181 protein-coding genes, 4 tRNA genes, 2 pseudogenes, 1 CRISPR repeat array, 1 riboswitch and 2 other annotated features (1 of these 191 cut by a window edge) are annotated in these 230,686 nt (G+C 40.7%); of the genes and pseudogenes, 93 read left to right on the top strand and 94 right to left on the bottom strand.

From position 1 onward, the window contains the following. The 4 genes from apt to recR all read left to right on the top strand — a co-directional run. A protein-coding gene (gene apt / locus C9J45_RS01680) for an adenine phosphoribosyltransferase (RefSeq protein WP_005370463.1) crosses the window boundary here: on the top strand, window positions 1-134 show its 3' end. Its footprint begins 412 nt before the window's first position; the window shows 134 of its 546 coding nt (coding positions 413-546); its start codon lies beyond the left edge, outside the window; its stop codon occupies window positions 132-134. 276 nt (window positions 135-410) lie between these two features. After that, window positions 411-2,633, top strand: a complete 2,223-nt coding sequence (gene dnaX / locus C9J45_RS01675; RefSeq protein WP_107205552.1) for a DNA polymerase III subunit gamma/tau — start codon at window positions 411-413, stop codon at window positions 2,631-2,633. A gap of 37 nt (window positions 2,634-2,670) precedes the next feature. Further along, window positions 2,671-3,000, top strand: coding sequence for a YbaB/EbfC family nucleoid-associated protein (locus C9J45_RS01670; protein WP_107205553.1), 330 nt, complete (start codon window positions 2,671-2,673; stop codon window positions 2,998-3,000). A 3-nt stretch (window positions 3,001-3,003) separates the two neighbouring features. Further along, window positions 3,004-3,603, top strand: coding sequence for a recombination mediator RecR (gene recR, locus C9J45_RS01665; RefSeq protein ID WP_107205554.1), 600 nt, complete (start codon window positions 3,004-3,006; stop codon window positions 3,601-3,603). Between the two features lie 72 nt (window positions 3,604-3,675). Here recR and C9J45_RS01660 read toward each other — a convergent pair whose 3' ends face one another. Together C9J45_RS01660 and C9J45_RS01655 are read right to left on the bottom strand one after the other, a co-directional pair. After that, entirely contained in the window at window positions 3,676-4,221 is a 546-nt protein-coding gene (locus C9J45_RS01660; RefSeq protein WP_107205555.1) for a regulatory protein ToxS, read from the bottom strand. Then, complete coding sequence (locus C9J45_RS01655) at window positions 4,212-5,081, bottom strand: transcriptional regulator (RefSeq protein WP_107292078.1); 870 nt, start codon at window positions 5,079-5,081, stop codon at window positions 4,212-4,214. The genes C9J45_RS01660 and C9J45_RS01655 overlap by 10 nt, the downstream gene beginning before the upstream one ends. Window positions 5,082-5,274: 193 nt before the next feature. On the opposite strand from C9J45_RS01655, the gene htpG reads away from it, so the two are divergent. The 4 genes from htpG to C9J45_RS01635 all read left to right on the top strand — a co-directional run bounded on the left by htpG (window position 5,275) and on the right by C9J45_RS01635 (window position 10,616). Then, on the top strand, window positions 5,275-7,176 hold the full coding sequence (htpG, locus tag C9J45_RS01650) for a molecular chaperone HtpG (RefSeq protein ID WP_107205557.1): 1,902 nt from the start codon (window positions 5,275-5,277) through the stop codon (window positions 7,174-7,176). A gap of 141 nt (window positions 7,177-7,317) precedes the next feature. Then, window positions 7,318-7,962, top strand: a complete 645-nt coding sequence (gene adk / locus C9J45_RS01645) for an adenylate kinase (protein WP_105060657.1) — start codon at window positions 7,318-7,320, stop codon at window positions 7,960-7,962. Window positions 7,963-8,186: 224 nt separating this feature from the next. Continuing rightward, window positions 8,187-9,164 (top strand): ferrochelatase, encoded by a 978-nt coding sequence (hemH, locus tag C9J45_RS01640; RefSeq protein WP_107205558.1) that lies wholly within the window; start codon window positions 8,187-8,189, stop codon window positions 9,162-9,164. A gap of 147 nt (window positions 9,165-9,311) precedes the next feature. Beyond that, a complete protein-coding gene (locus tag C9J45_RS01635) occupies window positions 9,312-10,616 on the top strand; it encodes an inosine/guanosine kinase (RefSeq protein WP_107205559.1) in 1,305 nt (434 codons plus the stop codon). Window positions 10,617-10,694: 78 nt separating this feature from the next. Here the strand turns inward: C9J45_RS01635 and asnB are convergent, their stop codons facing one another. The 5 genes from asnB to nagB form a co-directional block, all read right to left on the bottom strand. Continuing rightward, the gene (gene asnB / locus C9J45_RS01630) at window positions 10,695-12,365 is read right to left on the bottom strand and encodes an asparagine synthase B (RefSeq protein WP_107205560.1); all 1,671 of its coding nucleotides are present in this window, start codon (window positions 12,363-12,365) and stop codon (window positions 10,695-10,697) included. 320 nt (window positions 12,366-12,685) lie between these two features. Then, window positions 12,686-14,278: a cation:proton antiporter family protein gene (locus tag C9J45_RS01625; RefSeq protein ID WP_107245596.1), complete on the bottom strand. Its 1,593-nt coding sequence runs from the start codon at window positions 14,276-14,278 to the stop codon at window positions 12,686-12,688. 115 nt (window positions 14,279-14,393) lie between these two features. After that, the gene (locus tag C9J45_RS01620) at window positions 14,394-15,608 is read right to left on the bottom strand and encodes an ROK family protein (RefSeq protein ID WP_107205562.1); all 1,215 of its coding nucleotides are present in this window, start codon (window positions 15,606-15,608) and stop codon (window positions 14,394-14,396) included. A gap of 2 nt (window positions 15,609-15,610) precedes the next feature. After that, entirely contained in the window at window positions 15,611-16,747 is a 1,137-nt protein-coding gene (gene nagA / locus C9J45_RS01615) for an N-acetylglucosamine-6-phosphate deacetylase (protein WP_107205563.1), read from the bottom strand. Window positions 16,748-16,765: 18 nt separating this feature from the next. Continuing rightward, window positions 16,766-17,566: a glucosamine-6-phosphate deaminase gene (gene nagB / locus C9J45_RS01610; RefSeq protein ID WP_107205564.1), complete on the bottom strand. Its 801-nt coding sequence runs from the start codon at window positions 17,564-17,566 to the stop codon at window positions 16,766-16,768. 257 nt (window positions 17,567-17,823) lie between these two features. Here nagB and nagE point away from each other — a divergent pair, with 257 nt between their 5' ends. From nagE to glnS, 3 genes are all read left to right on the top strand, one after another. Beyond that, window positions 17,824-19,314 (top strand): N-acetylglucosamine-specific PTS transporter subunit IIBC, encoded by a 1,491-nt coding sequence (gene nagE / locus C9J45_RS01605; RefSeq protein WP_107245595.1) that lies wholly within the window; start codon window positions 17,824-17,826, stop codon window positions 19,312-19,314. Window positions 19,315-19,485: 171 nt separating this feature from the next. Further along, window positions 19,486-22,149 carry a beta-N-acetylhexosaminidase gene (locus C9J45_RS01600; protein WP_107259382.1) on the top strand — a complete coding sequence of 888 codons (2,664 nt, stop codon included), beginning with the start codon at window positions 19,486-19,488 and terminating at the stop codon, window positions 22,147-22,149. A gap of 284 nt (window positions 22,150-22,433) precedes the next feature. Then, on the top strand, window positions 22,434-24,098 hold the full coding sequence (gene glnS, locus C9J45_RS01595; RefSeq protein ID WP_107205567.1) for a glutamine--tRNA ligase: 1,665 nt from the start codon (window positions 22,434-22,436) through the stop codon (window positions 24,096-24,098). 93 nt (window positions 24,099-24,191) lie between these two features. Here glnS and C9J45_RS01590 read toward each other — a convergent pair whose 3' ends face one another. Together C9J45_RS01590 and fur are read right to left on the bottom strand one after the other, a co-directional pair. Next, entirely contained in the window at window positions 24,192-25,232 is a 1,041-nt protein-coding gene (locus C9J45_RS01590; RefSeq protein WP_107245591.1) for a linear amide C-N hydrolase, read from the bottom strand. A gap of 143 nt (window positions 25,233-25,375) precedes the next feature. Next, on the bottom strand, window positions 25,376-25,822 hold the full coding sequence (gene fur / locus C9J45_RS01585; RefSeq protein WP_107205569.1) for a ferric iron uptake transcriptional regulator: 447 nt from the start codon (window positions 25,820-25,822) through the stop codon (window positions 25,376-25,378). A 192-nt stretch (window positions 25,823-26,014) separates the two neighbouring features. Between fur and C9J45_RS01580 the strand changes: the two genes are divergently transcribed. After that, on the top strand, window positions 26,015-26,500 hold the full coding sequence (locus C9J45_RS01580; RefSeq protein ID WP_107245705.1) for a DUF4442 domain-containing protein: 486 nt from the start codon (window positions 26,015-26,017) through the stop codon (window positions 26,498-26,500). A 73-nt stretch (window positions 26,501-26,573) separates the two neighbouring features. Here C9J45_RS01580 and fldA read toward each other — a convergent pair whose 3' ends face one another. The 3 genes and pseudogenes from fldA to C9J45_RS01565 all read right to left on the bottom strand — a co-directional run bounded on the left by fldA (window position 26,574) and on the right by C9J45_RS01565 (window position 28,442). Beyond that, the gene (gene fldA, locus C9J45_RS01575) at window positions 26,574-27,101 is read right to left on the bottom strand and encodes a flavodoxin FldA (protein WP_107205571.1); all 528 of its coding nucleotides are present in this window, start codon (window positions 27,099-27,101) and stop codon (window positions 26,574-26,576) included. A gap of 193 nt (window positions 27,102-27,294) precedes the next feature. Further along, window positions 27,295-27,511 (bottom strand): annotated as a pseudogene (locus C9J45_RS21600) (DUF2788 domain-containing protein). Between the two features lie 166 nt (window positions 27,512-27,677). Next, window positions 27,678-28,442, bottom strand: coding sequence for an alpha/beta fold hydrolase (locus C9J45_RS01565; protein ID WP_107259385.1), 765 nt, complete (start codon window positions 28,440-28,442; stop codon window positions 27,678-27,680). 104 nt (window positions 28,443-28,546) lie between these two features. Between C9J45_RS01565 and seqA the strand changes: the two genes are divergently transcribed. Both seqA and pgm read left to right on the top strand, forming a co-directional pair. Continuing rightward, window positions 28,547-29,092: a replication initiation negative regulator SeqA gene (gene seqA, locus C9J45_RS01560; protein ID WP_107245703.1), complete on the top strand. Its 546-nt coding sequence runs from the start codon at window positions 28,547-28,549 to the stop codon at window positions 29,090-29,092. 37 nt (window positions 29,093-29,129) lie between these two features. Further along, on the top strand, window positions 29,130-30,776 hold the full coding sequence (pgm, locus tag C9J45_RS01555; RefSeq protein ID WP_107259387.1) for a phosphoglucomutase (alpha-D-glucose-1,6-bisphosphate-dependent): 1,647 nt from the start codon (window positions 29,130-29,132) through the stop codon (window positions 30,774-30,776). Between the two features lie 55 nt (window positions 30,777-30,831). Here pgm and C9J45_RS01550 read toward each other — a convergent pair whose 3' ends face one another. Beyond that, window positions 30,832-31,620: a DUF1853 family protein gene (locus tag C9J45_RS01550; RefSeq protein ID WP_107205574.1), complete on the bottom strand. Its 789-nt coding sequence runs from the start codon at window positions 31,618-31,620 to the stop codon at window positions 30,832-30,834. A 127-nt stretch (window positions 31,621-31,747) separates the two neighbouring features. Between C9J45_RS01550 and C9J45_RS01545 the strand changes: the two genes are divergently transcribed. Both C9J45_RS01545 and C9J45_RS01540 read left to right on the top strand, forming a co-directional pair. After that, the gene (locus tag C9J45_RS01545; RefSeq protein ID WP_107205575.1) at window positions 31,748-31,945 is read left to right on the top strand and encodes a DUF2517 family protein; all 198 of its coding nucleotides are present in this window, start codon (window positions 31,748-31,750) and stop codon (window positions 31,943-31,945) included. 155 nt (window positions 31,946-32,100) lie between these two features. After that, the gene (locus tag C9J45_RS01540; RefSeq protein WP_107292077.1) at window positions 32,101-32,859 is read left to right on the top strand and encodes a Nif3-like dinuclear metal center hexameric protein; all 759 of its coding nucleotides are present in this window, start codon (window positions 32,101-32,103) and stop codon (window positions 32,857-32,859) included. Between the two features lie 84 nt (window positions 32,860-32,943). Here the strand turns inward: C9J45_RS01540 and C9J45_RS01535 are convergent, their stop codons facing one another. Further along, entirely contained in the window at window positions 32,944-34,233 is a 1,290-nt protein-coding gene (locus C9J45_RS01535) for a citrate synthase (protein WP_107205577.1), read from the bottom strand. A gap of 390 nt (window positions 34,234-34,623) precedes the next feature. On the opposite strand from C9J45_RS01535, the gene sdhC reads away from it, so the two are divergent. From sdhC to sucD, 8 genes are all read left to right on the top strand, one after another. Further along, the gene (gene sdhC / locus C9J45_RS01530) at window positions 34,624-35,025 is read left to right on the top strand and encodes a succinate dehydrogenase cytochrome b556 subunit (protein WP_107205578.1); all 402 of its coding nucleotides are present in this window, start codon (window positions 34,624-34,626) and stop codon (window positions 35,023-35,025) included. After that, a complete protein-coding gene (gene sdhD / locus C9J45_RS01525) occupies window positions 35,019-35,366 on the top strand; it encodes a succinate dehydrogenase, hydrophobic membrane anchor protein (protein ID WP_045148138.1) in 348 nt (115 codons plus the stop codon). The genes sdhC and sdhD overlap by 7 nt, the downstream gene beginning before the upstream one ends. Further along, complete coding sequence (gene sdhA / locus C9J45_RS01520) at window positions 35,367-37,133, top strand: succinate dehydrogenase flavoprotein subunit (RefSeq protein ID WP_107205579.1); 1,767 nt, start codon at window positions 35,367-35,369, stop codon at window positions 37,131-37,133. It begins immediately after the preceding gene. 15 nt (window positions 37,134-37,148) lie between these two features. Then, window positions 37,149-37,862: a succinate dehydrogenase iron-sulfur subunit gene (locus C9J45_RS01515; protein ID WP_005370542.1), complete on the top strand. Its 714-nt coding sequence runs from the start codon at window positions 37,149-37,151 to the stop codon at window positions 37,860-37,862. Between the two features lie 118 nt (window positions 37,863-37,980). Next, the gene (gene sucA / locus C9J45_RS01510; RefSeq protein ID WP_107205580.1) at window positions 37,981-40,812 is read left to right on the top strand and encodes a 2-oxoglutarate dehydrogenase E1 component; all 2,832 of its coding nucleotides are present in this window, start codon (window positions 37,981-37,983) and stop codon (window positions 40,810-40,812) included. A 27-nt stretch (window positions 40,813-40,839) separates the two neighbouring features. Next, on the top strand, window positions 40,840-42,045 hold the full coding sequence (gene odhB, locus C9J45_RS01505) for a 2-oxoglutarate dehydrogenase complex dihydrolipoyllysine-residue succinyltransferase (RefSeq protein ID WP_107205581.1): 1,206 nt from the start codon (window positions 40,840-40,842) through the stop codon (window positions 42,043-42,045). Between the two features lie 147 nt (window positions 42,046-42,192). Beyond that, window positions 42,193-43,359 carry an ADP-forming succinate--CoA ligase subunit beta gene (sucC, locus tag C9J45_RS01500; RefSeq protein ID WP_005370549.1) on the top strand — a complete coding sequence of 389 codons (1,167 nt, stop codon included), beginning with the start codon at window positions 42,193-42,195 and terminating at the stop codon, window positions 43,357-43,359. Beyond that, window positions 43,359-44,231 (top strand): succinate--CoA ligase subunit alpha, encoded by an 873-nt coding sequence (sucD, locus tag C9J45_RS01495; RefSeq protein ID WP_005370551.1) that lies wholly within the window; start codon window positions 43,359-43,361, stop codon window positions 44,229-44,231. The genes sucC and sucD overlap by 1 nt, the downstream gene beginning before the upstream one ends. Before the next feature lie 71 nt (window positions 44,232-44,302). On the opposite strand, the gene C9J45_RS01490 is transcribed toward sucD, so the two are convergent. The 3 genes from C9J45_RS01490 to znuC all read right to left on the bottom strand — a co-directional run bounded on the left by C9J45_RS01490 (window position 44,303) and on the right by znuC (window position 48,047). After that, window positions 44,303-46,360, bottom strand: coding sequence for a PhoX family phosphatase (locus C9J45_RS01490; RefSeq protein WP_107292076.1), 2,058 nt, complete (start codon window positions 46,358-46,360; stop codon window positions 44,303-44,305). Window positions 46,361-46,500: 140 nt separating this feature from the next. Next, window positions 46,501-47,286, bottom strand: coding sequence for a zinc ABC transporter permease subunit ZnuB (gene znuB / locus C9J45_RS01485; protein ID WP_105060634.1), 786 nt, complete (start codon window positions 47,284-47,286; stop codon window positions 46,501-46,503). Then, complete coding sequence (gene znuC, locus C9J45_RS01480) at window positions 47,283-48,047, bottom strand: zinc ABC transporter ATP-binding protein ZnuC (protein ID WP_107292075.1); 765 nt, start codon at window positions 48,045-48,047, stop codon at window positions 47,283-47,285. The genes znuB and znuC overlap by 4 nt, the downstream gene beginning before the upstream one ends. Window positions 48,048-48,215: 168 nt before the next feature. On the opposite strand from znuC, the gene znuA reads away from it, so the two are divergent. From znuA to C9J45_RS01455, 5 genes are all read left to right on the top strand, one after another. Continuing rightward, a complete protein-coding gene (znuA, locus tag C9J45_RS01475) occupies window positions 48,216-49,247 on the top strand; it encodes a zinc ABC transporter substrate-binding protein ZnuA (protein WP_107292074.1) in 1,032 nt (343 codons plus the stop codon). A 3-nt stretch (window positions 49,248-49,250) separates the two neighbouring features. Continuing rightward, complete coding sequence (mepM, locus tag C9J45_RS01470; protein ID WP_107205585.1) at window positions 49,251-50,612, top strand: murein DD-endopeptidase MepM; 1,362 nt, start codon at window positions 49,251-49,253, stop codon at window positions 50,610-50,612. A 290-nt stretch (window positions 50,613-50,902) separates the two neighbouring features. Next, on the top strand, window positions 50,903-51,130 hold the full coding sequence (locus tag C9J45_RS01465; protein ID WP_105060630.1) for a FeoA family protein: 228 nt from the start codon (window positions 50,903-50,905) through the stop codon (window positions 51,128-51,130). After that, window positions 51,130-53,415 carry a Fe(2+) transporter permease subunit FeoB gene (gene feoB, locus C9J45_RS01460; protein ID WP_107290567.1) on the top strand — a complete coding sequence of 762 codons (2,286 nt, stop codon included), beginning with the start codon at window positions 51,130-51,132 and terminating at the stop codon, window positions 53,413-53,415. The genes C9J45_RS01465 and feoB overlap by 1 nt, the downstream gene beginning before the upstream one ends. Further along, window positions 53,412-53,654: a FeoC-like transcriptional regulator gene (locus tag C9J45_RS01455; RefSeq protein ID WP_107245581.1), complete on the top strand. Its 243-nt coding sequence runs from the start codon at window positions 53,412-53,414 to the stop codon at window positions 53,652-53,654. Before feoB ends, C9J45_RS01455 begins: the two co-directional genes overlap by 4 nt. Window positions 53,655-53,702: 48 nt before the next feature. On the opposite strand, the gene C9J45_RS01450 is transcribed toward C9J45_RS01455, so the two are convergent. Next, on the bottom strand, window positions 53,703-54,137 hold the full coding sequence (locus C9J45_RS01450; protein ID WP_107205588.1) for an HIT domain-containing protein: 435 nt from the start codon (window positions 54,135-54,137) through the stop codon (window positions 53,703-53,705). Between the two features lie 141 nt (window positions 54,138-54,278). On the opposite strand from C9J45_RS01450, the gene C9J45_RS01445 reads away from it, so the two are divergent. Continuing rightward, window positions 54,279-54,884 (top strand): DUF924 family protein, encoded by a 606-nt coding sequence (locus C9J45_RS01445; RefSeq protein ID WP_107205589.1) that lies wholly within the window; start codon window positions 54,279-54,281, stop codon window positions 54,882-54,884. A 135-nt stretch (window positions 54,885-55,019) separates the two neighbouring features. Here the strand turns inward: C9J45_RS01445 and argS are convergent, their stop codons facing one another. Further along, a complete protein-coding gene (gene argS, locus C9J45_RS01440) occupies window positions 55,020-56,750 on the bottom strand; it encodes an arginine--tRNA ligase (protein WP_105060625.1) in 1,731 nt (576 codons plus the stop codon). Window positions 56,751-57,167: 417 nt separating this feature from the next. Between argS and C9J45_RS01435 the strand changes: the two genes are divergently transcribed. After that, a complete protein-coding gene (locus C9J45_RS01435; RefSeq protein WP_107245579.1) occupies window positions 57,168-57,752 on the top strand; it encodes a VOC family protein in 585 nt (194 codons plus the stop codon). Window positions 57,753-57,833: 81 nt separating this feature from the next. On the opposite strand, the gene purU is transcribed toward C9J45_RS01435, so the two are convergent. Further along, complete coding sequence (purU, locus tag C9J45_RS01430) at window positions 57,834-58,667, bottom strand: formyltetrahydrofolate deformylase (protein ID WP_105060623.1); 834 nt, start codon at window positions 58,665-58,667, stop codon at window positions 57,834-57,836. 227 nt (window positions 58,668-58,894) lie between these two features. Between purU and C9J45_RS01425 the strand changes: the two genes are divergently transcribed. The 7 genes from C9J45_RS01425 (at window position 58,895) to rnd (ending at window position 66,635) form a co-directional block, all read left to right on the top strand. After that, window positions 58,895-60,850, top strand: a complete 1,956-nt coding sequence (locus tag C9J45_RS01425; protein ID WP_006646899.1) for an ATP-dependent DNA helicase — start codon at window positions 58,895-58,897, stop codon at window positions 60,848-60,850. Continuing rightward, complete coding sequence (tsaB, locus tag C9J45_RS01420; protein WP_107292073.1) at window positions 60,851-61,552, top strand: tRNA (adenosine(37)-N6)-threonylcarbamoyltransferase complex dimerization subunit type 1 TsaB; 702 nt, start codon at window positions 60,851-60,853, stop codon at window positions 61,550-61,552. A 75-nt stretch (window positions 61,553-61,627) separates the two neighbouring features. Next, the gene (locus C9J45_RS01415; RefSeq protein WP_107205593.1) at window positions 61,628-61,921 is read left to right on the top strand and encodes a hypothetical protein; all 294 of its coding nucleotides are present in this window, start codon (window positions 61,628-61,630) and stop codon (window positions 61,919-61,921) included. A 117-nt stretch (window positions 61,922-62,038) separates the two neighbouring features. Further along, the gene (locus tag C9J45_RS01410; protein WP_107292072.1) at window positions 62,039-62,605 is read left to right on the top strand and encodes a Slp family lipoprotein; all 567 of its coding nucleotides are present in this window, start codon (window positions 62,039-62,041) and stop codon (window positions 62,603-62,605) included. Window positions 62,606-62,608: 3 nt separating this feature from the next. Further along, window positions 62,609-63,487, top strand: coding sequence for an alpha/beta fold hydrolase (locus tag C9J45_RS01405; RefSeq protein WP_107287064.1), 879 nt, complete (start codon window positions 62,609-62,611; stop codon window positions 63,485-63,487). Between the two features lie 174 nt (window positions 63,488-63,661). Beyond that, window positions 63,662-65,344, top strand: coding sequence for a long-chain-fatty-acid--CoA ligase FadD (fadD, locus tag C9J45_RS01400; RefSeq protein ID WP_105060617.1), 1,683 nt, complete (start codon window positions 63,662-63,664; stop codon window positions 65,342-65,344). A gap of 163 nt (window positions 65,345-65,507) precedes the next feature. Continuing rightward, a complete protein-coding gene (rnd, locus tag C9J45_RS01395; RefSeq protein WP_107259405.1) occupies window positions 65,508-66,635 on the top strand; it encodes a ribonuclease D in 1,128 nt (375 codons plus the stop codon). 52 nt (window positions 66,636-66,687) lie between these two features. On the opposite strand, the gene minE is transcribed toward rnd, so the two are convergent. From minE to minC, 3 genes are read right to left on the bottom strand one after another with little or no spacing between them, the layout of a single operon-like run. Beyond that, the gene (minE, locus tag C9J45_RS01390; protein WP_005370595.1) at window positions 66,688-66,951 is read right to left on the bottom strand and encodes a cell division topological specificity factor MinE; all 264 of its coding nucleotides are present in this window, start codon (window positions 66,949-66,951) and stop codon (window positions 66,688-66,690) included. A gap of 6 nt (window positions 66,952-66,957) precedes the next feature. Beyond that, window positions 66,958-67,770, bottom strand: a complete 813-nt coding sequence (gene minD, locus C9J45_RS01385) for a septum site-determining protein MinD (RefSeq protein ID WP_107205597.1) — start codon at window positions 67,768-67,770, stop codon at window positions 66,958-66,960. Between the two features lie 24 nt (window positions 67,771-67,794). Continuing rightward, window positions 67,795-68,499 carry a septum site-determining protein MinC gene (gene minC / locus C9J45_RS01380; RefSeq protein WP_107205598.1) on the bottom strand — a complete coding sequence of 235 codons (705 nt, stop codon included), beginning with the start codon at window positions 68,497-68,499 and terminating at the stop codon, window positions 67,795-67,797. A gap of 221 nt (window positions 68,500-68,720) precedes the next feature. Between minC and C9J45_RS01375 the strand changes: the two genes are divergently transcribed. Beyond that, on the top strand, window positions 68,721-68,999 hold the full coding sequence (locus tag C9J45_RS01375; protein WP_005370601.1) for a YcgL domain-containing protein: 279 nt from the start codon (window positions 68,721-68,723) through the stop codon (window positions 68,997-68,999). Window positions 69,000-69,006: 7 nt separating this feature from the next. Next, window positions 69,007-69,975: a lytic transglycosylase domain-containing protein gene (locus tag C9J45_RS01370; protein WP_045082690.1), complete on the top strand. Its 969-nt coding sequence runs from the start codon at window positions 69,007-69,009 to the stop codon at window positions 69,973-69,975. 235 nt (window positions 69,976-70,210) lie between these two features. Here the strand turns inward: C9J45_RS01370 and C9J45_RS01365 are convergent, their stop codons facing one another. After that, complete coding sequence (locus tag C9J45_RS01365; protein WP_045183993.1) at window positions 70,211-70,606, bottom strand: H-NS family nucleoid-associated regulatory protein; 396 nt, start codon at window positions 70,604-70,606, stop codon at window positions 70,211-70,213. Between the two features lie 361 nt (window positions 70,607-70,967). Further along, a riboswitch (Lysine riboswitch) is annotated at window positions 70,968-71,148 on the top strand. Window positions 71,149-71,234: 86 nt separating this feature from the next. On the opposite strand from C9J45_RS01365, the gene C9J45_RS01360 reads away from it, so the two are divergent. Both C9J45_RS01360 and C9J45_RS01355 read left to right on the top strand, forming a co-directional pair. Continuing rightward, on the top strand, window positions 71,235-72,833 hold the full coding sequence (locus C9J45_RS01360; RefSeq protein WP_107259407.1) for a Na+/H+ antiporter NhaC family protein: 1,599 nt from the start codon (window positions 71,235-71,237) through the stop codon (window positions 72,831-72,833). A gap of 162 nt (window positions 72,834-72,995) precedes the next feature. After that, window positions 72,996-73,574, top strand: a complete 579-nt coding sequence (locus C9J45_RS01355; protein WP_005370610.1) for a thymidine kinase — start codon at window positions 72,996-72,998, stop codon at window positions 73,572-73,574. Window positions 73,575-73,687: 113 nt separating this feature from the next. On the opposite strand, the gene hisIE is transcribed toward C9J45_RS01355, so the two are convergent. The 10 genes from hisIE to C9J45_RS01305 all read right to left on the bottom strand — a co-directional run bounded on the left by hisIE (window position 73,688) and on the right by C9J45_RS01305 (window position 83,098). Continuing rightward, complete coding sequence (gene hisIE / locus C9J45_RS01350; RefSeq protein WP_107205601.1) at window positions 73,688-74,311, bottom strand: bifunctional phosphoribosyl-AMP cyclohydrolase/phosphoribosyl-ATP diphosphatase HisIE; 624 nt, start codon at window positions 74,309-74,311, stop codon at window positions 73,688-73,690. Further along, window positions 74,308-75,081 carry an imidazole glycerol phosphate synthase subunit HisF gene (hisF, locus tag C9J45_RS01345; RefSeq protein WP_005370612.1) on the bottom strand — a complete coding sequence of 258 codons (774 nt, stop codon included), beginning with the start codon at window positions 75,079-75,081 and terminating at the stop codon, window positions 74,308-74,310. The genes hisIE and hisF overlap by 4 nt, the downstream gene beginning before the upstream one ends. Window positions 75,082-75,091: 10 nt before the next feature. Further along, window positions 75,092-75,826 (bottom strand): 1-(5-phosphoribosyl)-5-[(5-phosphoribosylamino)methylideneamino]imidazole-4-carboxamide isomerase, encoded by a 735-nt coding sequence (gene hisA / locus C9J45_RS01340; RefSeq protein ID WP_005370613.1) that lies wholly within the window; start codon window positions 75,824-75,826, stop codon window positions 75,092-75,094. Window positions 75,827-75,846: 20 nt separating this feature from the next. Next, on the bottom strand, window positions 75,847-76,494 hold the full coding sequence (hisH, locus tag C9J45_RS01335; protein ID WP_107292071.1) for an imidazole glycerol phosphate synthase subunit HisH: 648 nt from the start codon (window positions 76,492-76,494) through the stop codon (window positions 75,847-75,849). Beyond that, a complete protein-coding gene (gene hisB, locus C9J45_RS01330) occupies window positions 76,494-77,564 on the bottom strand; it encodes a bifunctional histidinol-phosphatase/imidazoleglycerol-phosphate dehydratase HisB (protein ID WP_369917432.1) in 1,071 nt (356 codons plus the stop codon). Before hisB ends, hisH begins: the two co-directional genes overlap by 1 nt. An 11-nt stretch (window positions 77,565-77,575) precedes the next feature. Then, a complete protein-coding gene (hisC, locus tag C9J45_RS01325) occupies window positions 77,576-78,622 on the bottom strand; it encodes a histidinol-phosphate transaminase (protein ID WP_107287085.1) in 1,047 nt (348 codons plus the stop codon). 9 nt (window positions 78,623-78,631) lie between these two features. After that, on the bottom strand, window positions 78,632-79,933 hold the full coding sequence (gene hisD, locus C9J45_RS01320) for a histidinol dehydrogenase (protein ID WP_107205603.1): 1,302 nt from the start codon (window positions 79,931-79,933) through the stop codon (window positions 78,632-78,634). Window positions 79,934-79,936: 3 nt separating this feature from the next. After that, window positions 79,937-80,833, bottom strand: coding sequence for an ATP phosphoribosyltransferase (hisG, locus tag C9J45_RS01315; protein WP_107205604.1), 897 nt, complete (start codon window positions 80,831-80,833; stop codon window positions 79,937-79,939). A 41-nt stretch (window positions 80,834-80,874) separates the two neighbouring features. Then, window positions 80,875-81,010: a sequence feature (His leader region), on the bottom strand. 334 nt (window positions 81,011-81,344) lie between these two features. Continuing rightward, the gene (locus C9J45_RS01310; RefSeq protein WP_107292070.1) at window positions 81,345-81,869 is read right to left on the bottom strand and encodes a YchJ family metal-binding protein; all 525 of its coding nucleotides are present in this window, start codon (window positions 81,867-81,869) and stop codon (window positions 81,345-81,347) included. A 2-nt stretch (window positions 81,870-81,871) separates the two neighbouring features. After that, window positions 81,872-83,098: an EAL and HDOD domain-containing protein gene (locus C9J45_RS01305; protein WP_107205606.1), complete on the bottom strand. Its 1,227-nt coding sequence runs from the start codon at window positions 83,096-83,098 to the stop codon at window positions 81,872-81,874. Window positions 83,099-83,420: 322 nt separating this feature from the next. Here C9J45_RS01305 and C9J45_RS01300 point away from each other — a divergent pair, with 322 nt between their 5' ends. Further along, window positions 83,421-84,323: a sulfite exporter TauE/SafE family protein gene (locus tag C9J45_RS01300; protein ID WP_107292069.1), complete on the top strand. Its 903-nt coding sequence runs from the start codon at window positions 83,421-83,423 to the stop codon at window positions 84,321-84,323. Between the two features lie 28 nt (window positions 84,324-84,351). Here C9J45_RS01300 and lpxH read toward each other — a convergent pair whose 3' ends face one another. Both lpxH and C9J45_RS01290 read right to left on the bottom strand, forming a co-directional pair. Further along, the gene (gene lpxH / locus C9J45_RS01295) at window positions 84,352-85,092 is read right to left on the bottom strand and encodes a UDP-2,3-diacylglucosamine diphosphatase (protein ID WP_107259415.1); all 741 of its coding nucleotides are present in this window, start codon (window positions 85,090-85,092) and stop codon (window positions 84,352-84,354) included. Between the two features lie 45 nt (window positions 85,093-85,137). Further along, entirely contained in the window at window positions 85,138-85,632 is a 495-nt protein-coding gene (locus tag C9J45_RS01290) for a peptidylprolyl isomerase (protein WP_005370640.1), read from the bottom strand. Window positions 85,633-85,834: 202 nt separating this feature from the next. Here C9J45_RS01290 and cysS point away from each other — a divergent pair, with 202 nt between their 5' ends. Further along, the gene (gene cysS / locus C9J45_RS01285; RefSeq protein WP_107245560.1) at window positions 85,835-87,217 is read left to right on the top strand and encodes a cysteine--tRNA ligase; all 1,383 of its coding nucleotides are present in this window, start codon (window positions 85,835-85,837) and stop codon (window positions 87,215-87,217) included. A gap of 68 nt (window positions 87,218-87,285) precedes the next feature. Here the strand turns inward: cysS and C9J45_RS01280 are convergent, their stop codons facing one another. The 4 genes from C9J45_RS01280 to C9J45_RS01265 form a co-directional block, all read right to left on the bottom strand. Continuing rightward, window positions 87,286-88,173 (bottom strand): mechanosensitive ion channel family protein, encoded by an 888-nt coding sequence (locus C9J45_RS01280; protein WP_107259417.1) that lies wholly within the window; start codon window positions 88,171-88,173, stop codon window positions 87,286-87,288. Beyond that, window positions 88,174-90,531 (bottom strand): AAA family ATPase, encoded by a 2,358-nt coding sequence (locus C9J45_RS01275; RefSeq protein WP_107292068.1) that lies wholly within the window; start codon window positions 90,529-90,531, stop codon window positions 88,174-88,176. Between the two features lie 145 nt (window positions 90,532-90,676). After that, window positions 90,677-91,495, bottom strand: coding sequence for an ion transporter (locus C9J45_RS01270; RefSeq protein WP_005370644.1), 819 nt, complete (start codon window positions 91,493-91,495; stop codon window positions 90,677-90,679). Between the two features lie 207 nt (window positions 91,496-91,702). Beyond that, the gene (locus C9J45_RS01265) at window positions 91,703-92,341 is read right to left on the bottom strand and encodes a YchE family NAAT transporter (RefSeq protein ID WP_045127240.1); all 639 of its coding nucleotides are present in this window, start codon (window positions 92,339-92,341) and stop codon (window positions 91,703-91,705) included. A 695-nt stretch (window positions 92,342-93,036) separates the two neighbouring features. Here C9J45_RS01265 and adhE point away from each other — a divergent pair. After that, on the top strand, window positions 93,037-95,718 hold the full coding sequence (adhE, locus tag C9J45_RS01260; protein WP_107205612.1) for a bifunctional acetaldehyde-CoA/alcohol dehydrogenase: 2,682 nt from the start codon (window positions 93,037-93,039) through the stop codon (window positions 95,716-95,718). Window positions 95,719-95,781: 63 nt separating this feature from the next. Here the strand turns inward: adhE and C9J45_RS01255 are convergent, their stop codons facing one another. The 8 genes from C9J45_RS01255 to C9J45_RS01220 form a co-directional block, all read right to left on the bottom strand. Further along, the gene (locus C9J45_RS01255; RefSeq protein WP_107290564.1) at window positions 95,782-96,459 is read right to left on the bottom strand and encodes an SDR family NAD(P)-dependent oxidoreductase; all 678 of its coding nucleotides are present in this window, start codon (window positions 96,457-96,459) and stop codon (window positions 95,782-95,784) included. 180 nt (window positions 96,460-96,639) lie between these two features. Next, window positions 96,640-97,146, bottom strand: coding sequence for a VC2046/SO_2500 family protein (locus tag C9J45_RS01250; RefSeq protein WP_107292067.1), 507 nt, complete (start codon window positions 97,144-97,146; stop codon window positions 96,640-96,642). 142 nt (window positions 97,147-97,288) lie between these two features. Further along, the gene (locus C9J45_RS01245; protein ID WP_105060595.1) at window positions 97,289-98,263 is read right to left on the bottom strand and encodes an alpha-L-glutamate ligase-like protein; all 975 of its coding nucleotides are present in this window, start codon (window positions 98,261-98,263) and stop codon (window positions 97,289-97,291) included. 3 nt (window positions 98,264-98,266) lie between these two features. Next, a complete protein-coding gene (locus tag C9J45_RS01240) occupies window positions 98,267-99,775 on the bottom strand; it encodes an inactive transglutaminase family protein (protein WP_107292066.1) in 1,509 nt (502 codons plus the stop codon). Window positions 99,776-99,789: 14 nt separating this feature from the next. After that, the gene (locus tag C9J45_RS01235) at window positions 99,790-100,599 is read right to left on the bottom strand and encodes an ATP-dependent zinc protease (RefSeq protein ID WP_107292065.1); all 810 of its coding nucleotides are present in this window, start codon (window positions 100,597-100,599) and stop codon (window positions 99,790-99,792) included. Between the two features lie 86 nt (window positions 100,600-100,685). Next, entirely contained in the window at window positions 100,686-101,660 is a 975-nt protein-coding gene (gene cmoB / locus C9J45_RS01230) for a tRNA 5-methoxyuridine(34)/uridine 5-oxyacetic acid(34) synthase CmoB (RefSeq protein ID WP_107205617.1), read from the bottom strand. Window positions 101,661-101,675: 15 nt separating this feature from the next. Beyond that, window positions 101,676-102,404: a carboxy-S-adenosyl-L-methionine synthase CmoA gene (gene cmoA / locus C9J45_RS01225; protein ID WP_107259421.1), complete on the bottom strand. Its 729-nt coding sequence runs from the start codon at window positions 102,402-102,404 to the stop codon at window positions 101,676-101,678. 172 nt (window positions 102,405-102,576) lie between these two features. Further along, window positions 102,577-103,488, bottom strand: coding sequence for a DUF72 domain-containing protein (locus tag C9J45_RS01220; protein WP_107292064.1), 912 nt, complete (start codon window positions 103,486-103,488; stop codon window positions 102,577-102,579). Between the two features lie 320 nt (window positions 103,489-103,808). On the opposite strand from C9J45_RS01220, the gene aspS reads away from it, so the two are divergent. The 18 genes from aspS (at window position 103,809) to nadA (ending at window position 121,371) form a co-directional block, all read left to right on the top strand. Continuing rightward, window positions 103,809-105,599: an aspartate--tRNA ligase gene (aspS, locus tag C9J45_RS01210; RefSeq protein ID WP_107245548.1), complete on the top strand. Its 1,791-nt coding sequence runs from the start codon at window positions 103,809-103,811 to the stop codon at window positions 105,597-105,599. 204 nt (window positions 105,600-105,803) lie between these two features. Next, a complete protein-coding gene (locus C9J45_RS01205) occupies window positions 105,804-106,550 on the top strand; it encodes a YebC/PmpR family DNA-binding transcriptional regulator (RefSeq protein WP_107245547.1) in 747 nt (248 codons plus the stop codon). Between the two features lie 22 nt (window positions 106,551-106,572). Next, complete coding sequence (gene ruvC / locus C9J45_RS01200) at window positions 106,573-107,094, top strand: crossover junction endodeoxyribonuclease RuvC (RefSeq protein ID WP_005370662.1); 522 nt, start codon at window positions 106,573-106,575, stop codon at window positions 107,092-107,094. 120 nt (window positions 107,095-107,214) lie between these two features. Beyond that, window positions 107,215-108,669 (top strand): methyl-accepting chemotaxis protein, encoded by a 1,455-nt coding sequence (locus C9J45_RS01195; protein ID WP_107292063.1) that lies wholly within the window; start codon window positions 107,215-107,217, stop codon window positions 108,667-108,669. Between the two features lie 77 nt (window positions 108,670-108,746). Continuing rightward, window positions 108,747-109,370, top strand: a complete 624-nt coding sequence (gene ruvA / locus C9J45_RS01190; protein ID WP_107205622.1) for a Holliday junction branch migration protein RuvA — start codon at window positions 108,747-108,749, stop codon at window positions 109,368-109,370. Window positions 109,371-109,399: 29 nt separating this feature from the next. Beyond that, window positions 109,400-110,419, top strand: a complete 1,020-nt coding sequence (ruvB, locus tag C9J45_RS01185; protein ID WP_105060588.1) for a Holliday junction branch migration DNA helicase RuvB — start codon at window positions 109,400-109,402, stop codon at window positions 110,417-110,419. A gap of 942 nt (window positions 110,420-111,361) precedes the next feature. Beyond that, complete coding sequence (cydA, locus tag C9J45_RS01180; protein ID WP_107205624.1) at window positions 111,362-112,948, top strand: cytochrome ubiquinol oxidase subunit I; 1,587 nt, start codon at window positions 111,362-111,364, stop codon at window positions 112,946-112,948. A 17-nt stretch (window positions 112,949-112,965) separates the two neighbouring features. After that, complete coding sequence (cydB, locus tag C9J45_RS01175) at window positions 112,966-114,102, top strand: cytochrome d ubiquinol oxidase subunit II (protein WP_107205625.1); 1,137 nt, start codon at window positions 112,966-112,968, stop codon at window positions 114,100-114,102. A 14-nt stretch (window positions 114,103-114,116) separates the two neighbouring features. Then, on the top strand, window positions 114,117-114,224 hold the full coding sequence (gene cydX, locus C9J45_RS01170; protein ID WP_005370675.1) for a cytochrome bd-I oxidase subunit CydX: 108 nt from the start codon (window positions 114,117-114,119) through the stop codon (window positions 114,222-114,224). 1 nt (window position 114,225) lies between these two features. After that, complete coding sequence (gene ybgE, locus C9J45_RS01165) at window positions 114,226-114,519, top strand: cyd operon protein YbgE (protein WP_107292062.1); 294 nt, start codon at window positions 114,226-114,228, stop codon at window positions 114,517-114,519. A gap of 278 nt (window positions 114,520-114,797) precedes the next feature. Further along, on the top strand, window positions 114,798-115,202 hold the full coding sequence (ybgC, locus tag C9J45_RS01160; RefSeq protein WP_107259429.1) for a tol-pal system-associated acyl-CoA thioesterase: 405 nt from the start codon (window positions 114,798-114,800) through the stop codon (window positions 115,200-115,202). After that, the gene (gene tolQ / locus C9J45_RS01155; RefSeq protein ID WP_105060583.1) at window positions 115,203-115,892 is read left to right on the top strand and encodes a protein TolQ; all 690 of its coding nucleotides are present in this window, start codon (window positions 115,203-115,205) and stop codon (window positions 115,890-115,892) included. Between the two features lie 3 nt (window positions 115,893-115,895). Beyond that, window positions 115,896-116,339: a protein TolR gene (gene tolR / locus C9J45_RS01150; protein ID WP_105060582.1), complete on the top strand. Its 444-nt coding sequence runs from the start codon at window positions 115,896-115,898 to the stop codon at window positions 116,337-116,339. A gap of 9 nt (window positions 116,340-116,348) precedes the next feature. After that, window positions 116,349-117,437, top strand: coding sequence for a cell envelope integrity protein TolA (tolA, locus tag C9J45_RS01145; protein ID WP_107259431.1), 1,089 nt, complete (start codon window positions 116,349-116,351; stop codon window positions 117,435-117,437). A gap of 35 nt (window positions 117,438-117,472) precedes the next feature. Next, on the top strand, window positions 117,473-118,801 hold the full coding sequence (gene tolB / locus C9J45_RS01140) for a Tol-Pal system beta propeller repeat protein TolB (RefSeq protein WP_107205629.1): 1,329 nt from the start codon (window positions 117,473-117,475) through the stop codon (window positions 118,799-118,801). A gap of 58 nt (window positions 118,802-118,859) precedes the next feature. Further along, window positions 118,860-119,402 (top strand): peptidoglycan-associated lipoprotein Pal, encoded by a 543-nt coding sequence (gene pal / locus C9J45_RS01135; RefSeq protein ID WP_107205630.1) that lies wholly within the window; start codon window positions 118,860-118,862, stop codon window positions 119,400-119,402. Window positions 119,403-119,423: 21 nt separating this feature from the next. After that, the gene (gene ybgF / locus C9J45_RS01130; RefSeq protein ID WP_107205631.1) at window positions 119,424-120,146 is read left to right on the top strand and encodes a tol-pal system protein YbgF; all 723 of its coding nucleotides are present in this window, start codon (window positions 119,424-119,426) and stop codon (window positions 120,144-120,146) included. A gap of 163 nt (window positions 120,147-120,309) precedes the next feature. Further along, entirely contained in the window at window positions 120,310-121,371 is a 1,062-nt protein-coding gene (gene nadA / locus C9J45_RS01125; protein WP_107205632.1) for a quinolinate synthase NadA, read from the top strand. Window positions 121,372-121,470: 99 nt separating this feature from the next. Here nadA and C9J45_RS01120 read toward each other — a convergent pair whose 3' ends face one another. Then, the gene (locus C9J45_RS01120) at window positions 121,471-122,043 is read right to left on the bottom strand and encodes a UPF0149 family protein (RefSeq protein ID WP_105060577.1); all 573 of its coding nucleotides are present in this window, start codon (window positions 122,041-122,043) and stop codon (window positions 121,471-121,473) included. A gap of 261 nt (window positions 122,044-122,304) precedes the next feature. Between C9J45_RS01120 and C9J45_RS01115 the strand changes: the two genes are divergently transcribed. From C9J45_RS01115 to C9J45_RS01100, 4 genes are all read left to right on the top strand, one after another. Continuing rightward, a tRNA-Ser gene (locus C9J45_RS01115) sits at window positions 122,305-122,392 on the top strand. A 30-nt stretch (window positions 122,393-122,422) separates the two neighbouring features. Next, a tRNA-Ser gene (locus C9J45_RS01110) sits at window positions 122,423-122,513 on the top strand. Window positions 122,514-122,957: 444 nt separating this feature from the next. Further along, the gene (locus C9J45_RS01105; protein ID WP_233217599.1) at window positions 122,958-124,058 is read left to right on the top strand and encodes a trypsin-like serine protease; all 1,101 of its coding nucleotides are present in this window, start codon (window positions 122,958-122,960) and stop codon (window positions 124,056-124,058) included. A 174-nt stretch (window positions 124,059-124,232) separates the two neighbouring features. After that, a complete protein-coding gene (locus C9J45_RS01100; protein WP_107205635.1) occupies window positions 124,233-125,297 on the top strand; it encodes a MalM family protein in 1,065 nt (354 codons plus the stop codon). On the opposite strand, the gene C9J45_RS01095 is transcribed toward C9J45_RS01100, so the two are convergent. From C9J45_RS01095 to C9J45_RS01085, 3 genes are read right to left on the bottom strand one after another with little or no spacing between them, the layout of a single operon-like run. Next, complete coding sequence (locus C9J45_RS01095) at window positions 125,289-125,894, bottom strand: CDP-alcohol phosphatidyltransferase family protein (RefSeq protein ID WP_107205636.1); 606 nt, start codon at window positions 125,892-125,894, stop codon at window positions 125,289-125,291. The genes C9J45_RS01100 and C9J45_RS01095 overlap by 9 nt on opposite strands. Beyond that, window positions 125,884-126,534, bottom strand: a complete 651-nt coding sequence (locus C9J45_RS01090; protein WP_107205637.1) for an ATP-binding cassette domain-containing protein — start codon at window positions 126,532-126,534, stop codon at window positions 125,884-125,886. Before C9J45_RS01090 ends, C9J45_RS01095 begins: the two co-directional genes overlap by 11 nt. An 18-nt stretch (window positions 126,535-126,552) precedes the next feature. After that, the gene (locus C9J45_RS01085; RefSeq protein ID WP_107292061.1) at window positions 126,553-128,202 is read right to left on the bottom strand and encodes an ABC transporter permease; all 1,650 of its coding nucleotides are present in this window, start codon (window positions 128,200-128,202) and stop codon (window positions 126,553-126,555) included. Between the two features lie 493 nt (window positions 128,203-128,695). On the opposite strand from C9J45_RS01085, the pseudogene C9J45_RS01075 reads away from it, so the two are divergent. Together C9J45_RS01075 and C9J45_RS01070 are read left to right on the top strand one after the other, a co-directional pair. Beyond that, window positions 128,696-128,961 (top strand): annotated as a pseudogene (locus tag C9J45_RS01075) (oxalate/formate antiport family MFS transporter); the annotation flags it as partial. A gap of 331 nt (window positions 128,962-129,292) precedes the next feature. Continuing rightward, window positions 129,293-129,736, top strand: coding sequence for an L-alanine exporter AlaE (locus tag C9J45_RS01070; protein WP_107205639.1), 444 nt, complete (start codon window positions 129,293-129,295; stop codon window positions 129,734-129,736). A gap of 111 nt (window positions 129,737-129,847) precedes the next feature. Here C9J45_RS01070 and C9J45_RS01065 read toward each other — a convergent pair whose 3' ends face one another. The 8 genes from C9J45_RS01065 to mscM all read right to left on the bottom strand — a co-directional run bounded on the left by C9J45_RS01065 (window position 129,848) and on the right by mscM (window position 160,801). Beyond that, window positions 129,848-130,774: a PstS family phosphate ABC transporter substrate-binding protein gene (locus C9J45_RS01065; RefSeq protein WP_107205640.1), complete on the bottom strand. Its 927-nt coding sequence runs from the start codon at window positions 130,772-130,774 to the stop codon at window positions 129,848-129,850. Window positions 130,775-130,784: 10 nt separating this feature from the next. Then, on the bottom strand, window positions 130,785-131,393 hold the full coding sequence (locus C9J45_RS01060; RefSeq protein WP_107205641.1) for an OmpA family protein: 609 nt from the start codon (window positions 131,391-131,393) through the stop codon (window positions 130,785-130,787). Between the two features lie 2 nt (window positions 131,394-131,395). Further along, complete coding sequence (locus C9J45_RS01055) at window positions 131,396-132,706, bottom strand: TolC family outer membrane protein (protein ID WP_107292060.1); 1,311 nt, start codon at window positions 132,704-132,706, stop codon at window positions 131,396-131,398. A 67-nt stretch (window positions 132,707-132,773) separates the two neighbouring features. Further along, the gene (locus C9J45_RS01050) at window positions 132,774-134,093 is read right to left on the bottom strand and encodes an HlyD family type I secretion periplasmic adaptor subunit (protein WP_107292059.1); all 1,320 of its coding nucleotides are present in this window, start codon (window positions 134,091-134,093) and stop codon (window positions 132,774-132,776) included. Continuing rightward, window positions 134,083-136,263, bottom strand: coding sequence for a type I secretion system permease/ATPase (locus C9J45_RS01045; RefSeq protein WP_107292058.1), 2,181 nt, complete (start codon window positions 136,261-136,263; stop codon window positions 134,083-134,085). Before C9J45_RS01045 ends, C9J45_RS01050 begins: the two co-directional genes overlap by 11 nt. A gap of 7 nt (window positions 136,264-136,270) precedes the next feature. Continuing rightward, on the bottom strand, window positions 136,271-145,462 hold the full coding sequence (locus C9J45_RS01040; protein WP_233217598.1) for an Ig-like domain-containing protein: 9,192 nt from the start codon (window positions 145,460-145,462) through the stop codon (window positions 136,271-136,273). A 362-nt stretch (window positions 145,463-145,824) separates the two neighbouring features. Then, window positions 145,825-157,182 carry an Ig-like domain-containing protein gene (locus tag C9J45_RS01035; protein ID WP_107292056.1) on the bottom strand — a complete coding sequence of 3,786 codons (11,358 nt, stop codon included), beginning with the start codon at window positions 157,180-157,182 and terminating at the stop codon, window positions 145,825-145,827. 328 nt (window positions 157,183-157,510) lie between these two features. Next, window positions 157,511-160,801 carry a miniconductance mechanosensitive channel MscM gene (gene mscM, locus C9J45_RS01030; protein ID WP_107292055.1) on the bottom strand — a complete coding sequence of 1,097 codons (3,291 nt, stop codon included), beginning with the start codon at window positions 160,799-160,801 and terminating at the stop codon, window positions 157,511-157,513. A gap of 223 nt (window positions 160,802-161,024) precedes the next feature. On the opposite strand from mscM, the gene C9J45_RS01025 reads away from it, so the two are divergent. Then, window positions 161,025-161,112: transfer RNA gene (locus C9J45_RS01025), tRNA-Ser, on the top strand. 29 nt (window positions 161,113-161,141) lie between these two features. Next, window positions 161,142-161,232: transfer RNA gene (locus C9J45_RS01020), tRNA-Ser, on the top strand. A 165-nt stretch (window positions 161,233-161,397) separates the two neighbouring features. Continuing rightward, window positions 161,398-163,532: direct repeats of the CRISPR family, unit length 28 nt; unit sequence TTTCTAAGCTGCCTATACGGCAGTGAAG. Window positions 163,533-163,670: 138 nt separating this feature from the next. Here C9J45_RS01020 and cas6f read toward each other — a convergent pair. The 7 genes from cas6f to C9J45_RS00985 all read right to left on the bottom strand — a co-directional run bounded on the left by cas6f (window position 163,671) and on the right by C9J45_RS00985 (window position 173,220). After that, window positions 163,671-164,225 carry a type I-F CRISPR-associated endoribonuclease Cas6/Csy4 gene (cas6f, locus tag C9J45_RS01015; protein WP_107292054.1) on the bottom strand — a complete coding sequence of 185 codons (555 nt, stop codon included), beginning with the start codon at window positions 164,223-164,225 and terminating at the stop codon, window positions 163,671-163,673. A 1-nt stretch (window position 164,226) separates the two neighbouring features. After that, window positions 164,227-165,210, bottom strand: a complete 984-nt coding sequence (csy3, locus tag C9J45_RS01010; protein WP_107292053.1) for a type I-F CRISPR-associated protein Csy3 — start codon at window positions 165,208-165,210, stop codon at window positions 164,227-164,229. 13 nt (window positions 165,211-165,223) lie between these two features. Further along, window positions 165,224-166,165 carry a type I-F CRISPR-associated protein Csy2 gene (csy2, locus tag C9J45_RS01005; RefSeq protein WP_107292052.1) on the bottom strand — a complete coding sequence of 314 codons (942 nt, stop codon included), beginning with the start codon at window positions 166,163-166,165 and terminating at the stop codon, window positions 165,224-165,226. Beyond that, window positions 166,165-167,466: a type I-F CRISPR-associated protein Csy1 gene (gene csy1, locus C9J45_RS01000; protein WP_107292051.1), complete on the bottom strand. Its 1,302-nt coding sequence runs from the start codon at window positions 167,464-167,466 to the stop codon at window positions 166,165-166,167. Before csy1 ends, csy2 begins: the two co-directional genes overlap by 1 nt. A gap of 15 nt (window positions 167,467-167,481) precedes the next feature. Beyond that, the gene (cas3f, locus tag C9J45_RS00995; protein WP_107292050.1) at window positions 167,482-170,826 is read right to left on the bottom strand and encodes a type I-F CRISPR-associated helicase Cas3f; all 3,345 of its coding nucleotides are present in this window, start codon (window positions 170,824-170,826) and stop codon (window positions 167,482-167,484) included. Further along, window positions 170,823-171,797, bottom strand: a complete 975-nt coding sequence (cas1f, locus tag C9J45_RS00990) for a type I-F CRISPR-associated endonuclease Cas1f (RefSeq protein WP_107292049.1) — start codon at window positions 171,795-171,797, stop codon at window positions 170,823-170,825. The genes cas3f and cas1f overlap by 4 nt, the downstream gene beginning before the upstream one ends. A 676-nt stretch (window positions 171,798-172,473) precedes the next feature. After that, on the bottom strand, window positions 172,474-173,220 hold the full coding sequence (locus C9J45_RS00985) for a GntR family transcriptional regulator (RefSeq protein ID WP_107205648.1): 747 nt from the start codon (window positions 173,218-173,220) through the stop codon (window positions 172,474-172,476). 143 nt (window positions 173,221-173,363) lie between these two features. Between C9J45_RS00985 and C9J45_RS00980 the strand changes: the two genes are divergently transcribed. From C9J45_RS00980 to C9J45_RS00970, 3 genes are read left to right on the top strand one after another with little or no spacing between them, the layout of a single operon-like run. Next, a complete protein-coding gene (locus tag C9J45_RS00980; RefSeq protein WP_107292048.1) occupies window positions 173,364-174,455 on the top strand; it encodes an ADP-ribosylglycohydrolase family protein in 1,092 nt (363 codons plus the stop codon). Beyond that, the gene (locus tag C9J45_RS00975) at window positions 174,445-175,842 is read left to right on the top strand and encodes a cytosine permease (RefSeq protein ID WP_107205650.1); all 1,398 of its coding nucleotides are present in this window, start codon (window positions 174,445-174,447) and stop codon (window positions 175,840-175,842) included. Before C9J45_RS00980 ends, C9J45_RS00975 begins: the two co-directional genes overlap by 11 nt. 10 nt (window positions 175,843-175,852) lie before the next feature. Beyond that, complete coding sequence (locus C9J45_RS00970; RefSeq protein ID WP_107205651.1) at window positions 175,853-176,800, top strand: PfkB family carbohydrate kinase; 948 nt, start codon at window positions 175,853-175,855, stop codon at window positions 176,798-176,800. Window positions 176,801-177,163: 363 nt separating this feature from the next. Here the strand turns inward: C9J45_RS00970 and C9J45_RS00965 are convergent, their stop codons facing one another. From C9J45_RS00965 to C9J45_RS00955, 3 genes are all read right to left on the bottom strand, one after another. Then, complete coding sequence (locus tag C9J45_RS00965; protein WP_158259262.1) at window positions 177,164-177,973, bottom strand: S9 family peptidase; 810 nt, start codon at window positions 177,971-177,973, stop codon at window positions 177,164-177,166. A 216-nt stretch (window positions 177,974-178,189) separates the two neighbouring features. Then, a complete protein-coding gene (locus tag C9J45_RS00960; RefSeq protein WP_199187004.1) occupies window positions 178,190-179,416 on the bottom strand; it encodes an NRAMP family divalent metal transporter in 1,227 nt (408 codons plus the stop codon). A 330-nt stretch (window positions 179,417-179,746) separates the two neighbouring features. Continuing rightward, entirely contained in the window at window positions 179,747-180,358 is a 612-nt protein-coding gene (locus C9J45_RS00955; protein ID WP_107292047.1) for a LysE family translocator, read from the bottom strand. A gap of 98 nt (window positions 180,359-180,456) precedes the next feature. On the opposite strand from C9J45_RS00955, the gene C9J45_RS00950 reads away from it, so the two are divergent. Next, window positions 180,457-181,323 carry a LysR family transcriptional regulator gene (locus C9J45_RS00950; protein ID WP_107292046.1) on the top strand — a complete coding sequence of 289 codons (867 nt, stop codon included), beginning with the start codon at window positions 180,457-180,459 and terminating at the stop codon, window positions 181,321-181,323. Window positions 181,324-181,371: 48 nt separating this feature from the next. On the opposite strand, the gene C9J45_RS00945 is transcribed toward C9J45_RS00950, so the two are convergent. After that, complete coding sequence (locus C9J45_RS00945; protein WP_107292045.1) at window positions 181,372-182,166, bottom strand: M48 family metallopeptidase; 795 nt, start codon at window positions 182,164-182,166, stop codon at window positions 181,372-181,374. A gap of 515 nt (window positions 182,167-182,681) precedes the next feature. On the opposite strand from C9J45_RS00945, the gene yiaY reads away from it, so the two are divergent. Beyond that, complete coding sequence (gene yiaY / locus C9J45_RS00940) at window positions 182,682-183,830, top strand: L-threonine dehydrogenase (protein WP_107292044.1); 1,149 nt, start codon at window positions 182,682-182,684, stop codon at window positions 183,828-183,830. An 81-nt stretch (window positions 183,831-183,911) separates the two neighbouring features. On the opposite strand, the gene cls is transcribed toward yiaY, so the two are convergent. Further along, a complete protein-coding gene (gene cls, locus C9J45_RS00935; RefSeq protein WP_107292043.1) occupies window positions 183,912-185,363 on the bottom strand; it encodes a cardiolipin synthase in 1,452 nt (483 codons plus the stop codon). A 288-nt stretch (window positions 185,364-185,651) separates the two neighbouring features. On the opposite strand from cls, the gene C9J45_RS00930 reads away from it, so the two are divergent. The 4 genes from C9J45_RS00930 to sbmA all read left to right on the top strand — a co-directional run bounded on the left by C9J45_RS00930 (window position 185,652) and on the right by sbmA (window position 189,076). Next, entirely contained in the window at window positions 185,652-186,347 is a 696-nt protein-coding gene (locus C9J45_RS00930; RefSeq protein ID WP_107292042.1) for a TIGR01621 family pseudouridine synthase, read from the top strand. Window positions 186,348-186,497: 150 nt separating this feature from the next. Then, window positions 186,498-186,767 carry a hypothetical protein gene (locus tag C9J45_RS00925; RefSeq protein WP_107292041.1) on the top strand — a complete coding sequence of 90 codons (270 nt, stop codon included), beginning with the start codon at window positions 186,498-186,500 and terminating at the stop codon, window positions 186,765-186,767. An 83-nt stretch (window positions 186,768-186,850) separates the two neighbouring features. Further along, window positions 186,851-187,789, top strand: coding sequence for a class I SAM-dependent methyltransferase (locus C9J45_RS00920; RefSeq protein WP_107292040.1), 939 nt, complete (start codon window positions 186,851-186,853; stop codon window positions 187,787-187,789). Between the two features lie 276 nt (window positions 187,790-188,065). Further along, window positions 188,066-189,076, top strand: coding sequence for a peptide antibiotic transporter SbmA (sbmA, locus tag C9J45_RS00915; protein ID WP_107292039.1), 1,011 nt, complete (start codon window positions 188,066-188,068; stop codon window positions 189,074-189,076). Window positions 189,077-189,151: 75 nt separating this feature from the next. Here the strand turns inward: sbmA and gspS2 are convergent, their stop codons facing one another. From gspS2 to aroF, 12 genes are all read right to left on the bottom strand, one after another. Continuing rightward, window positions 189,152-189,553: a type II secretion system pilot lipoprotein GspS-beta gene (gene gspS2 / locus C9J45_RS00910; RefSeq protein WP_107292038.1), complete on the bottom strand. Its 402-nt coding sequence runs from the start codon at window positions 189,551-189,553 to the stop codon at window positions 189,152-189,154. A gap of 19 nt (window positions 189,554-189,572) precedes the next feature. Then, window positions 189,573-189,872 (bottom strand): YciI family protein, encoded by a 300-nt coding sequence (locus C9J45_RS00905; RefSeq protein ID WP_006646989.1) that lies wholly within the window; start codon window positions 189,870-189,872, stop codon window positions 189,573-189,575. 163 nt (window positions 189,873-190,035) lie between these two features. Next, window positions 190,036-190,434, bottom strand: a complete 399-nt coding sequence (yciA, locus tag C9J45_RS00900; RefSeq protein ID WP_107292037.1) for an acyl-CoA thioester hydrolase YciA — start codon at window positions 190,432-190,434, stop codon at window positions 190,036-190,038. An 11-nt stretch (window positions 190,435-190,445) separates the two neighbouring features. Beyond that, on the bottom strand, window positions 190,446-190,985 hold the full coding sequence (locus tag C9J45_RS00895; RefSeq protein WP_107259469.1) for a septation protein A: 540 nt from the start codon (window positions 190,983-190,985) through the stop codon (window positions 190,446-190,448). A gap of 127 nt (window positions 190,986-191,112) precedes the next feature. Further along, window positions 191,113-192,321 carry a dicarboxylate/amino acid:cation symporter gene (locus tag C9J45_RS00890; RefSeq protein WP_107292036.1) on the bottom strand — a complete coding sequence of 403 codons (1,209 nt, stop codon included), beginning with the start codon at window positions 192,319-192,321 and terminating at the stop codon, window positions 191,113-191,115. A gap of 391 nt (window positions 192,322-192,712) precedes the next feature. Beyond that, window positions 192,713-193,516: a tryptophan synthase subunit alpha gene (trpA, locus tag C9J45_RS00885; RefSeq protein WP_107292035.1), complete on the bottom strand. Its 804-nt coding sequence runs from the start codon at window positions 193,514-193,516 to the stop codon at window positions 192,713-192,715. Further along, window positions 193,516-194,706 (bottom strand): tryptophan synthase subunit beta, encoded by a 1,191-nt coding sequence (gene trpB, locus C9J45_RS00880; protein WP_107292034.1) that lies wholly within the window; start codon window positions 194,704-194,706, stop codon window positions 193,516-193,518. Before trpB ends, trpA begins: the two co-directional genes overlap by 1 nt. 2 nt (window positions 194,707-194,708) lie before the next feature. Then, complete coding sequence (trpCF, locus tag C9J45_RS00875) at window positions 194,709-196,109, bottom strand: bifunctional indole-3-glycerol-phosphate synthase TrpC/phosphoribosylanthranilate isomerase TrpF (RefSeq protein WP_107292033.1); 1,401 nt, start codon at window positions 196,107-196,109, stop codon at window positions 194,709-194,711. Between the two features lie 2 nt (window positions 196,110-196,111). After that, window positions 196,112-197,122 carry an anthranilate phosphoribosyltransferase gene (gene trpD / locus C9J45_RS00870; protein WP_107205669.1) on the bottom strand — a complete coding sequence of 337 codons (1,011 nt, stop codon included), beginning with the start codon at window positions 197,120-197,122 and terminating at the stop codon, window positions 196,112-196,114. A gap of 11 nt (window positions 197,123-197,133) precedes the next feature. After that, window positions 197,134-197,754, bottom strand: coding sequence for an aminodeoxychorismate/anthranilate synthase component II (locus C9J45_RS00865; protein ID WP_107245498.1), 621 nt, complete (start codon window positions 197,752-197,754; stop codon window positions 197,134-197,136). 11 nt (window positions 197,755-197,765) lie between these two features. Beyond that, entirely contained in the window at window positions 197,766-199,346 is a 1,581-nt protein-coding gene (locus C9J45_RS00860) for an anthranilate synthase component 1 (protein WP_369917455.1), read from the bottom strand. An 11-nt stretch (window positions 199,347-199,357) separates the two neighbouring features. Next, window positions 199,358-200,371 (bottom strand): 3-deoxy-7-phosphoheptulonate synthase, encoded by a 1,014-nt coding sequence (aroF, locus tag C9J45_RS00855; protein ID WP_107205672.1) that lies wholly within the window; start codon window positions 200,369-200,371, stop codon window positions 199,358-199,360. Between the two features lie 79 nt (window positions 200,372-200,450). After that, window positions 200,451-200,545, bottom strand: a sequence feature (Trp leader region). Between the two features lie 175 nt (window positions 200,546-200,720). Between aroF and C9J45_RS00850 the strand changes: the two genes are divergently transcribed. The 4 genes from C9J45_RS00850 (at window position 200,721) to C9J45_RS00835 (ending at window position 204,742) form a co-directional block, all read left to right on the top strand. After that, a complete protein-coding gene (locus C9J45_RS00850; protein WP_107205673.1) occupies window positions 200,721-201,611 on the top strand; it encodes a PHP domain-containing protein in 891 nt (296 codons plus the stop codon). Continuing rightward, window positions 201,611-202,231, top strand: coding sequence for an L-threonylcarbamoyladenylate synthase (locus C9J45_RS00845; protein ID WP_005370802.1), 621 nt, complete (start codon window positions 201,611-201,613; stop codon window positions 202,229-202,231). Before C9J45_RS00850 ends, C9J45_RS00845 begins: the two co-directional genes overlap by 1 nt. A 340-nt stretch (window positions 202,232-202,571) precedes the next feature. Then, window positions 202,572-203,684: a 23S rRNA pseudouridine(2605) synthase RluB gene (gene rluB / locus C9J45_RS00840; protein ID WP_107290434.1), complete on the top strand. Its 1,113-nt coding sequence runs from the start codon at window positions 202,572-202,574 to the stop codon at window positions 203,682-203,684. A gap of 173 nt (window positions 203,685-203,857) precedes the next feature. Further along, window positions 203,858-204,742: a DMT family transporter gene (locus C9J45_RS00835; RefSeq protein WP_107290433.1), complete on the top strand. Its 885-nt coding sequence runs from the start codon at window positions 203,858-203,860 to the stop codon at window positions 204,740-204,742. A 69-nt stretch (window positions 204,743-204,811) separates the two neighbouring features. Here C9J45_RS00835 and C9J45_RS00830 read toward each other — a convergent pair whose 3' ends face one another. Then, window positions 204,812-205,585 (bottom strand): YciK family oxidoreductase, encoded by a 774-nt coding sequence (locus C9J45_RS00830; RefSeq protein WP_107290432.1) that lies wholly within the window; start codon window positions 205,583-205,585, stop codon window positions 204,812-204,814. A gap of 268 nt (window positions 205,586-205,853) precedes the next feature. Here C9J45_RS00830 and sohB point away from each other — a divergent pair, with 268 nt between their 5' ends. Then, window positions 205,854-206,915, top strand: coding sequence for a protease SohB (gene sohB, locus C9J45_RS00825; RefSeq protein WP_107205677.1), 1,062 nt, complete (start codon window positions 205,854-205,856; stop codon window positions 206,913-206,915). Between the two features lie 59 nt (window positions 206,916-206,974). On the opposite strand, the gene C9J45_RS00820 is transcribed toward sohB, so the two are convergent. Then, window positions 206,975-207,223 (bottom strand): YciN family protein, encoded by a 249-nt coding sequence (locus C9J45_RS00820; protein WP_107292032.1) that lies wholly within the window; start codon window positions 207,221-207,223, stop codon window positions 206,975-206,977. Between the two features lie 623 nt (window positions 207,224-207,846). On the opposite strand from C9J45_RS00820, the gene topA reads away from it, so the two are divergent. Then, window positions 207,847-210,501: a type I DNA topoisomerase gene (gene topA / locus C9J45_RS00815; RefSeq protein ID WP_107292031.1), complete on the top strand. Its 2,655-nt coding sequence runs from the start codon at window positions 207,847-207,849 to the stop codon at window positions 210,499-210,501. 102 nt (window positions 210,502-210,603) lie between these two features. Here topA and C9J45_RS00810 read toward each other — a convergent pair whose 3' ends face one another. Together C9J45_RS00810 and C9J45_RS00805 are read right to left on the bottom strand one after the other, a co-directional pair. Next, a complete protein-coding gene (locus C9J45_RS00810) occupies window positions 210,604-211,383 on the bottom strand; it encodes a tRNA isopentenyl-2-thiomethyl-A-37 hydroxylase MiaE (protein ID WP_107292030.1) in 780 nt (259 codons plus the stop codon). A 90-nt stretch (window positions 211,384-211,473) separates the two neighbouring features. Further along, window positions 211,474-212,235 (bottom strand): DNA repair protein, encoded by a 762-nt coding sequence (locus tag C9J45_RS00805; RefSeq protein ID WP_107205681.1) that lies wholly within the window; start codon window positions 212,233-212,235, stop codon window positions 211,474-211,476. A gap of 392 nt (window positions 212,236-212,627) precedes the next feature. Here C9J45_RS00805 and cysB point away from each other — a divergent pair, with 392 nt between their 5' ends. Further along, window positions 212,628-213,602, top strand: coding sequence for an HTH-type transcriptional regulator CysB (gene cysB / locus C9J45_RS00800; protein ID WP_006647019.1), 975 nt, complete (start codon window positions 212,628-212,630; stop codon window positions 213,600-213,602). 117 nt (window positions 213,603-213,719) lie between these two features. Beyond that, window positions 213,720-214,910 (top strand): methyltransferase, encoded by a 1,191-nt coding sequence (locus tag C9J45_RS00795; protein WP_107245489.1) that lies wholly within the window; start codon window positions 213,720-213,722, stop codon window positions 214,908-214,910. 52 nt (window positions 214,911-214,962) lie between these two features. On the opposite strand, the gene C9J45_RS00790 is transcribed toward C9J45_RS00795, so the two are convergent. Together C9J45_RS00790 and tyrP are read right to left on the bottom strand one after the other, a co-directional pair. Beyond that, complete coding sequence (locus C9J45_RS00790; protein WP_107205683.1) at window positions 214,963-216,930, bottom strand: bifunctional diguanylate cyclase/phosphodiesterase; 1,968 nt, start codon at window positions 216,928-216,930, stop codon at window positions 214,963-214,965. A 259-nt stretch (window positions 216,931-217,189) separates the two neighbouring features. Further along, on the bottom strand, window positions 217,190-218,404 hold the full coding sequence (gene tyrP / locus C9J45_RS00785) for a tyrosine transporter TyrP (RefSeq protein ID WP_107292029.1): 1,215 nt from the start codon (window positions 218,402-218,404) through the stop codon (window positions 217,190-217,192). 424 nt (window positions 218,405-218,828) lie between these two features. On the opposite strand from tyrP, the gene C9J45_RS00780 reads away from it, so the two are divergent. From C9J45_RS00780 to adiA, 4 genes are all read left to right on the top strand, one after another. Next, the gene (locus C9J45_RS00780) at window positions 218,829-220,049 is read left to right on the top strand and encodes a CinA family nicotinamide mononucleotide deamidase-related protein (protein ID WP_107290428.1); all 1,221 of its coding nucleotides are present in this window, start codon (window positions 218,829-218,831) and stop codon (window positions 220,047-220,049) included. Between the two features lie 235 nt (window positions 220,050-220,284). Next, window positions 220,285-221,124 carry an META domain-containing protein gene (locus C9J45_RS00775; protein ID WP_107205686.1) on the top strand — a complete coding sequence of 280 codons (840 nt, stop codon included), beginning with the start codon at window positions 220,285-220,287 and terminating at the stop codon, window positions 221,122-221,124. Window positions 221,125-221,416: 292 nt separating this feature from the next. Further along, window positions 221,417-222,733, top strand: coding sequence for a putrescine-ornithine antiporter (gene potE / locus C9J45_RS00770; RefSeq protein ID WP_107205687.1), 1,317 nt, complete (start codon window positions 221,417-221,419; stop codon window positions 222,731-222,733). A gap of 66 nt (window positions 222,734-222,799) precedes the next feature. After that, window positions 222,800-225,094: an arginine decarboxylase gene (gene adiA / locus C9J45_RS00765; RefSeq protein WP_107205688.1), complete on the top strand. Its 2,295-nt coding sequence runs from the start codon at window positions 222,800-222,802 to the stop codon at window positions 225,092-225,094. A gap of 35 nt (window positions 225,095-225,129) precedes the next feature. On the opposite strand, the gene yfaE is transcribed toward adiA, so the two are convergent. The 4 genes from yfaE to ubiG form a co-directional block, all read right to left on the bottom strand. After that, on the bottom strand, window positions 225,130-225,426 hold the full coding sequence (gene yfaE, locus C9J45_RS00760) for a class I ribonucleotide reductase maintenance protein YfaE (RefSeq protein WP_107205689.1): 297 nt from the start codon (window positions 225,424-225,426) through the stop codon (window positions 225,130-225,132). Beyond that, on the bottom strand, window positions 225,423-226,556 hold the full coding sequence (nrdB, locus tag C9J45_RS00755; RefSeq protein ID WP_107245483.1) for a class Ia ribonucleoside-diphosphate reductase subunit beta: 1,134 nt from the start codon (window positions 226,554-226,556) through the stop codon (window positions 225,423-225,425). Before nrdB ends, yfaE begins: the two co-directional genes overlap by 4 nt. Window positions 226,557-226,601: 45 nt before the next feature. Continuing rightward, window positions 226,602-228,869, bottom strand: coding sequence for a class 1a ribonucleoside-diphosphate reductase subunit alpha (gene nrdA, locus C9J45_RS00750; protein ID WP_107205691.1), 2,268 nt, complete (start codon window positions 228,867-228,869; stop codon window positions 226,602-226,604). Window positions 228,870-229,421: 552 nt separating this feature from the next. Beyond that, window positions 229,422-230,132, bottom strand: coding sequence for a bifunctional 2-polyprenyl-6-hydroxyphenol methylase/3-demethylubiquinol 3-O-methyltransferase UbiG (ubiG, locus tag C9J45_RS00745; RefSeq protein WP_107205692.1), 711 nt, complete (start codon window positions 230,130-230,132; stop codon window positions 229,422-229,424). A gap of 171 nt (window positions 230,133-230,303) precedes the next feature. On the opposite strand from ubiG, the gene C9J45_RS21520 reads away from it, so the two are divergent. Continuing rightward, entirely contained in the window at window positions 230,304-230,450 is a 147-nt protein-coding gene (locus C9J45_RS21520; RefSeq protein ID WP_158259261.1) for a hypothetical protein, read from the top strand. The last annotated feature ends 236 nt before the right edge of the window (window positions 230,451-230,686 follow it).

The following is a 230,686-nucleotide window of genomic DNA, read 5'->3' as shown; positions in this document are numbered from 1 at the left end:
ATTTAGTGCGTCGTTTAGGTGGTATTGTAGATGATGCTGCATTTGTTATTAACTTGCCAGATATCGGCGGTGAAGCACGCCTGCAAGGCTTAGGCTTAAATGTATATGCTATTTGTGACTTCCCCGGCCACTAAGTATAAATAGAATATTGAACAGTAAGTAAGCCAGATGTTTACTTACTGTTTATTTGCTTAATGATTGCTCTCTCAATTATCTCTTCTCTCGCTCCAAAATACGCAATATGCTAGCATTAGCGCAGGTTTCACCATCAATACACCATGTCTTAGTATTTCTCTTATTTTCTACGAACTATTTGTTTTATGGGTATCTAAAATAAGGTTTAGAGAATAATAGAAATAGAAGCGAGTGTATTCATAAGACGCTGTCTAGATAGAGTAAGGTAGTTATTAATGAGTTATCAGGTTCTGGCCCGTAAATGGCGTCCATCTCAGTTTTCTGATGTGGTTGGTCAGTCACATGTGTTGACAGCCTTAGGCAATGCGTTAACGCAAAATCGCCTTCATCATGCTTACTTGTTCAGTGGCACTCGTGGTGTGGGTAAAACAACCATCGCGCGCATTTTCGCCAAAGGACTAAACTGTGAAGAAGGGATCACTGCAACCCCCTGTGGTAAATGTACAACGTGTCGTGAAATTGACGAAGGACGTTTTGTTGATCTATTAGAGATAGATGCCGCGTCTCGTACCAAAGTAGAAGATACTCGTGAATTGCTCGATAATGTTCAGTATAAGCCTGCTCGTGGACGCTTTAAAGTGTACTTGATTGATGAAGTACATATGTTATCTCGCCACAGTTTTAATGCTTTACTCAAAACGTTAGAAGAGCCACCGGAGTACGTTAAATTTATTTTAGCGACAACGGATCCTCAAAAGTTGCCGGTTACGATTTTATCTCGTTGTTTGCAGTTTCATTTAAAGCACCTTGATCATCAACAAATTCAAACGCAATTAGAAACAGTACTCACAGAAGAAAAAGTAGAGTATGAAGCTAAAGCATTGAGTTTATTAGCGCGCGCTGCAGAAGGCAGTATGCGTGATGCGTTAAGTTTAACGGATCAAGCGATTGCTTTGGGAAACGGCCAAGTTGGCATTGATAATGTCGCGACAATGCTTGGCACATTAGACACAGATCAAGCGTTATTTTTACTTGAAGCTGTTGCGCAAGCAAATGCAAATATTGCGATGAACAGTTTACAAGAACTGGCGAATATTGGCGTTGAATGGGACAGCTTACTGCGTGAATTAGCCTGTCAATTGCACCGTGTAGCCATGTATCAAGCTTTACCTGCGAGTTTAGATGAAGCCTTGCCTGACGCTGAGCGTATCAGTTTGTTAAGCCAATTGATGACGCCACAAGATGTGCAGCTATGCTATCAAATTGCGGTGCAAGGTCGACAAGATTTAGGCTATGCCCCTGATGGTCGAACTGGACTTGAAATGGTGCTATTGCGTATGTTGGCATTTAGACCTGTTGTTTCATCAGGGATCCAGCCACAAGCGATCAATGTTCCTAGCACTCAGCCAGTCGCGGCAGTACCAGCGGCGAATCCAAACCCTACTGGGCAACAAGGTGTTTCACGCGTACAAGCGTTAAAAGCGCAGATGCAAGCCACGCATACGGAGCCTGTATCTCCAGTCGCACCGCATCAAATACAACAATCTAATGTTGCTATTAATCCAGAGATGAATATGGCGCCAATGCCACCTCATTCTGTGATGCCAGAACCTCAAGTGGGACCAGCTCAGTCAAGCGCTCAATCACAACCTGCTGCGCCACAACGTTCTCAGGAGCCAGTATCACAGGCATCGCAACCGATGAGTGCGCCTGAAATGCCAGCGGCACCTGCTGAAACATCACGTTCAGGCTCGCCAGCTAGTGGGTTATTGGCGGCACGTAATAGGTTACGCAGCCAGAAACAGCGTGGTCATGATGATGCACAGGTTTCATCGGTAAAAAAGACGCCAACGACGTCAGCTAAAAAAGTCGCTACTTCCGTATTAGATCGTGTTGCGAATAAGCAAAAAGCGATACCTACGAGTGTTTCACGTGCGATGCCGACGTCGAATCTCCCAGCACAACAGCTACAAGAGAAAGAAGATCAAGAATACCGATGGAAACCGACAGCAAAACCGGATGCTGAAGAGGCTAAAAAAGTCGATGTTGCTCCACGTGTTTTAAAGAAAGCACTAGAGCACGAAAAAACACCTGAAATGACAAAAATACTTGTCAATGAAGCGGCAAATCAGGATAGTTGGGCAAACTTAGTGACGCAGTTGGATGTGGGTAAATTAATCCAACAGCTAGCCTTGAACTCTTCTTTTGAGCAGCAAGGTGATCAAATCACATTGCATTTACGCGCAGCGCAACAGCATTTAAATGGTGAGCGTGCGAAAGAACAATTATGTAGTGCATTAAGTTCCGTATTAGGACACTCAGTCATGTTGAATATCGTACTGGGTGAAGAAGGAAAAACACCGTTAGAATTACGTGAAGAGCTGTATCAACAAAAGCTGTTACAAGCAAAACAGAGCTTAGATAACGATCAAAATGTGATGTTTATTTGTCAGCGTTTTGCCGCTCAACTGGATGAAGACAGTGTTCGACCAATTTAAAGGTTTTTAACCAGACCAAGATAGAGAGAGAAAAGATATGTTTGGTAAAGGTGGCATGGGTAACATGATGAAGCAGGCGCAACAGATGCAAGAGCGTATGCAGAAGATGCAAGAAGAAGTAGCAAACATGGAAGTAACTGGTGAATCAGGTGCTGGCCTTGTTAAAGTTACTATCACTGGTAGCCACAGTGTTCGTCGTGTTGAAATTGATGAAAGTCTAATGGAAGACGACAAAGACATGCTAGAAGATCTTATCGCAGCAGCATTTAACGATGCTTCTCGTCGTATCGAAGAAGCACAAAAAGAAAAAATGGCTTCAGTTACTGGCGGTATGAACCTACCTGCTGGCTTTAAACTGCCATTCTAATTAATGCGTACCAGTCACTTACTGGAGCATTTAATGGAAGCTTTACGCTGTCTACCGGGGGTTGGTCCTAAGTCAGCACAGCGTATGGCTTTTAGTTTGCTACAGCGTAATCGCCAAGGTGGTTTACAACTTGCAGATGCACTGAGTCAGGCTATGACTGAAATTGGACATTGCCGTGATTGTCGAACATTTACTGAAGATGATGTTTGTGCCATTTGTGAAAATCCTCGCCGCCAAGAAAACGGATTAATTTGTGTTGTTGAAAGTCCTGCGGATATTGTCGCAGTAGAAGCAACAGGACAATTTTCTGGCCGTTATTTTGTATTGATGGGGCACTTGTCACCACTTGATGGTATTGGACCTTCTGATATTGGTCTTGATCGTCTTGAAAATCGATTACAGCATGAAAATATCAGTGAAGTAATTCTTGCAACTAACCCTACGGTTGAAGGGGAGGCCACAGCGCATTACATTGCTGAGTTATGTCATGAATATGATGTACCGGCGAGCCGTATTGCTCATGGTGTTCCTGTCGGTGGTGAGTTAGAGCTTGTTGATGGTACAACGCTATCGCACTCATTAGCAGGGCGTCAGCGTTTATAGTCTGGCGAGAATAAATAAAAACCGCGCTCATATAGCGCGGTTTTTTTATGTGTTATTTAAAGCCTGTATTTTTTACAGCGAGTAAAGAATATTAGAGCCGTAGGTCAAACTGGTTAATAACAGTGAATTTTTGTTTATCACATCAATCCGACGGCTTTCTTGCGCATTCATTCTGAAAATATCTTTTACAACATTAAGTTGCTTATCATCAAAATCAATATTTGTACCAGATGTTACGTCTTTAAACTCTGTGGGCTCAGTAAGCAGATAGCCACCACTGACATCCCATTGACCGGATTCAGAAATATGAATCGTTACGGGCGTTGCTTTCTCACTATACAGCTCTAACGTCGTAATACGTGAATAGGTATGGTTAGGCAAATACACCATATTACTGCTTTGTTTTACTTTACGTAGTGTGCCTAAATTATCGAGTTGTGTTGGCTCAATGCGACTAAATGTCGTACTTTGCCATTCTCGCGACATTAGTAGCTGCTCTTGTTTGTAATCTGTTGAAAAATAAACCCAACTACAAACAGTGATAGAAATAGCAAGGATCCCAAAAGGCCAATACTTACGAATAATATGCGAGAAGGTAATAGGAGAATTTACTGGCATAATTTCACATTATCCTCATGGCTAGTCAGTAAACGTAAGGTGATGTTTTCCATTGGTACACTGCTGCTATGTAAGTAATTCAAATACAGTTGATTATTTTGTCCACCAGTGACGATGACTTCGGTTGGTTTACCTTCATCCTGATGATTTTTCAAATAATCACTGACGCAACTACTGATCATATTGTTCCAATCTTTCATCACTGGATTACTAATTGGCGTATAAATTTTTACGCCCTCAACTTGAAGAAGTGGACGAAAAGCAGCCGATTTTGGGGGCATACTTAAATTAACAACAACCGGTAATATTAAAGCGATCGCCAGTGCTATCCAACCAAGCCATGTTATCTTCGGTTTGGTTTCTATCGAGGGTGGTATCGATGATTCAGCCTCTGTTATTTGTTCAACGATCTTGCTATCTGTAACATCAACACTTGGTGTATCAAGAGGGGAAATATGTTCTGGATGCGGTAAAGTTTCTTGGGCTGCAACATTAGAATCCATGTCTTCTTCATCGACATAGGGATCGACAGTGGCAATGATTTGGTAACCACGTTTGGGCACAGTTTTTACAAATGCAGGCGACTTGGTTGAGTCTTTTAGTGCTTTACGCAACGTTGAAATAGCTTGTGTTAAACTTGAGTCATCGACTTCAAAGCCTTGTTCGCGCCAAACATAATCGTGAATACGCTGGCGAGTAATAATGAGGCTTGGATCTTCGATTAGAAGACTCAAGGCGCGGCTTTCATTACTGCCTAAACGAATTAACTCATTATTTTCTAGTTTATCAATTAAACTGTTATCGTTTGGATCAAAAATGAATCGTTGTCCGATTAAAAACTTTTTTGCGTGTGTGGGCATTTTTTAACCTTAGCAATGATCTTCTAATTATTCATTGTTCTATAAGTTTGCTGAATGGTTTCTTAATCTAAAAATATAAAACGGAATCTGAAAAAATATAAAAAATAAAAATCGTGTTATTTTAGGTTGAAATTATACCGTTTGACCATATTTATCTTAAAAATAACACCTAACAATTTCCAATGGAGTAGAGATGAGCGAGCAAGTAGTTGATAAAAATAAGGAAACTCGTGGTTTTCAGTCGGAAGTAAAACAATTACTTCACCTAATGATCCATTCACTTTACTCGAATAAAGAGATTTTCTTACGTGAATTGATCTCAAATGCGTCTGATGCGGCAGATAAGCTACGTTTTAAAGCCTTATCACAGTCTGATTTGTATGGTGACGATTCTAACCTATGCGTTAAGTTATCAATCAATGAGCAAGCGGGTACATTAACTATTAGTGATAATGGTATTGGTATGACTCGTGAGCAGGCGATTGAGCATTTAGGCACAATTGCTAAATCAGGTACGAAAGAGTTCTTCTCTCAGCTAAAAGAAGATGAAAGTAAAGATTCGCAATTAATTGGTCAGTTTGGTGTGGGTTTTTACTCAGCATTCATTGTGGCAGATTCGGTAACGGTTAATACACGTGCAGCTGATGTTGCGGCTGATGAAGCGGTAAGTTGGCAGTCTGCTGGTGAAGGTGATTACAGTATTGAAACTATCACTAAAGCGAATCGTGGTACTGATATTATCTTGCATCTACGTGAAGATGATAAAGAGTTTTTAAATGAGTATCGCTTACGTGAAATCGTGGGTAAGTATTCAGACCATATTGGTATTCCTGTTCTTATTCAAACCGAAGAAAAAGACGAAGAAGGTAAAGTAACAGGAACAAAGTGGGATCAGATCAATAAGGCCCAAGCATTGTGGACACGTAATAAGTCCGATATCAGTGAGGAAGAATATAAAGAATTCTACAATCACGTTGCGCATGATTACGCAGAGCCTTTGGTATGGTCACATAACCGCGTTGAAGGTAAGCAAGATTACACTAGTCTGCTTTACATCCCGTCGACGGCACCTTGGGATCTGAATAATCGTGATGGTCAGCATGGCTTAAAACTGTATGTACAACGTGTATTTATTATGGATGATGCACAGCAGTTTATGCCGACATACCTTCGCTTCGTGCGCGGCTTAATTGATTCAAACGATCTGCCACTGAACGTATCGCGCGAAATTCTACAAGATAACAAGGTAACTCAAGCGCTACGTAAAGCGTGTACCAAGCGTGTGTTGCAAATGCTTGAGCGTATGGCGAAAAATGATGCTGAGAAGTATCAGACGTTCTGGAAAGCGTTTGGTCAGGTATTAAAAGAAGGGTTAGCTGAAGATTTTGCGAATCGTGACAAAATTGCCAACTTGCTACGCTTTAGCTCAACAGAAAATGACTCACAAGAGCAAACAGTATCGCTTGCCGATTACGTGAGCCGCATGAAAGAAAACCAAGATAAGATTTATTATCTAACCGCAGATAATTTTAATGCAGCGAAACATAGCCCACACCTAGAGCAATTCCGTGCTAAAGGGTTGGAAGTGATTTTGATGTACGATCGTATTGATGAGTACCTAATGGGCCACTTGCCAGAATTTGAAGGCAAGCAGTTCCAAGCGATTACTAAATCTGATCTTGACCTTTCAAGCTTTGACGATGAAGCAGTGAAAGAGAAGCAAAAAGAGACGGAAAAAGAGTTTGCTTCAGTGACTGAGCGAACAAAAGGTTACTTAGGCACACGTGTAAAAGATGTACGTGCAACGTTCAAACTTCATGACACACCAGCAGTTGTTGTGACAGATGAAAACGAAATGGGTACCCAAATGGCGAAACTGCTAGCAGCAGCGGGTCATGATGCGCCAGAGGTTCAATACATTTTTGAATTAAACCCTGAGCATGCATTGGTTAAGAAAATGGCAGATGAAGCAGATGAAGAAGTGTTTGGTCGTTGGGTTGAATTCTTGCTCGGTGAAGCGATGTTAGCTGAACGCGGTACAATGGAAGATCCTTCTCAGTTCCTTGCTGCAATTAACAAGTTGCTGATTAAATAACCAAATAACTTGCTTGTATCAAATACTATTCTGATAAAGCATGTAAACCAAGCCCAGTCATTGTACTGGGCTTGCGAGTCTCGCTTATTCAGTGTATTTTCACTTTTTTGCAAAAATTCCACTCTATTAAAGGGGATCACAATGCGCATCATTCTTCTGGGCGCTCCAGGTGCAGGTAAAGGTACTCAAGCTCAATTCATCATGGAAAAGTTTGGTATTCCTCAAATTTCAACTGGTGACATGCTACGTGCAGCTATCAAAGCGGGTACTGAACTAGGCAAGCAAGCGAAATCAGTGATCGATGCAGGTCAATTGGTATCTGACGATATCATCCTTGGTCTTGTAAAAGAGCGTATTGCGGCAGATGATTGCGCAAAAGGCTTCCTACTAGATGGTTTCCCACGCACAATTCCTCAAGCTGATGGTCTAAAAGAAAACGGTGTTAACGTTGATTACGTTATCGAGTTTGATGTGGCTGACGATGTGATCGTTGAGCGTATGGCGGGTCGTCGTGCTCACCTTCCTTCTGGTCGTACTTACCACGCTGTTTACAACCCACCAAAGGTTGAAGGTAAAGATGACGTAACAGGTGAAGATCTTGTTATCCGTGAAGACGACAAAGAAGAAACAGTTCGTGCACGTCTAAATGTTTACCACACACAAACTGCACCTCTTATCGAGTACTATGGTAAAGAAGCGGCAGCGGGTAACACGAAATACCTTAAGTTTGATGGTACACTTCCTGTTGCTGAAGTGAGCGCTGAGCTAGAAAAAGCATTAGCTTAATATTGATATAGGCTGTTTTAGATAGCTTGTAACAATGAAAAAAACGGGCTTACCTATTGGTATAGTCCGTTTTTTTATGGTTTAAATAGGGGTTAATAAAGGCGGGATACGTCTTTTTCTGATCAAAGTGATCTAAAAGCGATCAGCCTTCGTTTAGCTTCGGTTGCATGATTAATATTTTTTGATCAGAAAGCTTGGTTTAGGACAGATAAGAGCGAAAACCGATGAATAAAGACAATAAAAAATACGGTGTATTGTTAGTTAACTTAGGTACGCCTGATGCACCGACGGCGGCTGGGGTGAAACAATTTCTATCTCAATTTTTACACGATCACCGTGTCGTCGATATGACTCGCTGGTTATGGTGCCCCATTTTACACGGCGTAATTTTGCCGATTCGCTCACCGAAAGTTGCTAAATTATATCAATCTGTTTGGATGGAAGATGGCTCACCATTGATGGTGTATTCAAAACGCCAACAAAAAGCATTAACAGAGATACTTCAAGTCCCAGTTGAACTGGGTATGACTTATGGTAACCCGAGTACTCAGGCTGGTTTGGAGCGTCTAAAGCAGCAAGGTTGTGATAAGGTTTTAGTTTTACCGTTATATCCTCAGTATTCAGGTACTACCACAGCTGCTGTATTTGATCGTATTGCGAAAGACTTAAAGTCCATATCGTATATCCCAGAGTTGCGCTTTATTAATCATTATTACGATCACCCTGATTATATTTCAGCGTTAGCCGAGACGGCTAAAACGGTGTGGGCAGAAAAAGGCGAGCCTGATTACTTATTATGTTCATACCACGGTATTCCTAAACGTTATGCTGATAATGGCGATCCGTATCCCGATCATTGTAATGGTACAACGGAGCTATTAGCGAAGATGCTTGAGATGCCGCGTGAAAAAATGAGCATGAGCTATCAGTCTATTTTTGGACGTGAAGAATGGTTAAAACCGTATACGGAAGGCACGATAAAATCATTGGCTGAGAAAGGCGTAAAACGCCTTGATGTTATGTGTCCTGCGTTCTCTGTTGATTGTTTAGAAACCCTTGAAGAAATTGCAGAGCAGTGCAAAGAAGTGTTCATTGAAGCGGGTGGGGTAGAATTTAATTTGATCCCTTGCCTTAATGATAGCCAGGCACATATTACAATGATGGAAAACTTGGTGAAACAACATGTTCAAGGTTGGGAATAGTCAGTTTTTATTCTGTAACTTACATTGACGATAACGTTTACGCTCTCATTTGCGTTGATATATCTCAAAACCAATGAGAGCTTTTGCTTTTATGTTCTATATTCTGTGATAGAATTCGCAAAATTTACAACTTGATAGCGCATAGACATGAAATTTCCAGGCCAACGAAAATCTAAGCATTACTTTCCGGTACATGCTCGCGATCCACTTTTAAGTCAAACGAAACAAGAGAAGCGTCTAGCACGTACTCATGTTGTAGGTATTGACCAAACATTGGTAGATATTGAAGCTTATGTGGATGATGAATTCCTGGAACGCTATGAGTTAAGTAAAGGCCATTCGTTGGTTATTACTGATGAAAAAGCAGAAGCGCTATATCAAGAGCTAAAAGAGAACAACCTTGTTACTCACGAGTTTGCTGGTGGCACGATTGGTAATACGCTACACAACTATTCTGTGTTAGCGGATGATAAATCTGTTCTTTTAGGCGTGATGAGTAAAGACATTGAGATCGGTAGCTACGCGTACCGTTACCTTTGTAATACATCAAGTCGTATGGATATGAACTACCTTCAACCTGTTGACGGTCCTATTGGTCGTTGTTTTGCTCTTATTTCAAAAGACGGTGAACGTACCTTCGCTATCAACGAAGGTAAGATGAACCAACTTGAACCTGATAGCATTCCTGAACATGTGTTTGAAAATGCGTCTGCACTTGTGTTAACGGCGTATTTAGTGCGTTGTAAGCCTGGCGATCCTATGCCAGCGGCAACAATGCGCGCCATTGAATATGCGAAAAAATACGATGTACCCGTGGTATTAACATTAGGTACAAAGTTCGTTATTCAAGACGATCCACAATGGTGGCGCGACTTCCTTCGTGATCATGTAACAGTTGTTGCAATGAATGAAGATGAAGGTGAAGCGTTAACTGGTGAGTCTGATCCGCTTGTAGCAGCTGATAAAGCATTAGAATGGGTTGATCTTGTTCTTTGTACTGCAGGCCCTGTAGGTTTATATACCGCAGGTTACACTGATGATAACGCTAAGCGTGAAACAAGTTTACCGTTACTTCCAGGTGATATTGCTGAGTTTAACCGCTATGAATTTAGCCGACCAATGCTTAAAACGGCGTGTGAGAATCCAATTAAGGCGTATTCACATATTGCTCCTTATATGGGCGGTCCTGAGCGTATTAAGAATACTAACGGTGCTGGTGATGGTGCACTTTCAGCATTACTGCATGATATGTCTGCAAACCGCTACCATAAAGAAAACGTGCCGAACTCGAGTAAGCACCAACATTCTTTCCTAACTTATTCATCGTTCTCACAGGTTTGTTTATATTCAAACCGTGTAAGCTACGAAGTCTTGGCTCAGTATTCTCCACGTTTATCTCGTGGTCTGCCAGAGCGTGAAGATAGTTTGGAAGAAGCATACTGGGAACGTTAAGTTTCATATAGATATAAAAAAACCGCCAACACATTTTCGTGCTTGGCGGTTTTTTATTAGCTGCAGTTTAGAGCAAACTTATTTTTTATAAGCTTCGTTATGTACAGCTGCTACTGCACGACCTGATGGGTCTGCTGCGTTCTTAAAGCTCTCATCCCATTCAATCGCTTTTGCACTTGAACAAGCAATCGATGGACCACCCGGTACACATTTTGCCGCACTTTCTAGCGGGAACAACTCTTCAAAGATCTCACGGTATGCGTAACCTTCTTTGGTTGTTGGTGTGTTGTAAGGGAAGCGGTAAGCCGCTGTTTCAAGCTGTTGATCCGTTACTTTTTCTTCAGCCACTTCTTTTAGCGTATCAATCCAGCTGTAACCTACACCATCAGAGAACTGCTCTTTTTGACGCCATGCGATAGATTCTGGTAAGTAGTGCTCAAAACACTCACGTAAGATGTGTTTTTCCATCTTACCGTTACCACACATTTTATCTTCAGGGTTCAGACGCATTGCCACATCGATAAATTCTTTATCTAGGAATGGTACTCGGCCTTCAACACCCCATGCCGCTAACGATTTGTTTGCTCGTGCACAGTCAAACATGTTCAGAGCAAGCAATTTACGTACAGTTTCTTCATGGAACTCTTTCGCGTTCGGTGCTTTATGGAAGTATAAGTAGCCACCAAAGATTTCATCTGCACCTTCACCAGAAAGTACCATCTTGATACCCATTGCCTTGATTTTACGACCCATTAGGAACATTGGGGTAGAAGCACGAATGGTTGTCACATCGTAAGTTTCAATGTGATAAATCACATCACGGATAGCATCTAGACCTTCTTGAATCGTGTAAGTCATTTCATGGTGAACGGTACCAATTTTATCTGCAACTTCACGCGCTGCTTTTAAATCAGGTGCACCTTCAAGACCCACGGCAAAAGAGTGAAGTTGAGGCCACCATGCTTCAGATTGGTCATTATCCTCAATACGCATTGCAGCAAAGCGTTTTGCCACAGCTGATGTAATTGATGAATCTAAACCACCTGATAGTAGTACACCGTAAGGTACATCTGTCATTAACTGACGCTTAATAGCGGCTTCTAATGCTTCAGTTAATTCTTCTTTGCTGGTTGAGTTACCTTGTACGGCTGCGTATTCATTCCAATCACGGGTGTAATACCGTTGTGGCTCGGCATCAGCACTACCGTAGTAACAACCAGGAGGGAATTCACTCACTGTTTTACACACAGGTACCAGCGCTTTCATTTCTGATGCAACATAGTAGTTACCGTTTTCGTCAAAGCCTTGGTACAACGGAATAATACCAATGTGATCACGACCTACAAGGTAAGTATCTTTTTCTTCATCGTACAGTACAAAGGCGAAAATACCGTTAAGCTCTTCAAGTAACTCTTCGCCCATATCTTGGTATAGCGCAAGAATAACTTCACAATCTGAATCTGTTTGGAAATCGTATTTACCTTCATAGCGAGCACGGATTTCTTTGTGGTTGTAGATTTCACCGTTAACCGCAAGAATTAATTTTTTATCTGGGCTATATAGCGGTTGTGCACCACTGTTTAAGCCAACAATCGCTAGACGCTCATGCGCAAGAATGGCATGTTCTGATGCATAAATACCTGACCAGTCTGGGCCGCGGTGACGAAGCTTTTTCGACATTTCTAATGCGATAGGACGCAATGCTGCTGCGTCGCTTTTAATGTCTAGGATCCCAAATACAGAACACATAGTAATACCACTCCAACGTTATCTTTTTATATCCATAAATCTTAGAAACACAGATGTAACCGAAAGGTTTATATAATGAAAATAAAACTTTTTATTTATGTGCGTTTCTCTTTGATTGTTAAAATTGCGTATTCTGAAGTAAATTGCAATAAAAAATCTTCAATCGATTAAAATAAAACGCCTTAGGTGAATATCATTCAGTAAAAGCGCCTTTAACTGAATTAAATCTAATTTGTTTGGCTTTTTGTTTAAAAAAAATAAACAGTAGTTGTTACCACTGTTTATTTTTTGCTGCGAAATAAGGGGGCGTACTTATAGGATTATGATTTGATTGCTGTTATGTCTGGCTTTAAGTGATCACATACATTACGAGCAAAACCACTGCCAGCCTCATTGAAGATGTTGAAGACGGCATCAATACCTTGTTCATACAGTAACTCTTCATCATCATTGTACTGAGCAATTGCTGCTATTTTACCTTGGAAATGACGAGCTTTAATTTGCTCCAAGGCATAAACATTCGCCTGACTATGAGGCATTGCTAATAAAATAAGTGTTATACGTTCTTTGCTGATCACCCGCGCCCAAAAATCAGGATCAGTCGCATCGCCTTGAATAACATTACGTCCTTCTTTGCGTTGCTTCTCTGCGGATTCCTCTCGGGTTTCAACGCCTATGATTTGCTTGCCGTAACGTGCTTGTAACTCATCATATGCCCCCGTGCCTATTCGACCCATACCAAGAATTAACACTTTTGATTGTCCAAGATCGATCAGTTTGTCATCGGCGTTGAGTTTTTCTGGTTCAAATTCTTTTAGCCATTTTGATGCTTCTGTATAAAGTTTATGGCTCACGCTGTTGAGAGGGGCTGCGAGCAAAAATGAAAAAGAAACGGCAATAGCGATAGCCACTAAAAAAGTACCCGGTAATAGTCCTAGCTTATAAGCCACACCACCGACAATTAAACCAAACTCGCTGTAATTAAATAGTGTTAACGTCGCGAGCATTGAGGTACGGACACGGTAACGACACAAATGGAATATGCCGTAATACAACATGCCTTTAAGCGGTAATAAGAGTAGTAAAACAAATGCCATCAGTAACCCATTAAGCGTCGGGGTTTCTGACAGGCCAATATTTAAGAAAAAGCAAACAAGTAACAGCTCTTTAAAGTTAAAGAGTGATTTTGCCATTTCAGAAGACTTACTGTGTCCTGCCATTAGCATCCCGATCAATAGCGCACCCAAATCAGGCTTCATACCAACCAGTTTAAATAACCCTGCACCGAGCACTAGCGCAAGAGTAATGGCATAGAGTACCAGTACTTCACCGTGACCTGCTTTGTCTAAGATCTTGTATAGGATAGGGCGAATTAACGGTAGGGCGAAAAGTCCAAGCGCATACACTTCTGGCATTTTTCCACTTGAGATAGTCAAGAATATAACGGCGAAGATATCTTGCATGACCAGAATACCGATAGAGACGGTACCGTACTTTGCATTTAACTCGCCTTTTTCTTGTAACAGCTTAATGGCAAATACTGTACTGGAAAAAGACAGCGCAAACCCGATAAGAATTAATTGGCTTAACGCCATGTCGCTGAACATGGTTAAACCAAGCTGTTTTAATACCAATAAACAGAGGGTAAATAAGGTTGTTGATAAGAGATTATGTAAGGTAGCACCACCCCAAACTTCTTTTTTAAGTAAGGACTTCACATCCAGCTTTAAACCAATGGTAAAAAGAAGCAGTGTTACCCCTAAGTTAGCTAAGGTTTCTAAAGTAGGTGTAGAAGTAAAGCCAAAACTGTTAAGACTAAAGCCTGCAACAAGAAAACCCACAAGAGGGGGGAGTTTGCAACGTAGAGCAATAAAACCAATGATAAAAGCGGTAAGTATGTAGATAAATTCCATATCTTGTACAACATCCTTGCAAGATAACAATCTGGAGAAATAGTGTGAAGCTGATGAGATTAGGGGCGTATTAAATCAATACGCCCCTTTGCTCTGAATTTATATGGTGCTGTGATTAGTCTTCTAATAGAAGCTGTAATAATACACCGTTTAACATGGCGCGTTTGATCATTGAAAATGCACCTATGGTCGGCTGGTTATAAAGCTCAGATGCAACAACCGGTAAGTCATGATGAAATCTTGAGAGTGATTGTGTTTCAACACAACGTCGAATCGCTGGAAAAACAATCTCTTGGGCATGAGTAATGTTACCCGCAAGAATGATTTTTTGAGGGTTGAACAAATTGATGGTCATCGCAAGAGCTTTGCCCAATTGATTTCCAACTTTTATCAACGCTTGGGTTGCTAACTCATCACCATCATTTGCCGCATTACAAATCGCAAGCATTGTTATATCTTCAAGCGCTTGTAATGAACTTGGATAGCCTTGGTCGAGCAAATGTTGAACATTTTTAACTATTGCGGGATCGGCTGCGACTGTTTCTAAACAACCAAAATTACCGCATTGGCATTTATCGCCTAAAGGATCGATTTGAATATGGCCGATCTCGCCCACGTTACGGTTAAAGCCCAAGAATACTTGACCATTAACAATAATACCGGCACCTGTACCGTTGTGAACACTGACTAGAATTGAGTCTTTACAATCGCGGCTTGCACCGAAGTAATGTTCAGCTAGCGCTAGGCCTCGAATATCATTACCGACAAAACAAATAACACCGAATTGTTTTTTAATAATGTCAGCTAATGGAAAGTCATCAATTTCAATATGTGGCATATATTCCACAATACCATGCTCAGGGTTCACTAAGCCGGGGAGCGTAATACCAAATGCAACCAATTCTTTCATTACATTTTGGTTATTACTGATGAAATTTTGGATATGCTCAAGTAAACCATCAATTAAGGCTTGTTGGCTGGTATAAGAAAATGGGTGAGCGGTACCTGTTATATGGTTACCACTTAAATCATAAAGGGTTATTTCAATGTAATTTCGACCAATACGCACCGCAATAGAATGAAATGCTGCTGATTCAGTTGTCAGCGATATTGCCCGTCTACCGCCGGTTGATGCTTGTTGCGCGACCTCTTTGATTAGGCCGCGCTCAAGTAGTTGGCGGGTTATTTTAGTAACACTGGCAGGAGCAAGCTGACTAACATCAGCCACCTGAATACGTGAAATAGGGCCCTGCAAGTCAATCAAGCGATAAACAGCTGCACTGTTTAGCTGTTTTACGAGATCAACATTACCAATTTGTCCGCCTGTCATAATTAGCTCTGTTTGTATTCACCATTAACAATTGTCGCCTGAACATGATAATCGCGATCAAACACAGTAAGATTTGCTACCATGCCTTTTCTTATAGCCCCAAGTTTCTTGTCTACACCAATAGCGCGAGCAGGATAAAGTGTGGCCATACGAATCGCTTCGTCCAAGGCGATACCTACATGTTCAACACTATTTTGAATTGCTTCAATCATTGTCAGTGCTGAACCACCAAGTGTGCCTTCTTCAGTTACACACATGCCGTTTCGGTAATATACCTTTGTCCCAGTAAAAAGAAAGCTATCGATGTTTGCACCTGCTGGAGCTGTGGCATCGGTCACTAAAACTAAACGCGTATTCTTCATTTTATGAGCCATGCGGATATTGGCATAGTCAACATGGAAACCGTCAGCAATAACGCCTGTATAGATTTCACTGCTATCGTAAATAGCGCCAACTAGACCTGGCGAACGACCTTCTACTGGACTCATCGCATTGAATAAATGCGTAGTAAAACTAATACCGAGATCGAAGCCTTGTCTTGCTTCTTCGTATGTCGCATTACTGTGTCCTGCCGATACGACAATACCTGAATCAATCAGTTTCTGAATATGCTCAGGTGAATTCAGTTCAGGTGCGAGAGTGACTTTAGTAATAACATCAGCATTATCACACAAGAACGCAATCATATCGTCACTCGCTGGACGAATGAAATCCGGGCGGTGAACCCCTTTCTTTACAACATTAATATAAGGGCCTTCTAGGTGTAGGCCTAATGCTTGATTGTGGTATTTTGCTTGATAGTCACGAATAGCTGAAACTGCACGTTTCATGTCTTCGTCGGGGGAGGTGATAAGCGTAGGGAGAAAGCTAGTACAACCTGATTTTAGGTTGGCTTGGTGCATAATATCAATGGCTTCGGCGGTGGTTTCATTGTTGAACATCACCCCTCCACAACCATTTAATTGTAAGTCAATAAAGCCAGGAGAGAGGTTTGCACCATGAAGATCGATAGTGTCGATGCCATCGAGTAAATGATTAATCGGGCAGATTGCATGAATGTTCACGCCGTCAATAATGACGGCGTGGTTATTCAGCACTTCGCTACCGGTAAAAATATTACAGTTGGTAAGCGCGTACATGAATATTCCTTAATAGGATTAAAGGTGGTTAATATTTTCCGCTTCTAGTTCTTGGAAGTACTTAACGGTCTTCACTTTTAGCTCTTGAGTTGATGGCTCATCACAAACAATCATTGATTTAGGATGTAGCTGCAGTGCAGATACTGTCCATAGGTGATTGACACTGCCTTCAACCGCAGCTTGTAGTGCCTGTGCTTTGTTGTGGCCAGTGATAAGGATCATGACTTCTTCAGAATCTAGTAATGTACCAACACCGATAGTTAGCGAGTACTTAGGTACTTGGTTGATATCGCCATCGAAGAAGCGAGAGTTAGCAATACGCGTTTCGTGCGTTAGTGTTTTGATTCGTGTACGAGATGCTAATGATGATGCTGGCTCATTGAAAGCAATGTGGCCGTCGTTGCCTACACCGCCCATGAATAGGTTGATTTTACCGTAAGATTTGATCTTATCTTCGTAACGTTGGCATTCAGCAACGTGATCTTCTGCGTTACCATCAAGAAGGTTAATGTTCTCTTCTTGGATGTCAACGTGGTTGAAGAAGTTGTTGTACATGAAGTTACGGTATGATTCTGGGTGATCTGCAGGCATGCCTACGTACTCATCCATGTTGAAAGTAACAACATGTTTAAAGCTTACTTCACCAGCTTGGTATAGCTCGATAAGACGTTTGTAAGTTGCAAGTGGTGTACCACCAGTTGGTAGACCCAATACAAATGGACGCTCAGCTGATGGTTCGAATTTATTGATACGATCTGCGATGTAGCGAGCTGACCATAAACCAACATCTTTAGCGTTATTTAGCGGGATTAGTCTCACGTTGATACCTCGTTGAAGAAAGTTAAAACAGGAAAAATCTTAGCGACATAGCGCCTTTGTTTCGAATGATAAAATAAGTTTTATGATCGAGCTAGCAAAATCACTCAGTTCTAACCTCCGTCGGTGATTGAGATCACAAATGATGAGCTTTTAATTTGCGGGGCGAAATTAATTTCTTAAACTGCGGATAACTTAATACGGATAGCTTATAAACAGTTATTTAATTACATCTAAGAAAACCATAGGGGGAACTAAGGGTGAATATTCTTGGATATTTTCAAAAAGTAGGTAAGGCATTAATGGTGCCAGTTGCAGTACTTCCTGCAGCGGCAATCTTAATGGGTATCGGTTACTGGATTGATCCGAACGGCTGGGGTGCAAACTCTGCATTAGCTGCTTTCTTGATCAAGGCTGGTGCGGCAATTATTGATAACATGTCTGTACTGTTTGCAGTGGGTGTTGCATACGGCATGTCTAAAGATAAAGATGGTGCAGCAGCACTTTCTGGTTTTGTAGGTTTCCTTGTGGTAACAACGCTTCTTGCACCGGGTGCAGTCGCGCAAATCCAAGGTATTGACCCAAGCGCAGTTCCAGCTGCATTTGGTAAAATCAATAACCAATTCGTAGGTATCTTAGTCGGTATCGTATCAGCTGAGTTGTACAACCGTTTCTCAAACGTAGAACTACACAAAGCACTAGCGTTCTTTAGTGGTAAGCGTTTAGTACCAATTCTAACATCTATTGCTGGTATCGTTATTGCAGGTATCTTGATGGTTGTTTGGCCATCAATTTACGGCGGTCTAGTACATTTTGGTGAAAGCATCCAAGGTATGGGTTCTGTAGGTGCGGGTCTATATGCATTCTTCAACCGTCTATTGATTCCTGTAGGTCTTCACCACGCACTAAACTCAGTATTCTGGTTTGACGTAGCAGGTATTAACGATATTCCTAACTTCCTAGGCGGCGCGAAATCAATCGCTGAAGGTACAGCAACTCCAGGTGTCACTGGTATGTACCAAGCTGGTTTCTTCCCAATCATGATGTTTGGTCTACCAGGTGCGGCACTTGCGATGTACCACACTGCGAAAGCGAAGAATAAAGAGCGCGTAGCATCTCTACTACTAGCTGCTGGTTTTGCATCATTCTTCACAGGTGTTACTGAGCCGCTAGAATTTGCATTCATGTTCCTAGCACCAGTACTGTACGTAATTCACGCAGCACTAGCGGGTCTATCTGTATACATCGCAGCATCTATGCAGTGGATTGCAGGTTTCGGTTTCTCTGCAGGTCTAGTTGATATGTTCTTGTCATCACGCAACCCACTAGCTGTTCAGTGGTATATGCTGATTGTTCAAGGTATTGCATTCTTCTTCATCTACTACTTTGTATTCCGCTTCGCGATTGTTAAGTTCAACCTTAAAACGCCTGGCCGTGAAGACGACGAAGAAGAGACTTCATCAGTTGCAGGTTCTGCAGAAACTAGCGAGCTAGCGAAGCAGTACTTAAAAGCACTGGGTGGTCACGGTAACCTAGAGAACATTGATGCTTGTATTACACGTCTACGCCTAACGCTAAAAGACAGCAGTCTTGCTAACGAGAAAACGTTAAAAGCACTAGGTGCGATGGGTGTAGTTAAACTAGGTTCAAATAACCTTCAGGTTATCCTTGGCCCTCTAGCTGAAATTGTTGCTGGCGAAATGAAGAAAATCCCAGCGTCAGAAGATCTATCTTCTGTAAAACTTCCATAATTACCTGAATTCTTCAGTAATTAAGTAATACCGCAAGACCTTTAATAAAACCGGCCTTATTATTTTCAAACATGGAATGATAGGGCCGGCATTTTGAGTACCCAACGTTTGGGCTCGTATTGATTTTCTCTTCACTTTTTTAGAAGAGATATCGGGAGAAAGGAATATATCATGACTATTAAACTTACGGCGTTAGCATCTTTTATTGCATTAGCGGTGACGGGTTGTGCAAGTAAAGGAAACAATGATCAAACTGTAGTAAATAACCTAGCGTCAAACCTAGATCTTAACTACGAAGTCGCTATTCAGCACGGTGCAGAAGAAGGCTTGCCATGTAAAACACTGGGTGCGGAATGGGCATCATGTGATTTGATTAATTTAACGCTGGAAAATAAAGGTCCAGCGGTGACGAATAAAGATTGGAAAATTTACTTCAGCAGTATTCGTCAAATCCTAGAAGTGCAGAATGATCAATTCAAAGTTACTCATGTAACAGGTGATCTACACACACTAGAGCCAACAGATAAGTTCGATGGTTTTGCTGAAGGTGAAAAGGTTGTTATCCCTTACATCGGTGAATATTGGACTTTATTTGAAAATGATTACATGCCTCGTGCATATGTAACAGCAGGTAATGCAGAACCAAAAACAATTGTTAGCACAGATACAGCTAACCCTGCAGATTACTTAACGCCATTAAAAGGCGATCAATTTAAGCGTGTTAAAGCGGATAATAACGTATTAGCGACACCAGAAACACGTTTTGAGAAAAACAGCGATGTAAACTTAGTGGCTTCTGAAGAAGTAGCTGGCACTATTTTACCTACACCGCTAAGTACTAAATTAACTGGCGATACTGTTTCTCTAGCTAACGGTATTAAGATCGACAACCTAACGCTACCTGCTGACATGATGGCTGCAGTAGAGGCTCGTTTAGCACAGCTTGGTGTGAACGCGCAGGGTGAATACCCAGTAAAAGTAACAATTTTACCGGGTTCGTTTAAGAAGGATCAGCAAATTGTTGGTGCTTATAAGCTAGACGTAACTAAGAAGGGCGCCACCGTTACTGGTTTTGATAACCAAGGTGCGTTCTACGGTATGCAGTCTCTGATCTCACTGATGTCTACCGGTGCAGATAACAGCATTCCAACATTAAATGTATTGGACGCACCACGTTTTGATTATCGTGGTGTAATGGTTGATGTGGGTCGTAACTTCCACTCTAAAGAAGCGATCCTACGTACGCTAGATCAAATGGCAGCGTACAAGATGAACAAATTCCACTTCCACCTATCTGATGATGAAGGTTGGCGTATCGAAATTCCGGGTCTTCCAGAATTGACAGAAATCGGTGGTAAGCGTTGTCATGATTTATCAGAAACAAGCTGTCTTCTTCCTCAACTAGGCTCAGGCCCAACATCTGAGAACGATGGTTCAGGTTTCTACAGCAAGCAAGATTACTTAGATATTCTAAAATATGCGAAAGCACGTGGTATCGAAGTGATCCCTGAAATTGATATGCCAGCTCACGCGCGTGCAGCGGTGGTAGCAATGGAAGCGCGTTACAAGCGTCTAGCTGCTGAAGGCAAGATGGATGAAGCGAATGAATATCGCTTGATGGATCCACAAGATACGTCAAACGTAACGACAGTACAGTTCTACGATAAGCGTAGTTTTATTAACCCATGTATGGATTCGTCAGCAAAGTTTGTTGATAAAGTCATTACTGAAATTCAAGCAATGCATAAAGACGCGGGCATGCCGCTAAATACATGGCATTTCGGTGGTGATGAAGCGAAGAACATCAAGTTAAATGCAGGCTTCCAAGATATTAACGCTGCAGAGCAAACAGCTTGGACGGGTTCAATTGATCAATCTAAGCAAGATAAGCCATACCAAAAATCACCAATGTGTCAGAAATTGATCGCAGAAGGTGTGGTAAGTGATTACGATCGTCTACCAAGCTACTTTGCTGAGCGTGTAAGTGCTGTGGTTAATAGCAAGGGTATTGAGAATTTCCAAGCATGGCAAGATGGCTTGAAGTACTCGAAAGATGCGAAAGCATTTGACACAGATAACGTACGTGTGAACTTCTGGGATGTTCTATACTGGGGCGGTGGTGCATCTGCATACGAGTGGGCTAACAAAGGCTATGATGTTGTAGTATCAAACCCAGATTACGTATACATGGATATGCCATATGAAGTAGATCCATCAGAGCGCGGTTACTACTGGGCAACACGTGCAACAGATACACGTAAGATGTTTGGTTTTGCACCTGCAAACTTACCTCAGAACGCAGAAACATCACTCGATCGTGATGGCAATGGCTTTGCAAGTAAAGGTACGGTTGAATCGAAAGGCTTCCACGGTCTGTCTGCTCAGCTTTGGAGTGAAACTGTAGGTAACGATGATCAATACGAGTACATGGTATTCCCTCGCGTACTAGCAGCAGCTGAGCGTGCATGGCACAAAGGTGAGTGGGAAAATGAGTACCAAGCAGGTGTTGAATACTCACAAGACTCAAACCTTGTGGACAAGAAAGCCCTTCACAACGAGTGGGAGCGTTTTGCTAACGTTCTTGGTCAACGTGAACTAGCTAAACTTGATGCGGCAGGTATTCAGTACCGTGTACCAGTACCTGGTGCAAAAATTGAAAATGGTAAACTTGCAATGAACGTAAGTATGCCTGGCTTAGCACTACAATACTCAACGGACGAAGGCAAAACGTGGAACACTTACAATGCGAAAGCACAACCAAGTGTATCGGGTAAAGTTGAAATCCGTGCAGTAAGCGCAGACGGTAAACGTTTCAGCCGTGTAACATCATTATAAGTTACGATGTAAACACGCTTTAACTGTTAAAATATCAGCCGGTGAAGGGAAACCTTCATCGGCTTTTTTTATTAAGTTAGGTAAAAATCATGGCTATCAAATTAATGGTCATGTTTTTAATGCGCCTAATTAGGGCATTAATGTATAGTGGTAGGATACAAACTCCGTTATTACGGGGCTTTTTTATCCATATCGACAAACAATGCATACTATTTGTTGAGTCATGAGCCATATTTATGGATCATATACAGTTCTCAATCCTGTAAGCACACGAGGTGTAATTGATGAGTGAATCTGAAGCTCGTCCAACTAACTTTATCCGCCAAATTATTGATGCGGATTTAGCAAGTGGCAAACATACAAGCGTACATACCCGATTCCCGCCGGAGCCGAATGGTTACCTGCATATCGGCCATGCTAAATCTATTTGTTTGAACTTCGGTATTGCTCAGGACTATCAGGGTCAATGTAATCTTCGTTTTGATGATACTAACCCTGAGAAAGAAGACATCGAATACGTTGAGTCTATTAAGAACGATGTTAACTGGTTGGGCTTTGAGTGGAGCGGTGATATTTGTTATTCATCAAACTACTTCGATAAGCTATACGGGTTCGCAATTGAATTAATTAATAAAGGCTTAGCGTACGTTGATGAGCTAAGTCCAGAGCAGATGCGTGAGTACCGTGGCACATTAACTGAGCCAGGTAAGCATAGCCCATACCGCGATCGTAGCGTTGAAGAAAACTTAGCTCTATTCGACAAAATGAAGAACGGTGAGGTTGAAGAAGGCAAAATGTGTCTTCGTGCGAAGATCGACATGGCATCACCATTTATGGTTATGCGCGATCCAGTGATCTACCGTGTACGTTTTGCGACTCACCATCAAACGGGTGATAAGTGGTGCATTTACCCAATGTACGACTTCACACACTGTATTTCTGATGCGCTAGAGGGCATTACGCACTCTATTTGTACCCTTGAGTTCATGGACAACCGTCGTCTATACGATTGGGTTCTTGAAAACATCACTATCGATTGTACACCGCATCAGTATGAGTTTAGCCGTCTAAACCTTGAATACACTGTGATGTCGAAGCGTAAGCTGAACCAACTTGTGACTGATAAATTGGTTAATGGTTGGGATGATCCACGTATGCCAACTATTTCTGGCCTGCGTCGTCGTGGTTTCACACCGGCATCTATGCGTGAGTTCTGTAAGCGTATCGGTGTGACTAAGCAAGACAACACTATCGAGATCAGCTCACTAGAATCTTGTATTCGTGACGATCTAAACGAAAACGCACCACGTGCAATGGCGGTTCTTGATCCTGTTAAAGTTGTGATTGAAAACTTTGATGGTGAGACAGAAATGCTTACTGTCGCTAATCATCCGAATCAACCTGAAATGGGTTCGCGTGAAGTGCCATTTAGCCGCGAGCTATACATTGAGCGTGAAGATTTCCGCGAAGAAGCGAATAAGAAATACAAGCGTTTAGTATTAGGTAAAGAAGTTCGCTTACGTGGCGCCTATGTGATTCAAGCGGATCGCATCGAAAAGGATGCGGAAGGTAATATCACCACAATTTTCTGTTCTTACGATAAAGATACATTAGGTAAGAACCCAGCAGATGGTCGTAAAGTAAAAGGTGTTATTCACTGGGTATCAGCAGAAGCGGGTATTCCAGCAGAAATTCGTTTATACGATCGCCTATTTACAGTACCAAACCCTGGTGCGGCAGATGATTTTGTATCAGTGATCAACCCTGACTCTCTAACAGTAGTTAACGGTTTCGTTGAACCATCATTGGTTGCTGCTGAAGCTGAAAAAGCTTACCAATTTGAGCGTATGGGTTACTTCTGTGCAGATAACAAAGACTCAAGCCCTGAGCATTTAGTCTTCAACCGCACAGTCGGCCTTCGTGATACTTGGGCGAAAATTGGCGACTAATTCAGTCTCTGATTTCAGCTAATAAAAACCGCATCGCTCTTGTGATGCGGTTTTTTATTAATAGCTATCTAAATCGATGATATAACATGGCTATTAATGTCCAGAGTTAATGACTTGCTCTGTAATATTCCCCGCAAGCTCAGCATTGCTTAATTTGAAGAAAATCATTTTGCCTGATTTTTGAATATCTTGGGTGTTGTATTTAAATTGACTAAATATATCTCCCCATTGATAGCGAACGAAAGTCTCACCTGATTGTAAATGCCTATTTACCGAATACTCTGTTGCGTAACCTGTCATTTTACCGTTAATAGGGCGGTTTGGCGCATCATGAGGAATACGAAACATCGTTGACTCGAGCTTTAAAATGCCATTGATGATGCTCGTTGGTTCTTTTAAGTGCTCTGAAAAATAGGTGGCATGAACGAAACGATCTTCAGGATTAGTGTTACCGCCAGTGCCTAAATTTGTTTGGCTCCATTGTTGATCTTGTTCGCCCCATCCACGTGCAGAACGTTTAATATTCGCAAGGTGTTGGGCATAACCAGGCTGATTTGTCATGACGGTATATTGTTTTCCATGCCAAATTTGAGGTTTGCCCTCACGCCATTCAATAATAGCGCTGTCGCCCGTTGGATCTTGGAAAGATAAATGCAGAGCAATGCGAACAGGAATTCCTTCAATAAATTCTTCGTTAGGGGCAAGTGCGGTGGCTGCTTTTACAACATCATTCACTGTTTTATGTTGCGACAACATATGGCGAAGGTAGGTAATTGCGCCATCGGTTTGTTTATTATTCCCTTTGCCGAGATCCATTCCACCATCATAAAGAATATTACCACTGAGCCCTTGTGAGTTAATACCATCCATTAGAATGCCGTAAGCAGTGATCCCCGTGACAGCAAATTTGGATGTAACAAGGTTCTTATTACTCAGGTGCGTTGTGTATTCTGAACCTTGAGGAAAGTTTGCTAAGTAAGGGTTTGTGGATTCAGACCAATCCATAGTACGAGAAACAAAGACACCATGATCTTCTGTTTGCCAAAGGATACGAGTACAAGCATTTGCGTTAGATATTAGGCTTGAAAGAGATAGGGTGGTGATTAATGCGAGTACTAATGGTTTTACTTTCATCTATAACATCCATATAAAATAGTTGGCATAGATATATAGTAAAAAACACCATTTTGTAATGTGGTTATTTGTAACAATGTTTGAAAGGTGAACTAAGTATCAAATAAAAAAGCCAGTGGAAATACACTGGCTCTTTTAAAGTATTACTTTGGGTCGTGAAGAGTTTCATCTTCGGCGCAATTGCCTTTCATGCAATGACCATATAGATATAGGCTATGATTTGTTAAGCGAACATTGAAGCTTTCTGCAATTTGTTTTTGACGATCTTCGATGATGTCATCTGAAAACTCGATAACTTTACCACAATCTAAACAAACTAGATGATCATGGTGGTGTTGAGTTGATAGTTCGAAAACAGATTTACCACCTTCAAAATGATGTCGTGTGACAATGCCTGCATCATCAAACTGGTTGAGTACGCGATAGACTGTAGCTAGGCCAATTTCTTCGCCAATATCGATAAGTTTTTTGTACAAGTCTTCAGCACTGATGTGTTGGCAATCAGGTTCTTGCAGTACTTCCAAAATTTTAAGGCGTGGAAGAGTAACTTTTAAGCCTGCTTGTTTTAGCGCATGATTATTATCTGACATCAAAATTTCCTATTGGCTATCCGCAAAGGTGTTGCAGTAGTCTTTTTCATTTCTAACTATTATAAGTGACGCAACGATAACAATAAACCTTAAAAGCAGAGGAAACTAGGAGATATGTATAATTTCTAGTGTTTGAATGTATGTAAAATTTATGTAAATATAAACTCATCGTACCAGATGGGGGCTTTCATATTGTTTAACGTTTATAAGCCAAGTGTTGTGAAATGTGCGCTGAATCTATGGCCACCCTTTTGGGGGGCGGGTATTAAGATTATGACGATCAGTGATGATTTTCGATATGTTCGTATAAAATTGAAGCTGCGCTGGTGGAATAAGAATGCAAACCGTACACAGTATGGTGGAAGTATTTTTTCACTTACAGATCCTGTTTATTCTTTGATGTTAATGGGCATACTTGGACGTGAGTATTATGTCTGGGATAAACAAGCAAATATCAACTTTATTCAACCGGGCGATAGTGATTTAACCGCTGATTTTGTGATTTCTGAACAGTGTATTGAAGAGATAAAGCAAGTAACAAAATCTGGTGATAAGTATTTTCCCTCTTTTACGGTCAATGTATTAAATAGTCGAGGGGAGTTAGTTTCTCAAGTTGAGCGAACCTTATATGTAAGGAAAAAACCAGAATATCGAACGGAATCGAATGCGATATCTTGAGTGAAAATATCGCTAAAAAGATGTATAAAAAAACGCGCTTGATAAGCGCGTTTTTTTGATGATCTCAATGCGATTAATCAGCAAGTTCTGCTAAGCACATTTCATCATAAATTTGCTCAACCCATTGCTTAACACGCTGTGCTGTAAGCTCTGGTTGGCGATCTTCATCAATACATAAACCTACGAAGTGGTTGTCATCAACAAGTGCTTTTGAAGCTTCAAACTCAAAGCCTTCTGTTGAGAAGTTACCCACAACAGTTGCACCGCGACCTTCAACGATGTCACGCACAGTACCCATCGCATCACAGAAATATTCTGCGTAATCTTCTTGGTCACCACAACCGAAGATAGCCACAAGTTTAGTTGAAAAATCAACTTGCTCAAGCTCTGGGAAAAAGTCATCCCAATCACACTGTGGTTCACCGTAGTACCAAGTAGGAATACCAAGTAGCAATAGATCAAAGTTGTCGATATCTTCTTTGCTGCTTTTTGCGATATCTTTTACTTCAACTAGCTTGTCACCAAGTTGCTTTTGAATCATTTTAGCGACAGCTTCGGTATTACCTGTGTCGCTACCAAAGAAGAGTCCAACGCTTGCCATAGTAGAGATTACCCGTATATAAATAGTTAACTGCTGCATCGCAGTTTACAGAAATCAGTAGAAACGGTGCAATGATAATTACTGTTTACTGACGTTTTGTATATTTTTTCGTCTAAACGGTAGCATTACCCGCAAGAACTAAGTGTTTAGGTGTTGATATAATCATCATAAGTTACACAATTAACGCTAATAATTAAATCCCAGTATCTTCCCATCTTAGCTGAATAATGCCTTTGGTTATAAATCCAGCACAGCCAGAAATTAGACTAGCCGAGCAACTTTTTGTCTAAAAGGATGGACATTACCTTGTTTTAAGACATCTTTTATTGCCATACCGAGAAAGAAAAAATAGTGGTAAAAACAAGATCCAGCCCAATAGATTTAATTAAGTCTATGTATCCATAAAGCATAACAAATCCTTTTGATATATACCCAAGTAACCTCAAAATACTTGGTATTTAAAGTCATTCAGGTATATCCATTTGATGAGACTATAGCATAGTTAAAAAAGTATTTAACATTGTGGTTATGCAATATCTCGTTGTTAATGAGCATGCTAACAACGAGATAAGCATGTTATTTATCAAGGAAGTTTGTGATGATACGGGTCACCGTTTCAGGTTTTTCGGCATGGAGCCAATGTCCAGTATTTGCCACCATATGTGCTTTGGCGTGAGAGAATTGGCGCATAATTTCATCCCGATATTCTGGCATGATATAGTCAGATTCTTGGCCTTTAATAAATAATGTCTTGCCTTTGAATGGCTCTACAGCAGGCTGCCAGCCCATAATGGTGCTGTAGTTGGCAATAATCCCATCAACATTAAATCGCCATTGGTAATGTTCACCCTGTTTGGCGAGAGATTTAAGTAAAAATTGTCTAACACTGGCGTCTTCAACATATTGAGCAAGAAACTGTTCGGCCTCACTACGCTTGGTAATGGTATGTTTATTCACTTCTTGTAAACCATTAAACACATTTTGATGCCGATGTGTTTGATAGCTAACCGGAGCCATATCCAATACAACCAAATGTTCTAAGTGATTTGGTGCTAATGCAGCCAATGCCATGGCTACTTTTCCACCCATTGAATGACCAATTACCGAAAATTGATCAATATCTAAGTGGTTGATCACATTCAGCACATCTTGTGCCATATCCTGATAGGTAAAATGATCACTGTGTGGGGACAATCCATGGTTACGAAGATCAACGCTAATTACTTTATAGTTATTTTTCAAATATCTGGCTAAAAGCCCTAGATTAGCAGCACTGCCGAATAAGCCATGGATCAAAATGATCGTTTTTCCATCGCCTTCAACTTGATAATGAAGATTCACTGACTATTTTCTCTAATTAGTTGTGGTATTTACCGTAGAGTATAACCTCGGATCAAGCTATAATCGTAGCCAGATTTTTTAACGGAACGATAATGAATAATACGATGAAGACTATTGAAGTAGACGAAGAACTATATCGTTATATTGCTAGCCAAACTCAACATATTGGTGAAAGTGCTTCTGATATTTTGCGTCGCTTGCTTATGGTACCTGAAGAGCAACTACTACAGCAGCCTGCTGTGGTAATGCCTGTTCGTCCGAAAGGGATCGTTGTTAGTAAAGATGCTGGCAATGTACCAACGATGGATCGTGTTAAAGAAATGCGAACAGTATTGATCTCTGATGAATTTGCCGCACAAGAAAAAGCAATTGGTCGTTTTATGATGATCTTGTCTTCTTTGTATAGCATTGATGCAGAAGGCTTTGCTGAAGCTGCTGCAATTAAAGGTCGTACCCGCGTTTACTTTGCTCATGATGAAGAAACGTTACTAGCAAGTGGTAAAACGACGAAACCTAAGTCGATTCCATCAACACCATTCTGGGTGATTACAAATACAAATACTGAGCGTAAGCGTCAAATGATTGACCAGCTGATGACTAAGATGGGATTTGGTTCAGACATTATTGATAAGGTATGTGGCGAAATCTAATTGTCAGATATTGAGGTCAAATAACAAGGATAAAACTATGGCTATTCATCCTCGTGCTGGGCAACGAGCTCAGCAAGAAGATATGCATAACATTCCAGCACTTATCGCTAATTATTTTCTTATAGAGCCAAGTGCTCAAGATGTATCGCAGCAAGTAGAGTTTGGTACTTCAGGTCATCGAGGAACAGCAGATAAAGGCACATTTAATCAGCATCATATTTGGGCCATTGCACAAGCCATTGCTGAAGTGCGTGCTGAAAATGGAGTGATGGGGCCACTTTTTTTAGGAAAAGATACCCATGCATTATCAGAGCCTGCTTTTACTTCAACGTTAGAAGTACTTGTTGCTAATAATGTTCAAGTTGTTATTCAACAAGGTAAGGGATATACCCCGACACCTGGCATTTCTCACTCTATCCTTTGTTACAACAAAGCACATGATGATAAAGCTGATGGTATTGTTATCACGCCATCGCATAATCCACCTCAAGATGGCGGTATTAAATATAATCCTGTCCATGGTGGACCCGCTGAAAGTGAATTAACAACAGCGATTGAACGCCGTGCTAATGAAATCATTGCAAACGGTTTGGTAGATGTTAAGCGTGTATCTATTGTCGACGCTTTAGCTTCACAACTTGTTGTTGAGCAAGATTTAGTTGCACCGTATGTCGCAGATCTTGTAAATGTTATAAATATGGACGCGATTCAAAAATCAGAGCTGAAGTTGGGTGTAGATCCTCTTGGTGGTTCTGGTATTGAATACTGGCGTCAAATTGCCGCATATTATGCGCTAGATCTAACACTTGTTAATGAATCTATTGACCCATCATTTCGTTTTATGTCATTAGATAAAGATGGCGTAGTGCGTATGGACTGTTCATCACCATATGCAATGGCTGGGTTACTGGCGTACAAAGATAATTACGATCTAGCGTTTGGTAACGATCCTGATTACGACCGTCATGGCATCGTAACACCTGCAGGTTTAATGAATCCTAACCATTATCTTGCCGTATGTATTGATTACTTATTCCGTCATCGTAACGATTGGGCTAAGCAAGTTGCAGTGGGTAAAACACTAGTATCTAGTGCGTTGATTGATCGTGTTGTTGCAGCATTAGGCCGTGAACTTGTTGAAGTTCCAGTCGGTTTTAAATGGTTTGTTGATGGCTTATTTAGCGGTAAGTTAGGTTTTGGCGGTGAAGAAAGTGCGGGTGCATCTTTCTTACGTAAAGACGGCACGCCTTGGTCAACAGATAAAGACGGTATTTTACTGTGTTTGTTAGCTGCAGAGATCACTGCTGTAACCGGTAAAACACCGCAAGAATATTACGAAGAGTTAGCAGATAAGTTTGGACGTTCAGAATATTCTCGTTTGCAAGCTGTCGCGAATAAAGAGCAGAAAGCGGTATTAAGTAAGCTTTCTCCCGAAATGGTTTCAGCTGAAACACTAGCTGGTGAACCAATCACCGCACGTCTAACTCATGCGCCAGGTAATGGTGCTGCGATTGGTGGTTTAAAAGTGACGACTGAAAATGGTTGGTTTGCTGCTCGTCCATCGGGTACAGAAGATATTTACAAAATCTATTGTGAAAGCTTTAAGGGCAAAGAACATCTAGCGCTTATTGAGCAAGAAGCACAGGAAATTGTCAGTAAAGTCTTTGCCGACGCAGGTTTATAACCTGTTATATGGATAAAGAAAACGCCCACAATGGGCGTTTTTTTATATATGAAGCTTATGTTCTCAATTCACTATTATGCTTTGGCCAGTGATTCGGAACGATAAACCATACTCTATCTTTTTTATCAACAGCCTGTGTTGGTACGGTAATTTGATTTAGGTCGAGATATTTATCAAGTTCAGCGAAAGCAGGTGGCGCGATCCACTGCTTTTTCGTCAATACTTTCAAAACTAGATGTGCAGCATCAGACTGATAACACCATAATCCTGTGTTAGCCTTTGGGTTGATAATAATAGTTGAGCCTTGCTGTGGTTCAGGCCAAGCGTGAAATAATCGCCCCTGCATGATGAGTCGACGTTTGGTTGGCTGTTCATCAAAGGTAGTTTTAAATGCATCATGCTCACTCAGTCTGAGTTGATGTTCAATCATTCGATTGGTTTTCTTATCGAGATTGTCTTTAGCATTTGGTCCTGGCCAGCTATTGTTATAGGCGAGATAAAATTTGATGGCGACTTCCCAATGTTCAATTTCATCAGTCCGTAAGTTTTTAACCAGAAAATCAATAGAGCCAACAGTCTGTTTATGCCAATGAAGTTGGACTTCTTCTTCCATCAATTCGTAATGAGGGTGAGAAATAATTAATTGCTGCCATAGCCATTGATAGTAAAACCCTAAGCGGCGATTTCCAGTATAGGGCGCTATGCAGGGAAGTTGTGCGTCGCGATTAAATACCTCAAACCAAGTGTCGTCACAGACATAGTCGTATGATGAGATTAAATTTGGCATATTGAGTGCAGCGAGATAATCCTTCGTTAATTGTTTATCTATTTCTTTTTGTAACATTCTTACATAACTCGCTTGTATATAGGCTTATGACACAATATTGACGAAAAGTTACACGAAAATCTGTAGTAATATTTCATAAACTCGATTAAAGTGGTGACAGATTTAGTCATAAAGAGATTCTGTTATGTACACTCAGTATTCAAAGTTCAATATTACTTTTCGTCGCGTTTTTGTTGTACTAGCAGGATTGCTTTCATTACCTGTTTTACTTTTATTACCTGTCAATAAACGTACGCGTATGGGTAGTTTCTTACATCGCTACTGGGTGCAAACTAGCGCTCAGCCTGTATGGCTTAAAAAAATTGAGCAAGGCTTAAAATAATTTCCATGTAATATGAAAAGCTGCCATTGGCAGCTTTTTTTATACCATTTATTTACTGTTAATACAGAGAAAACTCTTAATATAAAGATAGCTTTAGTAAACTAATATCGTAGTATTAAAAAAGATTTTAGTTATAAGATTAAGGACAACATTAGATGAATAATTTTGCTTTAGAAACCGTACTTAATGAGTTTCTTTCTCCTCACTTGATCAAAGATTATTGTCCTAATGGGTTACAAGTTGAAGGCAAACCCGACGTTAAAAAAATTATTACTGGCGTAACGGCTTGTCAGGCTCTGATTGATAGAGCTATTGAAGAGAAAGCCGATGCAATTGTTGTCCACCATGGCTTTTTTTGGAAAGGTGAGCCTGCTGAAATTCGTGGTATGAAATATCGACGTATTAAAGCGTTGATTGAAAATGGGATTAATTTATATGCTTATCATTTGCCATTAGATGTACATACGCAAGTTGGCAATAATGTACAGTTAGCCCAACGTTTAGATTTAGACATCACTGGTGGTTTAGAGTTAGGCAATCCTCGTTCAGTTGCGATTTATGGTGAGTTAGATCAAGCGATATGTGGTGAGGATTTCGCGGCAAGAATTGCGATGGCACTTCAACGCGAACCATTACATATCGCACCGAGTACATCTCATTTAATAAAAAAAGTGGGGTGGTGTACTGGTGGCGGGCAAGATTATATTGAATTAGCCGTTCAGCAAGGCTGTGACGCCTTTATTTCGGGTGAAGTATCTGAAAGAACCACGCATATTGCACGCGAATTAGGTATTCATTATTTTGCTGCGGGTCATCACGCCACAGAGCGTTATGGTGTAAAAGCATTAGGTGAATGGTTAGCACAAGAATATAACTTTGATGTGGCGTTTATCGACATCGATAACCCAGTATAGGCTAGCTAGTCTTTTGATAGATGAAATAAAAAAGGTTGAGTATTTAAACTCAACCTTTTTATTTATCGTCACTTTCAAGAAAATTTATTCGCGCTCATGAAGAGGCTTAAATTCTCTAAATGATTCACCAGTATAAAGCTGACGAGGTCGACCAATACGATTTGTTGGATCACTGTGCATTTCGTTCCAGTGAGCAATCCAACCAATGGTACGAGACATCGCAAAGATCACCGTAAACATTGATACTGGAATACCAATCGCTTTTAAAATAATACCAGAGTAGAAATCTACGTTAGGGTATAATTTCTTACTGACAAAGTACTCATCAGAAAGCGCAATACGCTCAAGTTCCATTGCAACATCTAGTAATGGATCTTCAATCTTCAGCTCTTCAAGCACTTCATGACAAGCTTCACGCATCACGGTTGCACGAGGGTCGTAGTTTTTGTAAACACGGTGACCAAAGCCCATTAGGCGGAATGGGTCATCTTTATCTTTTGCACGCTCAATGAACTCAGGAATGTTTTCTACAGTTCCGATTTCTTCAAGCATCTTAAGACAAGCTTCATTAGCACCACCATGCGCAGGCCCCCAAAGAGATGCAATACCTGCCGCAATACAAGCAAATGGGTTAGCACCAGAAGAGCCCGCAAGACGAACCGTTGACGTTGAAGCATTCTGCTCGTGATCTGCGTGTAGGGTAAAGATCTTATCCATAGCACGCGCAACGACAGGGCTTACTTCATATTCTTCACAAGGTGTTGCAAACATCATGTGAAGGAAATTTTCCGCGTAATCAAGATCATTACGAGGATAAATAAATGGTTGTCCGATGGTGTACTTATGACACATTGCCGCTAATGTCGGCATCTTAGATAACAATCTAAATGCTGCAATCTCACGGTGTGTATCGTTGTTAATATCAAGAGAGTCATGATAAAACGCAGATAAAGCACCAACAACACCACACATTATAGCCATTGGGTGTGCATCACGACGGAAGCCATGGAAAAAGCTCGCGATTTGTTCATGCACCATGGTATGGCGTGTAACTGTTGTTCTAAACTGCTCGTATTCAGCTCGGGTAGGGACCTCACCGTATAACAAGACAAAACAAACTTCTAAATAGTCTGCGTTATTGGCTAATTGATCAATCGGGAAACCTCTGTGAAGCAAGATTCCTTCTTCGCCATCAATGTATGTAATTTGAGATTCACACGAGGCTGTTGCTAGAAAACCTGGGTCAAATGTAAAAAAGCCGTTTGCACCAAGTTTACGCACATCAATTACATCTTGGCCCTCAGAGCCCCCGATAATCGGCAGTTCGATAGGTGCTTTCCCTTCAACATGAAGAGTAGCTTTCTTATCTGCCATAACAATCTCCTTTGCTATTTTTATAATCCTAATCCGATGCGGATGTGCATTTGTTGTACCGTCAGGCGCAACTTTTGTCAATTATTGTGCTTCTTTGTGTGCGCTTGTTAATAACTTTAAATCAAAAAGTATTAATTTATGAGAATCGTGTTTGACATCATGTAACTGGAATTGTTTTTGAATGTTACGGGGCGTATAGTGAGGCAAGGTCTCTGGTTATACTACCCGCCAGGATTTTACAAACATGTGTCATTTATTTTTAAGAGTTAGGTAATGACGTTTACAACGTCTGCTCAACATAATAATAACCTAATATTGAATTTTTGTTGCACTTGTTTGTTGGCTTGTACGTATATCTCAGAGAATTTAATAAAAAAATAAATTGCTTCAATGGAGCTGAGTGGGCAAACCGTGAAAGTAAAAAAGCCAAGACCTGTCAATCTCGACCTACAAACGATTCGCTTTCCGCTTACTGCGATAGCGTCAATCCTACACCGCGTTTCAGGTGTGATTACATTCGTATCCCTTGCCATCTTGCTGTGGCTGCTAAACCTATCTTTATCTTCTCCTGAAGGTTTTACATCCGCTGTTAGTGTTACTGATAGCTTTTTTGTGAAATTTATCCTGTGGGGAGTATTGACCGCATTGTTTTATCACATTGTTTTAGGTGTCCGTCATTTGTTGATGGATTTAGGTTATTTCGAAGAAATGGACACAGGCATTGCAAGTACCAAAGTTAGTTTTGCAATTGTCGCTGTACTAGCAGTATTTGCAGGAGGCTTAGTATGGTAAATAACGTATCTTCCGTCGGCCGTAATGGTATACACGATTTTATTCTGATCCGCGCTACAGCGATCATTTTGACCCTTTACACCGTATATATGGTTGGTTTCTTTGCGTTTGGCCCTGAGCTAACGTTTGAAACTTGGAGTGCATTCTTCAATCAAATCAGTACCAAAGTTTTTACTATGTTGGCTTTGGTTTCCATTCTTGTACATGCTTGGATTGGTTTGTGGCAAGTGTTAACAGACTACATTAAACCTGCCGTTTTAAGAGTGGGATTGCAGTTTGTTGTTGTAGCAATTCTTTTTGTTTACCTATTTGCGGGTTTCTTTATTGTGTGGGGTGTGTAAGTGAGCATTGCAGTTCGTGAGTTTGATGCCGTTGTTATCGGTGCTGGTGGTGCGGGTATGCGTGCCGCATTACAAATTTCAGAGCAAGGACTAAAATGTGCCTTGCTATCAAAAGTGTTCCCTACGCGCTCTCATACTGTATCTGCGCAGGGCGGTATTACTGTTGCGCTGGGTAATTCACACCCAGATAATTGGCAATGGCATATGTATGACACAGTAAAAGGCTCTGATTACATTGGTGATCAGAATGCTATTGAATACATGTGTCAAAATGGCCCTAAGTCAGTTATTGAATTAGAAAAAATGGGGCTACCGTTTTCGCGTTTTGACAACGGTACTATCTATCAACGCCCATTTGGTGGTCAGTCTAAAGAGTTTGGTGGTGAGCAAGCTGCGCGTACAGCCGCTGCTGCTGACCGTACTGGTCACGCGTTACTTCATACGCTTTATCAGCAAAATATTAAGCATCAAACGACGATTTTTTCTGAGTGGTATGCGTTAGATTTAGTAAAAAACCAAGATGGTGCAATTTTAGGTTGTACTGCTTTGTGTATGGAAACTGGCGAGATTTGTTACTTCAAATCTAAAGCTACTATCCTTGCAACAGGTGGCGCTGGTCGTATTTACGCTTCGACAACAAATGCGCACATTAACACTGGTGACGGTGTTGGTATGGCGCTTCGTGCTGGCGTGCCAATGCAAGATATGGAAATGTGGCAATTCCATCCAACGGGTATTGCTGGCGCGGGTGTACTGGTAACGGAAGGTTGTCGTGGTGAAGGTGGTTATCTTTTAAATAAAGATGGTGAACGCTTCATGGAGCGTTATGCACCTAATGCTAAAGATTTGGCTGGTCGTGATGTGGTTGCACGTTCAATGATGGTTGAGATCCGTGAAGGTCGTGGTTGCGATGGCCCATGGGGACCTCACATTAAATTGAAACTTGATCATTTAGGTAAAGATGTTCTTGAATCGCGTCTACCGGGTATTTGTGAATTATCGCGTACCTTTGCCCATATTGATCCTGTTAAAGAGCCGATTCCAGTTATTCCTACTTGTCATTACATGATGGGTGGGGTACCGACTCAGGTATCAGGCCAAGCCCTTAAACAAACAGCATCTGGTGTTGATCAAGAAGTACAAGGTCTTTTCGCTTGTGGTGAGATCGCATCTGTATCTGTGCATGGTGCTAACCGTTTAGGTGGTAACTCATTACTTGATCTGGTCGTCTTCGGTCGTGCAACGGGTTTACATCTAGGTGAAACGTTGGCTGCACAAACAGAAGCTCGTCCTGCTACAGATTCTGATATAGAAGCCTCTTTAGCTCGTGTTAACCGTTGGAACACTACGCAAAAAGGTGAAGATCCTGTTCAAATTCGTAAAGATCTTCAAAGTTGTATGCAAAACAACTTCTCGGTTTTCCGTGAAGGTGATGCGATGGCAACGGGTCTTACAGAGCTAAAAGAAATTCGTGAACGTTTAAAGCATGCGCGTTTAGATGACACTTCTTCTGAGTTTAATACACAACGTATTGAATGCTTAGAGCTTGAAAACTTAATGGAAACAGCAATGGCAACGGCAGTCGCGGCTAACTACCGTACTGAAAGTCGTGGTGCTCATGCTCGTTTCGACTTCCCTGAACGTGATGATGCTAATTGGTTATGCCACTCTATTTACAACCCTGAGACAGAAGCTATGTCTAAGCGTGATGTAAACATGTCGCCAGTTCATCGTGAAGCTTTCCCGCCGAAAGCACGTACTTACTAAGGGAGGATAGATAAGATGAAACTCAACTTCTCAATATATCGCTATAACCCTGATGTGGATAATGCACCACACATGAAAGGGTATACCTTAGAAGTGCCAGAAGGCTCAGATATGATGGTGCTTGATGCACTTATTCTGTTAAAAGAGCAAGATTCTACGCTGTCTTTCCGTCGTTCATGTCGTGAGGGTGTGTGTGGTTCTGATGGCATTAATATGAACGGTAAAAATGGTTTAGCGTGTATTACACCATTATCAGCTTTAATGGATAAGAGCACGATTGTTATCCGCCCTTTACCGGGATTACCAGTTGTTCGTGATCTGATTATCGACATGGAACAGTTCTACACCAATTATGCAAAAGTAAAACCTTTCTTAATTGATGATGGAGCAGTTCCACCGGCTCGTGAAAACCTCCAAGCGCCTGAAGATCGCGCGCAGTTAGATGGTTTGTACGAATGTATTATGTGTGCATGTTGCTCGACATCATGCCCATCATTTTGGTGGAATCCTGATAAATTTATTGGACCTGCAGGCTTATTGGCAGCATATCGATGGTTAATTGATAGCCGTGATACAGCAACAGATGAACGATTATCAAATCTTGATGATGCATTTAGTGTTTTTCGTTGCCATGGCATAATGAACTGTGTAAATGTTTGTCCTAAAGGACTAAATCCAACAAAAGCGATTGGTCACATTAAATCAATGCTGCTTAAACGAGCAGTATAAAAAAAATAATATCGATATGCCGGTGACGTTAATTCAATGAATGAGTAATTGATCCGGCCTTAATGCTCTGATTAAACAATCGGTGTAAACGGCGATAACTAGTGGTTAAGGGAAAATAATGCAGAACGGCGTTATGAAGGCATGGCTTGAGTCTTCACATTTAGCTGGCGCCAATGCGACTTACGTAGAAGATCTCTACGAGTTGTATCTTAGCGACCCAGAATTAGTTGACGAGCAATGGCGTGATATTTTTGTTGAATTACCGGTAGTCAATGAGACTGCTGTAGAACAACCTCACTCACGTGTTCGTGATTATTTCCGACGTTTAGCGAAAGAAACCAACTTTTTAAGTGCTACCGTCAGTGATCCAGATGTAGATGCGAAACAAGTAAAGGTATTGCAACTTATTAATGCGTACCGCTTCCGTGGGCATCAAAATGCAAAACTTGATCCATTAGGATTATGGCAGCGTGATTTAGTTCCAGATCTTGATCCAGCATTCCATAATCTTACTGATGAAGATTTTAATGAAACATTTAACGTAGGCTCGTTTGCTGTTGGTCAAGAGACCATGAAGCTTTCTGAAATTTATGCTGCGTTAAAGAAAACATACTGTGGCTCTATTGGTGCAGAATACATGCACATTACAGATACTGAGGAAAAGCGTTGGATCCAACAACGTCTTGAATCGGTAATGGGGCACGGTTCCTTCTCACAAGAAGAGCAACTTTCATTTCTTGATGAATTGACCGCAGCTGAAGGTCTTGAGCGTTATTTAGGCGCGAAATTCCCTGGTGCTAAGCGATTCTCATTAGAAGGCGGTGATGCGCTTATTCCAATGATGAAAGAGCTGATCCGTCACGCTGGTTCTCAAGGTGTACGCGAAGTTGTTATTGGCATGGCCCACCGTGGTCGCCTAAACATGTTAGTTAATGTATTAGGTAAAAAGCCACAAGACTTATTTGATGAGTTTGCAGGAAAGCACGGCGAAAGCTGGGGTACGGGTGATGTAAAATATCACCAAGGCTTTTCTGCAGATTTTGCCACACCAGGTGGCGATGTTCACCTTGCTCTTGCCTTTAACCCATCTCACCTTGAAATTGTAAACCCAGTTGTTGTGGGTTCTGTCCGCGCTCGTCAAGATCGCTTAGGTGATGATACGGGTTCTAAAGTATTACCTATTACACTCCATGGTGATTCAGCGATTGCTGGACAGGGTGTTGTTGCTGAGACGTTCAATATGTCTCAAGCACGTGGTTATGGTGTTGGCGGTACTATTCGTATTGTCGTCAATAACCAAGTTGGTTTTACGACCTCTAATCCAAATGATACCCGCTCGACAGAATACTGTACTGATATCGCTAAGATGGTGCAGTCACCTATTTTCCACGTTAATGCTGATGATCCTGAAGCGGTTGCTTTTGTAACTCGACTTGCGTTTGATTTCCGTAATGAATTTAAGCGTGATGTTGTTATTGATTTGGTTTGTTACCGTCGTCATGGTCACAATGAAGCGGATGAGCCGAATGCAACTCAGCCTCTTATGTACCAAAAGATCAAAAAGCATCCTACGCCTCGTAAGATTTATGCCGATTATCTAACCGACACTGGCGTGTTTGGTTTAGATACGGCAACAAGCTTAGTCAATGAATATCGCGATGCGTTAGATCGTGGCGAGTGTGTGGTAAAAGAATGGCGTCCAATGCATCTTCATACGGTTGATTGGTCACCGTACTTAGGCCATGACTGGACAGTTGATTGGAATAACAAAGTGCCTGTTGAGCGTTTAAAAGAGTTAGGTGCTCGCCTTTGCCAATATCCAGATAGTCATGTTTTACAGAGCCGTGTTCAAAAGCTATATAACGATCGCGTCGCTATGATTGCGGGTGAAAAAGCGTTTGATTGGGGTATGGCTGAAACATTGGCTTATGCCACATTAGTTGACGAAGGTAATCGTATTCGTATTACAGGCCAAGATTCTGGTCGTGGTACCTTCTTCCATCGTCATGCTGTACTGCATAACCAAGAAGATGCTAGTACTTATGTGCCGTTAGCTAATCTTCACAATGGACAAGGTCCGTTTGAAGTGATCGACTCAGTGTTATCTGAAGAAGCGGTATTAGCCTTTGAATATGGTTACGCAACGGCTGAGCCTAGTGGTTTGACGGTATGGGAAGCGCAATTTGGTGATTTTGCTAATGGTGCTCAAGTTGTGATTGACCAATTCATCAGTTCTGGTGAGCAAAAATGGGGGCGTATGTGTGGTTTAACCATGCTGCTACCACATGGTTATGAAGGTCAAGGCCCAGAGCACTCATCGGCACGTTTAGAGCGTTACTTACAATTGTGTGCAGAGCAAAATATGCAAGTTGTTGTTCCATCAACACCTGCACAGGTTTACCACATGATCCGTCGTCAAGTGGTTCGTCCAATGCGTCGACCATTAATTGTAATGTCGCCAAAATCATTGCTGCGCCATCCGTTATGTACATCTACGTTAGACGATTTAGCTAACGGTACTTTCTTACCTGCGATTGCTGAAGTTGATGATTTAGCACCAAATAAAGTGAAACGTGTGGTTTTCTGTTCAGGTAAAGTTTATTACGATTTACTGGAGCAACGCCGCAAGAATGAACAAGAGGATGTGGCGATTGTTCGTATCGAGCAACTGTACCCATTCCCGAAAGAAGACGTTGAAGCTGCAATTGCTGAATATAAGCACGTAACTGATTTTGTTTGGTGTCAAGAAGAGCCGCAAAACCAAGGCGCGTGGTATTCAAGTCAACATAACTTCTATTCTGCGTTACCAGCAGGTGCGCGTTTAAGTTATGCCGGACGTCCAGCATCAGCCTCACCGGCGGTAGGTTACATGTCGGTGCATTTGAAACAACAAAAAGCACTTATAGAAGACGCTTTAACAATTGCTCCTCAAGAGCAAAATAATAATTAGAACTGGAACAAAAAGGACAAAACCGATATGACAATCGAAATTCTGGTTCCCGACCTCCCGGAATCTGTGGCTGACGCAACCGTTGCCACTTGGCACAAACAACCTGGCGATGCCGTATCTCGTGATGAGGTATTGGTTGATATTGAAACAGATAAAGTAGTACTTGAAGTTCCAGCTCCTGAAGATGGCGTGTTAGAAGCTATTTTTGAAGGTGAAGGTACGACTGTTCTTACTAAACAGTTGATTGGTAAAATCAAAGTTGGCGCAGTTGCTGGTGAACCAACAAAAGATGTACCAACAGAAGCTGAAGCGTCACCGAATAAGCGTAACACCGCCTCTTTAACAGAAGAAACAAGTGAAGCATTAAGCCCAGCCGTTCGTCGTTTGTTAAGTGAGCATGGTATTGATGCAGGTGCTGTTAAAGGCTCTGGTGTTGGTGGTCGCATTACTCGAGAAGATGTAGAAGCATACTTAAAGAATCAATCAGCATCAGCTGTGACAAAAGCACCTGTTGTTGATACGCCACTAGCGCACCGCAGCGAAAAACGTGTGCCTATGACACGTTTACGTAAGCGTGTAGCTGAGCGCCTGCTTGAAGCTAAAAATAGTACGGCGATGTTAACAACGTTTAACGAAGTGAACATGAAACCAATCATGGATCTTCGTAAGCAATACAAAGATATCTTCGAAGAGCGTCATGGTATTCGTCTTGGCTTTATGTCTTTCTATGTAAAAGCTGTGGTTGAAGCACTAAAGCGTTACCCAGAAGTAAATGCATCTATTGATGGTGATGATATTGTTTATCACAACTTCTTTGATGTAAGCATTGCAGTATCAACACCTCGTGGTCTGGTAACACCTGTTCTACGTGATTGCGATAAGCTAAGCCTTGCTGAAATTGAGAAGGGTATTCGTGAACTTGCAATTAAAGGTCGTGACGGCAAGTTAACCGTTGAAGATTTAACAGGTGGTAACTTTACGATCACTAATGGTGGTGTGTTTGGCTCATTGATGTCGACGCCGATCATTAATCCACCACAAGCTGCGATTTTAGGTATGCATAAAATCCAAGATCGCCCTATGGCGGTGAATGGACAAGTTGAAATCTTGCCTATGATGTACCTTGCGTTATCTTACGATCACCGTTTAGTTGATGGTCGTGAATCAGTGGGTTACTTAGTAACGATTAAAGAGTTACTTGAAGATCCAACACGTCTACTACTAGACGTATAATTTGGTAAATAGGCTGGATAAATGCTCATTATTCAGCCTATTAATGACAGTTAGTCAAATTGCCAAATCTAATCACGAAGAGGTTCCCAAGAGTACCTCGTATGGATATAACAAGTCCCAAAGGGATAATAAAACGGATAGAACATCATGAATTTGCACGAATATCAGGCAAAACAGCTATTCGCTGAATATGGTTTACCTGTACCAGAAGGTTACGCTTGCGATACGCCACAACAGGCGGCAGAAGCGGCAGGTAAAATTGGTGGTAGTAAGTGGGTAGTTAAATGTCAGGTTCACGCTGGTGGTCGCGGTAAAGCGGGCGGTGTGGAATTACATGAAACCAAAGATGGTATTAAACAGTTTGCTCAAAACTGGCTAGGTAAAAATCTAGTAACTTACCAAACAGATGCTAATGGTCAGCCAGTAACCAAAATATTAGTTGAAGAAGCATCTAATATTGCCAATGAGCTGTACTTAGGTGCAGTGGTTGATCGTGGCTCTCGCCGTATCGTTTTCATGGCATCAACTGAAGGTGGTGTGGAAATTGAAAAAGTAGCAGAAGAGACACCTGAACTTATTCATAAAGCAGCAATTGATCCATTGGTTGGGCCTCAGCCATACCAAGGACGTGAGCTTGCATTCAAACTGGGTCTTAAAGGTGATCAGATTAAACAATTTACTAAGATCTTTATGGGCTTAGCAAATATGTTCGCTGAATATGATCTTGCACTGCTTGAAATTAACCCACTAGTTATCACGGGTGATAATAACCTATTGTGCCTAGACGGTAAGATTAATATCGATTCTAACGCAATGTATCGCCAGCCTAAACTCCGTGAAATGCATGATCCATCGCAAGAAGATGAGCGTGAAGCACATGCTGCACAGTGGGAATTAAATTACGTTGCACTCGACGGAAACATTGGCTGTATGGTTAATGGTGCAGGCCTTGCAATGGGTACGATGGATATCGTTAACCTGCACGGTGGACAGCCGGCTAACTTCCTTGATGTAGGTGGCGGTGCAACCAAAGAGCGTGTTACTGAAGCATTTAAAATTATCCTCTCTGATAGCAACGTAAAAGCCGTATTGGTTAATATCTTCGGTGGTATTGTACGTTGTGATTTGATTGCTGATGGCATTATCGGCGCTATTGCAGAAGTTGGCGTTAAAGTACCAGTTGTTGTTCGCCTTGAAGGTAACAACGCAGAAGTAGGTGCGGCGAAACTTGCAGATAGTGGTCTTAATATTATTGCTGCGACTTCGTTAACAGAAGCGGCGGAAAAAGTTGTTGCTGCAGCGGAGGGTAAATAATGTCAGTTTTAATTAATAAAGATACCAAAGTAATTTGTCAGGGCTTTACTGGCGGACAAGGTACATTCCACTCAGAGCAAGCGATTGAGTACGGAACACAAATGGTGGGTGGTGTTTCTCCTGGTAAAGGCGGAACAACGCACTTAGGTCTACCTGTATTTAATACGGTACGTGAAGCAGTTGAAGTGACTGGTGCAACAGCGACAGTTATCTATGTACCCGCGCCGTTTTGTAAAGATGCAATCTTAGAAGCAATTGATGCTGGTATCGAGCTTATCGTAACGATTACAGAAGGCATTCCAACACTGGATATGCTAGATGTTAAAGTTCGCCTTGATGAAGCTGGCGTTCGTATGATTGGTCCTAACTGTCCGGGTGTTATTACACCAGATGAGTGTAAGATTGGTATCATGCCGGGTCATATCCATAAGGCTGGTAAAGTAGGTATCGTATCGCGTTCAGGTACATTGACTTACGAAGCGGTTAAGCAAACAACAGATGAAGGCTTTGGTCAATCTACATGTGTAGGTATCGGTGGTGATCCAATTCCAGGTTCAAACTTCATTGATATCCTTGAAATGTTTGAAAAAGATCCAGCGACAGAAGCGATTGTAATGATTGGTGAAATCGGTGGTACTGCTGAAGAAGAAGCAGCAGCTTACATTAAAGAGAACGTGACAAAACCTGTTGTTTCTTACATTGCGGGTGTTACCGCACCTCCTGGTAAGCGTATGGGTCACGCAGGTGCTATTATTTCTGGCGGTAAAGGTACGGCTGAAGATAAATTTGCTGCACTTGAAGAAGCTGGTGTTAAGACAGTAAAAAGTTTAGCAGATATCGGTAAAGCGTTACGTGAAGTAACTAACTGGTAATCTCTACCTACCCATTGAAAATGAAAGCCCTGCATTTGCAGGGCTTTTTTATTGATTAGTCATGCAGAGCGTTAAACACCAATCTCACCACCATCTTCACGGCGAATAACGACCGTTGATGAACGTGGTCGAACTTCTGTACCGCTAGGTGCTGCTTCGGCGGCATTATCACTATATGGCCAATTGCCCGGATGTTGAATATTAACAAATAGAGATTTGTAGTCAGGGCTAATGGTGAAACCTGTGACCTCACAACCATTTGGACCAACAAAGAAGCGTTTTAGCTCCGCCTGATTTGAGCTAGCAATAACTGTTTGACTATCATCTTCATTCAGTAGCTGAGATGGCACTACCGCAAGCATCTGATCATTGGTGTACTCTTCAACTTCATCAGCACCATTATCGGTTTGAATCCACATAATACCTCGTTGATCAAACGCTAATCCATCAGGGCTAGCAAACTGATTTAGATCTGTTAAACCTGAGCGGTTTGTCTCTTCATCACCATTACTTGGTGAGCCGAAAACGAAAATATCCCAGTTAAACTCTGTTGGATTTTCACCTTCATCCCAGCGAATGATATGACCAAATTTATTATTTAGGCGAGGGTTGGCAGGGTTAGTGCTGTCTTTACGTTTAGTGTTATTGGTTAGGGTGAGGTAAACAGAACCTGTAAATGGATCCACTGCTGCCCATTCAGGACGATCCATTGGTGTTGCTCCAACTAAATCAGCGGCACCTGCAGTATTAATGATGATCTCAGCCAATGAGTTAAAGTGTGAAGCCAGTGTATCACCTGAAGTTGTGAGGCTATCAAGGGTTAACGGCAGCCAAGTTCCGGTGCTGTCTTCATTAAATCGAGCAACATATAGTGTGCCTTCATCCATATACTTATCACCGGTTAATAAGCGGTTTGAAGGTGAAGCATCAGCGGGATCCCATAATGCTGCTGACTCAAATTTATACAGGTACTCAAAGCGTGAATCATGACCTGAATAAAACACAACAGGTTTGCCTTCTTCTAGCTTGCCAAAGGTACAACCTTCGTGGCGGAAACGTCCTAACGCGGTACGTTTTTTAGCTCGAGAGTTTTTTGTATATGGATCAATTTCAACAATGTAGCCATGACCATTGGCTTCATTTCGGTAATCGTCAAGTGATGAAGTACCTGTTGGTGCTAAATTAAAGCGAGCAAATTCATCAAGACGTTCTTCATTATGGCCAGCTAACGTTTCCCACTTATAGCGACCTTGTAAATACTTACCTGTGCCCGAAATACCAATACGATCTTGCTCTTTAGTGCGTGTACCAGTATTAGTAAAATAGCCCGGCCAGTTTTCTTCACAGGTGAGGTAAGTTCCCCACGGAGTATAGCCGTTACCACAGTTGTTGAGTGTTCCCCGTGCTTGACTACCGTCAGGTGAGAAGCGAGTGACGGTTAACTCAGAATGTGCGAGAGGGCCGGATAAATCCATTACAGTTGCACCGGTGTAGCGACGGTTAAGTGGGTCGCTGTCGATTAACTTCCATTGGTTATTTTCAAGTTGGATACGAACAACAGAAATACCATGAGCGTTTATCTCTTTGCGGATTTCGTCTATATCAGTACGTACTTCTTTTGCTCTTTCGGCATCTTTGTCCCAGTTTGAGTGCAGTGCTTGCTGATCAATGTACTCGTGGTTAATACAAAGTAATCCATCAGTAGATTGTTCGTTTAATGGGAAAAAGTGCATACCGTCATGGTGCATACCTAATGCATTTAACTGATCAGTACTGTTATTTGTACCATCATTTTTCCATGCATTTGCAGTCGCATTTAATGGTGTACCCCAAGGGACTAATACTTGTGCGGTGTAACCAGAAGGAATAGAAACGGCATCAGTTAACGAACCAGGGATAGAATCGAAATTTAAAACAGCTTGAGAACGATCTGCTACCTTAGACGTTGCTTCAGTTGAACCTGAAGAGTTACAACCAGCAAGACCTAATGCACCAAGAGCTGACATTGCACTCATACCTAAGCCACCCTTGAGGATGCTTCGGCGTTGCAAGTTAGCTTGAAGTACATCTTCAAATGCTTTGTTATTACTGGTGTTATAGCGGGTAGGATCGAACGTTTCCTTACTCATTGCTTTGCTTTCCTGTGTTTATTATTTATTTAATAAGTTGAACAGGAAAGATAGTAAGAATGGGTAGTGACAGAATTTGTCTATTATTGTGACATTTATATTTAATAATATTGTCAGCTACCCAAGTAATGAAGATAAGGTTAACGCGCAGTGCGTTTTAGTTGGCTAAGCATAAACATTGCAGCGGCAGATACAACAACAGAAGGGCCTGCTGGCGTGTCGTAATGCCATGACATTGCAAGACCAAGAACCACAGCTATCGCGCCAATAATTGACGCAAATACTGCCATTGATTCTGGACTGTGTGAAAAACGTCGAGCGGTCGCGGCAGGAATGATAAGTAATGATGTAATGATCAATGCCCCAACAAATTTCATCGCAACAGCGATTACCATACCCACCATTAACATCAGTAATAGGCGCATTAAATCGACATTCACGCCTTCTACTTGAGCCATTTCTTCACTAATAGTCATCGAAAGTAGTGGTCGCCATAGATAAATCAATAAAGCTAAAACGACAGCACCACCGCAATATATCCATAATAGATCGTTAGTGGTTACAGCCAATAAATCACCAAATAGATATGACATTAAATCGATACGAACATTGTCGAGGAAGCTCACTGCAACCAGACCTAGCGATAAAGCGCTATGGGCTAAGATACCCAGTAAAGTATCTGTGGCTACATAACGTTGTTTTTGTAGCGTAACAAGTACAACGGCAAGCACTAAACAACAGATAACTAACGCCAGATTTAAGTTGATATTAAAAAGAAAACCTAGCGCAATACCGAGTAGAGAGGCATGAGATAATGTATCGCCGAAATAAGCCATTTTTCGCCAAACAACAAATGAGCCCAGTGGACCGGCGAGTATTGCAATACCAATACCAGCGATCAAGGCCGGCAGAAGAAACTCAATCATGCTTTTGATTCCTCATGGTTATTACAGCATTTATGAGTTTTATTTGAATCGTCATGCTGGTGGTTATGTTTATGTTCATAGACAGCAAGCTGCTCTGTCGATGTTTGGCCGAATAATGCAATGTATTTAGGGTGGCTCGTCACAGTTAGTGGACTACCAGAGCAACAGATGTGATGTTGCAAACAAATCACATTATCAGTTTTCGCCATGACAAGGTGTAAGTCGTGAGAAACCATCAAGATGGCACAGTTAAGTAAATCACGTAATTGTTGGATCAGGCGATAAAGTTCTAATTGGCCGTTTACATCAACCCCCTGTACTGGCTCATCAAGTACTAGTAAATCGGGTTTTTGCAATAAGGCGCGCGCAAGTAAGACACGTTGCATCTCACCGCCAGATAGCCCATGCATATCACTGTTAAGTAGGTGGCTACCATTAACCATGTTTAAAGCTTCGATACGTTGTTCTTGATTATAACGTCCAGCAAGACGCATAAAACGATCGACAGAAAGAGGCAGGGTATTATTTAGGCGTAGCTTTTGAGGTACATAACCAATACGAATTCCTTTTTTACGAACCACTTTTCCTTTTGTGGCTTTGCTCAGTCCTGTTATGACTTTTACTAAGGTTGATTTACCTGCACCATTAGGACCGATTAAGGTGGTAATTTCACCGCGTTCAAGCTTAAGCGTAATATTATCCAAAACATCACGTTCACCAAATGAGACAGTGACTGATTGTAGTTCGATTAGGGTTGACATAAAGGAAGTTGTCTTAATAGGCTTTAGAAATAAAAGGTAATGTTATAATATAACATTACTGATGTGTTATATTGTAACATTATCATGTTCGTTAGGGAATATATTGCTCATCATATAAATAATTAGCAGTATAAAAGTGCAACACTTATTTTTTAGGATAATAAAATAATGCAGCGTATATCATCATTGTTTTGTGCAGCAGCTCTGGCTTTATCAGGTTCAGCAATGGCAGATGACTTTAAAGTTGTTACAACCATTAAACCATTAAACCTGATTGTTAGTGAGTTAGTTCAAGGTGCAGCAACGTCAGATGCAATCTTACCACCAGGAGCTTCTCCACATGATTATGCATTACGTCCATCAGATGTAAAAAAATTGAATGATGCAGATCTGGTAATTTGGGTTGGGCCTCAACTAGAAACTTTTTTAACAAAACTTATGGCTACAAACCCAAATAGCTTCGCTTTGACAAAACAAGCTGGTATCGATTTTCTAAATTATGGTGCTAAACCGAGTGATGACCATGCCGGTCACGACGATCACGATGACCATGGCGATCATGCCGGCCACGACGCTCACGATGGCCATGGCGATCATGCCGGCCACGATGATCACAATGACCATGGCGATCATGAAGGTCACGATGCTCATGATGACCATGGTGATCATGCAGGTCATCACCACTCTGGGCTTAATCCGCATTTCTGGATGGGACCAAAACAGACAATTGAAGCCGCAAATGTGATCACGGAAGCATTGATTAAACATGATCCATTGCATAAAACTGTTTATCTCGATAATCTTTCAACGTTTACCACTGAAGTTAATCAAGCTGTAAGTGAACTTAATGCGGAATTAAAACCTGTTTCAAATAATGGCTATTTTGTTTTTCATGATGGCTATGGGTATTTCGAACATCAGTTTGGTCTGAATAACTTAGGGCACTTTACTGTTGAGCCTGATCGTAAGCCTGGTGCTAAAACTCTAATCGCAATTCGTGAATCATTAAAAGATAAGCAAGCTTATTGTGTATTCAGTGAGCCGCAGTTTTCACCAGCAGTTGTTGATAGTGTAACTAAAGGCACAGGGGTAAACATAGGAACCCTTGATCCAATGGCGACAAATGTCGAAGTGGGCAAGGGAGGATACGTCCGTTTTATTAAGGAACTCGGACAGAGCTTTACCAAGTGTTTAAAATAGAAAATGAAATTATATCAAGCGGCAGCAACTTCTATTAAAGAGCTGCCGCGTCAGCACAAAATTGCGTTAGTTTCCACCTCTGTGCTTATGATGGCTGCCATAATGTGGCAGCCATCAAAACCACAAGTAACTTTTCCATCATCAAGCGTAAATAAGCGTATTGATGTCACATTGCCATCTAAATTAGATTTATTATCTGAACAAGATAGTGAGCCATTAGGTGTGTCTCTTGATCAAAATGATCCTGAATTCCAAGCACCAAAAGATGAAATAGAGCAACAACTTGATGATGCTAAAGTTGAAGTTGAGCATAAACATCGAGTGGCATCGGGTGAAACGTTAGGGATTATCTTTTCACAGTATGGTTTGCCTATTTCAGATATGTACCGCTTAATTGATGCAAATAAGTCAGTACAGAATTTGCGTGTTGGACAAACACTTGAGTGGGAAGTCAATGATGATGGGAAATTAACAGAACTTAAAATTATCCGCAGTAAAAAAGAGACGGATGCCTTTACACTATCGAAAAAAGGTTATGTATATAAAAAGATAGTTAAAAAAGGTGAGATGAAACCCGTTACTATCATCGGACGTGTAAATGGCAGTTTTTATAATTCAGCTCGAGCAGCAGGCCTAACACCGACTCAGATCCAAACATTAGTAAAAGCCTTACAATGGAAATTTAACCTTGGACGCGAAGCGCATAAAGGGGATCGTTTTGCTGTAGGTATTGATCGAGAATTTATTGATGGTAAGGCGGTGGGTAAAGGTGAGGTTAATGCTTTTTACTACAAATCAGCGAATGGTAAGGATTCAACCTTTATTATTAGAGGTGATGATGATCAGTTCTATGATAGTAGTGGACACAGTTTAAACCGAGCATTTAGACGTATTCCCACATCGAAACGTTATCGTATCAGCTCATCTTTTAATCCAAATCGTCTCCACCCTGTCACTGGACGCCGATCACCACATAATGGTACCGATTTTGCGGTTCCGATTGGTACATCTGTTTTGGCTGCTGGTGATGGCGTCGTTGTAAAATCACGTTACCACCCATTAGCAGGTAACTATATTGTCGTTAAGCATGGCCGAGAATATATGACACGTTATTTACACCTAAGTAAACGTGAGGTGAAGGTGGGCGATAAAGTGAAAATGGGACAACGTATTGCTAAAAGTGGTAATACTGGGCGCTCAACAGGCCCACACTTACATTTTGAGTTGATAAAAAATGGTCGTCCTGTTGACGCAATGAAAGTATCTTTGCCACAAGCCGATCCACTCTATGGTAAAGAACGCAAAAATTTAATGAAACAAGTTAGCTTTTATAAGGATAAGTTTAACGATGTAATATCGAGCTAAGTTGTTTAATCGTAAAAAAGCGCACATATTGTGCGCTTTTTTTATGGTTTTTATCACTGAATTTAACTAATCAAAGACGTTTTTTAAATTAACCCTACACTTATCACTTATATCTATAGGGAATTAAGTATTTGTATTTCTGTTCCTTTTTGGTGATTCCATGTCGTTTTTAAGCAATGTAAGGGCAAAAAAACAAATGTTTTTTTGATTTATGACAAGACATGAAATGTATCAATATGTAAAATTCAAACCAGAAATGCTAATAATTCTTATTAAGGTAACGATTTACTATGAAGTTGTCAGAGATGTCATGCGGAAACTGTGGGACCGTCATTAATATGTCTGCGTTACCCTCAGCGACGCGAAAAAAGTTGATGGTTATGGGGTTACTACCTCGTACAGAAATTACCGTTGTTCGTGTGGCGCCGTTAGGTGATCCGCTTCAAGTTCGTGTACGTGGTGTTGATATCGCTTTACGTAAGCAAATTGCAGAAAACATCGAGGTTGAGGCACTGTAATGCAATATAATATTCTTACTGTTGGTAACCCGAACAGTGGTAAAACAACGTTGTTTAATGGCTTAACTGGCGCTAAGCAGCAAGTCGGTAACTGGGCTGGTGTAACGGTTGAGAAAAAAACAGGTCGCTACCAACACAATGGTGATGATTTTTCGCTGACAGATCTACCTGGTATTTATAACCTTGATAGTGCAAACGATGCGAATAGCCTTGATGAAGCAATCGCGTCACGTGCAATTTTAACAACGCCTGCTGACGTGATAATCAACGTTGTTGATGCATCGAGCTTAGAGCGTAGTTTATACATGACGCTACAGCTGCGTGAGCTAGGCCGCCCGATGGTGGTTGTGCTCAACAAGATGGATGTATTGAAGCGCCAGCGTCAGGTATTGGATATTAAAGCGTTAGAAAAAGCATTAGGGTGTCCTGTATTAGCGTTATCTGCTAATAATATGGAGCGTATTGCTGAATTTAAAACCAAGTTACACAAGATGTTAACACAAGGTGTTGTCGTTAACGAGTTTGAGCTTGATTATGGTCAAGATTTCGAGCGAGCAGTGAGTCAATTAGCACCGTTATTCAAACATAACGATAAGCTAAATGCTCGTGCACAAGGTATCCGTGTATTAGAAAACGATACTTTAGTGATCAACACGCTATCTGATGAAGATAAAACAACAGCATGTGGTTTACGTGCAGATTTATTAAGTACGGTTGATCCTGATATTCAAGTCGCTGATGTGCGTTACACCTTCTTGCATCAGCTGTGTCAAAAAGTCCGTCGTCAAGAAGGCCGTTTAAGTAACAGCCTAACAGATAAAATAGATCGTGTATTACTGAACCGCTTTTTTGGTATCCCATTTTTCTTCTTAGTAATGTACGTGATGTTTATGTTTGCGATAAACATTGGTAGTGCATTTATCGATTTCTTTGATATTAGCTTTGGCGCACTATTAGTCGATGGTGGTCATCATCTTTTAGATGATCACTTGCCAGTATGGTTAGTAACAATTATTGCGAACGGCATCGGTGGTGGTATTCAAACGGTTGCAACCTTTATTCCAGTGATTGCGTGTTTGTACTTGTTCCTTGCGGTATTAGAAAGCTCGGGCTATATGGCACGCGCCGCATTTGTTCTTGATAAAGTGATGCAAAAAGTAGGTTTACCGGGTAAAGCATTTGTTCCTCTAGTGCTTGGCTTTGGTTGTAATGTACCTGCGATCATGGCAACTCGTACTCTTGAACAAGAACGTGAGCGTAAACTCGCAGCCGCAATGGCACCCTTTATGTCATGTGGCGCGCGTTTACCGGTATATGCACTGTTTGCAGCAGCTTTTTTCCCTGAAAATGGTCAGAACGTGGTATTTGCACTGTACCTATTAGGTATTGTGGCAGCTGTGATGACGGGGCTTATTTTACGTTCAACGCTTTACCCTGGCTCTAGTGATAGCTTTATCATGGAAATGCCAAACTACGAATTACCAACTATTCGCAATGTGGTGATAAAAACATGGCAAAAGCTAAAGCGCTTTGTATTTGGTGCGGGTAAAACCATCGTTGTCGTTGTGGCAGTATTAAGCTTCTTTAACTCATTAGGTACTGATGGTTCATTCGGTAACGAAGATACGTCTAAATCTGTGTTATCTAAAGCATCACAGGTGGTGACGCCGGTGCTTGAGCCTATTGGTGTGAAAGCCGATAACTGGCCTGCAACCGTCGGTATCATTACGGGTATTTTCGCAAAAGAAGCCGTTGTGGGTACGCTAAACAGCTTATACGCACCAGCAACAGATGATAGCAATGAAGAATACAACCTTGTTGCTAGCTTAAAAGAAGCAGTTGAATCAGTTGGTGATAACCTAGCAGCATTAAGCTTTAGTGATCCACTGGGTATCGAAGTGGGTGATTTAGAAAACAAACAAGCCGTTGCTGAAGAGCAGGGTGTTAACGAATCTGTATACGGTAACATTCAAGCGCACTTCGTAAGTGGTGCAGCTGCAATGGCGTACTTGATTTTCATTCTGTTGTACACACCATGTGCGGCTGCAATGGGTGCTTACGTACGTGAGTTTGGTCAGAAGTTTGCTCTGTTTATTGCAGGTTGGACGATGTTAATGGCTTACTCGTTTGCCACTTGGTTCTACCAAATTGCTCACTTTGTTGATCATCCTGTAACGAGTGCATTCTGGATTAGCTTCTTCGTATTGATTAATGGCGGTATCTTCTTGTTATTGAAACGAGAAGGGAAAAAACAAACTAACCTTGAAGGCTTGTTAGTAGAATGATCCTACAGCAGCTAAAACAATATATTGAACAGCATGGACGTGTCAGTCGCAAGCAACTCTCTGATCACTTCGGAATGTCGGAAGACGGGGTTGAAGCAATGCTTGATGTATGGATACGTAAAGGTTCGATTGGAAAAGAATTGGTTGGCTGTGAAAGTTCAGACTGCTGCCAACCTGCGAAAGAGATTTGGTATCGTTGTTTATCCGTTAACGAATTATCGATAACGGTAATGCGATAGAAGGTAGTAAAAGCAAAAGGCAGCTTAATTAAGCTGCCTTTTTTAATGCTAATGAGAGATAGCTGTAAAGCCTTTAACCTGACTTAACTCTTCGCGAAGCTCATCAGCCAGTGCTGCTTGTAGCGCTTCACTGCGTTGAGTACCATCTGTATTTCCCCAAATTGGTCCAGGCCATGCTATGTCATGACTAAAGCGTGCAATGTGGTGTAAATGAAGTTGTGGTACAAGGTTACCTAATGCACCAACGTTAATCTTTTCTGCTTGATAGTCGTTTTCTAATAATGTGGCTACGGCACTTGATTCACGCATTAGTTGGTATTGGTCTTGTTCAGGTAGGTGGTGGATCTCACGTAACTCGTCAATACGAGGGACTAAGATAATCCATGGTCCCAGCGCTTCTTTAGATAATAAAACACGAGAAAGCGGAAAATCACCGAGTACAGTGGTATCAGATTGTAGGCGAGGATGAAGAGTGAAACGCATGTAATTATTCCTTCACAGTACATTATGGCTCACAAGCCAGAGCATTATTTATCATAGTATGCCTAATTTAAAACGATTGGTATTATCCTTAACGTATTCTCTAACATTTGGTTAAGAGTTCTAATTATTGTGAGGCAACTTATGGCAAGCGAATATCAGTTTATACTCGATTATTGGTTTGGCGAGTTAGAGGGTGAAGTAACCAAAGAAAATAAACATGCGCTTTGGTTTCTAGGTGGTGAAGAAATTGATGCTTACATTAAAACCCATTTTCAATCTTGGGTGAGTAAGGCTGGCAAAGGGGAGTTAAATCACTGGTGTGAAACGGCCCAAGGTCGCTTGGCCCTGATAATTTTACTCGATCAATTTAGCCGCAACATCTACCGTGGATTAAGTGCGGCATTTCGTTATGACTCATTAGCCTTAGCATTGTGTAAACGTGGTTTAGCATTGAATCAAGATGTAGATTTATCGCCAATTGAACGCGTATTTTTCTATTTACCTTTAGAACATGCAGAAGATTTGGAAGATCAAGAAGAGAGTGTGTTTCGCTTTCAACACTTAAGAGAATCAACTTCCTTGAATAATCGTGAACTATTTGATGGCTTTTATAATTATGCGAGAAGCCATTATGATGTGATTAAGCAATTTGGACGTTTTCCATATCGTAATGCGGTGCTGGGGCGACTTTCTACGCAAGGTGAATTGATGTGGTTGAACCAAGGTGGTCAGCGATTTGGTCAATAAAGGGATCTAACTATTGAATCTTTGGTTATGTTTTTATTTACAGAGCCTAATTTATAAACATATTTCAGAGTGCGATAAACAGAAAATAAAAAGCCTTCCAAATGGAAGGCTTTTTAATATTAAGGGGGATGTAGATTACATACGCTCTAGTGTTTCGATACCAAGTAGGTCTAGACCTTGCTTGATAGTTTTTGATGTTAGCAATGCAAGCTTCAAGCGGCTTTGCTTAACATCTTCTTCAGCATTAAGAATTGGACATGCTTCGTAGAAGCTAGAGAACATACCTGCAAGTTCGAATAGGTAAGTACACATTAAGTGTGGTTGACCTTCACGTGCTACAGATTGTACCGCTTCTTCAAATTGAAGAAGTTTAGATAGCAGTACTTGCTCTTTTTCGTCAGTGATAACGATTGGGTGAGTAAGATCTGCAAGCTCAACATTCGCGCGCTTAAAGATAGATGCTACACGTGTGTATGCGTACTGCATGTATGGTGCAGTGTTACCTTCGAATGCTAGCATGTTGTCCCAGTCGAAGATGTAATCTGTCGTACGATGCTTAGAAAGATCAGAGTACTTAACCGCAGCCATTGCAACAGTTTGTGCAATGTTTGCTTTTTCTTCAGCACTTAGTTCTGGGTTCTTTTCTTCAATTAGCTTGTTAGCACGCTCAACAGCCTCATCCAGAAGATCAGCAAGACGAACAGTACCGCCAGCACGAGTCTTAAATGGACGACCATCTTTACCTAGCATCATACCAAATGCGTGGTGCTCAAGAGATACACTCTCTGGCACATAACCCGCTTTACGTACGATTTCCCAAGCCATCATTAGGTGTTGGTGCTGACGTGAGTCGATGAAGTAAAGTACGCGATCAGCATGAAGTTGCTCGTAACGGTATTTAGCACAAGCGATATCAGTGGTTGTGTATAGGTAACCGCCATCACGCTTCTGGATGATCACACCCATAGGCTCGCCGTCTTTGTTTTTGTATTCGTCTAGGTAAACAACAATTGCGCCATCACTTTCTACAGCTAGACCTTTTTCTTTAAGATCTGCAACAACGCCAGGTAGCATGTCGTTGTACATAGATTCGCCCATTACGTTGTCATCAGTCAGTGACACGCTTAGACGATCGTAGTTGCGTTGATTTTGCTTAAGTGTAATAGCAACAAGTTGCTTCCATTTCTCAAGGCAGTACTCATCACCGCTTTGTAGACGAACAACAAAGTTACGTGCTGTTTTACCGAATTCTTCGTCTTCATCATAAAGTACTTTAGATTCACGGTAGAAACCTTCAAGATCGCTGATGTCCATAGAAACATCAGTACCTTCTTGCTCTTTACGCTGCATGTTAGCGATAAGCATACCGAATTGTGTACCCCAGTCACCAAGGTGGTTAGCTCGGATAACATTGTGGCCTAAAAATTCAAGAGTACGTACAACTGCATCACCGATGATAGTTGAACGTAAGTGACCTACGTGCATTTCTTTTGCAACGTTTGGTGCAGAGTAGTCAACAACAATGTTTTGTGCTGTTTCAGTATTAACGGCTAGACGCTCATCTTTTAGTGCTTCTTCACCACGCTCAGCTAACCATGCTTTGTTTAAGAAAATGTTAATAAAGCCTGGGCCGGCAATTTCAACTTTCTCAGCAATACCATCTAGTTCTAAGCAGTCGATAACTTTTTGTGCGAATTCGCGTGGATTAGTACCTAGCTTCTTTGCTACGCCCATAACACCGTTCGCTTGGTAATCACCAAACTGCGCTTTAGCTGATTGGCGAACTGCGGCAGGGCTGCCTGCAGGTGCGCCAGCGGCTTCTAAAGCCTGAGATACTTTATCATTAATAAGTGCTTGAATGTTCACACGCTGATCCTTAAATCATTTGTAACGCCAATTACTAATAAGAGGCAAAAATGTCTACGTATTACAAGATCACCGTCAAAAATAATCACGAAATAAAACAAAATGATAACATAAATAAATCAAGTGTTTAACGTGAGTATTTTTGACGGGGTCGCGAATATCTAAATATGCACCGAAGTCTTGAATACGCAGTAGGTATTGTCCTAATAATACCCACAGATGGAGGTACTTTGGCAACCGGAAAAACCTATTGTTTACGTTTTTTTTTAACTTTTTTTGTTATGAGTAAATAATGTGTAACACGCTATTGTATTGAAAAGAGAGTGCGTTAAATTCATGTTTCATTAAATCACGAAAAATGGATAATTATTCACTTCGTCTCATTATAGTAATAGCTGTCAATAATAGGATAAATTTATGCACAAGCTTGAACAATATAATCTTCATCCAACGCAGATGCTTGCGCAGTTACCGGAGTTTATGAAAGCGATTAATGCATTGATTGATGATTTAGGGATTTCACTGGCTGATTACCAAGCCGATCACATTGCATTACGTGTCAATGATCAAGATGTGGCGCAACAGTTACATCAAGCCTGGCTGAGTTATGGCCAAGAATGGTCTAACAATATGATCAATGGTCGTCCCATTGTGATCATTGGGTTTGAACAGTCATTAGCCGTAGATGGATGGACAATCGAAGCGTTAGAGTTGCCTTATCCGAGTGATAAAGTTTATCTGAAGCAAGGGTGGGAACATATTGAGTTTGTGGTGCCATCTAGTGCACAAACGATTGAAGAATTAAAAGCAGATTTACTAGAACAATTACCACAATTAGATTGGGATGGGTTAGATGCGAAGGGGATCAAAGTAAAAGCCAGTTTACCATCCGGTGAAGATGAGCGTTTAGCTAATCCTACTTTTGCGTTTAAACGTGATGGGGTATGTATTAAATTACACGGACACTCGTTAAAAGCAGTATTAGAAAGTGAACAAGCCTAGTTGCTGTAAATACGAATAATAAAAAGCGTAGTAATCCCCAAAGATTACTACGCTCGCTTGGTCAATATTGTCTTTTTCTGATTATAAAATAACCGTCCGGTTACCATAGACAAAAATACGATCGTCTACCGCAAGGCCTAATGCTTTACTGAGCACAGATTTTTCTACATCACGACCAGACTTTGCCATTTCAACTGCACTGAAACTATGATCAACAGGGATGACGTTTTGGGTTATGATTGGCCCTTCATCAAGATCGTTAGTTACAAAGTGTGCGGTTGCACCAATGATTTTTACACCACGTTCAAATGCTTGTTGGTAAGGCTTAGCGCCAATAAATGCAGGTAAGAAACTGTGATGAATATTAATGATTTTATTAGGGAATTGTGCAACAAAATTAGGCGTTAAAATACGCATATATTTCGCCAGTACCACGTAATTTGGTTGATACTGTTGTACCGCTTCTAATAGTTTTTGTTCGTGCTCTTCACGGCTTAATCCTTCATGGCAAACATGATGGAATGGAATATCAAACTTTTCCGTTAGCCCTTGTAGGGTGTCGTAATTACCAACAACCGCAGCAATATCGATATCTAATGAACCATCGAAGGCTTTAACAAGAATATCACCTAGGCAGTGCGCTTCTTTTGTCACCATGATGACGATTTTTTTGCGATCAGAACTGATTAAACGGCGTTTGCTGCCTTTGGGTAAAGCATGATCAATATCTGCGAGGAAGGTTGTATCATTAAAATAGCCTTCAAGCTCAGTACGCATGAAAAATTGATTATGGGTGTTATCAACATATTCCTTATTGTTGATAATATTTAGTTGGTGCTTATGACAAATGTTGGTAATTTTGGCGATTAGTCCCATTTCATCTGGGCATTCCGTGAGGAGTGTTTTCTTTTCCATGTCGTTTCCTGACTGCGATTCACGCATATAATACATTGCGTGTTACAAAGATCTTAATTAACTATTACCTAGATTTAACCTTATGGTCAAAGTATTTATTTGTTAGGTGATGTTATTAATAAGAAAGTGATGTCGTTAATTTTTGTAATCGATGGATAGAAGACTAGTCGAGTAGTTGGATAATTGGCATAATGAATACTGTATATATAACCAATAGTGCGAAGTAAATGATAACGAAGTTTTTTGCCTCTGGTGGCGCATTAGATAAAGCCATCCCTGGTTTTCAGGCTCGCCAACCTCAAATTGATATGGCGAATGCTGTGGCTGATGCGATCAAGAGTGAATCTCAGCTGGTGGTTGAAGCGGGAACGGGGACAGGTAAAACCTTTGCTTATGTGATCCCCGCTTTGCTTAGTGGTAAGAAAACTATTATCAGTACAGGCTCTAAAAACCTTCAAGAGCAATTATTTCACCGTGATTTGCCATTAATGGCTGATGCGATTGGCTTTACGGGGCGTGTCGCGTTATTAAAAGGGCGAGCAAATTATCTGTGTGTAGATCGTTTAAATCGCCAAGTGATAGAAAGCCATGATGTGGAATCTGATCCTACGTTATTAACACAGTTGGTTAAAATTCGACAATGGTCTTCATCATCGAAAAGCGGCGATTTTGGTGAATGTGAAGATGTTGCAGAAGATAGCCCAGTCATTCCATTGATTACTTCGACCAATGATAACTGTTTAGGCCGTGAATGCCCCTCGTATGATGATTGTTTTGTCGTTAAAGCACGTCGCAAAGCAATGGAAGCCGATGTAGTTGTTGTTAATCACCATTTATTCTTAGCCGATTTAGCCATTAAAGAAACAGGCTTTGGTGAATTAATTCCTGAAGCTGAAGTATTTATCTTTGATGAAGCCCACCAAATGCCTGATATTGCCAGTCAGTACTTTGGCCAGAGCCTAACCAGTCGCCAATTAATTGAACTCGCGAAAGATATTGATATTGGTTATCGCACAGAAGCGCGTGATATGCGCCAACTGCAAAAAACGGCAGATAGGTTACAGCAAGCTGCGTTTGAAATGCGGATAATTTTAGGTGATCCCGGGTTTAGGGGAAATTGGCGAGAAGCATCACAAACCCCTGCTGTTCAACGGGAATTGACTCGACTGTCAGATGCATTAGATCTTACCTACGATGTACTTAAGCTGGCGTTAGGTCGAAGCCAGTTACTAGATACTGCCTTTGAACGTGCAGCAACGCTAAAAGCCAAACTAAAACGAGTATCAGATACTGCAATTACAGGCTATTCCTATTGGTATGAATGTACACCTCGCCAGTTTAGTTTAAATATCACGCCGCTCTCTGTTGCGGATAAATTTAAAGAGCAAATGGCTGAGCAAAAAGGGGCATGGATCTTCACTTCAGCAACCTTAGCCGTTGATGAGAATTTCACCCACTTTAGTCATCGCTTAGGGTTAGAGCCAAAGCAACAATTCTCGCTTGAAAGTCCGTTTGATTACAACGAGCAGGCGTTATTATGTGTACCTCGCCATTTACCTGAGCCTAATAGTTATGGTCTCGCTAATAAATTGGTTGAGATGTTAGCGCCTGTGATTGAAGCGAATAATGGTCGTTGTTTTTTCTTGTGTACTTCTCATCAAATGGTACGCGATCTTGCAGAAGGGTTTCGTGAGAAGCTGAGTTTACCCGTGTTAGCGCAAGGTGAAACAACGAAACAAAAGCTACTTAATGAGTATTTGGCTCATGGTAATGCATTATTAGTGGCAACGGGGGCGTTCTGGGAAGGGATTGATGTTAGAGGGCAAGCCCTTAGCTGTGTTATCATTGATAAATTACCGTTTACAGCACCAGATGATCCATTATTAAAAGCACGTATTGAAGATTGTCGTATGCGTGGTGGTGATCCTTTTGCCGATGTCCAAGTACCTGATGCGGTGATCACCTTAAAGCAGGGTGTTGGGCGTTTGATCCGTGATACTAAAGACAAAGGCGCATTGATCATTTGTGATAACCGATTAGTAACAAGGCATTATGGCGCTGTATTTTTACGAAGTTTACCACCGATCCCTCGTACACGTAGTGTTGAAGGGGTTAGTGACTTTTTGTCTACTATTAATAACAATAACGTTATTGAAGATGACAACCAACATTCAGAGGCTTGAATGAGAACCAAAATTTTGGCAGTTGATACTGCAACTGAAAATTGTTCTGTTGCCCTATTAATGGGTGATGAAGTTATCTCTCGTTGTGAATATGCGCCACGTGAGCACACAACAAAAATTTTGCCTATGGTAGATACTGTTCTGGCTGAAGCTGGTATCAAGCTAAACCAACTCGATGCATTGGCTTACGGCCAAGGCCCTGGTAGCTTTACTGGTGTTCGTATCGGCATTGGTATTGCGCAAGGTTTAGCGTTTGGTGCCGATTTACCTATGGTGGGCGTGTCAACATTAGCTGCAATGGCGCAAGGTACTTACCGTGTCCATCAAGCTGACAATGTATTATCTGCTATTGATGCTCGTATGGGCGAAATCTATTGGGGTCAGTATCAGCGTAAAATAGATGGTGACTGGCAAATTATCGGTGCAGAGCAGGTGATTGTACCTGATGCTTTAGTTGAATCTGTTCAGACCGAAACGGGTATTTGGTTAACAGCGGGTACAGCGTGGGAAGTGTATGCTGATACTCTAGCTAAGTTACCTTTTGAAATGCAGCAGGGCTCGGTGTTATATCCTGATTCACAAGACATGGTTCACCTAGCGAAGTTTGCTTTTGCTCGTGGTGAAAGTGTTAGCGCAGAAGTGGCTAGTCCTGTGTATTTACGTGATACTGTGACATGGAAAAAACTGCCAGGTCGCGAATAATTAAATAAAGAGTAGTGGCGGGTGCTGCTACTTTTTCTTTATCCTAATTTTTTAAATGGATGATGAGAGGAGATTATGGTTACTATCAATCATGGTGTTATATCATTACCATCAAAACCATTTAGTTCAACCTCACAGACCTCTAGTACGAAAGCGAGCACTTCAAGTGATACGGTTTCATCAACGTCTGTTTTATCATCGTTATCGACAACACAACACGCAGAGTGGGCGAGTCAAGAATATCGTCAATTACAGTATGATCGCCCTGATGGTAAACATCAGAAAGCATTATCTATGTATATGGATGTCATGCTGCATGATAGAAAAGAACAACTTTCCGATCTGATCGGTATCAATATGGTTGTTTAAACCAACGAATACTTTCCTTATTATTCTCATCGTTATCACGTTAATTTAACGTGTCCGTAGACTATGCCTAAATAATTACTTTTGCTGTAATATTGAACAGTTATGTTGAGGTTTTATATGTTTCGCACGCTATTTCTTGGGCTGATATTAATCTTTATGGTAGGCTGCGCCAGTGTTCCAGCCAGCTTGCAGACCAAAACGAAAAATCCTATCACGGATTTACGCGTTATCACCGAGCATCCTACTGTAATGCAACATCAGGAAGTAAGGTTAGGTGGCATTATTGCTTCAATTAAAAATGAAGCAAAGCAAACACGCGTTGAAATAGTCGCATTGCCGTTAACCTCTGACGGTAGACCAATATTGAACAGTAAACCCCAAGGTAGATTTATTGCGAATGTACCTGGCTTTCTTGATCCTATCGAGTATGCCAAAGGACGTTTACTGACAGTTGTCGGGCAATATACTGAAATGCAAAAAGGTAAAGTTGGAGAGTACGATTATACTTTTCCTGTGGTAAATGCTTCAGGTGAGCAAATTTGGCAAGTACAGCAGCAAATTCAAATGGAAACACCAATGCGATTTAATCGTTGTATTGGCATTAACTGTGGATTTTGGGGCGATGATTACTTTATGCCACCGTTTGGCATTCAAGGGCGCGTGGTTGATAGAGTGATAATGTAAGTCATGGAAGTAACAACATTTAAGCTGGCTGAATTAGAATTAGCGGGACTGACCAATTTCTCATTATCGTCGCCGTTAGAGAATAACAAACCCGTGTTGTTATTTATTCATGGTTGGCAAGATAATGCTGCGACGTTTTCATCACTTTGGTCACGACTAGAGGACGATTTTAATCTTGTTGCCATTGATTTGCCTGGACATGGTTTATCACAATCTCGAAGTGGGGATAACTATTATCACTTTTTCGATTATATTGATGATTTACACCAAGTCATTACACAGCTCCCCACCACTCGCGTGTGTCTTGTTGGCCACTCATTAGGGGCGATTATTGCCAGTTGTTATAGCGCAGCTTATCCTCAATCAATAGATAAGTTGGTATTAATTGAAGGCTTATCGCCATTAGTGGAAGAGGCCGAACAAACGGTTGAGCGGTTAAAGTGTGGGATTAAAAGTCGACAGCAATACCGTAAAAGTAGTGAACGTCGTAAAGCAAGAGCAATGAGCTCTTTTACTGAAGCTTTACAATTACGTGCCAACGTTAATGATTTACCCATGGCATGTTTAGAGCCTGTTGTGAAGCGGGCAACGGTTAAGCGTAATGGGCTGTGGTACTGGCGACATGACCATCGCCTGCGTTGTGAATCACTCTACCGGATGACACAACAACAAGCACAAGCAATTATGTCGTCAATAGAAGCACCCATTTATTCGATTGTCGGAAGTCATGGATTTCCTCAACTGCGTGATGATCCGCAGGATAAATACAAGCTTCAACAGTTTTCACAGGTAGTGATTGACGGGGGGCATCATTGCCATTTAGAACAGCCAGATACAGTATCGAATTGTATTAGGGCTTTTATTTCCCTCGAGAGAGATTAATCTTCGCTTTTCAATGAGTAGCTTCAAAGTTTCTACTCAGTTAATTTGGCAAGATGTTAATTATAAGTTAAGTATACTGTACTTGAATGTAAACGCATGTTTGATTTATACGTACAGTATTTACCTGTATTCCTGTATAGGTATTAAAGCAGTCTAATAATAAGGAGAATGCGAGTGGATAAGGTTTGGCTTAGCCGCTATCCGAATGATGTACCGGCAGAAATTAATCCGGATGCATATTCATCATTAGTTGATATGTTTGAACAATCAGTACGTAAATATGCTGATCAAACTGCTTTCATTAACATGGGACAAGTTATGACCTTCCGTAAATTGGAAGAGCGTAGCCGTGCCTTTGCAGCTTACCTTCAAAATGAATTGAAGCTACAAAAAGGTGACCGTGTTGCTGTAATGATGCCAAACTTACTGCAATATCCTATCGCGCTATTCGGTATTTTACGTGCAGGTTGTGTTGTGGTTAACGTCAACCCGTTATACACCCCACGTGAGTTAGAGCACCAATTAAATGACTCTGGTGCAAAAGCCATTGTTATCGTGTCTAACTTTGCTCATACCCTTGAAGCTGTTGTTAAAAATACAGGTGTTAAAAATGTAATTTTAACCAGCCTTGGCGACCAATTGTCTCGTCCAAAAGGTACTTTGGTTAACTTTGTTGTTAAGTACATTAAGAAAATGGTGCCTAAGTACCATTTGCCGCATGCGACTTCAATGCGTATCGCACTGCGTAAAGGCCGTCGTATGCAGTATGTTAAGCCATTTATTACTGGCGATGACATGGCATTTCTTCAATATACAGGTGGTACAACAGGCGTCGCTAAGGGGGCAATATTAACGCATCATAATATGGTGTCTAATGTCATGCAGGCGAAAGGTGCATATGGTCCTGTGCTAACAGAGGGGCGTGAGCTCATTGTTACCGCTTTACCGCTTTATCATGTATTTGCATTGACAGTAAACTGCTTATTATTAATGGAAATGGGCGGTCAGAACTTACTGATCACGAATCCACGTGATATTCCCACTTTTGTCAAAGAGCTTCAACGTTATCAATTTACAGCAATTACAGGTGTGAACACCTTATTTAATGCGCTGATCAACAATGAAGATTTCCAAGAGCTCGATTTTAGTAATCTACGTCTTTCTGTTGGCGGCGGTATGGCGGTGCAACGTGCTGTTGCTGAAAAGTGGCAGAAAATCACCGGTAATTACTTATTAGAAGGGTACGGTTTAACCGAGTGTTCACCACTGGTTGCAGCATACCCTTATGATTTGACGCAATATAACGGTTCAATTGGCCTGCCTGTCCCTTCAACTGAAGTGCGTATGGTTGATGATGAAGGTAATATTGTGGGTATCGACGAAGTCGGTGAATTACAAGTTCGTGGTCCTCAAGTCATGAAAGGTTACTGGCAGCGTCCTGAAGCCACTAAAGAAGTATTAACAGAAGATGGTTGGCTATCGACGGGTGATATCGTTAAATTTGATGATGAAGGCTTTTTGCATATTGTCGATCGTAAGAAAGATATGATCTTAGTGTCAGGTTTTAACGTTTATCCTAATGAAATCGAAGATGTTGTAGCGCTACATGACAAAGTGCTTGAAGTCGCAGCGATCGGCCAGGCTCATGAAGTGTCTGGAGAAGTGGTTAAGATATGTGTGGTGAAACGCGATCAGAGCCTCACAAAAGATGAATTGATAGCGCATTGTCGTCAACATTTAACAGGTTATAAGATACCTAAAATTGTTGAATTTATGGATGACTTGCCAAAAACCAATGTAGGTAAGATTCTACGTCGCGTATTGCGTGAAGAGTCTGATAAAAAAGCACAACAATAAGTGTTTGCGATAATAAATATGTAAAAAAGCCCATCAGTTTTTGCTGAAAAGTGTTATTACATACTATTGCGCGATATTATAGATGCCGACATTACGTCGGCATTTTTCTTAATATAATTTACAAAAAGGTTAATGATTTAGCCCCGCACCGAAAAGGTATCATGTGAACTTCGAGATAATTACAACAACCGAGCAATTACAACAGCGTTGTGACTCAGCCAGAACGCACACTGCCGTTATGCTTGATACGGAATTTGTCCGTACTCGTACGCTATACCCGCGTTTAGGTTTGATTCAATTATTCGATGGTGAGCAGTTATCGTTAATTGATCCATTAGAAGTGGAAGACATGGAGCCATTGTGGGCATTGTTACGTGATCAATCGGTGATGAAAGTGCTTCACGCCTGTGGTGAAGATCTAGAAGTATTTCAGCATCATGCCGGTTGTTTACCAACACCAATGTTTGATACTCAGTTAATGGCAGCTTTCCTTGGACAAGGTATTTCAACGGGCTTTGGTGCATTAGTGAAAGAATACGTTGGTGTTGAGCTTGATAAAGGCGAAGCGCGTACCAATTGGCTTGCACGTCCATTAACGGCAAAACAACTCGATTATGCCGCTGCCGATGTTTATTACTTAAAACCGTTGTTTGAAAGTTTATTAGCTAAGGTTGAAGAACGGGGCTATATGGAAGCATTACAGCAAGAATGCCTATCTGTAATACACCGCCGTATTAAGCCCGTTGATCCAGAAAAAGCGTATCTTGATATTAAAAACGCATGGCAGTTAAACCCACAGCAACTTGCTGTTTTGCAAAAAGTTGCAGCTTGGCGAGTACGTGAAGCGCAGAAACGGGATATCGCATTAAACTTCATTGTCAAAGAATTACATTTATGGAAATTAGCGCGTTTTAATATTAAATCACGAGCTGAGCTTGAGAAAGCAGATTTTGAGCCAATGGAGATCCAACGTCACGGTAACCGTTTATTGAAAATGGTGCATGATTGCGATCGTATTGCAGCGCAAGATTATCCCGCGAAAATAGAGCGTTTGGTTGATTTCCCACATTATAAGCAGATGGTAAAATCCATCAAAGACGTAGTAACAGATGTTGAAAAAGAGACCGGTTTAGCGCCTGAGTTCTTAGCTTCTAAAAAGCAGATCCACCAAGTATTATCTTGGGCATGGAAGTATCAGCGTCAAGATGAAAAACGTCCTGAAATGTTGAAAAACTGGCGTCGTGATTTATTTGAGCAACGTGTATTAAAGTTATTAGACGAAAAAGCCTAATTGATTACTACGTCCTAAAAGAAAAAACCCGCCATCTGCGGGTTTTTCTGTATTAACGTTCTTCGTCAGGTAACGTCACGTTAAGTTCGAGTACGGATAAATCTTCCTCTTTATGATCAAGGTTCACAGACACTTGATTTGGGTCGATTTGAACGTACTTACTGATCACATCTAAAATATCTTGTTTTAGCTGGGGTAGGTAGGCTGGAGCCGGTTGTCCAGCACTACGACGTTCAGCGACAATAATCTGTAACCTTTCCTTTGCTACATTCGCTGTTTTCGTCTTTTTCGGGCGGAAAAACTCGAGCAGTGCCATATAAAGTTAGCCTCCAAATAAGCGTTTTAGGAAGCCTTTCTTCTCTTCCTCTAAGAATTTAAATGGGCGTTCCTCACCCAATAAGCGTGCTACTGTATCTTCATAAGCAATGCCAGCATCAGATTCTTTATCGAAAATAACGGGCTCACCCTTGTTAGATGCGTTTAGCACAGCTTGGCTTTCAGGAATAACACCTAAAAGAGGGATGTGTAAAATTTCTTCAACATCTTGAACGCTTAGCATTTCACCTTGCGTTACACGTGTCGGGTTATAGCGTGTTAGTAGTAAGTGTTGTTTAACTGCGTCTTTACCATCTTCTGCTCGGCGAGACTTAGAATCTAGAATACCTAAAATACGATCAGAGTCGCGAACAGAAGAGACTTCAGGATTCGTTGTTACAATCGCTTCATCAGCAAAGTAAAGTGCCATTAAAGCACCAGTTTCAATACCTGCTGGAGAATCACAGATAATGAAATCAAAATTCATTTTATCCAAGTCATTTAAAACACGCTCAACGCCTTCACGAGAGAGTGCGTCTTTATCACGAGTCTGAGATGCAGGTAAAACAAAAAGGTTATCAACACGCTTATCTTTAATTAATGCTTGGTTCAGATTTGCTTCGCCGTTGATAACGTTTACAAAGTCATAAACGACACGTCGCTCACAACCCATAATGAGATCAAGGTTACGTAGACCAATATCAAAATCGATAACCGCCGTTTTTTTACCGCATAATGCTAGACCAGATGCAATGGCTGCGCTTGAGGTTGTTTTACCAACGCCGCCTTTACCTGAAGTAACAACGATAATTCGTGCCATTTACTAAATTCCTTATTAAAACTTTTATAAAGCAAGGTGCTCGATGCTAAGCGTATTATCAGTAATTGAAATTACAACACCCTTGCCCCAGAACTCATCCTGAATGTTATCACTTAGCCAGTAGTTTCCTGCAACTGAAATTAGTTCAGATTGCAAGTTCTGACAGAAAATTGTCGCTTCTAGGTCTCCGTTGGCTCCAGCTAATGCTCGACCACGTAACGTACCGTAAATATGAATGCAACCATCAGCAATAATTTCAGCGCCCGCACTCACATGGTTGAGAATGACAAGGTCACGATTTTTAGCATAAATCTGTTGACCAGAACGAACAGGAGTGCGAATGATAAGTGCAGACTCTCGGCCTTGAACTGGCTGAGAAGATGGCTCAGCTTCAGTAGATTCTACTGTTGTTTTTTCTTTCACCGTGCGTGCGGCATTCATAATAGCAAATCCAGCAGATTTTGCTTGATTTTGTAACGCTTGTTCTTTACAACCGCTGATACCTACAGGGATCATGCCCGCGTCGACAATTGCTCGTTTTAATTGCTCAAAATTAATATCTTTGCCTGCATTAGAGATATCGATAACAACGGGAGCTGATGCAAAGAAATTAGGTGCGAGTTCAATTTTTTCTTTTAGGTGATCGGTCGCTTTTTTGATATCACCATCAATTAAATGAAGCGCAGAGAGCGTAAATGAGCTCCCTTTAAGTTCAGTCGTCTTGGTCATGGTATTTATTATGGTTAATGTTTAAATTAACCATTCTTGTTGATTATCACAAAGGTACTAGCATGGTATATTCCCGAGCAGTTAGGGGCAAGTTATCCTTGCTTTGACATGGGAAATTCAGACAAAAGTCTCATCCTGTAGGGGGAAAAATAAACCAACGGGGAATGATACGTTAAAATAGCTGTCTGAAAGAATAAGCTTTAACAAATAGGTGAATTGAAATGTTGTGTGCAATCTATAAAAGCTTAAAAAAAGATAACACATATTTATATGTAAATAAGAAAGATGATTTCTCCGATGTGCCTGAAGTATTAATGAATACATTTGGTAAACCGCAATTTGTTATGGTGATAAAGTTAGAAGGGAGAAAGTTAGCCTTGGCCGATGTTGAAAAAGTAAAAGAAGCATTAAAGACCGTTGGTTTCTATCTTCAAGTTCCACCGCCAGTAACAAATTTATTGGATCAATATAAAGCCGAGAAAGCCGGCAGAGCTAATTAAGGTTATTATGCATAAGCGTTTTATATCGGCCGTTGTGGCCTTAGGACTAGGGATTTCCTCAACAGCTTTTGCTGCTGATGAAGGGTTTAACGCATATATTAATAAATTAAAAGCAGAAGCGCGTAGTAATGGTATTTCTGAGCCTATTCTCGATTCAGCTTTTAAAGGCATTACATTTACTCATCGTGCAGTAAAGGCAGATAAAAACCAACCTGAGAAAAAGTTAACATTAGATCAATATATTCCACGCGCTGTACCTGACTGGAAAGTAAAACAAGCACGTCGTTTATATCAAGAGAATAAAACAACATTAGATCGGATAGGTAAAGAATACGGCGTACAGCCACGTTTTATTGTTGCGTTGTGGGGGGTTGAAAGTAACTTTGGTAAATTACAAGGTAATTACCATGTTGTTGAAGCATTAACCACGTTGGCTTATGAAGGTCGTCGTGAAGCTTTATTTCGTAAACAAGTGATGGCGGCATTACAAATCCTTCAAGAGGGACATATTACGATTGATGAGATGAAAGGATCATGGGCAGGGGCGATGGGTCAATGCCAATTCATGCCGACATCTTATTTAACCTTTGCTGTTGATGGTAATAATGATGGTAAAGCTGATATTTGGAATACTAAAGCGGATGTTTTTGCATCTGCAGCGAATTACCTAAAAAAATCAGGTTGGAATGATAAATATACTTGGGGACGTCAAGTTAAGATCCCATCATCATTATCGGCCGATTTAAAAGGTACGGGTGTAGAAAAAACCAAAACACTAGCACAATGGCAAACACTCGGTGTTCGTACTATGAGTGGTGGGAATTTACCCAAAGAAGACATTGATGCATGGTTAATTCAACCTGATGACGAACATGGGCGTGCTTACCTTGTTTATGGTAATTACCAAACATTAATGAAATGGAATCGTTCTCATTATTTTGCTTTAGCTGTCAGCCATCTTGCTGATCGTATCTAATAGCTATAACCAATAATAAAAGGTTATCTGTATTGAAAGTCAGGCACTACTGCCTGGCTTTTTATTTTGATATGTGTTTTCTATATTTAAAAGCGAATAAATATTTGCCTAGACATATCTTTAAGCAATTCGAAAACAGCGTTGTTTAGATTGATGTCTATAATTCTTGGTTCATGACAGTATAAAAAAAAGCCCAACTAAGTTGAGCTTTCTAAATATATGGTAGGAAATGAAATTAGATTTCAAATTCTTCTAAAGATTTACCATTTTCAAGTGCTTGCTTAAGCGCGCTTGGTGTACGGCCTTGGCCTGTCCACGTTTTTTCTTCACCGTTTTCATCGATGAATTTATATTTAGCTGGACGTGCAGCACGTTTTGCTTTTGGTGCTTTTGAAAGGCTTGCTAACAATTCTTCAGGGTCGATACCATCAGCTAATAGCATTTCACGGTATTGAGCTAGTTTTTCATTACGCTCATTTTCTTTTGCTTGTTCTTCTTCTTCAGCTTCAGCACGTTCTTGAACAACGGTAGTTAATTTCTCTAAAGCTTCTTCTAGTTGCTCTAAAGTATATTCACGAGAAAGTGCACGAAGACTACGAAGGTTTAAAAGTGCTTTCATTGCATCAGACATTTTTATATTTCCTGTTATTTTTAACTAACTGTAAATAATAATAGCAGTGTCGAATCATTTATTACAATAGTAATGCTTTTATTCATTATGTCAAAACACTTTAAACATTCTTTATTGTTAATTGTTAATAATAGCGATATTCGTATTTTTATAAAAATACGAATATCGGATTTATGCTTAATAGATGTTTAAATGGTTACAAAATGAAACATATCTGCTCGTAGGTTCATACTATTTAATGAGTGAAGCTATACTTAGATAAGATTATATTTATAAAGCAATGTTATTTGTTCTGTTGTTAAATGTTTCATGTGATGTTGTTGCAAATAATGAAACATTACGTAGAATAATCGCAACCTTGATGTAAGGTAGAGGCGCGTTATCTAATAGTAATTAACAAGAGGGTGAAACCAATGACGGTTAATGAAAGGAGCTAATGCCGAAGTAAGAGTGACGTCAAATCCTTTTTCTGGGGTTGTATTGAATAAGTGCAACACTGCCATAGTATATAATCATATTCACTATGGAGCGCTACTGTGAATAGAGAAGAGCCAAGACGTTCTTCAAATATGGTTAACCGCCATGTTATCCAGTAGATCTCCAACCTAATTCGGTTGTCTTTGAGATCATGAATTTAGTAGATTACTCCCATTCATTAGTATCCATTATTCCTCCTATTGTTGCGTTAGGGTTAGCGATACTTTCTCGGCGTGTGTTAGTTTCTCTTGGTGCGGGTATCGTATTAGGAGCACTTTACTTAAATGACTTTTCATTTAACCATTCAGCTTCTTATTTAGGAGGCACTATACAAAACTTATTCATATCTGATGGTGGTATTAATACCTGGAATATGAGTATTGTTTTATTCCTCATTATATTAGGCATGACGACAGCATTGTTAACATTGTCTGGTGGTACTCGTGCATTTGCTGCATGGGCACAAACAAAAATTAAAACGAAAAGGGGCGCGAAACTGCTTGCTGCCTTTTTAGGCGTGTTTATTTTTGTTGATGATTACTTTAATAGTTTAGCGGTGGGTTCTATCGCTCGTCCTGTAACGGATCGCTATTATGTATCTCGTTCTAAATTGGCTTATATATTGGATTCAACAGCCGCTCCAATGTGCGTTCTAATGCCGGCATCGAGTTGGGGTGCGTATATAATTACGTTAATTGGCGGTATTTTAGTTACGCATGGAGTAACAGAATATACACCTTTAAGTGCCTTTTTAACGCTAGCGCCAATGAACTTCTATGCTATTTTTGCTTTAGCTATGGTTTTTGTTGTGTCTTGGTTCCAATGGGATATTGGACCAATGAAAAAACATGAGATGGCAGCAATGCATGGCCGTGGTTTTGATGAAGGCGGTGATGTTGATGAACAAGCAAAAGATTTAACTGACGAATTAGAAATTGTTGAAAGTACGAAAGGTAAAGTTGGCGATTTAATTTGGCCGATTGTTATTTTAATATTTGCCACGTTCTTTTTTATGATTTTTACAGGCTATCAAGCATTAGCAGCAGATGGTAAATCTTTTGCTCTGCTAGGTGCGTTTGAAAATACTGATGTCGGTAAGTCACTTTGTCTTGGTGGTTTATTTGGCTTAGTTGCTGCGATTATTCCAGTCATTCGCCAGCGTATTGCATTTAATGAAGTTATTCGCACATTATGGATTGGTGCTAAATCCATGTTTGGTGCGATTTTAATTTTATTATTCGCGTGGAGTATTGGTAGCGTTATTGGTGATATGAAAACGGGTCAATATTTATCAACCCTTGTACAAGGGAATATTAACCCTATGTTATTACCGATGATCTTATTTTTATTATCAGGCGTGATGGCATTTTCTACAGGTACGTCGTGGGGCACGTTTGGCATTATGTTACCTATAGCTGGTGATTTAGCTGGGGCAACCGATATTACCTTGATGTTACCAATGCTAGCGGGAGTATTAGCAGGCTCTGTATTTGGTGATCACTGTTCACCGATTTCAGATACTACAATATTGTCTTCAACGGGGGCACGTTGCCATCATATTGATCATGTCGCAACGCAACTTCCTTACGCAGTTTCTGTCGCCTTTGTTTCTACTATTGGCTTCCTTGTGCTAGGTATGACTGACTCATTACCCGTAGCCTTCATCGCGGCTATAATTACTTTTATTATGGTTTGTGTGTTGTTTGCTTGGTTATCACGACGTACTTATGTCCCAACAGTAAAAAGCTGATTTTATCTCTGTTCTTTTAAGCCCATACACTTTTCATGAAAAAGAGTATGGGCTTTTTTGTAACTAATGTGTACTTGTTAAGTCTATCACTTTTCATTGTGAGTGAATTTCTGTAGCATCGGCGCAGTTTTTTTAAACCAATCGTATTACTAGGGAATCCTCATGGCCCAAATGTATTTCTATTACTCTGCAATGAATGCAGGGAAATCGACCACATTATTGCAATCCTCGTTTAATTATCGCGAAAGAGGAATGACCCCCGTTATTTTTACTGCTGCGATTGATGATCGCTTTGGTGTGGGTAAAGTCAGCTCTCGTATTGGTTTAGAAGAAGAGGCTGAGTTATTTAATGCAGAAGATGATTTATTCGAACGATTAAAAGCGTTATCAGATAAAGGTAAAATTGATTGCGTATTAATTGATGAATGCCAGTTCTTATCTAAAGCGCAGGTGTATCAATTAACGGAAGTGGTCGATAAACTCGATATTCCGGTTTTATGTTACGGCTTACGTACAGACTTCTTAGGTGAACTTTTTGAAGGGAGTCGTTACTTATTATCGTGGGCGGATAAGTTAGTTGAATTAAAAACAATTTGTCACTGTGGTCGCAAAGCAAACATGGTGATCCGTCAAGATGAAACCGGTCGTGCTATTGCTGATGGTGAACAAGTTGAAATTGGTGGCAACGCACGTTACGTATCGGTATGTCGATTACATTATAAAGAGGCATTAGGTCGTTAATTATTTAATGATAATAGGGATAGTCCTTTTTATCTTATCCAGTAATACGTAATTATTGCGAAACAAAAAGCCAGCTTATTTGGCTGGCTTTTTCATCGTAACTGACGATTGAATTATTTCTTATTATGACGCTCTTGCAGTTTATTCGTCACATCTGACAGTGATAAACCTTGATCTTGAAGTAGTACAAGCAGGTGATAGATCAAATCCGCTGATTCACATACTAATTCCGCTTTGTCACCCGACGTTGCCGCAAGCGCGACTTCAACACCTTCTTCGCCCACTTTTTGCGATATACGCTTGGTGCCACGGGCGTAGAGGCTAGCTGTGTAGGAAGACTCAGGATCTGCACCTTTACGACTCGCCAAGAGCTGCTCAAGTTGATGAAGGAAAACCAGTGACGGTGGCTGAGCATCACTTTCATCAGAATCAAAACAGGTGGTCGTGTTTAAGTGGCACGTTGGACCAATTGGATCGACGTGTACTAATAAGGTGTCTTGGTCACAATCAAGCTGAATACTTTTAAGTTGCAGTACATTGCCTGATGTTTCACCTTTCGTCCACAGGCGCTCTTTGGTGCGAGACCAGAAAGTGACTTGTTTAGTATCAAGTGTCTTTTGAAGCGCATCTTCGTTCATGTAGCCAAGCATTAGCACTTGACCACTGGCATTATCTTGAACAATAGCAGGGATCAGTCCGGCTACTTTTTCCCAATTGATTTTGGTTAATAAACTCATAGTCGGATCTCCACATTTTGCGTTTTCAGAAATTGCTTTAACTCACCAATGTTGATGATTTGTTTATGGAAAACAGAGGCAGCTAAGGCGCCGTCTACATTCGCAAGCTTAAAGGCATCGCTAAAGTGCTGCATTTCACCCGCACCACCAGAAGCAATTAAAGGCACGTCACATACACTGCGTACCATGTTGAGTTGCTCTAAGTCGTAACCATTACGTACGCCATCTTGGTTCATCATGTTCAGTACGATTTCACCCGCGCCACGACGTTGAACTTCTTCAACCCAATCACGTGTTTGCCATTGGGTTGCTTTGGTACGCTTTTCATCACCAGTAAATTGGTATACCTGATATTGACCTGTTTCAGCGTCAAAATAGGAATCAATACCGACAACGATACATTGCACACCGAACTTATCCGCCAATGTGGTGATTAATGTTGGATCTGCCAGCGCTGGTGAATTGATAGAGACTTTATCTGCACCAAATTGAAGAATACGGCTCGCATCGTCAGCAGATTTAATCCCACCTGCGACACAGAATGGAATATCAATCACTTCTGCAACGCGAGATACCCAGCTTTTATCAACAACACGACCGTCACTTGATGCGGTAATATCGTAGAAAACCAATTCATCTGCGCCTTCTTCAGCGTAACGTTTTGCCAGTGGTACAATGTCGCCAATGATTTCGTGGTTACGAAATTGGACACCTTTTACAACCTGACCATCACGTACGTCTAAACAAGGAATAATACGTTTAGCTAACATTGTGGTCTCCTTAATTGTTCCAGCATGTAAAGGCTTGCTCGGCAGTAAACTTACCATCAAGTAGGGCGCGACCGACAATAACGCCAGCCACACCTGAGCCTTTTAATGCTGCAATATCATCAAGCGAGCCAATGCCACCAGATGATTGAAATTGTACTTGCGGGTACTGGCGACAAAGATCGACATACAGTTCGACATTTGAACCAGCCAATGTGCCATCGCGAGAAATGTCAGTACACAGCACGTGCTTTAAACCCACTTTTAAGAAATCTTCTAATAGCGCCTCAATAGTAACGCCTGAATCTTCTTGCCAACCAGAGACAGCGACAATGCGGTTACCGTTGTCATCAATGTTGATATCCAGAGCCAATACGATGTGTTCAGCACCGTATTTTTCCATCCAACCTTTTACCATTTCTGGTTGTTTAACGGCGGTAGAACCAATTACCACACGTTTAGCACCAGCGTTTAACAGATCTGCGACGTCTTGCTCGGTGCGTACGCCACCACCAATTTGTACATTGGCTGGTGTGCTTTTGAGTAGTTTTTCAATTAAAGATAACTGACGCGCTTGCGTATCTTTTGCGCCCGTTAAATCAACCAAATGTAGCCAGTTAGCGCCAGCTTGGTGGTAAAGATTAAATTGCTCTGCGGGATCGACTTTGTATTCTGTCACTTGACCATAGTCGCCTTGGAATAGACGAACGACTTGGCCTTCAATCAGATCTAATGCTGGAATAATCATAACAAGTCCTTTTGTTATCGTTATAGTTCGAGGAAGTTTTGAATGAGTTTCGCGCCAGCTTTACTTGAACGCTCTGGGTGAAATTGCACCCCGTAGTAATTGCCATTTTGCACAGCTGCGGTAAAGCTTTGACCATATTGCGCGCTGGCGATGGTTTTGCCACCTTGCTGCGCGGTATGATCAAATACAGGCATGGCGTAACTATGGACGAAATAAAAATAGCTTCCCGCAGGAATACCTTTAAATAATGGGTGATTATCTTCCGGTGTAATGGTGTTCCAGCCCATATGTGGCAGCGGTAACCCCTCTGCTTGGATTTTCTCTACAGAAGCATTACACAAATCTAAGCAGGGAATAATTTCACTGCCATTTTGCCCGTGCTCTTGCGACGCTTTACCCAGTAATTGCATACCTAAACAGATACCTAATAATGGCTTAGTCACTTGCTTGACTAAGCCAACTAAATCACGCTGTTGTAGGTTCTGCATTGCTTCACTGGCGGTACCGACACCCGGAAGAAAAAGTTTATCGGCAGCAAGTACAACTTCTGGATCTTTGCTGACTTCTACTTGATAGCCAAGACGTTCAATAGCAAAGCGAACAGAAGAGACATTGGCACAGCCAGTATCAATAATGACGACGCGCTGCTGAGTATTGGTTGTTGTCATTACAACACTCCTTTACTGCTTGGTAGCTCGTTACCTTCTACTTTAATCGCTTGGCGTAATGTGCGCCCGAAAGCTTTAAATAGGCTTTCAACAATGTGGTGGTCGTTATTACCTGATGATGACAAGTGCAGAGTACAAGCGAGCGTATCAGTTAAAGATCGGAAGAAGTGCGGCACCATTTCCGTTGATAAATCACCTACTTGATCACGACTAAATTGTGCTTCAAATTTTAAATACGGACGACCAGAGAGATCTAACGCGCATTGTGCTAAACACTCATCCATCGGTAGGCTAAAGCCAAAGCGGCCAATTCCACGTTTATCACCTAAGGCTTTTTTCAACGCTTCGCCTAACGCAAGTGCAGCATCTTCAACACTGTGGTGATCATCGATGTGTAAATCACCATCAACGGTTAAGGTCATTTGAAAACCGCCGTGCGTGGCGATTTGATCTAACATGTGATCAAAAAAGCCAAGGCCAGTTGAAATCGTATTACCGCCCGTTTGATCTAAATTCACTTTAACGCGAATGTCAGTTTCTTTGGTGGTTCGTACTACTTCAGCAATGCGAGGTTGGGTGGTTAAATCCGTTAATATCTGCATCCAATTCATGGTTTCAGGGTTGTACTGTATACCACGAATTGCCATATTTTCAGCAAGCTGTAGATCGGTAATCCGATCACCAATGACTGCAGAGGTTTCAAAGTCGACGCGACCTTGTTGAAGGTACTCTTTGACCAGTCCAAGTTTAGGCTTACGGCAGCTACAACCTTCGTTATCAAAGTGAGGACAGATCAGCACATCGCTAAATACTACACCTTGTGATTCGAAGATTTCCATCATCATGTTATGTGGCGCATCAAAATCTGCCTGTGGGTAGCTATCTGTACCTAAACCATCTTGGTTTGTCACCATCACTAGTTTGTAGCCTGCGTTTTGCAAAGCAAGTAGGGCAGGAATCACATTCGGTTCAAATTTAAGTTTGTCTAAACGGTCTACTTGAAAGTCTACTGGCGGCTCAACAATTAAGGTGCCGTCACGGTCAATAAATAAAATCTTTTCCTTGCTCACAATCAATGTCCTTATTGTTGTTCTAATTGGCTACGAATAAAGGCGAGAGTTTTCTCACACTCATCGCGGTTACCTACACTGATTCGAATACAGTTTTCAATCGGAGAGCGGCGTAAAATAATGCCGTTATCCCATAATGCTTTAAAGAGTTGATCTGCATTAGGGAATTCAACCAGTAGGTAATTACCGTAGCCATCAAATACGGTTACGCCATCTAACATGCTTAAACCCGCTTGTAAGTAAGCGCGGTTAGCACTGATATCAAGCACTTGGAATTTTGTTCGTGCTCGACCTGCTTCCGATAGGGCTTGGACTGCAATTTCAGTGACAGGTACAGGTACGGGGTAGGGGGCAATCACTTTAAGCAAAACATCGATAATATCGCTGTTAGCAATGGTAAAGCCACAGCGCAAACCCGCTAGTGCAAACGCTTTTGATAACGTACGAAGAATGACTAAATTAGGGTAGCTTGACAGTAAATCGCTGGCGCTTTCTTCTAAGCAGAAATCGATATAGGCTTCATCAACAACGACTAGGGCTGAGTTTGCTGTCATATCGAGCAGGGCTTCAATGTCTTTACGTGCTAACAAGTTACCTGTCGGGTTATTCGGGCTACAGACGAAAACTATTTTTACGCCATCAAGGTTTTGTGAAATGGCCTCTAAATCTAATTGCCACTTGCTTGTAAGCGGAACAACTTTCGCATTTACATCGTAAGTTTCAGCGCTGATCGCATACATGCCATATGTCGGAGGACAATATAAAATACTGTCTTGGTTTGGCTCACAAAAAGCGCGGATCAGAAGTTCGATACCTTCATCGGCACCACGTGAGGTTAACACTTGCTCGGGTTTTACATTGGCATAGTCTGCGTAGGCATTGATTAATGCTGGTGGCTGACATTCGCTGTAACGGTTTAATCGAGCAAGACTAATGCTGTACTCGTTATCAAACGGCGATTCGTTGGCGTTTAACCAAATATCTCCGTTGCCGCCTAATCGACGGGCTGATTGGTAAGGGGTTAATTCACGTACTGTTTTACGTGCTAGTCTTGCCATCGTCATGATTTATCCCTCACGCTTAGCCGTTAATTTTTCAACACGGATTGTTACTGCACGTTTGTGGGCATCAAGACCTTCAGCATCGGCAATCGTGGTTACTGTTTTTGCTAACCCCAGTAGGCCATCCGCAGACAGCTCTTGTACTGTCATACGCTTAGAAAAGTCAGCCAAGCCTAAACTTGAATAAGTCCGTGTATAACCATAGGTTGGTAATACGTGGTTAGTACCAGATGCATAATCACCAACAGATTCAGGTGACCAGTTACCTAAGAAAATAGAGCCAGCATTGTCAAGTAATGGCACTAAATCACGTGGTGTACGGGTTTGAACAATTAAGTGCTCAGGCCCATAGTTGTTAGAAATTGCAATACACTGCGGTAATGTTTCAGCGACAATTAATAGGCTTGATCCTAATGCTTCTTTCGCAATATCTGCACGTGATAATTGAGCTAGTTGACGTTGAATAGCATCAGCGGTTTTATCAGCAATCACTGGATCAGGCGTAACCAAAATGACTTGAGAATCAGGGCCATGCTCTGCTTGGCTAAGTAAATCAGCAGCGATAAAGTCAGGATCTGCGCTGCTATCAGCAATCACTAATACTTCAGAAGGGCCTGCTGGCATATCAATAGCAGCACCGCGAAAATCATTACTTACTTGGCGTTTAGCTTCTGTTACAAAGGCATTGCCTGGGCCAAAAATCTTATCGACTTTAGTGACGGTTTCGCTGCCGTAGGCCATCGCTGCAACCGCTTGTGAACCACCGACGTTGTAAACATCATCGATGCCACATAATTTGGCAACGTATAAGATTTCATCAGCAATAGGCGGTGGAGAGCACAGCACCACTTTTTGGCAACCTGCTATTTTAGCGGGCACGCCGAGCATTAATACGGTTGATGGTAGTGGTGCACTGCCTCCTGGAATATACAAACCGACTGAATTAACAGGGCGTGTCATTTGCTCACAGATGATACCTGGCTGTGTTTCTACACGCAGTGTCGGTTGCTTCTGTGCTTTATGGAAGGTACTGATATTGTTAAAAGCTTGCTGTAGCGCTTCTTTCATCTCTGTACTTAATCGAGCACATGCATCGTCGATTTCTGTGTCACTGACTTTGATGGATGCTGGACGAATACCATCAAATTTTTCTGTCAGTTCCAGTAAAGCTTCATCACCACGTTCACGGACATCGCTAATAATGCCAGAAACAATAGCGCTAATATTAGCGCCATTATTTACGGCTGGTCGAGCAAGAAGATTTTCTCGCTGACTTTCACTTAAGGATTGCCATACAACTGTCTTCATCGATTACTCCATCATTTTCTCGATTGGCAATACTAGAATAGAGCTTGCGCCTAATTCTTTTAGTTGTTCCATTGTTTCCCAGAATAGGTTTTCAGAACTCACTAAATGGATAGCAACACGAGATTTGTCTTCAGCAAGAGGAAGTACCGTTGGATCTTCAGCGCCAGGTAGTAGCAGTTTAATTTGCTCTAGACGATCAGTTGGCGCATGTAGCATGATGTATTTTGATTCTTTTGCTTGGATCACACCTTGCATACGGGTCAGTAAGCGTTCAATTAATGCTTGTTTTTCTGCATCGAGTGTCTGCGTTGATTGGATCAGTACCGCTTTTGAACGCAGGATCACTTCTGCTTCTTTAAGACCATTCGCTTCAAGTGTCGCACCAGTCGAAACTAAATCACAGATGGCGTCAGCAAGCCCAGCTCGTGGAGCAACTTCAACAGAGCCGTTTAGCATACAAGTGCTAAATTTAACGCCCAGTTCATCCATATAGCGTTTAACTAATTGCGGATAAGTCGTTGCAATACGTTTGCCGTTTAAATCTTGAGGACCGTTGTACTTAGCATCTTTATCAATTGCGATAGAAAGGCGGCAACCACCAAAATCTAGGCGGCGTAGTTTTATATAATCTGATGGTTCACCGCGAGCAGCACGTTCAAGGCCAACTTCTTCAAGTTCATTTTCACCAATCACACCTAAATCAACTACACCATCCATGATCAGACCAGGAATGTCGTCATCACGAACAAGTAGCAAGTCTATAGGCATGTTTTCAGCGTGAACAACAAGACGTTCGCCTACCATGTTAAATTTCACACCACAGCGTTTAAGCAGTGTTTGACACTCTTTACTTAGACGGCCTTTTTTCTGAATCGCAATGCGTAATCGTTGTGTTTGCATAGTCATTTCCCTGTCCTAATTCACTTAATTCAAAATCTGGTATTAAAAAACCCTCGGAAGCTTGTATCTTCCGAGGGTCTGAATTTGATTATTCCTTGTGACCACTGGAAGAGTATGTTGTCTTCCAGGGTGAGGCGTATCCTCCCGAAAGACTAGTCAGGATGGTGATGAATATGATTGTTAGTCATTTGGATACGCATAATAAATCTCGTTAATAAATAATAGTGTTACTTTCTTGTTACCCACACTAACTAAGAGTGTTAGATAATGCAACATTATTTTTAACCTTTTATCTTATTTATTTTTCTTTTCGAAAATAGTTTCGGCGTTGTCGCAATTGAAAGAATAAGTTTCCTAACTTATTGAGTTTTAGGTGGTTAAATTAATTATGTCGAAAGAAGTAAGAGCAAGGTAAGTTATTGGTTCAGTACATAGTTTTGTGTGAATAGCATACTTAAATAAGAAAACCGACGCTAAGATCGGTTTCAGTGAGAGGAATGTTAACGCTGTATTAACCACAACATTTTTTATATTTCTTACCGCTTCCGCATAAGCAAGGGTCGTTACGACCGACAGTTTTCTCACTTTTAACGGGAGCTGGTGGAACTGTTTGCTCTACTGGTGGTGGTTCTGGGTATTCACCATCAATGTAAAACCAACATAACTTGTTATCTTTTTCTTGTTGTAAAAAACGTGAACGTTCTAGCAGGATATATTCATTGCCTGCTTCTTTGTACATGGCTTTAAATTCAACAAAACCTTCGCCACTTTCAGCGATTTCACTGTTTAGAACATCTAACCCTAACCATGTTAAGTGTACTGATTCTGCAATGGCATTGCGGTGCTGTTCTGCTTCACAACTAGAGTGATAAGTTTGAACGACAAAATCAACTAACCCAAGCACATGAGCACTGTAACGTGCACGCATCAGTTGTTCTGGGTGTTTTGCTTTTGAATGATCAAGATGGATAGGTTTACAGCACTCAATAAGGGGCTTATTACTTCCACAAGGACACATTGATGTGTGTTTAGACATGTTTATTTAGCCGAGGATTGCTCATATTCAGTAGACCATTTTACTGATTCTAAATAGTAGTCTGCAATGCTTGATTCATTGATTTTCAATGCCGCGCTGTATTTTTTAACTAGTGGCCAATTTGCCTGATCGTAAGCATCTGTTAAGTTTAGTATTGCGCCTAAAGGACCGGCACGTTTAGTTAACGCTAACTTAACTTGCTCGCTTAAAGGGAGGAGTTCTATCAACTCTTCTAATGGTTGATCAAGCAAAGAGTCTAATAAGGAAAATAACCCAGTAAGAAAGGCTTGGTTACCATTATCTTTGGGTACTCGGGTCCGATATAACTGCTCACAAAAATGTGCACGTTGGAGTGATAAGTTATAAAGAGATTGAGGTTTATTTTCAACCGCATGCGAGGTTGCGACAAATGTGACAAAACGTCGTAGTTGATCTTCACCAAGAAAAATTAACGCTTGTTTAAAAGAGGTCACTGGCTTTGAGCGCGTTGATGTTAGCGCATTGACGTGACGAAGTAATTTGTACGATAAGGTTAAATCAGTAGCAATAATTTCTTCAATTTTGTCAAAATCAACATCAGTAACACAAATTTCTTTAAACAAACGTAATGTTGTTAAAGATGAGGGTTTTAATGACTTTCGTTGGATCATTTCTGGCTTGCTGAAAAAGAAGCCTTGGAAAAGATCAAAGCCCGCATCATAAGCTTGTTGGTATTCTTCTTGGGTTTCTACTTTTTCGGCTAAGAAACGTAGTTTTGTTTTTTCTTTATAGAATTGAATAAATCGTGCGGCTTTTTCAATACTGATAAGACGAATATCGAATTTAATAATATGGATATAGGGAAAAAAGCGAGTCCATTGTTTATTAGGGATAAAATCATCAAGTGCGAGTGTGTAGCCTTTTTGATGAAGTTTCTTTATAGCTTCAAAAAGCTCGTCAGTTGGTTCACAGTTTTCAAGAATTTCGATGATGAAACTTTGTTTTGGGAAAAGAAGAGGTGTACCTGATATTATTGAACTATAAGGGAAATTAACAAATGCGCGTTTGCCTGATGTTAATTGCGCTTCTCCAGCAGAACTGAAAAAGTTATCGTTAAGCAGACGGTTTGTAGCTTGCTCATCACCAATATTTGGAAAGCAGTTATCTGGGCCATCCCTAAATAAAAGTTCGTAGCCAATAGTTTGCTTATTTCTGTTTAAAATGGGTTGTCGAGCAATATATGAGAACATTGAAATCTACAGAAAAGTCCAAAAAAATAAAATCGTTTTAGTATTGTTGTTATTAGTTAGATCATATCAAATTTATATATTTCACAAAGTGATGTTTTTAACACTATTTAAATAAAATATTGAAGCGACAAGCACATCACGTTTACAGATGGTTAAAATAATCACATCTTATAAATATATTAGCACATAAAACCATTATAAATAATGAAAATGGTGTAAGATCCGTTTTGAGTTCATAATATTAGTGTTTAAGCATTCACTCTTGTCGTGAATTGTTTGATCTACCTTTTAAATTTTCTATCAAATCGTATTTGTACTAGTTATGTCTATATTTGCCTTGATACAAGCGGGATTGCTTGTTGGTGGTAGTGTTTTTATTGTGATGCTTATTAGAGCTTGGCGAAGAAACCGAAAGCAGGAAGCAAATACACGTATTATTCCCGTCGCCTTGATTGGTGGTTTTGCAAACTTCTGTGACACTCTTGGTGTTGGAAGTTTCGCTATTATGACAGCAGGTTATAAACAATTTAAGCTTATTGATGATCAAGTTCTTCCCGGAACATTGAATTGCCAAGCGGTGTTAGCCACGGTCGTACAAGCACTTATTTTTCTTACTGCGGTGAATGTGGATGCAGTTACCTTATTAAGTCTTGTTGTTTCAGCGTGTTTAGGGGCAACCGTCGGTGCGCGTTTAGTTTCTAATTGGGATCGCCAACTTATACGTATTGTGATGAGTGGTGCTTTGTTGGTGGTGGCGGGCTTAATGCTTGCGGGTCAGTTAAAGCTATTTCCACTAGGTGGTACGAGTTTAGGGTTAAGTGGTTGGAAATTGGCGATTGGTATTGCCGGTAACTTTTTATTTGGTGCCCTGATGACTGTTGGTATTGGTTTATACGCACCATGTATGACGATGATCTACATGCTAGGTATGAATCCGCTTGCTGCGTTCCCTGTGATGATGTGCTCATGTGGATTTTTAGGCTTCTTTTCTGCTGGTGGTTTCTTACGTCGAGACAAAATTAATAGTCGAGCGTCAGTGGCGGTTGCAATAACAGGGCCTATCGGTGTGGTGATTGCAGCCTATTTAGTGAAATCGCTAGATATGAAGGTATTGGCTTGGCTTGTTTGTGGGGTTGTCTTCTATACCTCTTTGACGATGTATCGTTCTTGGGCAGCTGATCGAAAACAGCTCAAGCAAGTCAATGTTGAAGAAAAGATCGCATAAAAAGAAAGGTACGCAGTGCGTACCTTTTTTATTGCTGCTGATTAGTATCAAAATTACGGGTTTCTAGCTGATAACCATCAGGCGTAACGACTAATACCGAACCATGTTCATACCAATCACCGAGGACAATACGTGAGGCTGGCTTATTATCAATAGTGAGTGAATGAATATCTGGTCGATGGGTGTGACCATGGATCATTTGATCAACATGGAAAGCTTGCATCAATCGCACCACTTCACTTTGTGTGACGTCCATGATGGATTGGCTCTTCATCTGATTATTTTTACTACTATTACTTCTAAACTTCTCACCAATTTTAATACGACGAGAAAGAGGAATGCGGAAGAATAACCATTGAATAAACTTGTTATGCACTTTTTTACGGTAACGTTGATACGCTTCGTCTTCTATGCATAAAGTGTCACCATGGAGGATTAAGGTTGGTTTTCCGTACAGCTCAACAATGCAATGTTCAGGAAGTAACTGAACCCCCGTTTGTTGGCTAAAACGTTTACCAATTAAAAAGTCGCGATTACCATGGATAAAATAGCAAGGAATCCCCGAGTCAGTGAGGGCTTTAAAGGCCTGTTTGATTTGTTGTAAAAAAGGTGAGTCTTCATCATCACCAATCCACATTTCAAACAAATCCCCGAGCACGTATAAGGCGTCAATATCTTTTGTGTCTTCTGCCATAAATCGCAAAAAACATGCTGTCATATCGGGACGCTCAGCACTTAAGTGCAGATCTGAAATAAATAGTGTTGTCATAATAGAAAAAGGGCGGCTAATGCCACCCTTAATATCAATGAAGACTTATTCTTCGATAGTTACGCTTTCGATAACAACATCTTCAACGGGTACATCAGAGTGGTAACCGTGACGGCCTGTTTTCACAGCCTTAATCTTGTTAACTACATCCATACCTTCAACCACTGCAGCAAATACACAGTAGCCCCAACCGCTCATATTTTCACCAGTAAAATCAAGGAAGTTGTTGTCTTTTACGTTAATGAAGAACTGAGAGCTAGCAGAGTGAGGAGCGTTAGTACGCGCCATTGCAAGTGTGCCTGTCTTGTTGCTTAGGCCATTGTTTGCTTCGTTTTGAATTGGAGCGCGAGTTTCTTTCTCTTCCATACCAGGAAGCATGCCGCCACCTTGAACCATGAAACCATCAATAACACGGTGGAAAATAGTACCGTTGTAGAAACCATCACGGCAGTATTGAAGGAAGTTTGCACACGTTTGAGGTGCTTTGTCTTCGAATAGGTTAATTTTGATGTCACCAAAATTTGTGTGAAGGGTAATCATGATCTTTTCCTTTAATGGAGTATTTTTCTTTAAGTCTTGAATATTAACTTACCATAGCCTGCTCAGACAAACATTACCCGATTAATCGGTGGCTAATGGTTAAAATAGCATTCATTAAAGGATTTTCCTTGCCAACAAAAGGCATAAAAGGTGTAATTACCCTTCGAATTTGTAATCCTACTACTATGAGTAATGAAGAGACATGTTAAAGATCTATAACTCGCTCACACGACAGAAAGAGGCATTCACCCCAATCCAGCCTGGTAAAGTAGGCATGTACGTCTGTGGAGTAACGATCTACGATTTGTGTCACATCGGACACGGTCGTACGTTTGTATCTTTTGACGTGGTTTCTCGTTACCTGCGCTATTCTGGTTATGATTTAACATTTGTTCGTAATATCACTGATATCGACGATAAAATCATTAAGCGTGCCGCTGAAAATGGCGAAAGTTGTGATTCATTAACTGAGCGTTTGATCGGTGAAATGCATGCGGATTTTGATGCGTTAGGTATGAAACGTCCAGACGTTGAACCACGTGCGACACAGTTTATCGCAGAAATTATCGCGCTTTGTGAGCGATTAATTGAACGTGGTTTTGCTTATGTTGCTTCTAATGGCGATGTCATGTTTGAAGTGAGCAAGTATGAAGATTACGGTCGTTTATCTAAGCAAGATCTTGACCAACTTCAAGCAGGTGCGCGTGTTGATATCGATATGGCAAAACGTAGCCCGCTAGATTTCGTTTTATGGAAAATGTCTAAACCAGGTGAACCTACGTGGGAATCGCCATGGGGCCCAGGTCGTCCAGGTTGGCACATTGAATGTTCAGCAATGAACTCTGCAATCTTAGGCGATCACTTTGATATTCACGGTGGTGGTTCAGATCTTCAGTTCCCACACCATGAAAACGAAATCGCGCAATCTTGCTGTGCACATGATACCCAGTATGTAAATACTTGGATGCACAGTGGCATGGTAATGGTTGACCGCGAGAAGATGTCTAAGTCATTAGGTAACTTCTTCACGATTCGTGATGTATTAAACCACTACGATCCTGAAACGGTACGTTACTTTCTAATGTCTGGTCACTACCGTAGCCAGCTAAACTACAGCGAAGAGAACTTGAAACAAGCGCGTTCTGCACTTGAGCGTCTATACACATCGCTTCGTGGTTTAGACACATCTGTTGAAGCGGCTGGCGGTGAAGAGTTCGTTACTCGTTTTAAAGAAGCGATGGACGATGACTTTAATACACCTGAAGCTTATTCAGTATTGTTTGATATGGCGCGTGAAATTAACCGTTTGAAAACAGATGATGTTGCTACAGCTTCTGCATTAGGTGCACGTATGCGTGAGCTTGCTGATGTACTTGGTCTTCTATCTCAAGAGCCTGAAGCTTTCCTACAAGGTGGTGCTGGTGAAGATGATAATGTGGCTGAAATTGAAGCATTGATTCAACAACGTCTCGATGCGCGTGCAGCAAAAGATTGGGCTGCAGCAGATGACGCTCGTGATAAGTTATTAGCAATGGGCATTATCTTAGAAGATGGTGCACAAGGCACAACATGGCGTCGTAAGTAATTACATCCCCATAAGAAAAAAACCGAGCTAAGTGCTCGGTTTTTTTATATCAGTAATATAAATACGAATTAAGCATCGGTACTTTTGAGTGCGATTGCTGGTGGCCTAATGCCGTTACGTGCAAATTCTTCCATTACACGCAGTGTAATATCAGTTTCAAATAACTTTTCATATTTGGTATCAACCACATAAGCTTTACAAGTCAACATGATAGCTAGGTAGTTATCGGTGATCGTTTGCTTTACTAAAACTGTTACAGGTTTTGGTAGGTGAATATAACGGCTTGATGACGCAGCTTCTTGGATTAAATCGCGGGCTAAACGGATATCTTGATCCATACTAATATAAAAGGGGATCACCACTTGCATATCCAGCGCACCATAGTTACCACTGACGGTGACTTCACTTAAGAATTTGTTGTTTGGTATGGTGATAATATCGTCATTTAAGGTGCGCATACGTACAGAGCGTAAACCGATAGTAATAATGTCACCATAATTACCTTCAAATGTTACCCGATCGCCAACTTGGAAAGGCCTATCAATCATCACGGTTAAGCCTGCAATGAACGAGGCTGCCAAGTCTTTAAGGGCAAAACCAACAGATACCGCAATAGTGCCGCCAATCAAAGCTAAGATACGATCATCAACACGGAAACTCATCATAAAGACGGCAATACCCGTCGACATATAAATGAAGAATTGGAAGAAAGATTGCAGCTTTTGCAGCAACATTCGACGTTGAGCAAATTGGCTACTGATACCATCAACAATCGATTGAATAAATCGCAGTAATATCCAAGCGGCACAAACCGTTAATGCAGAAAAGAGCACGCCACTCCAACGAATAAGGTTAGCAAATTGCTGGAAGTCCTCAATGTTTGGCATGTCATCAGCAAAAACAGCTGGTGAAAAACTTAGAAGTACTAGGCTAAGTAGACAGAATAAACGCTTCATTTATTTCACCAATAAGTGCTGACGGTGGAGAACATTAGTGATATGACGGAACCAGTGATCGGAGATTTTCGCTTTATCATCTGACCATTCAATAAAACCACGACTTTGGAAGTAACGTAACGTACCAATAACTTCATCAAGGCTGAGCTGAGTACATTCAGAGAGCTCTTGCGGGGATGCGACCTCTAACTGCACAATAGAACGTAGCACTGCTAACATCGGCTTTGGCATTTGTTCTAAATCTTCAGATTGTGGTGCTTTAAATAAACGTACCAGTACTTTATCTGTGTCTTTATCTCGCTGCAGAGAGAAACGGAAGAAACGTACAGCAACCGTAGGGTTACCATCAGAGTAATCCCACAAAATACGATAAAAGCCTCGTTGAGCTCTTTCTTCTTCTGTTATGTCATCTTCATCCCACTGGCGAGGCAGCACTAGGCCTTCAAAACTAATGGCAAATTCTCCTTCGGAAGAGGTACGGGTTTTTAATAAGTCGCCAATTTGCTGTTCGCTCCAACGTGGCATAAAGGTGACTAAATCAAACAGTAAACGCTCACCACGAGCACGATCAACAAAACGCCAACATGATTTTTCAACCGCAATAATCGCACGATGACTTTTCCGTGTTTTACGCAATAAATTAGTGATACTCATTAGATCTTTTAGTCCACCGACTTTAGGTGTCACCAATCGTTGAGCGTTATCGATGGCAATTAAATAGGTTGTTTCACTATTGCGTAAGTATTCAAGAATATCATCTTCAGAGCTGTCACTAGCAAGCCCAAGAGCGGTAGAGAACTGTTGTAGCAATTCTGCGTAGCCATCATAAGGACAGTTAATGTATATCGGTGTTGCATTTTTAACTTTGTGTAACAAGCGTCGAAGAAGTGTCGTTGTCCCAATGCCACGCTCACCAGAAACAACACAAACTGCGGGTTTATCAGTTAATAAGTAGCCTGAAAGCTGTTTAATTTCTTCTAACGCATAGTCTTCAATGATTGGGCTATCCTCACTACCTGGCTTTACATATTCATAAGTAGCGGCACCTTTGATACGAACCATATTGAGTTGTTCGCGAGAGGTTTCTGTTTGTTTAGCAACTTCAATACGGAATAGATAGGCGAGTGCATGACGAAAGAAAATGTACTTTGATAAGTTAGCAACCAGTGTATGTTGAAAGCGACGTAAGGTAAGCCATGCTGCACCTAGTGCTGTTGCTGGAATTGAAAGTAATAATTTATCTTTATGATTGAGCGCCCATTTAATAGAAAGGGGCAGATGTGTCGCGCCTTCTAAGCGCTTAAAGACGATATGTCGCCAACGACGAAGCGTCATTAAGGTTAATAAGATAAAACCAAAGAAGATAATTGACCAAATCCACGCATAGATGGTGCCTTGCCCCAGTGTGCGCGCTGAAATTTGTAGAATTACGCCTGCGGCAATAAATCCCCATACGTATTGGCGAATAGTTGAAAGACGTAATGCGACAACTTCAGCATCGCTATTATTGATGCTATTACGACGCGCAAACTCAAGTATAAATCGCACTGCAATTGAGCCACCAAGGATCCACCATGTGAAGATTTCCAAGTAGATCAAGTGGTGCAAGCTTGGTAATTGAGAAACAATACGGAGTGAAAGCGTGATTGCAATTAACCAACCAATTGGACGGTGCGCTCGACTAATATACCAAATCGCACGAAACAAAAGATTGGGATGCGGGTTATGTTCGAGTTGTGTTTCTCTAAAATGTTCGATCAAACGTGCGCTATTACGCTGCCACCAAGAAAGTAAAAATAAAATAGCGAAAACTTTTAAGGCAACCACAAGAATGGGGACTGGCGAAATCAGCATATCTTTTAGCAAATCATGGAAACTGCGTAATTGATATAAGACCATGTACTGTAAGTTAAGTGCTGTGATTGATAGCTCTAACTTAAATTGTTGAACGCCAAAAGGTCCAAATCCTGTCACCTTATCTTGGATAGCTGATGAACTTAAATTGAGAAGGCGCTCTTTATCTTGGCTAATACTCAGTAGTGAATTGTAAACCGACGACAGTTTTTCCCATGCTTGTTCTTTATCATCACTTTTCTGGTATTTATTCAGTGCTGTCGCCAGTAACTTTTGATGCTTCTTCTGTTGTGAGAGGGTCTTAGACAGTAAGGAATTAACTTCTTTAACATCGTTATGAGTGAACAAATGCTGATCAGGTAGCTGATTAATGGCAGTATTTATGCTCGTTGCTGCTTGGGTTAATTCAGGCTGCTCTGATTCAAAAAGGGTTAGCGTAGCAGATGCTGAAGTACTGAATATCAGAATGAAACTACAGAGTAATGAGTATATCGTTAATCGCATTAATTTTTCATATTTCCTGAATGATGAAGACAAAGGTAGACCAAATAAGACGAGAATAATTGTTATCTTGTAAAAGTAAGAATTAGATCACGTCTTAAAGATCAAGTGGTTAATCATTAAAATTAATGGTTTTCTTTAATGATAATTAGATATTTTCAGGGAGTTGTGTTCCACACTTTTTGCAGTAATCAGCATCCACTTCATGACCACTGGTTGCACAATTAGGGCATCGTCTTAGGTTTCGGTGTGTTTTCATTTCTTGATTGAGTTCTGCGGTCAAAATACCGGTCGGAACGGCAAGAATTGAGTAACCGAGTAACATGGTCAATGAAGCTAACGCCTTACCCATTACGGTTTGCGGCACAATATCGCCATAACCAACAGTTGTAATAGTCACGACTGCCCAGTAAATACTTTTAGGGATACTGGTAAAGCCATTTTCAGGGCCTTCAATCAAGAACATTAATGAACCAAATACGGTAACTAGAATTAATACAGAACTAAAGAAAACAAAAATTTTACGTTGGGCATGGCGAAGTGATCGTAAAAGAATATTGGAGTCTTGTAAGAATCTAGCCAGTTTTAGAACACGGAAAATACGTAAAACACGGATTAAACGTACGATCAGTAAATAGTTTGAACCTGGCACAAAGAAAGAAATGTAAGCAGGCACAATGGCAATTAAATCAATGATGCCATAAAAACTTCGCGCGTAAGCGAGAGGGCGCGGCGAACAATACAAGCGCAGAATATACTCTATGGTAAATAAGATCGTGAATAGCCACTCAGCACCTAACAGCGCTGTAGAGAATTTTGATTCAATACTGGCAACAGATGAAATGATTAGGATCAGTTCAGAGCTAACAATAGCGATTATTAAGCCAATATCGAATAGCTGTCCAGCGCGTGTAGAGGTACCAAAAATAATTTGGTAAAGACGTTGTCTTAGAGTCAGTTTAATCATAATTAAGTGTTAGTTAGCCGTAAGCTTACGCAGAAGTAGGTTATTATTTTGTATGGCATATCAATCAGCAGACTAGTATACCAAAAATAGTATTAGGTAAGTGCGTAAATGATGAGCGTAGATAATTGATAATAAAAAGTCCCGAAAAAATCGAGACTTTATATTTAATTATTATCTTTTATTAGCGAGGTGTTTATGTTGTGACGCTTAAACTAGGCCTGGTAGCATTACTTTTAATCCATTAATAATAAATTCGATACCAAGTGCGGCAAGGATCAAACCCATGATACGAGTAATAACGTTAATTCCTGTTTGACCTAGGAAGCGAACAATTAATGGTGCAGAGCGAAACAGTAACCAACAGCCAAAAGCAAATACAACGATGGTAATGGCAATGCCAATCGTTGATGTCATTGTTGGATACTTGGAACCATAAACAATGGTTGAACTGATAGCACCTGGTCCTGCCATTAAAGGCATTGCAAGTGGCACCACACCGACTTGTTCACGTATGGCTGACTCTGATTTCTCTTCTTTATTTTGTTTCACCTCGCCAATCTTACCGCTCATCATTGAAAAAGCGATACTCAGCAACAGTAAGCCGCCGGCGACTCGGAATGAATCAATAGAGATACTAAAGAGATCCAGTAAGTGTTGGCCAGCAACAAGAGCCACTACCAGTATGATAACAACAGCTGTATTGGTTGTTAACGCAGTTTTATTACGCTCTTCAGGTGTCATTGAACCAGTTAATGACACGAAAACAGGCATAATACCAACAGGGTTTACCGTTGCAAAAAGCCCGACAAAAAAGTGTAAAAATATTCCTATTTCAATGGCTTGCATGATTTTCTCAGTTAGATTTCACTAGGTGTAAGTCATGAGAATAGTATTAATCAATACAGTTGATCTCAGAGTAAAAAAGCCTCGTATATAAGGCGTAGTTATTAACTTAACAATTAGGTTATGCACGCTAATTTTTTGACAGGTAAAACCAATGTTAATTAATCACTCGATGATATTTTAATCTTAAATTATTAGCCTAACCACAAAAAAAAGCCTGCTTTTAAAATTCTAGTGAAAGATTTCTCCATTATTTTTAAATAAACTTTTATTGTTGAAAACATGAACTACTATGGTGAAACGAAATGCTTATTAATAGTAATGACTCAACATTGACCAATTGGTATATGAAAAGGTGATAATTGTCACAAGTAGACAAATGTAGGGCTAGTAAATGTATTTTTATTACGTAATATTTCTCCTTGTGAAATAAGTGGTTATTGTCGCTAAGATGTGAAATATTAGTAAAAAGATTGATTCTATAGAGTATGTGTTTGTTTTTTACTCATTTTTATGATTTTTAGGTATAAATTAATCATCAGAGCTAACACTGATCTAAATCAAATCTTTTTAGAATGTGAATAAATATAATCAATTTTGAAAGTAATTTACTAAGTGTGTGATTTTCTTAGTTCGAGAATTAAGAATGAAGCCGTATCCTTACTAAAAAGTTTTCAATCTTAAGGTAGGAGTCTACTATGCCTGTTACAAATATCACTGAACTAGATGCAATGGTTGCTCGCGTTAAAGCGGCACAAAAAGAATTTGCAACTTTCTCTCAAGAGCAAGTGGATAAAATTTTCCGCGCTGCTTCTCTTGCTGCAAACAACGCACGTATTCCTCTCGCTCAGCAAGCTGTTGCTGAATCTGGCATGGGTATCATCGAAGACAAGGTTATTAAAAACCACTTCGCTTCTGAATTTATCTACAACAAATACAAAGACGAAAAGACATGCGGTATCTTGGAAGAGAACGATGAGTTCGGCACCATGACTATTGCTGAGCCTGTAGGTATTATTTGTGGTATTGTTCCAACGACTAACCCGACATCTACAGCTATCTTCAAATCGTTAATCTCTCTTAAAACACGTAACGCAATTATTTTCTCGCCACACCCGCGTGCTAAAAACTCAACTAACGCTGCTGCTAAATTAGTATTAGATGCCGCTGTTGCCGCAGGTGCACCTAAAGATATTATTGGCTGGATTGATCAACCATCAGTTGAACTATCTAACGCACTAATGAAGCACGATGATATCAACCTTATCCTTGCGACTGGTGGTCCAGGCATGGTTAAAGCAGCTTACTCTTCAGGTAAACCTGCTATCGGTGTTGGTGCGGGTAACGTGCCTGTTGTTATCGATGAAACAGCTGATATTAAGCGTGCTGTTGCATCAGTACTTATGTCAAAAACGTTTGATAACGGTGTTGTTTGTGCCTCAGAGCAAGCTGTAATCGTTATGGACGAAGTCTATGATGAAGTGAAAGAGCGTTTTGCTTCTCACAATGGCTACGTTTTATCAAAAGATGAGGCAGAGAAAGTACGTAAAGTTCTGCTTATCAACGGTAACCTTAATGCAGATATCGTAGGTCAGCCAGCAACGAAGATCGCAGAAATGGCGGGTGTTACTGTTCCTGCTAATACTAAGATCCTTATTGGTGAAGGTGAGCAAGTTTCTTTCGACGATGAGTTCGCACACGAGAAACTATCTCCTACATTAGGTATGTTCCGCGCGTCTTCATTTGAAAATGCAGTAGATCAAGCAGTAACAATGGTAGAGATTGGTGGTATCGGTCATACATCTGGCTTATACACGAATCAAGACACTAACGCTGACCGTATTAAGTACTTCGGCGACAAAATGAAAACAGCACGTATTCTTGTGAATATCCCAACAACTCATGGTGGTATCGGTGATCTTTACAACTTTAACGTTGCGCCTTCGTTAACTCTAGGTTGTGGTTCATGGGGTGGTAACTCTATCTCTGAGAACGTAGGTCCTAAGCACCTTATCAACAAGAAGACAGTAGCGAAGCGAGCTGAAAATATGTTGTGGCATAAACTACCTAAATCAATTTACTTCCGTCGTGGTAGCCTTCCAATTGCACTTAGCGATTTAGAAGGTAAGAAGCGTGCGTTCTTAGTAACAGACCGTTTCCTATTTAATAACGGTTACGCAGATGAAATCGTATCTTTGCTTAAAGCACAAGGTATCGAAGTTCAAACATTCTTTGATGTAGAAGCGGATCCAACACTGTCTGTTGTTGAGAAAGGCGCTGAAGCAATGAAGAGCTTCCAACCTGATGTGATTATTGCACTCGGTGGTGGTTCGCCAATGGATGCTGCGAAGATCATGTGGGTAATGTATGAGCACCCAGAAACGCACTTCGAAGAACTAGCAATGCGCTTCATGGACATCCGTAAACGTATTTACAAGTTCCCTAAAATGGGTAAGAAAGCTGAACTAGTATGTATCACTACTACATCTGGTACAGGTTCTGAAGTAACACCATTTGCGGTTGTAACTGACGATAAAACAGGTGCTAAGTACCCACTAGCTGACTACGAACTAACGCCTAACATGGCAATCGTTGATGCTAACCTTGTAATGAACATGCCTAAGTCTCTAACAGCGTTTGGTGGTTACGATGCCGTCACTCACGCACTAGAAGCTTACGTATCAGTTCTTGCTAACGAATACTCTGATGGTCAAGCACTTCAAGCACTAAGAATGCTAAAAGAATACTTACCATCAAGCTATGCAAATGGTGCTAATGACCCAATCGCACGTGAGAAAGTACACAATGCGGCAACTATCGCGGGTATCGCATTTGCGAACGCATTCCTAGGTGTATGTCACTCAATGGCGCACAAACTAGGTGCCGAGTTCCACGTACCACACGGTCTTGCTAACGCATTGTTGATTTCTAACGTTGTTCGTTACAACGCGAATGATAATCCAACAAAGCAAACAGCATTCTCACAGTACGCAAGCCCACAAGCGCGTCGTCGTTATGCTGAAGTTGCTGATCACTTAGGTCTATCACATGCGGGTGACCGTACTGCACAGAAAATTGAGCGTCTACTAACTTGGTTAGACGAATTGAAAGTGAATCTTCAGATTCCAATGTCAATCCAAGAAGCAGGCGTTTCAGAAGCTGATTTCCTTGCGAAAGTTGATGAGTTAGCGGTAGAAGCGTTTGATGACCAGTGTACTGGTGCAAACCCTCGTTATCCTCTAATCTCTGAGCTTAAAGATGTACTAATGGCATCTTACTACGGTAAGCCTTTCATTGAAGGTGAAGCGTTTGAAGGCACAACAGTGATTAAAAAATCAGAGCCAGTGAAAACCACTAAAGGTAAAAAAGCAAAAGCTTAATACCTAGCGTTGATTGAAAAAAAGCCCGCTAACTTAGCGGGCTTTTTTATATCTTATAGATGGTTATATCAAACACTCTGCTTCAAGTATCCTGCCATTGAAGGAATCATTAGTAATAATGTATTCCGTGCAACTGACTATTTCTACTTGTAATCGTGTATGGAGCATTGTCTGATTATCTGAAGTAATTGGAATAATGGCACCCACTCGGATATTCAAAGAAGATAATTCTTTAGACCAGCCAAAAGTTAAGCCTTGTATTACTGATTTACTAGTATCGGAAAGGTGAGCGTGATGGTGAGATGGTTGTAAGGCTAAATTAATAATAACAGCAGGTTGTTTGTTGTCTTGCATCATTGTTGCTGCTATTTGTCCAACGCTAAAAAAAGTGGTTGCGTTGTTACACATTACATCATTGAATTTATTAATTGCATTGGGCTCAAGAATACTTGGTGTATTCGTACATTTTGGCCATGTATTGAGTAAGACATTAAATGTACCTAGTTGGCGCTGAATATTGGTAAAGACTTGTTTAATTGAATGCGGTTGGGTGTTTTTTAAATGAAAGATGTTGATATGACGAGAGAATTGAGAACAAGCATCCTGTGTTGCCTCTAAATTTTGGATGTCATTATCAACGAGCGCAAGTTTTGCCCCTAATGATGCAAAATGAAGAGCTATGGCTTTACCGATGAGAGTACCTGCAGCAGTGATGACTATTACAGATTGATCAATAAGCATAGTAGTATCATCCCAAAATTATCATGTTAATATGGCATTAACTGATCAGACCAAAAGTAGTTAAGAACCATATTAGTTAGCGCTTTCACAATAGAATAATTGGATGTGACAATGTTTGATTGCGCTCACAAAGATACCTATTGGGTATCATTGCTGGGTTGGCAGATAGTTATATGAATATTAAGCGGCGTGATAAAGCTCAGAAGTTCGCTTTGCATGAATAAGCGAAGCATATAAGGTTTTTGGTGATGCCGAGATAGGACGAGGCTCTTCTGGTGGAAGCTTGCGACGTTCGTGTACTGAAAGGTTGTGAAAGATATCTTCAGGTAATCCTTTAGTGTTCTCTGCTGGGAACGTTAACGCTGTGGGTTGCAGGCCGTGTAGTAAACGGGTACTCGCAATACCTGATTCATGGAAAGCTTTTGCCTGATCCGCAGAGCGTTGGTAACAATGTTTTGATGTGGTCAGCGGTTGAGGAAAAGGTAGCTCAAAATAAGCACGTAGTTGTTGCTCTGTTTGAATCTGCTCAGGCTCGTTATCTTGCGGTGTGTTTTCCATTAATTCAGAAGATAGCAATGCAAGCATTAATGAGAAATCAGCACGACGACCAGATTCAACCGCTTGGTTGAGTCCTGTACCGAGCTGGATCTCATTGATCAGCATATTATCTAAAGAAATGTGTTGCATGGAAAAGTAAGCCTTAATCATAGTGATAGTCTTTATATCGACATCAATGCCAAGAGCTTTAATTTTTTATATTATTAATAAAAATAAAAAAGCCCTGTCGTGATAACACGACAGGGCTTTCAAAAGGTATTAACCGAGAAGATTAAAACTTAGGTTTGACACCGAACTGGTGAGCAGCATAAGCGACACGCTCTTCAGGTGTTGGCGTATGTGCAGAAGTACCGATATTTTCAATATGGCGAAGGCGAGGGAGTAAACCACAACCATTTGCAATTTGAATGGCCAATCCTGGTCGAGCATTGAGCTCTAGCACCATAGGGCCTTTCACTTTGTCTAACACCATATCTGTACCCATGTAGCCTAAGCCTGTCATTTCCCAAGCACTCGCAGCAAGCGTTAGTAGCTTGTTCCAATTAGGTACTTGAAGCTCGCTGAGTAAACGATCAGTATCTGGGTGGTGTTCAATTGGCTGATTAAATTGAACTGCTCGTACCGCTTTACCTGACGCGATATCAATCCCGACACCGACAGCACCTTGGTGCAAGTTTGCTTTGCCATCGGACGCAGAGGTCGAACAACGCATCATCGCCATCACAGGATAGCCTTTAAATACGATGACACGAACATCAGGTACACCTTCAAAACTAAAGCCATCAAAAACATTATCAAATTGGATCAAGTTTTCGACCATGGCGACATCATTTTTACCACCCAACGAGAATAGTCCCGCGAGGGTATTGGTAATATGACGTTCAACATCTTGTTTATTGATTTCTGCACCAGACGGTTTTACATAAATACCGTCTTTGTGCTTAACAATAACTAAAATGCCTTTACCGCCCGAGCCTTGTGCGGGCTTAATCACAAATCCAGGCCAATCTTTTACCATATCGTGGATTTTTTTTACTGAGCCTTGGCTATCGATAACACCGATCAAATCAGGAACGGTTGCACCGGCTTGTTGGGCGATAAATTTTGTTTTTAATTTATCATCAACAAGAGGATAAAGGCTGCGATCATTATAGCGACCAATGTAGCTATGATTACGCTTGTTCATCCCCATGATGCCACGTTCTTTCAGCTTGTTTGGTGAAGTAAAACGTGCAAGTAAATTCATCGATTAATCCTCAGTTAGCGGCTTAAAACGACGAAGTTCACTTAAACGATAACCTGTGTAGTTACCTAGCATTAGGATGGCAGCTAGAATGATGAACTGCACACCAATGAAGTTAAATGTTAGGTGACGGATCATAGGGTTCGTCATTGCAAGGTACACAAGGATCGCAGTGAGTAGTGAACCACCACCTTGTACGAAGACTTCTTTCGCCCCTTCTTCTTCCCATAGAATCGACATACGTTCGATAGTCCATGACAAGATGATCATTGGGAAGAAGGTAATTGTTAGACCTTCAATAAGACCAATCTTAAAGGCAACAACCGTGAATATTGAAATGATCAATATTACGGTAATAATTACCGCGGATATTCGTGAGACTAAGAGCAAGTTCAATTTCGATAAATAACTTCGAATAATTAAACCTGTACCAACAATCAATAAGAAACCAACAATACCCGTTAATAATTGTGTTTGGACAAACGCAACCGCGATTAACACTGGCATGAAAGTACCAGAGGTTTTCAAGCCAATAATCACGCGAAGGAATACCACAATCAGGGCACCAATAGGAACAAGCATAATGGTTTTAAACATTGCTTGTTCTTCGAGTGGTAATGAGTGGATTGAGAAGTTTAATAAGTCTTCGGCTTTAATCTTCTCTTGCGTAGCACGCTGTGGTGTGATGTCTTGAGCAATGATAGAAAAACTAATATTAGAATTTCGACCACCAACAACATCTAGCATCGCACTGCCTTGTTGGTTCCAAATCATTACATCCGAAGGTTTGCCTTCTTCGCCAGTAGTCAGATTAAAGAGCTTCCAACTATTGTTATCCCACACTTCAACCATCGGCATCACTGTTTGGCGACGACGACCATCTTCAAGTTTTAAACCGCTAACAATACGCGAATGGATACCTTCAAGTGAAAGTAAATTCGTAATGGCTTCTTGCGGACTCATAGAATCAAGTAACACAGATGCGTTTTGGTTTTGTTTATCTTGTAATTGGCGAATAAGCTCACGGGCAAACGTGGTGTTGTTCGCAGATAAATTACGCGCCTGTGTTAACAGTGCTGTTGCTGCTGTTTGTTGTGGGTTACTTAAACTAACCGCTGCAGGTTCACCTTTAGGTGGGATCTCTTTGTACTGCGCTTGATCATCAACAAGAAGCTGAGTTTTGTAGTAAAGCACTTGCTTACCCATAGCGGTACGCGTAGCCCAGTCAGCTTGGTGACCTTCTTTCGTATTATGGATAAGTACAGAGTAGCCAGGAGGTGACGACGTACTTTCATCAATTAAGGTAAAGCCTTCCTGTGTTTCAGGCGTGGCCATTTTAACTTGTACAGGATCACCAACAGCATCGAATTGAACACGTGCTTCAACTTCCCATACTGCACGCTCTTCGCCTGGTGTCCACGGCACACCGTAGACATCATGGCGATACATGCTCAGTCCTAAACCTGCAATAATAAGCAGCGAAATAAGGATATAAAAGGGTACTCTAGACGTCATGACATCCTCATCATTTATTTATTAGCACTAACTGGCTCTGGTTTTGGCTCAGTTTTTCCTTGAACAAATTCTTTACCCACATCAACCAGTGCAATGTCTTTAAAGAACTCACGACCTAATAAGACAGGGAAATCCATCTTCGTTCGATCTGCAAGCGTGAATTGCGCTTTTTCATGTAAATTACCAAGCGTGATCCAAGCTTCAATGACAGGGCGACGCACTGCTTCTTCTGACGTTGACTGGCGGATACGAACCCAGCGCAGAATGGGTGCTTCGATAGTTTCAGGTTTTGCTTTATCGTTTTGTGCTTTTTCTGCTGGAGTATCTTCTGCTGAATCATGGCTCAGGTTAAAACGTACCCATTCTTTACCATCTCGTTCAAAAGTTTGTACATCAACAGCATTTAAAGATGAGGTGGTTGCACCTGTATCGACACGTGCTTTAAAGAATGATTTAACTGAATCAATCCAAACCCACTCTTCCTGACCAAGGATAGCTTTACCATTGGCTTGGGTTGGGTTCGCTTCAATTTTAGGCTCAACAGGCACTCGAACAATTTGTTTTTCAACAATAACTTTAGGCTTTTCTAGGCTTTTTTGCTTAATAAACTTTAGATCTTTAGAGATAGACGCTAATTTACTTTCTAGCTCGGTAATATATTGCTGTTGTGAATCCATTCGGGTAGAAACAGTATCGAATTGAGAATTAATATTCTGTTCTACGTTGCTGATCGCTGCCAAGGTTTCTTGATGATCTTGAGGCTGCGTGGTTGAACACCCTGTCAGTATTGCAATTGTGATTAATGGTACGCTGAAGCGAAGCATCATATCTCCTATGTGCGTCTATTTTCTAATGTCGACCGTAGTTTACCTTACAAAAAGGGATGCGAACAGCATCCCAGTGTCAGTTACTAGTCAGGATTGCGGGCTATTAAAACCGCACGTTTTGGTGCTGGATATCCTTCGATAGTTTTTGACGGATTTTTTGAATCTAAGTATTCCGGAAGGGAATTATTCGTCATCCAATCTGTCGTTCTTTGCTCATCTGTTGTTGTTATATTCTCATCAACAATACGGACATCAACAAAGCCACATTTTTCCATCCACACTTTTAATGCTTTTGCTGATGGGAAGAAATAAACATTGTGCATTTGGGCGTAGCGGTGAGTTGGAACCAATACCGCATTTTCATCACCATCAATCACCAATGTTTCTAGAATGACTTCACCGCCTTTACGCAGTTGATTCTTTAACTGAATAATGTGATCGAGCGGTGAACGACGGTGGTACAGGACTCCCATACTAAATACCGTATCAAATGCTTTTAATTCGGGCAGATCTTCAATACCTAATGGTAATAAGAATGCGCGATCATCGTTGCCCATTAATCGCTTAATGGCTTCAAATTGAATTAAAAATAAGCTTGATGGGTCGATACCGACGGTAAGCTTTGCACCTTCACCCAGCATGCGCCACATATGATAGCCATTACCACAGCCTACATCTAATACGCTACGGCCTTTTAGTGGTGTAATGTGAGGCAGTACACGATCCCATTTCCAATCTGAGCGCCATTCGGTATCGATATGAATATCATGCATGGTGAATGGGCCTTTACGCCAAGGGTGAAGCAAACGTAATAGACTTTCTAAACGTTTTTTCTCACCATCGGCAATCGGAACTTCATTACGAACACTGACTTCATTTTTTAAATCAATAATATCGGGTTTATCGGTTGGGAACTTTTGCAATGCGCGAACCCAACGAGCCATATCCCCGTGCTCTCTATTTTCCCAATCACTTAATTGTTTAGGTAGAGTATTTAGCCATGGACGTAATGTTTCATGCTGGGCAAGAAGCTGATAAAAATCAGAAAAACTAAACATATGGAACAAAAAACCTTATTTAATCGCAAACATTGAGCCGAAATTGAAGCACTGGAACCATACTTCAGAACTAGAAAAGCCTATTTTCTTGAAACGTGTTTTGTGGGTTTCAATACTGTCAGGGCGCATCACATTTTCTATTGCGCTCCGTTTTTGGCTGATCTCTAGCTCGCTATAACCATTTGCTCGTTTAAAATCGTGGTGTAAATCAATCAATAATTCATTGGCACGTTCGTCATCGAAAATATATTTCTCCGACAAAATTAAAATACCGCCAGGGCGTAAGCCAGCATAGATTTTTTCTAATAATGCTTGGCGATCTTCAGGTACAAGGAATTGGAGAGTGAAATTTAACACCACAACTGAAGCGTCATGAATATCAACATCACGGATATCAGCTTCAATGACTTGCACTGGTGTGTCAGAGCGATATGCGTCCACTAATAATCGGCATCGTTCAACCATAGCAGCAGAATTATCAATTGCTAAAATTTCGCAACCTTCTTGCTGAATATGGCGACGCATAGAAAGAGTAGCTGCTCCTAAAGAACAACCAAGATCAAAGATTTTAGAATGAGGCTTGGCAAAGCGCTCAGCTAACATGCCAATTGCTGAGATGATATTACTGTAACCCGGCACAGAGCGTTGGATCATATCAGGGAAGACTTCAGCAACACGCTCATCGAACGTAAAATCACCGAGTTTTTCAATTGGCGCAGCAAAAATATTGTCGTGGCCTGCCATTTCTCACGAACCTCATAATATATAAAGAACAGGGATCCATTGTACGTATTGAGCATCAAACCTTGATGATACTCAGGCGATCCATCACCTTTGAAAGGTCGCGTATTGTAGAGAAAATAGCAGCATTTGTCTTTAATGATTTCTGATTTGTTCTTTGATTGATTATTTGCGTTTATAGCAAAGAGATTTGTGGCGTACTTATTTCAGCAGCACTGGGCATAGCAAGTTCGGGGAGTGGCGAAAGAGTGTGGTTTTCGCTGATAAGGTTATCGCGTAACACATTATAAAGCCGACGGGCTGATTCAGGCGCAGCATTATTGTCTGGGGTATGAATAAAGAGATAGGGCGTTTTACCTTCTTTGATCCATAAAGGCAGTCGTTGTAGCCAGTTTTTAAAAAAAGGATCGTTACACGCATCATCAGGATGACCAATAAAGCGGATCACAGGGTTATCAGCGGTTGCGATTGCATGAACTGGCACGCGAGGTTTCTTCTTTTGTGCATCAATCACCGCTTCTGTATTCGCTATGGCTGAAAATACAGGACGGCTATCCATAATAATGCGGTTACTGCCTTTTTCTAACAGCATTCGATTAAGTGCTTTTTCCTCTTCGCCTTTGGCAAAGAACGCAGGATGGCGAACTTCGACACCGGTAGTAAAGTGGCGTGGAAACTGATCTAAAAAGGCATCGAGTAAGGGTAAATCGTGAGGACTAAACCTCGCAGGTAGCTGAATCATCCATACGCCCGTTTTTTCCTCAACCGGCGACATGGTATTGAGAAAATCCACCAAGCTTTGATTACTATGACGAAGCTGCTGCTGATGTGTGATGGTTTGGGGAATTTTAAAGGTAAATTTAAATCCACTGTCAGGTGTCGCACCGTTCCAATTTTTTACCGTCGTCATGCTCGGAATAGCGTAAAAGGTGGTATTTCCCTCGACAGTATGAAATACCTCTGCATAGCGAGCTAAACGGTCACCATTTTTACAGCCTTTACCGTATATGCTTTGCTGCCAATGATTGTGTGACCATTGAGATAACCCAAGATATAACGGTAAAGATAAATCAGAAGGTGAAGACATAATAAGACTTGGGTTTATTAAGTTGAGAGTGATGGTTTATCTTACGTGATTTTGTTTGTAAAAGTCTAAATCGCCGTAGATATTTGGTCATAATAAGACTTTAAAGTCGTCATAACGAATTGGTGATGAATTACCGTCGGATCACTTCGCTTATTGAGGCTGTTTGGGTATAATGCCTCGTTATTTTTGCCTCTTGGCCTTCTTGCTATCCAATTTAGACGATAAATTAGACAGCAAGCGGTCGGGATTGAATTCGCCTGACGTTTAGCGTTATCGACACTAAACGCAGGAATGTAAAGTATATAGATTGGGAATTTCTTATGCGCACCCATTATTGTGGACACCTGAACAAGTCCCTTGCAGGACAAACAGTCGATTTATGCGGCTGGGTAAACCGTCGTCGTGATTTAGGCGGCCTTATCTTTATTGATATGCGTGATCGCGAAGGTGTGGTTCAGGTTGTTATTGATCCTGATATGACTGAGATCTTCACACTAGCAAACCAATTACGTAACGAGTTTTGTATTCGTCTAACGGGTGAAGTGCGTGAGCGTCCTGAAAGCCAATGTAATAAAGACATGGCAACAGGTGAAGTTGAGGTTTATGCAACTGGCCTTGAAATCATTAACCGTTCTGACGCGTTACCGCTTGATTTCAACCAAAAGAACTCTGAAGAGCAGCGTCTAAAGTACCGTTACTTAGATCTTCGTCGCCCAGAAATGAGCGATCGTATTAAGCTACGTGCAAAAGCATCAAGCTTCGTTCGTCGTTTCTTAGATGACAATGCATTCCTTGATATTGAAACACCAGTACTAACAAAAGCAACGCCAGAAGGCGCGCGTGATTACTTAGTACCAAGTCGTGTTCACAAAGGTAACTTCTACGCATTACCACAATCACCACAGCTATTTAAGCAGCTGCTAATGATGTCTGGTTTTGATCGTTACTACCAAATCGTTAAGTGTTTCCGTGATGAAGACTTACGTGCTGACCGTCAACCTGAATTTACTCAGATCGATATCGAAACATCTTTCATGACAGCTGAAGAAGTGCGTGCTGTAACTGAAAAGATGATCACTGAAATGTGGAAAGAGCTACTAAACGTAGACCTAGGCACATTCCCAATCATGTCTTTCGAAGAAGCCGCGCGTCGTTTCGGTTCTGATAAGCCAGATCTACGTAACCCACTTGAGCTAGTTGATGTTGCAGACATCGTTAAAGATGTTGATTTCAAAGTATTCTCAGGCCCAGCTAACGACGAAAAAGGTCGTGTAGCGGTTATCCGTGTACCAGGTGGTGCTGAGCTAAGCCGTAAGCAAATCGACGAATACACTAAGTTCGTGGGTATCTATGGCGCGAAAGGCCTAGCATGGATGAAAGTTAACGATCGCGCTGCAGGTTTTGAAGGTGTTCAATCTCCTGTTGCTAAGTTCCTTAACGAAGAAGTGGTTGCTAATCTTCTTGAGCGCACTCAAGCAGAATCTGGCGACATCATTCTATTCGGTGCAGACAGCAAACGTGTTGTAACAGAAGCGATGGGCGCACTTCGTCTGAAACTAGGTGAAGATCTAGGTCTAACAGACAAGTCAGCATGGAAACCACTTTGGGTTGTTGATTTCCCAATGTTCGAAGAGAACGAAGATGGTTCACTATCTGCAATGCACCACCCATTCACATCACCATTAAACCTAACACCAGAAGAGCTAGCGGCTAACCCTGCAGCAGCGCTATCAAATGCGTACGATATGGTAATCAATGGTTATGAAGTGGGCGGTGGTTCAGTACGTATCCATAACTCTGCTATGCAATCAACAGTATTTGATATCTTAGGTATCTCTGCTGATGAGCAACGTTTGAAGTTTGGTTTCCTACTTGACGCTCTGAAATTCGGTACGCCACCACACGCAGGTCTTGCGTTTGGTCTTGACCGTCTTGTAATGCTTCTTTGTGGTACAGATAATATCCGTGATGTTATCGCGTTCCCTAAAACAACGGCAGCAGCATGTCTATTAACTGACGCGCCAAGCCTAGCAAACCCAGCAGCACTAGAAGAATTATCTATTGCCGTTAAAATTGCTAAGAAAGACGAAGAAGCAAAAGACGCAGAGTGATCTGATTAATTTGCTGTAATAAAAGCCGATGACTTATTTGCCACTTTTTAGTGAACGCCTATAAGACATCGGCTTTTTTGTCTTTTGTTGATTCCTTTCTGCTGTCCATCTTATTTGGTAAAAGTGTTTTGTTCGCTTTAACCTCTTATTTGGTTTATGTTTTCATGCAAGCAAAAAAATTAACATTGCCGGATTGGAGATAACATGGCTGGACACAGTAAATTTGCCAATATAAAACATCGTAAAGCAGCTCAAGATGCTAAACGCGGTAAAATTTTTACTAAGTTAATTCGTGAGATTACTGTAGCCGCTAAAGAAGGTGGCAGTGAGCCTGAGAATAATCCTCGATTACGTGCTGCCATTGATAAAGCACTATCAAATAACATGACTCGAGATACTATCAACCGTGCAGTAACACGTGGTGCTGGTGGTGAAGGTGACGAAGGCGTAGAAACTGTCATTTATGAAGGTTACGGTCCTGCGGGTACAGCGGTAATGGTTGAGTGTTTAACGGATAACCGTAATCGAACAGTATCTGGCGTACGTCATGCTTTCTCTAAAGCGGGGGGGAATCTTGGCACGGATGGCAGCGTAGGTTACCTTTTTGATAAAAAAGGCGTGATTTCTTATGCGGCGGGGTTAGATGAAGATGCTGTTATGGAAGTCGCGTTAGAGTCTGGCGCTGACGATATTGAAACTAATGACGATGGTTCAATCGATGTTTACACGACACCTGCCGATTTCGGTAGCGTGAAAGATGCATTAGATGCCGCAGGTTTTACAGCAGAAAATGCAGAAGTAACCTTAGTGCCATCAACGAAGGCTGAGTTAGATGCAACAACAGCACCTAAACTATTACGCTTAATTGATGCATTAGAAGATTTGGATGACATTCAAGAAGTCTACCATAACGGTGACATGTCAGATGAAGTAGCAGCTACGCTTGAATAATTGCTACTAATAGTAGTGAAAAATGTCGATAATTTTAGGTATAGACCCCGGCTCTCGTATTACGGGGTACGGGGTAATTCGTCAGGTTGGACGTAATTTAGAGTATTTAGGAAGCGGCTGTATTCGCACCTCAGAGCCTGGTATTCCTGGACGATTAAAGCAAATCTATGCAGGCGTGTCTGAAGTGATCACGCAATTTCAGCCTGATTTTTTTGCCATTGAAGAAGTGTTCATGGGCAAAAATGCCAGCTCTGCGATTAAATTAGGTCAGGCGCGAGGCAGTGCAATTGTTGCAGCGGTAAATGCAGATTTGCCAGTCAGTGAATATGCCGCGCGATTGATCAAACAGGCGGTAGTCGGAAACGGTGGGGCAGATAAAGCGCAAGTACAACATATGGTTTGTTCCGTATTAAAGCTAGCAGGTAAGCCTCAAGCTGATGCTGCTGATGCTTTAGCTGTTGCGATTTGTCACGCGCATACCTATAAAACCTTAGTGGCAATGGCAGGGAAAGCGACGGGAGCACGAAAGGGGCGTTATCGTTAATAAGCTTACTATTATTAAAGATGAGACACTTAAGGCATATATTTATTAAGATATTTGTTATAGAAATGTTAACAATCTATAGTGGTCAGAGGTCTAACGATAATAAGCAAGGAAGTGATCATGAACCCTGCCACTTTATGGCGCAGTATATTTATGCCGCGCCAACCTCAATGGACAACAGCACAACAACGCCAAGCCGATATCCTTTCCTTATTTACTTTTATCGCTTTTCTCGTTGGTATCTATAGTTTGATTAAATGGTCAAACCATGGTCATGATAATCTTGTTTTTACTTCTGTCATATTGATTGTATTAGAACTCCTTGCTATTTCGAGCCTGCGTTGGCTTCAGCAGCCTTTAATATCTTTAAATTTAGGTTTTATTGGTATGGCAATCCACGCGCTGAATATTATTTATCAAAGTGGTGGTGTGGTTGATTCAACGCAGACTTATTGGGTGCCTTTGTTAGTTGTCTCTTTCTTCCTCTCGGCAACGCGCGCGATGGCTATTCTTTGGAGTAGCTTGATCATTTGTGTTTCGGCTTACATAACATACCAACATATGCAGGGTGTTTCATTTCCACAGCTTTCTTTATCTCATACAGCACAGCAAATTGAGGTTTGGTCTGGAACCGTATTGCCATTGATTGTCATTGGTATTGCATTAGCTTTTACGGCGAAACAACGTGATATAGCAATTAATCGTGCCGAGAAAGCTAAGCTAAAAAGTGAATCAGAGGCCAGTAAAGCAACTGAAGGAGAATTACGTCTATCTGATGTATTACTTCAAGCGAATAATAATTCTGAACAATTAAAGCAAGTATCTTATAGCTTAGCGAATCAATCGTCTCAGCTAGATAGCCAAGTCAATGAACTGAATATTAATAGTGAATCACAAGCCAGCGCTGCTGAACAAATGAGCCATCAAGTACACCAAATGGTCCTTGGAGTTGAGAGCTCAAGTCAGTTTGTTGAGGAATTACGTGAAAAAAGCGACGTGGTTTATGAGCTGGCGCAAAAAAGTTCGGCGCACTTAGAAGATTCAACGCAAGCGATCAGCCAAATTATTAATAGTCATGATGAGATTATGAAAGTGGCGGACTTAATCACCTCTGTTGCTGAACAAACCAATTTGCTTGCGCTAAATGCTTCGATAGAAGCGGCTCGTGCTGGAGATCAGGGAAGGGGATTTGCGGTTGTAGCAGATCAAGTACGGGAGCTTTCGGCGAAAAGTAGTCAATCTGCCGTTGAGATCCGCCATCTATTGGATCGTAGTGAGCAGGAAGTACGGCACGGTCAAGGTGTGATTAACGCCAGTACTGAACGGATGAATAATATCATTCAGCAAGTCACAACGATTTCGCAAGATGTACAAGGGTTATCGGGTTTGATGGCAGCTCAATCAACCGCATTAAAAGAGCTGGATGAAGCGAGCAGTGAAGTTGCTAATAGTGTGGTAAATACACAAAGTGTGGCTGCAATAGTTGCACAACATGGTACAGAATTAAATCAGCAAGTGGTTGCTGTTCGTCATTTAACACAACAACTTGATCAAGTTGTTTCTCACTCTTCGTAAAATCGATAAAGAACTGGATGTCTATCCAGTTCTTTACTATTCTAGTGCCAGTTTAAATTCACTATAGAGATGATGTTTTGATTGGTCGACTACGCGGAATTGTAATTGAAAAGCAGCCACCTGAAGTATTACTTGAAGTTGGTGGGATTGGTTATGAAGTGCAGATGCCAATGAGCTGTTTTTATGAGTTACCACAGATCGGCCAAGAAGCCATTATCTTTACTCACTTTGTGGTACGAGAAGATGCGCAACTACTGTATGGCTTTAATAATAAAAATGAACGTGAGTTATTCCGTGAAGTAATTAAAGCGAACGGTGTTGGGCCTAAATTAGGCTTAGCAATTTTATCAGCTATGACTGCAAGTCAATTTGTTCGTAGCGTTGAATTAGAAGATGTGACTACGCTAGTTAAAATCCCCGGAGTCGGCAAGAAAACAGCAGAACGTTTAGTTGTTGAAATGAAAGATCGCTTAAAAGGGTGGGGTGAAGGTGACTTATTTACGCCAGCACTTGATACAGCGGCATCCAATGCTCCGATCCAAGATCCATCGAATCAAGCTCGCGCTGAAGATGAAGCGGTGAGTGCATTGGTTGCACTGGGTTATAAACCACAAATTGCCGCGAAAGTGGTTTCTCAAGTCACACAACCAGAGATGAGTAGTGAAGCGATTATTCGTGATGCACTCCGCTCAATGGTATAACCCTGTAAGTTGGGTATAGGCATTAAAATATGATTGAAGCTGATCGACTGGTTTCTGGTAATTTCGAAACAACCCGTGAAGACGATATAATTGATCGCGCAATACGACCTAAATTACTTGATGATTATCAAGGACAGGATCATGTTCGTGATCAAATGGAAATATTTATTAAAGCGGCAAAGATGCGTGATGAAGCCTTAGATCATTTATTGATCTTTGGTCCTCCAGGATTGGGTAAAACAACGCTTGCAAATATAGTAGCGAATGAAATGGGGGTAAGTATTCGTACAACCTCAGGCCCTGTACTTGAAAAAGCCGGTGATTTGGCTGCGCTACTTACAAACCTTGAAGAAAACGATGTGTTGTTTATTGATGAAATACATCGTCTAAGTCCTCAGGTTGAAGAAGTACTTTATCCTGCAATGGAAGATTACCAATTAGATATTATGATAGGTGAAGGCCCAGCCGCACGCTCAATTAAAATTGATTTGCCACCCTTTACTTTAATAGGTGCAACGACACGAGCGGGCTCATTAACGTCACCTCTACGTGATCGTTTTGGTATTACACAACGCCTTGAGTATTACAAAGTAGAAGATCTCAAAGACATTGTAGGCCGAAGTGCTAAATGTTTAGGACTATCAATGGAAGAAGGCGGCGCGATGGAAATGGCCATGCGTGCTCGTGGCACGCCACGTATCGCTAATCGTTTGTTACGGCGTGTGCGAGATTACGCTGAAGTAAAAGGTAACGGACATATTTGTCCTGATATCGCTAATAAAGCATTAGACATGCTCGATGTTGATAGCAGCGGTTTTGATTATATGGACCGTAAACTTCTATTAGCTATTATTGAAAAATTTATGGGTGGCCCTGTCGGTTTAGATAACTTAGCAGCAGCTATTGGTGAAGAGAAAGATACAATTGAAGATGTACTTGAACCGTATTTGATTCAGCAAGGTTATTTACAACGGACACCAAGAGGACGAATTGCGACACATCGTGCATATCTCCATTTTGGTTTAGATCTTCCTGAAAATACGAAGTAAAATAAAAAATCAGAAAAATTAAGCGTGGCGATTAAAGTCACGCTTTGTTGTTTAATAATTTTATTATATTGTGAATTTATTGTTATTTTGATTTGATGTTTATTTATCACGTTAGTTATTTAAATATCAATTTTACTATTTACTCATGATTCAAGTAATATTTATCTGTTTTTTATTATCAAAAATATGATTATGGTTTTCATTTTTATTAGGTGAAAGCTAATGAGAAATATAAAACAAGACAATATCACAAAAGCAGAACGTTTTATTTTTATTGTATCGATGGTTTAATTTCATGCATTAACGGGCTGATATTTAGTAAAAAATAAAAAACGTTATGTTTAATTTAGATATCTATACATTCGTAAGTTTAGATATTTGAGTGGTGTTTACGATACCTTACAAGACAACGAATGACAGTCTAGAAGATGGTTTGATGATCTTTCTAGATTATTCATAAATTTTATTAAGTTATAACAAAAGTAAAGCAAAAAATGATTCACTTCATTTAACTATCATGATTAAATAAGAATAGGAAAAGGAATATTATTTCAGAATACGATCAAATATAATTCATTGTTTACTCATTCCAAATTCATTCTTCCTATCAAAATATTCTGTAAATTGATCTAAATCAAAAATATCTGCGTACAGGCTATCAAGCTCATTTTTTCTTGATATTTGTCAAAGCAAAACGCGTAATAAACTCTTTGAAGATTGCATTTAATATCTGTAATATTACCGACGACTAAATTAGCTATAGAATTACGTATATTTAAATTTATTTAAACAATATTGCAACACAACATGGATGCTTGCAACTATAAGCAAGTGATCAGGAAGGTCGGCAAAATTGCAATAAGTTCTCTATACAAAGCTAAACCCAATAATCGGTACATATTAGTACTGTCACCAGTCAGCTGGTGAATAAAGGAGTTATCAATGTTAACTGATGTCGTCGAACTATCGCGGTTACAGTTCGCTCTAACAGCGATGTATCACTTTTTGTTCGTTCCATTGACTCTAGGTATGGCTTTTTTACTAGCCATTATGGAGTCAGTTTATGTAATGACCGGAAAGCAAATCTACAAGGACATGACTAAGTTCTGGGGTAAGCTTTTCGCGATTAACTTTGCTCTTGGTGTGGCTACCGGCCTATCTATGGAGTTCCAGTTTGGTACAAACTGGGCATACTACTCTCACTACGTTGGTGATATCTTCGGTGCGCCATTGGCAATCGAAGCACTAATGGCATTCTTCTTAGAATCAACGCTAGTCGGCATGTTCTTCTTTGGTTGGGATCGCCTATCTAAGCGCCAGCACCTTGCTGTCACTTGGCTAGTCGCTCTTGGTTCAAACTTCTCCGCACTATGGATTCTTATTGCTAACGGTTGGATGCAAAATCCAGTCGGCGCTGATTTCAACTTTGAAACAATGCGTATGGAAATGGTGAGCTTTGCAGACGTAGTACTTAACCCAGTAGCACAGGTGAAGTTTGTTCACACTGTAGCATCTGGCTACGTATGTGGTGCAATGTTCATTCTAGGTGTTAGTGCATACTACATGCTGAAAGGTCGTGATATTGCGTTTGCGCGTCGTTCATTTGCAATCGCAGCAGCGTTCGGTATGGCATCTATCGTTTCTGTAATGATCCTTGGTGATGAGTCAGGTTACGAGCTAGGCGACGTTCAGAAAACTAAATTAGCAGCAATTGAAGCGGAATGGCACACAGAGCCAGCACCTGCGGCATTTACTGTGTTTGGTTTCCCTAATCAAGAAACCATGGAAACCGATTATGCAATTAAGATCCCGTACCTAATGGGTATCATTGCAACACGTTCTTTTGATACACAAGTAACGGGTATCCGTGATCTTAAGAAAGAGCACGAAGTACGTATTCGTAACGGTATGGTTGCATACGGCCTTCTAGAGAAATTACGTGCGGGTGATAAGACACCTGAAAATATTGCAGCTTTCGACGAAGTGAAGAAAGACTTAGGTTACGGTTTACTACTTAAGCCTTACACCGACAAAGTTGTTGATGCGACACCTGAACAAATTCAAAAAGCAGTAGATGACTCAATCCCTCAAGTATGGCCGCTATTCTTTAGCTTCCGTATCATGGTGGGTGCTGGTTTCTTAATGTTCGCCATTATTGGTGCTGCATTTATCCAGTCTTGTCGTCATAAGATCACTGGTAACAAGCTTGTTCTTAAAGCTGCACTATTTGGTATTCCACTACCTTGGATTGCGATTGAAGCAGGTTGGTTCGTTGCAGAATACGGCCGTCAACCATGGGCAGTAGGTGAAATTTTACCGGTTCATATGGCAGCATCTAACCTTGAACCGTCACAACTATGGTTCTCGTTAGCGGCAATTCTAGCGCTATACACAGCATTCTTAGTTGCTGAAGTTTACCTAATGGTTAAATTCGCTCGTCTTGGTCCAAGTAGCTTGAAAACAGGTCGCTACCATTTCGAACAAAATGACACAAAACAAGATGTGGTTTCACGTCAGGTTGAAGCGTAAGCAGGGAGAAACAAATAATGTTTGATTATGAAAGCTTGCGACTAATTTGGTGGTTACTAATTGGTGTGCTATGCATCGGTTTTGCAATCACGGATGGTTTCGATATGGGGGTAGGTATCCTATCTCATATCATTGGTAAAACGGATAACGAACGCCGTGTAATGATCAACTCAATTGCACCTCACTGGGATGGTAACCAAGTATGGTTGATCACCGCTGGTGGTGCATTGTTTGCAGCATGGCCGCTAGTTTACGCAACAGTATTCTCTGGTTTTTACGTTGCAATGATTCTGACGTTAGCTGCACTTTGGCTTCGTCCTCTTGGTTTCGATTACCGTTCAAAGCTGACAGATCCAAAATGGCGTAGCCTTTGGGATAAAGCTATCTTCGTCGGTAGTTTTGTACCACCAGTGATCTTCGGTGTGGCATTCGGTAACTTAATGCAGGGTGTACCATTTGAACTGAATGAGTTCATGATCCCAACCTACAAGGGTTCATTCTTCGGTCTGCTAAATCCATTCGCACTATTGTGTGGTGTGGTGAGCTTACTGATGATCGTGACTCAAGGTGCAACATTCCTACAAATGAAAACAACAGATGCTATTCATGAGCGTTCTCGTAAGGTTGCTGCAGGCTCTGCAATCCTAATGGCTGTTGTGTTTGTTATTGCAGGTTTTGTATCTCAAAGCATCAATGGTTACGTAATTACATCTGAAATCATTAAAAATGCACCTTCAGATCCAACAACGAAAGAAGTAATGCGTCAGACAGGTGCATTGTTCATTAACTATGCGAACTACCCAGCACTATGGATTGCACCAATCCTTGCGGTAGTGATGCCGTTACTGACAGCGCTGTGTTCACGTGCTAACCGTGCAGGTTTTGCTTTCTTATTCTCAAGCCTAACTATGGTAGGTGTGGTATTAACGTTTGGTTTTGCAACATTCCCATTCATTATGCCTTCAAGCCTAGATCCACACATCAGCTTGACTATTTGGGATGCAACATCCTCTGAGTTAACATTGAAGATCATGACTGTAGTTGCCTTTATTATGGTTCCAGTGATCTTGGCTTACACCTCATGGTGTTACTACAAAATGTTTGGTCGTCTAGATACTAAATATATCGAAGACAACAAAACTTCACTGTACTAAGGAGTAGACGAACAATGTGGTATTTTGCTTGGATTTTAGGTGTTCTACTGGCTTGTTCTTTTGGTATCGTCAATGCGTTATGGCTTGAAACGACCGAAAACATGGATAACGACAGTGAGTAATATGGAACGTGCGATAAAAGCAATACATGCACCATTGATGATGTTGCCACTAAAATTATTAGCGATTGCAATGGCAGTGACTGTTGCAGGGTTAGTGATGTGGGAACCACACCAGTTTGCTGATGCAATTGGTGGCTTTGGTCCTGTAATTGCGCCGTTGATGATTTGGGCAACATGCAGTGCCATGGTTTTTGGTATGAGTTTTGTGCCTCATCGCTGGTATTGGCAGTTATTTTTCTCGCCAATCATCGCACTTCCGATATTAATTTATGTTCTTAAATTGTACTTTTTTTAATAGAAGGCGATTTGTAGAATAATCAAACGGCTTACTACTGTGGTAGTAAGCCGTTTTTTTATAAATATTAGGTAGGAATTGCATTCATTTCGCTTGTTACGCATGGTATGTGAACAGAAATGTGATTTGATTGTCAGAATGGATACGTAAGCGTTAATTTTATATAAAATAACGACTTGAAAGCATCACTCAGTAACAACGTTATATTAAGTTGATGTATAGTAGCAGCAATGTATTTTTGCATATATGAATGATAGCCACGACTCAATGGTAATAAAATGACACAACTTAATGTTTTTAAGTGGCCAGTAACCATTTACTATGAAGATACCGATGTTGGTGGGGTGGTATACCACGCTAACTATTTGAAGTTTTTTGAGCGAGCACGAACAGAATACTTGAGAAAAATTGGGCTAAATCAGCAACAGTTATTTTCGTTAAATATGAGTTTTGTTGTGCGCAGCCTAACGATTGATTTTCTTCGTGGTGCAAAACTTGATGATCAGTTAATGGTCCATACAGTGGTGCAAAATATACGACGAGCTTCAATCGAATTTAGCCAAGAATTAGTAAACAATAACAACGAAGTGCTGTGTAAGGTATTGGTGAAAATTGCTTGTGTCGATCCGACACAGATGAAGCCTATTGCACTTCCTGAACAATTAAAGCTGGAGATAAATTAAGTGAACTCAGAGTTGACGGTTTTAGACATTATTCTAAATTCAGGTGCGCTTGAAATTATGGTGATGCTTATTTTATTAGGCATGTCGATTGCATCATGGACAATGATTATCAAGCGATCTCAAGTATTGTCAGAGGCTAGCCGTAAAGCCGCACAATTTGAAGATCGTTTTTGGTCAGGTATTGATTTATCTCAGTTGTATAAAGAAGTACAAGCACGTAAAGATGACCTAACGGGGTCTGAGCAAATTTTCTATTCAGGTTTCAAAGAGTTTGCACGTTTACACCGCAGCAACGATAAAGTGCCAGAAGCGGTGATGGAAGGTACAAGTCGAGCAATGCGCGTATCACTTTCAAAAGAAGTTGATGAATTAGAAACCAATCTTCCGTTTTTAGCGACGGTGGGTTCAATTAGTCCATATATTGGTTTATTTGGTACTGTACTGGGTATTATGACTGCATTTATCGCTCTTGGTGCGATGAAACAGCCAACATTAGCAACCGTTGCACCTGGTATCGCAGGAGCGTTGATTGCAACGGCGATGGGCTTATTTGCTGCGATTCCTGCTGTAATGTTCTACAACCGTTTAACCAATAAAGTATCAAAGCTAGAACATACGTACGCAACGTTTATGGAAGAATTTTCAAGTATTTTACACCGTCAAGCATTTGCCGCTAATCAGGAGAAGTAAGCAATGGCTTATCAACCGAAAAAGCGCAAAATGACAGCGGAAATTAACGTTGTTCCCTATATCGACGTTATGTTGGTATTGCTTATTATCTTTATGGTAACAGCGCCGTTCGTTAGCCAAGGTGTGGATGTGGATCTGCCACAAACCACCACGGCAGAAACGGTTGCAGAGATGAATAAAGATAGCGATATTCCGCCAATTATTGTGGAAGTCGATAAAGATGGCCACCTTGGTGTCAGTATCGACAATGCTGACATGCAACGGGGCTTATCGTTGCAAGAAGTGCTTGCACGTGTAAAAGCGCAAATGGCAGCGCAGCCTAAAACGTTAGTGATGGTAGGTGGTGATGGTCGTACACCTTATGCACATATTATCGAAACATTGGACGCCTTAAACCAAGCCGGTGTCGGCTCTGTTGGCTTAATGACTGAGCCTCTTGAGCAATAAGGTTAAAGAATGAAAAATAACAATTACACAGGTTCCACCGTTATATCGTTATTTATTCATGCGCTGTTGATTGGATTATTGTTCTGGGGCGCTGATTTTACGATGAAAAAATCAGATGTGGGCGGCAATACCATTCAAGCTGTGGTTGTCGATCCTGCAATGATTCATCAACAAGCGACGCAAATTCGAGAGCAACGGGAAGCGGCTAAACGTGCTGAACAAGAGCGTAAAAAAAGGCTGGAAGAGCAGACGGAAGCGCTTGAAAAGCAGAGAAAAGATGAAGCTGAACGTGTTAGACAGTTAAAAGCCGACAAGCTAAAAGCTGAGAAAGAAGCACGAGAAGCAGAGAAACAACGCAAGTTAGTCGCAGAGCAACAAAAGCAAGCGGCTGAAGAAAAACGTAAAGCTGATGAAGCGGCAAAAGTAGCGAAAGCACAAGCAGCAAAAGCAGAAGCTGAGCGTAAAGCGAAACAAGAGGCAGCAGAAAAAGCGGAGCAAGTTCGTCAACAAAAACTTGAAGAACAACGTAAAGCGGAAGAAGCAAGTCGACAAGCTGAACTTGAGCGTCAAAAGCAAGTAGCAGCAAAGAAAAAAGCACAAGAAGAAGCAGCTCAAGCGGAAGCGAAACGTAAAGAAGCAGAAGCAAAACGTATTGAGGCTGAGCGTAAGGCAGCAGAAGCTAAGAAAAAAGCCGAAGCAGAAGCGAAACGCAAAGCAGCTGAAGCGAAGAAACTCCAGCAGCAAAAAGAAGCAGCATTGAATGATATGTTTGCAGGTCTTGAAGCGGAAAGTGAGCAGCGCGGTGGTGCGAAAGGGCAACATATTGCTGATGAAGTGGCACGTTATGGCGCAATATATAAACAAATGATTCAACAAAATTTATTGGTTGATCAAAGTTTTAAAGGCCAAGAATGTAATTTGACTATGCGTTTGTCTGCTGATGGTTTAGTACTGGATGTCACTCAATCTGGTGGTGATGGTGCATTATGTCGCGCGGCAAAATCTGCGGTAGTCAAAGTTAGCCAATTCCCAATGCCTGATGATCCAGAAATTGCGAAAAAATTAAGAGATATCAAACTTACAGTCACGCCACAGTAAATGATTTGTGGTGCAATATAAAATAGGAGCGATGGATGAAACGTTGGATAATGGGCTTATGTTTAGCTCTATTAAGCGTTAGCCAATTTGCACATGCTGAACTTGAATTAGTGATCACTGATGGTGTGGATTCTGCACGCCCAATTGGTGTTGTTCCTTTCAAATGGGAAGGTGAAGGTAAACTACCCACTGATATTTCTGCAGTAATTGCATCAGATTTACAACGAAGTGGTAAGTTCAGCCCAGTGCCGACAAATAAATTGCCACAGTTACCTCATAATGAAAGCCAAATTGATTACTCAGCATGGAGTAAGATGGGCGTTGATGCGGTTGTAACAGGTACAATTGTTAAGAATCAAGATGGCAATTACACCGTTAATTATCAGTTAGTCGACATTGTTAAAGGTAAACTAGCAGCAGGCACTGAAGGGGCGGCAAAAGGCGATTATTTACTATTGAATAATCAAGCGTCAGTAAAGCCTAACCGCATGCGTCAATATGCTCACCGTATTTCTGATTTAATTTACCAGAAGCTAACGGGTGAACGTGGTGCATTCTTAACGCGTATTGCATACGTTGATAATAATCGTTCATCGAAGTTTCCATATCAATTACGTGTTGCTGATTACGATGGTTACAACGAACGTGTGGTATTGAAGTCCAAACAACCGCTAATGTCTCCTGCATGGTCGCCAGATGGTAGCAAACTGGCGTATGTAAGCTTTGAAAGCGGTAAAGCACAGATCTTCGTGTTAGATATCTACACAGGTAAGCGTGAAGTAGTGGCGGATTACCCTCGCCATAATGGTTCACCACAGTTTTCACCTGATGGTACTAAATTAGCGATGGTACTTTCTAAAACAGGTAGCTTGCAGATCTATATTAAAGATCTGAAAACCAATCAATTACGCCAAATTACTCACGGCCGTGCTAATAATACGGAAGCGGTATGGGCACCCGATGGTCAATCTCTTTACTTCACCTCTGATCGTGGCGGTCGTCCACAGGTTTACCATTTAGATTTAGCAACCGGTGATACGCAACGTGTAACTTGGCAAGGTTCTCAGAACATGGGACCACAAATTACACCTGATGGGCGTTATCTTGTCGTCGTAAACCGTTCAGATAGTGGTTACAACATTGCTAAACAAGATCTTAAAACAGGTGCAATGCAAATTTTAACAAAAGCACGCCTTGCCGAGTCACCAAGTATTGCTCCTAATGGAAGTATGATTATTTATAGCTCAGCGCAAAATAATGGTACTTACGAACTTTCTTTGGTATCCATCGATGGTCGATTCCAAGCACGCTTACCATCAACAAGTAAACGTGTACGAGCACCATCTTGGGGCCCATTTTTATAATTTGAGTTAATTCTCATTTGCCTTTTGAGGCACGATTGAGTTTAAAAAGGAAATCTAGATGCAACTGAACAAAGTTTTGAAAAGTTTAGCCATTGCGCTACCAATGATGACATTGGCAGCATGTAGTTCAACAGATAGTGCAGACAGCTCTGCTGCGAACCAAAACGGTACTAATGGCGGCAGCACTTCGCCTGATCAAACAATTGTGACTCCGGTTGATCCATCAGGAAGCATGAGTGAAGAACAATTGCTTGAGCAACAATTGCAGCAGTTACGTCAAGAACAAACCGTTTTCTTTAAGTTTGATAACGCAGAGATTCAACCTGAGTACCAAGCAATTTTAGAAGCACATGCTGCGTACTTACGTGACCACCCAAGTATTAAAGTCATCGTTGAAGGTCATGCTGATGAGCGTGGTACGCCAGAATACAACATTGCGTTAGGTGAGCGTCGTGCCAATGCAGTAGCACAGTACCTGCAAGCATTAGGTGTACCTGCATCTCAACTTTCTATTGTGAGCTACGGTGAAGAAAAACCATTAGTATTAGGTCACACTGATGCTGATTATGCGAAAAACCGTCGCGCGGTTTTAGTTTACTAATCTAATGTAGGTAAACCCAATATGAGCAGTAACAAAGTAATGCGAAAACTTGCATTAGTGTTGCTGATGAGCGCGGCGACCCAAGTGGTCGCCGCGCCTGTATCGGCAGCGAATTTAGATAGCTTAGAGCGTATGCTTGAAGCGCAAGGTCAGGTGCAGTTACAAATGCAGCGCCGCTTAGAGCAGATGTCATCAGATATTGATGAGCTTCGTGGCAACGTTGAACGTAATAGTTATGAAATTAAAAAAGTGGTAGATCGTCAACGCGACATCTATCGAGAAGTTGATAACTTGAGCCGCCAACCAGCGAAAGCCGAGCCTACGGACGCTAAAAAAGAAGCGGCATCAAGTGAAGCTTTTTCAAGTAATACCGATGAAAATACGGCCTATGAAAAAGCGGTTAATCTGATCTTAAAAGAGAAAGATTATAAAGGCGCAACAAAAGCGTTCCAAAGCTTCTTAACGACTTACCCTAATTCGGTTTATAAGCCGAATGCTAGTTATTGGTTAGGGCAATTATTCTTTGCTCAGAATCAGCTAGCAGATGCTACAACGAATTTTAAAGTGGTTGCAGATACCAAAGACTCAAGTAAGCGCGCTGATGCGTTGCTGAAACTTGGTGTGATTGCAGAACGTGGTAATGATATTGCGACGGCAAAAACATATTATCAAGAAGTGATCAAAGCATACCCGAATTCAACGTCTGCTAATCAAGCTAAAACAGCGCTTACGAAGTTAAAATAAACGCAGTTACGGTTTGATTTTAAAAGCCCACAAAGAAATGGTTATTTCTGTTGTGGGCTTTTTTGTTACTACGAAGTCGAAGCAGTGTTGGTTAAAGGTGAAATTTGGAAAATCCAGCGTATAATGTTCGGACACTAAAGGAATGCTAATGAGCAAGTGAAAAATGAGTATTACATTTGATCCATCAGAGATGGTATATCCGTTTCCACCAAAACCTGCCCGACTAACTGATACTGAAAAACAACAATATATTCAGCAAATCAAACAATTGCTAAAGGATAAAGATGCAGTATTAGTGGCGCATTATTATACCGATCCTGAAATACAGGCATTGGCTGAAGAAACTGGCGGTTTTGTTGGTGATTCACTAGAAATGGCTCGTTTTGGTAATCAACATCCAGCCACCACCTTAATTATTTGTGGTGTACGCTTTATGGGTGAATCTGCCAAGATTCTTACACCAGAAAAGCATGTATTGATGCCAACCTTAGAGGCTGAATGTTCGCTTGATTTAGGTTGTCCTATTGATGCATTTAGCGAGTTTTGCGATGCTCACCCTGATCATACTGTTGTTGTCTATGCCAATACCTCTGCTGCAGTAAAAGCACGTGCTGATTGGGTTGTAACATCAAGTATTGCACTGGAGATTGTTGAGCATTTAGATAGCGAAGACAAGAAAATCATTTGGGGACCGGATCGTCACTTAGGTTCTTATATTCAGAAGAAAACAGGTGCAGAGATGCTGTTGTGGCAGGGTGAATGTATTGTTCACGACGAGTTTTCTGCTAAAGCCCTACGCGACATGAAGCACCTATATCCTGATGCTGCTATTCTTGTTCACCCTGAATCACCTGCGAGTGTTGTCGCATTAGCTGATGCTGTGGGTTCAACAAGCCAGCTTATTAAAGCCGCGAAAGAGCTACCGAATCAGAAGCTTATTGTAGCAACGGATAAAGGCATTTTCTTTAAGATGCAGCAAATGGTGCCAGAGAAAGAATTAGTAGAGGCTCCAACAGCGGGGGCTGGGGCAACATGTCGTAGCTGCGCACATTGTCCGTGGATGGCAATGAATGGTTTGAAAGCGATTTACACCGCATTAAATGATGGTGGTGAGCAGCATGAAATTTTTGTTGATGAATCGCTACGTGAAAAATCACTGATCCCGTTAAACCGAATGCTAGATTTTGCGGCTGAATTGCAGTTAAAAGTAAAAGGTAATGCTTAAGCTTTTTGTTAAATCAGCGGCAATGAATAACAAACGAGCATAAAAAAGAAGGCGAACATCTCTGTTCGCCTTCTTTGTTTTAGGGAAATGTGTGGATTATTAGTCTTGAACTAACATTGCGCCACGTTGTGTTAAGCCACAGAGCATTACAGGAATGGCATTAAAGATCTCTTCAAATTGCGCTAAGGCATCAGCATCTTGTTCTTTTAATGCTTCAAGTGCTGTTTCAGGATCAAACAGTAGGCTGAAAGAAAGCAATACGCCACCCAGTAGGGCATTATCTTCACTTTCTGGTGGCATAATGGTTTCCCAATCATCACGCGCAAGTTGCCAACCCTGAAGCATACCTTCACAGAAGTTACTGGTTGCTTCGGTGACAATTTGGCTATCGTCTAGTGCACAGCCTTCAGGCCATTGCCATGTGTTGTCATAGAGAGTTGTACGTGCTTCATTTAAAATATCAATGATTGCATTGGCATAGTTTTCTAATTCTTCATGGGTACTAAAAGGAGAGGTTTCTTCTCCACCCCATAAAAAAGCTAGCCATTCTGTTGGGGCAATAATATTAGGTGCTGCAGCCATTGCAGTGACAAAGCCACGTGTTTGCGCTTCGTTGAGCAGTAGTTCGGCAAGCTGTTGATCTTGCAAAATGACGCTAAGTTTTGAAGACATATAAAAGAGTCTCTATTTAATCATTGTTAGGATATTCCTTGACCTATTAAACGATCAACGAAAGAGTAATCAAGTATTAGTTACTTATTGTAACAGCCTCGTTAGGTCAAAATAGAGACACGATGAGATATTTTCGTATAAGTATCAGATTTGTTTTAAAAGTAGACACTTAATGCGATGCTTTCAGTTTTATCTTGACCTAATACCTTTAGCACAATATAGTAGCCGTCCGTTAAGAAGCAGTGCCTATTAACGCAATGTGGTGAGGTGTCCGAGTGGCTGAAGGAGCACGCCTGGAAAGTGTGTATACGGCAACGTATCGAGGGTTCGAATCCCTCCCTCACCGCCATCTCTTATTTTTTTAAGAGATAACAATTTAGGAGAGATGGCTGAGTGGTTGAAAGCACCGGTCTTGAAAACCGGCATACGTTTATAGCGTATCTAGGGTTCAAATCCCTATCTCTCCGCCATATTAAAGAAAGCCGCTAGCGAAAGTTAGCGGCTTTTTTACGTTTGAAAAATGACTGCTACCTATTGTGATACAGAGATTGGTATTTGAAGCGTTCAAATCCTCTAATACCCAGAGCTGCTCCGTCATATTAAAGAAGCCGCTAGCGAAAGTTAGCGGCTTTTTTGTATTTTTATTATATATACCTAATATATAAGTATTTTCTATTATGATCTAGACGTTACTTTATTCGTATATCTTTATTACTGTAAGAGTCATTATTAACTTTTAGTTATAGGCTGTATGTCTATTAATCACTATTTCAATTTAATATATGTTATCTATTAAGTTTAAAATAAATAATATAGTTTAACTTTTAAGAATATATGGAATCATTTTTAAATTATTATCAAAGGTGTTTATTATTAAGAGTGAATATAAATATTGAATTTCGATGGTAAAAATCATGCAAAAAATGGTCTTTTATATTGTACTTTTATTTTTATCTGCGCAATCTTTTTCCCAGCCTGTTAAAAAAGTGCTTAATGGCTCTGACGTCGATCTTTTTGATTCTTTTCTACTACCATGGAATGCCGCTCTTATAAGTAAAAATAACGATTCCATTATTTGTGGTGCGGTTGTCATCGCAGAGCATTGGTTGCTAACTGTTGCTCACTGTAATAATGATAATTTAGGTAATGTAGCTATTGTTGGTGCTCATAGTGTTGATGTGGACAATCTTGTTCTTTTACATGATAGATATAAGTTTAATATTGTCGATAAAATATCACATCCAGATTATGACCCGCTAACATTCTTAAATGATATCGCTTTATTAAGGGTAGACCGCTCACTTTTTGAGGTGTCTCAAGCGATTAAGATCGCTACAGTTAATGAGCAATATATTGTAGATGAGCAATTTAGAAATTCTTGGGCAACAAATATTGATTCATCATCAACGACAATTGCGTCAGGTTGGGGAGATACTGTTAGCAAAGGCTATCCATCAATCTTGCAGGTAGTCACCTTAGCTGGGGTTCCTGACGAACAATGCATAGGTTTAACTGATAATCATGATTATATTGTATGCGCTGATTCAAATATTAACGGACTCATTAAAGATGTTTGTAATGGTGACTCGGGTAATCCTCTTATTTGGCAGAATGAACAGACTATGTCAGATAGTGATAAGGGAGTAAGGCTAATTGGACTGGCTAGTAATGGGGCGATATGTATAAATCGAAATAACTTTCCTGAAAATCAATATAACCAACTTACTGGTCAATATACGCAGGTTTCATCTTACAAACTCTGGATAGAAGATTGTGTAACGAAACACCATGGTTATCAGGATTTTACACTCAACGATAATAACTTAAAACCAACTATAGATATTGACCCATTTGTATCAATACCAGATTACCCTCAAGAAAGAACTTCACCAGAACCTGAACCTGAGAAAGAAATCGTCACGACGGATAGCAGCGGTGGTTTAGTTTCTTGGTATTTCATTTTGATTATTTTGGTTGTTACTTGGATCGATAAGTTGATATTACTTAAAAATTAATAGCGAGAAATAAACCCCTATACAGCTTAAGTTTATGTCTTACCAGACAAGTTGCTCGTTTTAATTCTTAAAAATAATACGAATAGCAGAGAGATTAATTTTTTATATTTACTATAGTACTTATATGTTCATATAAACCTTAAATAAGTTAAACATATTGAGTTAGGTATAACTATGATAAAATATTGGTATGTTATTATTTTAGGAGGGCTTTTATTAAGTGGTTGCTCATCGCACTTATTCAGTTTGTCTGATAATGATCCAACATCAAAGTCTTTTGTATGTTGTCGATCGTTTGAATATATAAATTGGCAAGTGATAAATGGTGAAGAAAAGAAACTTTATATCAATGAAAAATCAAATATTGGCTACTTTTCTGGTGAAAAAAGTTTATATAAAGCTTATAAATTAGCTGATGGTATTGAGGATATTACATTCTCTATTGAAAGCAAAATTACAAGTAATAATGTATTTTCACCTAATGTTATGATCTTCGATGATAAACTTTCACTTTTTAAATCAGTTAATTTTTTTGATTTTGAAAATAATGGAAAAGACGAAAGCTATAGTATTAAAAATATAAGGTTAAGTAGAAAAATACCTTATATGATTATATTCACACCTCAAAGTCATGAAGGTACTAAGATTATATTCGATACCCCTAGTGGACAAGAGCTTGTCAATTTGTATACCAAGGGGAGTTTATCTTTTGATGATGTGTCTATAACAAAGAGAATAACAGAAATGGTAGATGTTGAGCTAATACCATTAAATATCAAGAAAAATGTAATACCATCGCCATCACCAGTAGTTGCTGCAGCTCCTTTGGTTGTACCTTTGAAAAAAGTGCCTTCAACACCTTTAAAAGAAAATATAAATATTATTGATGATTCTCAAACTTATAAAGCATATCAAGAGATAGCAAAAAAAGCAGAATATCCATCTAAATTTCAAACAGTTGATAATAATAAAAATTCATGGTCAAACAATTCAACCGATGAGTTGCCTGTTAAATTAATTGAACAAGAAACTTCAACGAAAAGTGAACGTATGCTTGTAGAAACGGAAAGAATTTATAATCAATTAATCACTCAGTCTTTAAATAAAGGGGATTTTGCTAAAGCACTAAAATTATTATTAGAGGCGAATCGTGTAGGATCGCCAACAGCCGAAACCGTTTTTTTAGAGCAGGTTAAAAAGAAGTTTGAAGGTAAAAATAATTCTAACTCCTTATTTTAAAGTGTTAAATCCACTATATATCCGCGTAAAAGTGGTAAACCAGCATGCTGACGCAAAAATATAGGCAATGACTGCGAAGTGTTGAGGGAACAAACAAAAGAGGATGAAACAAGCGATTGTTTCTGTGCCTTCTGTCAATCCACTCATGTAATACAATGATTTATTACGATATACGGGGTTTTCAATACCTCGCTTACTGGCCATAACAGCAAAAGCAAGAAAACTACTGCCCGTTCCAATAAAGGCATAGATTAAAAATGCGCCAGCAATGGCATTTTGCTCTGGATTGGCGAGTACAAAGCCGAAAGGTATTAAGGAATAGAATAAAAAATCCAAACTAATATCCAGAAAGCCACCCGCATCAGTAAGACCTTGAATACGTGCAAGTGCCCCGTCAACACCATCACAAATACGATTGAGCAAGATAAAAAGCAGGGCAATGAAATAGTGCTCTGTCATTAAAGCTGGAAACGCTAAGCAACCGATAAGAAAGCCTGTAAAGGTGACTTGATTTGCAGTAATACCATAGGGATGTAGACGGGCTGCAATAATATTCAGCGGGGCTTTAATAAGCTTAATACTTACATTATCGAGCATAATGGCTCTCCGTTTGCCAATTGATCACACGGCTATTGTTTGGGATGTCTTGTTTATCATGCGTCACCATTAAAGTGGGTATTTGTGCTTGCTGAATTTGGTTAAAAACCCAATCTCTAAATTGTGCACGGCGGCCACTGTCTAATTTACTGAATGGCTCATCCAATAAGATTAATTGAGGCTGGGCTAATAACAGTCGAGTAAGGCTAATTCGCGCACGTTGCCCACCTGAAATTTGATGAGGGTAAGCATTTGCTAACGCTGATAGCTGCAACTCTTCAAGGGCATTAAGAGCCAGCTTGTGGCGATCTTTACCTTTAATACGATTGGGTAGTGCAAACGCAAGGTTTTCCCATACTAATAGATGAGGAAAGAGCAAATCATCTTGAAATAGCATGCCTATCTGACGTAAGTGAGCAGGTACTTCGGTGATATCGTTATTATTTAATATAAGGTTACCTTGTGCCTGAAATGCATCACTTAAATGGCCTGCAATGTAATTTAATAAGGTGGATTTTCCACAGCCACTCGCTCCCATTAAGGTCACGATTTCTCCTTTTGCGATTTGTAAGCAAAAAGAAGTCAGTAAAGCATCACCATTAGGCATTGATATTGTGACGTTGTTGATATGTAGACTCATGATTAGTTGACTCTATTTTTAAACGTTTATTGTTTTTCGTCGGTTTATTCGTCGAGCTAAAATAAAAAAGCCGAACGGGAGCAGCGCTTGGCATAAGGCGTAAATAGCGGTAACTCGCCTGTCCGAACCACTTGCAAGGGTTACGGCTTCTGTCGTTAACGTACTTATTCGGCCAGCACCCAGCATTAATGTTGGGAGGTATTGTGCCAAACTGACGCTAATGCCAATAACCCATGCAAAAATAAATGCCGATGATAATTGCGGCAGCTTTATTTTAAGCCATACCTGAAAAGGTGTTTTCCCTAAACTTAATCCAATTTGAGTTAAACGTTGATCATAACTGCGATAAGGGCCATCAAGTGCGAGATAGACATAAGGGAAAACAAAAAAGAGATGTGCCCAACAGACCCATAGTAGATAAGTATTAAGTGAGGAAAATAAAGTTAGTACTTGCAAACCGAAAAGCAACGATAGCTGTGGGATCAGCATCGGAATAGCAATAATGTAGTTAGGAATATGCCATTTATGTTTTATACGATATTCGTGCGCTGCAATGGCAAAACATAATCCAAGCGATGCACTAATCAGTGCGATCACTACACTGATGTTGATTGTACTAAGAATATGACTCCATTCTAGTTGCCAAAAACGCAAGCTATAACGACTTGGAAGTACGTCAGGAAAGCGCCAACGCAGTGCGACTGACCATAGACTTAATATTGGGATAATCAACGCTGTTAATGCCAGCAATAGGGTAAAAAGTGATTTTCCTGGTAACGCAAAGCCATATCTGCCCGACCATTGCCACTGTTTAAAAAACTGGGTGAGTAGCCATTCTATCGCCACCGTAATACCTAATAATATTGTGCCGATAACAAATAGCATGATTGCCCCAGCGGCAGCTCGCGGCATGAGTTGTAGGTTTGGATCTATAAACCATTGCCAGACTAAAACAGCAAAGGTGGGTGGATTGGTTGGCCCTATAATTTGTGCAACATCGACGACAGAGACACCATAAGCCACGATAGCAAATAGAGGAAAACGCATCTTAGGTAACCACTGAGGGAAAATACACTTTAACCATGTTTGAGCACGGTTATAGCCCAGAGATGTTGATACTTTTTGGGTTTGCTCAATATTTAATTGTTGGAGAACCGGAATACTCATTAGCACTAAAAAAGGCGTCTCTTTTAAGGCGAGCATAACGATAAGCCCTAAGCCATATGGATCATTGATCAGTAACGCGGTTTCACTGACAGCATGAGTACTGAGATTGGCTGGAAGTACTGAATACAATAAACGAACGCCCATTCCTGTTGGCGCAAATAAAAAGGCAAAGCCAATCGCGAAAGCAACATGGGGAATAGCGAGAAGAGGGCTTAATGCTGATTCAATTCGCTGCCACAGGCGGGTGCCCCAACAGGTTTGGATGATTGCAAAAGTAAATAAACCAGCAAGAAAACAGCTAGCTGCCGTTGTATAAAATGTTAAGGCAATGGAGTGTTCGACACCTTGCCATTGTAATACTTGGCTAAAGCCGTTGAATGAGAATTGAGTTAGCCCTAATGGTGGCATATACCCTAATGCAGTGATCACTACACCGAGTAGCCCTGGCAATGTCGGTAAAATACACACGGCAATTAAAAGAAAGTAAAACGCAGGTAACATACCGTGTTCTCATGGTTAAAAAAGGTTGCCGTCTTAAGGTATAAGAGACGTAAGACGATGCTGATAGTAATTATAATTATGCAATAAGCAATGCGATTTTAATTATTTAATCAATAAATTACCCGTGACGATAACTATGACCCGTTTTTGCAAACTTTTGTTTCATAACCAATGACTAAAATTATATTTCGTATAATTGCGTTTATATCCTTATTAGTCGGTTACTTGTGTATAACGACCAATTAATGATGTTGGTAGCAGTATTTGAACGTGCTGCTTTACTATTAATGGCACTTTTTTGATTAACACAAACCCCGCACTTTCAGTCGATTGTTAAAAAACAACATTGTCGACCTTTTAAACTATCATTATGTCTCTTTTACTGCTCCTTTTTGCAGTGTTAAATACCTATATGGGAGTGAAAGTTGATGGATGATTGCTGGTATTCACCGTTATTTGATTAATATTTATTGTCCAACATCTGTGGACGTTTGTACTTGGTATTCTGACAGATAAAATCGCACGTACTAAGGTAATAGCGATTGCGTTGACGATCTGTTTAGTGGCTGTATGTGCATTGTTATTTACCTAGGCTTCGGTGTTGGTAGCTTGATTGGTTCAATTGTCGCATCCGTTTTTGGTGGCTTTATTGCAACGTTCTACTTGATGTTCGCATTATTGATTGTCTCTTTTGTGATTGCATTAACCATCCAATTACCTAACGGTGAAAATGAAGCACAGTTAGTCGTCAATCACTAACTGGATAATTTGAGAAAAGAATATCTATAAATCCGAGCACTTATTATGAGTGTTCGGATTTTTTATTATCTGTATGAAGGTGAGAAAGGGCGCAGCATAGTTAATCTCTATATAAATAAATGATTACACTGGCTAGTTTGAATAAAGGCAGTTTAAAACACTATTTTTATATTGAAAGTTAGTTACCAGAATGAAAATAACATTAAAATATGGTGTCTTATTTTAGTTAAACTCTGTTTTAATACGCAAATAAACTGCTTATAAATTTAAAGGCAGTGAAGGTCACTCTAAGCAGTGTTTTAATTAGTTTATTGTTTGGTAAGAGATAGCCATGTCTGTGATTAAGTTTCCTTTAAAGTATAGAAATGCCGCAGCAGATACTTTTGCGATGGTTGTGTTTAGCTTTGCCGCTGGCATGATGATTGAGATCTTTATTTCAGGTATGTCGTTTGAGCAGTCGTTAGCATCACGAACATTATCTATCCCTGTTAATATTGCGATTGCTTGGCCTTATGGCATGTTTAGAGATTACATGATCCGAACAGGTATGCGCTTTTCAACAAAACGTTGGATGAAGGGCTTCTCTGATATGGTGGCTTATGTGTTATTTCAATCACCGATCTATGCTTGCATATTATTAGTTGTAGGGGCGAACTTTGATCAAATTGTCACTGCTGTAACCAGTAATATCGTGGTTTCTGGTGCGTTGGGGATTGTTTATGGTCAGTTTTTAGAAATGTGTCGCCGCATGTTCCGTGTACCGAATGCGGTATGATTAAAAATACGCGATAGTATAAAAAACAGGGGCGTAAAGTTTAACTTTACGCCCCTGTTGCTTTGATAGCGATAGATACCAATTCATGGCTGTTTTAAAACAATTGTTAAATTATTTATAACCGCCCTGAATTTCAGGTTGCTGCTGTTTTAATACGACTTTGTTACGCGTAATTGCCGCTGCTGGTAAATTGATAAAGCCGTTGTCAGTCAGTGTCTGTTGCGCTTCTGGTGTCATTACGTAATTGACAAAGGCTGCTTGCTGCGGCGATAGAGAGCTATTTGTTGGCTCTAAATTCAGATACATGTAATAAACGTTAGCAAGTGGATAGCGGCCTGATAAAATTGTTTCATGATCTAGACCAAAACGCTCACCATTTTTATCAATAATATCAATACGTTTAATATCTTTATCTTGGCTTTGATATACGGTGTAACCAATGGCGTTTTCTTTTGATTCAATAGTATCGATTAAATCTTTACGGCTGTTTAACGATTTAGTTGCCGTTTTTTGGCCATCGTAGCAGGTGATCATCTTGGTGAAATTACGGTGTGCTGATAAATCACCATTGACTGAATAAGCGTGTACTTGTGCCAGTTCAGTATTGTTGGCAAGTACAGGACTTACTGTCTGCCATTGAATTGATTTTAATGATGATTGGCAGCCAAAAATATCAGCCAGTGCATTGATTGAAATAGACTTAATTGGATTATCTTCATTAACCAAAATGGCGATGGCATCGGATGTAAAGTACAGCTCGGTTGGTTTATAACCGTATTTATCTTTAAAAACGGCGACTTCGCTATCTAACCAACGACGAGAGCTAATACCAATTTTTACCCCATCTTCAATCATGACTTTTTGAATATCATTGCTTTGTTCGGTGAGTAAATGATTGTTCAACGTAGCTGTTGAAATTAGCTCGTTGACAACGGTATTGAGTTCATTTTCAACCGCAATGGTTTTACTGCTATCGGCATAAGCAGAAGAAGCAAACAGCGCCAGTGGTAACATGTAAGTTAAAGTTGATTTATTCACGAGTATTCCCTCACTGTGCTGTTGATGCATGTTGCGCTGATTGCTCAGAGCTGTAAATTGTCCATTTTTTTACAGGCTCCATTTGGTTGCTGGTTATAACAGCAATGGTGCGTCGCTCACGTTTCTTTAGGTGCTTGGTTAATTCGGTCACCTGCGTAAACTCTTGCTCTGAGATGCGCTCAGGTGCAATACCATTTTCAATCAATGCATCTTTAATCACACCTGTACGACGTTGCGCTAATGCTTTGTTGTATTCGTTTGTACCTTCAGGGCTAGTATCACCCACAAGGATGACCTTTGCCTGTGGCTTTTGCTTTAATAAATCAAAAAGTTGAGTGAAGGTTTCATTTTGATCTAAGCGAATATGGTCGTCATCAAAGTTAAAGTAAACTGTCTGGATGTCGTATTTTGGCTTCACTTCCCAAGGTGCACAGCCAGTAATATCAACTTGCGTACCAGCAGGTGTATCTGCACACATATCCCGTTGATTGATCACGCCATCTTTATCATGATCGCGAAGATCATCAATCTGATGGCGAGTGACTTGAGTATCAGGCATATCTGCACAGCCAGTTAAAAGCAAAGGCAATAAAATGAGAGAAAGTAGTGATTTTTTCATGATTATTGCTCCTTCGCCTGCCATTGTTCTGGGTATTCAACACGTAACGCATAGGTCAATTTACCCATAGCATTAAGAATGCGATATGCCGCTAAGGTGTGGTCATATTCGGTATTAATGTAGTTCTTGCGGGCAAGGAACACTTCTACTTTTGCATCAAGTACGTCAAGTAAGCTACGACGGCCTAAACGAAATTGTTCTTCATAACCCATTTCAGCGGCTTTTGCTGCATCAACGTTCTGTTTTAACAATTTCTTCTGTTGCTCTAACATGTTGTAGGCATTCCACGCTAGGGTTGTCCCTTCAACCACTTCACGTTCTGCACGCAAACGGATAGTACGTGCTTCTTCATGACGCCATGCAGAGGCTTCTGTATCAGCATTGGTTTTTCCGCCGTTATAGATGTCGTAATTCATGGTTAGCATGACACGGGCATCTTGATCCGGACCCAGTGTGTTCCCCACGTTGTCGTTGGCATTTGCGTGTACTTCTAGCTTAAATTCAGGGAAGTAATTGCCTTTTTCACGGCGAATTTCTTCACGTGCCGCTTTAATATCAGCCATGGCGGCTTGAATTTCAGGATGCTGCTTAATACCTTGTTTAATAGCAATTTCTTTGCTGCTAGGCAGCAGGGCAGTATCGACCACAGGATCGACTAAACCCGTTGCCGGTTTTCCAACTAAACGCATAAATTGGGCATCGAGATCGTAGAGGTTATTTTCGGCGGCAATGAGTGATGAGCGCGCCGTCGCAACACGTGCTGCGATTTGGGCTAAGTCAGAATTACTGCTTAAACCTTTTGAGTTTTTATCCAGAATATCTTGGTAAATCGCTTCATGTTCACGAACGTTACGTTGGGTTAATTCATGAATGGTTTTGGCTTTCAGTACTTCCATGTATAAACGTGTGGTATCTAATGAGATATCTTCTGCATCAGATAACAAGGTTAACCGCTCAGATTCTGCTTCATAGCTCAGACGATCAGTATTGGCTGAGGTTTTAAAGCCATCAAAGATTAACTGCGAGGCTTTTAAACCAATTTCAGTTCGGTTCATGCCGCGATCGTCTTTTGGGATTTTATTGCCACTGTTGTAACGGGTTTCTTCATAACCCGCAGCAGCGTATAGATTTACCTGTGGCAAGTAATCAGCCTGTGCGCCATCGACTTCACGAAGTACTGATTGAAAACGGGCATATTGCCCCGCAATTTGTGGGCTGTAATCAATGGCTGAGGCAACGGACTCTTCTAAAGAGAGCGCGTGCGCAGCACTTGATGAAAATAGCGCAGCTGCTATTAATGATGATAAACGCATTCCTTTTCCTTTATCTCTTATTCTGTATGCCGTTTTGTGTAAAACGGCATGACTAATTAGCTAAATGTTATGGCTCTCTTAATGCACTTGCTTTGGCGCGTAATAACGGCTTTAACCAGTAGCTCAAAACGGTTTTTTCTCCCGTTAAGATATCCACCATGGCTTGCATGCCGGGAATGACTTGCAAACGTGTCTCGGGATCATCATGGAGCTGAATATGGGCGCGGTAATAAGCGGTACCGTCTTCTGTTTGTAGGGCATCAGCACTGACATATGTCACTGTGCCTTTGCGTCCACCGTAAACCACAAAATCATAGGCAGTAAATTTAATGGTGGCTTCTAATCCTGTTTGCACAAAAGCAATATCTTGCGGCGAAATTCGCGCTTCAACGATTAACTTGCTGTCATTGGGCACTAACTCCATGATAGGTTCACCGGGTTTTACAACACCGCCTAATGAGCGCACTAAAATATCTTTAATAGTGCCATCCATTGGGGCGGTGATTTCAGTGCGTTTTAACTGATCGGCTAACCCTTCTTGACTATCTTCTAATTGGGCAAATTGATTGGTCAATTCATTGAGTTGTGCTTGGACTGAGGTTCTAAATTCCAACGCAAGATTGCGGCGCATCACAATAGCTTCACGTAATGCTGCTGACGTTTTTTGTTGTGCAACTTTTGAACTGGCAATTTCGCCGCGTAATTTGACCTGATCGCGACGTGTTTGGATCAATTCTACTTCCGCAACAGCGCCACGTTTTACCGCACCTTCGAGCATTTTGGCTTCTTTATTGACTAAACGAAGACTGCTATAAAGTGTGGATGTATTACTTTTCGCATCACGTAACGCTTCAGTTTGCTGTTCAATCGTAAGCTGTGCTTCTTCAAGTTGTGACTCAATTTGTCCAATACGTTCGTTGTAATTGGCTTTAGCATTAAGCTGGGCACGCTTACTTAAATCATCAAAAGCGATAGTTTGATGGGAAATTGTGATTTGTTTTTTCCAATCTTTTTCCTTGGTATCGACTTTTACGGTGTCTAATTCGGCTTTCAGGCGTTTGATTTGTGCTTGTAAAGTACGGTAATGCTCATCAGATTCTTGGAAAGCGGTACGGAAACGGGTGTCATCTAAAATAATTAAAGGCTGACCTTTCTTTACCTGTTCGCCTGCTTTAACTAAGACTTGTTCAATAATACCGCCTTCTAAACTCTGAATTTTTTGAATGGCGAGGGTCGGTACAACTTTGCCATCACCCACGACCACTTCTTCCAATTTGGAATAAGCAGCCCAAGTGATAATAGAGATAACTAGTAGTGAACAAAGCCAAACGATTTTACGAGAACGATAGGCGTGTTTTTGATTTGCCCATTTTAAATTACTGCTCATTACCGCCTCCTTGAACAATACTGACGGATCGAACACGGCTAACTGGACGTTGTGGTTTTTGTTTAGCAAGAATGGTTTTTGCATCACCATCAGCCACTATTTGCCCACGCTCTAGCATAATAATGCGATCACATTGCGCCAAAATAGACTGGCGGTGAGAGCTAATTACCATGGTGATATCACGCGGTAATTGATGCAGGGCTTGACGAAAACGTTCTTCTGCTTGTTGATCTAAAGCGCTCGTTGGTTCATCCATCAGCAATAGGCTAGGTGAGCGATATAGTGCGCGAGCCAGTGCGACTGCTTGGCGTTGACCGCCTGATAAATTACGGCCATTTTCACCGACTTGGGTTTCTAATCCGTTGGCAAGGCGATCCATAAAGCTATTTAAGCCCGACGTGGTTATGGCATGACTTAGGCGCTTTTCATCGACGTCATCACTGCCAAATAGAATATTTTCATAAATAGTGCCGTAAATAAGAGCTGGCTGCTGTCCAACCCAACCGATGTTGTTACGAAGGGCGGCGGGCGGCCATAACTGGGCATCAATTCCTTCAAAATATAACTGTCCTGAACTCGGGCGGTATTGATAAGAAAGTAGGGCTAACAGAGTGGATTTACCTGAGCCTGCCGCGCCAATAATTCCAACACGCTCACCTTGGCGGATGGCTAATTTTATATGACTAAGGGCGTTGAATTGCTGCTCAGGATAGGCGAAATTCGCATCATCTAACTGAACGTTACCGTTAAACTCACCGCGATCCATAACCTGATGCTCATTACTTTCCTGTGGTAATGCCATCACTTGATCCAGCCCTGTAATAGCAGAGCGGCTTTGCTGATAGCGCAGCATTAACATCGATAACTGGTTGATTGAACTCGCGGCTCGACCGCTCAGCATAACAATAGCAATCAAGCCACCCATGCTAAGCAAGCCTTCTGAAATACGATAAACACCAATGATAATTAAACCTATGGTTACGATTTGCTGACTACTCATTACCGAATGAGAAACAACATTGGTGTATTTTCGTGATTTTATATGCCAATCAGAGAGTGCAGAGACGGTTTGCTCCCAACGGCGTTGGATGATGCCTTCAGCATTGTTTTGTTTGATATCAGACAGATTATATAAGCTATCTAATAGTTGGGTTTGTTTCTGGGTCGATAAGCGAGCTGACTCATCCAATGTTTGACCAATTTTTCCTTTCATAATGGTGCTTAGGAGCAATAGCACCGCCATTACAGCGATAGGAACAAACATCATAGGTCCGCCAAGCCAACCAATTAATGCAAGGAAGAACAAGGTGAAAGGCAAATCAACCAAGGTAACTAAAGTGACTGACGTGAAAAACTCTCTCACACTGTCGAAATCTTGAATTTGACGCGCAAATGCAGCGGCTGATTGGGGGCGATGTTCAAGTTTCATCCCCAAGACTTTTTGCATTAAAATTGCCGATAGTTTGGTATCAATATGATGCCCAGCCATATCGGTGATAGCGCTTCGTGCTTCACGTAATAACCAATCAAATATCAACGCAATTGATACCCCTGCCGCCAACACCCATAAGGTATTAAAGGCTTGGTTGGGTACCACGCGATCGTAGACGTTCATGGTAAACAACGGCACGACAAGAGCGAGTAGGTTGATAAAAATAGAGGCAATAAGCAGATCACGATACCAAGGTTTTACCTCTGAAATCGCTGCAAGTAACCAATGTTTTTTCGGCTTAGGTTTAATATCATCCACGCGCGGGTCAGCAACTTGGATCGGCGAAACTTGCCAGACATCGCCGCTGAGCAGATGTGTTAGCTCATCGCTTGATTGCTGAGATACAACGGGAGTTGGGGTATGATCATCATTAGTTTTAAACTGGACGGTTTTAAATTCACCATTAACGTATTCGCTAATAATGATTGGCTCGCCAGCATCAGTAATCCCTACGGCTGGTAAGCTCGCTGTGATTAGCTTTTTTTTCGGGTGTAAGCCAACGTCCAACTGAGCTTGGTTGGCTGCACGTTCAAACAGAGAATCGTCAAGTTTACCCTCTATTAAGGGTAAACCTGAGGTGACTTTTAGACGATGACAGCGAATGCTGTAATGCTGGCATAGCCACAAAATAGAGGCGAGCCAGATGTCATTATCTAACGGCGGACTTTTACTACTCATACCATCCCTAGCCAGTAATTAGATTATTATCATCTATCATTTTTTGAAGAAGCTCTGCATCCGTTGCAGAACTCGTATCTGCGCCATAAAGCGCATCTTTACTTACATTGTCTAACGTTATCTCTTGTGTAACATCTGTACCATTATCTTTAACATGTAATGTGACGGAACCGTTATTTTCAGTAATATCAATATAGTTATCGGCTGAAATACCATCAGTTAAATTTGATAAAATAGCGCTTAAGTCGATGTTGTCGCTATTAATTGTGGTATCGAAATCTAAAATAGTATCTTGTGCTGGTGCAGAGATTGAACCGAGATCGTCTGATTTAAAGACGAAACTGTCATTGCCCGCATCACCTGACATTATGTCGTTGCCTTTACCGCCGATGATCACATCATCATTGGCTGTACCTACTAGGGTATTATCACCCGATACTGCGACTTTGAAATCGATGGTTTGCGCTGTGCCCGTTGCAGTTTGGTTGCCGATGCTGGCACTTGGCTCAATAGATAAAGTGAAATCTTGTGCGCTGTTGCCTGTCATGGTGAGGCTGGCAATATCAGCAAGTTCGACTTCCCAACCACCAGCGTTGGCTTTACCTGCAGAGAAGGTGTAATCACTTGGGAAACCTGTGATCATAATGCTGCCTTTTTCATTAGGAGCTGGATTTTGCATCATGAGATCAAGATTTAAGGCGATCGCTGAATCTGTTTCAGCAATAATACTGGTGTATTGCGCCGTTAATTCAGGCTCATCAGGTAGCGCATCAATGGTTAATTTGATCTCTTCGGTAGCGATAACACCTTCATGAGTGTACTCAGTGCCTAATACGATATTGGTATCAACAGTATTGGCAGCTAATGTGATCGTCATGTCGCCATAAGCATCACCGGGATAAAGTGTGAATTCATCCAATGTATTGGCATTAACGACGACGGTAGCAAACCAATTATTTCCTTTTTGCCCAAAGGTAACTTCTTGTCCGCCAATAACGATTTTATCTAACCCTTGTAACTGAGCAGGATCATTCGCACTGATCGTTACTGTGAGTCGTAATGCTTCATCACTGTTTGTTTCATAGCTTTCTAGATTCACTGGAATAGTGAAACTATCACCTTCAGTTCCAGCAAGACTTTCTGGGACATCAAAGAACTGAACATCATCGCCAATAGGTTTAACGCCTACGACTAAATCAGTGGTCGAGGTTTTAATATCATTGGTGCCAATTTCGTTGGTGATGGCTTCTAGTTTGAGTTTCATATCGCCACTAAAATCTAGCGGTGGACGTATATAAACCCCATCCATTTGGCTGGCACTGATACTCCATGATTGGCCACTGTTAGGTAACTGGACGAATGTATTTCCGCCATCAGGAGAATAGAACAATACAGCACCATCAGGTAGCTCTGAAATATTCAGTGATAGTGTTTCTGAACCATCGTCATCATATAAAATCGCATCGAGTCCAGTAATGTGAATATAACTATCTTCGTCACCGAGGACTTCGATTTTATCTGGCATTTTTGCAAAATCAGTTACTGGTGCAACATTGATTACCACTGATGCCGTTTTGGTTTGGGTATCGGTTTGGGTTGGGCAATCAGCTTCATCAGTGATGTTGGCTGTAACATTAATGGTTAACTCACCGCTGAAGTTAAGTGGTGGTGTTAGGGTTAATTCACCTAAACGGGTTGGGTCTTTAATCGTCCATGTGTTATCGCCGTTATCTTGTAAAATGGCGGGATCGCCGTTGAGTTTTGCCCCGGCAGGTAAAGTAATTTTCAACCAGTTAATGGTTTCTTTACCTGTGGCTGATTCGCCTTCGCCGCTGATGGTTTGTCCCGCGAAAATATTATCGCCTAAAATTAATTCTAAGTTGATAGCAGATTCGGTGTCTTCCTGAATCGTGGTTTGTCCTGCATTAACAATGATGTCATCGACAACAGGGATAACTTCAATCTTGATATTCTGCGTTGTTTTGGACGACTGGCCGTTACAGGTGGACGTTTGAGTGATCTCAATCGGAATATTAATACAGCCAGCCCAATCTTCATCGAGTCCAACAAAGACCATATTTTCTAAGCCGCTTGGTGTAATGGTATAGCCAAGAATTTCACCAACAGCGTTGTATTCAGGAATAACACCATCGCCTTCAATTTCAACACCTAGAGGTAGATCTTTGATATCAATGAAAAACGATATTTCTATTTCAGGGTTGTCGTCAATGTTGCCATCCAGCAACCCTGATAAATCAATATCTTCACCTTCTTTGGCAATAATGGCATCGTCACCTTGAATGCTATCTGGATCGTCAATTGGAAGACAAGAACCACCGCCGCTGTGACCAGTAATTTGGACTTGAAGAGGAGCTTCAATATAGCGTGAATGTTCGTCATCAATAACGTGGGCTACAACACGTAGATCGATAATGTCAGTATCAAAGCTAGAGCTAATGGTTGCACCTGCCAAGATATCTTTCATCGATTCTTTTACTGTGTCACTGGTTAATCCCGTTGCGGGAATAATCCAGTTACCACTGCCGTCAATGGACGCACCATTTGGGTGTTCAACGATTAAGTTAATACTATTTGGTACGACGATGATGATGTAATCAAGGTACTCTGAGCCATCGAGATCTTCATCAAAAAAGTGAACCGCGTTGGTTAAATCGATAGGGCTTCCATCGGTACTGGTGAGCACTTCTGATGTTGATTCTAAACGGGTGTCGCCTTCAACAATACCATTCACATCAAGTTGAATGGTTGCATTAATGTCTTTTGTCGCCGTTTGTCCTGTAGGTGAGGTGTCAGTGACTTCATAGCTAATTGAAATATTGAATAAACCACTTAAATCTTCATCAGCAAGCACAGTAACACGACCGCTGTTAATGAAGTCAGTCCACGATTCGCCACTGGTTTTGTAGCCAGCAAGATCTAATCCACCAGTAGGTACAGATACGGCAATACCATCAATAAAGAGTGTTAAGCCTGAAGGTAATCCAGTGATCTTATAACCGGTTAAACTTTCACTGTGATCGATATCTTGATTAATCATGGGCTCACTTAAGAAGCTTGCTGATTTATCCTCAAGCGTTGTTGTTTCAAGGATAGCGCCATCTTTTTCATCAACGACAGGAAGCACATCAATTTCTACTTGGTAATTGAATTCGCCGCTGTCACCATCAGGCTCAGTTGAAATCACGTTAACATCAAAATTAAGTTGCCCACTGAAGTCTTTCGGTGTTTTTAAGAAGGTGGTTTTAAGCTGATCGTTGCTGATCTGGTAGATCACGCCATTCGATGCATTTTCACCTACGATTTCTAGTGTGATCGGATCACCGTTACTATCAACAAACATTACCCCGTCAGGAAGGTTGGTGATCATAATAGTGATCTGTTCCGATTTATCATCATCACTGGTGGTGATCATGAAATCTAAAGGCAATGGACTATCTTCGTTAAAGCCGGATGTACCTTTGATTGTGCCTTTAAAGCCCGTGGAATTTCCAGTGCTTGGGCTTTCTGTAACGTACTCCCAATGACCATTACCGCCATCTACAACATCAGGGCGATCAATCACACCTTTTAAATCAATAGTAATGGTTTTGGTATCACTAACCGCAGTGATATTAATGGGATCAAGTCCATCAACGGAGGTTTCGGTCGATACCGCCGTGACTTCAATGGTCAGCGTTTCTGTCCATGAGCTGATATCTTCTTTTGGATAAAGTAGGGCTGTACCGTTTTCAATACCTTCAGCGCTGACAATATAAATACCTGATCCTACTGGTTGCTCAATAGCACCACCGCCTTGAATAGACCAACCATCTTGCACTTTGATTTGATAGCTTAAACTTTCAGAACCATCGGTATCGGTAAGCTTACCGACTAATACTTGGCTTAAGTTAATCGGTTGATCTTCAATACCTTTAATGTTTTTCACCGATAGGGTCGGTGTATCAGCGTCTGGCTTGATGTTAATAATAACTTGGTGTGGTGTTTCTTCGGTTTGATGCTCATTTTTATCAATGAACTGATTACCTTTTTCGGTCGCTATAGCGGTTACGGTAAATTCAAATTTACCTGCAAGGTTTTTATCTGAAACGATAGTGATTTTATTCAGTTGATTTTGATTTAATACATCACCGTCTTTAACGACATTGCCATTGAGTTTTAATGTAATGCCATCTGGAATACCTGAAATTCGATATGTTAATTTTTCGGAATCATCGGTATCGGTAAGATTGGCAGCAAGGTCTAGTTTAATGCTGCCGTTATCATCTTCAACGCCTGTGTATTCAGTTTCAGGGGCGTCCCATACAGGCGCATCAGCATTTGGATATACTTTTATAGGTAACTTCTTATCTAAGGATGTAATGCCTGAATCTTTTGAAATGGTTGCTGTGACTTCAAGGTTCACCATACGTTGCTGATTAATTGCAACATCAGGGGCTGGTTGATAGGTGAGTTCACCGTTAGGAGAGTAGAAATTACCGTTTTTAATAAAATCGGTAATCGTGATGACGCCGCCGACTGCCGTGAGTAACGTGCCATTCAAATAAAGTTGTCCACCTGCCAATGAGCTTTCACTAATAGTGATACTGGTAAGGGTTTCATTTTGGTCATTATCGCCTGGGAAGACTTTGATTGTTAACGGGGCTGTCAACGTGTCTTCCAATACTTCCATCAGTTCAACGTTGATATGACCTGGGTTATCACCCAATGCCATTGTTGCGGTTCGATTCGCGGTATCACCATCGCCATCTTTAACTGTATATTTTAGTGTATCGAGGATCCGTCCACTAAATTCAGACGTTGAGACAGTTGTTATTTCAACCGTACCGTCAGCATTAACGACCATGGTACCGTACTTTTTCGACGGCGAGATCGTAGTATTGATTAAATCAATCGGATTACCATCAATAGAGTAAGTTGTTCCGTTGTAAATGAAGCTAACAATTTCACCGCCGTCAGCCCCAGTGATCTCATCGGTTAATAGTTGTAAGGTTTGGCTTTGTCCTTCAACTAAAGACAATGTACTGGCAGTACCGGCTTTTGGAACATCATCTAAGACATTCACATCAAAGATAGTGGCAGGCGAGGTGTCGCCATCGCTGTCAGTCAGAATGGCACCAAACTCAAGGTTAAGCGTATCTTGTGATGTGGCATCTGGATGATCAATAGAGGCAAAGAGATCAAACTCCACCGTACCATCAAGGTTAACTTTAATTTGGAATATTTCTTTACCCGCGGCTGTTGCGATATACCAACCATCAGCATTAGGTGCGCCAAGCGTGATGTTATCGCCTGCGCTGGTGTAGTTTTTACCATTAAATAAGGCGGTGTCTAAGGTCACGGATACCACACTATCACTGCCTGTATTAAAGCTCAGTGTTGGTGTTGCTACATCAGAGGCATCACTGTCTACACCATCATCTAATAAATCATTTTCTTGGACATTTAAGCTGCCATTAACGATGATTTCTGGCTTCAAACCATCCCAAATTGTGACCGTTACGTTGGATGTTCCAACACTGCCATCACTATCAGTAGCTTGAACGGGAAGGGTGATATCAAGCTTGGTATCTTTACCATTGAGGTGATCGATAAAGTCATTCAGCACAATGGTAATGGTTGCATCTGCACTGCCACCTGCAGCAATAGTGCCAATGTCGGAAAGGTTGATGGAAAAGATCACCGTACCGTTAGCTAAAACCGCATCATAGGTATTGTTACCATCAAACTGCCACGTCAGTGCTTCACCGTTATGAGTGATCGCATCACCATCACTGGTTTGAACTGCGCCTGTTAGAGCCAGTTGTAAATCAACAATCGGATCTTGCCCTGCGGTAACAGAAATTGTTGAGCTTGCTGTTTCTGTCGTGCCTGCTGGTGGCGCATCGGGTGCGACAGCTATTGGGTTTTCGGTAATTTCTAATGTGGTATTAGTAATGACTGGCGTGTCACCATCGGTAATAGTGACAGTGATATTGGCTTGGTTAACGTCGCCATCGTTATCGCGAATAAAGACTGGAATGGTAATGGTTTCAATGCCATTTGGATCTGTTTGGTCGATAGATTTATACAGGTTGAAAGTGTACTCAACCGTCGAGTTACCTTCAGCATCAGGTTTTTGTGTAATGGCAATATCAAAAACTTTTTCACCATTGACCGATGCTTCAATCATTTGACCTGTACCAGTAACGGTGTAAGTAATGATATCGCCGCCGCTGGTTAATCCTGATGGTAGCTGTGTTTGATCAAAAAATAATGGGCTGAGAGGTGAAAGGCCATTTAAGCCATCACTGCCAACAACAACATCGATAGTGCCTGTTTTGGATATCGGTTGGCTTGAAGAAAGGCTAGCTTCATCAAAGTCGAGTGCTTGGTTGACGATTAATTCAGGATCTGCACCATCTTCTATATACCAATCAAATTGTCCTGTTGGGGTTTTTGTACCATCCAAATCGGTGGCATCAATCAGTAGTGGTAATTTGATCACATCACTGGCATTGGTGTGATTTAACGGACGATGTTGAGCCAAGGTTACTGTACCTGTTACATCATCACTATTGGCAGCACCAGTTAGGGTTAAAGTAAAGATGGTTTCTCCACCAGATGTCGCAGTAATGGTTTTTCCATCATTACTTAATGTGTATTCAAGGTATTTAACGGAAGTACCTGACGTTAGATTTAAAGCACTTAAAGTAGCAATAGTTTGGGCGTTAAAAGTGATGCTATTAGGATCGGGGTTATCTGATCCTGCTTTAATGGTAAAGTCACCCGTAAAGGTATCTGTAGGATTAGAAATCAGTCCTTCAACGTTACTATCATTGTTATTGATGATGGTATTTGCTTCGCCATCTTTAATTGTGATGGTGAGATCCGCACTTCCGTTGTCATTATCTTTATCGCCAGCGATATAGTTAACTACGAGGTCAATATCACCCGCACTATGGTCGAGATTACGATTGGCGGTAAAAATCCAATGACCATTTTCTTTCATGGTCAGTTGACCTTCAGGAAGATCAAACGTTACAGAAGAACCTGTTAGATCTTTGGTTTCACCGTTAATCGTGACACGAACAACAGAGAGGGGGGAATCAAGATCACTATCATTGTTGAGCACATTGCCAGAGGTAATATTGCCTTCAATCACATTGCTATAGTCATCAAGAATCGTAGGTTCTGAATCTCGGATATAAATTAACGCGGGCGCAACAACCGTTTCTGTTGTGCCATCGCTATCGGTTTGGACACCATCAATCAAGATCGCTGATTGAGTGCTATTGAAACCAAATTTAGTATCAATAGGTTCAAATAACGTAATTTTAATGTCTTGAGAGACGGTTTGAATCGTTGCCGTTAAAACGGTGACGCCATTGCTTACCGCAGTGAGTGTGAGCCCATCCGGTGAGATGGTAACCGTAATCGGGTTACCGTTAGAGGTTAACTTTTCTAGTAATGCTTGATTGGCATTAAAAGTAAACTCAGCAAACTCGATATTGATAGAAGCCGTTGCAGTTTCTGAACCTTGATAATCTAATGTCGTCTCATAAAAAACTGAAGAATCAGGATGTCTTAATGTCGGCATATCATCAGTCGCAGTATTACCTGCTATATCGGTAACGGTTGCTGACATTTCCCATGTTTTTTGTACATTGAGTTGGCTAAGATCGAAATCTTCAATACGCCAATTTCCCGCACTATCTACAGTGGTGGTTAAGATAACGGTTTCAGTGCCATCACTGAAAGTGACTTCGATCTTATCACCCGCCTCAGTGCCCGTTGTTGTACCTTCTAAAAACTCGACATAACCAAGCTTGAGTGCGGTGATATTCAATCCGCCCAAATCGTAATTGCTGGTATCAATATCGATAGTTGGTGGCGTGGTATCTTTAATGATTGTATTGCTCGATACCGCTGGGTTACCTGCGATATCCATGGTTTCTGCGGTGATAGTGATTTCGCCATCATTAAAATTACTTAGATCGACATTAGCAATATTCCAGCTGCTATTGGTTACAGTGGTGGTAAACGTTAAATTATTACTGCCTTGTCCTGAAACGGTAATGGTAACGGTTTGACCATTTTCTACGTGATTAACACTACCAAAAAGGTGGGTATTTTTTACTGTTACGTTATTGAGATAATCATTAGCAACGCCATCGTTATCGCTATCAAAGGCTGCGGTGATATCTGCAAGGGTATCTTTGATAATAGTGCTGGTGGCAGAGGCTGGATTACCTGCAATATCGACCGTGTCTGCAACTACTGTGAGTTCACCTTCGGCGAGGGAAGATAGATCTGTATCGTTAATGTTCCAAGTACCATCAGTGTTAGTTGTTTCAAAGGTGATGGTTTTACCTTGGCTATCGGTGACGGTAATCGTAACGGGTTGGTTATTTTCTACAAAGGTGATATCGCCTAATAAATCACTAACAACGATTTCAAATTGGTTGAGATAATTATCACCCTTGCCATCAAATTCAGCGGTAACTTCAGCTAAGGTGTCTTTGATGGTGTTATCTGTGGCGTCAACAAAATTGCCATAGTAATCAGTGACAGAAGCATAAACATCAAGTGGACCTTCAGCGAGTTCACTTAAGTCTTGATCGTTAATAAACCATTTTTGATCTTTAACGACCGCATTTGTTGTGAACACTTTGCCATTAATATCCGTGATAGTCACAACCACAATACGGCCATTTTCAACATCAATAGCGTCACCAAAGAGATCGACCGTCGGCACTTCAAAGCGGTTCTCATAACCATCACCACCGTCAACAATTGTGACTGTTAAAGCGGCAGAGTTACGAAGTGACAAAATGGTATCGCCAATTTCATCTCGTTCGTTTCTCTCTTGGGAAGTTGTTGGACGGGTAGTAAATCCCGCTTCAGGCAAGGTTTCAGCAAGCGTAGGTTTAATACGGGTAATAAAAGAAATACCATCACTTGAACTGATATTAGATTCTGAGGCGTTTTGTGTGTGACGAGGTGCCGTATCAGATTGCGTCAAGTTAACAACATCGTCTTCATTATTTTGAGTTTTTATGATGTCGTTAACTTGTGCTTGCTCTGCAATGAAAGGTACTGAATTATCAATGATCTCCGATGGCGGAACTTGTACCCATTCACCTTCCGTTGTTATTTTCCAGATAACGTTTTCAACAACTACATACATTACTGGCTTCATCCTTGGCCCCTGCGTTTTATTATTTATTGTGGAAAAGTGTGTCGAGTGTTTGTTTCATCCAATGCACAATCTCGCCACGCTAATCAATATTAGAGAGCAAAAGGATTGAAAAACATTATTTTTACAAAACCTACGGTGCAGACATTATTTTTTGTGATGCTGGTTACATATTTGTTAATAGAGATGGGTGCGTTGTGACCAATAAAATTTATTAATAATCAGTGGGGTTTAGATATTTATATCTATAGGAGCTAAAAGATATATTGCAAAAGTTGCGTACTACTATTGGGTGAATAGTAGTACGCAAGATGAGCTAGTATCAAAGTCTTAAATTGATAGAGTTAGACGCCTAAATAGAGTCATTATCCAGCGAGTAAATTATTATCATCTATCATTTTTTGTAATAGTTCAGCATCTGTTGTTGTACTTGCATCGTTACTATAAAGTGTATCTTTGTTTACGTTTTCTAACGTGATCTCTTGGCTAATATCTTCGCCATTTTCTTTAATATGTAATGTTACTGAACCGTTATTCTCCGTGATATCAATAAAGTTATCAGCAGATATCCCATCTGTAACGTTATTTAAAATAGCGCGTAAATCAATGTTGTCACTATTGGCTGTGACATCGAAATCTACAATGGTATCTTGTGCCGGACTAGAGCTGGTTCCTTGATCTTCGGCTTTGAATACAAAGCGATCATTACCGCTACCGCCCGTCATGTTATCGTTATTGGCAGTACCAATGATCACATCATCATTTGCAGTGCCGATAAGCGAATTATCATTTTTATCAGTGATGCTAACGTCGATGGTTTGCGTGACACCTGCAGCCGTTTGTCCATCCAGAGTTGAAATTGGCTCAATAGAAAGAGAGAAATCTTGCTCACTATTAGCAGTCATCGTCAGATCGGCAATATCGTCAAATGCAACTTCCCAACCATTTCCTTTCGCTTGACCTGCTGAGAATGCGAAATCACTAGGGTAACCTGTGATAATAATACTCCCTTGCTCATTAGGCGCAGGATTAAACATTGATAGCTCAAGATTTAGCGCAATCGTCGTTTCGGTTTTAGCTATAACGCTGTTGTACTGAAGATTAAGCTCTGGCGCATCAGGCATAGGTGCAAGAGTTAAACTGATATTCTTCTCAACAGTTTGACCATAATGCGTAATTTCTGTGCCTAAAATAGTATCGGTATCAATACTGCTGGCTTTGAGTGTGATAGTAATGTCGCCAAAAGCATCACCGCTAAATAGGGTTAATTGGTCTAAGGTAGTGCTATTTACTATTGCAGTCGCAATCCATATATCACCACTTTTAATGATACTTATTTCTTGATCACCGATTTGAATTTTATCTAGGCCTGCTAACTGAGTTTGCTCAGCTGCACTAAAGATCACTTCTAAAAATAATGTTTCATTACTATTAGTTTCGGTACTTTCAATATCGACTGGAATCGTGAAGCTTTCACCTTCATCGCCCGATAGGCTCTCTGGTACACCAATAAATTGAATATCATCACCAATAGGATTGACGCCAATAATAACTTCAGAGGTCGATGTTATTATTTCCGTTGTACCAATTTCATTCGTGATCGCATCCAACTTCAATGTGATATCACCACTGAAATCTGTGGGTGGACGAATATAGATACTATCGGCTTGCGCAATATCAAAGCTCCATGATTTTCCAGTATTAGGCAATTGGATAAAGGTCGTGCCACCGTCTGGTGAATAGAACATCACGGCACCATTAGGAACGCCGGATAGATTCAGTGAAATGGTTTCAGAGCCGTCATCATCGTATAAGATTGCGCCTAATCCAACGATATGAATGTAGCCATCTTCATCACCTTGCTCGGTGATGGTATTCGGCATGGTGGCGATATCAGTCACAGGCTCAACGTTAATAATCACAGAAGAGGTTTTGGTCTGAGTATCCGTTTGCGATGATGAATCGGATTTATCGGTGATGTTGGTATCAACAGTAATGGTTAAATCGCCGCTGTAGTTATGAGGCGGCTTTAAAAGCAATTCGTCTAAACGACTTGGATCCAGTACTTGCCAACTACCATCGGGGTTCTGGGCTACTATCGCAGGATCGCCAATCAATTCACCACCAGGTGCTAAGGTGATTGTCATCCAGTTGATGGTTTCTTTACCAGTCGCAGAAGTACCTTCACCCGTGATGGTTTGTCCGTTACTTACACTATCGCCTAACAGCACCGTTAAGTTAATTGCGGTTGCGGTATCTTCTATAATACTGGTGGTATCTGTTGTTGTAATGATGTTATCAACAACCGGAACAACGTCAATTTTGATATGTTGTGTGGTGGTGGATTTTGTACCATTACAGGTAGAGGTTTGAGTGATCGTGATCGGAATATCTAAAGATCCAGCCCAAGCTTCATCTAATCCAATGAATGTCATATTGGAAAGACCATTTTCTGTGATGGTGTAACCAATAATTTCACCCGCATCGTTATATTCGGTAATGATACCGCTAAAGTCGGGAGTATTTTTGTTACTTATAATTTCAACATTGTCAGGTAAGTCATTAACGTCAATAAAAAAGGAGAGGGCGATTTCTGGGTTATTATCAATATCGCCATTTAGTAGACCTGATGAATTAATATCTTCGCCTTCTTTAGCAATAATCATATCACCTTGAATTTTATCTGGCGCTTCGGTCGGAGGACATGAACCTCCACCTCCTGTTTTACCTGTGATCTGGATCTGAACGGGTGCTTCTAAAAAGCGAGAATCGTTGCCGTCAACCACACGAGCTTTAACCACAAGATCAATCACCTGTGTATTAAAGCTAGCGCTTACGGTTGCTCCAGCTAACAGATCTTGCATTGCTTCTTTAATGCTAGCGCTTGTTAAGCCCGTTGCGGGAATAATCCAGTTACCACTACCGTCAATATGGGCACCGTTAGGGTGATCGATGATGAGATTAATGCCATCAGGTACTTCGATCACGATGTAATCTAGATACTCTGAGCCATCCAGATCTTCATCGATAAAGTGAACCGCATTGGTTAAATCAATAGGGATATCACCGGTACTACTTAACAGATCTTCTGTAGATTCTAAGCGCGTATCGGTTTCAACGACCCCTGCAACATCAACTTGGATAATGGCATTGATGTTTTTACTCGCTGTTTGTCCGGAAGTTGACGTATCCGTTACTTCATAATTAATCTTGATATCAAAAATGCCACTGAGATCTTCATCAGCATGAATGGTCACGCGACCACTGTTAATAAATTCAGCCCATGATTGGTTGCCTTTATAGTTAGCAAGATCGAGCCCATTAGCAGGAATAACAACTTCTACACCATCAATAAACAGGGTTAACCCATCTGGTAAATCGGTGATTTTATAACCTGTCAGCGTTTCACTGTTGTCGCTATCTTTTCTGATGGTCGGCTCAACTAAAAATGAGATAGGTTGATCTTCAAAACCTGTGTTTTGCAATATTTGCAATATAGGGCGACCTTCCTTATCTATCTCATTTTTCTCATCAACAGCAGGCAAGACTTCAATATCCACCTTGTAGTTAAATTCACCACTCGCACCGTCGGGCTCGGTAGAAATTACAATAACATCAAATGTTAAGTTGCCACTCATGTCTTCAGGGGTGGACAAATACGTCGATGTTAATTGATCGGATGTGATCCGATAGATCAACCCCGTTGAAGCATCCTTACCGACAATTTCAAGGTTTAAAGGCTTGCCATGAAAATCGATAAACTTCACACCGTCAGGCAAGTTGGTGATTAAGATGGTTATCTCTTCTGATTTATCGTTATCACTGGTGGTAATTAAAAAATCGAGCGGTAATGGCTTATCTTCATCAAAACCATTAATGCCTTTGAGCGTGCCCTTAAAGCCAGTGGTGTTATCTGTGCTACTAGCAATGTATTGCCAATGCCCATTACCGCCGTCTGTAATGTCTGGGCGGTCAATGGTGCCTTTTAAGTTAATAGAAATAGTCTTGGTCGCACCCTCTGTACTGGTAGCAGAGGTGAGTCCGTTAATAGCGGCTTCAGTAGATATAGCCGTTACTTCAATAGTGAGTTTTTCAGTGTGTGAACTGATATCAGCTTTTGGATGAAGCTGTGCTTGACCATTTTCAATATATTCTGCACTCACAATATAGATGCCAGATCCGGCAGGCTCTTCTACCGCATCGCCACCTTGAATTGACCAACCATCTTGCACTTTAATTCGGTAACTTAGGCTTTCAGAACCATCGTTATCAGTTAATTTACCAATAATGGCCTTACTGAGATCAATAGGCTGATCTTCATGGCCTTTAAGGTTTTTAACCGAGAGTTTTGGCGCATCCGCTTCAGGAATAATATTTACTGTGACAAGACGTTGCGATTCTTCTGTTCGATCGGTACTTTTATCAAGGAACTGATTGCCTTTTTCTGTGCTGAGCGCAGTAATGGTGAAGGTAAATGTGCCTGCTGAGTGTTTATCAGAAAATATCTTCACATCATTAATTTGATCAGCGTTAATGATTTTGCCGTCGCTAATGATGGTGTTACCTAGTTTGAGTGTAATGCCGTCTGGGATCCCTGAAATTCGGTATTTAAGGGTTTCTGAACCATCGGTGTCTTGTAGATCCGCCGCAACATTGAGTTGAATGCCATTACTATCATCTTCGACTGCGGTGTACTCGTAATCTTTAGCCTCGTCCCAAATCGCGGCATCAGCATCAGGTAGCACCTTGATAGTGAGATCTTTGGTCAGTGTTTTATCTTGGTTATTGGTTGATATCGTCGCTGTTATTTTAAGCACAACTGTATCTTGTTGATTAACCGCAGTATTTGATGCTGGCTGGTAAGTGAGGGCGCCATTTGGCTTATAAAAATCACCTTCACTAATAAAGTCGCTAAGGGTAATTACGCCATTTGTTGCCGTTAGCAAATTGCCATCTAAATACAGCTGTCCACCCGCTAATGAGCTTTCACTGATTGTGATAGTGCTAAGTGATTCATTCTGGTCAATATCACCAAGGAATACTTGAATCGTGAGTGGGTTACTCATACTGTCTTCAAGTGTCTGCTCTGCATTCACCTCAATACGACCAGGATCATCTGCAAATGATAGTTTCTTGGTTCTTACCGCAGTGTCACCATCGCTGTCTTTAACGGTGTAGCTGAAATCATCACTGATTTCGCCACTACTTTCCTTACTGGCAATCGTCTTAATAATGACAGTGCCATCTGCATTAACAGATATAGTGCCATATTTAGTGTGTGGATTCGTTTGGGTATTTATTAAATCAATTGGATTGCCGTCTGCTGGGTACTCTTTGCCACGATACTTGATACTGACGACCTCACCACCATCAGCACCAGTAACGCCTCTAGATAATAGACGTAGCGTCTTATCAACACCCTCAACAACAGCAAGTTGTTCATCAGGACCTGCAACAGGGATATCGTCAGTCACTGTCACTTCAAAAGGTGTGGTGGCTGACACATCACCATCTACGTCTGTGGCAATGGCGCCAAACTCTAAATTAAGCACACCTTGACTTGATGATGACGGACGGTCAATCGCTTCGAAAAGCTCAAATTGCACGGTACCATCTAGATTGACTTTAATACGGAAAATATCATTACCGTTTGCTGTTGCGTTATACCAACCGTTCGTATCTGCTGCGCTAAGTGTGATGTTTTCACCACCACTGGTATAGTTTTGACTATTAAACTGCGCAGTATCTAGATGCACTGAAGCAAGCTCATCACTACTTTGGTTAAAGCTGAGTGTTGGTGCTGACGTGGTTGATGCATCAACGGCTAAATTATCATCCAGTAAGTCATTTTCGTGCACGTTAAGGTTACTGTTAGCGGTAATGCTAGGCACTAAACCATCTAAAATACTTACCGTTACGTTTGATGTGCTCGAGCTGCCATCACTGTCTTTCGCTTCAACGGGCAGTAATAAATTAAGTTCGGTATCGTTGCCATTGGTATGGTCGATAGACTCATTGAGCGTCACTGTGATTGTTGCATTTGCTGCACTACCCGATGGTACTGCACCAATATCTGATAAATGGACAGAAAAGATCACTGTGCCATCAGGTAATGATGCGTTATAGGTGTTACTGCCATCAAATTGCCAAGTTAATGCTTGTCCTTGGTAGGTGATGTTATTGCCATCACTACTTTTCACCGTACCCGATAAAACAAGATTTAAATCGACGATAGGATCTTGTCCTGCGGTTACTGTGATTGTGGCGTCTGCTTGGTTTGAACTACCTGCTGGTGAAGAAGCACTCATCGGCGTTTCTGATATTTCTATTGACGTTGTATTAATAACAGGGGCATTACCATCAACAATGACAACATCGATAGCCGTTTGGTTAATATCTCCGTCGTTGTCTTTAATAAAGACCGGAATAGAAATAGTTAATTCATCGTTTACGCTGGTTTGATCCAGTGCCTGATGCAGGGTAAAAACATAGTCAACGGTTGAGTTTGCTTCTGCATCTGGGCGAGAAGATAAGCTTATTTCAAAGACTTTACCTGAGCTTGTTCTTGCTTCAATAGTTTGATTATCATTAGAGATCACATAGGAAATCGCTTTTCCACCACTGGTTAAACCGGTTGGTAGTTGGCTTAAAGCAAAATACAGCGGACTTTGCTCTGTGGTGCCATTTAAACCATCACTACCAATGGTGACGGTGATCGTGCCTGTTTGTTGCAATGGTTGATTAGGTTGATTAGGTTGATTTGACGGATTAGATAGATCCGTTTCTTTAAACTCTAATTGCCCAGATGCGGCTAATACTGGATTCGCGCCATCTTCGATAACCCAATCAAATTTCCCTGTTGGAGTTGCAGTACCATCACTGTCAACGGCATCAATAAACAGAGGTAGGGTGATAGCATCAGCTAAACCTTGTTGATTGAGAGGGAAGTGTTGTACCAAGGTGACAGTACCCGTCGCGTTATCGCCTGAGGCGGTTGCCGATAAACTCAAGGTAAAAATAGTGTCGCCACCCGCTTTGGCGGTGATTGTTTTACCATCGGCGCTGACGGTGTAACTAAGCGATGATGGTGAGATACCAGAATACAAATTTAGTGCTTCAAGTGCCGTTATTGTCTGGGAATTAAATGTTAGGCTACTTGGATCAGGATTATCTGCTCCAGCTTGTACAGTAAACTCACCCTTGTAGGTAGCGCTTCCAGCTGAAATCACATTTTCAACCGTCTTTGCATTATCATCGAGTATGACATTGGCAAGACCATCTTTAACTGAAATTGTAAGGCTTGCATTGTTCTCGTATTGATCTTTATCTGAAGCGACGTAATCAATGAAAAGGTTGATATCACCTTGGCTATGATTAAGATTGCGATTGGCGGTAAATGTCCATTCGCCATCACTATTGATGGTGAACTTTCCTTCAGGAAGATCAAAGGAAACCGATGTGTTATTCAGTGCCTTTGTCTCTCCATTAATAGTGATACTTTTAACGAAAAGAGAAGCATCGACATCCACATCATTGGTTAGCACATTACCTGTAACAACGTTGCCTTCAATAACGTCACTCGTATCATCGACAATCTCAGGTGCGGCATCTTGAATATTGATCTCGATTGGCACGATGACAGTTTCACTCGTACCATCATTATCCGTTTGAATACCGTCAATGAAGATCACTGTTTCAGTATTAGGGTTGCCGGGGGAGTGATCAATGGCAGCACTTAATGTTGTTTTTACTGTTTGAGTGCTAGGGTCAATAACCGCAGTGAGTACGGTTGTGGTGGCTGTTTGTACGGTTAGCGTTAAGCCGTCAGCAGAAATAGTAACGGTAACGTCTTTACCATTAGAAGTTAACTGTTCTAAAGCACTCTGCGCTGCGCCGAAAGTAAATTCGGCGAATTCAATATTAATCGTTGAGCTTGATTCAATTGAAGATTCCGTTTCTAGCGCTTTTTCAGCGAAAGTCATATCGCTTGAGCTCGCGAATGTGGGCATATCGTCACTAGCAGTATTACCTGCAGCGTCTGTAACTGTGGCGATCATCTCCCAGGTTTGCTGTGGATCTAATTGAGACAATTCAATGTTATCTATACGCCAATTACCTGAGCTATCTACTGTTGTTGTCAGAGATACAGTATCTACTCCGTCACTAAAGGTAACGGTTATCTTATCGCCAGCTTGGGTACCTGTTGTTGAACCTTGCAAGTAAGGCACTTGACCATTTTTTAATGCCGAGACATTTAAGCCTCCTTGCTGGTAACTGCTTGTATCAATATCAATAGTAAGTACTGACGTATCTTTGATGATGGTATTGCTTGTTTCTTTAGTATTACCTGCGATATCAATCACTTCTGTGGTAACGGTTAACTCGCCTTCAGAAAAAGCTGATAAATCAACATCATCAATTTGCCATGCACCATTGATAACCGAAGTGGACAGGGTGAGAGTTTTACCATTGTTATCAGTTACTTTTACTGTGACTGGTTGATTATCTTCAACAAAATCAACGTCACCAAACAGAGTGGTTTTAGCATCGATTTCAGCTTTATTTAAAAAGCTATCGCCATTAGCTTCAAAGTTCGACGTGATTTCAGCAAGGGTATCTTTGGTAATGGTATCAGTGGCCGAGGTTGTATTACCTGCAATATCGGTCGCTGTGGTCGTAACGGTGAGTTGACCTTCAGCGAGTGTCGTGAGATCGGCGTCATTTACTGTCCACTTTCCGTTATTTACCGTCGTGGTATAAATTTTTTCAGTACCATTGCTATCTGTGATGGTAATAGAAACGGTTTGTCCGTCTTCTATATTTTCAACAGCGCCAAATAAATTGGTTATGGGGGTTTCAACGGCGTTGAGATACGTATCGCCTTTACCATCAACGCTGGTCGTAATATTTGCCGCAGTATCTTTGATGATAGTGTTGGTAGCAGAGGCTGGGTTGCCCGCAATATCAGTAGTTTCAGCGAGAACGGTTATTTCACCGTCTGTTAAATTGGTTAAGTCGGCATTGTTAACTGTCCATTTACCTGCGCTGATAGTGCTTGCAAAGGTTTTCTCTAAGCCTTGGCTGTCAGTGACGGTAATAGTCACGGTTTGTCCATCTTCAATATTGGCGATAGTGCCAAACAGCTCAGTCGTTGAGATTTCGGCTTGATTAAGGAAGCGATCACCGTTGCCTTCAAAATCCGCCGTAATAGTCGCTAAGGTATCTTTGATGATGGTGTCTGTGGCTGATACTTGGTTACCTGCAAGATCAACAGTAGCAGCGATGACAGTGAGCTCACCTTCGCTAAGTCCTGTTAAGTCAGCATTATCAACTGTCCAATTACCATTAATGACGGTGGTGGTATAGATTTTTTCTAATCCGTTACTATCGGTGATGGTAATGGTAATGAACTGTCCATCTTCGACATTTTCGATCTTACCCAATAAATTGGTAACTGGAATTTCAACGCGGTTGAGGTACTCATCGCCTTTACCATCAAAATCGGCGCTAATACCAGTGAATGTGTCTTTGGTAATAGTGTTGGAAGCAGACGATGTGTTACCAGCAAGATCAACTGTTTCAGCATTGACTGTCAGTTCACCTTCAGCGAAATCGGTTAAGTCGGCATCTTCTATTGTCCATTTGCCATCAATCACAGTGGTTTCGAACGACTTTTCTAGGCCGTTACTGTCGGTGACTTTAATTGCAACGGTTTGACCATCTTCAACATTGGATACCGAGCCAAAAAGATCGGTCACAGAGATTTCATCACGATTAAGATACTCATCCCCCTTACCATCAAAGTTAGCCGTAATGGTAGAAAGGGTATCTTTGATAATGGTGTTGGTAGTCGACGCTGGGTTGCCTGCAACATCAATAACTTCAGCAGTAACGGTTAACTCGCCCTCTGCAAGTGCAGATAAATCAACATCATCAATTTGCCATGCACCGCTTATGACTGTAGTGGTCAGGGTGATAGTTTTACTATTGCTATCTGTTACTTTGACTGTGACTGGTTGATTGTCTTCAACAAAATCAACGTCACCAAACAGGGTGGTTTTAGCGTCGATTTCGGCTTTATTTAAAAAGCTATCGCCATTAGCTTCAAAGTTCGCTGTAATTTCAGCAAGGGTATCTTTGATAATGGTGTTAGTGGCCGATGTTGTATTACCTGCAATATCGGTGGCTGTGGTCGTAACGGTGAGTTGACCTTCAGCAAGCGATGTTAGATCTGCGTCATTTACTGTCCATTTACCATTATTAACAGTGGCGGTGTAAATTTTCTCGGCACCGCTGCTATCTGCGATAGCAATAGTCACTGTTTGTCCGTCTTCTATATTTTCAACAGCGCCAAATAAATCGGTTATGGGTGTTTCAACGGCGTTGAGGTACGCATCGCCTTTACCATCAACGCTGGTCGTAATATTTGCCGCAGTATCTTTGATAATAGTGTTGGTAGCAGAGGCTGGGTTACCCGCAATATCGGTAGTTTCAGCGAGAACGGTTAGTTCACCGTCTGCTAAATCGGTTAAGTCGGCCTTACTAACTGTCCATTTCCCTGTGCTAACAGTGCTTTCAAAGGTTTTCTCTAAGCCTTGGCTGTCAGTGACGGTAATAGTAACGGTTTGTCCATCTTCAATATTAGCGATACTACCAAACAGCTCAGTCGTTGAGACTTCGGCTTGATTGAGGAAGCGATCACCGTTGCCGTCAAAATCAGCCGTAATAGTGGCTAAGGTATCTTTGATGATGGTGCTGGTGGCGGAAGCAGGATTTCCCGCAATATCGACGGTTTCTGCTAGAACAGTGAGTTCACCTTCAGCAAGAGAAGAAAGATCAGCATTATTTATTTGCCAAGCAGCCGCATCATCATTGGCGGTTTCAAAGCGTAGTGTTTTACCTTGGCTATCGGTTATGGTGATAAATATTGGTTGATCATTTTCAACAAAATTTATTTCACCGAATAAATCACTATTTGTAATTTCAGATAGGTTTAAGTAATTATCACCTTTACCGTCAATTTTTGCGTTTATTTCAGCAAAGGTATCTTTGATTGTTGTGTCTTTGGCATCAACAACATTGCCGTAGAAGTCAGTAACAGAGGCATAAATAGAAAGCTCACCTTCAGCAAGAGAGCTCAAGTCTTGATGATTAACTATCCATTTTTGATTTTGTACGACTGCACTGGCAGTGAATACTTTGCCGTTAATATCTGTCACAGTAACGATAACTATTCTGCCATCTTCAATATCAATAGCGTCGCCCAGTAGTACCGCAGAAGGTGTTTCAAATCGGCTTTTATAACCATCGTTACCATCAATAATGGAGGCTGATAACGTCGCAGAAGCTTTAAGAGATGGGATAGCATCTGCAACAGATTCATTTTCTGTTTTTTGAATGGATGCTATTGAACGAGTACTAAATCCCGCTTTGGGTAAGGTTTCAGCTAATGTGGCTTTTATCTGAGAAATAAAAGAAGCGCTGTTGCTTGATAATGGCTCTTGGCCAATATTGGTATCAAGAAAAAACTGGGTACGATGCGAAGAGCTCTCGATAACAGGGGCATCATCTTGGTGGGTTTGTGTTTTTAAAATGTCATTGATGTAGGCTCTTTCTTTGATGAAAGGAATCGACTGATCGATAATTTCTGAAGCTGGAATTTGAACCCATTCGCCTGACTCTGTAATTTTCCAGATAATACCTTCAATAACAACATACATCATTGGCTTCATCCTTGACCCCTGTCTTTTTATTCTTCTTGTAAAATCGGTATTTCGATGAAATTTTGTATCATAAAGCTATTGATACAAATATCCATATTAGAGTTAAAAACTTTTTAAAAACATTAAATTAACATAATAGTTTTATCAGTAACTGTTTTTTGTGATCTTAGTTCATGATTTTTCGCTAAAAGGTAATGTGATTGTTATTATGTTGTTCTGTTTTAACAGATATATTAAGAGGGTTCTAAAAGGGAAGTGAAACGAGAGTGGTTCTTAATATACGTACTGCTATCGGTTTAATAGCAGTACGTGAAGATATGATTAAATGTTATTTGCCACTGGCTGGATGAAATTGCTGACCTGTCATTGTTACTTCTAACTGCGGTGATGCAATATCAATATGATTTTTAATGAACTTGTTCTTAATTCGGCAGTGGAGGTCATGAGTTAAGCTTAACCTATGCCCCGTTTCCGCTGCATAAGCACGTAATTCAAATTGTTGGCAATTAGCGGTTAAACCTAAGAAGAACACTTCAGGTGCTGGATTATCGAGTACCAGTTCACATTCCTCTGCCGCTTCAAATAATAATTGTGTTACTAGCTCAGGATCGGCTTTAAATTTCACATTGATTGAAAGATTGACTCGAGTAATTGCATCGGACAACGACCAGTTAATAAATTGCTCAGTAACAAACGCTTTATTAGGCACGATCACTTCTTTTCTATCCCAGTCCACAATCGTAGTTGCGCGGGTTTTTATTTTCGCGACTACGCCTGTGAGATCGCGAATTGTCACTGTATCACCAATACGTATTGGTTTTTCAAACAAGATAATTAAGCCAGAAATGAAGTTGGCAAATATCTCCTGCATACCAAAACCAATACCGACACCAAGGGCCGCGACTAGCCATTGCATCTTGCTCCAGTCAAAACCAATTAATGCCGAGCCAACAATAATCCCGATGAAAATAGCTAAATAGCGAGTAACAGAAGTTATCGCATAACCCGTACCTGGGCTTAAATCAAGATGCTGCAGAATAAGCAGCTCCATCGCACCGGGTAAATCGCGTGCCAAAATAACCGTTAAGCCAAAAGCAAATACTGCCAGTAAAACACTTTGTAACGTAATGGTATGTAGCTCTTCAATGCCGTTGATGGTATTGGTTACATCCCATAGCGTGACACCTTCTAATAGTGATGTGGCTTGATAAAAGTCGGAAAACAACCAACTTAGAATAAACAGATAAATCAGTGATAATAGCGAGCGTAATAAACGCAGTGATTGAGCACTGATTTTATCTAAGTCTACTTTCGGCTCTTCAATGTCAATGCTGAGATCGTTACTAACGTGGTGATCGTCTTTCTCTTCCAACATTTCTGCTTGACGCTGAGCAATGATTTCTTGGCGTTTTGCTTTTGCACGTTCAAATGCTAATCGACGTTTTTGTATTAACATCAATCTTTTTATTAAGAAGTACACCAGTAAGACGACAACACCAATCACGGCACCTTGCTGAATACGTAGCATGATGGTTTGTGATGTGGCTAAGTACCCATTGAGTGCCGCATAGTTGAGTACCTGTGGGGTAATGATGAGTACCCACCAAAAGATATGGTGTCCAATATGGGCTTTTCCTTCAGGCAAATCACCATAGGTCATTGGCATCTTGAGTTTCCACAATCGCCAATGGAAAAAACTGATAGCGATATTAGAAATAATAAAAGCTAATCGTCCAAGGGTAGCCGTTGTATCGAGTTCACTTGTTAGCATAGTGAATTGCTGCAAGATAAGTGCTGGAATAAACACCATCATTAAGCGTCGATAATTATCTAATGCTTTATTCGTAATTTCTTCAGACCAACCAAAGTGACTGATGAAAAGTCCATCTTTGCGGCATAACTCTCGAATGAAAAAGAACACAACCAGTGCATAAGGTAGCGATAGGGCTTGGCCTAAATGGAAAATAAAGGGTAACTGCCAAGCAAGGCTTAAAGTATAACCAACAACAAATATGATCAGAGGGATTGGCCATGCCAGAAGGAAGGCTATCGCAACATTGGTGTAGCTATAACGGAATTTATCTTCAGTGACACGGTTAATTCGTTTGCTGGTTTTTTCTAAATAAAGTACCCAATGCTTTTTGGCAAAATATAGAAATGCAAGCAGTGAAGCAATGACAAATATACTAGCAAACAATGAGTAAGGGCTAATAAAGTGCGGAACTTTAACAAGACCTATCCATTGTGTTGGAGAAAAGAACCATTTGATTTTTTCACCCATTTGCTTGATGACATCAAAGCTGAGTGGGTTAGTATTGGGTGCCCAAAAAAGTAATTTTGCTGATTCATTTTTAATCTTGATCAGCATGCTATTTAGGCGATCGAAAATAACTTTAAGCTTGGCTTGTTGGTAAATTAACGTTTCAGACGCTTTATTAATATCACTATATAGTTTGAGATTATCTTGTATTAGCGCGTGTAAACGATCAATTTGTTGCGGTGATAGATTACTGGTACTGATCTTTTCTTTGTTATTTTTAAGTAAATCAGACTGTTGTTGATAATCATAAAGTCGAATTTGATTACGGGCGACATCACGATTAAGTTTATCAATCGGTGGATTTGACGGTAAACTTTGTAATCGGTTACGAAGATTCTCACTAATAATTGGGCTTATTTTAAGCCAATCAGCCATGACTCTTAATGCATCTGCTGTTTGTGTGGTTTCAGTAATTTGCTCATTGGTTGTACTAATAGACTGCTGTGTTTGTTCAATATTAGACGTCAGCGCTGCTAGCTCAGAAGACAAATGCTTGTTTAATGTTAACTGCTGTTTAATCACTTCTGGCTGGTTTTGAATATCAGCTTGTAGCTCTTCATTTTGCTCATCATTTTCAGAAACGTTAGAGCGTAAAACACGATTAAGTGTATTTTGTAAGTTATTACGATATGCCTGATGAGCTTCAATTTGTAAGTTTTCATATTGCAGATTTAGTTTTGCTAACGCACGACGATTACCTGCACTTAGCTGTTCAGCTTCCAGCATAAATAAATGACTAGTCGTATATTGCTCGGCGATTTGGAGCAGCATGATAGCTTCTGTGTTATTGCCCCGTTGCGCTTGAGATAGCTCTTTAGTGATACTTTGTTTTTGTGTTCTTAACTTATTGGTTTGATATGAGAAATCGTCAATACCATGCTCAATTTCAATTAAAATATTGCGGTATGACTGGCGTGCTATTTCTAGTTGGATCAGCTTGGTATCTTGCTCTGCAATTTCTAATGTTAGCTGGTCGTGATCCCAGTCGTTAGATTCTGGGAATTCTGTCGCGTTAAAATTCGCTATTTGATCTTGAACTCTTGCCTTATCTTCTGGATAGGAGTTCATTAATTTTTCATAACTGCGTGTTGCTTGATTAAAGTTTTTAGTTTTCTCAAGCTGGTTTTCCGCTGTTTGATAGGCAGAAAGCTGTTTGATTATTTCAGGCGTTTTTTGTTGCGCTTCAAGCTGACTGATCTTGTTGGCAATAATGTGTTGGTGTGATGCATTCTCTTCAGCAGATAGTGGGGTGGAAATGAGAAAGAATAAGAAGAGATAAAAAAATGAGAAAAATCGCATAAAAAACCTGTAATTGAGTACTACGGATGCATAAACAGCAAGGTATATCAGCGTTATGTTACAGTAATTGAAATTGATGAAAAACAATAGATTGGTATGAGAATAGACCTAATTGATCTATAAGTCGGCGAATGAATAAGAGAACAGGAAAATACCTTGACCGATATCGCATAAGTGATTACATTAGCCGCCGTTGAAACGCATAGCGATTCAGCAACAATGTGGTGAGGTGTCCGAGTGGCTGAAGGAGCACGCCTGGAAAGTGTGTATACGGCAACGTATCGAGGGTTCGAATCCCTCCCTCACCGCCATTTCTTATTTAATAAGAGATGACAATTTAGGAGAGATGGCTGAGTGGTTGAAAGCACCGGTCTTGAAAACCGGCATACGTTTATAGCGTATCTAGGGTTCAAATCCCTATCTCTCCGCCATATTAAAGAAGGCTGCTGAGTTTGACTCAGCAGCCTTTTTACTTTGGGTCATTTATATAGTTAAAGCAGGGTTCAAATCCTCTAATACCCAGAACTGTTCCGCCATATATAGAAAAAGCCGCTAACGAAAGTTAGCGGCTTTTTTGCATCTGTAAGTATGAATCTTTTCTAAGCTGCCTATACGGCAGTGAAGGGCAGTGGTTTAAAACCTACCAATGAAACATGTTTCTAAGCTGCCTATACGGCAGTGAAGCTCGCTTAGGATAACGGGGCTTACTGCATCTATTTCTAAGCTGCCTATACGGCAGTGAAGTTTCGCTTATTTGCTTGCTTACACGCTCACTATTTCTAAGCTGCCTATACGGCAGTGAAGCTTTTAAGTCGTACAGCTTCGGTATCAATTAATTTCTAAGCTGCCTATACGGCAGTGAAGTTGTTTGCGTTTTTGAATGATTTTAAATTTGAGTTTCTAAGCTGCCTATACGGCAGTGAAGAATGAAATCAATATTGAAGTGGATGAAACAGATTTCTAAGCTGCCTATACGGCAGTGAAGCTTCAGCTTTAGCTTTAGCGATTATGGTTGCCTCACAATTTCTAAGCTGCCTATACGGCAGTGAAGATGTTATATGTATTTACGAAATAATCGAATTATTTCTAAGCTGCCTATACGGCAGTGAAGAAGGTATTTTCTCGCAAATGGTTAGTATGCAATTTCTAAGCTGCCTATACGGCAGTGAAGTTTACTACAACAAAAAATTACTTATGCCAGAATTTCTAAGCTGCCTATACGGCAGTGAAGGCTGATGCTGTAAATGGTGGTAATGGTTGCGTTTTCTAAGCTGCCTATACGGCAGTGAAGTCTAACGCAAGTCCCTTGATTGGTCGCTCTTCTTTCTAAGCTGCCTATACGGCAGTGAAGACAGCGTAACTCAATCAAAGGGAGTCACAACATTTCTAAGCTGCCTATACGGCAGTGAAGTTCCGCAATCTTTGCCCGTTGTCGATTTGTCATTTCTAAGCTGCCTATACGGCAGTGAAGGCAATTTTCTCAAAACCATCTGGGTTTTGTTTTTTCTAAGCTGCCTATACGGCAGTGAAGCATGGCTGGACTAATCGCACGATTGGCGAATGTTTCTAAGCTGCCTATACGGCAGTGAAGTAGCCAGAACGGTGCAGGCCATGAGTTCAGCGTTTCTAAGCTGCCTATACGGCAGTGAAGCATCACGATCAAAAACTAATCTTTCAAATTCATTTCTAAGCTGCCTATACGGCAGTGAAGTATGTCTTAAGGTATTATATGTTTATCAAGTCTTTCTAAGCTGCCTATACGGCAGTGAAGTTGATAGTTGAGTCAGAGTAAATTTGCAAGGTTTTCTAAGCTGCCTATACGGCAGTGAAGAACATTAGGATTACTGACGGTGGCGCAATTAATTTCTAAGCTGCCTATACGGCAGTGAAGTTGTTTTTGACCAGTTATTGTCTTTTGCGGTATTTCTAAGCTGCCTATACGGCAGTGAAGTAATAGATGCAATGATCATCAACATCATATTATTTCTAAGCTGCCTATACGGCAGTGAAGATTAAATGAAAACATTGGTACTCTTGATGCCTTTTCTAAGCTGCCTATACGGCAGTGAAGTTACTTAAGCGACCTTTATCAAACATTTCAGTTTTCTAAGCTGCCTATACGGCAGTGAAGGTATTGTCGCTCTTTCTACTGTTTTTTTGTCATTTCTAAGCTGCCTATACGGCAGTGAAGAGGCTAACTCAGGCGTTTGTCGATGCTGGAAATTTCTAAGCTGCCTATACGGCAGTGAAGGGCCTGTTGCTGATTGGATAATGACGCCATCATTTCTAAGCTGCCTATACGGCAGTGAAGTCGTGAATAAGCAAGCAACCGGGCATGCAACTTTTCTAAGCTGCCTATACGGCAGTGAAGGAGTTTATTATTTTGGCGTGGCGCTCGTACCTTTTCTAAGCTGCCTATACGGCAGTGAAGTACTAAATTTTCCTGATTGCTCCAAATCATCATTTCTAAGCTGCCTATACGGCAGTGAAGGAATGGCGTGCATCTGGTAACAAGATCTATAATTTCTAAGCTGCCTATACGGCAGTGAAGTTGACGGTGTACCTAATGCGGCGTTGTTCGTATTTCTAAGCTGCCTATACGGCAGTGAAGTTAATATCACTGCTAATTCAACTAAATCAAATTTTCTAAGCTGCCTATACGGCAGTGAAGTTAACATTGCTCCTACGGGTTATGTAAATATCTTTCTAAGCTGCCTATACGGCAGTGAAGGGTAAACATTATATGATTTTATCTTATTTTTAAAGAGCTTAACGTATATTGGATTAGAAAACCCTTTTTTCTCTCAGGTAACTTAATTTATTTAAAATCAATAGGTTAAGTTTTTGTTCAAAAAAAGGGTCTAGAAAATTAAAACCAAGGGATTGTCGTAGTACGACTCATTCCATAGCTAGATAATTCACCCTTTACAGGCTCTGATAGAATATTCCCTTGAGCTACATAAATCCGCATCACTTGTTGACTAGATAAGCTCTGTATCTGTATGAAAGGTAATATTAATCGTTCCTGTAATGAGTCTGGAATTTTTGTTAACGCTTCTTGCTCTGTCATACGACCTTTGGCAACTGCACGTTTACGTAAATTATGCGGGCTCTTTTTCTGCACTCGATAAATTGTTCTGTAACCTACTATGTTCGCAGGTACAGGCATAACAGCACTGACGGTAGTGTAATCCCGAAGTCCCTTTAACCAAGGCTGAATCATCAATTGTTCAAGATCTGTTTGAGAACCATGTAAACGCAGCGTATCACCTAATGAGGTATTGTAGAGTGGGAAACTCACAGCTACTTTCCCTGCACAGTATTGATTCATCGCTCTATGAAACTTAGCAAATAAATTATTCAATAACGCAGGCGTGGTGATTTCCATATCTGGCTGCACTTGGATATCTAGATAATAATCCATATCACTCTCCGAATACCCCACCGCGGATCAACATCGCTATCATATAATGTTGTTCACTGAGTGTTGATTGCTTATCTTTTAACATCCACCCATCTAGTAAGGTATAAAAATCGGTTTTCTCTTTTGGTTTACGATATGCAATACCACGATTTGTCACACTACCGTACGGTTCAATAGCAATAGGTCCATATTCTGCAGCTTCAGGATACCAAGTATCTATAGTGCGTAGAGCATTACCAATTTTTTGTGAGTGCATTGCGGCTTGTCCAGAGAGCTGGTACAAATATTTGCTCTTTTTATCTCCAGCATTCATCACCAACTCTTGTGATGGGAATACTGTTTGACCTTTGCCTAATTGAACAAACGCTTCAATGGTGAGTAAGGTCGGCTTTTCACCCATTAAGCCTTGCTCGATAATTTTTGAAAGTGCTTGAATACGCTCATCTTGTTTATCAAAATCACGTAATGAATAGTCTTGTGCGTCAAAATCCCAAGACTGCTCTTGATGGGAGATACAGATTTCAATTTGCTCTGCACCCACTCGGTTTCGCCATAAGAAACGCCCATTTGCAAGGTTTAATGCATAACGTGTTGCTAGTTCACTGAAACCATTTTCTTCAACATATGCTGTGATTTTGTTGGCCAGTGCATGTTGATAAGCAGGTTTATTGCATGTTGATGGTGTACCAAGGTTACCAAGGATACGTAAAGTGAATGTAACTTTTAACGTATCGGTATTGAAATTAAGCGCTGCATTATCAACAGTTTGTAAGTTCGCTTTTTCAACTTCAGCGTCGATTTTACTTGCTTTAGCACCTTTCACTCGATTTGAAATTGTGCCTCGAACTGATTTTTCAGTCACAAGAATAGGTGCCCAATGAGCATCTTCTTTACGGTTATCCCAGTTACCAGCAAACATAATAGCGTCAGAGCAAGCCAGTTTAGCTTCAAATGCTAATACTGAAGGGTTTTCTAATTTACTCATAGTGATTATTCCTTTAAAAATCTTCGTTATATTCAAAATAATGATCAGAGGATGGTGTTAAATCATCATCTGAACTGTGCAGCTGAGAATGGGCTACGTAGAATGGCGTATGATAGTTATAACGCCATAGAATCTGTGACATTGAGGAAATACGACTAGGCGCGCCAACCCATTCCCCAATGCTATGCACGGCTTCTACAAAGGTGACTGGGGTTGTGGTATCACGGACATTGGCAACCATGCCTTCATCATAAGTTGGAGCAATCGCTTTATAGCCAATATGAATTGGAACAACGTATCCTGAAGGCTTTTGAACACGTTGCCACTCGATATGAGATACCTCACTTTCTGGGTCTTCAACGTTTACAGCATGATATTTAATCGCTGAAGCGTTAAGCCATGTTGCTATCGTTTCACTATCTTGTTCGTTTACTGCCATAAGATCTGAGCGATCGATTAACACAAAACCAGGAAGTAGTCCCCGAAGTAGTCTTTTAACTGTTATATCTTCTTTCGCTAATGAACAAGAACGGATATTGGTAATTCGACCGCCAGCTAATTTTTGTTGCTCGGCAAGTTGTTTTATTAATTCACATGCCGCAAGCTTTTCATTTTCGACATTGGTTAAAATGCCGTTGGTTTTGATAATGAGAGAGACTGTCATTGACATACGGCCTTCTTCATTGATAGGGGCGGTTTTGCCTTCTTTTGTGAGAGGATTACGTGTTAGAGCAAAGCTATATGGTTCATAGATAGATTCTCGATAAGCATGAGTTTGATGGTGATGACACACCACAGCCACATCCGATAGCGTAATGTGATTAGGACTTAACTTACGCGATAATGCGTGAACATACCCCAAAAAGTGGGTGATAGCAGGAAAGCCGTAAGTAAATCCCGAGATGGCATTAGCATTGGTCACTTCAATGTGTTTTAAAATCAAATATTGTTCCATTAAGCGATGTCCTTAAGTGCTTGTAAACACTGTTTTTGCCATTGTATAGCTTCGATTTGACCTAACGTAAATTGGTCTTTGCTACCTTTATTTACCTTATCTTTAAGCCATAGTCCGACATTGGCGGCGATAGTATGCTGCCAATCATCATCAAATTTATCCCATTGGGTATTATTGGGATCAAGCCAACGCCGTTGTGCTAATGGAAGATCTGATTTATTACTCCAGCCTGCGGGAAGTTGCTGCCATGGAGAAATGATTAACAAGATCTGATCAATTACTTCATCAACGGTATTAGTAATATAATTGCGAATATGCATATTACTTTCTGTTGAAGCTGCATTGAGTTTGATTAGTAACTGGGTTAGACGATCGATTGGCGCTTTCGTGTGATAATAAATCTCACGATGACGTAAAATAGAATCTAGTCCGATAGGGGCTTTGATTTGAGCCTGCCAATGTGGTGGAGCTGAAGAAAAAAGGTAAGTTTTACCGCCTCGTTTATTATTTAATTGCGAAACATTTTGCGGTTTTGAACCTCCCGCTACAGTCATTGCCAAATTTGGGTAAGCAACAAGAGTATCAGGATGAAAGTCGCTATTACGTTTAGCCTCTCGAATCACTTTCATTTCTTGACTAAAACGACAGTGCTGAACTTCATCAAATAATGCGTGAGCTAATGATGATGAATACAACGGCGCCAATAGATGATACTGATCATCATCTATTGGGAAATAGACTTGTTTACCTAACGTGTGACTGCTTGGAGTCGTATCTCGAAGTGCTTGTTTTAATCCGTCAACCCAATGGGTTAATTCGGCTTCTTTGCTAGATAAAAGAGCAAGAGGACGATAATCTTCTTGTGCTAAATAAAACAATAACGAAGAACCATTTTCATCTGTTAGCTGTAAAAAACGAGCCACATCAAGAGCTGCAGCGTTACCTACTGCATCAATCGCTTTATCTTTTAGTATTTCACTATCCAGATAACGTGAATCGTGACCTAGATCTTGAGCAAGTACGTTACTACCCTTAGCTGAACTATTGGTAAATTTTAAAGCGTGTGTCGCCATGCTAATTTGGTTAGCTCGACGAGCAGCATTCTCTATCCACGCACTAAGTTCAAACTGTTGTTGTAGTTTCACTTTCTCGGCTGAAAATTGACTTTCGACAAGATCAATATCTTCTGCCGTTATCGCTAAAGACTTATCTTTTTCATAAGCTTTCTGCTTTTCTTCGAGCTTAGTTTGATAACGTTCATTAATAAACGTTCTAATATTCTTTGCTAATGTTTCAGGCATTTTTCCTCCAATCCCTCAAACAGAATCATGGTTAAATGGTGTGATATCGCGTCCGCGAAACACACCTAGAATAGGGTTGTAAAACCATGAACTACCGCAGTCTGAATCATTGTTTGCAGGTAAGTTTATGGGAGCAAATCGCTCACAGGTGATTGTTGTTGATAATTGGTCATCATCAGCAAGTCGTTTAATTTCTTCGGTTAAACATTGGCTACCAAAGACTGAAATGCCTTTAGCTAATTTCAGTTCAGAAAATGGAGACAGTAAACCTGAATCAACCCAGCCTTGACTGGCGTTATCCCAAGTTTGTAAAGTGATTTCGACGCTTTCGTCATCCAACATCATGATATAGTTGATTGATGGTCGACTTTGACGAAACGGCGTTTGCTTTTGTACCTCGCCAATGAGATGTGCAGTATTACTATGCCACCAAGGTTGTAAATATTGCTGCATATAAAATAAGGTGGCTTGATGCTCAAGCTCGATAAATCCTTTTACGCGCTGTTGTTTCTCATCGACCAAGGGCTTAGGACAAATGAAACGAGGCTCTGAACTGATTCTTTCCAGTAAACTCAGTGGAAGTTGATGACGTAAGTCATGATTAGATAACTGTAAATAAGGAAAATGTGTTTTTCCTTTATCTCGCGTATATTGTTTATCTGACTCAAATCCTGGGGCGGTATACGCCACAGCACTATGTTTTAGCGCTTTAATATTTTTGTTTAATACCAATATATTTGGTTCTTTAGGCGCTAATTGACGATGACGCTGGACACGCCCTGCAAGCTGAATAATTGATCTCATAGAACTTGGTTCTACAATCGCCCAATCATAATCGTGATCTCGTCCTACTTCAGCGACGGGGGTTGCTAGAACAACAAAGATATGATGCTGCTCCGAATATGTATTTAAGATATGTTCAACGACAGGCTTGCTAATTATATCTTCCAGATCTGTACGATCGCGTTGCAGCAATTGATCCAGTTTATTTTCAATAGCAGAACGCACCGCCAAAGGATGCTGGCTGTGATAAACGCAGTAGTGAATTCGTGTGTTTTCTTTTGCAGGTATGGAAAATAACTTATTGGCGACGGCTACCAAAGGCTCTATGTTTGCCATGCGAATAATGCCAGCTGATACAGTTTTTCCTTTTGAGTGCACCTGCGTGGATTGCGTTTTATGTTCGGTCGCTAATTGATAGATACCCTGATATAAAGTTTGGCTAAAGAGCTCGAGATACGATGTGTTGTTTTGAGAATTTTCATTCATGACGAGCCAATGTCCGACATGCAAAGTTTGTTGGTGTTTCTCTAATGACTTTTTGCGTGCTTGAGTAAACGTTTGATGATGCTGGTTGAACTGCGCAATATCAGCTGCTTTTTCACTTTGCACACCAAATTCATCAAACCAAGCGCAACACACAGGTAAATTTTGTTGTTGACCTGTTACTAAGTTGTATTGTGCTCGACCTGCTTGGTAGCAAGCAAAAAGATGATTTACTAAAGCTGGCGGCAATGTTGCTGAGGATAATAATACCCTAGAGCCTAGTAACCCTGCGAAATAGACTAATCTCCCTAAAGCAGGATCGTCATCTAAAGAAAAATCGTCTGGCTCATCTAGAATTAAATCGCTTGTGAGTAATCGCATCATTGGTGCGATTTGCTGACCACCAGTAATTCCTTCAGAAGCGGGCATTAAGTGATCGATGGTGCTGATAGAGATGGGGGCACTCACTAATTTATGAATCGCGCCTCTCTCTTTTAACCAACGCTGTAGATAATGGTTATCGACTTCACCGTCATAGCGAACATAATTGTGCTCTGAAAATAGTAATTCTGATTCACTCCCTGTAACAACAGTTGCTTCATTTTTATCTTGGGCTGCTTGCTGCGCTTTTTTATCACGAGAGAACAGATCGTAAACTGCTTGGGAACCTATATGAACGGCGACATCATCATTATCTAAATGCAGCCGCTGCTGCAGTGCGTCGCCTGTTTGCAATGTAAGTGTTCTTAATCCCAGTGCAACGCTGAAACGGCATCCTAACTTGGGATTGGATAATCCATACATAATTCGTGCATTGGCGAACGTTTTTCCTTTACCTGTTGATGCCATATTTACGCCAAAAAAACCTTGTTTTTCTGAAGGTTCGGCAATGGCATAAGCGCAATCATATGCTTTATCTTGCCAACGGAATTTGGCATTTTTAGTACGGCGTTTAAATCCTTTGTGCTGTGTTATCGCAGGCATTACAGCTCGAAGGCGAGGGAGTGTATGCGCTAAGATATAGGCATTATGTGCAACACCAATACAGTGCTCATCAAGTTTCTGTTTGATTTCCTTTGTTTTTCTATCGGTATTAGCATTAGCTTTATAAGTGAGATCTTGCCAATTTGCATGAGCAATGTCGGCAGAGTAAGTATGATCTGCCAACATTAATGTCATTCTAGCTAAGTGTAATGGGAACGCTTTTTCTAGTTGAGCGTACTCAGTAAAGTTAGGTAAATTACGTGCTCTTTTTGCGATCTCTTTGGCTTTTTTGCGCCACGTTGAACTTACAAATGGAGTACCTAATGGAAATTTTAGGTTTTGTCTGTGCTCTTTATCTCCAAAAGCTTCAGATTTATGATTAAGAGCATTCCAACTTACATCAATACCAACTTTCCAATTGTCGATGTCTGATAGTACAACCTTACCCAGAAGGTGTTTAGGTAATCGATGGTGTGAAACAATAAGCCACGCCACACATTGCGCAATAGGAGGTAAGTCATCAATAACAAAAGGTTGTGTTGGATTTAACTGACTAATTATAGTTTTATCATCAATTTGAGCATCGTCAGCAAGATCTTCCAACCATTCATTATCTGTACGTTGATTAACAAAAGCGATGAATAACCAAAGTGATAGCCACTCATGACGATAGGGCTCAAATCGTACTTTGGATTTTGGTTTTAGTTTATTCTGAAATAGTTGGTTTGCTTTACCAAAATCATGAAATAAGCCAGCTAATGCCGCCAATAAAGCGACACTTTGGATGGAGTTCATACCATTTTCATCTTGAGTTCGTAAAATATCTCGTTGCGTGATGTTGGTTGGGACAGTTCCTTGTTCATTAAATTTTCGGCGATTACCGACAATCCATAACAATTCGGTTTGGTTTTTTCCTCTGATCCAATAACAAGCAACAGCAGTATTTCTTCTTGCTGTTTTTTTTAACAACATACGCAAAGTTTTAAGACCATCAAACGTAATGGGTGTTTGCCATGTTCGCGTTCCTTTACGCTCGGCAAATTGATCCAATATTCGACGGGTTTCGGATAATGCTTGTTTATTACATTCAGAAACTAACAAAATGTTCATGCTTTATTCCTTGCAAATTGTTCAGCTGTAGCCTGCAAGGTTTCAATCATGACATCTAATGCTTGTGTTTTACGAAATTGAGCTAAGCAGTGCTGTCTAAATTCTTGTTCATCATCACCATTCATTGCAGATATGAAAGCTTGAGGTAAAACAACAGCATCTTTCATTATATCTGCAACATCAAACACTAGTCCGCCTCGTCGTGTTTTTCCATGTAAGATAGCTAAACCATGTGGTAATCCTATAACCCAGCAGGCGGTTGCCGCTAAACCATAAGCTAAGTAATTACCATGATCTAAAAAACGATTAGCAAGGTCAGTGCTGTTACCACGTTCTGAACGGGTAAACTCACCATATTGAACGGCATGGCAAGCTATTTTGTACAAAGCTTTTGTCGTGGTTGCCTCTAGACTCAATAAGTCTTGAGTCGTTTGGCAAGTGTCAATATTATCGGAAAAGCGATTTAATGCCCCATCTAACAATTCTGTGTTATAGGCAAAATCATATTTATTAGTCAATTGCTTCCATTGTTTACGAATTTCTTTTATTCGTTGATGTTGAAAGGCCTTCGCGGCAGATAATCGCGCATTATCATCAAACCAAAAGCTAACCCATTGTTGTAAATATTCTGTTGGTCGATATTCTGATTGTGGAAGAAGCCAAGAAACATCAATTTGAACTTCATTACCAGAAAAAAGAGGTGTACCTCCACCTCCGCAAAAACCAACAAGTACGCCAGCTTTAGCCAATTCCCGCATTGCGGCTTGTGTAATAGAAGTTCCTGTCCCTAGCATGATCGCTGTTGTATTAGCAATAGGTATATTCCAATACAAGCTTTCTTTGCCTTCATCGGTAACATACTCAACTCGGCCACTGTTTACTAACACTCGGCAATGCTGAAGATAATATAGATTCGCTCTTTTGGAATGCAGGATGGTTTTAAGTTCACTAGGCGAAAAGTCTTTTTTCATGATGTTATCGACATATAATATTTTGACGGCAGTATTATATGAACTTCATAATGAAAAAGTGTGTGCTAAGTAGCATATTTAACTACAAAACAATGCATTCAATATTTGTTTTATAAACTTTGGCTGATTTGTGCTCATTTTTCTTAGTTTGTAGAGTACAATATCATTACTTTGACTTTTTTTACGTAACCTGTAGGATGATTTTTAAGCCAATTGGCTTAGACACTTGTATTCGATTTGCATGTGGATGTGTCGAAAAATCTTTTTTAGTCAAGGGTTTGTGAAGAATTTATAGTGTTCGATAGGGTTCAAATACCTATCTCTCCGCCATATTAAAGAAAGCCGCTAGCGAAAGTTAGCGGCTTTTTTGCATCTGATAAGAATGAATAAATTTTTATAATCTGATACTGATATCAGAAGCGTTCAAATCCTCTAATATCCAGAACTGCTCCGTTATATCAGAGAAGGCTGCTGAGTTTGACTCAGCAGCCTTTTTACTTTGGGGCATTTAAGATTTTAAAAGCAGAGTTCAAACCCTTTAAAACGTATTTGTTTGCTGAGACGATAAGTAAATAGATTTATGGCAAAGTATGGAATTAAAGGATCTGTCGGGACTTTTTCGTTAAGCATTTTCAATGCCGATGAATCACTGGCACCTCATAATCTGAGCAAGGTTCTAATCTGATAATTGCACTTTAAATTTAAAGTTATAGCTGGCACTGCGACAAATTGCAGAGCCGTATTCAAGAATATTTCCTTGGTGATCAAAGCTTTTGAGAATGATCATTAATGCGGGTTCACTCATTTTTGTTTCTAGCATATCAGCTTCTTCTTGAGTTAGCTGGTGGGCATTAATTTGATATTCTTGAGTTGAAGGTTTGATGCCTTGTTCACTCCAATACTGGTAGAGCGACCATTCTAGTAATTCTGGTCTTGGTAAATAAACTTGGGGAACGAACATCGTCTCAATAGATACGGGAGTATCGTCTGCTAACCGTACTCGCTTTACTTTCGCTATTTTACTTGGCTGAATTATGCTGAGCTCTTTTCGAATGGACTCTTCACCTTCAATCAGCTCACGACTGATCCAACGGTTCGATAATTGACCTTGACTATGTAATTGCGAAGAAAAACCACCGCCAGACAAGTTGTAGTCCAGTGGGAAGTTTACCGTTGTCCCTTTACCTTGCTTCTTAATGATTAGGCCTGACTGCCTCAATTCTTCAAGGACTTTGACAATCGTCACTCTAGAGACATTTAGTTCTTCAGCCAGTTTTCTTTCTGAAGGTAGTACGGTGCCATTCGGAATAATCCGTTTTCTAATGATTAACTCAAGGCTCTCTTTTAATTGAATATATTTTGGTGCTAGCGAGTTATTGCTGAGATTTTCGTTAATCGCAGTGATGATGTTTTGGCTCGTCATGTTTCAAAATTCAAATAATTAGGACTGCTGATCAGAATAACAAAAAATGTGGAAACTGTCACACCGGACTACTAAAGGACTTTCTTTGGACTTTAACTGGACTTATTCTGGTTGCGAAGAATATATACCGATGGTGATACAAAATGTCTTTTACCCCTACAAATAATAATAATGCAACACTTAAGCGAATTCAGGGCTGTCTATTTGGTCAAGCCTATGGTGATGCTCTAGGAATGCCATCTGAACTATGGCCAAAAAGTCGAGTAGAGAGCTATTTTGGCTGGATTGATGAGTTTCTTGCCGGCCCTGAAGAAAACATTGCTGCCAATGAGTTTGAAAAAGGCCAGTACACGGATGATACCAGTCAAGCAATTGCTTTGATTGAAGCTATCATCGAATCTGATGGTGAAATTGACCCGAATATTGTGGCAAAACACATTATGAAGTGGGCTCACGAGGTGGACGCATTTAACAAAAATATTTTGGGTCCTACATCGAAGAAAACGTTGAATGATATCGCGCAAGGTATTGATGTTGAGCTGATTGAATCGAACGGTGTGACCAATGGTTCTGCGATGCGTGTTTCTCCAGTCGGTTGTTTGCTGCGCTGTGATGACTTAGATCACTTCATTGCGAATGTTCGCCTGTCGTGTATTGCGACCCATAAGTCTGATATAGCGATCGCTGGGGCTACGGCGGTGGCTTGGTGTATTAGCCGAGCCATTGATGGTGTCTCTTGGAGCGTAATAAAAGATGAGCTTTGTGAAATAGTCAATGTAGCTCAAAAGAAACACCAGTCTACTTTCAGTCCACTTTTAGGCTATCGAATTATTTATGCGATGGAATTAATTTCAACAATTAAAAAACAACATGCGATCACGCCTCAAGTTGGGATTGAAACACACGCTTATAAGCAAGACGTCGTGAAAGTGGTTTACGAGCAGGTAGGCTCGGGAATGGACATTATTGAGTCTATCCCTGCTGCGATCGCTCTTGTCGATGCCGCAAATACTGACCCACTGGTATGTGCAGAGCTTGCTGCTAACTTGGGTGGCGATACCGATACGATCGGAGCAATGGCAACGGCAATTTGTGGCGCAATACATGGCATTGACGCATTCCCTACGCAAAGTATTAAACTGATTGAACAAGCGAACAATACCTCGTTCAATCTATACGCTGAAAAGTTGAATGAATACAGACCTAATGGACAAGGTGAGCAAAATGAATTCTGATAACGTGAGTGCGTCAAATAAACATTTAAAAGCGCATGTTGAGTCTTCTTCAGTTAATGAACTGGGTATTGATATTGTTCCGGAAGACCAAAAAATTAAAGCGCCAAGTGAGCTGTTTTTTGTATGGTGTGCAGCCAATATCGGTATTTTAGGTGTTGTTTATGGCGCCATTATTGTGTCTTTTGGTCTGTCTTTTTTTCAATCTGTCCTCGCTGCGATTGTCGGTGTTGCGTCTTTCTCTTTGGTGGGTATCACTAGTATTGCGGGTAAAATTGGTAGTACCACAACACTGACACTTTCACGTGCTGGCTTTGGTAAAAAAGGTAATATTGCACCAACATCATTTTGTTGGATGAACCTAATGGGATGGGAAGCTGTCAATATCATCACGGGTACATTGACGTTATCTGCATTGTTTGTCGCAATAGGTTTTGAAGAATCGGTTTATGTTACTGCGTTTTCATTAGTGCTGTTTGGTGGATTAACAGTCTTTGTGAGCATGCTAGGCCAAAACACCGTACTTAAGATGCAAGAGTGGATTACACGTTCTTTTGGTGTAATGACTTTGATTGTAGTGGGGTACTTATTAAGCACTGCTGATTGGGTCGCTATCTTGGCATTACCGCAAGGAGATTGGTTAACAGGATTTCTACCAGCGGTTTCAATTATTGCCGCAGGAACAGGGATTAGTTGGGCTATAGCGGGCGCGGATTATAGCCGAGATCAATCAAGAAAATCGAGCAATCGTAGTATTTTTACTGCTGTAGTTGGTGGTGCAGCACTGCCTTTATTATTACTGATTACTGCTGGTATATTATTGACAGCGCAGATCCCCGATCTTGCTTCTCATGAGAATCCTATCGCTGCCATCGGAACCTTACTACCATCTTGGATGGCGGTACCTTACTTATTAGCAGCGGTTGCAGGCATTGTGACTATTGCTGTCATCAGCCTGTATTCTGCAAGCTTAAATCTATTAACGATTGGCGTAAAACTGAAACAACGTACTGCAATTGCGATTGATGCCGTATTGGTGCTTGGTGTTGCTATCTATGTGTTATTCGTATCAGGTGATTTTTTAGGGCCATTTATCTCGTTCTTGGTTTTCTGTGGTGTATTTTTAGCTGCGTGGGCTGCGATCTTTATTAATGACTATTATATGCATCGTTCGCATTGTGGCTATCGTGTCGACGAGCTTTATGGTGAAACGGGTGTGAATAAAGTGACGCTAGGTTGTTGGTTAGCTGGTGCAATATCCGGTTTACTTGTGACAAATACTGGCTTTGTCGATGGCCCATTTGCGGTGGGTATCTTTGCTGATTCTAGCTTAGGTCTTTTTGTCTCTTTCTTTGTTAGCTTTATTGCACATCGAATCTTGTCTAAATAACGAGAATGCCATGGTTAACCTAAAAACGTTGAACCAAGTTTTACCTGTAGCGATTATTGGCGCTGCATTTGGCGATATCATTTTAACGATCAAAAAACTGCCAACCAGTGGTGGCGATGAAGTGGCTCGTGAGCAATCTAAACAGATCGGTGGTTGTGCTTTTAATGTAGCACGCAGCCTTGCTCGCTTGGGCATTGACATTATCAATGGCATTCCCGTGGGAAATGGACCCTGGGGTGAGATGACAAAAAGGGCCATGCAACAGGAAGGTCTTGTGCCCCTTCTGCATAATCACCGGGTCGATAATGGTTGGTGTTTAGCGATGGTAGAACCGGATAAAGAGCGTACCTTTATTACGGTTGAAGGATGCGAACAGTATTGGTGTGAAGATCAGCTTAACCAATTGGATATCAGTAATGGATCTCTGGTGTATGTATCTGGTTACGAGTTGGTTGATAAAGAGAGTGAACCTTTGAAAAAATGGTTGCTGAGCTTAGACCCTTCCGTGCGCATCTTTGTCGATTTTGGACCAAGATTTGCTGAGATCGATTCTGTATTTATTACTCAATTATTGGCAAAAAAACCGATTCTTACTATCAACAGAGATGAGTTTAAGATGCTGGTTCGCAATAACGAGGCTTCGATCGACGATGCGAAAAAGTTTTCGGATGCCTCTGGAGTAAGCTTAATTTATCGCTTAGATAAACATGGCGCATGGGTGATCGAACCAATGAGTGAGGCTATCAATATACCAGCACACAACGTTGAGGTCGTTGATACGATCGCAGCAGGTGATAGCCACTGTGGTGGTGTACTAGCCGGGCTATCTTCAGGCTGGTCACTTGCAGATGCGGCACGACTTGGTAATGCGGTAGCGGCAATAGTTGTTTCGACAGAGGGCGCTAATGGTGCTCCGACGATATTGGAGCTAGAAAGCTTTTTACTTAATAAGTCTTAGTCATTTATTTTTGAGCTTTTAACGTTCTTCATGCCCCAAGCGCTCTGCAGGGGCATTTTTTATTTCTATTTTTTGACGATATGACGGCGTAATCTTTTCGCTGTTTTACCTCATCGCCCAACCATTTTCATTATTCATTAATAATTTGTGAGTTTAAGCCTGCTGTCACTCTTTCTTATTTTTTAAGAGATAACAATTTAGGAGAGATGGCTGAGTGGTTGAAAGCACCGGTCTTGAAAACCAGCATACGTTTACCATATATCTGGGTTCAAATCCTCTAATACTCAGAGCCGCTCTACCTTTTAAAACAAAGCCGCTGAGTTAATCCTCAGCGGCTTTTTTGCGTTTAGCGTAAATGATGACTTATAAACGCGAATTTAGCCAATTAGCTGTTATTTCTAGTAGCTCTTTACTTTGATGTGCCTGTGGATCAAAGACATTAAAGATATGATCACCATCTTTTATGACGACAGCTGTAGCGTCTTTACTGCCTGATGCGGTGATCAGTGTATTCGCATTTTCCCACGGTAAAACGGTATCGTTAGTACCTGAAATCGCTAATAGGGAACCTGTAAATTGCTTCATCAATGTGAGTGATTGCTGGGCTTTTAATTGTTCAAACCATGTTAGGTTTACTTTAAATGGTGAACGCCAATCATATTTAATTAATGCGTAGCCGTTCTGTTTTGCCTCGTCATAGTATTGTTCAAAAAAGGCTTTCATTGGTGCAATGCCATTACCAACAGCAGGAGACCAGACAGCAAGTGATTTAATGTTGGGCTCTTCGATGACCAATAATTGTGAAATTAATGCGCCTTGGCTAAAGCCGATAACCCCAATACGATGCTTATCTATTTTGGGGTTAGCTTGAAGGTAGTTAAAAGCAGTCTGTCCATCGAGAACAGCAGAAGATAAAGAGTATGCTAAGTCAGATGTTTTACTGTCACCACTGCCTGCAAAATCGAGACGAATAGATGCAATACCTAATGCTTCTAATTTTTCACTGAGAGATTTATATAAATTACCCACTTCATCTTTTTGTGTCCCTGTTCCATGGAGCATGATCACTGCAGGTATCTGTTCATCTATTTTCTTATCAGGTACCGAGAAGATAGCTGGAATATCATAGCTGCCATTATGTAGAGAGATTTGCTGAGCGTCGGCAAGGGCCATATTAGAAAAACTTAATAGTAACGAAGGGATGATATATTTTTTAAACATGATTAAAGATTAAAAATGAATGGTATATTGGTTATTCTAAATTGATTTAGTTTATCTATCTGACAATAAAGTTAAAAATCAGATGTCTATTACAAATCATGAGTCATAAAAAGCAGAAAGGTCTAGCGCCATCACTAGACCTTTATTGGGTTGAACCCAGTATTGGGCTTATCCCATAAACTTCGTCATAAAGTTGCTGATATTTGAAAGGCTAGCCGCAGCCATTACCACCACAATCAACACACCTGTAACGGTTAGATACATTGGGTGCTTGTAATCACCGACAATGTCTTTGCGGCGAGTCGCTGCAAGTACCATGGCTAATACCACTGGCAGAATAATACTGTTAATAAGACCGGCTAACATCAGTAGTAGAATAGGCATGTTCATGGTCACGGTGCCAAGGCTGGTGATGATAATAAAACCCACACACCATGCTTTTTCATTGCGCGCAACCACAGGGAATAGGGTTTTAATTAGCGAGATTGCCATGTAAGAGTTACCAACCACCGAGGTAATTGAAGCAACAAATAACACCAAACCAAAGATAAAATAACCTATGTCACCTGCACCTTGACGGAACGCATCGGCGGCTGGGTTTGAGGTCTCTAATACCGCACCTGTTGCAATCACGCCAAATACTGCTAAGAACAGCAGAATACGAATAACAACAGCGATGGAAATGCCAGCCCATGCTGCTTTTTCAATTACGCTTACGTTTTCTTTACCTTGCAAGCCAACATCAACTAAGCGCTGCGCCCCTGTGTAGTAACCACCGACAGCACCACCAACAATGGTTAACGTTGGCAGTAATAGGTTACTCATATCTGTTGGTATCACTGCCGCTTTTAGTGTTTCACCCATAGGTGGAAGGCTAGTCATTGCCACATAAGCAATCAGCACAATCATAAACAAGCCAAGGTAGCGCGCCATTTGATCCATGCGTTTTGAGGCATTATGAACGACAAACAGTAAACAACCGACAACACCTGTGAACAATGCGCCCCATGTCGTATCGACACCTGTCAGAACATTGATACCTAATGCTGCACCACTGACGTTACCGAAGTTAAACGCCACTGCACCAAGCGCAAGTAGAATACCAACAACATAGCCCATCCCCGGGGTAACACGATTCGCAATGTCTTGGATACGTAAGCCAGATACACCCACAATGCGCCACAAGTTCATCACAATACCGAAGGTGATAAACATGGATGCAAAAACAGGAAATGCCATGTCGATTTTATAGATGTTTGTAAAAACAGCAGTTTGGGTTAAAAAGCCCGGACCAACAGAGGTCGTAGCCATTAGGAAAGCTACACTTAAAATTGCTTTGTTTTGCCAAGAAGTGTCTTGAGTACTGGTAGGTGCTGCAGAAGTCATCGTTGTCATGTTGATCTCTAAAATGTTGTCTCTCTCTTTATATAGAAAAAAGAAAGACAACTGACCGAGATCAGCTGACTCAAAGAAAAGAAAAAAAACGTAAAAACAGATAGTTACGAAATGTAATCGTTTGCTTCGACGCGGATATTAGTGACATGAGGTAAAGCTGTCAACGAAAAATTAGAATAAAAATTAGATTTTACTTATTTGTGCGATATTTATTTTCGTAAGGAATGTTTAGTGAGAACTTTTCACTAAGTCAGTTAGATTTTGTCGAAATATTGGAAGCGATAAAGAGAAAGTCGCTGAATGATGATCAGCGACGTTGAGTTTGAAGCGTTAAGATTTTAATGCCAGTACAGTACCGAAGGTAACCAGTCCTACGCCACAGAGTTGGTTTAGTCGCTTCTTCATATTCAATAAACGTGTTTGCAGTGCTTTTGATGTAAATAGGATCGCAACAAGGCTAAACCATAAACAGTGCATCGCAATCATGTAACCACCATATAACAAGGCAATGTGGTTATCGCTTGCGTCTGTCGATACTACTTGGCTAAACACGCTTAAGAAAAACAGCATGGTTTTAGGATTTAACGCGTTACAAAGAAAGCCTTGTGCTAGAAAGTGTTGGCTACTTTTACTCGGCTTAGTTGCACCTTGTAGATCGGTTTTGTTGTCAGAAAAAAAGATCCCATTTATCCCTAAATAAATTAGATAGGCAGCACCTGCATAGCGAATGGCATTAAATAGCATTTCATTTTGTGAGATAAGGTAACTGATCCCCAATAATGAGTAAGAAATGTGTATGGTGATCGCAAGGCTAATACCGATTGCAGTCCAGATCCCCGCGGAACGTCCGTGATTGAGGCTGTTTTTTAACACTAATACGAAATCAGCACCGGGACTTATTACAATCAATAATCCCAAGATCGCTAAGCTGATCAGTTCCATTTGTCTCTCCAGCAAGTTTTTTATGGCGATATTGTATGCGTGCGATGGCTATGTTTTAATCGAAAAGAAGTGAAATAACATGTGAGAAAAATTCACAGATGAGACATCTTAAAGCTTTTCATGTATTCGATGTGGCAGCGTCGTGTTCAAGTTTTAGTGAAGCGGCACAGCAATTGAACATTACGCATGGTGCAGTGAGCAAACAGATCAAGACGCTAGAAACGTATTTAGGCGTTGCGCTTTTTTATAAAAAAGGGCGTAACGTCTTTTTAACGCAGGAAGGTGAAAAGTTAAAAGTGTCTACCCGTCAAGTATTTAACGTATTGGAAAACACTGTCAATGCGTTGCGACAGTCAAGGCTTCATACGTTAGAGGTATCATGTGAGCCAACATTAACCATGCGTTGGTTAATGCCTCGATTAAGTGGCTTTTATGAATCGTCAGGTATTGATGTGCGTTTATCGACAGCTGGTGGTGCTGTGCAATTAGGGATAAATGGCTTATCGCTTGCGATACGTCGTGATGATTTTGAGTGTCATCGTGATTACTACAAAACGTCATTAGTTGAAGAATGGGTGGGGCCCGTTTTCTCGCCCGATTATTGGGAAAAAGTGAAGCACGATCTAGGCAGTATCACGACGATTCATAGCGCAACTCGATCTAGCGCATGGAAAAACTGGCAGCAAATGAGCGGTACAGCAACTGATTTTACTCACCACTCGCAGCAGACATTTGGTCATTTTTATTTTTGTATTCAAGCGGCTATTGATGGACTAGGGGCTGCAATGGGGTCATATCCTTTTGTTATGGATGACATCAAACGAGGTGTGTTGGTCGCGCCATTTGGTTTTGTGCCGTCGGGGTGTGATTATATTCTGATGAGTGATAAAGCACATTTAGTCGGTGAAGAAAAACAGTTTGCTGATTGGTTAGTGGATAATTTATCGCAGGCTATACCGAAGTGATAAAATGAATAAAGCCGCTAATTTAAAGCGGCTATGGCAATGGTTTTTTTAGGCTTCACGAGCGATCAGAGTCGATTTCTGATCACCAAGCTGATAGTTATTAATCGCGATAACACGTTTTGTCATACGTGGATGGCTTGATGTAATTTCTTGTAAAAAGCCAAACACGGCAGGCACACTCAGCTCTTGTTGTACAAAACTGTCGTTATTGGTCGCAGTCACCAGTTCGCGGCTTCCAGATGCCAGCGTGATGAGTGCATTAATGCTGGCGGATTTATTATTAATAATTTCAGCAGCAATGCGATCACAGGTCAATTCACACGCACGACTATAAGCTGAACCTAAGAAAGGGATAAACATTGCTGGTTTCATTAATAAGTTAATCCAGAAATTTACATGACCTGCAGCATGGTGAGCAAGTTCATGAGCAATGACAAAACGCAGTTGATCTTGTTTTTTCTCTTCCCATAATAAATCAACTAAATCGCTAAACAGTAGTGTGTATTTACGAGATAGAAATTTCACCGCTAACGCATTGGTTAAACCATGAGAATTTACAATAAACATTTCAGGCTTTTCTTTCATATCTAGCGCAGTGGCTATTTCGTCAGCCATATTATTTAAATTTGCATATTGATTTTTATTAACGTGAACGGCATTACCAAAAATACTAGCTTGAAAGAATTTACTTGATAGCCAAATAAAGAATGCGACTGGAATAAGAAAAATAAGAATACTAAAAAATGTGCCTAGTAATAATCCAACCCAAATTAATCCACCAATAATAATGCATAACATTTTATAAAGATGTTCTTTAGGATGACGTAACGAAGAAACGTTCATTAAATAATTCCTTTTGTCAGTTAATTAAAATCATCAATAGGAAAAATAGTGCAATTAAGAGTAATGACAGGCAAATGTAAGAGTATAAAAGTGCGATGCACATAATGAAAAAATAATGTTATTTCTTTTTGGTATTTCATGTTGTAATTAGGTGGCTTAATTGTTCTTTTTGTTACTAAATTAATGCTTTTAAGGCTGTGTCATGATTAATTCGACTTTTCATCGGGATATGTCACATTAATTATAAAGTCTTGCCATTTATTTTTTATCTTGTTTCTATATTGAAAATATAAATTTCATCTAATAGATAATAAAAATCAAATAATGAGATCTTTATCAATTTAAAAATTTATCTTTATTATGATGTGATCTTGTTTGTTTTAGATCAAATAAATAAATCATTAAGTAGGTAAAACAATAGTAAAAAGATATTTGATTATTCTTGTGTTATTTACGAAAGCATTTTTTAACAGAGTGTTTTGGTAATTAATATTATTTAAATTAAGGTAAATATTATGAGCAGTGCATTCTATATTCCTACTGTTAACTTTATGGGCGCAGGCTGTTTAACTCAAGCGGCTGATGCGATTAAATCTCACGGCTTTAAAAAAGCACTCATTGTTACCGATAAAGTATTGAACCAAATTGGTGTGGTTACTCAAGTGGCTGTATTGCTCACTGAGCGTGATATTGACTCTGTGGTATACGATGGCACTCAACCAAACCCAACCATTAAAAACGTTGATGAAGGTTTAGCGTTACTAAAAGAAAACCAATGTGATTTTGTGATTTCATTGGGTGGTGGTTCTCCACACGATTGTGCGAAAGGTATTGCTTTATTGGCTGCTAACGGTGGTCACATTGGTGACTATGAAGGGGTTGACCGTTCTGCAAAAGCGCAGCTACCTGTGGTTGCAATTAACACTACAGCGGGTACTGCATCGGAGATGACCCGTTTCTGTATCATCACTGATGAAGAACGTCATATTAAGATGGCGATTGTCGATAAAAATACGACCCCATTAATATCTGTCAATGATCCTCAGTTAATGTTGGCAAAACCTGCATCATTAACCGCTGCAACAGGGATGGATGCATTAACTCACGCTATTGAAGCGTATGTTTCCATAGCCGCAACCCCCATTACTGATGCAGTGGCGATTAAAGCGATTGAGTTAATTCAACAAAACCTACGTATCGCTGTGAAAGAAGGTCAAAACCTTAATGCTCGTGAGCAAATGGCGTATGCACAGTTCATGGCTGGTATGGCATTTAACAACGCGTCACTCGGTTATGTACATGCGATGGCGCACCAGTTAGGCGGTTACTACAATCTTCCTCATGGTGTATGTAATGCGGTTTTACTGCCACATGTTCAGCGTTATAACGCACAAGTATCAGCTGAGCGTTTACGTGATGTTGCTAAAGCGATGGGCGTTGATGTCGAAGGTATGACTGCAGAGCAGGGGGCTAATGCGGCACTTGAAGCAATTGTCGCGCTATCTAAAGATGTTGGCATTCCACTGGGTTTAAAAGAACTGGGTGTGAAAGAAGAAGATATCGCATTATTGGCTGATAATGCATTGAAAGATGCTTGTGGTTTCACTAACCCTAAACAAGCGACCCATGATGAAATTTCACAGATCTTTATGGCTGCAATGTAATTGCTAAAGGAATGAGATAGTAAAAAGGCAATCGAGTGATTGCCTTTTTTAATGGTTAACTTTTATTTAAGCTTAATTGCGTTAAAGCAGTGGGCTAAACATATAGAAAAAGCGCTCAATAAATTTGTTCTTCATTGAACGTTTGCTCCATTGTTCACGATCGATTTCGTCAGAATCAGCAATATAACGTTGTTGTAATTGGCTGAGCTCTTGGGTGAAAACGATATTATCGACCGCCATCGTCACTTCAAAATTAAGCCATAAGCTTCGCATATCAAGATTTACAGTGCCAATTAGGCAATGGCTATCATCAATAACCACAGATTTTGTGTGTAACAACCCGCCGTGGAAACGATGGATATGTACGCCTGATTCCAGTAAATCACTAAAGAATGAGCGGCTTGCCCATTCCACCATTATTGAATCATTTCTGCGCGGAATAACAATGTGTACTTCAATACCACGATCAGCCGCGCCTTTCATTGCATGCAGTAAATGTTCACTCGGCACGAAATAAGGGGTTGTGATAACGACAGATCTTTGTGCTTGGTAAATACTGAGTAACAACGCTTGATGAATAATATCATCTGGCATACCTGGCCCTGATGGTATGACTTGTACCGTGTCTTTATGCGCCGTATCCAAGGTACAGGAAGGCAGTGGAGGTAAAAAGCGTTTACCTGTTTCTACCTCCCAATCCCATGCTTGAATACAATTTAGCACTGAGACGGTAGGGCCTGAAATTCGCACCATGACATCGACCCATTGACCCACGCCCGCATCAACTTTAAAGAATGCAGGATCGACTAAATTCATAGAGCCTGTGTAAGCAATATGATCATCGACTACGACAATTTTACGGTGTAGACGTAAATCCAGACGACGGAAGAACATCCTAAACGGTGATACCGCTAAGGCTTCAACTAATTCTATCCCAGCACCGCGCATTAACTTAGGCCAATGCGATCGGAAGAAGCGCATACTGCCCGCAGAATCAAGCAACAAACGAACTCTAACACCACGTTTAGCCGCTTGAATTAAAGCAACCCCAACTTCATCAGCAAGTCCACCAGGGTTCCAGATATAAAATTCAAGGTGGATTGAATGTTGTGCATGGTTTATATCGTTAACCAGCGAACGTAAAATTTCTTGTGGTGATGATTGTAAGGCAAGATCATTACCAATAAGCCCGGGTATACCTAATCGATTTTCACATAAATCACTGATCGGCTTAGCAACAAAGCTCATTTGTTGAGGTTGATGCCCCGGACAATCATTGAGTTGTTTAAACCAATTAGCAAAAGGCAAAAACATTTCACGCGCACGCTCAGCTCGCTTGTTACCAAGATTTAATTCACCAAATAATAGATATGCAATTACCCCACCGATAGGTACGATGTAAATGATCATCATCCACGCTAGCGATACTCCTACAACACGACGTTTAAAAACGACGCGAACAGTAACCGATGCGATGAGTAACCAATAGGCGAAAACGCCAATCCACGTTAAGACTTGATAAAATTGTTCCATCAAATGACTTCATTGATTCAATAATACGTTATAGATATATAGTGCATTGAAAAGTAAAAAAAACCTAATATTTAGGGTGTTTATTAACAAAAATGGGGTGAAGAATCAGTTTTAACTGTTTAATTAAATGCATAAATTACATCTAATATTACTTACTGAAATGTATTGAGAAGAAGTATTTAGTAGATAGCGATATACCATTTTTCTCTGGTGTTAATTGCATCCCCCGACTTTTCCTTTGATATTGTGCTGGTATACTCGCTCGCTCTTTTGTTGTAAGGCTGCCTTATGTTTACTCTTGTTTACCAACACCCTGATTTTTTAGTTATTAATAAGCATCCAGGTATCAGTGTTCATAAAGATGACAATGATCAGCCGTTACTCGCTGCTGTTGCTGAACAAACTGGCGACGAAAAGCTCTATTTAATCCACCGTCTCGACAAAATGACATCAGGTTTACTTTTGCTTGGACGCAATAAAGCAGCGGCATCGATCCTGTCTTCAAATTTTTCTGAGCGGGTGGTCGAAAAGTTTTATGTAGCAATAGGCACCAAAAAGCCAAAGAAAAAACAAGGCGTGGTGATTGGTGATATGACTCGTTCCCGTCGTAGTAGCTGGAAATTAGAAAGTACAAAGGAAAATCCAGCCATTACTCAGTTTTTCTCAACAGCTGCAGGTGAAGGACGACGTTTATTTCTCTGTAAGCCGCATACAGGGAAAACGCATCAGATCCGTGTTGCATTGCGTAGTGTTGGTTCTGGTATCACTGGCGATGATATTTATGGTACTGAAGCGTCAGATCGTGGTTACTTACATGCTTATGCACTGTCTTTTCCTTATAAAGGCGAAACACAGCGTTTTATTTGTCCACCAACAGACGGTAAATTATGGCAAGTTGCTGAGACACAACAGGCGTTAAATGATTGGAATCAGCCATGGCAACTAGAGTGGCCGACACTGGCTTATAAAAAGGCGAGTGTATAACGCTTTGAAATCGTTGCTGTGTTTTTCTGCAGTTTATTTAGAACTGTATAAATTCTCAGCAACGAGCATCAGCACATATTCTTGGTGCTATAACTATCAATAAGCTTAACGTATAATGGCTGTCTAGGATCACCTAGCAAGAGAAAAAACATGCGTATTGCCCGTTCAAGAGCTCATAGAAAGCAACGTCATAATCAACGTCAACTTCGTCATTGTCGTTATCGGGCACAGCAGTTCTTTCAATTAAAGTACGCTACGTTTTATTCCCCTTACCTGCCTGAATTGAAACAGACTGACATTGGTATTTTTCCATTATCGTCGCAATTAATTTACCTTAATTATCCGGCTTTTATCCCCCTTTGTTTGCCTAGAGAAATTACAGCTTCAGCATCGCCAACGGCTCTATTATTAGCGGCTTGAGTAATAATATAAGACGTGGAAACTGGTATTCTTGTGGTCAGTGGTTAAAATAGCGCCCTTAATTCACTATATAGTTTGAAATTATGGAAATAAGTGCATTACCCACTTTAGAAGCTCATCTACTCACAGCCTTGTCTTCACCGCCAAATGAAGTTCGCCGACTCTTTCATGGCCGTGGACGTTGCTGGCAAGGGTTAGAGCAAATAACGGTTGATTGGCTACAAGGTCAAGTACTTGTTTCCTTGTTTAAAGAGCCTTCTCCTGATTTCTTAGCTGAACTTACCACTTTGCTGAATAAACTGACTAAAACAGCAGAATGGAAAAACAGTGGTGCGACATCGCTATTGCTTCAACATCGTGATCGCGAAGGATCGCCGATGGAGGTGATTTGGGGTGAAACGTCTGAATATCAAGATGTGATTGAAAGTGGCTTAGTGTACAAGTTGGATCTTGGACGTAAGCAAAATAACGGCTTGTTCCTTGATATGCGATTGGGCCGTGATTGGGTTCGCGAGCAAGCTGCAGGTAAACGTGTATTGAATTTATTCGCTTACACCTGTGGTTTCTCGGTTGCTGCCATTGCTGGTGGCGCAGAGCATGTTGTGAACCTTGATATGGCAAAAGCAGCACTAAGCCGTGGTCGTGATAATCACCATTTAAATAAACATGATTTAAAGAAAGTCAGTTTCTTAGGTCATGAATTATTTAAGTCATGGGGTAAGGTGCGCAAATATGGCCCATACGATCTTATTATTATTGATCCACCATCATTTCAGAAAGGGAGCTTTGCGCTCACGAAAGATTACCAAAAGATCTTACGTCGCTTACCTGAATTGTTAACCGAAAACGGTACAGTGTTAGCGTGCGTGAATGATCCGAGCATTACTTCAGCTTTCTTAATTGAAGGTATGGCAGCAGAAGCACCAGAACTCGTATTTGAAAAACGTCTCGATAATCCACCGGAGTTTAAAGATATTGAGCCAGAAGGTGGTTTAAAGGCATTGGTCTTCCAACGCAACTAATAGAAAATAAATGCAACAACTTTCTTATCCCTTATGTTTTTAATATAAGGGATTTTTTATATCTTATTGCGACCTTACTAGTTAAAAAAATGGGTAAAGACTCACATAGCCATATATTCAACCTTACTAACTTGTTCATAATTAAAGCTAATGTTGCAATTTTATAGCGGCCGACAAATACTTTATAGAGATAATATATATAAAAAAAATACAGTATTTTTAGTTAGTTCGTTTAGGGTAACCACATAACGAAACATAGATTAAGGATAAGTCATTATGTTTAAGTCTTTTTTTCTCGATCGTCGCTGGTTTTTATGGTCGATTTTGGGAAGCGCATTAATACTTTATGGTACTTGGTATAGTGTACAAATTACAGTTGAAGTCAATGAGTGGTATGGCTCTTTTTACAATTTACTGCAAAAGGCAATGACAACGCCAAACTCAGTGAAGTTTGAAGAAATACTTGCGGGAACCTTAGAATTTTTCAACATAGTGTCTTTGTATATCATTATTGCCGCTTGCTTAGAATTTTTTACTAAGCATTTCGTGTTCAGATGGCGAACAGCAATGAATGACTATTACACCTCTCATTGGGATAAGATCCGTCATATAGAAGGGGCATCTCAGCGTGTACAAGAAGACACAATGAGGTTGGCAGCGATCCTTGAAACACTAGGGGTTAGTTTTTTACGTTCAGTCATGTTGCTTGTCGCTTTTTTACCGCTATTGTGGACATTAAGTGAGAATATTAAAGAACTACCTTGGATTGGGCCCGTTGAGCATTCCTTGGTTTATTTAGCCATCATTATTTCTGTTTTTGGAACAGGGCTTCTCGCTGTTGTAGGAATTAAACTTCCGGGGCTTGAGTTTAATAATCAAAAAGTTGAAGCCGCGTATCGTAAAGAGCTTGTACATGGTGAGGATCATCTGGAGCGAGCGCAGCCTGAAACACTTAAAGAACTGTATTCAAACGTGAGGAAAAATTACTTCACATTGTTCAAGCATTATCTGTATTTTGATATTGCTAAGTTTTCTTATCTTCAATATACAATGATTATACCTCTCATTGCGATGGGACCTGCTATTGTTTCCGGTGCACTGACTTTCGGGCTCTTTACACAAATATCTAATGCTTTCAGTAAAGTAGAAGAATCATTTCAATATTTGGTGCATTCTTGGAAGACTATTGTTGAATTGATGTCGATTTATAAACGTTTGAAAGCATTTGAAGTACAAATTAACGAGGCTATTGCGGCTTCAGAAATAACAATAGACGAGCAAATTTAAATATACCTATCAATACTGAAAAGCCCGTGCCAAATGATCATTGGTACGGGCTTTTTATCACTATGAAAATGAATATTAATTCAGTTCATCACAAGAGTCTTTAGATACCGCTTGCTGCGCCATTGTACGACCACTGATATCTTTGATCGTAATTAGGTAATTTACGCCGCTATCAAATAAAGGCTTTATTTCTTTGTTATTACAGTAGTTTCTCGCCGCCGTTTTGGCAGCATTGGATGGCGAAACACGACTTTTTCCACCATAAAGAACATTAATTTTAACGGTATTTCCTGACGCGTAAGCTTGGGTTATTTGATAGGCATCAATTTTGGGATAAGGTGCTTTACTATCAATTGCAGCCGCGCGGCTTTTTGCTAATGCTTCTGCAATTTGTTGCTTTTCATGAGAAGCACAGCCACTAAGCAGTAATAAACCTAATGATGCGGTGATTAGCGCTTTGCTTATAGTTAATTTCACAATCTCGCCCTTAAATAAATTATGGAAGCACTTTTTTGAATGGCTTCACAATCACATTAGCGTATACGCCTGCATCAATATAAGGGTCAGCGTCAGCCCATTGTTGTGCTTGTTCTAAAGATGCAAATTCTGCAATAACAGTCGAGCCTGTAAATCCGGCATCACCTGGATTCTCACTATCAATAGCAGGCATAGGCCCTGCAACTAATAAGCGACCTTGTTCTTGTAAATCTTTTAAACGTGCAAGGTGTTTTTCACGAACACTCATACGGCGCTCTAAGCTATTTTCTACGTCTTGAGAAAAAATGACGTACCACATTATTGTTCTCCCTAATAAAATCAGAAGTGATAGCGCTAAAGTATCGCTGGCTATCTTGTTGTTCTATTTCCCCATAGTAACCAATAAAAAAAGCACTAACTAGGCGTTAGTGCTTTTTTGTCGGTTAATGTTGTACTTGTTAGCGAAATAGTGCCTTGTCTTATTACGCTTTTACAATAGGGCGCGGACGACCTTCACTATTAATTGCAACATAATTAAATGTTGCTTCACATACACGGTATCGATCACCAACAGCTTCTACATCAACCGGTTTTACCCAAACTTCAAGGCCTACGCTCATGGATGTATTGCCAATGCGTTTACACTCACCGTAACAACAAACCACGTCACCAACACTAACAGGGGCTTTAAACTCTATTTTATCAACAGAGACAGTCACAACACGCCCGCCAGAAATTTCTTTGGCAAGGATCGCGCCAGCTAAATCCAATTGGGACATGATCCAACCACCAAATATATCACCGTTGGCGTTGGTGTCGGCTGGCATGGCAAGCGTGCGAAGCAGAAGCTGTCCGCGAGGGATATTATTTTTAGTGTTCATGATTTACAACTTTACTGGTTATTGTCACTTTTCGGTAAGTGGCGATAAATGTAGCCACCGGTGAGGAAGGTAAAGAGCAATGTTAATGCTAATAGCCCAAATACCTTAAAGTCTACCCATATATCTAACGGGAAATTGAATGCAATATAGATGTTTACTATAGCGCAGACAACAAAAAACACACTCCAAGCAAGGTTAATTCGTAACCAAATTGATTCTGGTAAGGTAATTTCTTTACCAAGCATACTTTTGATCAGTGGTTTACCCATAAATTGGCTGATAAGTAATGCCAGAGCAAAGATGGCGTAGATGATGGTGACTTTCCACTTTATGAAGTTTTCATCATGGAGGAAAATGGTTAAGCCACCAAAAATAGCCACCAATACGAAAGTAACCAGTTGCATTTTTTCGACTTTTTTATAGATAAACCAAGTCAAAGCTACCTGAACCGCTGTTGCTGCAATTAAAGCGCCTGTGGCGATAAAAATGCCACTCGTTTTGAATAAAATAAAGAAAATGATAAGGGGGATAAAATCTAATAATTGTTTCATTACAACAACTCATTTCTAATAATTAATAAGAGTATACCCTTTTAGTATGGTGAATGAAAAAGAGCGAAGAAAAAGCGACGCCTATTTTTGTTAGATAGGCGTCGCTAAGAAAAGGATAGTTGTGTTATTACTTAGTCGGTTCTTGAACGATAAGCCTATCAACAATCACCGCACAAGCAGCATCACCAGTGATATTCAGTGCCGTTCTTATCATGTCAAAGATCCGATCAAGGGCAAATAACAGTGGTAGACCTTCAATGGGTATACCTGCTGAAAGCAAAACGGCAACCACAAGGAAAGAGGGGCCCGGGACACCAGCTTGTCCAACCGCACCTAAAGTGGATGTCAAAATGATGGCGACATAGGCGCCTATGGTTAAATCAACTTGGAATATTTGAGCAAAGAAAGTTGCAACTAAACCATAGTAAATGGCATTACCACTCATATTAATTGTTGCCCCTAATGGCAGAACGAATGATGCGGTAGCGTTACTGACCCTTAATTCTTGTTCACACGTTTCCATGTTAACCGGTAATGTTGCCATAGAAGATGCGGTTGAAAGGGCTACTATCTGTGGCTTTTTCATGGCGGATAAAAATTCGAGAGCAGAGGTTTTACTCAATATTTGTACTAGCAGGGGATAGAACACAAAACCGAAGATAGCAATGGCGGCAACGTAAACAATAAACAGTTTAAAGACCACCATCAATGCATCAAAACCAAAGGTGCCGACCGCATCTGCCATTAAACCAAATACGCCCAGTGGCGCTATTTTCATTACAACGTTAATCATCCATACCATAGCATCAACGATGGCATTAATACCGTTGATTAAAGGATCTCGTCGCTCTTTTTCTAGTTTAGAAACAGCGATACCAAAAAATAGACAAAACACTAAGATCTGTAAAATATTAGCTTCGGTTAAAGACTGGAATACGTTAGTCGGGATCATCCCTAATACGGTGTTCCAAAACGTTGGCAGCTCGCCTTTGTCGGCATAGGTTTTAGCAAAGAGGCCTGACACCGCACTAAGATCAATACCGATACCAGGTTTGAAAATATGCCCCATTCCCAAAGCAAGCATGACTGCAATAGCGGAGGTAAATATAAAAAATAACAGAGTGGTAATTCCAACTTTACCAGCAGATTGACTGTTACCTAATCCAGCAGCACCTGAAATGATAGCAACAGCGACCAATGGAATAACTAACATTTTAATTAGGTGAATAAAGATACTGCCCAACGGTGCAAATATTGAAGCCGAATGCCCCATCATCGCGCCAACAAATGCGCCAACAAACATGGCAATAACAACTTGTACGCCAATATTTTTCATTAAACTTCCATTATTTGGCACAGTACTGACCTCTAAAATATTGATATAAAAGTATAGTAAGCATAGTCGTGTTTATTTAGTTTTAATCGTTACGCGAATGTGTATTGGGTGTGCCTTTACATGCAATCATCATTGCTTGCAATTACGAGGATTGAGGTTTTCTGTTGAGCGTTGAAAAAGAGTGGTAGCAATATGCATATATTAGAATAATTGCTTATCGTCTGGTGGTTTTTTATTGCGTGGTTAAGTAAAAGTGAATAATTTCATTTTAGTGTTTAAATTTAAATCCCTCTTTTTCGTTAACGATAGTTAAACGAGGTATAAAAAAGCCCATACATGAACAGCATCAGTAAGCTGAAATGTATGGGCTTATTACATTCGTTAGAATGCGTTATTTACTTGCTGCTTTCATCGATGAAATGAATGCAGATAATTTTTCTAACATTACAGTGTTGTTTTCAAGATTTTGCTCGATAATTTTCACGACTGCTGAGCCTGAGATTGCGCCCGCTGCACCTGCAGTGATCGCTTCTTTAACTTGCTCTGGCGAAGAAATACCAAAGCCTAAAATAGCTGGCGGCGCGTTATGTGCTTTAAGGCTTGAAAGCAAATGTTCAATTGGCATGCCTGCTTTTGTTTCAGCCCCTGTCACACCTGCGCGTGATAACAAGTAAGTGTAACCACCACCGAGTTCAGACACAGCTTGGAGCGTAGTTTCGTCTGCATTTGGTGGGGCGATAAAAATTGGATGAACACCGTATTTATTTGCCGCATCACGAAACTCTTGTGACGCATTAACGGGAACATCAGCAATTAATACTGAATCTACTCCAGCTTTTGCACACTGCTGATAAAAGTTATCGATGCCAGCTGCAAACACAAGGTTGGCGTACATCAATAACCCGACTGGCACGTCTGGGTATTTCTGACGAATTTGTGTCAGTAATTCAAAACACAAGGTTGGTGTGGTGCCTGATTCTAATGCGCGAATAGTTGCGCCTTGAATGGTAGGGCCATCAGCGAGAGGATCTGAAAATGGAATACCTAACTCTAAAGCATCAGCGCCAGATTCAACCAAGGTATCAATGATCTTCATTGATTGTTCTGGTGTTGGATCGCCAATGGTAACAAAAGGCACAAAAGCGCCTTCATTGCGCTCAGCTAATGTGCTGAATAATTGTTGATAACGATCCATTATATTGCTCCTTTTTCCTGCAAAATATCGTGAACAGTAAAGATATCCTTGTCACCACGACCTGATAAGTTAACCACTAGCAATTGTTCTTTTTCTGGCTCAGCATGAATAAGCTTCATGGCGTAAGCTAATGCATGAGCAGACTCGAGCGCGGGAATGATCCCTTCATTACGGGCGAGCAATTGGAATGCATCTAGTGCTTCATCATCAGTCACAGAGCCGTATTCAGCACGACCAGTTGCATTTAAGTGAGCATGTTGTGGACCGACAGATGGAAAATCAAGACCTGCTGATACAGAGTAAGACTCTTCAACTTGACCGTGTTGATCTTGCATCAGTGGTGCTTTCATACCAAAGAAAATACCTAAGGTACCGTGTTTAAGAGGCGCACCATGCATATCGGTATCTAAACCTTTACCGGCAGGCTCTACACCAATCAGTTTCACATCTGTTTCTTCAATGAAATCCGAGAACATACCGATGGCATTTGAACCACCACCGACACAAGCAATAACCGCATCAGGTAGGCGACCTTCTTTCTCTAAGATCTGGGCTTTCGTTTCTTCACCAATAATATGCTGGAATTCTCGTACAATCGTTGGGAATGGGTGAGGGCCCGCCGCTGTACCTAACAAGTAGTGTGCTTTGTCATAACTTGCAGACCAATCGCGCATTGCTTCATTACAAGCATCTTTTAAGGTTGCAGAGCCTGAGTGGACAGGAATGACTTCTGCTCCCATCAACTTCATACGGAATACGTTAGGGCTTTGACGTTCAACATCTTTAGCACCCATATAAACGCGGCATTTAAGGCCGAGTAGTGCACAAGCAAGTGCGGTAGCAACACCGTGTTGACCGGCACCTGTTTCAGCGATGATCTCATTTTTACCCATGCGTTTAGCAAGTAATGCTTGACCTAACACTTGGTTAGTTTTGTGCGCGCCACCGTGTAATAAATCTTCACGTTTCAGGTATAGCTTTGTTTTTGTCCCTTTCGTCAAGTTCTGACATAGCGTTAGGGCAGTTGGACGACCAGCGTATTCTTTAAGTAGTGTAATAAATTCTTGTTGAAAACTTGGATCTTGCTGCGCATCAATAAACGCATCTTCCAATTGGTCTAATGCAGGCACTAAAATTTGTGGTACATACTGACCACCAAATTCGCCAAAAAAGGCATCTAATTTACTCATAATTATTTATCGTCCTTAATATTTTTGATTGCCGCGAATGCCGCACTCAATTTATTCGGGTCTTTTTTACCTGGCGCACTTTCCACACCAGAATTTAAATCAAGGCCATCAAATCCTAATGCTGCCGCTTGTTGTGCGTTGTCTGCATTTAAGCCACCAGCCAGTAATATACCTTTGCGATCGCCGCTTTGGATCAACGACCAATCGAAGCTTGTCCCTGTACCACCTGTTTGATTACCTACTTTACTATCTACAAGGTGTTTATCAACTTGGTATGCTGATAAATCAGGTAAAGCATCTGACACCCCGTGCGCTTTCCAAATTTTACATTGAGCAGGAAGTTGTGCTTTTAACTCATTAATATATTGCTGCGTTTCTGTGCCATGTAGCTGCACAACACTGAGTGCAAGTTGTTTTGCCGTATCGACAATTGTTTCAAGCTCTGCATTTTGGAAAACACCAACATAATCGAGTGGGGCGCCTGTCATCACATGGCGTGCTTGCTCGATATCAACACAGCGAGGAGAGTTAGAAACAAAAATTAAACCACCGTAAACGGCACCATTTTGGTAAGCGATGGTGGCGTCTTTGGCTTCGGTTAATCCGCAGACCTTGTTATCACCAAGTAACACACGGCGTACCGCAAGATCGAGGTTATCTTCAGCCATTAACGAGCTACCAATTAAAAAGCCATTGGCATATTGAGATAACTGGCGAATTTCTTGATTGCTATAAATACCTGATTCTGAAATCACAATCGTGTCTTGCGATAGTTTAGGCGCAAGCTGTTTGGTGCGCTCTAAATCAATGCTTAAGTCACGTAAGTTACGGTTGTTAATACCAACAACTTTCGCTTTTAAGTTAATCGCACGTTCAAGTTCTTCTTCGTTACTGACTTCAGTTAAAATGCCAAGATTCAACTCATTAGCAACATCAGCAAGGGTTTGGTATTCCTCGTCATTAAGGACCGACAACATAAGTAAAATAGCATCAGCTTGATAGTGACGAGCTAGATAGACCTGGTAGGTATCAACCATGAAGTCTTTACATAGTACGGGTTGGCGTACTTGATTACGGACTTGAGGGAGAAACTCAAAGTTACCTTGGAAGTACTTTTCATCGGTTAGGACTGAAATCGCACTCGCATAGTTGTTGTACACACTTGCAATGTAATCAAGATTAAAATCGTCTCGGATCAAACCTTTTGATGGTGAGGCTTTTTTACATTCAAGAATGAATGCAGGGCGCTCTACACCGTTATCAGTATTGGATGATAAGGCTTGGTAGAAGTCGCGATCACTTGGGACGAGATCATCAATAAATGAATCAAGTGGTTGTGATGCTTTACGTGCTTCTACCCAAATTCTTTTGTCAGCAACAATTTTTGCTAATACTGTTTCCATGATTATCCTCGTGCTGCCAATTTTTCCACTAATTCAAAAGCTTTGCCTGATTGCATGACTTCAATGGCTTGTTGCGTATTTTGTTTAAGATCTTCTTGACCGAATAAACGTAATAGTAGGGCTACATTGACGGCCACCGCACCAACTTGGGCTGGCGTACCTTTACCGGTTAAAATGTTAGTGATAATGGCACGGTTCTCTTCAGGTTCGCCGCCTTTAATTGCCTCTAACGGGTAGGTGTCCAAACCAAAATCAGCAGGAGTGAGAGTGTATTCTGTGATTTCGCCATTAATGATTTCCGCAACATGGGTTTCACCATGAATAGCCACTTCATCTAAACCACTACCGTGAACCACAGCCGCACGTTTCATGCCCATGGTAGCCATGGTTTCTGCAATCGGACGAACGAGGCTATTGTCGTAAACCCCCATAAGTTCAATGTTAGGTTTTGCTGGATTAATTAAAGGCCCCAGTACATTGAAGATGGTGCGGGTTTTCAATGTTTGACGTACAGGCATAGCGTGGCGTACACCACCGTGATATTCAGGCGCAAATAGGAAACACACGCCAAGTTCATCTAATGCGCCACGTGCGTTTTCTGGTGTCATCGCAAGGTTGATCCCAAATTTATCAAGTAGATCGGATGAGCCAGATTTGCTTGAAACGCCTCGGTTGCCGTGTTTCGCCACTTTAATTCCACACGCAGCTGCAACAAATGCCGCAGTGGTTGAAATATTAATGGTATTGGCACCATCGCCACCGGTGCCTACGATATCGGCAAAGTCATAATCTGGGCTTGGGAAGGCGTTGGCATTAGCGACTAAAGCACTTGCGGCTCCAGCAATTTCTTGTGGCGTTTCACCTTTAATTTTCAACGAGGTTAAAACGGCCGACAGAATAATGGGATCGACCTCACCCTTGATAATGGCATCAAATAGGGTGTGACTCTCTTGTTGGCTCAGAGATTTTTGATCGTAGAGTTTATTGGCAATATCGTAAATTTTGTTATCCATAATCATCGTCCTTAATGCTTTGAATTATTCTTTCCGTTAGATGTTGTTACCCAATTTAAGGTCTGTGTTAAAAGCTCCGCCCCTTGTGTCGTTAGGATTGACTCCGGATGGAATTGAAAGCCACATACCTTATCTTCTTCGTTCAGTACAGCCATGACTAAGCCATTAACATCGGCGATAGTCTCTAGGCTATCAGGCACTTCTGTTGCGACTAAAGAATGGTAACGTGCAATAGAGAGAGGATTCGGTAAATTGCCAAACACTGCATGTTGGTTGTGGCTCATCATTGCAGCTTTCCCATGGACAATTTCACCTGCGCCTGAAACTTTACCGCCGTAAGCTTCAACAATCGCTTGTTGTCCTAGGCAAATACCAATCATTGGTACTTTACCTTTCACGCGTTGGATCAGTTCGGGCATACATCCCGCATCAGCTGGTACACCAGGACCGGGGGATAACACTAAAACGGGATTGCTTTTAGCACTAAGTGCATTTTCTACTTGCTCTGCCGTTAAGTTATTACGGTAAATGGTGACTGGGTGACCGAGAGAACGAAATTGATCAACAAGGTTGTAAGTAAACGAATCAAAGTTGTCGAGTAGCACAATATGGGCTGGGGTTGCATTTGTCATTGTGGTTCTCCTTAACCTTGATGTGCTGTGCGAATAGCGTTAATGACCGCTTGCGCTTTGCCACGCGTTTCATCGGCTTCTGCTTGTGGAATGGAGTCGTAAACCACGCCAGCACCAGCTTGAACACTTGCAATACCATTTTCAACGTAAGCTGAGCGGATCACGATACAAGTATCCATATCACCGTGACCAGTAAGGTAACCGACAGCACCGCCATAACTGCCACGGCGACGTTGTTCAACATCACGGATAAGCTGCATAGCTCGGATTTTCGGTGCCCCTGTTAATGTGCCCATGTTCATACACGCTTGATATGCATGAAGGGCATCAAGATCGCCTCGCAATTGGCCTACTACACGAGAAACTAAGTGCATGACATGGCTGTAGCGATCAACTTTCAGTAAATCTGCCACATAGCGGCTACCTGCTTCACTGATCCTTGCAACATCATTACGTGCTAGATCCACTAGCATCATGTGTTCAGCATTCTCTTTTTTATCGCAACGTAGCTCTAATTCAATACGACCATCTAAATCAAGGTTAATTGATCCGTCGCTGTTTTTGCCTCGTGGTCGAGTACCAGCAATCGGGTATATCTCTACTTGGTTTGAATCTGAACAATATTTCAGTGCACTTTCAGGAGAGGCGCCAAACAGGGTAAATTCTGAGTCTTGTAAAAAGAACATGTAAGGGCTTGGATTACCAATTTTCAATGCTTTATATGCTGCGAGCGTTGAAGGGCATGGCAAAGTAAATTGGCGTGACGGCACGACTTGGAACACATCGCCATTGATAACGTATTGTTTAAGATCGTTAACGGTTTGGCAGAAATCTTCATCGCTAATAGACGCCTCTGGCTCACATTTGTCTAATACTTGTGCAGGTGGCACAGGCTGAGGGTTTAAACAGATCTCTTTAATCGTTTGCAGGCGACGACTCAAATCATGATAGCTATTGGTGTAGTGCTCGCCACCAAATAAAGTTGCTTGCAGCGTGCCTTTACGACGTTGGTGATCGATAATCAACAAGGTTTCGGCAATATAGAAAATATAGTCAGGACAGTTATTGTCTTGCTTCACTTCTGGTAGCGGCTCAAAATCAGCGACTAAGTCATACGCAAATAGACCACCTAAGAATAAGGCTTCTTTTGGGTGGTGCTTGGTATCAAAGGCATGTTGGATCAAACGTAGAGCATCGAATGATGAAGTTTGGCGTAAGCGGCTATCCTCATCAATATCATGAGCGTGGGATGGAAATACCAAGGTTAATGTTTTTCCATCTAGTGCTGCATGAATATCGTTAGGCAGTTGGCTTTGTAAATGCGTAATGACATTCACACCATTACTGGTGAGTGCTTCCAACGTGACTTCTTTACCGCGGCAAACAATACGTACTGCTGCATCAACAAGCATTAAGCTCTTTAAATCTTGCTTAGAATCAACTTCTGCTGATTCTAATAAAAGGTTGTGCGGGCGATCGCCACAAACTGAAAAGTACAGTTCAGTGGGATCGGCAACATAAGGTACATCAAGGCTGAGAAGATTGATCTCATTAGCCGCTAATGTATTTTGCCCTAGTGGATGATTTCCTATTGAGTGAGTATTCACAGCGTTCTCCCTGCCGCTTCCACAAACGGTTTTAATTCCTGCATTAATTGTTCAAACATTGGTGCGGTTAATGCTTGATGACCATCAGATAAGGCTTCACATGGATTTAAATGTGATTCGACAATGATGCCATCAGCGCCAACAGCAGCTGCTGCGCGTGAGAGTGGGATCACTAACTCACGGATACCTGTTCCATGGCTTGGGTCGACCAGCACGGGCAAATGGGTATGTTGCTTTAAATAAGCGACAGCATTGAGATCCAATGTATTTCTGGTTGCTGTCTCAAACGTTCTAATACCACGTTCACACAAAATGATATTTGGGTTACCGGCATCATATATATATTCAGCAGCGAGCAGCAATTCCTCGATAGTGGCTGAAAGTCCGCGTTTGAGCAAGATCGGTTTTTTACTTTCACCGATAATTTTTAACAAGCCATAGTTTTGCATATTTCTCGCACCAATTTGAAAACAATCAATATATTGAGTCATTTTTTCAACTTGGCTCACATCCATGACTTCAGATACGGTAGGTATACCGAGCATGTCATTGGCTTTTTTTAACAATTTTAACCCTTCAATACCTAATCCTTGGAAATCATAAGGGCTGGTGCGAGGTTTATATGCTCCACCTCGCAGTGCCATAGCACCATGAGACTTCACCATTTCAGCCACAGACAATAATTGTTGCTCTGATTCGACAGAGCAAGGGCCTGCAATAACAGCAAAACGATCGCCACCGACCGCAGCAGAGCCAAAACGTACCACTGTGTTGTGGGCTTGGACTTCTCGGCTAACTAATTTGTATTTAGTTAAAATGGGTTTTACCGTTTCAACTAAAGGGTTCGCTTCGATATTTAAGCGTTGTAAAACACGTTCATCACCTAATGCACCTAAAACAATGCGTTCACTGCCAGGCATATATAGCGGTTTTAATCCGACACTGTCGATTTGAGCTAGTAGGCTTTTGGCATCAGCTTCTGTTGCTTGCGGTTTTAAGACAATAATCATGAGGTCATCCTTGTTAATGGTCGCAGTGAAGGCTAGGTGCAGTGCTCGTTTTATTTTTTATTTAGTTAAATTCGGCGTTATAAAAAAGCCCGCATTGATGGCGGGCTCGTTGCTATTTTGCTGAGTTACAGCAATTCACACCGCCCGTAAGTAGGAGTGCCACCACCAATTATTGAAGAAAACGCATTGTTGATTTTGAATTTGCTGTAACATGTAAGAGTCCTATTAGGTATTAGTTACATTTTTTCTATCAGCTAAATGTACGTGATGCCTTTCAAGTAAGTATTGGATACTTGGTATCTGCGTACTAGTAAACTAGTTCACGATTATAAAGTCAAGAATAAAACTTATGTTGTTTGATTTACATAGCCATACTACAGCGTCTGACGGTCGCTTAACGCCGCAAGAATTAGTTCGACGAGCCGTAGATATGCGGGTCGACATCCTGGCAATTACTGATCACGATACGGTTGCTGGCCTACATGAAGCGCATACTGTGATAGAGCAAGAAGCTTTGCCTATTACGTTAATCAACGGTATTGAAATCTCTACCGTGTGGCAAAACTTTGATATTCATATTGTTGGGCTTAATATAGACCCACAAAATCCAACGTTAGTGACGTTTATTGAACAGCAAGTAGAGCGTCGACTTGAACGTGCTAAAGAAATTGGTGCGCGACTTGAAAAAAACAGAATGCCAGGGGCATTTGAAGGCGCGGCTAAACTTGCGGGTGATGCATCGATCACTCGTGCACATTTCGCCCGTTGGATTGTTGAACAAGGTTATGCGAAAACCATGCAGGCGGTGTTTAAGAAATTCTTAACACGCGGAAATCCGGGTTACGTACCACCAAACTGGTGCACTATCGCCGATGCTATTGATGTGATTCATGCCGCTGGTGGTAAAGCGGTTATTGCCCATCCAGGCCGTTATAATATGACGGCAAAATGGCTTAAGCGATTAATCCAGCATTTCATTGAAGCTGGTGGTGACGGTATGGAAGTATCACAGCCTCAGCAAGGGCCGCAAGAACGACGTACCTTAGGGGATTACGCCATACAATTTAATTTACTTGCTTCACAAGGGTCCGATTTTCATTACCAATCACCTTGGACGGAATTAGGACGTAATTTGTGGCTCCCTAAAGATGTTCCAGCGATTTGGCATGATTGGGAAGTTGAGAAAAAGCGAGTAGAGGTAGAAATTCAGGCTGAGCCTGCTGCCTCAAAGGAGGAATAATGAGTCAATTTTTTTATGTTCACCCAGAAACACCCCAAACGCGTTTGATTAAACAAGCGGTAGAAATTATTAAAAATGGCGGCGTTGTCGTTTATCCAACAGATTCTGGTTATGCCCTTGGTTGTCAGTTAGAAAACAAACAAGCATTAGAGCGTATTTGTCAGATCCGTCGTTTAAACGAAAAGCACAACTTTACTTTGTTATGCCGCGATTTATCTGAGCTATCTTTGTACACCCGTGTTGATAATATCGCTTTCCGTCTTTTACGTAATAACACCCCTGGCGCATACACCTTTATATTTAAAGGAACAAAAGAAGTACCTCGCCGTTTAATGAATGCTAAGCGTAAAACGATTGGTATTCGTGTACCTGATAATGCGATAGCACTGGCGTTACTTGAAGCGCTAGGTGAGCCACTGATGTCAACCAGTCTTATTTTACCGGGTAATGAAACAACAGAAGCGGATCCCGATGAAATTCGCGATAAGTTAGAACATGCTGTTGATTTGATTATGCATGGTGGTTACTTAGGTGAGCAGCCAACAACAGTGATTGATTTCAGTGAAGGTGAAATTAATATTGTGCGAGTTGGTGCAGGTGATGTGACACCGTTTGAATGATCTAGAACGTTTTAAACCTAGGTAAATCTAATAAAAGCAAATAGTTAGTTTCTAGCTGTTTGCTTTTTTGTTTTTATTCCTATTTTATTGGTTTGATTTTCCTGTAACTAACCTCGCAATCGACTATCTTTTTATAGCTAACTTTGCCGTTTTTTGGCATAATGCGCGCCCACATTCTGATAAAAAGTGAGTTGCTAATGCCTCACACAGAATCCAAATTAATGCTATTCGCATAAATGGTTTTGGTTAAGTAACAGTCTGATTTTAAATTGGAAAATATTATCCGGAATCTTTTGATGAGTATTTCGACGCCTGTGAAGGCGACAAAGGTTTGTCTATAATGAGTGAAAAATTACAGAAGGTATTGGCACGAGCTGGCCAAGGATCACGTCGTGAAATCGAATTAATGATCCAAAACGGTCGAGTCAGTGTTGATGGTGTCGTTGCTAAACTTGGCGATCGTCTTGAAGATTTATCAGTAAGTGTTCGTATTGATGGTCATAACATTGAGCTGATCTCTTCTGATGAAGAAATTTGCCGTATTCTTGCTTACAACAAGCCAGAAGGTGAGCTATGTACTCGTCACGACCCTGAAGGCCGCCGTACTGTATTTGATCGTCTTCCTCGCTTAAACACAGGTCGCTGGGTATCAGTAGGCCGTCTTGATGCGAACACCTCAGGTTTATTGTTGTTCACAACAGACGGTGAACTTGCTAACCGCTTAATGCACCCAAGCCGCACGGTTGAACGTGAATACATGGTTCGTGTATTTGGTGAAGTGACTGAGCAAATGGTAAAGAACGTTGTTAAAGGTGTTGAACTAGAAGATGGTTTAGCACGTTTTGAAGATGTTGTTTACGCTGGTGGTGAAGGTATGAACCATACCTTCTACGTAGTGATCACTGAAGGTCGTAACCGTGAGGTTCGTCGTTTATGGGATTCGCAAGGTGTTACTGTTAGCCGTCTTAAGCGTGTTCGTTACGGTGATGTTTACCTAACGAAAGATATGCCTCGTGGTGGTTGGAGTGAGCTTGAACTAAAAGAAGTGAATGAACTTCGTGCAACAGTTGAGCTTCCGCCTGAGACTGAAACAGCATTAACTGTTGAAGGTCAAAAGCGTAAAAAAGGCATTCGTCAGATCCGTCGTGCTGTTCGTCGTCACGAAGAGCGTGTAGAAACGGGCGGTGCTCGCGGTCGTCGTGGTCGTGGTAACGATCGTCGTAACCCTGGCTCTAGTCGTAATGCTGAAGTTGAAGCTCAATCAAACGAGCATCGTGGTAATGGTCGTTCACAACCAGCAAAAGGTCGTGATAATCGTGACAGTCGCGATAACGGTAAGCCACAATCAGCAGGTCGCCCACAAACATCAGGTAAGCGTAAGCCTTCAGGAAATGCAGCAAATCGCCGTAATCCTTTAGCCAATAAGCCTGCTAAGCCACGTACTCGTAAGTAATTGGTTTAGACTAAATGAATAATTAAAAGCCGACCTAGTGTCGGTTTTTTTGTATCCGGTAAATGACGTGGTATAACTCAAAGAGCAACGGAGTAAAAAGTGTGAATATTGCTGTGGTGCACTTTTCTGTGAAGGGATGCTAAACATATAACGAATAGCCAGTGAGTATAGCAATGTTAGATGCATTGAAAGAGCAACAACGGGGACGATTGATCACGGTCTTTGGCGTGATGGTATTAAGTTTTGATACGCTACTTGTGCGTTTAATTGATAGTAATGAATGGACATTAATTTTCTGGCGTGGCTTCTTACCTGCTGCCATGTTGTTTATTGTGCAGTGGTTTTCAGATAAAAAACTGATCACGCAACATTTACTGCGTCCATCGCTTTTAACTTTAATTACTGCTGGACTATTTAGCGCATCGACCATTTGTTTTGTGTTGTCACTGAATAATACCCAAGTGGCCAGTACGTTAGTTATTACCAATACAGCACCTTTATTTACGGCTGTGATTGGTTTCTTCTTCTTAAAAGAGAAGTTAGATAAGGCAACGATCTTTGCGATCATTATTGCTGTGGGTGGGATAGGGTTAGTGTTCGGCTATCATCCCACCGTTGACGAGTTGAGAGGCGATTCGCTTGCTTTGGTTTCTGCTGTTGCGATAGCTGTCTATCTTGTAGCACTTCGTAAGACCCAAGGGCAATTAGGCTCGATTTATATAATTCTGGCTGGTGTATTTACATCGATTATTTCGCTTTCTGTTGGCGCTAAACCGTTCGCACTGGATATGCAACATGCTATTTATATGTTCTTACTCGGTGGTGTTGTGATCCCATTGTCTTTCTATTTGATTGCACATGGGCCACGTTATTTACCCGCAGCTGAAACCAGTTTGATCTTGTTACTGGAAGTGCTTTTTGGTCCGTTGTTGGTATGGTTGATCATTGGTGAAACACCGACAGACAATGTGTTATTAGGCTCAGCGGTTGTGGTACTGACCTTGTCTTGTTTATTTGCTTGGCAGTGGCGAAAACAACTTAAAATACAAAGTCACTAACACTAGATTTAGCTGTAAAAAAGCCGACAATTGCGTCGGCTTTTTTGTTTATATCATCAATGAGCAGATTTATTCTTCTTCACAATGACTGTAAGACGATGTTCGCTTAGGCTGAGCATCGATACATTTACCAGAAACATGGTGGCTTTCTGGGCCCATTAGATATACATATAGCGGTATGATATCTTTTGGTGTTTTAAGCTGCTTTGCATCTTCTGCTGGGAAGGCTTTGGCTCGCATTCCTGTTCTTGTTCCGCCAGGATTAATCGCATTTACCTTTACATTGGTGTTGCTTAATTCATCAGCAAGGACTTGCATCATGCCCTCGGTTGCAAATTTTGAAATAGCATAACTTCCCCAAAATGCACGACCACTATGACCAACGGTTGATGTTGTGAAAATAATTCTGCCATCGGACGATTTCTTGATAAGCGGAATAACAGCTTGAGTTAATAAAAACTGGGCTTTCACATTGACTTGCATGACATCATCAAAGGTCGATTCTTCAATTTGTTCTAGTGGGCTAAGTACGCCCAAGATCCCTGCGTTATGTAATACACCATCTAGGCGACCAAATTGTTGCTCGATGGTATCCACCATATCGAGATAGTGTTGTTTAGTCGCACCCATTAAATCTAAAGGGATAATCGCTGGCTTTGTGTAGCCCAGAGTTTCAATTTCATCATAAACAGCTTCAAGTTTTGCGACTGTTCTACCGAGTAAAATAACCGTTGCACCATGGGCTGCATATTGAATAGCGGCTTCGCGTCCAATGCCATCACCGGCACCTGTTACTAAAATGACACGATCTTTAAGAGAATCAGCAGCATTATGGTATTCCACGTTAGCATCCTTCTAATGTTGATTTTTCTTATTTTTTGGCTGATTATTCGCCGAAGAACCCCACCAAGTATTGAGCTTGGTAACAATATAGATTACTACTAAACAAAACATATCAGAATTTACTCGCTGATTAAATTTCCTTTCATCTTAAGACGTGATCTATAAACCGATTCATTACATTTTTCTGAAAGAGAAGATAGCGATAAACGTGATAACACAGTTACAATAACGGTTGGCACTTTTTACTGCCAACAAAGAGGATTGGATATTGGAATTTTTATTTGATTATGGACTATTTTTCGCCAAAATCGCGACAGTGGTTGTAGCGATTGTTGGTGTATTGGTACTAGTAAAAGCATTGAATGGTCGTCATGGTTCGCAGAAAGGTGAACTGGAAGTGAGCGATCTGACAGAACAATACAAAGACACTGTAAACCAACTTGAATCTCACTTATTTGATAAAGCGTTATTAAAAGCTCGCGATAAAGCGGATAAGAAATCAGAGAAAGAAAAAGATAAAGCACGCCAACAAGAAGTGAAACAAGCGGCTAAAAATGGCAGCTTAGAAACATCACGTGATCCTCGTTTATTTGTTATTGATTTCCACGGTAGTATTGATGCGCGTGAAGTATCGTCATTACGTGAAGAGATCACGGCAATTCTGGCGGTTGCTATCGAAGGTGATGAAGTGCTATTACGCTTAGAAACGGGCGGCGGTATGGTACATGGTTATGGTTTAGCATCATCTCAACTTGATCGTTTAAAAGCGGCAGGTATTAAGCTGACTATTGCAGTTGATAAAGTAGCAGCAAGTGGTGGTTATATGATGGCATGTGTTGCTGATAAAATTGTTTCAGCACCGTTTGCAATTGTTGGCTCAATTGGCGTGATCGCTCAATTACCTAACTTTAATAAGGTATTGAAAAAGAACGATATTGACTACGAGCAAATCACAGCTGGTGAGTTTAAACGTACATTAACTATGTTTGGTGAGAATACTGATAAAGCACGTGAGAAATTCCAGATGGAAATCGAAGAAACTCATGGCTTATTTAAGAATTTTATTGCCGCTCACCGCCCAGATCTCGATCTTGAAAAAGTGGCAACGGGCGAGCATTGGTTCGGCCAACAAGCATTTGAATTAGGCTTGGTTGATCAGATCTCAACCAGTGATGATTTGATCACTGAAGCATGTAAAGACCGTGAAGTACTTAAAGTAAAATACGTACGTCGTAAGAAGCTTACCGAGAAACTAGCAGGCGCATCAAGCGAAGCTGCGGATAGTTTACTGATGAAGTGGGTTGCGCGTGGTCAGCGTCCATTTATGTAAGTATTTATACTCGTAGATTAAAAACCCGCTTGATGCGGGTTTTTTTATTCTCATCCGTTTTAGCTTGCTAGCGTAAACTGAGGAGAGAGTTTGTGTGCGAGCATTTTGAACATATTGAAAACAACAGTGGTGTTTGGTGTTGGTAATCCTTCATTATCAAGGAAATATTCACCTTTGAAAATTAATACACCATCGCGCTCTTCTACAGAAGTTGCACGCATCCCGTCAATATAAGACTCTTGATCTTGAATGATTTGGTTAGCAATCATTAGTAAATCAGTTGATGAAATTGGTTTTTTATCACTCATAGTAAAGTCTCAAACAATCGAATAGCCTGCATAGTCTATTTAACTTAATTGAATAAAACAAATAAACAAAAGTGTAGAGTGTTTATTATTTAATCAATATTAAGGTTTGTTTTGTTTTAATGTCTTTAATTGTGTGACCAAAGACATAAAAAATTTTTTTACGCTAGTCAGTGATATTAGATAAATGGTAATGATCTGCGTAAATTCATACCCAATTTATTTTGTGGTAGCGAATTGCTTTTGTAAAACAACATTATTATTCGACTATATCGTTTTAAATCAAACTGTTATTTGATAGTTTGTTACATTGCATTTACGTTACACATTTTGTTAACAATTGGGGAAGGTGCAACCAAACAGACAGATTTCGTTAAAAAGCAGTTGACCTTCTTGTATTCTAGCCCAATATGTAAATAGAATTTTACGTAGCGGCAATGAAATTTTTCATTGCAAAAATGTTTGATTACGAAAAAGATCATAGGCAATCATATTAATTCACTGCTCCTATCTTTTTATGATTAGTGACTTAATGAGATTGGTTGAATGTTGCTGAATTACTCCGTAATACAGTAGCAATTTTTTATTTTTATATTTAGCGAGCACGAGGACGTAATAGAGTCATTATGGGTAAATCTCTCGTTATCGTGGAGTCCCCCGCCAAGGCTAAAACGATTAATAAGTACTTGGGTAAGGATTTCATTGTTAAGTCAAGTGTTGGTCACGTTCGTGATTTACCAACAGGTGCACGTAGTAATGGCAAGAAAGCCGCGGCAACATCGACCAAAGGGTTGAGTGTTGAAGAAAAAGCACGCATCAAGCAAAAGAAAGACCGTAAAGCGCTGATCAGTAAAATGGGGGTTGATCCTTATGATGATTGGAACGCGCATTACGAAGTGCTTCCGGGTAAAGAAAAAGTCGTTAGTGAATTACAAAAACTAGCAGCAGATGCTGACTATGTTTATCTCGCAACCGATTTGGACCGCGAAGGAGAAGCCATTGCGTGGCACCTTCGTGAGATCATCGGTGGCGATGATGCACGCTATAAGCGCGTTGTGTTCAACGAAATTACGAAGAATGCAATTCAGCAGGCCTTTGAAGAGCCTGGTGAACTTAATATTGATGGTGTAAACGCACAGCAAGCACGTCGTTTCTTAGACCGTGTTGTTGGCTTTATGGTTTCACCATTATTGTGGAAAAAAGTCGCTCGTGGTTTATCTGCAGGTCGTGTTCAGTCTGTAGCGGTGAAATTAATCGTTGAACGTGAACGCGAAATTAATGCTTTTGATCCTGAAGAGTTTTGGGATATCCACGCTGACACACTAACAGTTGGTAAAGATGCGTTACGTTTAATGGTGGCTCAACAGGCGGGTAAAACATTCCGTCCTGTTAATGAAAAAGACACCATGGCTGCAAAAGCGTTACTTGAAAAAGCAGCGTACGAAGTGATTGATCGTGAAGATCGTCCAACTAGCAGTAAACCATCAGCGCCATACATTACCTCAACACTGCAACAAGCGGCGAGTACGCGCTTAGGTTATGGTGTTAAGCGTACAATGGGCTTAGCGCAACGTTTATATGAAGCGGGTCACATTACCTACATGCGTACCGACTCAACCAACCTTTCTAAAGAAGCGGTTGAATCAGCACGTGAGTTTATTGGTAGTGAGTATGGCGATGAATATTTGCCAAAAGCGGCCAATGTTTATGGCAGTAAGAAAAATGCCCAAGAAGCGCACGAAGCGATTCGTCCTTCTCATGTAGAAATGAAAGCTGAAAACCTTGAAGGTATGGAAGCTGATGCGGTTAAGTTATACGACTTAATTTGGCGTCAATTCGTATCATGTCAGATGGTGCCAGCGAAATACGATTCGAGCACGATTACGGTAAAAGCGGGTGACTTTAGCTTAAAAGCGAAAGGTCGTACGTTACGTTTTGCAGGTTGGACACTAGTACAGCGTCCATCGGGTAAAAATGAAGACACTACGCTGCCTATGGTTAACGTGGGCGACGTATTGAAACTAGAACAACTCGAGCCTAAGCAACACTTTACTAAGCCGCCAGCGCGCTTTACAGAAGCAGCATTGGTTAAAGAGCTAGAAAAGCGTGGCATTGGTCGACCATCAACTTACGCATCTATTATTTCAACGATTCAAGATCGTGGTTATGTGCGTGTTGATCAGCGTCGTTTTTATGCTGAGAAGATGGGTGAGATTGTTTCTGATCGCTTAGATGGTAGTTTCCCTGATTTGATGGATTTCGATTTTACTGCCCGTATGGAAGGTAATCTCGATAAAATCGCTGAAGGTGAGAAAAACTGGAAGAAAGTGCTTGATGAGTTCTTCTCTGATTTCACCACTGAGCTTGAAAAAGCTGAGCTTGATGAATCAGAAGGCGGCATGAAGCCTAACAATATCGTATTAACCGATATTGAATGTCCAACGTGTTCTCGCCCAATGGGTATTCGTACCGCATCAACGGGTGTATTCCTTGGTTGTTCAGGTTATGCGCTACCACCTAAAGAGCGTTGTAAAACAACGATCAATTTAGGTAACGAAGACGGCATTGTTAACGTTCTTGAAGAAGACGTTGAAACAGCGGCATTACGTGCCAAAAAACGTTGTCCGATTTGTAGTACCGCAATGGACGCCTACCTGATCGACAAAGATCGTAAACTACACGTTTGTGGTAATAACCCAAGCTGTGAAGGTTACATTGTTGAAAAAGGTGAGTTCAAGCTTAAAGGCTATGAAGGTCCTGTTATCGAATGTGACAAGTGTGGTTCTGATATGGAACTGAAAAACGGTCGCTTCGGTAAATACATGGGCTGTACTAACGAAAGCTGTAAGAATACGCGTAAGATCCTGAAAAATGGTGAAGTTGCGCCACCGAAAGAAGATCCAGTACATCTTCCAGAAATACCTTGCACGCAAGATACTGATGCTTACTTTGTACTTCGTGACGGTGCGTCTGGTTTGTTTATGGCAGCAAGTACGTTCCCTAAATCACGTGAAACACGTGCGCCGTTAGTGGAAGAGCTAGTACGCTTTAAAGATCGTCTATCGCCTAAGTTTACTTACCTAACTGAAGCGCCAGTGGCCGATCCAGATGGTCTACCAACTGTGGTTCGTTTTGCTCGTAAGAGTAAAGAAAACTACGTGCGTTCTGAGATTGACGGTAAGCCTTCAGGTTGGACTGCACTTTACGTCGATGGTAAGTGGGAAATCACGGACAAGCGTAAAAAGCCAAAGAAAGAGAAAGCAGAAAAAGAGACAAAGTAATCTTTATTTCTCGCTAATAAAAACGCCATCAGTGAAAGCTGATGGCGTTTTTGTTTTTAGCGAACAAAACATCAAATAGTGGTGATGAGTGTAAATATAAGCTTATTCAGGTACGCCACTATGGAAACGGAAAGTGTTATCAGGCGCTTGAATGAGCTCTGCTTCTTTTGCGCCAATCGCATTGACACGCTCACTTATATCTTGACCCGCAATTTTTTCAGCAAGCGTTAAATAATCTTGATAATGGCGAGCTTCTGAGCGCAATAACGAGATATAAAACTTTTTGAGCTCAGGGTCTAAATAAGGCGCTAACTTGGCAAAACGTTCACAAGATCGCGCTTCAATGTAAGCACCAACGATGAGCTTATCTATTAATGTTGCCGGCTCATGGGTACGTACTGCTTTCATTAAACCTTTGGCGTAACGCCCCGCATGCAAGTTAGAGTAGGGAATATCACGTTTTTCCATGATCTCTAACACTTGCTCAAAATGGTGAAATTCTTCTTTAATTAACCGCACCATTTTTTCAATCAGTTCTTCACCATAAGGAAAGTCAGGACGCGCGATCAATGGTGCAGACAAGCCATTTTTTTTGCTATGAAATAGTGCAGTAGAGCGATTTACACCGCCGTAAACGAAATCTTCATAAGGCTTTGCCCATGCAAGTAGCGCTTCACCACTGGCTTTATCAACTGCGTATTTACGTACCATGAACATCGCCGTTTGGCTGGCTTTTAGTTCACAGTTACAGTGATCGACTAACAATGCCGTTAGGTTTTCTGGTTTACGTGCCTCTTCAATCCAGCTATCAGGCGTTTCACATTGAAGAAATTGTTTAATGGGCGTTAGTAGCTCATTGATCATCTGTTGTGTGTTATCCATAAGGCGTATCTTTTTATTGTTATAAGACGTAAAAAAGGCCGCTACTGCGACCTTGGTAGATGAAGCTATTTTAAGCCAAAGTAAATCAAATCACCATTTACGCTTTGGCTGGAATAAGACATCGAGATCGTCTTGGTCTTTATCGAGCTGTTGTTGACGTTCTTGCTCATAGTTCATTGATTGCTTGTTATCAATTTCATCAAGCATCAGCTGCAGTTTTTCTCGTGCTTGGTTAGCATAGTTGTCATTTTTAGCTGAAAGTACATCAATGCCTTTTTTAAGTAATTGCTTTGCTGTACCAATTTGTCCTTTAATTCGTGCTTCATTCGCGCGCTTAACGACATTTTCAATATTAATACGCAGTTGAATCGACTCTAAACGGGCATTCTCATTAACAAATGCCTGAGTACCCATACGTCCCTTACTGTGCTCACTTTTGATCACTGTCTTCAAACGTTTGACAAGCTGTAGCATACCAATCGCTTGTTTGTCCGTATTCGGCACTTTAAAAGGGGTAATGTCGGCATTACTGTAGTTAGCTTCTAAATGGGTAATTTGCTCACTGACATTTTTTATACGGTGAGTCAAAGAGCGATCATTAGGTGATGCTTCAGACATTTGTTGTAAAGCATCAACAATACGTTGGTTTAAGCAGACCAATAATTCTTTGCTGTAAGGCAGATGATGCGCATTACCGATTAACTCTTCAGTCGCATCAATAATCGCAATATGCTTAGCCAATTCTTGTTGCTTGATCGACTCTAAACGCTGGCGATATTGAATAATAACGTTGTAGCCAACAATAAGCGCAAGTAACAGACCAACAAGGCCTATAACTAAAGGAATACTCATAAGATATATCTATCTTCCATGCATTAATCTTGAATATTGCAGGATACACTATCTCTAAAAAACAGCCTAGTGAGATGATTATTAAATAGGAGCTTTGTTCAAATCGATATGTAATTTGTGCTGTGCGGCAAATTTAGGCGTAACAAAATTTCCCGAAAGTTGCTTATTATGTGTGCTTGTTGAAATGTTGAGATATTTTACCAGCCTTGATTTATTGTCAAAACATTGAGTTAGGTAACTAAAAAACAAACAAATGCTATGAAATTAACTGGTTTCAATATATAAAATGTTAATTACATGGTTGCATTCTTATACCTGTCTCATTAAATACCATAAGGGCTTGATGGATGTGGTGTGAAAGGTAACGGATTATTGAGTAGGCAGGCGGTACCATGAAATTACAACAGCTACGCTATATTGTTGAGGTGGTTAATCACAACCTTAACGTTTCATCGACGGCTGAGAGTTTATATACTTCTCAGCCCGGTATTAGTAAACAAGTTCGATTGCTCGAAGATGAACTTGGCATTCAGATTTTCGAACGAAGTGGTAAGCATTTAACCCAAGTAACACCTGCTGGTGAAGAAATTGTTCGTATTTCACGTGATATTCTATCAAGAGTGGAAAGTATCAAAGCGGTAGCCGGTGAACATACTCACCCTGAAATGGGAACGCTAAACATCGCGACAACCCATACCCAAGCACGTTATGCTTTGCCATCGGTGATTCAAGGTTTTACAGCACGATACCCGAAAGTATCATTACATATGCATCAAGGAACGCCATCTCAAATTGCTGATGCCGTTGGTAAAGGTCGTTCAGATTTTGCGATTGCGACAGAAGCGCTGCATTTATATCAAGATATGATCATGTTGCCATGTTATCACTGGAATCGTTCAATCGTGGTTCGTAGTGATCATCCATTAGCAACCAAAACAAATATTACTATTCACGATTTAGCCGCTTATTCTCTTGTGACGTATGTTTTTGGTTTTACTGGACGCTCAGAGCTTGATAGTGCGTTTAATCGTTCAGGCTTGACGCCTAAGATTGTATTTACGGCAACAGATGCGGATGTCATTAAAACTTACGTACGTTTAGGCATTGGTGTTGGTGTCATCGCCAGCATGGCAATGGACCCTGAAACAGATAAAGATTTAGTTGCCATTGATGCCAGTCATATTTTTGAAGCGAGTACGACCAAGATAGGCTTTAAGAAAGGTACATTCTTGCGTACCTATATGTATGACTTTATGGAACGTTTTGCACCTCACTTGACACGTAATGTGGTTGATCAAGCAATAGCATTAAAGACTAATGGTGAAATTGAAGCAATGTTTGCTTCTTTTGACTTACCAGTAAGATAACTTTTTTGTTATCTATCTTTAAAACCGCCACTCTTGGCGGTTTTGTTGTTTATGGGAAGGCGTATTTAGGTATACACTAACGCCCCTTGTTTTTATGTACCTTGAAGTTGTTACTTTATGACTTGCTATGCCAACACTTTTCACCAATTAGATACGTTATTGACGAAAAATAGACAATATTGGCAGTTTGTTCCTTTTGCTGATGAGGGGTTTACATGGCAACAGCAACACCCTGAATTTTGTCAATGGTTACAGTTTATTGATGATCAAAGTTTGCAGCAGTTAAATCAAGATCATGACGCACTATTAGCAGCGTTTGACCCCTGGATCCCTGATGCCAAAATTTTAGCGGATTTAGCGAAAACGCCGTCGTTACTAAAAACAGAATATGCGTACCCTAAAAATTTTGATACAGGTATTCCTGGGCGTAAATGGCAACAAATCACCGCATTTAATCATGTATTGCCACGCCTGAATGTACCATGGCTTGAATGGTGCGCGGGAAAAGGCTTTCTAGGGCGCGTATTATCAATTACCCACCAACAGCCTGTCACTAGTTTAGAATGGCAACCGCAATTATGTGTAGATGGTGAAGCTGCGGCGAAACAATTGGGCTTAGATATCCATTTTGTTCAAGGCGATGCGTTTGATGTAAGCAGCCAGCAATATATTAAAGAGCAGCAACATGCTGTTGCACTGCATGCATGTGGTGACTTGCATGTGTCGCTCATAAAACAAGTTGTGGCAAAAAAAGGAAAGGCGGTGAGCCTATCTCCGTGTTGCTATCACTTGATCCAAGATTCACATTATCAGCCGTTATCAACGGTTGCAAAATCGAGCCAGCTACAGTTATCTAAGCATGACTTACGTTTACCGTTGCAAGAGACAGTAACGGCTGGAAATCGCGTTAAGCAACTTCGGTTTGTTGAGGTTAGTTTTCGGTTAGGGTTTGATTTATTACAGCGAAAAATTAATCAATCTAGTACTTACTTACCTGTCCCTAATGTACAAAAAGCGTTATTAGGTGAAGGTTTTAAATCTTTTTGTTGTTGGGCTGCAGATCAGAAAGGGATTGTATTACCCGCTAACATTGACTTCGATTATTGGCAGCAACAGGGCGAACAACGTTTTGCGATAACAGAGCGGATGGAGCTAGTCCGTCAATTGTTTCGTCGACCATTAGAATTATGGTTAGTGCTTGATCGTGTTTGCTATCTTGAAGAATTTGGCTATGACGTATCGTTAGGGACATTCTGCGAAAAACAAATGACACCAAGAAATTTATTGATTCACGCAGAACGTTGCTAATGTTTTATGGGCAATATAATACCACCGTGAAATCACGGTGGTATTACTGATATTAGTGAGGCTGAGTTTGTTTTTTCGTCAGTAGAGTCGAAAGAATTCCCTTCTCTAATTCGCTAACAGAGAGGGGCTTATTAAAGTAATAGCCTTGGCAATAATTGAAATTACAGCTTTGGATATATTCTAGCTGCTCTTTCGTTTCAACCCCTTCAGCGACCACTTTAAGATTGAGCTTATTACAAATGGCTTTTGTTGCTTCAACGATTGCTTTCCCACTGTCGTGCTCATTTTGAACAAAACTTTGATCTAGTTTAACAGTACTGATTGGAAGGTTTTGCAATTGTGATAACGATGAGTACCCAGTTCCAAAATCATCAAGATAAAGCTCAAAGCCCAGTGCAGCAATAGCCTCTAAACACGACATAGCCTCACTGAATTCTTGCAGCATGGCAGATTCGGTTATTTCTAAAGCTACTTGAGCTGGGTCTATATTATACTCTTCAATAATTAACTTTAGCTCATCTAAAAGAGACATTTTTAGTTGTGCACGAGATAAATTAATACTCATGATTAACTTGGTATCGTATTGTTGATTCCACTCTTCCAATTGTTTACAAGCGCTTCTCAGCACCCAAGAGCCAATAGGGATAATTTGCCCAGTTTCTTCTGCCAATGGAATAAATTCAGCAGGAGAGACATGGCCTAAAGAGTCGTCATGCCAGCGAATAAGCGCTTCAAAACCTTTTAACAACATTGTATTAAGATCAATGATAGGTTGGTAATACAATTCAAAGTCTTTAATTTCAAGTGCTTGAGATAAGTGATGGCGTAGTGCATTTTTACGATACAGCGTTTCTGCCAAATGCGGCTGGAAATGATAGCTACAGTTGCGACCATGCTTTTTAGCACAATGCATTGCCATATCAGCTTGAGTAATTAAGGTTTCAAAACTATTGGCATCTTTAGGGTATTGCGCAGTACCGATACTGCATCCAATCGATATTTCACCAATATTTTTGATATAGAAAGGGCTGTTTAGTGCCGAAATTATCTCTTGGGTTAGTTGAACTAAATTAGGGATATATCGATCTTCAACTTGGATTATAAATTCATCACCACCAAAACGGGCGACAAGCCCTCGTCCTCTTATTGTATCTAATAACCTAATTGCAACTGCTCTTAATAACTTATCACCAATAGCGTGACCATAAGTATCGTTAATCAGTTTAAAGCTATCGAGATCAAGAAATAATAAATGGTACGGAAATGAAGAATGATGGCTAGCTTTTAGTGCCGTAGAAATACCGCGTCGATTCATCAGCCCAGTTAAAAAATCGTGCTCAGCATTATAACGTTCGCGCTGTAAATTCTCTTTTTCTTTTGAAATATTAACAACTTGAAGTAGGAGTTGAGATTTATCAGATAGCCATTTAGTTTCAATGTTAAACCAAATATGACTTTTTCCTGTCCAACATAATCGGCTATGTTTAAGGTTTAGGTTATTTTTTGCGTCAGATATCCATTGTTGGGCAATATCAATGTCGCCAACAAAGGATGCTAAGTTACTGAGATCTGAACCATAGTTTTTGGTAAACACGGTATTGGCACTCACCAAATTACCTTGCTCATTAAATAGTAGCGCTAGATTAGAGTAATCAGAAAAAGCAAGTTCACGTCGAATACTTGATTCATCACCAACCACTTCCACAAGCATTGCAATACGTTTATCAGGCAAATTGATACCAGAGAAAATGCAAAGCAAGTTTTTGCCTACCTTTCTTGGATCTAAATGCCACCAGGTTTTGATTGTTTTATTTTGTTTAAATGTTTCGCGGTACTCTTCTAATGTTGCTTCTACTGCGGCTGACATATCTTTGCCAAGATCGCGCGATCGAAGTTCGTCGTGAGAGGAAGACTCCCATAAAGGAAGTGCTTTGTCGTTAGCCCAAATGATTTGTTTGTGGTCAAAATCAAAAATCCAAATAGGACTTTGAAGATGATTAAAAGGCGAGTAAATATCCATCACCAATATCTTTTTAATTATTATGTGAGGTGATTTTAACTGACATACAAACAACAGAATATAAAATTTTCTATAAATACGTGATATTACTCCACAAAATTATGCTTTGCATGCAAACTTTTGTATAACAAATAAGTCGCTTTTAGGCGGATTTAACTTATTGTAATAAAATGTTTTTACTGTTTAATTATATTCTTTAAATGAAAAGGAATAAGAAAGTAACAACATTACTTTCTTATTATCCAAGTTCATTTAGCGATTATCCAACAGCTGGAATTAAGCCGACCATTTGTAAGGCCTGCGCAGATATAATTAAAACACCCGCCATTGTCACAATAATTAAGCCAAAATTACCACCCTTCACTTTATAAGGTGAAATTTCATTAGATATATTATGCTTTTTTCTCTGAGATCTAACCATTGCGACAGGTAAAAATATCGCCAAAATAACTAAAGCAATGGCTGCGTATCCTAGCGCCATAATAAAGCCTTGTGGGTAAAAGATAGCAAAAGCAAGGGGAGGTAAGAAGGTGATCATGCCCGTTTGCATACGACCACTGGCACTACTTGAACGTTTCAAGCTATCAGCCATAAAGTCAAATAACCCTAAACTCACACCTAAAAAAGATGTTGCTAGTGCAAGATCTGCGAAAATAGAGACAGATTGGCTCACCATAGGGTTATGGAGTAAATCGCTTAAGCTCGCAATAAAACTGCCCAATGTTGTGCTTGCCATTAACTCTGGTTGGCTCATTACACCTTGACTTGCTAATTGCCATAAAACGTAGATAAAAAGAGGCAGTGCTGAGCCAATAATCATGACTTTCTTTAACGTTTTTATATCAATGCCTATGTAACGCACGATCGATGGAATACTGCCGTGGAAACCAAAAGAGGTAAAAACAACAGGTAATGCTGATAAAATTAAGCCTTTTTGTACTGGCATTTCAACAAGGTGTTGTCCTTCAACATGCGGAACTAATAACCCCAGCATGACAGCTAGCGCAATAATTTTTGCAGCAAAAAGTAAGCGGTTTACTAAATCAACAGTATGAGTGCCAACAGAAACTATCGCGGCAATTAAAAGTGTAAATAATAATGCGCCTAATTGTGGCGGAATGGATGTATTAAACCAGCCACTTAACTTCTCACTTAACTGACCACCACCACCTGCAATGTAGGCTGCACATAAAGAATAAAGCAGAAAGATCATGGAAAAATTAGCAATAATTTGTCCTTTGCGACCAAGAAGTTGTTGAGCCAAAGTATTTAATGTCGCATTGGTATCTGAATGTTGATGAACTTCAATCATCAATAAAGCGGTGTAAGTCATTAGTGCCCACATGCCGAACATGGCAACTAATGCGGTGGTAAACCCAAGTCCAGCAGAAGCGAGAGGAAGGGCTAACATGCCTGCACCAATAGTTGTACCAGCAATAATAAGCATACTGCCGAGTGTTTTATTTAAAGCCATTTGTGTTGCTCCCAGAGGTAAATAATTAGATCGGGAGGTGGTCGTTATTGATCACCTATCGTTGCTCCCTATGAAAATAGAGGCCACAGAGGCGTATCGAGATGAGTGTAAAGTTTTTATTACATCTTGATAATAGCCACTGTGGCTATCGATAGGTATGTGCTGTCGAGGTATACTTCATTAAATTTGCTCTAACTGTTCTTTACTAGTGGATGTGTTGATTTTAATAGCGTATTTCACTACAAGGTCACATTAACGATAGATATCTCTTCTGTCAACATTAGTTTAATGAATGTAAATTAATATTTACACTGATTGGTGTGGAGATTAATTGTGTGATTGATGAAAGGAAGGCTGTATAACAAATGATCTAAAGCATAGACTAATAACAGTCAATATTCGGTGGATGATGCAGAGGGATAGGATGCTTGAAATTACAATGATAAGTACCGGTGAAGAGGTCTTACTGGGTGATATAACAGATACTAATGCAACGTGGTTATCTCGTCTTTTTTTTCAACATGGCTTTCCAATGACACGTCGAATAACTGTTGGTGATCATTGTGAGCGAATAGCAAAAGAAATTGAGTCATGCAGTTTTAATAGCGATATTGTTATTGTTAATGGTGGACTAGGGCCTACAAGTGATGATTTAAGTGCTGCCGCGGCGGCAATGGCTGCTGATGTTGGCTTGGAGCAATCTGAGCATTGGGTTTCGGAGATGAAAGCAAAATATAAAAAGCTAAATCGAGAAATGCCTGTGGCTAATTTGAAGCAAGCAATGCTACCTGAAGGGGCTGAATTAATCGATAACCCTGTTGGCACTGCCTGTGGCTTTTCGATTAAATTAAATCGTGCTTGGATATGTTTTACTCCAGGCGTTCCCAGTGAATTTAAGTTTATGGTTAAAGAGAAAATACTGCCATATTTACAATTACACTATCCTCAGATCCAATCGTTGCAATGTCATCGATTATTTACCTATGGTTTGTCAGAGTCCGGAATAAGTGACACCTTGAAGCATATCGTTTTACCGCACGGTTATGAATTGGGGTACCGTTCTTCATTACCCTTTATTGAGGTGAAACTATTCGCACCATCAAATGATCGCTATGCACTAGAACTATTAAATAAAATGGAACGATTGCTAGGCGATAACATTGTGGGAAAAAATTTGAGCTTACTTGATAACCTTGAATATCTCATTGAAAAAAAGCAGAAAAAAATGGGTTTGTCGGAGTGTTCAACAGGCGGCTTTGTAGTCAATTGGCTTAATCAAAAATGTAAGTTAAGCGAATACATTGTATCTGCCACCGTCAACCATAATGCTATGAAAGAAGAGAACAGTTTAGAAACGTTAGTGAGTGAAATAGACAAGCAATTGTCTCTCATTTATAGCCACTCAAAGGTTGATATTGGCTTATATTCTGGCGCTATAGTAGAAGATTGTTTTACTGTTGGGATAATCACTTTGGAAGGTCGGTGGATCCAACAATTACAGTTTAAGCGTGAATACACATATAACGATCAACGCGCGATTATTGCCACAGTGCTTCTTGATATGCTTCGTCGTCAACTGGAAGGGATTAACGTTTTTGGTCACTATGAATCGTTAAATAGAAGATTGAAAAAACATAGTCTATAACTGCTAGGTTAACCTATATTACAGTTTATGAATCATAGCGTTGACAAGTAAAATGCAAGCATAATATTGGCATAGATTATAAAGATTGCGCCTTATTTTGAATGCTGTATTATTAGGTTATATTAAGAGAAAATAATTGCAAATCAGTATCCTATCTTTCTGATAGTGAAGTTAACTGAGTAACATATTTCGTTGCTATGGTTATGATTTGAAAATCGCAAAGGATAGAAGATAAATGACTTTTAAATTAAAAAAGCTAGCGTTAGCCACTTCAGTTGTACTTTCTGCATTCATGCTACAAGCTTGTAATGATGCTGACACTGCGGCAAATCACAACCAGCAGCAAACAGAATCAACGGCTAAAACAGAGAAAGCTGAGATGAAATCATTAGATGTTAATGTTATTTACCTTGATCGCCGTATGCTACCACCAGGTGCTGTGTTAAAAGTTGCATTAGAAGATGTGTCTCTTGCTGATGCGCCCTCAACGACAATTACAAGTGAATCAATGGACGTTGCCGGTGCGCCGCCATACCCTGTAGCACTTCAATATGACGCTGCGAAAATTCAAAATAATCATCGCTATAGCTTACGTGCAACCATTAAGGTTGGTGATAAGCTAGTCATGACTTCAACAACAAGCATTGACCCATTTGCAGCAGACGTAAAACAGCCTATAGAGATTAAATTAGACCGTGTTGCTCATCAGCCAAATGAAACAACAGAGAATACTCCGTTAGTTGGTCATAAATGGGATTTAGTGACGCTTGAAGGTGAAACTGTAAAACCTGGTGCTGGTGGTAATGTGGCATTTATCCAATTTGATATGGATAATAAATCGGCTCATGGTTTTTCTGGCTGTAATAACTTCCAAGGCTCATTTGAAACATCTAATGGCACACTAACGATGGGGCCTGCAGCTGCAACACGTAAAATGTGTATGGATGGTATGGAGCTAGAAAAGTCATTTTTAGAAACTATGCCTAGTTTTGCAAGCTATGTAATTGTTGATAATGTACTTACAGTGAAAGATAAGCAAGGAAATCAGGTTGCGACCTTTAAAAATGGTAAGTAAGACTTAATATAATAAATATTAAAACTTAATAGATTGATAGAGCGCGTAAATTGTAATTACTAATTACATTTACGCGCTTTTTTATTATGTGATATAAATCACCGTCACATATCCTAAATAAGACTGTAATAAAAACTTATTATTTTTTTTAGGCATTCTAAGAATATACATCTATTCTATTATTATGTTTATTTGTACTACCTTAAATTTACTCATTACTAATTAAAGGATTATATAAATAATTTAAACTTAAATTTTAATATAATTAATAACTTAGAAGGTTGATTATTTTATGAGTTCTACCAGTAACAAAATGGGGTTAATGGGTTTAACAACCATTGTCACCGTTAATATGATGGGATCCGGGATAATATTATTACCATCAAGTCTTGCTGTAACAGGAGGTATAGCCCTATTAGCATGGGTTGTTACAGCATTAGGTGCACTTGCAATTGCTTATGCTTTTGCAAAGTGTGGAATGTATTGTACGGATGATGGCGGGATGTCCGCATATGCTGAAAAAGCACATGGTAAATCCAGTTTTTTTATTGCTTCTTATACTTACTATGTGTGTTTAGTTATTAGTGCGGTTGCGATTGCTGTATCGTGTGTCGGGTATTTAGAGTATTTTATCCCGTGGTTAAAAGAGACTCCAATTCATACTTTTTTTGGAGTTATTGCTATTTTAATTATCACTATGTTTGCCAATGCTAGAGGTGCAAGAATAACAGGGCGAATATCTACAGTTACTGTATGGGGGATCATAATTCCCGTACTTGGTTTGTCACTTATTGGTTGGTTCTGGTTCGACCCGAAAATTTTCTCGGAAGCTTGGAACCCGCATGGTGTCTCGGTCGGTAGTGCTGTTTATTCTGGTATGGCGTTAACGCTGTGGGCTTTCTTAGGAATAGAATCAGCAGGGGCTAACTCAGGTACTGTTGAAAACCCTAAACGTAATGTGCCTCTTGCCTGTATGCTCGCCACCGTTTTTTCTGCAGCAACTTATATTGCGTCTACAACTGTTATTCAAGGTATTATTCCTAACGATATTTTAGCTAAATCAGATTCCCCTTTTGGTCTTGTTTTTGCTCAGATGTTTAACCCATTCGTTGGGGAGATTATTACTGCAATGGCAATTCTGGCCTGTGTTGGTTCACTGCTTGGTTGGCAGTTCACCAATGCCCAAGTCTCGAAAGTTGCTGCTGATATGCGATTATTTCCAAAGATTTTCTCTGATGTAAATAAGCATGATGCGCCGTTTAAAGGCATGATGATTATGCTAGCTTTAGAATTATCGCTGGCTGTGATGACTATTTCCCCAACCTTATTAAAACAATTTAACGTCTTGGTTAATTTAGCCGTGTTTATCAATATGGTGCCATATATTCTATCACTTACAGCTCTTGGTATAATTATGAAGCAGGCTAATGTAAGTCAGAAAGAATATAACACGGGCATATTAGTCGGATCTGTTGCTGTTATTTACAGTATTTATGGTGCGTACTCTACAGGTGAGGAAGCCGTATTCTATGGCGCCGTTATTACATTATTTGGTTATTTCTTCTATGGGTTCATCGCTAGCCGAGATGCAGTTCCTAATAAAACATAAATGTTGGCATTTAATTTAAACACAAATGATCTATCGAAATAAATTTTATTATAACAGGACCAGAATATGCTTAATTACGGAAAACATAAGAGAGTTTTAATTTTTGATAACTCGCAAAAAACTGGGGTTATTGCGAATGCAATTGATCGTTTAGTCGAACAATTTAAAAATGAATCGATTACCGTTCTTAGCGCCTCTTCTTATGATGATTGTTATTCTATTCTAAATGTTAATTTAGCAATTGATTGCTTAATGTTGACCTCGAGTATGACAGGGCAGCAACAAGAAGAAAACGATATGTTCTTTTCGTTGATTGAAAAATTAAATCAACGCCAAGAAGGGGTTCCCGTATTTTTACTGGCAGAAAGAAAAAAAGTGACCTTGACTATTAACCGCGAGTTAATGTCTCAGGTTGATGAGTTTGCGTGGATATTAGAAGATACGGCTGACTTTATTGCTGGTCGTGCCATAGCGGCGATGGAACGTTATCGAGAGCAATTACTGCCGCCACTCGCATCTGCGATGATGAAATATGATGATATTCATGAGTATTCTTGGGCCGCACCTGGACACCAAGGTGGTGTCGGTTTCCGTAAAACACCGGCGGGTCAACGATTCTATAACTATTATGGGGAAGGTCTATTCCGCTCTGATATGGGGATCGAGCGAGGTTCTTTAGGCTCGTTATTGGATCATACGGGAGCGTTTGGTGAGAGTGAAGAATACGCGGCAAAAGTTTTTGGTGCAGATAAATCCTATTCTTTAGTCACTGGTACATCAGGTGCAAACCGTACCATTATGCAAATTTGTATGCGTGAAAATACTCTCGCTATCTGTGATCGAAACTGTCATAAATCTATTGAGCAGGGATTAATGCTTACTGGTGCATTACCGGTTTACATGGTACCAACTCGAAATCGTTACGGTATTATTGGTCCTATTTATCCAGATCAAATGTCGCCAGAAGGTTTAAAGAAATCAGCAGAAAGTAGCGAACTCACGAAAGCTAAAGCCGGAACACAAGCAACTTATGCAGTGGTGACAAACTGTACTTATGATGGTTTGTGTTATAACGCTAAGCGTGCGCAAGATATATTAGCAGAAAGTAGTAATCGTATTCACTTTGATGAAGCCTGGTATGGCTATGCGCGTTTTAATCCTATTTATACCGATCACTTTGCGATGCGTGGTGAGCCAATAGAAGATCCTGATGCACCAACAGTGTTCGCGACACACTCAACGCATAAATTATTAAACGCATTGTCACAGGCGTCATGGATCCATGTACGCTATGGTAAAGATCATATTAATTTTGAGCGTTTTAATCAGTCTTACATGATGCATGCAACAACATCACCGTTATATGCAATTAGTGCATCTAACGATATCGCTGTATCACAAATGGATGGTCCTCGAGGTCAATCTTTAACTCATGAAGTAATTAAAGAAGCGATTGATTATCGTCAGGCGATGGGGCGTTTACATAAAGAATTTGCTGCTGATGGTGAGTGGTTCTTCAAACCATGGAATGCAGAAACGATCACTGATCCTGATACGGGTAAAGTCTATGATTTTGAAGATGCGCCGGCAGAGCTTTTAGCAACGCATCAAGATTTCTGGGTGATGAAGCCTGGTGATAAATGGCATGGGTTTGAAGATATGCCTGCTGATTGGTGTATGCTCGATCCAATTAAAGTCAGCATCTTAGCACCTGGTATGGGAGATGATGGCAAGTTATTGGATACAGGTGTACCTGCAGCGTTGGTTACACAATACCTTACTCGATTTGGCATAGTGCCAACTCGAACGACAGACTTCCAAGTTATGTTCTTATTCTCAATGGGGATCACTAAAGGTAAGTGGGCAACGCTTGTTAATACCTTATTGAGCTTTAAAACACACTACGATAATAATACGCCACTGAAAAATGCTTTACCGGATCTTGTTGCTGCTCATCCTGATGTGTATGGGCATTTAGGCTTAAAAGATCTTGGTGATAAGATGTTTGGCTATTTGAAACAACATACGCCATCGGAAATGCTAAATGCGGCTTATTCAACCTTACCTAAGGCTGATATTACGCCACGCGCTGCGTTTGAAGCGATAGTTGATGATAATGTTGAAATGGTACCTTCTGATAAGCTACAAGGTCGTATTGCAGCCAATGCGGTTATCCCATATCCACCGGGTATTCCAATGTTGATGTCAGGTGAGAACTTTGGTGATGATAGTAGCCCGCAGATTGGTTACCTTCATAGCCTTGAAGTATGGGATAAAGAATTCCCAGGCTTTGAGCATGAGACAGAAGGGACAGAAGTTGAAGACGGTGTTTACCACGTAATGTGTGTGAAAAATAAGTAACGTGATTTAGCACTAAAAGAAAAGGTAGCTCTATATTATTGAGCTACCTTTTTTGTTGTTTCTTGCTTTGTTGTAACTTGGTAATCAAATTCTATTTCGACATCTGATTTAGGGACTGACCGACAGGTTAATATTTCATTTGGTGCAATAAAAGCGAGTGCGTCATGTTGATCAACAGCACCTTGTTTTAACTTACAACGGCAAGCACCACACATACCATTTCGACACTGGTATTCAGGTTGAATCCCCGCTTGCTCTAGTTGCTTGAGTAAAGGCTCATGGGTATTTCCATGAACCTTCACACCATTAACCTTAATGGTTAATTGACTCATAGTTCGAAGTCACCAAGATCATCAGCACTTACATCGTTGTCAATTTGACCCACAAGGTATGAACTGATCTCAGCTTCTTGTGGTGCAACTTGTACGTTGTCAGAAGATAACCAAGAATTAATCCATGGAATTGGGTTTTGTGTTGCGCCTTCATAGGCTGGGCGTAAACCCACAGCAACCATGCGTAAATTGGTAATATATTCTACATACTGACACAAGATTTGCTTATTTAAGCCTATCATTGAACCATCTTTAAATAGATAGTCCGCCCATTCCTTTTCTTGTTCTGCTGCTGCTTTGAAAAGATCAAAGCAATCTTGCTCACACTCTGCAGCAATTTCGACCATTTCAGGATCGTCATGACCATTACGTAGTAAGTTCAGAATGTGCTGGGTGCCAGTTAGGTGCAACGCCTCATCACGTGCAATTAGCTTGATGATTTTTGCATTACCTTCCATTAGTTCGCGTTCAGCGAAAGCAAATGAACATGCGAAGCTTACGTAGAAACGAATCGCTTCTAGTGCGTTCACAGACATTAGACATAGGTATAGCTTTTTCTTAAGTTCACGAAGGCTAACTGTGAATGGTACACCGTTAGCAGAATGATTACCTTCACCAAAGCGGTGGTAGTCATTCGTAGCAGTAATTAGATCATCATAGTATCTAGAAATATCACCAGCACGTTTAATAATATGCTCATTCTCGACGATATCGTCAAAAACCACAGAAGGGTTGTTAACGATATTGCGGATAATATGCGTATAAGAACGTGAGTGAATTGTTTCAGAGAACGACCAAGTTTCAATCCATGTTTCTAATTCAGGAAGAGAAACAATCGGTAATAGTGCCACGTTAGGACTACGGCCTTGAATCGAATCAAGTAATGTTTGGTATTTTAGATTACTAATGAAAATATGCTTTTCATGATCTGGCAGGTTATTGTAATTAATACGATCGCCAGAAACGTCCACTTCTTCTGGACGCCAGAAAAATGATAATTGTTTTTCGATAAGTTTTTCGAAAATTTCAAATTTTTGTTGATCGTAGCGAGCAACATTCACAGATTGACCAAAGAACATAGGCTCTTTTAATTGATCATTACGTGTTTGACAAAAAGTACTATAAGCCATGATTTCCTCAAATCAAAGGGGAGCCATGAGGCTCCCATTTAATAATTAAATTTTACAACTGGTGCAATCGTCCGCTGCCATATCACCCTGACTATCAGAGGCACCATCACGAGTGTTATGGTAGTAAAGGGTTTTTACACCAAGTTTGTAAGCATTTAGTAGATCCTTAAGTAGCAGCTTCATTGGAACTTTACCGCCAGCTTGCTTACTTGGATCATAATTGGTGTTAGCCGAGATCGCTTGGTCGATAAATTTCTGCATGATACCCACAAGTTGTAGGTAACCATCGTTACTGCCGATATTCCATAGTAGCTCGTAGTTATCTTTGTACTTAGCGTAATCAGGAACAACTTGCTTCAGGATACCATCTTTTGACGCTTTAACTGAAACGAAACCTCGTGGTGGCTCAATACCATTTGTCGCATTAGAAATTTGCGACGATGTTTCTGATGGCATTAATGCCGATAGGGTTGAGTTACGTAGACCGTGTGTTTTGATCTCTTCACGTAATGTTTCCCAATCGTAGCGTAATTCAGCAGAACAAATATTATTGATATCTTTTTTATAGGTATCAATAGGTAGAATGCCTTGTGCATAGGTTGTCTCATTAAAGGCAGGGCAAGCACCTTGCTCTTTAGCCAGACTCACAGATGCTTTCAATAAGTAATATTGAATTGCTTCAAAGGCTTCGTGTGTCAGGTTATTTGCGCTGCCGTCAGAGTAACGCACACCATTTTTCGCTAAGTAGTAAGCAAAGTTAATCACACCCACACCTAATGTACGACGGTTCATCGTTGAACGACGCGCTGCTGGAAGTGGGTAATCTTGGTAATCCAATAACGCATCAAGCGCACGAACAGTTAGCTCTGCTAGCTCTTCTAAATCATCAAGGCTATCAATAGCACCTAAGTTAAATGCAGACAGCGTACACAGTGCAATTTCACCGTTTTCATCTTCAACGTTGTTCAGTGGCTTAGTCGGCAGTGCGATTTCAAGACACAGGTTAGATTGACGAATAGGAGCAACCGCCGGATCAAATGGGCTGTGTGTATTACAGTGGTCAACGTTTTGGATGTAAATACGACCTGTTGACGCACGCTCTTGCATCAGTAGTGAGAACAAATCAATTGCCTTGATTGTTTCACGCTTAATGCTGCTATCTTGCTCATATTTTAGGTATAAACGCTCGAACTCGTCTTGATCAGCAAAGAATGCATCGTACATTCCTGGTACGTCAGAAGGAGAAAACAGAGAAATATTTTCGCCTTTGATCAAACGGGTGTACATCAGTTTGTTGATTTGAACGCCGTAATCCATATGACGAACACGGTTTTCTTCAACACCACGGTTATTTTTAAGCACTAACAGTGATTCAACTTCACGGTGCCAAATAGGGTAGAACAGTGTTGCTGCACCACCACGCACGCCGCCTTGAGAACAGCATTTAACAGCAGTCTGGAAGTATTTGTAAAATGGAATACAGCCTGTATGGAAAGCTTCACCACCACGAATTTCAGAGCCTAGTGCACGAATACGGCCAGCATTAATACCAATACCTGCACGCTGTGATACGTAACGAACAATAGAACTTGCCGTCGCATTGATAGAATCAAGGCTGTCATCACATTCAATCAGTACACAAGAGCTAAATTGACGTGTAGGCGTGCGAACACCAGACATAATTGGTGTTGGTAGTGAAATTTTAAATAGTGATGATGCATCATAGAAACGCTTAATGTAATCAAGACGTGTTTCTTTTGGATACTTATTAAATAAAGCTGCTGCAATCAGGATGTATAGGAATTGGGCACTTTCAAAAATTTCACCTGATACACGGTTTTGAACAAGGTATTTACCTTCAAGCTGTTTAACCGCTGCGTATGAAAAGTTCATATCGCGCCAGTGATCGATAAAAGTATCCATCACTGCGAATTCTTCTGCGGTGTAATCTTCTAACAAGTGGCTGTCGTATTTACCTTTAGCTACAAGGTTTTTAACGTGCTCATATAGCTTTGGTGGCTCAAATTGACCGTACGCTTTTTTACGTAGATGGAAAATCGCCAAGCGTGCAGCAAGGTATTGGTAATCAGGAGTCTCTTCAGAGATTAAATCCGCCGCAGCTTTGATGATTGTTTCATGGATATCATCAGTACGGATACCATCGTAAAACTGGATATGAGACTTTAGTTCTACTTGAGATACAGAAACGTTTTCTAAACCTTCTGCAGCCCATTCAATTACGCGGTGGATTTTATCTAAATCGATATTTTCAGTACGGCCGTCGCGCTTGGTAACTGTTAGTTGTTGAGTCATTTTTAGTTAGTTTCCCAGTTTTCCTTGCATATGAGCTTTTTTTGCAACTTTCTATAAATAGATTAGCAAAGAATGTGATCTTTGATAAAAATTCTTGTAAGACAAAAACACTATATGTTGGGGTGTGCTGTCAAAGTGATTACAAGATAGTGGTGATTTCTTTTTTTTGCAAGATGACATTTTTTGACCAGCTGTGGATAAGATGGGGATTTTTATAAAAAAGTCAGTGCCTACTTACTTAACTCGCTAATGCCATCAATTAGATAGCAAATTGCAATATTGGATGGTGAGATTTTAGTGAGAAAAAAAATATTTTTTTGTTGAAATTTAGTGGTTTTAGGAGTTCAAAAATTGTTGTGAGTGATATCAACAAATACTAAGTAACCCTTGATATGACAAGATATTTTTGAGTGACTATGTACACAGTTTATTGGTCTAATGTTATTGAGATGTTTATTGATAGAAGAGTTGAAATGCATAAGGTGGAATAACAAGAGCGGAGCTTCAACATTGAATACGCAATGTTGAAGCTAAAAGCGTCATTTATGTAGGTTAGCTTTGCTTTTGGGTGTGAACAATATAGTTCACATCAACATTGGAGCCTAAACTATAAGCATTTGTTAGAGGATTATAATGTAAACCGATAATATGACGCTCTTCTAATTCTGTTTTATCAATCATTGCTATTAATTCAGAAGGGCGAATGAACTTATTATGATCATGTGTTCCCTTGGGAACGATACGCATCACATGCTCAGCACCAACAATAGCAAAAAGGTAAGATTTGAGATTACGGTTTAAGGTTGAAAAGAAAACGTGGCCGCCCGGCTTAACCATTCTCGCACAGGCTGCAATTATTGATGCTGGATCAGGAACATGCTCTAGCATTTCCATGCATGTAATAACATCATAATATCCATGACGCTCATCAGCATGCTCTTCTGCTGTTGCTTGAATGTAGTCTAACTTTGTCCCTGTCTCTAATGCATGTAAACGAGCAACAGTTAATGGTTCTTTGCCCATATCGAGACCAGTTACTTCAGCACCTTCAATTGCCATACTTTCAGCTAAGATACCACCGCCACAACCGACATCGAGTACCTTTTTGCCAAAGAGGCCATTAGCGTGATCAATAACGTAATTTAGACGAAGGGGATTAATTTGATGGAGAGGTTTAAATTCACCTTCTAGATCCCACCAGCGAGAGGCCATATCTTCAAATTTACTGATCTCTGCTGGATCAACATTTAGTGGTTTGCTCATTACATTGATGCCATTTTCCTTAATTGATACTGTGCATTATGCGAAATAATTGAATGGTTGCAAAGCGGTAAAATAAAGGGTGATTGATTCAGAAAAGAAATAGCCAAACGAGATGTGTTTGGCTATTTGATTATGTATTGATAGCAAAACTAATCATTAAAGGAGGTTAAGGTGGCAGGAATAAGCTCTGGGCTCACAGAGCCACCAAGAAAAGTGAGTGTCGCGAGTATTGCCATTAATATGTATTTTCCAATGACTATTGATAGTCCAATTATATTTATTGCTGTACCCATCAGCGTATCCTCATACATCCATTAAGTAGGCGTATAATAAGATTTTTGACCTAAAATCTGCCTATCTATTGTATATTGTGTATATTGGCTTAGTAACCACACTATTTTAGTGGGTATTGGGGGCATAAAAGTTGCGACAACTCTCAATCTTATGATTCATTAATCAATTGCAACGCATACAGTAAAAAATTAAGTTATCACTCTAGTTTTTACAAATCGTTACATATTCGGTAAGTTAAAATAGTTACATTATGATTTGAG

Source organism: Photobacterium sp. GB-1, from assembly GCF_003026165.1.
GTDB lineage: Bacteria > Pseudomonadota > Gammaproteobacteria > Enterobacterales > Vibrionaceae > Photobacterium.
The sequence above is the reverse complement of the archived record's forward strand: the minus strand, read 5'-3'. Positions and strand labels throughout refer to the sequence as shown.

What these genes read in the sequence shown, in the direction of transcription:
- dnaX (WP_107205552.1), top strand. Translation starts at nt 411, where the DNA reads ATGAGTTATCAGGTTCTGGCCCGTAAATGGCGTCCATCTCAGTTTTCT.
- C9J45_RS01670 (WP_107205553.1), top strand. Translation starts at nt 2,671, where the DNA reads ATGTTTGGTAAAGGTGGCATGGGTAACATGATGAAGCAGGCGCAACAG.
- recR (WP_107205554.1), top strand. Translation starts at nt 3,004, where the DNA reads ATGCGTACCAGTCACTTACTGGAGCATTTAATGGAAGCTTTACGCTGT.
- C9J45_RS01660 (WP_107205555.1), bottom strand. Translation starts at nt 4,221, where the DNA reads ATGCCAGTAAATTCTCCTATTACCTTCTCGCATATTATTCGTAAGTAT.
- C9J45_RS01655 (WP_107292078.1), bottom strand. Translation starts at nt 5,081, where the DNA reads ATGCCCACACACGCAAAAAAGTTTTTAATCGGACAACGATTCATTTTT.
- htpG (WP_107205557.1), top strand. Translation starts at nt 5,275, where the DNA reads ATGAGCGAGCAAGTAGTTGATAAAAATAAGGAAACTCGTGGTTTTCAG.
- adk (WP_105060657.1), top strand. Translation starts at nt 7,318, where the DNA reads ATGCGCATCATTCTTCTGGGCGCTCCAGGTGCAGGTAAAGGTACTCAA.
- hemH (WP_107205558.1), top strand. Translation starts at nt 8,187, where the DNA reads ATGAATAAAGACAATAAAAAATACGGTGTATTGTTAGTTAACTTAGGT.
- C9J45_RS01635 (WP_107205559.1), top strand. Translation starts at nt 9,312, where the DNA reads ATGAAATTTCCAGGCCAACGAAAATCTAAGCATTACTTTCCGGTACAT.
- asnB (WP_107205560.1), bottom strand. Translation starts at nt 12,365, where the DNA reads ATGTGTTCTGTATTTGGGATCCTAGACATTAAAAGCGACGCAGCAGCA.
- C9J45_RS01625 (WP_107245596.1), bottom strand. Translation starts at nt 14,278, where the DNA reads ATGGAATTTATCTACATACTTACCGCTTTTATCATTGGTTTTATTGCT.
- C9J45_RS01620 (WP_107205562.1), bottom strand. Translation starts at nt 15,608, where the DNA reads ATGACAGGCGGACAAATTGGTAATGTTGATCTCGTAAAACAGCTAAAC.
- nagA (WP_107205563.1), bottom strand. Translation starts at nt 16,747, where the DNA reads ATGTACGCGCTTACCAACTGTAATATTTTTACCGGTAGCGAAGTGCTG.
- C9J45_RS01600 (WP_107259382.1), top strand. Translation starts at nt 19,486, where the DNA reads ATGACTATTAAACTTACGGCGTTAGCATCTTTTATTGCATTAGCGGTG.
- glnS (WP_107205567.1), top strand. Translation starts at nt 22,434, where the DNA reads ATGAGTGAATCTGAAGCTCGTCCAACTAACTTTATCCGCCAAATTATT.
- C9J45_RS01590 (WP_107245591.1), bottom strand. Translation starts at nt 25,232, where the DNA reads ATGAAAGTAAAACCATTAGTACTCGCATTAATCACCACCCTATCTCTT.
- fur (WP_107205569.1), bottom strand. Translation starts at nt 25,822, where the DNA reads ATGTCAGATAATAATCATGCGCTAAAACAAGCAGGCTTAAAAGTTACT.
- fldA (WP_107205571.1), bottom strand. Translation starts at nt 27,101, where the DNA reads ATGGCAAGCGTTGGACTCTTCTTTGGTAGCGACACAGGTAATACCGAA.
- seqA (WP_107245703.1), top strand. Translation starts at nt 28,547, where the DNA reads ATGAAGACTATTGAAGTAGACGAAGAACTATATCGTTATATTGCTAGC.
- pgm (WP_107259387.1), top strand. Translation starts at nt 29,130, where the DNA reads ATGGCTATTCATCCTCGTGCTGGGCAACGAGCTCAGCAAGAAGATATG.
- C9J45_RS01550 (WP_107205574.1), bottom strand. Translation starts at nt 31,620, where the DNA reads ATGTTACAAAAAGAAATAGATAAACAATTAACGAAGGATTATCTCGCT.
- C9J45_RS01545 (WP_107205575.1), top strand. Translation starts at nt 31,748, where the DNA reads ATGTACACTCAGTATTCAAAGTTCAATATTACTTTTCGTCGCGTTTTT.
- C9J45_RS01540 (WP_107292077.1), top strand. Translation starts at nt 32,101, where the DNA reads ATGAATAATTTTGCTTTAGAAACCGTACTTAATGAGTTTCTTTCTCCT.
- C9J45_RS01535 (WP_107205577.1), bottom strand. Translation starts at nt 34,233, where the DNA reads ATGGCAGATAAGAAAGCTACTCTTCATGTTGAAGGGAAAGCACCTATC.
- sdhC (WP_107205578.1), top strand. Translation starts at nt 34,624, where the DNA reads ATGGAGCTGAGTGGGCAAACCGTGAAAGTAAAAAAGCCAAGACCTGTC.
- sdhD (WP_045148138.1), top strand. Translation starts at nt 35,019, where the DNA reads ATGGTAAATAACGTATCTTCCGTCGGCCGTAATGGTATACACGATTTT.
- C9J45_RS01515 (WP_005370542.1), top strand. Translation starts at nt 37,149, where the DNA reads ATGAAACTCAACTTCTCAATATATCGCTATAACCCTGATGTGGATAAT.
- sucA (WP_107205580.1), top strand. Translation starts at nt 37,981, where the DNA reads ATGCAGAACGGCGTTATGAAGGCATGGCTTGAGTCTTCACATTTAGCT.
- odhB (WP_107205581.1), top strand. Translation starts at nt 40,840, where the DNA reads ATGACAATCGAAATTCTGGTTCCCGACCTCCCGGAATCTGTGGCTGAC.
- sucC (WP_005370549.1), top strand. Translation starts at nt 42,193, where the DNA reads ATGAATTTGCACGAATATCAGGCAAAACAGCTATTCGCTGAATATGGT.
- sucD (WP_005370551.1), top strand. Translation starts at nt 43,359, where the DNA reads ATGTCAGTTTTAATTAATAAAGATACCAAAGTAATTTGTCAGGGCTTT.
- C9J45_RS01490 (WP_107292076.1), bottom strand. Translation starts at nt 46,360, where the DNA reads ATGAGTAAGGAAACGTTCGATCCTACCCGCTATAACACCAGTAATAAC.
- znuB (WP_105060634.1), bottom strand. Translation starts at nt 47,286, where the DNA reads ATGATTGAGTTTCTTCTGCCGGCCTTGATCGCTGGTATTGGTATTGCA.
- znuC (WP_107292075.1), bottom strand. Translation starts at nt 48,047, where the DNA reads ATGTCAACCCTAATCGAACTACAATCAGTCACTGTCTCATTTGGTGAA.
- znuA (WP_107292074.1), top strand. Translation starts at nt 48,216, where the DNA reads ATGCAGCGTATATCATCATTGTTTTGTGCAGCAGCTCTGGCTTTATCA.
- mepM (WP_107205585.1), top strand. Translation starts at nt 49,251, where the DNA reads ATGAAATTATATCAAGCGGCAGCAACTTCTATTAAAGAGCTGCCGCGT.
- C9J45_RS01465 (WP_105060630.1), top strand. Translation starts at nt 50,903, where the DNA reads ATGAAGTTGTCAGAGATGTCATGCGGAAACTGTGGGACCGTCATTAAT.
- feoB (WP_107290567.1), top strand. Translation starts at nt 51,130, where the DNA reads ATGCAATATAATATTCTTACTGTTGGTAACCCGAACAGTGGTAAAACA.
- C9J45_RS01455 (WP_107245581.1), top strand. Translation starts at nt 53,412, where the DNA reads ATGATCCTACAGCAGCTAAAACAATATATTGAACAGCATGGACGTGTC.
- C9J45_RS01450 (WP_107205588.1), bottom strand. Translation starts at nt 54,137, where the DNA reads ATGCGTTTCACTCTTCATCCTCGCCTACAATCTGATACCACTGTACTC.
- C9J45_RS01445 (WP_107205589.1), top strand. Translation starts at nt 54,279, where the DNA reads ATGGCAAGCGAATATCAGTTTATACTCGATTATTGGTTTGGCGAGTTA.
- C9J45_RS01435 (WP_107245579.1), top strand. Translation starts at nt 57,168, where the DNA reads ATGCACAAGCTTGAACAATATAATCTTCATCCAACGCAGATGCTTGCG.
- purU (WP_105060623.1), bottom strand. Translation starts at nt 58,667, where the DNA reads ATGGAAAAGAAAACACTCCTCACGGAATGCCCAGATGAAATGGGACTA.
- C9J45_RS01425 (WP_006646899.1), top strand. Translation starts at nt 58,895, where the DNA reads ATGATAACGAAGTTTTTTGCCTCTGGTGGCGCATTAGATAAAGCCATC.
- tsaB (WP_107292073.1), top strand. Translation starts at nt 60,851, where the DNA reads ATGAGAACCAAAATTTTGGCAGTTGATACTGCAACTGAAAATTGTTCT.
- C9J45_RS01415 (WP_107205593.1), top strand. Translation starts at nt 61,628, where the DNA reads ATGGTTACTATCAATCATGGTGTTATATCATTACCATCAAAACCATTT.
- C9J45_RS01410 (WP_107292072.1), top strand. Translation starts at nt 62,039, where the DNA reads ATGTTTCGCACGCTATTTCTTGGGCTGATATTAATCTTTATGGTAGGC.
- C9J45_RS01405 (WP_107287064.1), top strand. Translation starts at nt 62,609, where the DNA reads ATGGAAGTAACAACATTTAAGCTGGCTGAATTAGAATTAGCGGGACTG.
- minE (WP_005370595.1), bottom strand. Translation starts at nt 66,951, where the DNA reads ATGGCACTGCTCGAGTTTTTCCGCCCGAAAAAGACGAAAACAGCGAAT.
- minD (WP_107205597.1), bottom strand. Translation starts at nt 67,770, where the DNA reads ATGGCACGAATTATCGTTGTTACTTCAGGTAAAGGCGGCGTTGGTAAA.
- minC (WP_107205598.1), bottom strand. Translation starts at nt 68,499, where the DNA reads ATGACCAAGACGACTGAACTTAAAGGGAGCTCATTTACGCTCTCTGCG.
- C9J45_RS01375 (WP_005370601.1), top strand. Translation starts at nt 68,721, where the DNA reads ATGTTGTGTGCAATCTATAAAAGCTTAAAAAAAGATAACACATATTTA.
- C9J45_RS01370 (WP_045082690.1), top strand. Translation starts at nt 69,007, where the DNA reads ATGCATAAGCGTTTTATATCGGCCGTTGTGGCCTTAGGACTAGGGATT.
- C9J45_RS01365 (WP_045183993.1), bottom strand. Translation starts at nt 70,606, where the DNA reads ATGTCTGATGCAATGAAAGCACTTTTAAACCTTCGTAGTCTTCGTGCA.
- C9J45_RS01360 (WP_107259407.1), top strand. Translation starts at nt 71,235, where the DNA reads ATGAATTTAGTAGATTACTCCCATTCATTAGTATCCATTATTCCTCCT.
- C9J45_RS01355 (WP_005370610.1), top strand. Translation starts at nt 72,996, where the DNA reads ATGGCCCAAATGTATTTCTATTACTCTGCAATGAATGCAGGGAAATCG.
- hisIE (WP_107205601.1), bottom strand. Translation starts at nt 74,311, where the DNA reads ATGAGTTTATTAACCAAAATCAATTGGGAAAAAGTAGCCGGACTGATC.
- hisF (WP_005370612.1), bottom strand. Translation starts at nt 75,081, where the DNA reads ATGTTAGCTAAACGTATTATTCCTTGTTTAGACGTACGTGATGGTCAG.
- hisA (WP_005370613.1), bottom strand. Translation starts at nt 75,826, where the DNA reads ATGATTATTCCAGCATTAGATCTGATTGAAGGCCAAGTCGTTCGTCTA.
- hisH (WP_107292071.1), bottom strand. Translation starts at nt 76,494, where the DNA reads ATGACAACAACCAATACTCAGCAGCGCGTCGTCATTATTGATACTGGC.
- hisC (WP_107287085.1), bottom strand. Translation starts at nt 78,622, where the DNA reads ATGGCAAGACTAGCACGTAAAACAGTACGTGAATTAACCCCTTACCAA.
- hisD (WP_107205603.1), bottom strand. Translation starts at nt 79,933, where the DNA reads ATGAAGACAGTTGTATGGCAATCCTTAAGTGAAAGTCAGCGAGAAAAT.
- hisG (WP_107205604.1), bottom strand. Translation starts at nt 80,833, where the DNA reads ATGCAAACACAACGATTACGCATTGCGATTCAGAAAAAAGGCCGTCTA.
- C9J45_RS01310 (WP_107292070.1), bottom strand. Translation starts at nt 81,869, where the DNA reads ATGTCTAAACACACATCAATGTGTCCTTGTGGAAGTAATAAGCCCCTT.
- C9J45_RS01305 (WP_107205606.1), bottom strand. Translation starts at nt 83,098, where the DNA reads ATGTTCTCATATATTGCTCGACAACCCATTTTAAACAGAAATAAGCAA.
- C9J45_RS01300 (WP_107292069.1), top strand. Translation starts at nt 83,421, where the DNA reads ATGTCTATATTTGCCTTGATACAAGCGGGATTGCTTGTTGGTGGTAGT.
- lpxH (WP_107259415.1), bottom strand. Translation starts at nt 85,092, where the DNA reads ATGACAACACTATTTATTTCAGATCTGCACTTAAGTGCTGAGCGTCCC.
- C9J45_RS01290 (WP_005370640.1), bottom strand. Translation starts at nt 85,632, where the DNA reads ATGATTACCCTTCACACAAATTTTGGTGACATCAAAATTAACCTATTC.
- cysS (WP_107245560.1), top strand. Translation starts at nt 85,835, where the DNA reads ATGTTAAAGATCTATAACTCGCTCACACGACAGAAAGAGGCATTCACC.
- C9J45_RS01280 (WP_107259417.1), bottom strand. Translation starts at nt 88,173, where the DNA reads ATGAAGCGTTTATTCTGTCTACTTAGCCTAGTACTTCTAAGTTTTTCA.
- C9J45_RS01275 (WP_107292068.1), bottom strand. Translation starts at nt 90,531, where the DNA reads ATGCGATTAACGATATACTCATTACTCTGTAGTTTCATTCTGATATTC.
- C9J45_RS01270 (WP_005370644.1), bottom strand. Translation starts at nt 91,495, where the DNA reads ATGATTAAACTGACTCTAAGACAACGTCTTTACCAAATTATTTTTGGT.
- C9J45_RS01265 (WP_045127240.1), bottom strand. Translation starts at nt 92,341, where the DNA reads ATGCAAGCCATTGAAATAGGAATATTTTTACACTTTTTTGTCGGGCTT.
- adhE (WP_107205612.1), top strand. Translation starts at nt 93,037, where the DNA reads ATGCCTGTTACAAATATCACTGAACTAGATGCAATGGTTGCTCGCGTT.
- C9J45_RS01255 (WP_107290564.1), bottom strand. Translation starts at nt 96,459, where the DNA reads ATGCTTATTGATCAATCTGTAATAGTCATCACTGCTGCAGGTACTCTC.
- C9J45_RS01250 (WP_107292067.1), bottom strand. Translation starts at nt 97,146, where the DNA reads ATGCAACACATTTCTTTAGATAATATGCTGATCAATGAGATCCAGCTC.
- C9J45_RS01245 (WP_105060595.1), bottom strand. Translation starts at nt 98,263, where the DNA reads ATGAATTTACTTGCACGTTTTACTTCACCAAACAAGCTGAAAGAACGT.
- C9J45_RS01240 (WP_107292066.1), bottom strand. Translation starts at nt 99,775, where the DNA reads ATGACGTCTAGAGTACCCTTTTATATCCTTATTTCGCTGCTTATTATT.
- C9J45_RS01235 (WP_107292065.1), bottom strand. Translation starts at nt 100,599, where the DNA reads ATGCTTCGCTTCAGCGTACCATTAATCACAATTGCAATACTGACAGGG.
- cmoB (WP_107205617.1), bottom strand. Translation starts at nt 101,660, where the DNA reads ATGTTTAGTTTTTCTGATTTTTATCAGCTTCTTGCCCAGCATGAAACA.
- cmoA (WP_107259421.1), bottom strand. Translation starts at nt 102,404, where the DNA reads ATGGCAGGCCACGACAATATTTTTGCTGCGCCAATTGAAAAACTCGGT.
- C9J45_RS01220 (WP_107292064.1), bottom strand. Translation starts at nt 103,488, where the DNA reads ATGTCTTCACCTTCTGATTTATCTTTACCGTTATATCTTGGGTTATCT.
- aspS (WP_107245548.1), top strand. Translation starts at nt 103,809, where the DNA reads ATGCGCACCCATTATTGTGGACACCTGAACAAGTCCCTTGCAGGACAA.
- C9J45_RS01205 (WP_107245547.1), top strand. Translation starts at nt 105,804, where the DNA reads ATGGCTGGACACAGTAAATTTGCCAATATAAAACATCGTAAAGCAGCT.
- ruvC (WP_005370662.1), top strand. Translation starts at nt 106,573, where the DNA reads ATGTCGATAATTTTAGGTATAGACCCCGGCTCTCGTATTACGGGGTAC.
- C9J45_RS01195 (WP_107292063.1), top strand. Translation starts at nt 107,215, where the DNA reads ATGAACCCTGCCACTTTATGGCGCAGTATATTTATGCCGCGCCAACCT.
- ruvB (WP_105060588.1), top strand. Translation starts at nt 109,400, where the DNA reads ATGATTGAAGCTGATCGACTGGTTTCTGGTAATTTCGAAACAACCCGT.
- cydA (WP_107205624.1), top strand. Translation starts at nt 111,362, where the DNA reads ATGTTAACTGATGTCGTCGAACTATCGCGGTTACAGTTCGCTCTAACA.
- cydB (WP_107205625.1), top strand. Translation starts at nt 112,966, where the DNA reads ATGTTTGATTATGAAAGCTTGCGACTAATTTGGTGGTTACTAATTGGT.
- cydX (WP_005370675.1), top strand. Translation starts at nt 114,117, where the DNA reads ATGTGGTATTTTGCTTGGATTTTAGGTGTTCTACTGGCTTGTTCTTTT.
- ybgE (WP_107292062.1), top strand. Translation starts at nt 114,226, where the DNA reads ATGGAACGTGCGATAAAAGCAATACATGCACCATTGATGATGTTGCCA.
- ybgC (WP_107259429.1), top strand. Translation starts at nt 114,798, where the DNA reads ATGACACAACTTAATGTTTTTAAGTGGCCAGTAACCATTTACTATGAA.
- tolR (WP_105060582.1), top strand. Translation starts at nt 115,896, where the DNA reads ATGGCTTATCAACCGAAAAAGCGCAAAATGACAGCGGAAATTAACGTT.
- tolA (WP_107259431.1), top strand. Translation starts at nt 116,349, where the DNA reads ATGAAAAATAACAATTACACAGGTTCCACCGTTATATCGTTATTTATT.
- tolB (WP_107205629.1), top strand. Translation starts at nt 117,473, where the DNA reads ATGAAACGTTGGATAATGGGCTTATGTTTAGCTCTATTAAGCGTTAGC.
- pal (WP_107205630.1), top strand. Translation starts at nt 118,860, where the DNA reads ATGCAACTGAACAAAGTTTTGAAAAGTTTAGCCATTGCGCTACCAATG.
- ybgF (WP_107205631.1), top strand. Translation starts at nt 119,424, where the DNA reads ATGAGCAGTAACAAAGTAATGCGAAAACTTGCATTAGTGTTGCTGATG.
- nadA (WP_107205632.1), top strand. Translation starts at nt 120,310, where the DNA reads ATGAGTATTACATTTGATCCATCAGAGATGGTATATCCGTTTCCACCA.
- C9J45_RS01120 (WP_105060577.1), bottom strand. Translation starts at nt 122,043, where the DNA reads ATGTCTTCAAAACTTAGCGTCATTTTGCAAGATCAACAGCTTGCCGAA.
- C9J45_RS01105 (WP_233217599.1), top strand. Translation starts at nt 122,958, where the DNA reads ATGCAAAAAATGGTCTTTTATATTGTACTTTTATTTTTATCTGCGCAA.
- C9J45_RS01100 (WP_107205635.1), top strand. Translation starts at nt 124,233, where the DNA reads ATGATAAAATATTGGTATGTTATTATTTTAGGAGGGCTTTTATTAAGT.
- C9J45_RS01095 (WP_107205636.1), bottom strand. Translation starts at nt 125,894, where the DNA reads ATGCTCGATAATGTAAGTATTAAGCTTATTAAAGCCCCGCTGAATATT.
- C9J45_RS01090 (WP_107205637.1), bottom strand. Translation starts at nt 126,534, where the DNA reads ATGAGTCTACATATCAACAACGTCACAATATCAATGCCTAATGGTGAT.
- C9J45_RS01085 (WP_107292061.1), bottom strand. Translation starts at nt 128,202, where the DNA reads ATGTTACCTGCGTTTTACTTTCTTTTAATTGCCGTGTGTATTTTACCG.
- C9J45_RS01070 (WP_107205639.1), top strand. Translation starts at nt 129,293, where the DNA reads ATGTCTGTGATTAAGTTTCCTTTAAAGTATAGAAATGCCGCAGCAGAT.
- C9J45_RS01060 (WP_107205641.1), bottom strand. Translation starts at nt 131,393, where the DNA reads ATGAAAAAATCACTACTTTCTCTCATTTTATTGCCTTTGCTTTTAACT.
- C9J45_RS01055 (WP_107292060.1), bottom strand. Translation starts at nt 132,706, where the DNA reads ATGCGTTTATCATCATTAATAGCAGCTGCGCTATTTTCATCAAGTGCT.
- C9J45_RS01050 (WP_107292059.1), bottom strand. Translation starts at nt 134,093, where the DNA reads ATGAGCAGTAATTTAAAATGGGCAAATCAAAAACACGCCTATCGTTCT.
- C9J45_RS01045 (WP_107292058.1), bottom strand. Translation starts at nt 136,263, where the DNA reads ATGAGTAGTAAAAGTCCGCCGTTAGATAATGACATCTGGCTCGCCTCT.
- C9J45_RS01040 (WP_233217598.1), bottom strand. Translation starts at nt 145,462, where the DNA reads ATGAAGCCAGTAATGTATGTAGTTGTTGAAAACGTTATCTGGAAAATA.
- C9J45_RS01035 (WP_107292056.1), bottom strand. Translation starts at nt 157,182, where the DNA reads ATGATGTATGTTGTTATTGAAGGTATTATCTGGAAAATTACAGAGTCA.
- mscM (WP_107292055.1), bottom strand. Translation starts at nt 160,801, where the DNA reads ATGCGATTTTTCTCATTTTTTTATCTCTTCTTATTCTTTCTCATTTCC.
- cas6f (WP_107292054.1), bottom strand. Translation starts at nt 164,225, where the DNA reads ATGGATTATTATCTAGATATCCAAGTGCAGCCAGATATGGAAATCACC.
- csy3 (WP_107292053.1), bottom strand. Translation starts at nt 165,210, where the DNA reads ATGAGTAAATTAGAAAACCCTTCAGTATTAGCATTTGAAGCTAAACTG.
- csy2 (WP_107292052.1), bottom strand. Translation starts at nt 166,165, where the DNA reads ATGGAACAATATTTGATTTTAAAACACATTGAAGTGACCAATGCTAAT.
- csy1 (WP_107292051.1), bottom strand. Translation starts at nt 167,466, where the DNA reads ATGCCTGAAACATTAGCAAAGAATATTAGAACGTTTATTAATGAACGT.
- cas3f (WP_107292050.1), bottom strand. Translation starts at nt 170,826, where the DNA reads ATGAACATTTTGTTAGTTTCTGAATGTAATAAACAAGCATTATCCGAA.
- cas1f (WP_107292049.1), bottom strand. Translation starts at nt 171,797, where the DNA reads ATGAAAAAAGACTTTTCGCCTAGTGAACTTAAAACCATCCTGCATTCC.
- C9J45_RS00985 (WP_107205648.1), bottom strand. Translation starts at nt 173,220, where the DNA reads ATGACGAGCCAAAACATCATCACTGCGATTAACGAAAATCTCAGCAAT.
- C9J45_RS00980 (WP_107292048.1), top strand. Translation starts at nt 173,364, where the DNA reads ATGTCTTTTACCCCTACAAATAATAATAATGCAACACTTAAGCGAATT.
- C9J45_RS00975 (WP_107205650.1), top strand. Translation starts at nt 174,445, where the DNA reads ATGAATTCTGATAACGTGAGTGCGTCAAATAAACATTTAAAAGCGCAT.
- C9J45_RS00970 (WP_107205651.1), top strand. Translation starts at nt 175,853, where the DNA reads ATGGTTAACCTAAAAACGTTGAACCAAGTTTTACCTGTAGCGATTATT.
- C9J45_RS00965 (WP_158259262.1), bottom strand. Translation starts at nt 177,973, where the DNA reads ATGGCCCTTGCCGACGCTCAGCAAATCTCTCTACATAATGGCAGCTAT.
- C9J45_RS00960 (WP_199187004.1), bottom strand. Translation starts at nt 179,416, where the DNA reads ATGACAACGATGACTTCTGCAGCACCTACCAGTACTCAAGACACTTCT.
- C9J45_RS00955 (WP_107292047.1), bottom strand. Translation starts at nt 180,358, where the DNA reads ATGGAACTGATCAGCTTAGCGATCTTGGGATTATTGATTGTAATAAGT.
- C9J45_RS00950 (WP_107292046.1), top strand. Translation starts at nt 180,457, where the DNA reads ATGAGACATCTTAAAGCTTTTCATGTATTCGATGTGGCAGCGTCGTGT.
- C9J45_RS00945 (WP_107292045.1), bottom strand. Translation starts at nt 182,166, where the DNA reads ATGAACGTTTCTTCGTTACGTCATCCTAAAGAACATCTTTATAAAATG.
- yiaY (WP_107292044.1), top strand. Translation starts at nt 182,682, where the DNA reads ATGAGCAGTGCATTCTATATTCCTACTGTTAACTTTATGGGCGCAGGC.
- cls (WP_107292043.1), bottom strand. Translation starts at nt 185,363, where the DNA reads ATGGAACAATTTTATCAAGTCTTAACGTGGATTGGCGTTTTCGCCTAT.
- C9J45_RS00930 (WP_107292042.1), top strand. Translation starts at nt 185,652, where the DNA reads ATGTTTACTCTTGTTTACCAACACCCTGATTTTTTAGTTATTAATAAG.
- C9J45_RS00925 (WP_107292041.1), top strand. Translation starts at nt 186,498, where the DNA reads ATGCGTATTGCCCGTTCAAGAGCTCATAGAAAGCAACGTCATAATCAA.
- C9J45_RS00920 (WP_107292040.1), top strand. Translation starts at nt 186,851, where the DNA reads ATGGAAATAAGTGCATTACCCACTTTAGAAGCTCATCTACTCACAGCC.
- sbmA (WP_107292039.1), top strand. Translation starts at nt 188,066, where the DNA reads ATGTTTAAGTCTTTTTTTCTCGATCGTCGCTGGTTTTTATGGTCGATT.
- C9J45_RS00905 (WP_006646989.1), bottom strand. Translation starts at nt 189,872, where the DNA reads ATGTGGTACGTCATTTTTTCTCAAGACGTAGAAAATAGCTTAGAGCGC.
- yciA (WP_107292037.1), bottom strand. Translation starts at nt 190,434, where the DNA reads ATGAACACTAAAAATAATATCCCTCGCGGACAGCTTCTGCTTCGCACG.
- C9J45_RS00895 (WP_107259469.1), bottom strand. Translation starts at nt 190,985, where the DNA reads ATGAAACAATTATTAGATTTTATCCCCCTTATCATTTTCTTTATTTTA.
- C9J45_RS00890 (WP_107292036.1), bottom strand. Translation starts at nt 192,321, where the DNA reads ATGAAAAATATTGGCGTACAAGTTGTTATTGCCATGTTTGTTGGCGCA.
- trpA (WP_107292035.1), bottom strand. Translation starts at nt 193,516, where the DNA reads ATGGATCGTTATCAACAATTATTCAGCACATTAGCTGAGCGCAATGAA.
- trpB (WP_107292034.1), bottom strand. Translation starts at nt 194,706, where the DNA reads ATGAGTAAATTAGATGCCTTTTTTGGCGAATTTGGTGGTCAGTATGTA.
- trpCF (WP_107292033.1), bottom strand. Translation starts at nt 196,109, where the DNA reads ATGGAAACAGTATTAGCAAAAATTGTTGCTGACAAAAGAATTTGGGTA.
- trpD (WP_107205669.1), bottom strand. Translation starts at nt 197,122, where the DNA reads ATGGATAACAAAATTTACGATATTGCCAATAAACTCTACGATCAAAAA.
- C9J45_RS00865 (WP_107245498.1), bottom strand. Translation starts at nt 197,754, where the DNA reads ATGACAAATGCAACCCCAGCCCATATTGTGCTACTCGACAACTTTGAT.
- aroF (WP_107205672.1), bottom strand. Translation starts at nt 200,371, where the DNA reads ATGATTATTGTCTTAAAACCGCAAGCAACAGAAGCTGATGCCAAAAGC.
- C9J45_RS00850 (WP_107205673.1), top strand. Translation starts at nt 200,721, where the DNA reads ATGTTGTTTGATTTACATAGCCATACTACAGCGTCTGACGGTCGCTTA.
- C9J45_RS00845 (WP_005370802.1), top strand. Translation starts at nt 201,611, where the DNA reads ATGAGTCAATTTTTTTATGTTCACCCAGAAACACCCCAAACGCGTTTG.
- rluB (WP_107290434.1), top strand. Translation starts at nt 202,572, where the DNA reads ATGAGTGAAAAATTACAGAAGGTATTGGCACGAGCTGGCCAAGGATCA.
- C9J45_RS00835 (WP_107290433.1), top strand. Translation starts at nt 203,858, where the DNA reads ATGTTAGATGCATTGAAAGAGCAACAACGGGGACGATTGATCACGGTC.
- C9J45_RS00820 (WP_107292032.1), bottom strand. Translation starts at nt 207,223, where the DNA reads ATGAGTGATAAAAAACCAATTTCATCAACTGATTTACTAATGATTGCT.
- topA (WP_107292031.1), top strand. Translation starts at nt 207,847, where the DNA reads ATGGGTAAATCTCTCGTTATCGTGGAGTCCCCCGCCAAGGCTAAAACG.
- C9J45_RS00810 (WP_107292030.1), bottom strand. Translation starts at nt 211,383, where the DNA reads ATGGATAACACACAACAGATGATCAATGAGCTACTAACGCCCATTAAA.
- C9J45_RS00805 (WP_107205681.1), bottom strand. Translation starts at nt 212,235, where the DNA reads ATGAGTATTCCTTTAGTTATAGGCCTTGTTGGTCTGTTACTTGCGCTT.
- cysB (WP_006647019.1), top strand. Translation starts at nt 212,628, where the DNA reads ATGAAATTACAACAGCTACGCTATATTGTTGAGGTGGTTAATCACAAC.
- C9J45_RS00795 (WP_107245489.1), top strand. Translation starts at nt 213,720, where the DNA reads ATGACTTGCTATGCCAACACTTTTCACCAATTAGATACGTTATTGACG.
- C9J45_RS00790 (WP_107205683.1), bottom strand. Translation starts at nt 216,930, where the DNA reads ATGGATATTTACTCGCCTTTTAATCATCTTCAAAGTCCTATTTGGATT.
- tyrP (WP_107292029.1), bottom strand. Translation starts at nt 218,404, where the DNA reads ATGGCTTTAAATAAAACACTCGGCAGTATGCTTATTATTGCTGGTACA.
- C9J45_RS00780 (WP_107290428.1), top strand. Translation starts at nt 218,829, where the DNA reads ATGCTTGAAATTACAATGATAAGTACCGGTGAAGAGGTCTTACTGGGT.
- C9J45_RS00775 (WP_107205686.1), top strand. Translation starts at nt 220,285, where the DNA reads ATGACTTTTAAATTAAAAAAGCTAGCGTTAGCCACTTCAGTTGTACTT.
- potE (WP_107205687.1), top strand. Translation starts at nt 221,417, where the DNA reads ATGAGTTCTACCAGTAACAAAATGGGGTTAATGGGTTTAACAACCATT.
- adiA (WP_107205688.1), top strand. Translation starts at nt 222,800, where the DNA reads ATGCTTAATTACGGAAAACATAAGAGAGTTTTAATTTTTGATAACTCG.
- yfaE (WP_107205689.1), bottom strand. Translation starts at nt 225,426, where the DNA reads ATGAGTCAATTAACCATTAAGGTTAATGGTGTGAAGGTTCATGGAAAT.
- nrdB (WP_107245483.1), bottom strand. Translation starts at nt 226,556, where the DNA reads ATGGCTTATAGTACTTTTTGTCAAACACGTAATGATCAATTAAAAGAG.
- nrdA (WP_107205691.1), bottom strand. Translation starts at nt 228,869, where the DNA reads ATGACTCAACAACTAACAGTTACCAAGCGCGACGGCCGTACTGAAAAT.
- ubiG (WP_107205692.1), bottom strand. Translation starts at nt 230,132, where the DNA reads ATGAGCAAACCACTAAATGTTGATCCAGCAGAGATCAGTAAATTTGAA.